General features: G+C 64.8%; 210 protein-coding genes and 3 tRNA genes (2 of these 213 running past the window's edge). 111 read left to right on the top strand and 102 right to left on the bottom strand.

The window, feature by feature from the left end:
* The 6 genes from ACE103_RS01360 to ACE103_RS01335 form a co-directional block, all read right to left on the bottom strand.
* On the bottom strand, positions 1-13 hold the 5' end (the start) of the coding sequence (locus ACE103_RS01360) for a serine protease (protein ID WP_375778036.1). The gene continues 878 nt to the left of window position 1, outside the view; only the first 13 of its 891 coding nucleotides appear in the window; it begins with the start codon at positions 11-13; its stop codon lies off the left edge, out of view.
* Between the two features lie 203 nt (positions 14-216).
* Positions 217-1230 carry a GH25 family lysozyme gene (locus ACE103_RS01355; RefSeq protein WP_375778035.1) on the bottom strand — a complete coding sequence of 338 codons (1014 nt, stop codon included), beginning with the start codon at positions 1228-1230 and terminating at the stop codon, positions 217-219.
* Between the two features lie 120 nt (positions 1231-1350).
* Positions 1351-2349 carry a DUF4238 domain-containing protein gene (locus ACE103_RS01350; protein ID WP_375778034.1) on the bottom strand — a complete coding sequence of 333 codons (999 nt, stop codon included), beginning with the start codon at positions 2347-2349 and terminating at the stop codon, positions 1351-1353.
* 85 nt (positions 2350-2434) lie between these two features.
* Entirely contained in the window at positions 2435-3199 is a 765-nt protein-coding gene (locus ACE103_RS01345; RefSeq protein ID WP_375778033.1) for an ImmA/IrrE family metallo-endopeptidase, read from the bottom strand.
* Entirely contained in the window at positions 3196-3627 is a 432-nt protein-coding gene (locus tag ACE103_RS01340; protein ID WP_375778032.1) for a hypothetical protein, read from the bottom strand. The genes ACE103_RS01345 and ACE103_RS01340 overlap by 4 nt, the downstream gene beginning before the upstream one ends.
* Complete coding sequence (locus ACE103_RS01335; RefSeq protein WP_375778031.1) at positions 3624-4226, bottom strand: sigma-70 family RNA polymerase sigma factor; 603 nt, start codon at positions 4224-4226, stop codon at positions 3624-3626. Before ACE103_RS01335 ends, ACE103_RS01340 begins: the two co-directional genes overlap by 4 nt.
* A gap of 210 nt (positions 4227-4436) precedes the next feature.
* Here ACE103_RS01335 and ACE103_RS01330 point away from each other — a divergent pair, with 210 nt between their 5' ends.
* From ACE103_RS01330 to ACE103_RS01315, 4 genes are read left to right on the top strand one after another with little or no spacing between them, the layout of a single operon-like run.
* Positions 4437-5978: a DUF2235 domain-containing protein gene (locus tag ACE103_RS01330; protein WP_375778030.1), complete on the top strand. Its 1542-nt coding sequence runs from the start codon at positions 4437-4439 to the stop codon at positions 5976-5978.
* Positions 5975-7417, top strand: coding sequence for a cyclic GMP-AMP synthase DncV-like nucleotidyltransferase (locus tag ACE103_RS01325; protein ID WP_375778029.1), 1443 nt, complete (start codon positions 5975-5977; stop codon positions 7415-7417). Before ACE103_RS01330 ends, ACE103_RS01325 begins: the two co-directional genes overlap by 4 nt.
* 30 nt (positions 7418-7447) lie before the next feature.
* Positions 7448-8311 carry a hypothetical protein gene (locus tag ACE103_RS01320; protein WP_375778028.1) on the top strand — a complete coding sequence of 288 codons (864 nt, stop codon included), beginning with the start codon at positions 7448-7450 and terminating at the stop codon, positions 8309-8311.
* A complete protein-coding gene (locus ACE103_RS01315; RefSeq protein ID WP_375778027.1) occupies positions 8283-9071 on the top strand; it encodes a hypothetical protein in 789 nt (262 codons plus the stop codon). Before ACE103_RS01320 ends, ACE103_RS01315 begins: the two co-directional genes overlap by 29 nt.
* A 128-nt stretch (positions 9072-9199) precedes the next feature.
* On the opposite strand, the gene ACE103_RS01310 is transcribed toward ACE103_RS01315, so the two are convergent.
* A complete protein-coding gene (locus tag ACE103_RS01310) occupies positions 9200-10126 on the bottom strand; it encodes a Ku protein (protein WP_375778026.1) in 927 nt (308 codons plus the stop codon).
* Positions 10127-10314: 188 nt separating this feature from the next.
* On the opposite strand from ACE103_RS01310, the gene ACE103_RS01305 reads away from it, so the two are divergent.
* The 6 genes from ACE103_RS01305 to ACE103_RS01280 all read left to right on the top strand — a co-directional run bounded on the left by ACE103_RS01305 (position 10315) and on the right by ACE103_RS01280 (position 15041).
* On the top strand, positions 10315-10668 hold the full coding sequence (locus tag ACE103_RS01305) for a hypothetical protein (RefSeq protein ID WP_375781302.1): 354 nt from the start codon (positions 10315-10317) through the stop codon (positions 10666-10668).
* Positions 10669-10699: 31 nt separating this feature from the next.
* Positions 10700-11149 (top strand): hypothetical protein, encoded by a 450-nt coding sequence (locus ACE103_RS01300; protein ID WP_375778025.1) that lies wholly within the window; start codon positions 10700-10702, stop codon positions 11147-11149.
* A 4-nt stretch (positions 11150-11153) separates the two neighbouring features.
* Positions 11154-11876 (top strand): SOS response-associated peptidase, encoded by a 723-nt coding sequence (locus ACE103_RS01295; RefSeq protein ID WP_375778024.1) that lies wholly within the window; start codon positions 11154-11156, stop codon positions 11874-11876.
* Between the two features lie 123 nt (positions 11877-11999).
* Entirely contained in the window at positions 12000-13226 is a 1227-nt protein-coding gene (locus ACE103_RS01290; protein WP_375778023.1) for a hypothetical protein, read from the top strand.
* Between the two features lie 111 nt (positions 13227-13337).
* Positions 13338-14234, top strand: coding sequence for a 3'-5' exonuclease (locus ACE103_RS01285; RefSeq protein ID WP_375778022.1), 897 nt, complete (start codon positions 13338-13340; stop codon positions 14232-14234).
* A gap of 57 nt (positions 14235-14291) precedes the next feature.
* Positions 14292-15041 (top strand): hypothetical protein, encoded by a 750-nt coding sequence (locus tag ACE103_RS01280; RefSeq protein WP_375778021.1) that lies wholly within the window; start codon positions 14292-14294, stop codon positions 15039-15041.
* A 264-nt stretch (positions 15042-15305) separates the two neighbouring features.
* Here ACE103_RS01280 and ACE103_RS01275 read toward each other — a convergent pair whose 3' ends face one another.
* The 8 genes from ACE103_RS01275 to ACE103_RS01240 form a co-directional block, all read right to left on the bottom strand.
* Positions 15306-15782, bottom strand: a complete 477-nt coding sequence (locus ACE103_RS01275) for a hypothetical protein (RefSeq protein ID WP_375778020.1) — start codon at positions 15780-15782, stop codon at positions 15306-15308.
* Positions 15779-16963 (bottom strand): Wadjet anti-phage system protein JetD domain-containing protein, encoded by a 1185-nt coding sequence (locus ACE103_RS01270; RefSeq protein ID WP_375778019.1) that lies wholly within the window; start codon positions 16961-16963, stop codon positions 15779-15781. The genes ACE103_RS01275 and ACE103_RS01270 overlap by 4 nt, the downstream gene beginning before the upstream one ends.
* Positions 16960-20415, bottom strand: a complete 3456-nt coding sequence (locus tag ACE103_RS01265; protein WP_375778018.1) for an SbcC/MukB-like Walker B domain-containing protein — start codon at positions 20413-20415, stop codon at positions 16960-16962. The genes ACE103_RS01270 and ACE103_RS01265 overlap by 4 nt, the downstream gene beginning before the upstream one ends.
* Positions 20412-21110: a DUF4194 domain-containing protein gene (locus ACE103_RS01260; RefSeq protein ID WP_375778017.1), complete on the bottom strand. Its 699-nt coding sequence runs from the start codon at positions 21108-21110 to the stop codon at positions 20412-20414. Before ACE103_RS01260 ends, ACE103_RS01265 begins: the two co-directional genes overlap by 4 nt.
* Positions 21107-22498, bottom strand: a complete 1392-nt coding sequence (locus ACE103_RS01255) for a Wadjet anti-phage system protein JetA family protein (RefSeq protein ID WP_375778016.1) — start codon at positions 22496-22498, stop codon at positions 21107-21109. Before ACE103_RS01255 ends, ACE103_RS01260 begins: the two co-directional genes overlap by 4 nt.
* Before the next feature lie 306 nt (positions 22499-22804).
* Complete coding sequence (locus ACE103_RS01250) at positions 22805-24490, bottom strand: CHAT domain-containing protein (RefSeq protein ID WP_375778015.1); 1686 nt, start codon at positions 24488-24490, stop codon at positions 22805-22807.
* Positions 24487-26613, bottom strand: a complete 2127-nt coding sequence (locus tag ACE103_RS01245; protein ID WP_375778014.1) for a hypothetical protein — start codon at positions 26611-26613, stop codon at positions 24487-24489. The genes ACE103_RS01250 and ACE103_RS01245 overlap by 4 nt, the downstream gene beginning before the upstream one ends.
* A 340-nt stretch (positions 26614-26953) precedes the next feature.
* Positions 26954-27043 (bottom strand) — tRNA-Ser (locus tag ACE103_RS01240).
* Between the two features lie 211 nt (positions 27044-27254).
* On the opposite strand from ACE103_RS01240, the gene ACE103_RS01235 reads away from it, so the two are divergent.
* Complete coding sequence (locus ACE103_RS01235; RefSeq protein ID WP_375778013.1) at positions 27255-28118, top strand: alpha/beta fold hydrolase; 864 nt, start codon at positions 27255-27257, stop codon at positions 28116-28118.
* Positions 28119-28316: 198 nt separating this feature from the next.
* Here the strand turns inward: ACE103_RS01235 and ACE103_RS01230 are convergent, their stop codons facing one another.
* Positions 28317-29474, bottom strand: coding sequence for an ROK family protein (locus ACE103_RS01230; protein WP_375778012.1), 1158 nt, complete (start codon positions 29472-29474; stop codon positions 28317-28319).
* Between the two features lie 109 nt (positions 29475-29583).
* Positions 29584-30387, bottom strand: a complete 804-nt coding sequence (locus ACE103_RS01225; RefSeq protein ID WP_375778011.1) for an SDR family NAD(P)-dependent oxidoreductase — start codon at positions 30385-30387, stop codon at positions 29584-29586.
* Between the two features lie 124 nt (positions 30388-30511).
* Between ACE103_RS01225 and ACE103_RS01220 the strand changes: the two genes are divergently transcribed.
* The 4 genes from ACE103_RS01220 (at position 30512) to ACE103_RS01205 (ending at position 33349) form a co-directional block, all read left to right on the top strand.
* Entirely contained in the window at positions 30512-31462 is a 951-nt protein-coding gene (locus tag ACE103_RS01220; protein ID WP_375778010.1) for a GlxA family transcriptional regulator, read from the top strand.
* A gap of 255 nt (positions 31463-31717) precedes the next feature.
* Complete coding sequence (gene rplU, locus ACE103_RS01215; RefSeq protein ID WP_223977779.1) at positions 31718-32197, top strand: 50S ribosomal protein L21; 480 nt, start codon at positions 31718-31720, stop codon at positions 32195-32197.
* A gap of 92 nt (positions 32198-32289) precedes the next feature.
* Entirely contained in the window at positions 32290-32559 is a 270-nt protein-coding gene (rpmA, locus tag ACE103_RS01210; protein WP_024583287.1) for a 50S ribosomal protein L27, read from the top strand.
* Positions 32560-32728: 169 nt separating this feature from the next.
* Positions 32729-33349: a GNAT family N-acetyltransferase gene (locus tag ACE103_RS01205; RefSeq protein ID WP_375778009.1), complete on the top strand. Its 621-nt coding sequence runs from the start codon at positions 32729-32731 to the stop codon at positions 33347-33349.
* Positions 33350-33532: 183 nt separating this feature from the next.
* Here the strand turns inward: ACE103_RS01205 and ACE103_RS01200 are convergent, their stop codons facing one another.
* Positions 33533-34447, bottom strand: a complete 915-nt coding sequence (locus ACE103_RS01200) for a DMT family transporter (protein ID WP_375778008.1) — start codon at positions 34445-34447, stop codon at positions 33533-33535.
* Positions 34448-34643: 196 nt separating this feature from the next.
* Here ACE103_RS01200 and ACE103_RS01195 point away from each other — a divergent pair, with 196 nt between their 5' ends.
* The 12 genes from ACE103_RS01195 to ACE103_RS01140 all read left to right on the top strand — a co-directional run bounded on the left by ACE103_RS01195 (position 34644) and on the right by ACE103_RS01140 (position 46006).
* On the top strand, positions 34644-35123 hold the full coding sequence (locus ACE103_RS01195; RefSeq protein WP_375778007.1) for a MaoC family dehydratase: 480 nt from the start codon (positions 34644-34646) through the stop codon (positions 35121-35123).
* A 101-nt stretch (positions 35124-35224) separates the two neighbouring features.
* Positions 35225-36274, top strand: coding sequence for a GTPase ObgE (gene obgE / locus ACE103_RS01190; RefSeq protein WP_097675894.1), 1050 nt, complete (start codon positions 35225-35227; stop codon positions 36272-36274).
* Between the two features lie 91 nt (positions 36275-36365).
* Positions 36366-37508 (top strand): glutamate 5-kinase, encoded by a 1143-nt coding sequence (gene proB / locus ACE103_RS01185; RefSeq protein WP_375778006.1) that lies wholly within the window; start codon positions 36366-36368, stop codon positions 37506-37508.
* Positions 37509-37631: 123 nt separating this feature from the next.
* A complete protein-coding gene (locus ACE103_RS01180; protein WP_375778005.1) occupies positions 37632-38924 on the top strand; it encodes a glutamate-5-semialdehyde dehydrogenase in 1293 nt (430 codons plus the stop codon).
* A 90-nt stretch (positions 38925-39014) separates the two neighbouring features.
* Positions 39015-39593: a nicotinate-nucleotide adenylyltransferase gene (locus ACE103_RS01175; RefSeq protein ID WP_229165810.1), complete on the top strand. Its 579-nt coding sequence runs from the start codon at positions 39015-39017 to the stop codon at positions 39591-39593.
* 184 nt (positions 39594-39777) lie between these two features.
* Positions 39778-40146 carry a ribosome silencing factor gene (rsfS, locus tag ACE103_RS01170; protein WP_092121653.1) on the top strand — a complete coding sequence of 123 codons (369 nt, stop codon included), beginning with the start codon at positions 39778-39780 and terminating at the stop codon, positions 40144-40146.
* A 50-nt stretch (positions 40147-40196) separates the two neighbouring features.
* Positions 40197-40679, top strand: coding sequence for a 23S rRNA (pseudouridine(1915)-N(3))-methyltransferase RlmH (gene rlmH, locus ACE103_RS01165; RefSeq protein WP_375778004.1), 483 nt, complete (start codon positions 40197-40199; stop codon positions 40677-40679).
* A 40-nt stretch (positions 40680-40719) separates the two neighbouring features.
* The gene (locus tag ACE103_RS01160; RefSeq protein WP_375778003.1) at positions 40720-42120 is read left to right on the top strand and encodes a murein hydrolase activator EnvC family protein; all 1401 of its coding nucleotides are present in this window, start codon (positions 40720-40722) and stop codon (positions 42118-42120) included.
* Positions 42117-43502 carry a S41 family peptidase gene (locus tag ACE103_RS01155; protein ID WP_173639618.1) on the top strand — a complete coding sequence of 462 codons (1386 nt, stop codon included), beginning with the start codon at positions 42117-42119 and terminating at the stop codon, positions 43500-43502. The genes ACE103_RS01160 and ACE103_RS01155 overlap by 4 nt, the downstream gene beginning before the upstream one ends.
* Positions 43503-43652: 150 nt before the next feature.
* Positions 43653-44867, top strand: coding sequence for a divergent polysaccharide deacetylase family protein (locus ACE103_RS01150; protein ID WP_375778002.1), 1215 nt, complete (start codon positions 43653-43655; stop codon positions 44865-44867).
* A gap of 82 nt (positions 44868-44949) precedes the next feature.
* Entirely contained in the window at positions 44950-45453 is a 504-nt protein-coding gene (locus ACE103_RS01145) for an RNA pyrophosphohydrolase (protein WP_223977761.1), read from the top strand.
* A 46-nt stretch (positions 45454-45499) separates the two neighbouring features.
* Complete coding sequence (locus tag ACE103_RS01140; RefSeq protein WP_375778001.1) at positions 45500-46006, top strand: RNA pyrophosphohydrolase; 507 nt, start codon at positions 45500-45502, stop codon at positions 46004-46006.
* 25 nt (positions 46007-46031) lie between these two features.
* Here the strand turns inward: ACE103_RS01140 and ACE103_RS01135 are convergent, their stop codons facing one another.
* The 7 genes from ACE103_RS01135 to ACE103_RS01105 all read right to left on the bottom strand — a co-directional run bounded on the left by ACE103_RS01135 (position 46032) and on the right by ACE103_RS01105 (position 54220).
* A complete protein-coding gene (locus tag ACE103_RS01135) occupies positions 46032-47054 on the bottom strand; it encodes a helix-turn-helix transcriptional regulator (protein WP_375778000.1) in 1023 nt (340 codons plus the stop codon).
* 221 nt (positions 47055-47275) lie between these two features.
* Positions 47276-48937, bottom strand: a complete 1662-nt coding sequence (locus tag ACE103_RS01130; protein ID WP_375777999.1) for an adenylate/guanylate cyclase domain-containing protein — start codon at positions 48935-48937, stop codon at positions 47276-47278.
* A 203-nt stretch (positions 48938-49140) separates the two neighbouring features.
* On the bottom strand, positions 49141-49548 hold the full coding sequence (locus ACE103_RS01125; protein WP_375777998.1) for a F0F1 ATP synthase subunit epsilon: 408 nt from the start codon (positions 49546-49548) through the stop codon (positions 49141-49143).
* A 116-nt stretch (positions 49549-49664) separates the two neighbouring features.
* Positions 49665-51107 carry a F0F1 ATP synthase subunit beta gene (gene atpD, locus ACE103_RS01120; RefSeq protein ID WP_163150765.1) on the bottom strand — a complete coding sequence of 481 codons (1443 nt, stop codon included), beginning with the start codon at positions 51105-51107 and terminating at the stop codon, positions 49665-49667.
* A 25-nt stretch (positions 51108-51132) separates the two neighbouring features.
* Positions 51133-52011, bottom strand: a complete 879-nt coding sequence (locus ACE103_RS01115; RefSeq protein WP_375777997.1) for a F0F1 ATP synthase subunit gamma — start codon at positions 52009-52011, stop codon at positions 51133-51135.
* A gap of 119 nt (positions 52012-52130) precedes the next feature.
* On the bottom strand, positions 52131-53660 hold the full coding sequence (atpA, locus tag ACE103_RS01110; protein ID WP_223977748.1) for a F0F1 ATP synthase subunit alpha: 1530 nt from the start codon (positions 53658-53660) through the stop codon (positions 52131-52133).
* On the bottom strand, positions 53660-54220 hold the full coding sequence (locus ACE103_RS01105) for a F0F1 ATP synthase subunit delta (protein ID WP_375777996.1): 561 nt from the start codon (positions 54218-54220) through the stop codon (positions 53660-53662). The genes atpA and ACE103_RS01105 overlap by 1 nt, the downstream gene beginning before the upstream one ends.
* Positions 54221-54849: 629 nt before the next feature.
* Here ACE103_RS01105 and ACE103_RS01100 point away from each other — a divergent pair.
* Positions 54850-55341, top strand: a complete 492-nt coding sequence (locus ACE103_RS01100) for a septal ring lytic transglycosylase RlpA family protein (RefSeq protein WP_223977745.1) — start codon at positions 54850-54852, stop codon at positions 55339-55341.
* A gap of 195 nt (positions 55342-55536) precedes the next feature.
* Here the strand turns inward: ACE103_RS01100 and ACE103_RS01095 are convergent, their stop codons facing one another.
* Complete coding sequence (locus ACE103_RS01095; protein WP_375777995.1) at positions 55537-57747, bottom strand: primosomal protein N'; 2211 nt, start codon at positions 57745-57747, stop codon at positions 55537-55539.
* 151 nt (positions 57748-57898) lie between these two features.
* On the opposite strand from ACE103_RS01095, the gene ACE103_RS01090 reads away from it, so the two are divergent.
* Positions 57899-58849 (top strand): tyrosine recombinase XerC, encoded by a 951-nt coding sequence (locus tag ACE103_RS01090; RefSeq protein ID WP_375777994.1) that lies wholly within the window; start codon positions 57899-57901, stop codon positions 58847-58849.
* A gap of 159 nt (positions 58850-59008) precedes the next feature.
* Complete coding sequence (locus tag ACE103_RS01085) at positions 59009-59599, top strand: DUF4337 domain-containing protein (protein ID WP_223977739.1); 591 nt, start codon at positions 59009-59011, stop codon at positions 59597-59599.
* A gap of 172 nt (positions 59600-59771) precedes the next feature.
* On the opposite strand, the gene ACE103_RS01080 is transcribed toward ACE103_RS01085, so the two are convergent.
* The 12 genes from ACE103_RS01080 to ACE103_RS01025 all read right to left on the bottom strand — a co-directional run bounded on the left by ACE103_RS01080 (position 59772) and on the right by ACE103_RS01025 (position 73951).
* Positions 59772-60311, bottom strand: a complete 540-nt coding sequence (locus ACE103_RS01080; RefSeq protein ID WP_092121615.1) for a hypothetical protein — start codon at positions 60309-60311, stop codon at positions 59772-59774.
* A gap of 37 nt (positions 60312-60348) precedes the next feature.
* Positions 60349-61749: a dihydrolipoyl dehydrogenase gene (gene lpdA / locus ACE103_RS01075; protein WP_375777993.1), complete on the bottom strand. Its 1401-nt coding sequence runs from the start codon at positions 61747-61749 to the stop codon at positions 60349-60351.
* Between the two features lie 81 nt (positions 61750-61830).
* Positions 61831-62580: an SDR family oxidoreductase gene (locus tag ACE103_RS01070; RefSeq protein ID WP_375777992.1), complete on the bottom strand. Its 750-nt coding sequence runs from the start codon at positions 62578-62580 to the stop codon at positions 61831-61833.
* A gap of 72 nt (positions 62581-62652) precedes the next feature.
* A complete protein-coding gene (gene odhB / locus ACE103_RS01065) occupies positions 62653-63897 on the bottom strand; it encodes a 2-oxoglutarate dehydrogenase complex dihydrolipoyllysine-residue succinyltransferase (RefSeq protein WP_375777991.1) in 1245 nt (414 codons plus the stop codon).
* Between the two features lie 173 nt (positions 63898-64070).
* Positions 64071-67031, bottom strand: coding sequence for a 2-oxoglutarate dehydrogenase E1 component (locus ACE103_RS01060; protein ID WP_375777990.1), 2961 nt, complete (start codon positions 67029-67031; stop codon positions 64071-64073).
* A gap of 257 nt (positions 67032-67288) precedes the next feature.
* Positions 67289-68170, bottom strand: coding sequence for a succinate--CoA ligase subunit alpha (sucD, locus tag ACE103_RS01055; RefSeq protein WP_375777989.1), 882 nt, complete (start codon positions 68168-68170; stop codon positions 67289-67291).
* A gap of 37 nt (positions 68171-68207) precedes the next feature.
* Positions 68208-68684, bottom strand: a complete 477-nt coding sequence (locus ACE103_RS01050; protein WP_092121609.1) for a DUF1579 family protein — start codon at positions 68682-68684, stop codon at positions 68208-68210.
* A 2-nt stretch (positions 68685-68686) separates the two neighbouring features.
* Positions 68687-69883 (bottom strand): ADP-forming succinate--CoA ligase subunit beta, encoded by a 1197-nt coding sequence (sucC, locus tag ACE103_RS01045; protein ID WP_375777988.1) that lies wholly within the window; start codon positions 69881-69883, stop codon positions 68687-68689.
* 161 nt (positions 69884-70044) lie between these two features.
* Positions 70045-71013 (bottom strand): malate dehydrogenase, encoded by a 969-nt coding sequence (mdh, locus tag ACE103_RS01040; RefSeq protein ID WP_223977725.1) that lies wholly within the window; start codon positions 71011-71013, stop codon positions 70045-70047.
* 220 nt (positions 71014-71233) lie between these two features.
* Positions 71234-72421: a cell division protein ZapE gene (zapE, locus tag ACE103_RS01035; protein WP_375777987.1), complete on the bottom strand. Its 1188-nt coding sequence runs from the start codon at positions 72419-72421 to the stop codon at positions 71234-71236.
* A gap of 156 nt (positions 72422-72577) precedes the next feature.
* On the bottom strand, positions 72578-73114 hold the full coding sequence (gene thpR, locus ACE103_RS01030; protein ID WP_223977720.1) for an RNA 2',3'-cyclic phosphodiesterase: 537 nt from the start codon (positions 73112-73114) through the stop codon (positions 72578-72580).
* A 165-nt stretch (positions 73115-73279) separates the two neighbouring features.
* Positions 73280-73951, bottom strand: a complete 672-nt coding sequence (locus ACE103_RS01025) for an arylesterase (RefSeq protein ID WP_375781301.1) — start codon at positions 73949-73951, stop codon at positions 73280-73282.
* 55 nt (positions 73952-74006) lie between these two features.
* Between ACE103_RS01025 and ACE103_RS01020 the strand changes: the two genes are divergently transcribed.
* From ACE103_RS01020 to ACE103_RS01005, 4 genes are all read left to right on the top strand, one after another.
* Positions 74007-74726: an ABC transporter ATP-binding protein gene (locus ACE103_RS01020; RefSeq protein ID WP_223977718.1), complete on the top strand. Its 720-nt coding sequence runs from the start codon at positions 74007-74009 to the stop codon at positions 74724-74726.
* Between the two features lie 13 nt (positions 74727-74739).
* Positions 74740-77310 carry an ABC transporter permease gene (locus ACE103_RS01015; protein ID WP_375777986.1) on the top strand — a complete coding sequence of 857 codons (2571 nt, stop codon included), beginning with the start codon at positions 74740-74742 and terminating at the stop codon, positions 77308-77310.
* Positions 77311-77544: 234 nt separating this feature from the next.
* A complete protein-coding gene (locus tag ACE103_RS01010; RefSeq protein WP_375777985.1) occupies positions 77545-78336 on the top strand; it encodes a Bax inhibitor-1/YccA family protein in 792 nt (263 codons plus the stop codon).
* Positions 78337-78450: 114 nt separating this feature from the next.
* Entirely contained in the window at positions 78451-78981 is a 531-nt protein-coding gene (locus ACE103_RS01005; protein ID WP_375781300.1) for a GNAT family N-acetyltransferase, read from the top strand.
* Between the two features lie 58 nt (positions 78982-79039).
* On the opposite strand, the gene ACE103_RS01000 is transcribed toward ACE103_RS01005, so the two are convergent.
* From ACE103_RS01000 to acnA, 3 genes are all read right to left on the bottom strand, one after another.
* Complete coding sequence (locus ACE103_RS01000; protein WP_223977714.1) at positions 79040-79411, bottom strand: DUF2794 domain-containing protein; 372 nt, start codon at positions 79409-79411, stop codon at positions 79040-79042.
* Positions 79412-79957: 546 nt separating this feature from the next.
* Positions 79958-80719 (bottom strand): thioredoxin family protein, encoded by a 762-nt coding sequence (locus tag ACE103_RS00995; RefSeq protein WP_223977712.1) that lies wholly within the window; start codon positions 80717-80719, stop codon positions 79958-79960.
* Positions 80720-80966: 247 nt separating this feature from the next.
* On the bottom strand, positions 80967-83687 hold the full coding sequence (acnA, locus tag ACE103_RS00990) for an aconitate hydratase AcnA (protein WP_375777984.1): 2721 nt from the start codon (positions 83685-83687) through the stop codon (positions 80967-80969).
* 240 nt (positions 83688-83927) lie between these two features.
* Here acnA and ccmA point away from each other — a divergent pair, with 240 nt between their 5' ends.
* The 6 genes from ccmA to ACE103_RS00960 all read left to right on the top strand — a co-directional run bounded on the left by ccmA (position 83928) and on the right by ACE103_RS00960 (position 87651).
* Entirely contained in the window at positions 83928-84530 is a 603-nt protein-coding gene (ccmA, locus tag ACE103_RS00985) for a heme ABC exporter ATP-binding protein CcmA (protein ID WP_375781299.1), read from the top strand.
* A gap of 268 nt (positions 84531-84798) precedes the next feature.
* Positions 84799-85467 (top strand): heme exporter protein CcmB, encoded by a 669-nt coding sequence (gene ccmB, locus ACE103_RS00980; RefSeq protein WP_375777983.1) that lies wholly within the window; start codon positions 84799-84801, stop codon positions 85465-85467.
* Between the two features lie 75 nt (positions 85468-85542).
* Positions 85543-86328, top strand: coding sequence for a heme ABC transporter permease (locus tag ACE103_RS00975; protein WP_375777982.1), 786 nt, complete (start codon positions 85543-85545; stop codon positions 86326-86328).
* A 4-nt stretch (positions 86329-86332) separates the two neighbouring features.
* The gene (ccmD, locus tag ACE103_RS00970; RefSeq protein ID WP_223977703.1) at positions 86333-86512 is read left to right on the top strand and encodes a heme exporter protein CcmD; all 180 of its coding nucleotides are present in this window, start codon (positions 86333-86335) and stop codon (positions 86510-86512) included.
* Entirely contained in the window at positions 86509-87102 is a 594-nt protein-coding gene (locus ACE103_RS00965; RefSeq protein ID WP_375777981.1) for a DsbE family thiol:disulfide interchange protein, read from the top strand. Before ccmD ends, ACE103_RS00965 begins: the two co-directional genes overlap by 4 nt.
* A 174-nt stretch (positions 87103-87276) precedes the next feature.
* Positions 87277-87651 carry a ComEA family DNA-binding protein gene (locus ACE103_RS00960; protein WP_375777980.1) on the top strand — a complete coding sequence of 125 codons (375 nt, stop codon included), beginning with the start codon at positions 87277-87279 and terminating at the stop codon, positions 87649-87651.
* A gap of 67 nt (positions 87652-87718) precedes the next feature.
* On the opposite strand, the gene ACE103_RS00955 is transcribed toward ACE103_RS00960, so the two are convergent.
* Both ACE103_RS00955 and ftsY read right to left on the bottom strand, forming a co-directional pair.
* Positions 87719-88318: a septation protein A gene (locus ACE103_RS00955; protein WP_097675946.1), complete on the bottom strand. Its 600-nt coding sequence runs from the start codon at positions 88316-88318 to the stop codon at positions 87719-87721.
* 173 nt (positions 88319-88491) lie between these two features.
* Positions 88492-89430 (bottom strand): signal recognition particle-docking protein FtsY, encoded by a 939-nt coding sequence (gene ftsY / locus ACE103_RS00950; protein WP_223977696.1) that lies wholly within the window; start codon positions 89428-89430, stop codon positions 88492-88494.
* 49 nt (positions 89431-89479) lie between these two features.
* On the opposite strand from ftsY, the gene ACE103_RS00945 reads away from it, so the two are divergent.
* From ACE103_RS00945 to ACE103_RS00935, 3 genes are all read left to right on the top strand, one after another.
* Positions 89480-90181 carry an RluA family pseudouridine synthase gene (locus ACE103_RS00945; RefSeq protein ID WP_375777979.1) on the top strand — a complete coding sequence of 234 codons (702 nt, stop codon included), beginning with the start codon at positions 89480-89482 and terminating at the stop codon, positions 90179-90181.
* Positions 90182-90288: 107 nt separating this feature from the next.
* Positions 90289-91425, top strand: coding sequence for a DUF2336 domain-containing protein (locus ACE103_RS00940; protein ID WP_375777978.1), 1137 nt, complete (start codon positions 90289-90291; stop codon positions 91423-91425).
* 295 nt (positions 91426-91720) lie between these two features.
* Positions 91721-92686, top strand: coding sequence for a Bug family tripartite tricarboxylate transporter substrate binding protein (locus ACE103_RS00935; RefSeq protein ID WP_375777977.1), 966 nt, complete (start codon positions 91721-91723; stop codon positions 92684-92686).
* Positions 92687-92721: 35 nt separating this feature from the next.
* Here ACE103_RS00935 and mtaB read toward each other — a convergent pair whose 3' ends face one another.
* Positions 92722-94005 (bottom strand): tRNA (N(6)-L-threonylcarbamoyladenosine(37)-C(2))-methylthiotransferase MtaB, encoded by a 1284-nt coding sequence (mtaB, locus tag ACE103_RS00930; RefSeq protein ID WP_375777976.1) that lies wholly within the window; start codon positions 94003-94005, stop codon positions 92722-92724.
* A 5-nt stretch (positions 94006-94010) separates the two neighbouring features.
* Positions 94011-94886, bottom strand: a complete 876-nt coding sequence (dapF, locus tag ACE103_RS00925) for a diaminopimelate epimerase (RefSeq protein WP_375777975.1) — start codon at positions 94884-94886, stop codon at positions 94011-94013.
* A 184-nt stretch (positions 94887-95070) separates the two neighbouring features.
* Here dapF and ACE103_RS00920 point away from each other — a divergent pair, with 184 nt between their 5' ends.
* A complete protein-coding gene (locus tag ACE103_RS00920; protein WP_375777974.1) occupies positions 95071-95781 on the top strand; it encodes a GyrI-like domain-containing protein in 711 nt (236 codons plus the stop codon).
* 5 nt (positions 95782-95786) lie between these two features.
* Positions 95787-96515 carry an SIMPL domain-containing protein gene (locus tag ACE103_RS00915; RefSeq protein WP_375777973.1) on the top strand — a complete coding sequence of 243 codons (729 nt, stop codon included), beginning with the start codon at positions 95787-95789 and terminating at the stop codon, positions 96513-96515.
* A 47-nt stretch (positions 96516-96562) separates the two neighbouring features.
* On the opposite strand, the gene ACE103_RS00910 is transcribed toward ACE103_RS00915, so the two are convergent.
* Entirely contained in the window at positions 96563-97627 is a 1065-nt protein-coding gene (locus ACE103_RS00910; RefSeq protein WP_375777972.1) for an MBL fold metallo-hydrolase, read from the bottom strand.
* A 377-nt stretch (positions 97628-98004) separates the two neighbouring features.
* On the opposite strand from ACE103_RS00910, the gene ffh reads away from it, so the two are divergent.
* The 3 genes from ffh to rimM all read left to right on the top strand — a co-directional run bounded on the left by ffh (position 98005) and on the right by rimM (position 100509).
* Positions 98005-99552, top strand: a complete 1548-nt coding sequence (gene ffh, locus ACE103_RS00905; protein ID WP_375777971.1) for a signal recognition particle protein — start codon at positions 98005-98007, stop codon at positions 99550-99552.
* Positions 99553-99637: 85 nt separating this feature from the next.
* Positions 99638-99970 (top strand): 30S ribosomal protein S16, encoded by a 333-nt coding sequence (gene rpsP / locus ACE103_RS00900; protein ID WP_050402543.1) that lies wholly within the window; start codon positions 99638-99640, stop codon positions 99968-99970.
* Between the two features lie 17 nt (positions 99971-99987).
* Positions 99988-100509 carry a ribosome maturation factor RimM gene (gene rimM / locus ACE103_RS00895; RefSeq protein ID WP_375777970.1) on the top strand — a complete coding sequence of 174 codons (522 nt, stop codon included), beginning with the start codon at positions 99988-99990 and terminating at the stop codon, positions 100507-100509.
* A gap of 10 nt (positions 100510-100519) precedes the next feature.
* On the opposite strand, the gene gcvA is transcribed toward rimM, so the two are convergent.
* Positions 100520-101431, bottom strand: a complete 912-nt coding sequence (gcvA, locus tag ACE103_RS00890) for a transcriptional regulator GcvA (protein WP_375777969.1) — start codon at positions 101429-101431, stop codon at positions 100520-100522.
* A gap of 171 nt (positions 101432-101602) precedes the next feature.
* On the opposite strand from gcvA, the gene ACE103_RS00885 reads away from it, so the two are divergent.
* The 4 genes from ACE103_RS00885 to rplS all read left to right on the top strand — a co-directional run bounded on the left by ACE103_RS00885 (position 101603) and on the right by rplS (position 105280).
* Entirely contained in the window at positions 101603-102802 is a 1200-nt protein-coding gene (locus tag ACE103_RS00885) for an MFS transporter (protein WP_375777968.1), read from the top strand.
* Positions 102803-102937: 135 nt separating this feature from the next.
* The gene (locus ACE103_RS00880; protein WP_375777967.1) at positions 102938-104020 is read left to right on the top strand and encodes a zinc-binding dehydrogenase; all 1083 of its coding nucleotides are present in this window, start codon (positions 102938-102940) and stop codon (positions 104018-104020) included.
* Positions 104021-104029: 9 nt separating this feature from the next.
* The gene (gene trmD / locus ACE103_RS00875; protein WP_223977667.1) at positions 104030-104791 is read left to right on the top strand and encodes a tRNA (guanosine(37)-N1)-methyltransferase TrmD; all 762 of its coding nucleotides are present in this window, start codon (positions 104030-104032) and stop codon (positions 104789-104791) included.
* 108 nt (positions 104792-104899) lie between these two features.
* Positions 104900-105280 carry a 50S ribosomal protein L19 gene (gene rplS, locus ACE103_RS00870; protein ID WP_092126446.1) on the top strand — a complete coding sequence of 127 codons (381 nt, stop codon included), beginning with the start codon at positions 104900-104902 and terminating at the stop codon, positions 105278-105280.
* Between the two features lie 258 nt (positions 105281-105538).
* On the opposite strand, the gene ACE103_RS00865 is transcribed toward rplS, so the two are convergent.
* The gene (locus ACE103_RS00865) at positions 105539-105700 is read right to left on the bottom strand and encodes a hypothetical protein (protein ID WP_375777966.1); all 162 of its coding nucleotides are present in this window, start codon (positions 105698-105700) and stop codon (positions 105539-105541) included.
* Between the two features lie 28 nt (positions 105701-105728).
* Here ACE103_RS00865 and leuC point away from each other — a divergent pair, with 28 nt between their 5' ends.
* The 3 genes from leuC (at position 105729) to ACE103_RS00850 (ending at position 109460) form a co-directional block, all read left to right on the top strand.
* Entirely contained in the window at positions 105729-107135 is a 1407-nt protein-coding gene (leuC, locus tag ACE103_RS00860) for a 3-isopropylmalate dehydratase large subunit (RefSeq protein WP_223977665.1), read from the top strand.
* 107 nt (positions 107136-107242) lie between these two features.
* The gene (locus ACE103_RS00855) at positions 107243-107452 is read left to right on the top strand and encodes a hypothetical protein (protein ID WP_223977663.1); all 210 of its coding nucleotides are present in this window, start codon (positions 107243-107245) and stop codon (positions 107450-107452) included.
* Positions 107453-107762: 310 nt separating this feature from the next.
* A complete protein-coding gene (locus ACE103_RS00850; RefSeq protein ID WP_375777965.1) occupies positions 107763-109460 on the top strand; it encodes a methyl-accepting chemotaxis protein in 1698 nt (565 codons plus the stop codon).
* A 99-nt stretch (positions 109461-109559) separates the two neighbouring features.
* Here ACE103_RS00850 and ACE103_RS00845 read toward each other — a convergent pair whose 3' ends face one another.
* Positions 109560-109886: a hypothetical protein gene (locus ACE103_RS00845; RefSeq protein WP_375777964.1), complete on the bottom strand. Its 327-nt coding sequence runs from the start codon at positions 109884-109886 to the stop codon at positions 109560-109562.
* A gap of 127 nt (positions 109887-110013) precedes the next feature.
* A complete protein-coding gene (locus ACE103_RS00840) occupies positions 110014-110250 on the bottom strand; it encodes a hypothetical protein (protein ID WP_375777963.1) in 237 nt (78 codons plus the stop codon).
* 318 nt (positions 110251-110568) lie between these two features.
* Between ACE103_RS00840 and ACE103_RS00835 the strand changes: the two genes are divergently transcribed.
* On the top strand, positions 110569-110790 hold the full coding sequence (locus tag ACE103_RS00835) for a hypothetical protein (RefSeq protein ID WP_223977653.1): 222 nt from the start codon (positions 110569-110571) through the stop codon (positions 110788-110790).
* Positions 110791-110916: 126 nt separating this feature from the next.
* On the opposite strand, the gene ACE103_RS00830 is transcribed toward ACE103_RS00835, so the two are convergent.
* Entirely contained in the window at positions 110917-111243 is a 327-nt protein-coding gene (locus ACE103_RS00830; RefSeq protein ID WP_375777962.1) for a hypothetical protein, read from the bottom strand.
* 114 nt (positions 111244-111357) lie between these two features.
* On the opposite strand from ACE103_RS00830, the gene ACE103_RS00825 reads away from it, so the two are divergent.
* The 3 genes from ACE103_RS00825 to ACE103_RS00815 all read left to right on the top strand — a co-directional run bounded on the left by ACE103_RS00825 (position 111358) and on the right by ACE103_RS00815 (position 113429).
* Positions 111358-111756 (top strand): metallopeptidase family protein, encoded by a 399-nt coding sequence (locus ACE103_RS00825; RefSeq protein WP_092121477.1) that lies wholly within the window; start codon positions 111358-111360, stop codon positions 111754-111756.
* A gap of 188 nt (positions 111757-111944) precedes the next feature.
* Positions 111945-112547, top strand: coding sequence for a 3-isopropylmalate dehydratase small subunit (leuD, locus tag ACE103_RS00820; protein WP_223977644.1), 603 nt, complete (start codon positions 111945-111947; stop codon positions 112545-112547).
* A 93-nt stretch (positions 112548-112640) separates the two neighbouring features.
* The gene (locus tag ACE103_RS00815) at positions 112641-113429 is read left to right on the top strand and encodes a hypothetical protein (protein WP_375777961.1); all 789 of its coding nucleotides are present in this window, start codon (positions 112641-112643) and stop codon (positions 113427-113429) included.
* Between the two features lie 356 nt (positions 113430-113785).
* Here the strand turns inward: ACE103_RS00815 and ACE103_RS00810 are convergent, their stop codons facing one another.
* Entirely contained in the window at positions 113786-114664 is an 879-nt protein-coding gene (locus tag ACE103_RS00810) for an HpcH/HpaI aldolase/citrate lyase family protein (RefSeq protein WP_375777960.1), read from the bottom strand.
* Positions 114665-114806: 142 nt separating this feature from the next.
* On the opposite strand from ACE103_RS00810, the gene ACE103_RS00805 reads away from it, so the two are divergent.
* Positions 114807-115463, top strand: a complete 657-nt coding sequence (locus ACE103_RS00805) for a carbonic anhydrase (protein WP_223977634.1) — start codon at positions 114807-114809, stop codon at positions 115461-115463.
* A 25-nt stretch (positions 115464-115488) separates the two neighbouring features.
* Here the strand turns inward: ACE103_RS00805 and ACE103_RS00800 are convergent, their stop codons facing one another.
* Both ACE103_RS00800 and ACE103_RS00795 read right to left on the bottom strand, forming a co-directional pair.
* A complete protein-coding gene (locus ACE103_RS00800) occupies positions 115489-116040 on the bottom strand; it encodes a TIGR00645 family protein (RefSeq protein ID WP_223977632.1) in 552 nt (183 codons plus the stop codon).
* Between the two features lie 29 nt (positions 116041-116069).
* Positions 116070-117104 (bottom strand): aspartate-semialdehyde dehydrogenase, encoded by a 1035-nt coding sequence (locus tag ACE103_RS00795; protein WP_375777959.1) that lies wholly within the window; start codon positions 117102-117104, stop codon positions 116070-116072.
* Between the two features lie 116 nt (positions 117105-117220).
* Here ACE103_RS00795 and ACE103_RS00790 point away from each other — a divergent pair, with 116 nt between their 5' ends.
* Positions 117221-118015 (top strand): hypothetical protein, encoded by a 795-nt coding sequence (locus ACE103_RS00790; protein ID WP_375777958.1) that lies wholly within the window; start codon positions 117221-117223, stop codon positions 118013-118015.
* A 178-nt stretch (positions 118016-118193) separates the two neighbouring features.
* Positions 118194-118601 (top strand): hypothetical protein, encoded by a 408-nt coding sequence (locus tag ACE103_RS00785; protein WP_050402523.1) that lies wholly within the window; start codon positions 118194-118196, stop codon positions 118599-118601.
* A gap of 259 nt (positions 118602-118860) precedes the next feature.
* Here ACE103_RS00785 and leuB read toward each other — a convergent pair whose 3' ends face one another.
* Positions 118861-119973, bottom strand: coding sequence for a 3-isopropylmalate dehydrogenase (gene leuB / locus ACE103_RS00780; RefSeq protein ID WP_223977626.1), 1113 nt, complete (start codon positions 119971-119973; stop codon positions 118861-118863).
* A gap of 150 nt (positions 119974-120123) precedes the next feature.
* Here leuB and ACE103_RS00775 point away from each other — a divergent pair, with 150 nt between their 5' ends.
* Positions 120124-120987: an EamA family transporter gene (locus ACE103_RS00775; protein WP_375777957.1), complete on the top strand. Its 864-nt coding sequence runs from the start codon at positions 120124-120126 to the stop codon at positions 120985-120987.
* A gap of 89 nt (positions 120988-121076) precedes the next feature.
* A complete protein-coding gene (locus ACE103_RS00770) occupies positions 121077-122255 on the top strand; it encodes a YbfB/YjiJ family MFS transporter (protein WP_375777956.1) in 1179 nt (392 codons plus the stop codon).
* A gap of 130 nt (positions 122256-122385) precedes the next feature.
* On the opposite strand, the gene ACE103_RS00765 is transcribed toward ACE103_RS00770, so the two are convergent.
* The 3 genes from ACE103_RS00765 to ACE103_RS00755 all read right to left on the bottom strand — a co-directional run bounded on the left by ACE103_RS00765 (position 122386) and on the right by ACE103_RS00755 (position 124550).
* Positions 122386-123171, bottom strand: a complete 786-nt coding sequence (locus ACE103_RS00765; protein WP_375777955.1) for a molybdopterin-binding protein — start codon at positions 123169-123171, stop codon at positions 122386-122388.
* 11 nt (positions 123172-123182) lie between these two features.
* The gene (locus ACE103_RS00760; RefSeq protein WP_375777954.1) at positions 123183-123815 is read right to left on the bottom strand and encodes a cytochrome b/b6 domain-containing protein; all 633 of its coding nucleotides are present in this window, start codon (positions 123813-123815) and stop codon (positions 123183-123185) included.
* Positions 123816-123995: 180 nt separating this feature from the next.
* Positions 123996-124550 (bottom strand): fasciclin domain-containing protein, encoded by a 555-nt coding sequence (locus tag ACE103_RS00755; RefSeq protein ID WP_223977616.1) that lies wholly within the window; start codon positions 124548-124550, stop codon positions 123996-123998.
* Positions 124551-124862: 312 nt separating this feature from the next.
* Here ACE103_RS00755 and ACE103_RS00750 point away from each other — a divergent pair, with 312 nt between their 5' ends.
* Positions 124863-126263 carry an MFS transporter gene (locus tag ACE103_RS00750; RefSeq protein WP_375777953.1) on the top strand — a complete coding sequence of 467 codons (1401 nt, stop codon included), beginning with the start codon at positions 124863-124865 and terminating at the stop codon, positions 126261-126263.
* A 119-nt stretch (positions 126264-126382) separates the two neighbouring features.
* Here ACE103_RS00750 and ACE103_RS00745 read toward each other — a convergent pair whose 3' ends face one another.
* A complete protein-coding gene (locus tag ACE103_RS00745; RefSeq protein ID WP_223971000.1) occupies positions 126383-127144 on the bottom strand; it encodes an SDR family oxidoreductase in 762 nt (253 codons plus the stop codon).
* Between the two features lie 87 nt (positions 127145-127231).
* On the opposite strand from ACE103_RS00745, the gene ACE103_RS00740 reads away from it, so the two are divergent.
* From ACE103_RS00740 to ACE103_RS00730, 3 genes are all read left to right on the top strand, one after another.
* Positions 127232-128761, top strand: a complete 1530-nt coding sequence (locus ACE103_RS00740) for a malonyl-CoA synthase (RefSeq protein ID WP_375777952.1) — start codon at positions 127232-127234, stop codon at positions 128759-128761.
* 12 nt (positions 128762-128773) lie between these two features.
* Positions 128774-129214: a hypothetical protein gene (locus tag ACE103_RS00735; RefSeq protein WP_375777951.1), complete on the top strand. Its 441-nt coding sequence runs from the start codon at positions 128774-128776 to the stop codon at positions 129212-129214.
* A gap of 176 nt (positions 129215-129390) precedes the next feature.
* On the top strand, positions 129391-129825 hold the full coding sequence (locus ACE103_RS00730; RefSeq protein ID WP_223971009.1) for a DUF3658 domain-containing protein: 435 nt from the start codon (positions 129391-129393) through the stop codon (positions 129823-129825).
* A 9-nt stretch (positions 129826-129834) separates the two neighbouring features.
* Here the strand turns inward: ACE103_RS00730 and ACE103_RS00725 are convergent, their stop codons facing one another.
* Positions 129835-130695, bottom strand: coding sequence for a sulfite exporter TauE/SafE family protein (locus tag ACE103_RS00725; protein WP_223972487.1), 861 nt, complete (start codon positions 130693-130695; stop codon positions 129835-129837).
* Positions 130696-130836: 141 nt separating this feature from the next.
* Between ACE103_RS00725 and ACE103_RS00720 the strand changes: the two genes are divergently transcribed.
* The 5 genes from ACE103_RS00720 (at position 130837) to ACE103_RS00700 (ending at position 135422) form a co-directional block, all read left to right on the top strand.
* Positions 130837-131757, top strand: coding sequence for a LysR family transcriptional regulator (locus ACE103_RS00720; protein ID WP_375777950.1), 921 nt, complete (start codon positions 130837-130839; stop codon positions 131755-131757).
* 228 nt (positions 131758-131985) lie between these two features.
* A complete protein-coding gene (sdhC, locus tag ACE103_RS00715) occupies positions 131986-132384 on the top strand; it encodes a succinate dehydrogenase, cytochrome b556 subunit (RefSeq protein ID WP_050402512.1) in 399 nt (132 codons plus the stop codon).
* 14 nt (positions 132385-132398) lie between these two features.
* A complete protein-coding gene (gene sdhD, locus ACE103_RS00710; RefSeq protein ID WP_223972489.1) occupies positions 132399-132773 on the top strand; it encodes a succinate dehydrogenase, hydrophobic membrane anchor protein in 375 nt (124 codons plus the stop codon).
* A 3-nt stretch (positions 132774-132776) separates the two neighbouring features.
* Positions 132777-134618, top strand: coding sequence for a succinate dehydrogenase flavoprotein subunit (sdhA, locus tag ACE103_RS00705; protein WP_223971013.1), 1842 nt, complete (start codon positions 132777-132779; stop codon positions 134616-134618).
* A gap of 18 nt (positions 134619-134636) precedes the next feature.
* Positions 134637-135422, top strand: coding sequence for a succinate dehydrogenase iron-sulfur subunit (locus ACE103_RS00700; RefSeq protein WP_050402509.1), 786 nt, complete (start codon positions 134637-134639; stop codon positions 135420-135422).
* A 22-nt stretch (positions 135423-135444) separates the two neighbouring features.
* Here ACE103_RS00700 and ACE103_RS00695 read toward each other — a convergent pair whose 3' ends face one another.
* The 3 genes from ACE103_RS00695 to ACE103_RS00685 all read right to left on the bottom strand — a co-directional run bounded on the left by ACE103_RS00695 (position 135445) and on the right by ACE103_RS00685 (position 140473).
* Entirely contained in the window at positions 135445-138201 is a 2757-nt protein-coding gene (locus tag ACE103_RS00695; protein WP_375777949.1) for a bifunctional acetate--CoA ligase family protein/GNAT family N-acetyltransferase, read from the bottom strand.
* Positions 138202-138314: 113 nt separating this feature from the next.
* A complete protein-coding gene (locus ACE103_RS00690) occupies positions 138315-140189 on the bottom strand; it encodes a ferrous iron transporter B (RefSeq protein WP_223971022.1) in 1875 nt (624 codons plus the stop codon).
* Entirely contained in the window at positions 140186-140473 is a 288-nt protein-coding gene (locus tag ACE103_RS00685; RefSeq protein WP_223971025.1) for a FeoA family protein, read from the bottom strand. Before ACE103_RS00685 ends, ACE103_RS00690 begins: the two co-directional genes overlap by 4 nt.
* A 331-nt stretch (positions 140474-140804) precedes the next feature.
* Here ACE103_RS00685 and ACE103_RS00680 point away from each other — a divergent pair, with 331 nt between their 5' ends.
* From ACE103_RS00680 to ACE103_RS00655, 6 genes are all read left to right on the top strand, one after another.
* A complete protein-coding gene (locus ACE103_RS00680; protein WP_375777948.1) occupies positions 140805-142949 on the top strand; it encodes an ATP-binding protein in 2145 nt (714 codons plus the stop codon).
* A 251-nt stretch (positions 142950-143200) separates the two neighbouring features.
* Positions 143201-145264, top strand: coding sequence for an ABC transporter ATP-binding protein/permease (locus ACE103_RS00675; RefSeq protein WP_375777947.1), 2064 nt, complete (start codon positions 143201-143203; stop codon positions 145262-145264).
* 30 nt (positions 145265-145294) lie between these two features.
* Positions 145295-146152: an FkbM family methyltransferase gene (locus ACE103_RS00670; RefSeq protein ID WP_375777946.1), complete on the top strand. Its 858-nt coding sequence runs from the start codon at positions 145295-145297 to the stop codon at positions 146150-146152.
* A gap of 196 nt (positions 146153-146348) precedes the next feature.
* The gene (locus tag ACE103_RS00665) at positions 146349-146735 is read left to right on the top strand and encodes a VOC family protein (RefSeq protein ID WP_375777945.1); all 387 of its coding nucleotides are present in this window, start codon (positions 146349-146351) and stop codon (positions 146733-146735) included.
* A gap of 105 nt (positions 146736-146840) precedes the next feature.
* Positions 146841-147074 carry a hypothetical protein gene (locus ACE103_RS00660; protein WP_375777944.1) on the top strand — a complete coding sequence of 78 codons (234 nt, stop codon included), beginning with the start codon at positions 146841-146843 and terminating at the stop codon, positions 147072-147074.
* Positions 147075-148470: 1396 nt separating this feature from the next.
* Positions 148471-149616: an OmpA family protein gene (locus tag ACE103_RS00655; RefSeq protein ID WP_375777943.1), complete on the top strand. Its 1146-nt coding sequence runs from the start codon at positions 148471-148473 to the stop codon at positions 149614-149616.
* A 61-nt stretch (positions 149617-149677) separates the two neighbouring features.
* Here ACE103_RS00655 and ACE103_RS00650 read toward each other — a convergent pair whose 3' ends face one another.
* Together ACE103_RS00650 and ACE103_RS00645 are read right to left on the bottom strand one after the other, a co-directional pair.
* Complete coding sequence (locus ACE103_RS00650) at positions 149678-151432, bottom strand: alkaline phosphatase (protein ID WP_375777942.1); 1755 nt, start codon at positions 151430-151432, stop codon at positions 149678-149680.
* Between the two features lie 109 nt (positions 151433-151541).
* Entirely contained in the window at positions 151542-151907 is a 366-nt protein-coding gene (locus ACE103_RS00645) for a nuclear transport factor 2 family protein (RefSeq protein ID WP_223971048.1), read from the bottom strand.
* A gap of 97 nt (positions 151908-152004) precedes the next feature.
* Here ACE103_RS00645 and ACE103_RS00640 point away from each other — a divergent pair, with 97 nt between their 5' ends.
* Positions 152005-152592: a TetR/AcrR family transcriptional regulator gene (locus tag ACE103_RS00640; RefSeq protein ID WP_375781298.1), complete on the top strand. Its 588-nt coding sequence runs from the start codon at positions 152005-152007 to the stop codon at positions 152590-152592.
* A gap of 169 nt (positions 152593-152761) precedes the next feature.
* Here ACE103_RS00640 and argG read toward each other — a convergent pair whose 3' ends face one another.
* The 6 genes from argG to ACE103_RS00610 all read right to left on the bottom strand — a co-directional run bounded on the left by argG (position 152762) and on the right by ACE103_RS00610 (position 158697).
* Positions 152762-154099, bottom strand: a complete 1338-nt coding sequence (argG, locus tag ACE103_RS00635; RefSeq protein ID WP_375777941.1) for an argininosuccinate synthase — start codon at positions 154097-154099, stop codon at positions 152762-152764.
* 78 nt (positions 154100-154177) lie between these two features.
* Positions 154178-154960: a phosphatase PAP2 family protein gene (locus tag ACE103_RS00630; RefSeq protein ID WP_375777940.1), complete on the bottom strand. Its 783-nt coding sequence runs from the start codon at positions 154958-154960 to the stop codon at positions 154178-154180.
* A 233-nt stretch (positions 154961-155193) separates the two neighbouring features.
* The gene (locus ACE103_RS00625) at positions 155194-155676 is read right to left on the bottom strand and encodes a hypothetical protein (protein ID WP_375777939.1); all 483 of its coding nucleotides are present in this window, start codon (positions 155674-155676) and stop codon (positions 155194-155196) included.
* Positions 155677-155802: 126 nt separating this feature from the next.
* Positions 155803-157017: a 23S rRNA (adenine(2503)-C(2))-methyltransferase RlmN gene (rlmN, locus tag ACE103_RS00620; RefSeq protein WP_375777938.1), complete on the bottom strand. Its 1215-nt coding sequence runs from the start codon at positions 157015-157017 to the stop codon at positions 155803-155805.
* A 74-nt stretch (positions 157018-157091) separates the two neighbouring features.
* Entirely contained in the window at positions 157092-157691 is a 600-nt protein-coding gene (locus ACE103_RS00615; RefSeq protein WP_207834058.1) for an invasion associated locus B family protein, read from the bottom strand.
* 166 nt (positions 157692-157857) lie between these two features.
* Positions 157858-158697, bottom strand: a complete 840-nt coding sequence (locus ACE103_RS00610; RefSeq protein ID WP_375777937.1) for an SDR family oxidoreductase — start codon at positions 158695-158697, stop codon at positions 157858-157860.
* A gap of 105 nt (positions 158698-158802) precedes the next feature.
* Here ACE103_RS00610 and ACE103_RS00605 point away from each other — a divergent pair, with 105 nt between their 5' ends.
* The 3 genes from ACE103_RS00605 to ACE103_RS00595 all read left to right on the top strand — a co-directional run bounded on the left by ACE103_RS00605 (position 158803) and on the right by ACE103_RS00595 (position 162375).
* Entirely contained in the window at positions 158803-159783 is a 981-nt protein-coding gene (locus ACE103_RS00605) for an NADPH:quinone oxidoreductase family protein (protein ID WP_207834062.1), read from the top strand.
* Between the two features lie 582 nt (positions 159784-160365).
* Positions 160366-161184: a hypothetical protein gene (locus ACE103_RS00600; protein ID WP_375777936.1), complete on the top strand. Its 819-nt coding sequence runs from the start codon at positions 160366-160368 to the stop codon at positions 161182-161184.
* Positions 161185-161202: 18 nt separating this feature from the next.
* On the top strand, positions 161203-162375 hold the full coding sequence (locus ACE103_RS00595) for a TAXI family TRAP transporter solute-binding subunit (RefSeq protein WP_375777935.1): 1173 nt from the start codon (positions 161203-161205) through the stop codon (positions 162373-162375).
* Positions 162376-162469: 94 nt separating this feature from the next.
* Here the strand turns inward: ACE103_RS00595 and ACE103_RS00590 are convergent, their stop codons facing one another.
* A complete protein-coding gene (locus ACE103_RS00590; RefSeq protein WP_375777934.1) occupies positions 162470-162850 on the bottom strand; it encodes a YkvA family protein in 381 nt (126 codons plus the stop codon).
* Between the two features lie 95 nt (positions 162851-162945).
* Positions 162946-163251, bottom strand: coding sequence for a 4a-hydroxytetrahydrobiopterin dehydratase (locus ACE103_RS00585; protein WP_050404938.1), 306 nt, complete (start codon positions 163249-163251; stop codon positions 162946-162948).
* 212 nt (positions 163252-163463) lie between these two features.
* Here ACE103_RS00585 and ACE103_RS00580 point away from each other — a divergent pair, with 212 nt between their 5' ends.
* From ACE103_RS00580 to ACE103_RS00570, 3 genes are all read left to right on the top strand, one after another.
* Positions 163464-164870 (top strand): TAXI family TRAP transporter solute-binding subunit, encoded by a 1407-nt coding sequence (locus ACE103_RS00580; protein ID WP_375777933.1) that lies wholly within the window; start codon positions 163464-163466, stop codon positions 164868-164870.
* A gap of 344 nt (positions 164871-165214) precedes the next feature.
* On the top strand, positions 165215-166777 hold the full coding sequence (locus ACE103_RS00575) for an alkaline phosphatase D family protein (protein WP_375777932.1): 1563 nt from the start codon (positions 165215-165217) through the stop codon (positions 166775-166777).
* A 166-nt stretch (positions 166778-166943) separates the two neighbouring features.
* Positions 166944-167942 (top strand): N-acetylmuramoyl-L-alanine amidase, encoded by a 999-nt coding sequence (locus ACE103_RS00570; RefSeq protein ID WP_375777931.1) that lies wholly within the window; start codon positions 166944-166946, stop codon positions 167940-167942.
* Between the two features lie 26 nt (positions 167943-167968).
* On the opposite strand, the gene ACE103_RS00565 is transcribed toward ACE103_RS00570, so the two are convergent.
* A complete protein-coding gene (locus ACE103_RS00565; RefSeq protein WP_375777930.1) occupies positions 167969-169093 on the bottom strand; it encodes a hypothetical protein in 1125 nt (374 codons plus the stop codon).
* Positions 169094-169185: 92 nt separating this feature from the next.
* Positions 169186-169560: a response regulator gene (locus ACE103_RS00560; RefSeq protein ID WP_375777929.1), complete on the bottom strand. Its 375-nt coding sequence runs from the start codon at positions 169558-169560 to the stop codon at positions 169186-169188.
* 199 nt (positions 169561-169759) lie between these two features.
* On the opposite strand from ACE103_RS00560, the gene ACE103_RS00555 reads away from it, so the two are divergent.
* Entirely contained in the window at positions 169760-170524 is a 765-nt protein-coding gene (locus ACE103_RS00555) for a Crp/Fnr family transcriptional regulator (RefSeq protein ID WP_375777928.1), read from the top strand.
* A gap of 70 nt (positions 170525-170594) precedes the next feature.
* On the opposite strand, the gene ACE103_RS00550 is transcribed toward ACE103_RS00555, so the two are convergent.
* Complete coding sequence (locus tag ACE103_RS00550; RefSeq protein WP_375777927.1) at positions 170595-172415, bottom strand: adenylate/guanylate cyclase domain-containing protein; 1821 nt, start codon at positions 172413-172415, stop codon at positions 170595-170597.
* 364 nt (positions 172416-172779) lie between these two features.
* On the opposite strand from ACE103_RS00550, the gene ACE103_RS00545 reads away from it, so the two are divergent.
* The 7 genes from ACE103_RS00545 (at position 172780) to ACE103_RS00515 (ending at position 179374) form a co-directional block, all read left to right on the top strand.
* Positions 172780-173499, top strand: a complete 720-nt coding sequence (locus ACE103_RS00545) for a prolipoprotein diacylglyceryl transferase (protein WP_375777926.1) — start codon at positions 172780-172782, stop codon at positions 173497-173499.
* The gene (locus ACE103_RS00540) at positions 173480-174928 is read left to right on the top strand and encodes a radical SAM protein (protein ID WP_375777925.1); all 1449 of its coding nucleotides are present in this window, start codon (positions 173480-173482) and stop codon (positions 174926-174928) included. Before ACE103_RS00545 ends, ACE103_RS00540 begins: the two co-directional genes overlap by 20 nt.
* A complete protein-coding gene (locus ACE103_RS00535) occupies positions 174925-175173 on the top strand; it encodes a hypothetical protein (RefSeq protein ID WP_223971091.1) in 249 nt (82 codons plus the stop codon). The genes ACE103_RS00540 and ACE103_RS00535 overlap by 4 nt, the downstream gene beginning before the upstream one ends.
* Before the next feature lie 142 nt (positions 175174-175315).
* Entirely contained in the window at positions 175316-175597 is a 282-nt protein-coding gene (locus tag ACE103_RS00530; protein WP_375777924.1) for a hypothetical protein, read from the top strand.
* 102 nt (positions 175598-175699) lie between these two features.
* Entirely contained in the window at positions 175700-175846 is a 147-nt protein-coding gene (locus ACE103_RS00525) for a hypothetical protein (protein ID WP_223971095.1), read from the top strand.
* A gap of 289 nt (positions 175847-176135) precedes the next feature.
* Positions 176136-177962, top strand: a complete 1827-nt coding sequence (gene typA, locus ACE103_RS00520) for a translational GTPase TypA (RefSeq protein ID WP_166213197.1) — start codon at positions 176136-176138, stop codon at positions 177960-177962.
* A 164-nt stretch (positions 177963-178126) separates the two neighbouring features.
* On the top strand, positions 178127-179374 hold the full coding sequence (locus ACE103_RS00515; RefSeq protein ID WP_375777923.1) for a flavin monoamine oxidase family protein: 1248 nt from the start codon (positions 178127-178129) through the stop codon (positions 179372-179374).
* 91 nt (positions 179375-179465) lie between these two features.
* On the opposite strand, the gene ACE103_RS00510 is transcribed toward ACE103_RS00515, so the two are convergent.
* From ACE103_RS00510 to ACE103_RS00500, 3 genes are read right to left on the bottom strand one after another with little or no spacing between them, the layout of a single operon-like run.
* On the bottom strand, positions 179466-179873 hold the full coding sequence (locus ACE103_RS00510; RefSeq protein ID WP_375777922.1) for a thiol-disulfide oxidoreductase DCC family protein: 408 nt from the start codon (positions 179871-179873) through the stop codon (positions 179466-179468).
* Entirely contained in the window at positions 179870-181198 is a 1329-nt protein-coding gene (locus ACE103_RS00505; protein WP_375777921.1) for an SDR family oxidoreductase, read from the bottom strand. Before ACE103_RS00505 ends, ACE103_RS00510 begins: the two co-directional genes overlap by 4 nt.
* Positions 181199-181215: 17 nt before the next feature.
* Entirely contained in the window at positions 181216-181683 is a 468-nt protein-coding gene (locus ACE103_RS00500) for a DUF2269 family protein (protein WP_375777920.1), read from the bottom strand.
* A gap of 373 nt (positions 181684-182056) precedes the next feature.
* Between ACE103_RS00500 and ACE103_RS00495 the strand changes: the two genes are divergently transcribed.
* Complete coding sequence (locus tag ACE103_RS00495) at positions 182057-182566, top strand: GNAT family N-acetyltransferase (RefSeq protein ID WP_092121284.1); 510 nt, start codon at positions 182057-182059, stop codon at positions 182564-182566.
* 165 nt (positions 182567-182731) lie between these two features.
* Complete coding sequence (gene ppa, locus ACE103_RS00490; RefSeq protein WP_223971112.1) at positions 182732-183262, top strand: inorganic diphosphatase; 531 nt, start codon at positions 182732-182734, stop codon at positions 183260-183262.
* A gap of 95 nt (positions 183263-183357) precedes the next feature.
* Here the strand turns inward: ppa and folD are convergent, their stop codons facing one another.
* The 3 genes from folD to ACE103_RS00475 are packed head-to-tail and all read right to left on the bottom strand — an operon-like array spanning position 183358 to position 184886.
* Positions 183358-184242 carry a bifunctional methylenetetrahydrofolate dehydrogenase/methenyltetrahydrofolate cyclohydrolase FolD gene (folD, locus tag ACE103_RS00485; protein WP_375777919.1) on the bottom strand — a complete coding sequence of 295 codons (885 nt, stop codon included), beginning with the start codon at positions 184240-184242 and terminating at the stop codon, positions 183358-183360.
* Between the two features lies 1 nt (position 184243).
* The gene (locus ACE103_RS00480) at positions 184244-184579 is read right to left on the bottom strand and encodes a DUF167 domain-containing protein (protein WP_375777918.1); all 336 of its coding nucleotides are present in this window, start codon (positions 184577-184579) and stop codon (positions 184244-184246) included.
* Between the two features lie 16 nt (positions 184580-184595).
* Positions 184596-184886, bottom strand: coding sequence for a YggT family protein (locus ACE103_RS00475; RefSeq protein WP_097676856.1), 291 nt, complete (start codon positions 184884-184886; stop codon positions 184596-184598).
* Between the two features lie 297 nt (positions 184887-185183).
* On the opposite strand from ACE103_RS00475, the gene ACE103_RS00470 reads away from it, so the two are divergent.
* Positions 185184-185259: transfer RNA gene (locus ACE103_RS00470), tRNA-Ala, on the top strand.
* Positions 185260-185351: 92 nt separating this feature from the next.
* On the opposite strand, the gene ACE103_RS00465 is transcribed toward ACE103_RS00470, so the two are convergent.
* From ACE103_RS00465 to ACE103_RS00435, 7 genes are all read right to left on the bottom strand, one after another.
* Positions 185352-186161 carry an enoyl-CoA hydratase gene (locus ACE103_RS00465; protein WP_375777917.1) on the bottom strand — a complete coding sequence of 270 codons (810 nt, stop codon included), beginning with the start codon at positions 186159-186161 and terminating at the stop codon, positions 185352-185354.
* 122 nt (positions 186162-186283) lie between these two features.
* Entirely contained in the window at positions 186284-187099 is an 816-nt protein-coding gene (locus ACE103_RS00460) for a glutamine amidotransferase (RefSeq protein WP_223971124.1), read from the bottom strand.
* Between the two features lie 144 nt (positions 187100-187243).
* Complete coding sequence (locus ACE103_RS00455; RefSeq protein WP_223971127.1) at positions 187244-188023, bottom strand: SDR family oxidoreductase; 780 nt, start codon at positions 188021-188023, stop codon at positions 187244-187246.
* Positions 188024-188250: 227 nt separating this feature from the next.
* Positions 188251-188754, bottom strand: a complete 504-nt coding sequence (locus ACE103_RS00450) for a TerB family tellurite resistance protein (RefSeq protein WP_375777916.1) — start codon at positions 188752-188754, stop codon at positions 188251-188253.
* Positions 188755-188936: 182 nt separating this feature from the next.
* On the bottom strand, positions 188937-190346 hold the full coding sequence (locus tag ACE103_RS00445; RefSeq protein WP_223971130.1) for an adenylate/guanylate cyclase domain-containing protein: 1410 nt from the start codon (positions 190344-190346) through the stop codon (positions 188937-188939).
* Between the two features lie 144 nt (positions 190347-190490).
* Positions 190491-191876, bottom strand: a complete 1386-nt coding sequence (locus ACE103_RS00440; protein WP_375777915.1) for a cytochrome P450 — start codon at positions 191874-191876, stop codon at positions 190491-190493.
* Positions 191877-191959: 83 nt separating this feature from the next.
* On the bottom strand, positions 191960-193336 hold the full coding sequence (locus ACE103_RS00435) for a hydrolase (protein ID WP_375777914.1): 1377 nt from the start codon (positions 193334-193336) through the stop codon (positions 191960-191962).
* Between the two features lie 146 nt (positions 193337-193482).
* On the opposite strand from ACE103_RS00435, the gene ACE103_RS00430 reads away from it, so the two are divergent.
* Positions 193483-195162, top strand: a complete 1680-nt coding sequence (locus ACE103_RS00430) for an MFS transporter (RefSeq protein WP_223971136.1) — start codon at positions 193483-193485, stop codon at positions 195160-195162.
* A gap of 120 nt (positions 195163-195282) precedes the next feature.
* Here the strand turns inward: ACE103_RS00430 and ACE103_RS00425 are convergent, their stop codons facing one another.
* Together ACE103_RS00425 and ACE103_RS00420 are read right to left on the bottom strand one after the other, a co-directional pair.
* Positions 195283-195498, bottom strand: coding sequence for a cysteine rich repeat-containing protein (locus tag ACE103_RS00425; RefSeq protein WP_375777913.1), 216 nt, complete (start codon positions 195496-195498; stop codon positions 195283-195285).
* A 162-nt stretch (positions 195499-195660) separates the two neighbouring features.
* A complete protein-coding gene (locus tag ACE103_RS00420) occupies positions 195661-195951 on the bottom strand; it encodes a hypothetical protein (protein WP_375777912.1) in 291 nt (96 codons plus the stop codon).
* Positions 195952-196169: 218 nt separating this feature from the next.
* Between ACE103_RS00420 and ACE103_RS00415 the strand changes: the two genes are divergently transcribed.
* Positions 196170-197225: a polysaccharide deacetylase family protein gene (locus ACE103_RS00415; RefSeq protein WP_375777911.1), complete on the top strand. Its 1056-nt coding sequence runs from the start codon at positions 196170-196172 to the stop codon at positions 197223-197225.
* A 213-nt stretch (positions 197226-197438) separates the two neighbouring features.
* Here the strand turns inward: ACE103_RS00415 and ACE103_RS00410 are convergent, their stop codons facing one another.
* A complete protein-coding gene (locus ACE103_RS00410) occupies positions 197439-197873 on the bottom strand; it encodes a hypothetical protein (protein ID WP_375777910.1) in 435 nt (144 codons plus the stop codon).
* A gap of 290 nt (positions 197874-198163) precedes the next feature.
* Here ACE103_RS00410 and ACE103_RS00405 point away from each other — a divergent pair, with 290 nt between their 5' ends.
* A complete protein-coding gene (locus tag ACE103_RS00405; RefSeq protein WP_375777909.1) occupies positions 198164-199027 on the top strand; it encodes a carbonic anhydrase in 864 nt (287 codons plus the stop codon).
* A gap of 342 nt (positions 199028-199369) precedes the next feature.
* A complete protein-coding gene (locus ACE103_RS00400; protein ID WP_375777908.1) occupies positions 199370-200437 on the top strand; it encodes a hypothetical protein in 1068 nt (355 codons plus the stop codon).
* A gap of 100 nt (positions 200438-200537) precedes the next feature.
* Here ACE103_RS00400 and ACE103_RS00395 read toward each other — a convergent pair whose 3' ends face one another.
* From ACE103_RS00395 to ACE103_RS00375, 5 genes are all read right to left on the bottom strand, one after another.
* Entirely contained in the window at positions 200538-203165 is a 2628-nt protein-coding gene (locus tag ACE103_RS00395; RefSeq protein ID WP_375777907.1) for a glycosyltransferase family 4 protein, read from the bottom strand.
* A 453-nt stretch (positions 203166-203618) separates the two neighbouring features.
* Positions 203619-203694, bottom strand: a tRNA-Thr gene (locus ACE103_RS00390).
* Positions 203695-203801: 107 nt separating this feature from the next.
* Positions 203802-205559 (bottom strand): heme biosynthesis protein HemY, encoded by a 1758-nt coding sequence (locus ACE103_RS00385; protein WP_375777906.1) that lies wholly within the window; start codon positions 205557-205559, stop codon positions 203802-203804.
* Positions 205560-205579: 20 nt separating this feature from the next.
* On the bottom strand, positions 205580-206821 hold the full coding sequence (locus ACE103_RS00380; protein WP_375777905.1) for a hypothetical protein: 1242 nt from the start codon (positions 206819-206821) through the stop codon (positions 205580-205582).
* Between the two features lie 120 nt (positions 206822-206941).
* Positions 206942-207670, bottom strand: a complete 729-nt coding sequence (locus ACE103_RS00375) for a uroporphyrinogen-III synthase (RefSeq protein ID WP_375777904.1) — start codon at positions 207668-207670, stop codon at positions 206942-206944.
* A gap of 173 nt (positions 207671-207843) precedes the next feature.
* On the opposite strand from ACE103_RS00375, the gene tsaD reads away from it, so the two are divergent.
* Positions 207844-208917 carry a tRNA (adenosine(37)-N6)-threonylcarbamoyltransferase complex transferase subunit TsaD gene (gene tsaD, locus ACE103_RS00370; RefSeq protein WP_223972491.1) on the top strand — a complete coding sequence of 358 codons (1074 nt, stop codon included), beginning with the start codon at positions 207844-207846 and terminating at the stop codon, positions 208915-208917.
* A 13-nt stretch (positions 208918-208930) separates the two neighbouring features.
* Positions 208931-209911: an NAD(P)H-dependent glycerol-3-phosphate dehydrogenase gene (locus ACE103_RS00365; RefSeq protein ID WP_375777903.1), complete on the top strand. Its 981-nt coding sequence runs from the start codon at positions 208931-208933 to the stop codon at positions 209909-209911.
* Between the two features lie 55 nt (positions 209912-209966).
* Here ACE103_RS00365 and ACE103_RS00360 read toward each other — a convergent pair whose 3' ends face one another.
* Positions 209967-210731, bottom strand: coding sequence for a haloacid dehalogenase type II (locus tag ACE103_RS00360; protein ID WP_375777902.1), 765 nt, complete (start codon positions 210729-210731; stop codon positions 209967-209969).
* A 113-nt stretch (positions 210732-210844) separates the two neighbouring features.
* Between ACE103_RS00360 and ACE103_RS00355 the strand changes: the two genes are divergently transcribed.
* The 3 genes from ACE103_RS00355 (at position 210845) to ACE103_RS00345 (ending at position 213498) form a co-directional block, all read left to right on the top strand.
* Positions 210845-211750: a LysR substrate-binding domain-containing protein gene (locus ACE103_RS00355; protein WP_375777901.1), complete on the top strand. Its 906-nt coding sequence runs from the start codon at positions 210845-210847 to the stop codon at positions 211748-211750.
* Positions 211751-211875: 125 nt separating this feature from the next.
* Positions 211876-212988, top strand: coding sequence for an alpha/beta hydrolase (locus tag ACE103_RS00350; protein WP_375777900.1), 1113 nt, complete (start codon positions 211876-211878; stop codon positions 212986-212988).
* Between the two features lie 96 nt (positions 212989-213084).
* On the top strand, positions 213085-213498 hold the full coding sequence (locus ACE103_RS00345) for an EVE domain-containing protein (protein ID WP_223971169.1): 414 nt from the start codon (positions 213085-213087) through the stop codon (positions 213496-213498).
* Between the two features lie 151 nt (positions 213499-213649).
* Here ACE103_RS00345 and ACE103_RS00340 read toward each other — a convergent pair whose 3' ends face one another.
* A complete protein-coding gene (locus tag ACE103_RS00340) occupies positions 213650-214813 on the bottom strand; it encodes a DNA topoisomerase IB (protein ID WP_375777899.1) in 1164 nt (387 codons plus the stop codon).
* Between the two features lie 863 nt (positions 214814-215676).
* On the opposite strand from ACE103_RS00340, the gene acs reads away from it, so the two are divergent.
* Together acs and ACE103_RS00330 are read left to right on the top strand one after the other, a co-directional pair.
* A complete protein-coding gene (gene acs, locus ACE103_RS00335; protein WP_375777898.1) occupies positions 215677-217617 on the top strand; it encodes an acetate--CoA ligase in 1941 nt (646 codons plus the stop codon).
* A gap of 376 nt (positions 217618-217993) precedes the next feature.
* The gene (locus ACE103_RS00330; protein ID WP_223971174.1) at positions 217994-218509 is read left to right on the top strand and encodes a L,D-transpeptidase; all 516 of its coding nucleotides are present in this window, start codon (positions 217994-217996) and stop codon (positions 218507-218509) included.
* Positions 218510-218600: 91 nt separating this feature from the next.
* Here ACE103_RS00330 and ACE103_RS00325 read toward each other — a convergent pair whose 3' ends face one another.
* The gene (locus tag ACE103_RS00325) at positions 218601-219209 is read right to left on the bottom strand and encodes a thermonuclease family protein (RefSeq protein ID WP_375777897.1); all 609 of its coding nucleotides are present in this window, start codon (positions 219207-219209) and stop codon (positions 218601-218603) included.
* A 51-nt stretch (positions 219210-219260) separates the two neighbouring features.
* Positions 219261-219488 (bottom strand): DUF1674 domain-containing protein, encoded by a 228-nt coding sequence (locus ACE103_RS00320; protein WP_375777896.1) that lies wholly within the window; start codon positions 219486-219488, stop codon positions 219261-219263.
* A gap of 201 nt (positions 219489-219689) precedes the next feature.
* On the opposite strand from ACE103_RS00320, the gene ACE103_RS00315 reads away from it, so the two are divergent.
* The 3 genes from ACE103_RS00315 to purH all read left to right on the top strand — a co-directional run bounded on the left by ACE103_RS00315 (position 219690) and on the right by purH (position 224761).
* Positions 219690-221036: an RsmB/NOP family class I SAM-dependent RNA methyltransferase gene (locus ACE103_RS00315; protein WP_375777895.1), complete on the top strand. Its 1347-nt coding sequence runs from the start codon at positions 219690-219692 to the stop codon at positions 221034-221036.
* 137 nt (positions 221037-221173) lie between these two features.
* Positions 221174-222925 (top strand): heparinase II/III family protein, encoded by a 1752-nt coding sequence (locus tag ACE103_RS00310; RefSeq protein ID WP_375777894.1) that lies wholly within the window; start codon positions 221174-221176, stop codon positions 222923-222925.
* Between the two features lie 243 nt (positions 222926-223168).
* The gene (gene purH / locus ACE103_RS00305) at positions 223169-224761 is read left to right on the top strand and encodes a bifunctional phosphoribosylaminoimidazolecarboxamide formyltransferase/IMP cyclohydrolase (protein ID WP_375777893.1); all 1593 of its coding nucleotides are present in this window, start codon (positions 223169-223171) and stop codon (positions 224759-224761) included.
* A 137-nt stretch (positions 224762-224898) separates the two neighbouring features.
* On the opposite strand, the gene ACE103_RS00300 is transcribed toward purH, so the two are convergent.
* Positions 224899-225288 carry the end of an MFS transporter gene (locus ACE103_RS00300; protein WP_375777892.1) on the bottom strand. It continues 978 nt past the right edge of the window, so only the last 390 of its 1368 coding nucleotides appear in the window; the start codon falls outside the window, past its right edge — the gene reads right to left on this strand; the stop codon is at positions 224899-224901.

Raw genomic sequence — 225288 nt, 5'->3', positions numbered from 1 at the left:
CCTCACCGCCCATGGACCCGTCTTCGGTCTCCCCGACCGCGTGAATGCGAACGACTCCCGGAGCCTCCGTCGCATAGATCACCGGTCCCGTGTCGCCGTTCTGCTGGGCCGATGCCGCCTGGATCAGACAGAGGACGGTCGTGGCGGCAAGCCACCCGAACCGATCGCTCCGACGAGCCACATGTCCCCTACCGCCTCGCCCCGACATTAGCGTGCCTACTTGAGCAAGCTGGCGAACGACGCGGCATCACCATCGAAAACGTCGGCGTCGACCGCCTTCCCCGGTGGCAAGCCTCCCTTTTCGGCCGTCGCCGTGAAGCTGAACTGCCAGAGATGCCATTTATCTTTGTAATTGTACGGAGCCTCGACCTTCAGTCCCTTCGAGGACAAATCGCTGATCCAAACCCGATACTGAGACAGCGACTGCTCGATAGTACCCGCTTTACCGACGCGCTCCCTCCACCAGAGCGGGTTCGTGTAGACGATCGGTACTTTCTTCGTCTGCGTCTGAACCGCCTTCAGCCACGCGAGAACGCGGCCAAGGATCACGCTCCCGTCGGTACCTTCCCAAAAGTCCTTCGCTTTTCCGTCAGGTCCGAGGATGACCTTCCCCGACGCGTCGGTGCGAACGTCCCATTCCACGTCGAGCGAAGGCGTGAGATCGTCCTTGCCCAACTTCGAAGCGACGACGTCGAGGAAGTTTTTCGCCTGGTCCTCTCCGGATCCGTCGGCGGAAAGGAAGTGGAAGGCGCCCACATCGATTTTCTTCCCGGCAGGAAGCGCACGAATACCGTCGAGATTGGGCTCGAACGAGCGATCGTAGTAGCTGACGCCCTGCGTGGCCTTCAGATAGACAAACGCGACCTTTTGATCGGCGAGCAAGGCCCAATCGACCTTGCACTTACATTGGTCGGTCAGGTGATGCGAAATATCGATGCCGAAGATCTGGTTCGAGCGTGGATCCTCGTCGAGCACGGGATTCCGCCAAAGGGCGTCGTGGGCGAAGCGGAAATTGGCTCGAAACGCGAACTGGCTGAATTCTCCGGGCGGAGTCTGTCCTTCGACGATCTGTCCCATGAGTTCGAAAAGCTCGCCGCGCGACGCGTCCGTGGTCAGTGGCGTCTTCGCTTCCTGAGCCCGCGCTATCGGCGCGCAAACGCCAAAAGCGATCGAAAAAGCAGCAATGAACGCGTACGTCCGCCCCCGCGGACGGTGAACATTTTTAAACACGATCGCGCCTCTCTGAAATGAAGTTGTATCGTAATCAAAATACAACGAAGGAGCAACAAGCCGATCGGAGATTTTTTCGACGAGCCGCCGAAGTGCGCGATCGCACAGCGCGCACCTTTCCTATTCGTTTCGGAACGCTACGACTTTGCCGCTCTCGTCGTCCTTCCCACCCGCCAAGAACGTTTCGTCCTTGTCGAGATGGGCGCCGCTGCCGATCTCGCCCTTAGGGCCACGCTTGTAGCTGAACAGCGCATCCCGTCCGTAGACCTGACGGTGACAATTGCCGATGAGCAGGCTGTTGATCCGCGCGACCGTCTCCTTCTCCGCCCGGACGACGCTCTCGTTGCCGTCGAAACGACCGAGGAGCGCGAGCCTTTGAGATAGTGGAAAAATCACCTCGGTCCCCGGGACTGCGAAGCCGGGAGAGGTTTCGCCGTGATTCTGATCATCAATCCATCTCAAGCAGACCGGATGGTCGCTTGTGACGAAGCCTCCCGAGTCGTCGGAGGCGACCAGCATCTGCCACTTCCTGCCTTCGTAGAGCTTCACCAGAGGATCGTGCCACCGGAGCTCAACGAGGATGTTGAATTCCTTCGGTGGTGGTGGAGGTCTGAACAATTCGGGCTCCTTCTCGAACCACCCCTTCATTTCTTCATACGTCGGCGCAGGCTGTCCTTCCGCTTCCACCGCCGCCACGAACTCAGCGTACTTCTCTTCTGTCTCCAGACCCGCACCCGCTGCAAGCTGTCCCGCGCCGCGGTAGATCTCGCCGACCGCAGCCCGCTGCATCGGATTGCGCAACGTGACGGAAGCGATGAGATTCATGATCGCGTTGCGATCGCTCTCGTCTCCTAGAGAACGCGTCGATATGACCCTTTCGAGAACCGGCGCGATCTTACCTTCCATTTCGGAGAGAGCTTCCTCGACCGCGAACGGATTGACTCCACCAATCGTGACCAGATTGAAATAGAGTTCGCCGGCGACCTTATTGGTAGGCACGCGAAAGAACTTGGCGCGCGGCCGATCGACGACGTAGAGTTGCCTTCTCTCGTTCACGAAGCCGCGAAGATAATACTGCGGCACATAGTGCTGTATTTTTGCGTTCGCCTCCCTAGCCATGGCAAGCCTTCCATTCCAGGCGCTCGAGCTCAAGCCGGCCTTCAAAAATCCTGGCGCGGGTCTGCCGCGAGTAGCCGCGCGGCGCTCACGCCACGGCCTCATCCGGAAGCTTCAAGACAGCAAGAATTTCATCGTCCGGTAACCGAAATGACTGCTCCTCGACTTCGAAGCGATCACATCCCTTGAATCCGAACCACGCATCCGCCGGCATCTTCCTTGGAAAGTTTTCTTCGGCTGCCTCGTTGAATAGCATGTCCGCGGCGAATGTGGTGCGATCGAGCGAGTCCAAGGGAAACCACCACGGTTGAACCATCGGAGATCGCTCGAACCAGCGCCGCTTCTTCTTGTTGTAGCAGGCGATGATCATGGGAAAGCGGTTCAGCACGGTCATTTTGAAGAGCGTCGCGGTCAGGCTCGCCGAATATTCTTCGGCAATGTCTCTGGCTGCCGCGAGCGTCGGCCGCTTCACGCGGCGCAGCCTAGGGCCCAACAGGTAGTTCGGCAGAATGAGGTCCGACGCGAACGCATCCGCTTGACGCTCGGGGTCGAGCGGGCCGTTGGCGAAGTTGCAGACGTCTCGCCCGCCGCAGAAGAGCATTCTACCCTTATGATGGTGCCAGTGTCCGAGTTCATGAGCGAGCGAGAACCGGCGGCGCTCAGGAGGGCTTCGACCGTTGACGGTGATCACCGCCCTTTTCTTCGACCCGACGATAGTCGCCTCGCAGCGATCTAATGGCCGGTAGTTCACGACCGCGCCCCGCGTCCATGCGATGGCATCCAAGTCGATCTCGCCGGGAGAATCGATCCCCAGGCTTAGGAGTATGCGCTCGGCGGGACTGAGCGCGATCATCCTTCCTCCTGCGGATCCTCTGCCTCAAGCGCAGCGAGCTGGGCAAGGTCGTCCAACATGCCCTGTTCATCGGTATCCGACAGGCCTTTGCCTTTCCGCGCCGCTATCATGTCCAATGCACCGGTCGCTTCGCCGGCGCGCATCGCCTCCAACCTTCTCCGGGAAGCATCCCTATCTTCCGGTGAGGACTTGGTCGGACGGGCTTTGAAGGCGATCACCGCTTGCTTGGCCTGCTCGAAGCTCTTCTTGGCGGCCACGAGTTTGGCGTGCGCTGTGACGGCGTCCATTTCCGACACTACGGCGTCGGGGTCCATGCCCATCGCCGCGAGATCCTCGCGCAGCTCCTCCGAAGTAGCCGCCAGAATGCTCTCGTCGATCGCGTCGTCCAGCTTTCGAAGCTCGTCCTGCGAGGTGCGCTTACCGGTCATGACCGAAATCCATCCGGGAGCTTCTTGGCCAAGGTCCGCCTGATCCGCTTCATGATGTAGTCGTAGCCAGCTTGATCGACTCCGATCTCATCGCGCAATGCCTTTCCTCGATTCTGACCCGAAATGGCGATGACGGCCAATTGCGCCTCCTCATCGCCTTCGAGGGTTTCGTAGATGACCTTGATGACGTCTTCGGCCTGTTTCTCGATCAGCAGCGCCTCCGGGTCGAGCTGATCCGAGGCGACCTGCTTCTCGCCGCCGTCATGCCCGCGGCCGTCCGAGGTCAAAGACTCCGTGCGGCCGAGCGCCTTCCTGCGGTGCGATGCGATGCTCCGCATAGACTGCGCTAGGAACGCGACGAAGGATTGGTCTCTCGGGCAACGGCGTTGGCCGACGATCGCCTGCGTGACGGCCTCGGAATAGAGCTCGTTCTCCTGGAAATTGGTGCCGCCCCGCCGTCGCCGCTCGATGAGCCGGAGCTTCCGCTTGTCGTCGGCGGACATGGAATCGAGCTTCTCCAGCACCTCCTCGGGAGCAAGGTGCTTTGTCTCCGGGGCGGCGGTCACGCCGCCTTTCGGGGATTCGCTCTCGTCGTCCATGGTCTCGAAGACCCTATGCCGCGCTCAGCGAAGGATTCGGACAAAAAAATCCGTCTCTGACGAAAAATAAATGCTGTCCGAATCCGCGCCTCTAGCCGGCATACCCGGGGAGAAGCCGAAATCGAATGAAATAGACCAGCTTCGGCCTGATACAACCTGAATGCCGGCGGTGCAACCTTGAGCGGTCGCCCGAGCAGGAGGCGAACGCTTATGCCCAAGAATATCGTCGTCTTTTCGGACGGCACCGGTCAGGACGGCGGCGCCCGCCCCGAGCAGCGGATCAGCAACATCTACAAGATGTACCGGATCTCGCGCGATCATGCGGACACCGGCATCGATCCGTCCCGCCAAGTGGTGTTCTACGATGCCGGTCTCGGCACCGACATCGGCGCCACGGCCCTGACGGCTCCCGTCCGCTTTGTCCAGAAGCTGCTGGGATCCGTGACCGGCGCCGGCATCAAGCGCAACATCGCCGACTGCTACGAATTCATCGTCAACCACTACGAAGAGGGCGACAGGATCTTCCTCTTCGGCTTCAGCCGCGGCGCCTATACCGTCCGCAGCGTGGCCAACCTGCTGATGCTCTGCGGCGTGCCCACGAAGGCCCCCGACGGCCCGCTGATGCGCTATCGCAAGGCCGCGAAGGACATCGCCTGGGAAGCCGTCGACACCGTGCTCGAGCACGGCGCCGGTCACCCGAGGGCCGATTTCGAGGACGAGCGTCTCGAACTGGCCAAGCGCTTCCAGCTCAAATACGGCTCCGGCGACGGCTCCGATTCGAACGTGGCCCCATATTTCATCGGCGTGTTCGATACCGTCGCCGCCCTGGGCGCCAGCGGACTGCGCTACCTCGTCATCCAGGCCGGCCTTGCCGCCGGCGTTGCTGCCGCCGCCTTCGCGGCCGGGTTTCTTCCGTCCATACTGATCGCGCTGCTGTGGTCCTGGTGGCTCGGCGCGGGCTTCATGTTGACCGGCTTCATCGCCCAGGTCGCCATCATCGCCGTCGCGCTCTGCGCATTCTGGTACTGGCAGAACAAGTCGACGACCAAGACGATCGTCGACTACCCAAAGCCGGGAGAGTCGCGGTCGCACAAGGCCGTGTGGAAGGGCGCCAACTTCGACCGGCTGCTGAGCCGCCACGTCGCCTTCGCGCGCTCGGCCAACGCGATCGACGAGACGCGGAAGGACTTTGACCGGGTAGGCTGGGGCGGAAGCGACTCCGGCGCGCCCCACTTCGCCGGCCACGAACGCCTGCGCCAGTGGTGGTTCGCCGGCAATCACTCCGACGTCGGAGGCTCATATCCCGAGCCGGAATCGCGGTTGTCGGACATCGCGCTCGACTGGATGTGCCGCGAAGCCCTTTCCGTCCCGGACGGCCTGCTCACGGGCCCGATCTTCGTCAGCGGCGAGAAGCTGCAGGGCAGCGGCGACGTCGGCCAGGCGCTCTGCGTCTATCCGGACGCCGGCGGCACGCAGCACTGCGAGGTCGCCGGCATGCGGGACACCCTGGATGCCTTCGCCGACAGGCTGCCGAAGTGGCGTTGGCTCCGTAACCGAATCGCTGATCGGAACTGGGAGATCAAGCTCCGCGACATCGATGCCGCAGCCAAGGTTCATCCCACGGTCGCGCAGCGCTTCGAACTGCCTACCGTTGTGCATTGTGCGACCGGAGCAGCGCCCTATCGTCCCGACGCACTCGCTGGCCACAACGATTTCAAGCGGTACTACGCGAGCAAGGCTGACGGGTCATGAAACTGGTCGCGCTCTTCGATGACTTCCTGAAGGAGACGGTCAACCTCAACAAGACGAGGATCGATCTCCTCGAAGCCAGCATTCCGGCGCTCGAGTCCTTCGTCCGCGATTCCGATTGGACTCCGAGGGTCCGCTCATTCGCGGAACAGGGGTCGTGGGCCCATGAGACGATCATCCGGCCGGTCGATGGAGGAGAATTCGACGCAGATCTTCTGGTGATGGCGGACCCGGTCGAAGGCTGGACCGCCGCCGAGTACGTCGAGAGCCTCGGCCGCGTCTTCTCCGGCAGCAAGACCTACGAAGACAAGACGAAGACCTGGGACTATTGCGTCACGATCACCTACGCCGGCGATCGCAAGATCGACCTCGCCCCCTGCGTCGTCGGCCGGCGCTGGGACGGGAGCATGGAGGTGTGCAACAGCAAGGGCAGCTTCGAACTGTCGGTTCCGGTCGACTACACCGCGTGGATGAAGGAGAGGAACGCGTACTCGGGCGGCAATTCCTTCCGCAAAGTCACGCGCCTGATGAAGTATCTGCGCGACATCAAGACGACCTTCACCTGTCCGTCCGTGCTCCTGACGACCCTGCTCGGCAACCAGATCCACTGGTTCGACAAGGACACGGACGCGTTCGCCGACGTTCCCACCACGCTGCAGACCGTGGTTGGGCGTCTCGACGACTGGCTCCGGATGCACCCGATCAGGCCTTCGGTCAAAAATCCGAAGCTGTCGAGCGAGGATTTCTCGCCGCTCTTCGGCAGCGACGATCAGTATTCCAACTTCCGCACCGTGATCGCCCGCTACCGGAAATGGATCGACGAGGCCCACGCGACGGAAGGCCGGCAGGAGAGCATCGCGGCGTGGCAGAAGGTGTTCGGCGAGGAATTCGGCAAGGCCAGCATCATCAAGGTCGCGGCTGACGCCGCGGCGGACGGGCTCGCGAAGGTCCGCGGGCTGCTGTCGTCGACAGCGGCCCATCTCAACGAACTGGTGGACGTGGTGAAGAACTACGGAATTTCAGTGCTGCCACTCGACTTCTCCCGCCCGCCCCACATACGGCAGCCGACTTGGCGGCAGGCGCCGAGCCTTGCGACGGTCCCGGTCACCGCCGAATGGCGGGAGCAGCGGGCTTCCACGGGACGCGCGATCCGTGCCGGCGATGTACTCCGCCCGCACGGCGGCCTGCATTTCAAGGCCTCAGACACCGACGGCAGACCGATGCCGCCGGAGTTCGAGGTGCAATGGAGGATCACCAACACCGGCGCGGTCGCCATGGCCAAGGGCGCAGGCCGCGGCGGCTTCTACCCCGAGAACTCCTCGCACGGGCGCTGGGAGACGCTGAACTTCCGCGGGGTCCATCTGGCCGAAGCCTTCGTCGTCCGCCGCAGCGACGACGTGCTGGTCGGCGTCAGCAAACCGTTCTACGTCGTCATCGAGTGACGGCAAGAATCGAGATCACCGGTCGAACACATGGCATACACCGTCGACGCATCGTTCAACGCATTCTACGACGAAATCAACCTCGGTGGCGACCATCGCGACACCGCGAACAAGCGGCGCGACAGGATTGTCGAACTCCTGAAGAACGACTTCACCATCCTGGAGGCCTACAGCGCGGGATCGATTCCGAAATACACGGCCCTGCGCGGCCACGCGGACCTCGACGTCATCGTCGCGCTGCATTACGGCAAGCACGTGAAGGACAAGCTTCCGAGCGTCGTGCTGCAGAACGTCAGAGACGCGCTGAGCGCCTATAGGACGGGCGTGAGAAGCAACGGCCAGGCCGTCACCCTCTACTACGACACGTGGCCGAGCGTGGATATCGTTCCCGTCAGCCGCGTCACCGACAACGGCGGCACGGTGACGCACTGCGAAGTGCCGAATTCCAGGACGGAAAGCTGGATCCCGAGCAAGCCGAAGGAGCACGCCGCGCTGATCGAGACGGCGTCGACCAAATGCGGCGCGAACTTCCGACGCATCATCAAGATGGCGAAGGAATGGAATCGCGTGCACAGCGACTATCTCACTGGATATCACATCGAGGTTCTGGCGCTGAAGACGTTCGATTCCAACCTGGACGACCTACCTTGGCATCTGCACCTTTTCTTCGACAAGGCGCGCGATCTCGTCCGGCAGCGTCTTTGGCACCAGGTCTCCTACGTCGACGACTATCTCTCGGCGACGGGACGCGCCGAGGCAGTCAAACGGCTTGAGACCGCATACTCGAAGAGCTTGTCCGCCTGGTATGCGACGCACGGATCAAACAAGGACCACGCGACCGCGATCGGTTTCTGGAGACAGATTTTTGGAGATAGGTATCCCGCCCATGGCTGAACAATCCCCGCGCAGCGATCCGATAGGGGACCGCTTCTTCGAACCACTCGTCAAGGCCGACAAGGTCTCCGACATCCTCTTCTACGTCGCCGGGGTCCTGTCCCTGCTCGCGCTGGTCGTGGAGCAGGACTCCCGGCCGCAACTCTACTCGCTGGTCCAGATCGGCTTCGCCGTCGTGGTCGTCGCGCTCTTCGCGGTCACTCTCGCGGTGCGGCTCTATTTTTCTCCACGGGCTCAGCAGCGACGCTATTCGGACTTCCTATCGCACGCGTTCGACCGCCCGCTGAGCTTTCAGCAGACCACCGGCTACTACAACAATTCCGCGCAGAACGGATGGCGGCGGATCGCCGCCCAAGTGCTCGAGAACTCGTTCTACACTGGGGATACGTTGGCGCAGATGTGCACGGCCGAGAGGATCAGGGTCGCGCTCTATTTCGCCGTCTGGTTCGTCGTCGCGCTCAATCGAACCACCAATCTGGCCACGATCGGCGTGGCGGCCCAGATCCTGTTCAGCGAGCAGATCGTCTCGCGTTGGTTCCGGATAGAATGGCTCCGGAGGGAGTGCGAAACGATCTATGGCGAGCTCTTCCGTCTCATACAGAGCAAGGGCTTGACCGAGGTGCTGGCTCTCGAAGCGCTCGGCCGCTACGAAATCTCCAAGGCCACGGCGGCGCTGGTGCTGTCTTCGAAGATATTCTTACGGCGTTCGCCCGTGACCGACGCGGACTGGGCGAAGACGAGGGCGACGCTGGGTCTGTAGCCTGACGTCGGGTCAGCGTCGACCGGGCCACCAGCTTACCACGTTCGTCCTCATCGAGATCGGGCTTTGCCACCGCAAAAGACGACCAAGGACGGCGAAGTACCGTCCATCCGGAGTCACGGGGTATTTTACGCCGATTTGCGCTGGGACCTCGCCGGCGCCCTCTTTTCTGTGCTCTCTTTCGCCGGCTTTTTGCCGGCGATCGGCATCAGCATCTCTTTCTGCCCGGCTGAAGCCTTGCGCGGCTTCTTGGCGGGCTTGGCCACCTTCGCCGGCGCGACCTCTCGACCGACACTCTGCCGCAGCGCTTCCATCAGGTCGACCACGTTCTCGCCCTTCGACCGCTCCTTCGGGCGGATAGTCTTGCCCGCGCGCTTCTGGTTGATCAGGTCGACAAGCGCGGTCTCATAATGGTCCTCGAATTTCGTGGGATCGAACGTTCCGGCCTTCTGGCTCACGATGTGCCTCGCGAGGTCAAGCATGTCCTTGGTGATTTTGACGTTCTGGATCTCGTCGAAATACTCTCGCTCGCTGCGCACTTCGTAGGGGTAGCGAAGCAGCGTGCCCACCAATCCCTTGTCCATCGCTTCGAGCGCGACGATGTGCTCGCGATTGGTCAAGACCACCCGCCCGATTGCGACCTTTCCCATCTCGCGGATGGTCTCCCGGATCACCGCGTAGGCGTCGTGCCCCACCTTTCCATCCGGCGTTAGGTAGTAGGGCCTGATCAGATAGCGCGGGTCGATTTCGGACTTGTCGACGAATTCATCGATCTCGATTGTCCGCGTCGATTCCAGCGCGAGCTCCTCGAGTTCTTCCTTCGTAACCTCGATGTACTGCCCTTTATCGAACTCGAAGCCCTTCACGATGTCCTCGTTCGGCACCTCGTCACCGGTATCGGTATCGACTTTCACGTACTTGATCCGGTGACCGGTCGCCCGATTGAGTTGGTTGAAAGTGATCTTTTCGGATTCGGATGTGGCCGGGTAGAGCGCGACGGGACAAGTGACGAGGGAAAGGCGCAGGAAGCCTTTCCAGTTTGCGCGGGGGGCCATGTCGAACTCCGGATACTAAGGTCCGGATTCAAGACGAACGGAAAGCCCTGGTTCCGACATCCGGATCGGCATCGGCGATTCATTTTCGCGTTTCTAGCCCCGACGGGCTCGACTCGAATGTTCTTGTTATGTTCTAATTCGACATGAGCAATCACCAAGCCGGCTGGCGCATGCCGACCCGAACCCAAATGGACAGAATGGCCGCCGCCGTCGGCGGGAATGGCCCGCCGGCACGCGCCTTGGCTCCAGATGACGACCTGCCGGCGGAATACTGGCAGGCCATCCTGGACGACGTTTCTGCCGACCGCGCGCCGCCGGAACCCTCGCCCCGGACGCAGCGGCTGATCGACATCCCGCGGCACCTGCTGCGGGTGGCCTGCCGGCGCTGCGGCAGGACCCTGGAAATACAGAAGGTGGATGCCGTCAGGTTGTACGGTCCCGACGCGATCTGGCGGACCGTCGGCCAGCGCCTGCTGGACAACACTTGCCAAGTTAGGACCGGCCGCTACGAAGAGGACGGCTGCTGGCCTACGTTCGAGTAGTCGCCGGCGCGGCTGGATTTGGACGCATGTAATGACACCGAAGCATCACCCGACGCCGTTGAGCGGTGGCGACCGCAAGGCTCTGAGCAAGGAACTCGCCAAGGCGCGTGCCATGACGACGATTCTTGCTGGCCAGGCTGCGGAAGCCCGTGCGAAAGGCGAGGCGCTCGTCCGTCATGCCGACCAGTTGCTCTGCGAATCCTGGAACGAGCGCATGTGGGCAAACGGCGGACCTGTCGATCCCTCGCCGACCGTCGACCAAGCCATCAACGGCGGTTACGCTTGGCTCGAGATCGAGTGCGCGCGATGCAAGACCCGGCGCGACGTCGATCTAGCGGCACTGCGCCATCCGCCGACCACCTTCGTCCACGATTTGGCGAGCCGGCTTCGATGCAGCAAGTGCGCCAAGGCGAATCGGCGCCCGGCCGCCACACTGCTACAATTGGCGCAGCGCCCTCGCCAGGCCGCTGCGGAGACCTGATGAGATGTGCAATTTATACTCGATTACCACGAACCAAGCCGCCATCAGCGCGCTGTTCCGCGTCGTCAATCGGTATGTCGGCAACCTAGCGCCGTTGCCTGGCGTTTTTCCGGACTACAGGGCGCCGATCGTCCGAAACGGCGCCGACGGCCGCGAGCTTGCGACCGCGCGGTGGGGCATGCCGTCGTCGTCGAAGGCACTGATGGACGCGACGAAGAAACGCGCCGAGAAGATGCAGACGAAGGGCAAGACTGTCGACTTCAAGGAACTACTCCGGATGGAGCCCGACGGCGGCACGACCAACATCCGCAACGTGAAGAGCAAACATTGGACGCGGTGGCTCGGAGCCGAGAACCGTTGCGTAGTGCCGTTCAACAGCTTCAGCGAGTTCAACAAGGCCGAGGGCGGTGACATCTGGTTCGCGCTCGACGAATCTCGCCCGCTCGCCTGCTTCGCCGGCATCTGGACCGAGTGGACATCGGTTCGGAAGGTCAAGGAAGGCGAGACCACCAACGACCTCTACGCGTTCCTTACGACGGAGCCGAACGCCGAGGTCGGCGCCATCCACCCGAAAGCTATGCCTGTGATCCTGACGACGCCCGAAGAGGTCGAGACCTGGATGACCGCACGGGCCGACGAGGCGCTGAAGCTGCAGCGGCCGCTTCCGGACGGCGCGCTGCAGATCGTTGCTCGCGGCATGAAGGAGGATCCGGCGCCGGAAGCGTAGCTCTCGCCGGTCGACTGGATGGTTCACTTACGTTAGGAGCGCTCACTAGGACCGTTATATCTAGCTCGCCTGCCGCCACCGCGCTGTGCGGGATACGATAGGCGCCCAAAGGATCGACGGGGCATGAACGAGACGCGCGAATTTCAGGAGATCGCCCATTGCGGCGGACAGGTGATCTTCACCGTCAGCAGCGACCACGAAGGCCGGCGCAGTTACCAGGTCACGTGGCAGAGCAGCCGGCCGGTCCCGGCAGCGCTCTACGCCATCTACGCGCTGAGAGAGGGTGTCCCCGTCGCCGATCTGCCGATGGGAGGGATCGGCTCGCCGTGGCCCGAGCCACCTGTACCGGGTTGCGTACCCGTGTTCATCGCTTCCGACAGCGAAGGAAAGTTCGGCTTCCAATGCCCGAGATGCGAACAGTATTGGCGTACACGCGGCGGCATCTCGCTATGTCCCTATTGCGGCGTGCGCGCCGAGCGTCATGAGTTTCTGTCGGCAGCACAACGGGTCTATGTTCGCCTCTATTGCGAAAGACTCGACGAGGCGCTGTCGGCAGGTGAAGACGGAGCGCACGTGATCGACATGGACGCCGTGGCGGACGCCGCCGGAAAAGACGTCGAGAAGCCGCCGTTCTATTACGCCGAGCAGAGCCAACAGAAGCAGTTCGATTGCAGCGCCTGCGGCGAATTCCACGATATCCTGGGGCGGTTCGCCTATTGCTCGGTGTGCGGCACGCGAAACGATCTCAGCGAGCTTGAAGGAAGCATTATCCCGGCGATCCGCGATGATCTAAATCGAGGTGCCGTTCCTTCCGGCTGTCTAAAGGACATCGGCTCGGCGTTCGACACTTTCGTCGGGCAATATGCGGGGCAGATGATAAGGAACAGGCCCATGCGTTCCGGGCGGCGCGAGCGCATTGGGAAAATGCGCTTCCACGATCTTGCCGCTACAAGAAAGGAACTGCTCGGCGGTTTCGACATCGACATCTGCGAAGGGCTGACGGAGGCGGAGATCGCGACTGCGACGCGTTCGTTTCAGCGCCGGCATGTCTACGAACACAACGGCGGCGAGGTCGACGAAAAGTATCTGCGCGACAGCGGCGACACGTCAGTCCGACTGAAACAGAGCATCCGGGAAACGCAAGCCGGCGTCCATGAATTCGCGAATATCGTGCTGCGCATGGCTCGAAATCTCCACCGTGGCTTCCACGACATCTACGAACCCGCCAAGGGCGCCATAGACCGGTACGAAACCGAAAAGAGGCGCCAAGCTACCCTTCAGCGGCAACACGGGGGACAGTCCCGCATACCGTCGGTCAACACCGCGAATCCTCAGCTTAGAGGTAAGTAGGTCGGTGTCGCGCGTAGCACCGCAACAGAATGTGGGCTCGACAACGAGAACGGGCGAAGGCAGAATCTGCCGCGCCGGCGCACGGTTGCGACCGCGCTCCCCAAGGATACGATGTGTCACGACGATATCAGCCTGGCAGCGATGGCGGAGGCATTGGGCCGATCCACGGACTACCGGGTCCTTAGGCGTCTCGTCCCCCGGACTACGTTCGCACCTGCCATCGGTCAGGATACCAAGACCGGCGTCCTGCTCGACACCGAGACGACGGGTCTTGACGCACGGAAGGACGAGATCATCGAACTCGGAATGGTCAAATTCGAATTCCTGCCGGACGGCCGCATCGCAGGAGTGAGGGACACGTTCTCTGCTTTCAACGAGCCCTCCGTGCCGATCCCGGCGGAGGTGACCGCGCTCACAGGCATCGCCGACGAAATGGTGGCCGGTCACAAAATCGACGAAGCGGTCGTTTCCGCTTTCGTCGATGACGCTGTCATCGTCATAGCGCACAACTCTGGGTTCGACCGCAAGTTCGTTGAACGGTACTGGCCTATCTTCGAACGAAAGGCATGGGGCTGCTCTGCCACCGAGGTCGATTGGCGCAAGCATGGCTTCGAAGGATCGCGCCTCGGCTACTTGCTGAACGGCGCCGGCTTTTTCCATCAGGCCCACAGGGCAGTCGACGACTGCCACGCCCTCCTCGAAATCCTTGCGCTCGAATTGCCGACGACGCGCGCGCCGGCGCTTGCTCTCCTGTTGGAGACAGCCCGAAGGAAGACGATGCGCGTCTGGGCGGAGCAATCGCCGTTCGATCTGAAGGATGCTTTGAAACGCCGCGGCTATCGTTGGTCAGATGGCAGCGACGGCAGACCGAGATCCTGGTACGTCGATGTTGGAGAAAGCGCGCTGGAGGACGAGATCGCGTTTCTCAAAACTGAAATCTATCTGCGGGACATCGAGCCCCGACTTCAGACCTTGACGGCTTTCACCCGCTTTTCGGTTCGGGGCTGACCGACTACATCTTCAGGATAGCATCGGCAAGCAGGGGCGCACGCAACGAGGGCACGATTGAACGACGCGATGGCGAGGAAGCTCTTCGACACATTCATCCACCGAGTCACGGATTTGATGAAGCTGCACACTCGCCCCTTCGTGGCAATCATGGCGGGAGCAGAGATCGGAACCGGCACGTTCATCGAACGTGCCGGAACAAAAGCTCTGACTTGCGCGCACGTAGCCGCATTCAATCCAGATGCCCACTACGTCGATCCCACTGGCAGCACGGTGATACATCCCGGCATCTGGTGTACGGAGCTGGACCATACGGTCGATGCAGCATTTGCTCCCATTGCCGATGGTGAATGGAACAAGATCGCCGCGCGCGCCCGGCAGCTGTCTATGGCAAGGTTTGCGCAACGCCATGAGCCGGTCGCAAGCGAACTACTTTTTTTCCGCGGCATCGCAGGCGAGAACGCCCCCTACGTAGGTTCGTTCGGTGCGAGAGCTATCCTCTCGGGTTACTGCTCGCAAGAGAAACAGGGATCCGGCGACTCCAACATCTTCGAAATGCTCTGGAAGCCGGGCGGCGCTACCGTGACCGCCGGCACTTCCGAGGAAGCTCGCAATCAGGTCATGTACGACGACCCGGCGGGTTTCAGCGGGTCACTCGTCTGGAACACTCGCTTCGTCGAAAGCGGTTGCGACCTGACGAAATGGACTCCGGACGATGCCGTCGTTACGGGACTGCTACGACGGTACGACGAGGCAACCGGCACATTGCTCGCATGGCGCGTGGAACATCTCCTGGCTTGGCTTTGATCGATGATCGCCCGTCGATCGGGTCCCATCATGAACAGCAGGCTTCACGAAGCCATCATCGAGTGCAGCAGGAACTCTTTCTTCGTGAAGGGATCCGAACGCCGAATATAGCTCTGGAAAACAACGCCAAATCAAGGAATTAGCTGACCACCCACGCCGTGGTACGCGAAATGGTGTGTCTAATGGTGTGCTAAACTTCGCCGGCTCGGCGACGGCGCGCCACCGCGCCTGCCTGGCGCGGGCATTCCCCGGTGCCGCGGGCGGTCAGCCGCGGCTGGCGAGCTCGATCTCGCGCTGCAGGGCCTCGATGGTCCGGGCGTGCCGAGCCTCCTCCTCGCGGCGGGCGGCGCGTTCCGACTCGAGCAGGATTTTCAGCACCCGGATCTCGCTCTGGAGCTGGGCGACGCCGCCCTCCGGATCGCGATCTCCACCCGCGATCTGGGCCGCGGTGGGCGCCGCGGCCCCGGCGGCGGCGGTCCCGGCCGCTGCGGCCCGGCCGGCGGCGCCCTCCGCCGGCCCGACCAACGGCGCCTGCGGACCGGTCCGGACCGGTCCATTCGGTCCGGTCCGGTTCGAGGCGCCGCGAGCCCCTTCGGCGTATTCCTTCAGGATCGCGGAAATGCGGGTCGAGCCCCCGCCGCCGAGACGCTTGCGCACGCTCGCCCGGGACAGCGGCGCCCCCTCGGCCGCGATCGCCCTGATGGCCGCGACGATCTCCCCGTCGGTAAACTGTCTGCTCACTGCGCCGTCTCCAATGGGTCCGCGGCCCGCAACGCCTCCTGCTCGAAGGTGCGGCAGGAATCGCTCGCAAGATAGCGGGCAAGCTCGCCGAAGTCGTCGTCCCTCGCGGCCATCGGCGTCAATCGCGCGAGCGGTTTCCGCGGCGCGCCGTGCCGCTCCGCCAGCTCCACTGTCATGAGGTGCAGTTTGACGGTACGGCCCGCCGCCTCGCGGATCGAGTCGGCGATCAGGAGCCCCCCCGCGTCGACGTCGCCCCAATGGTACAACGGGGTGCGCGGCCACACCTCCGCCATCCGGCCGACCAGCATTCGCACCGGCGGCGGCGGGAAGCCGTGGGTGTAGACCACCGCGCCCCGCCCGATCTCGCGGCACTGGGCGTTGAAGCTCGTCCAGTTCTCCACCGTCACGATGAATTCGGGTGCGTCCCCGCTCGGCTCACAGCTCGCCACTAGGTCGGGATTGACCGCGCTCCACGGCGCGGCGAGACCGCTTACCGCGGTCCCCGCGGCATCGACGAAACGCACAGGCGCACGCAGGCAGACCGGATGGCCGAATCTGACGAGGCCCAGCGTCTCCCAGATCTCGTCCTGTCGGGCATCGTCGGGCAGCGCCAGCGCCCGGCGGAGAATGGCGCAAACCGCCGCGCCGTGCCGCTGGAGAAACTTCGATGATCCGGCCGTCTGCACCGAGGCGGAACGAAAATGGGTCCCGAAGGCGATGTCGAGCAGGCCGGCGGCGGCGGCGAACACCCCGCGCGCGAGCTCCGGCTCGGCCGGCAGGCGATACCATTCGGCCCCCTTCGCCCATTTGTCCGCGGCATCGTCGATCGCCGCTTCGAATCCCTCGCGGCCCGCGACGGCATCCCGGGCCGCCGCCACCGAATCCGCGGCGCGTGTCCCGGCCCGGATTGACCCGAGGTCGCGCGCCAGCAGGTCGGCATCGATCAGGCGCACCCGCTCGATTACCTCGCGCCGGTTGCCGTTTCCACGGACGAGCGCGACCGCGCCGGCGCGCTCGGCTCCCTCGAGCCGCTCCCGCCAGGTCCGCTGTCCGACGGGGGAGGGATCCTTCGGTGCGCCGGCTCGGACCGTGAGGGCGCGCGTCGCGGTCGGATTCCTCTCGGCCGCTTCGAGGAGCTTGAGGAGCGCCCTGCGCGCCGCCTCCGCGCCGGAAGCCGTCACTGCGCCGCCTCCAGAACGTCGGCCGCGTCGGCGGATACTGCGCGCTCGCGGTAGGATTCGTATCCCTTGACCCGCGGGTCTTCCTCCGCGAGGTCGTCCCTGAGCGCGTCGGACACCTTCTCCGGCACGATGTGAATGTCGGCCCCGTCGCGGGCGACGTTGACGAACGTCTCCATGGCGTGCGCCAGCACGCGCGACTTCGTGTCGGGGGCCGCGGCGACGATCTGGAGATTGGTACCGCTCATGAACTTCAGCATCTTCACGGTATGCTCGGTGTCCAGTCCGTCGAGCGCGTCGTCGAGCAGGATGACGCCCAACGATCCGTTCCTGCGGTCGGGAGAGGAGGATTTCGACGACACGGCGGCGGCCATCGCGATGTACTGCGGAACGACGCCCTCGCCGATGGAGCCCTTCTTCATGCGTTGCCGCAGCGTCGAGACGGTCTCGCCGGTCGCGGCATCCTTCACCAGCACGTCGAAGGTCCAGTAGGCCTTCGGATCGCTCAGATCGTTGAGCGAGCTCTGGTCGTCCTTCTCGATCATGTCGGCGATGGCGCGTATCGCGCGCGACTGCTCGGTATCGTCGTCGAGCGCGTGAAGAGGCGGCATCACCCAGTTGGGATCCTCCGTCGCGCGCTCGACCAGGTCGATGATCGTCGCGAACCTGTCGACCTTGCTCATCCGAAACAGGTACTTCTCCCCGTAGAATTCGTGGCGTTCCATCTCCTGGTTGAGGTCGTCGCGGGTGTCCCGGATCTTGGAGAAGGCATGGACCAGCAGGCTAACGAACTCGTTGCGGAACGCGTCCGAGAGCTGGCGGCTCGCCTCCTCGGCTTCCGCCGTCTTGTGCAGTAAGGTCGAGTTTTGCAGCAGATCGCGCATCGCGCGCGCTTCGCCGAGCCGTTCGCGCCATGCCTCAACGCTCAACACCGGCATCGGCACTTCGGGAAAGTCGGCGGCGTGCTTCCCCCACGATTCGTGCCCATGCGCGATCTCCGCGCGGCTCTCCTCCGCGCGGGTGCCCGCAGTCTCGAGCGTCTGCCTGTGCTCGCGCCAGAAGTCCTTGGCTTCGCCCAGAATACCGAGAACGCGCCGTCGCACCTCCTGCGCAGCGTCGTGCTCGCCCAACGCCTTCGCGTCTCGTTCGAGCATGGCGGCGCCGAGCTGCTGATTGGCGGTCTTGAGCTCCTCCTCCACTCGCGTCACCGCGATGCGCGCGTCGTTCGCGGCTTGCAGGGCGGACGACCATTCCTTGTCGATCTTCGTCTGCTCCGCTTCGAGCTCGCGAATTTGTTGTTCCTTTTCCGGATCGCGCTGACCGCGCAGGTCCTGGAGCCTCTCGCGGCTGCCGTCGACGGCCGTCTTGGTCCTCCGCAGGCTGTCGACGACCGATCCCAGCGTCGTCTGCGAGCTTCCCGACTGTCCGGTCAATATCCGATAGGCGTCCTTGGCGGAATCGAAGACCTTTCGTTCGGTCTCGGCTTCCTTTTGCTCGCCGTGCAGACGCTGAAGCTCGGCCACGGCGTTCTGGGCGGCTTGCGCGCGGCCACGCCGTCCCACCAGCAGATAGTAGGGCGGCCTCATTTTGTAGGACGAAAAACGGGTCGCGCGCATGAGATCTACCGTCACGGCGCTCGACTCGCGCTCGATCTCGGCCTCGGTGCGCACGCGCTTGATGCGTCCCAGCAGGGCGTTGACGTAGGCACCGGCGGTCGCGTTCTCAGCTTCGACGACAGCTGCGAGCGAATCCGCAGCCGGCGGCTGCGCGCCCGCGGTCAGCACCGAAGGCTTCACGATCTCGACTCCGTCGCTGCGGGTCGAACGCCGCTGCACTCGGACCGCATCGATGTACTGGTCGGGGTTCTGCAGGATCATGGCTTCGCGCGCGTTGCCGAGAACGGATTCGACGGCCTTCCGCCAGTCCTCCTTGTCTTCCCTGATGTCGATCAGATCGCACAGCGGCGTCGCGACGATCTTGGCTTCGGCGAGATCGTCGCGGAGGTTTCTCGCTTCCGGTCGCAGCACGGCCTTGTCGATGGCTTCCGAGCGCGCTCTCCGCGCGAGATCCTCGCGAGTCCGGGTGATACGCTCCTCGCGGGCCGCGGCGGCGGCGTGGGCGCGGATGAGCTCGCGCTCCGCGTTCGCTCCCACCTCGTCGACGATGCGCTGGAGCAGTTCGGCGTCAGACGCCATCGATTCGATCTCGACGTCGTCCTGTGCCCTGCGGAAGTCGGCGCCGGCGTCCGCGATGCGTCTGACGTTGCGGCTTTCGGCGTCCTTCATGTAGCCCACCGCATTGCGGATCACGTCGATGGCTTCCGCGCGCCGCCTGAGCTCCTTGCGAATCCCCCGCAGTTGCGTCTCGTCGGTGCCGAGGTCGCGCTCGGCGTTTCGAATTCGGGTCTCGAGAGCCTGGGTGCCGGGAGAATTTCGCGCCTCCTCGACGCGTCGGGCAGCCTCCTTCTTTCGCTCGTCGGCCTTCTTCTCGTCGTCCTCGGCGGTCTCGACCTTTGCCCTCAGGCCGGCAAGCCTTTCGTCGATCGCTTCGATCTCGGACTGACGCCGACCGACGGCCGCCTCGGTCGCCGCCGCCACGCGGCCTCGCGCCTCGCGGTCGTCCTCGGCGGCCTTCGAATAGTGACCGACGACGACGCCAAGCGACGTGATCTGACGGTTGATACTGCCGATGGTGCGCACGATCTCGCGATAGAAGGCCAGGCGCTCGCGCATTCGTCCGATGTCGATGATTTCGGTCTCGAGCACGTGGGCGCGCATGAACGCCGTAATATCGCCGACAGGCTGAAAGACCAGCGCCCGCTTCACTGCCTTGTAGTAGGAATGCGCGTCCGCGTGCCACGAACCGTAAGTAAGCAGATTGAGCAGGTAGGTGGAATAGTCCGACGCGCTGTCGCACTCCTCGACCTTCCGGCCGCTGGCGCGCAGACCATCGACGGCCTGGTCGAAACCCTTCGCCATCTCGCCTTCCTCGGTCGGAAAGACGAGGTCCGCCGTCGTCACGCCTCCGCCAGTCACGACCATGAAGCGGGCGTTGGGCCGCTCGCGATGCTCATGCGCAACGACATGAACGATACCGGCAACCTCCGCGCCGTCGCGGGTGCGGAACGACAGGCCGATCCACGTCTGCGAGCTCTTGCGAACGACCTTGGCCTTCTCGTTCTCGTCGTGCCGGACCACGCCGAGACAGTATTCTTGAAGCGACCTGTGCGCGTCCGGCCGGTTGCTGCGCACGGCAGCAGCGTTGTAGACGACCAGATCGCCTGCGCCCCCGGTCAGACCGGTCTGGATCGCATCGACGCAGGAACTCTTGCCGCTGCGGTTCGGGCCGAGGAAGACGGTGTTGCCCGAGAGCTCGATGTCCTCTCGCTCAATCAGATAGAAATCGATGAGGGAAAGACGGACGATCTGCGGCGTCTGGAGATGCGGCTCATTCATGCGTCGACCTTCTCCAGACCGGGCTCTTCATCTCGAGCGGCGTCAACATCTGGCCGCGCTTCGCGCGCGTAACGTTTCAACGCGCCGAGCGGCTCGGAGATGGCCACTAGGCTGATCGACGGTCTGACGGTGAAGGGCAATCCTTCATGGAACGTGGGGGGCAGCGAGGCCTGAATGAGTCCGTGATTCTTCAGAAAGCGGAGGATGTCGAGCATTCTAACCTTGCCGGGCGGCTCCTTCCTGGTCTTCTCCTTCCACAGGTCGTACAGACCGTCGGTATGCCACTCGGCATGGCCGTTCACCAGTCCGGTGCTTTGGATCGCCTTGTCGTAATACGCACGCAGCAGCAAGATGGCGATGGCCTCGTCAACGCGCAGCGCCGGTGCCTGGTGGGCCTCCCGCTTGTCACGCGGCGTGTCCGGTGCCTCCGCGATCGGCGGCATCAGACAGACCATCTTGATGTTGCCGGACGTGTTAAACTGCAGCCGCCAACCGAAGACGTCGAACAAGCGCTCCGCGAACGGTCGCACGTGATCGTCGTTCAACAGTTCGTAGATGTCCTTGGAACCATAGTCGTTGCCGAAGACGAACTGCCGCTGCATCAGCGTGCGGAATGCGCGCTGGACGGCGACCTTCGGATAGCGCGTCCTGGCCAAGACCTCTTCGTATTCCTGCAATCCGGACAGCGCGTTCATTGCGAGGTCTCCGTGATCCTGGTGGCCGTGAAGTTCGGAAGTTCGCCGTATCGGCACGCTGCGACGCCCTCCGCGGGCGCGAGGAGCCAACCCTTGATGCGGCGGCCGCGGCCCGTCAGCGCGAGAAGGGCGATGTATCGCCAAGTGAACCAGTCCTTGGCGCTCGTCGGCGCGAGAGCCACAGCGTCGCCGCCGCCTGCCGAGTTCAGATAGGCGAATGCATGTCCGGCGGTCGGTTCGGAGGCAAGATCGAACGCGCGGCAATCCTGGATGAAGCGCTTGCGGTAGGGATCTTCAGGCGGCCGGCGGAGAACGCGCGGCTCCGGAGGCGGCAGAGGCTCCCTAGCCTCGGGAAACCGGGACTCGCCGACCGGCTCAAGACAGTTGAGAAGCGGCAGCGCGCAGGGAAGCTCAACGTGGTCTTCGAGAAAGGCCAGTTCCTCGAGGCAGGATTCTACCCGCTCGCGGATCGTCGCTGGATTGCGGCCGATGAACCTGAGGATGTCGCGAATTCGGCCTTCGATGCCGACCTGCCCTTGGTCGATGCGAACCCGCAGGCGCTCGATGTCGTCGAACGACGTCGATATCTCCGCGAGACGTCGACGGATCAGCGCTTCGGCTTCGCCCACCGTCGCGGCGTGACCGGCTTCGACGTAGGCGCCCATAGCCTTCTCCATCGCCGTCGCCGAAGCAAGAATTTCACGTACGGCTCGCGTCACGTGGTGCCGCGACCGCCACGGGTTGTTTTGGGACAGGATCTTGGTCCAATCCCGGATCAGAATGTTGCCGACGAACTCGGCGAAGAACACATCGACAGAATCGTCCATCCCGTCGGCGGAGTTGAGCCGCCGCGTCACTGACAACAGCGCGGCATCGATGCCGACCATGTGACGCCGGAATCCGACGGCGGTCTGCCACGCCGCGTCGATGTTGGTCGCGTGCATCGTCGGATCATCGGCGGCCGCGCCGATGAGGGACGAGACCTGCGACACCAGTCCCGTGAAGCTCTTGGCGACGTTCTCCTTCAAGTCGCGCAGCACCGTCATCAGACGGCGGTAACCTTCGGGCATCGTTACCCGGATCTGCCAACGGTCGGACTCCTCGGCCAACCAGCCGCCTTCGCGCATCTTCAGATACAGGTAGTCGGCCGATGCCGCTTCCGGCTCCTCTTCGTCTTCGTCGTTCCGTCCGGAGCTCGGCGGCGGCGGCATTCCCTCGATCGCGGCGGCGATCGAATTCTTGACCTGATCGCGCTCGGGATTTTCGAGGGCCATTTCGCCGAAATGCGTGACGGATAAACGTAGGAGCGCGGCTTCCGCGGCCAAGGCGTGGCGGCCCGTGAAGATCCTGAACGCTTCAGGAGGAACGCAACCGAACAGGTCGCTCATGCCGTCCCCCTGTCTCGGGGAGAGAGAGCATCCGCCGCCGTCGATGCAGCAGTCGCGCATCCGAGGTCAAGGGCACTCGCCTGCTCGACGTGCTCCGTGAGACAGGCGGACAATGGGCGACGCGGACTCATCCCACGACGAAACTGTTTCGCGCGTGCGAGAAAAGACGCCGTTTCAAACTGCGAAAGCGACTGCCCCATGCTTGACCAATGGTGGCATTTTTGGGGGCAGTCAACCACTCAGATAGACGCATTCCAGGTCGCCGACCTAACCCGCGGGCCATGGCGCCTCCGCACCGGTCGCGCGTCAGGGTTTCTTCGAGGTCCGGACGAGGGGATCCCCGTAGACTGCCATCGCCAAATCGGTCGCGGGATCGTCCCCGAGCTCGGCGCGTACGGCGACGTTCGCCTCGAAGCACGCGTCGATGACGGGAGCACCCGAGCTCCATGACTGGAGAAAGGCCGGAAGCCACCGCGGCGGAACGCTCGTTTGAAGCGGCCAAGGAGGCGCAACGACCGCACGGCACCCGTTGTCCAACAGACGTTTGGCCAAACCCACCGTTGTGCTGGCGCCCGGATGTTGATCCAACCTGCCGCCCGAACAGACGAATAGGACGACGACACCGACACCCGCAAGCGCGCCAGAGACGGTAGACGAAGCGAGCGCGAGATCGACGTCGTCCGTGACGACGCGGAAGTAGCGCTTGTCCTCCGCGACGCCGCCGTGCGCGGCGACGATGACTAGGTCGGCTCCCTCTAAACCCGATGGCGGTTCGGTGCCATTCGAGAGCGCAACTTCGTGACGTTCAAACGTCTCGCGGAGCCGATCGGAAAGTATTGCGAGGGTTGGAAGTCCCTCTTCCGGTTCCGCATCCGGAATCCATGCGGCGATGCGCCCGTCGCCCCGGAACGGCTGGCGCCGCGACGCAAGCAGCCACGAAAGAGAAGGCGCGGCGGCGAGACGCCGATCGCGCCCCGCAAGGTGCTGGCCGACCCGCAGAAGATCTAGAGGAAATCCCTGCAGATCAACACTCGCGACGACGACGGCGCGATCGGGCATATCTGACACGCCGATGGCATCCGTACTGCTGAAGAATTCGTTGTCGACGGCCTTCGCGTCCTTGTAAGCGTAAGGATAGGTCTTTCTCCAGTCGCCGAGGCGGGCCGAAGAAAACACGTCGCTGGATTCCAGGGTCGCGGGCCCGAGGTGACCGCCCGCCGCGATGATCCGAAACAGCCCGCGTTCGGCGAGACCGAGGCCGACGACCGAAAGCCCTTCTTTCGAAATCTCCATCGCGGCCTTCGCGGGCGCATCGGCGTCGTCAAGCAATCGATCGGGCTTCGAGCCGCGCGGCAGCTTGGCCGCTTGGTCGGACATCGCTTCGATCGCATAGATCGCCGTCGCGGGCTCGACGTCGCCGTCCGCCGCGAGCAGGCGCCGTGCGGCCACGACTAGCGTCCGTACGTCGTATCCCGCGTCCTCCGCGAATCTGGGCGCCTGAAGACGCGCCGCCAACGCAGCGACGCGGCCGACCGTCGGATCGTCGGATCCGACCACCTCGAGGAGCGCGCGAACGCCGCCTGCCGCCTGCGACAGCGCCCGCGTCAGCGTATCCTTCACGGTCATCGGCAATCCGACGTTCAGATCATCGGCGGTCCGCTGAATGTTCGCCAACAATATGATCGCCGGAGCCGGTTCGTCGCCGCTTTCCAACACGCGGGCGAGATTCGCAGCAGCGCGCTCCGCAATCCCGATCAGAGCCGCCGGCGCCGGCTGCGGCGTGCCGCTAAGTTCGAGATGATCAAGCTGCAGTTCGACCGTTTCAAGGCGGTCGGCGTAGCGGTCGGAAGCCCCCATCTCCTTCAGCGCCCGATTCGCGGGCTGTAGTAGCGGTCGCGCCAACGGCAACAGACCGAGGTCACGGAAGAGCCGTAGAAGCAACAGGCTTTCGTACCAGATCTGATCCCATGTGGCCTCCGCGTCGGCCGTCATAGTGCAGGCCACCGCGACGAGGCTTCAGTAAGATTGCCGGCCCTCGCGTAAACGTCCGCGAACGCAAACCATGCAAGACGACGGCGGTGCGACGAGTCACCCGCCATTCTCAAAGCCTGTTCGGCGAGGTCGCGAGCGTACTGAACCCGTCCGCCGAAGGCGAGACGGCCGGCCGCCAGGCGCATGACGACGAGATCTTCGTCGGGCTCGTCCCCCAGAGGCGCTATTGCGGTGGCCATGAGAAGGCAGGCTTCTATCGCGCGGACGTCGCCGTCGTCCATCGCGCGTTCACCCATGTGCTCGATCATCTCGGCGAAGCCTCGAACTACAGCCGCAGGCGAGTCGCTCAGTGCATCGGGAGGAAATGCAAAATGTCCCATCACGGCGCCGCCTTGGGCCATCGCATCGAAACCACGCCTCATGATCTCGGTCAGGCGTTCCGGTGGACAGGCCTTCGCGCGATCTTCGACGCGCCGATTCGCCCGGATGCTGTCGCCGGCTGCGGCGACGTCGAGGACGAGCTTCGCCATCGTCGGCAGGCCTATGCTTCCCAGCACTTCAGGCGACACGATCCGGACCACGTTGACCCGCATGTCCGCATCGGCGGGATGAAATGCCAGATATCGGATCGCGATGGACAGAGCATCCTGCACTATCTCGTCGTCGATCGTTTGATCGAGCATCAGCCTGCCTCGCTCGACCATCGATAGCGCGGTCCGCACCAATAGCCGTTCCGGAGGCGATCCAGGCGCTCCGGCATACGCGACCAACAGCGCGATGCCGACGGCCCGATGGCCCCGCACTTCAAGATCCTGCGCAAAGAAGCGAAGCGCGCTCGCCTTTCTGGATGGAAAACGTTTTGCCACTGGCTCTAGTGCGGCTGTCGCGTCGTCGGGCGTGGCATAGGAGAGCGCCCCGGCGAGCATTTCGTAGAACGCCGCCGACTCGCTCTCTTCGGCCCCGACCTGTCGGAAGATTTCGGCGGCTTCAAAGAAGCGTCTTTCCCGCACCAAAATCTTGGCGCGATGAACGAGAAGCGCATCGGATGCAGGAAAGGAAGCGGACAGTGCAGCTTCGGCGGCCGCCACGGCCATACGGTCTCCGAGACTATCCGCGAGTTCGAGGCCTGCCCCGAGAAATTCGCGGCTGCGCAGCCCCGGGATCGCCTCGTTGAGCAAGATCGAGGCTACTTCGTCGGCATCGACGCTGTCCGCGAGCACGGCGACCTGCAGTGCGACTTCCGGCTCCAATCCATGCAACTGCTCTAACCCGGCTTCCAGGACAGTCCGTGCCGCTTCGAACGCACCGGCGAACTTGAACATCTGTGCCTTCAAGATCGTCTTGCGTCGATCCTCGACATCCAGACCGTCGATCTCGCGGAGCACAGGATCCAGCCTCCCCTGTTCGGCCGAACGCTGCCAACCTTCGTACCGCTGGGTGAATTCGGACCTTGACGGGCCATCCCTCTGCACGTCGGTGACCGCGCCATCGATCGAGAGGAGGAGATTGCGGTTCTCGGGCCGTTCCGGCATTTCCTCTCCCGCGTCGAGCACCACGTACGAATTCGACGCACCGCTCGCTTCATGCAGCAGACCGGCAACGGCATGCAGGTGCGGCGACCAGAAGTCCTCTTGGAGCGACGGCCTATAGGCCGGCACCTCGACTCCTTCGACACGGTACAGCGCGGCGTTGGCGACCACGAAGGCGGCCCCTGCTCGGGCGGCCCGGATGAGATTTCCAAGGTCCCCGCCCTGCAACGTGGCTGCGGACACGATACTCACGTTGCGGAACGCTTTGTCGACCTCGTTCGCCTCGATCCGTCTCTTCAGCAGGCCCGAGAGCGACGTGGCGAACGCCGCACGTATCGCGACCCGCTCGGACTCGATATCGGAGCCGGGAGGAAGGACCAAGACGATGTGCGCGAAGGCCGGTCCGTCGGCCCTGGAAAAGACGCGCAGGATCGCGGCGAAGTCCGCCATTCGTTCAGCCCGACCTGATCGGCCCATGAGAAACAAGTCGGCGGCCCCGAGACAGGCTCCGTTCCGCTCGAAGAAGTCGAGCAGGCGGAATTCGTCGGCGCCGGTCCCATTCGCGGCCTCGGTCGGTTTCGCAGCTTCGGTCAATGCAAATCTCCACCGCCGACCCATCGCGGTCCGCAACGATTTCAAGGCTATGAGAGATAGTCGCCGCGAGGCCGCGCGCCAGTGTCTGTCGCCGTCCGAATTGGCGAACCGCCGTCGCGGCGCGTAGGCGGCTCTGAGGCGGAGCAGGCGGCTTCGGGGCGGGCGGCCGCGAGCCCTCGCGTTCTCCGGAACATAGATTCGGCTTCCGCCGGCGAGCGAATGGTGGCAGTTTGGGCCGAATTTGATCGAGCCGCGGTTCCACACCGTGGTTCTCCACCGAAAAAACCGGTGGCTCTCGGGACCCCTTGTTTTATAGGGTTTTTCGCACGTCGCGTTTAGATGGCGGAGAGGGAGGGATTCGAACCCCCGATAGGCTTGCACCTATGCCGCATTTCGAGTGCGGTACAATCAACCACTCTGCCACCTCTCCAGCGGCCCAGGTGATTTGCACCACCCGCGGTCGGGCGTGTTCTAGGCGAGGATGGCGGGACAGACAAGGCGCTGCAATAATATTTCCGCCACCGGCGCCTCGCGCCAACGAAGCGCCGGGTGGCGCAAGAAAGCGCGCGGAAACAATGCGCTAGCGGGACGGTTCGGGTCCGGTCGGCGCACGGGCGAAGCAAAAGCAGCAGGAGCGGCCCATGGAGCATGTGACGATTCGAGCCAACGGGGCGGCGTTCCACGTCGCGCGGACCGGCAACGGGCCGCCGCTGCTGCTGTTGCACGGCTGGCCGGAATTCTGGCTGACCTGGAAGCCGGTCATGGCGCGGCTCGCCGACCGTTACACCCTGATCGCGCCCGACCTGCGCGGCTTCGGCGACAGCGACAAGCCGCAAGGCTCGTTTGGCCCCGATCAACATACCGACGACATGCTGGCGCTGCTGGACGCACTTGGTATCGACAAGGCCGGCGTGGTCGGCCACGACGTCGGCGGCGCGGTGATGCAGCCGCTCGCCCGGAAGGCGCCCGGGCGCATCGCCGGGCTGTTCTTCTTCGATTTCGTCCATCCCGGCATCGGGCCGCGGATGGCCGCGCCCGACCGGCTGAACCACATCTGGTACCAGTCGTTCCATCAGATGGAGATGGCGCCCGCGCTGGTCGGGGCGAACAGAGAGACCTGCCGCACCTATATCGGCCATTTCCTGCACAACTGGACGCATCGCAAGGCCGCGTTCGACGACGTGATCGAGGATTTCGCCGACAACTTCTTCAAACCCGGCAACCTCGCCGGCGGCTTTGCGCATTATCGCGCGTCGCATGCGGGCCGCGTGAAGATGATGCAGGGCGAAGCGCCCGTGCTGCCGCCGATCGCGGTGCCGACCTGCATCCGCTGGGCCGAGCACGACCCGCTGTTTCCCTATGCCTGGACCGACCGGCTGGGCGAGACCTTCTCGAATCTAGACCTGAAGATGTTTCCCGATGTCGGGCACTTCCCGCATCGCGAGGACCCCGACCGCGCCGCCGCCGAGATCGCCGGCTTCTTCGGGCGGATCAATTGGAAGTAGAAATTGGTGGGACCGCCAGGACGCGACAAAAACTGGCGGTCCCGTGCCGCTTCTCAATATTGCCGGCCGGGAAGTGCGGCTTCGCCGGTCGGCGGGAGCGACGCCTTCACGGTAGCGGCCGGGGCCCAAACGGCAACGCGAACCCGATCTTAACCTAACCGATCAACCTTACCGGGCGATCGGCTGCGCCCAAGCGTCTCAGGCGTCAGCCTTCTTGGCTTTCTTGGCCTTTTTCTCGCTCTTTTCGCCCTCGTCGTCCTTGGCCTTTTTCTCGGCCTTCTTGTCGTCCTTGCCGTTGTCTTTCTTGCGATTGGTGTAGCGGGCATTGCCGAGCCCGGTTCCGATCGTCAGCACGCCCCAACGCGTGACATCCTGCATGAACGGGACTTCGGCCAGTCCCTGCGCCACGCCGTCATTGTGCATCACGATCGCGGTGTCATGATCGCCGATCTGCGGGATCGCCTCGACCAGGCTCGCCGGCAGGTTGAATTTGCTGCTCTCCCAATTACCCGGCAGATTCTGTGCGCCCTTCTCGATCGAACCGTCCTCGTTGATGACGCCGGGACAGGAGATGCCGATGAACGGCGCGAGCTTGAGGTTCTCCTTCTCGGCGGCGGTGATCAGATCCTTCAGCATCTTCACCAGCCGTTTCACCGCGCCTTCGCGCGTCGGCTCGTCGTCGGCATGGCGCCACAGCTCCGATTTCCAGACCGTGGCCTTGGAGAGATCGGACGCCTTCTTCCAGCGCGTCTCGACGACGCCGCAGCGGATATTGGTGCCGCCGATATCGACGGCGAGCATGCCGTCATGGGCCTCGAAAATCCACGACGGCGCCAGATGCAGCGTGCCGATCAGCCCGGCATCATCGGGATGAAAGCGGATCGGCACCATGTCGACCTTGAAATCCTCCGACTTCAGGATGATGTCGGTGCGCGCGATGGCGAGTTCGCCGAGCCTGGAGTCGCGAAAGCCGCCGCCGACCACGATGCGCTCGGTCTTGGCCCAGGCCTTGGTGCCGAGGAAGCGCCGCGTCACATAGGCGAGCTCCTGGGCAAATTCCTCGATCGCGCTGTGCACGACTGCGGAGGCCTCGGTGTCGTCGCCGACCAGCAATTCGTCGAGCTTCTTCTTGCTGATCTGGTCCGACGGCTCGTCGCCGAACGGATCCTCGTCCGACTTGCGCAGCGGCTTGCGCCAGCGGTCGAGGATCTTGCGGAAAGCGCCCTTGGAGGCGCGATCGCCGAGAAAACCCTCGTCGTCCTTCAGCTCGATGTTGAAGCTGTCGATGTCGACGGATGGCAGCCGCGCGGCACCGTGGTGCGCGATTCCCGTGGTCAGTCCGGTGTCTTCAGCCATTCGCCCTGCCCGCTTGAGATTCCCAGCACTAACGACGGGGAACTCAAATGGTTGCGTCCCGCACTGCGGCGCTCGGCCGGCGCGCGGGACGCAATGATCGCAGGGGGCGTCAGGCGGCCTTCACCCCGTAGCGGGCCGCGGGCGTGCTGCGCGACAGGTTCGGCATCAGCTTCTGGCGGGCCGCCTCATAGGCCTGCCAATCCGCAGCCTCCGGCAGCGACGGCACGGTGAAGACCTCGCCCTGGTCGAGGCCGGCCAGCGCAGCGTTCACCATGTCCTCGGCCTTCATCACGATCTCGCCGGGCAGATGCGCGACCGGCGTGCCGGCGATGTCCCAGAACTCGGTGGCGGTGGCACCCGGCAGCACGGCCTGGACGCGAATGTTCTTGTCCTTCAGCTCGTGCTGCAGCGAGTGGGTCAGCGCCAACACGAAGGCCTTGCTGCCGCCGTAGACGCCGTTGAGCAGTTCCGGCTGAACGCCGACGACCGAGGCGATGTTGATGATGGTGCCGCCGCCGCGTGCGACGAATCCCGGCACCGCCGCATAGGTGAGGCGCATCAACGCGTCGACATTGAGCGCGATCATGTCGCTCATCTTGTCGACATCGGATGCGAGCAGCGGCGCGGTGGCGCCGACGCCGGCGTTGTTCACCAGCACGCTGATGCCTTCGTTGCTGCGGAGAATGGATTCGATCCGCGACACATCGGCACGCTTGCTGAGGTCGGCGGCGACGATCTCGATCGATCGGCCCGTCTCCGTCGCGAGACGCTTGGCGAGCCCATCGAGGCGCTCACGGTTACGTGCAACGAGGATCAGATCGTAGCCACGCCGTGCGAGCCGGTCCGCGTAGATGGCACCGATTCCGGACGACGCACCGGTAACGAGCGCCGTGCCCTTGGCTGACTTGGTCATGTTGGTCTCCTGTTTGACCTGAACGGCCGGACTTGGCCGTTGCTCATGTTCTACAGGCCCCCTTGCATGTCTCAAATGTCATATATACACCTTTTTAGGACACAGATTGCCGCCGGAGAGTTCCATGCAGGAGATCGGCTTCGTCGTCTTCCCGGAGTTCCAGGTGATGGGCTTTACCGCCATCACCGCCTTCGAGGTCGCCAATTTGATCGCAGGCGCGCCGTTCTATGAGGTCACGCTGCTGTCGGAGAATGGCGGCCCGGTGCGGTCATCCGCCGGCTTCAATGTCGAAACCGAAGCCTTCGGCGATCGCAGCTTCGACACGGTCTTCATCGGCGCCGGCCACGAGCTTCATCCGGCATCTCCGAAGCTGATCGACTACATGCGGCGCGCCATGACGACATCGCAGCGCATCGCCGCGCCCTGCATCGGCGCCTTCTCACTGGCTGAAGCCGGCCTGCTCGACGGGCGGCGCGTTTCCACGCACTGGCAATTCGCCCCGGAATTGCAGGCACGATTTCCCGGGCTCAAGGTCGAGCAGGACCGCATCTACATCGTCGACGGGCCGATCTGGACCTCGGCCGGCATGACCGCGACGATCGATCTGGCGCTGGCGATGATCGAGCATGATTTGGGCGTCGAGGTCGCCCGTTCGGTGGCCCGCAAACTCGTCGTCTATCACCGCCGCACCGGCGGACAGTCGCAGTTTTCGGCGCTGCTCGAGCTCGATCCGAAATCCGACCGGATCCAGAACGCCCTCCACTACGCCAAGGCGCATCTGCGCAACGAGCTCTCGGTCGAGGAATTGGCCGAGGTGGCACGGCTCAGCCCGCGCCAGTTCAGCCGCGCCTTCCGCGCCGAGACCGGCCAGTCGCCGGCCAAGGCGATCGAGCAGCTCCGGGTCGAGGCGGCGCGCGAACTGATCGGCGATGGCCGCCATTCGATGGACGAAATTGCCGTCGAGACCGGCTTTGCCGATCGGGAACGGATGCGGCGGGCGTTCCTGCGGGTACTGGGCCAGCCGCCCCAGACCATCCGCCGCCACGCGCGGGCCGCGGCCATGACCGCGGCCTGAGGGTCAATCCGGGCCAAAATCGCGCCAAACCCTTCATTTTTGGCCGGTTTTTGCCCTGCTTTACCTTGACTCCGCGTCGTCAGCAGCTATAAGTCCGCCCATCCGGCGCGGAGTTTTCTCGCGCCGATTGTTTTTGTGCGATCCAGTTTGGGAATTCATTCCCTTCGCGCGAAACACATAACCCATAGCGACTGAACAAAAAGCCGACCCGGGCTAACCGTCCGAGGCCGGAACCGAACACGAAGGAATCAAACGATGTTCGCAGTCATCAAAACCGGCGGCCGGCAGTACCGTGTCGTTCCGAATGATGTACTCGAGATTGGCAAGATCGCCGGCGATGTCGGCACGATCGTGCAGCTAGGCGAAGTTCTGGTGCTCGGCGGTGACACGCCGGTGCTGGGGACGCCCACCGTGGCAGGCGCCACCGTTGCGGCCGAAGTGCTGCAGCACAAGCGCGGCGCCAAGGTGATCGCGTTCAAGAAGCGTCGCCGCAAGAATTCACGCCGCAAGCGCGGCTATCGCGACGAGCTCACGGTGCTTCGCATCACCGAGATCCTCGCCGATAACGCCAAACCGACCGTCGGCCCGCGGCCGAAGAAGGAAAAGGTCGCAGCGCCCGCCGATGATGGCGAGGACGCAGCACCGAAGGCGGCAAAGAAGAAGGCGCCCGCAAAGGCGCCGGCCGCGAAAAAGGCTCCGGCCAAGAAGGCCGCGGCCAAGAGCGAGAAGAAGTGATCGTCGCGCTTTCAGATTTGAAGCGTGACAAAACGTGAAATGATTCCGTCAAGGAATTGATCTAGAGATCAAAGCGAAGTCGGAGACGAGCTATGGCTCATAAAAAAGCAGGCGGTTCATCGCGCAACGGACGTGATTCCAAGGGCAAGCGCCTTGGCATCAAGGCGTTCGGTGGCGAGCGCGTGATCCCCGGAAACATCATCGCGCGTCAGCGCGGCACCACCTGGCATCCTGGCCTTAATGTCGGCATGGGCACCGATCATACTCTCTTCGCCAAGGTCGAGGGTCATGTCGAGTTCCGTGCCAAAGCCAATGGCCGCACATTCATCTCGGTTATTCCGATGGCAGAGGCGGCCGAGTAGACGGTGGACACACATGAGTCCGCCGGGTCCTGTTGAACCGGCGGAGTCGTAAAGGGCTCTAAGGGGAGGCGGGATGACCGGCCTCCCCTTTTCGTTGCGCGCGATCCGGTTCGACCGCGCGTGACGTTCCAAGCGTTGCGTACCGATTGTCGCATCACAGGAGCTCGACATGTTGCAGGACATCCCGACGCCGACCTTGCGCGAGGCAAGAGCTTGCGTCCTCGAGACCGAACGGCTGACCTTGCGCAAGCCGACGCTCGCGGACGTAAAAGCGATCGCACGCCTCGCCAATGACCGCCGCATCGCGGAGAACACCCGCCGCCTGCCGCATCCCTATACCCAGGACGACGCCATCGACTTCGTGCGCGCGCTCGGCGCCGGCGGACGCGAAACCGTCTTCCTGATCGAGAACAATCACACGCCGATCGGCATGGTGGGCATTGACTGGCGCAAGCCTGACGGCATCGACTGGCGCGAGGAGACCGCGGCCGAACTCGGCTACTGGCTCGGCGTCGACCATTGGGGCCAGGGTTTTGGCACCGAGGCCGCGCGCGCGGTGATCGATTATTTCTTCGAGGAATTCGATCTCGACCAACTGATCGCGGGCGCCCGCGTCGTCAACCCGTCGTCGCGCAATATCCTCGAGAAGTGCGGCTTCCAGTGGAGCGGCGTCGAGCTGCACCGCTTCGAGGCGCTGGGCTCATCGAGCCCGGTCGATGCCTTCCGGCTGTCGCGCGGCGTCTGGGCTTCGCTGAAGAGCTGGAACACTTCGAAGCGGCGGGAGAGCTGAGGCTTCTGGTCTTCACCCTCCCCTGGAGGGGGAGGGTCGGATCACATTGAGCGCAGCGAAATGGGGTGGGGTGATCTCTCAACTCGGGCGCTGCTGGATGAGGAAAGACCTTCACCCCACCCCGCTGCGCATTCCGCTCCGCTGCATGCCCAGCGACCCTCCCCCTCCAGGGGAGGGTAAGAATTAGGCCGGCGGATTGATCGCGGAGTCGGTGCGCCCGAGCTGCTGCTCGCGCACGAAGATGTAGAGGCCGGCTGCGATGATGATCGCGGCGCCGAATATCGTGGCCCAGGACGGCACGTCGCCGAACACCACGAAGCCGAAGATCACTGCCCAGACGATCATCGAATACTGGTACGGCACCACCACACTTGCCGGCGCGAGCTTCAGCGAGCGGTTCACGCACAGCAGCGCCGCGACCGAGATGATGCCGGCGGCGAAGAACAGCACGAGGCTGCCGGCCGATGGCGTCACCCAGCCGATCGGCGAGAGCACGAGGCCGAGGATGAAGGTGCCGCCGAATTGCGTGGTCGCGAGCACGATGTCGGGCGTTGCGCGCAGCGAGCGCGTGATCAGCATCAGCACCGCAAACGACAGGCTGCCGCCGAGCGCGATCATCGCCGGCCAGCTGATGGTCTGCGCCGACGGCCGCAGCGCGATCAGCACCCCGCAAAAGCCGACCAGGATCGCGGTCCAGCGCCGCCAGCCGATATGCTCGCCGAGCACAAGGCCCGACATCGCGGTGACGAAGATCGGTCCGGCCAAATAGTAGGTGATGACGTCGGCGAGCGGCAGATAGACGGTCGCCAGGAAGAACGCCGCGACCTCCAGCGTCGACAGCGTGACGCGCAGCAATTGCAGCCACGGCCGCTCCAGATGCAGGAAATCCGCGCGCCGCTTCCACACGATCGGCAGCAGCACGAGCAGTGCCGCGCAGGCGCGCAGCCACAGCAATTGCCCGACCGAATAGGTGGCGACGAGGAATTTGCCCATCGCGTCGCCGAACGAGAACATGAAGATCGACAGCAGCATCAGGCCGATGCCGGCAAGCCGCGCCGATCGATCGTCGTAGGAGGACAGTTTTGCGAACAGGCTCATGACTTGCGTTTCTTCGTTATTGCCGGGCACAGCCGGAACGACTGCGTTGCCTCCGCTCGCCCATGCCCGGTCGTCCGGTTTTAAAGACGTGGATGCCCGGGACAAGCCCGGGCATGACGAATTGAACGGATTGCCGCACCTGCATCGCTGCGATACCGGTAGCCTGCCCCCGGCACAAAAGAGCAGGAAGCGCCGCATGAGCGAATTCGACCCCACCCAGCACCGCATGGTCCCCGCGCAGCGGTGGTTCGAGGATTTCGTGCTCGGCGAGCGCTTCGTGATTCCGAGCCGGACCCAGACCTCGGCCGTGTTCGCGGCGTTCCAGACCGCCAGCGGCGACACCCATCCGATCCACTACGACGTCGAATATTGCCGCACGCGCGGCATGCCGGACCTGCTCGCGCACGGCTTCCAGACCCTGGTGCACACCGCGCCCGGCGCAGGTCTGTTTCCCTACTTCGTGGAGGAGTCGCTGATCGGCTTCCTGGAACAGTCGAGCAAGTTCCTGAAGCCGGTCTATGCCGGCGATACCATCTACCCGGCGCTGGAGGTGATCGAGCTCGTCCCGGGTAAGACCACCGGCGTCGTAACGCTGCGCTCGACCGTGCACAACCAGCGCCGCGAGCTGGTGCTGGAGGGGATGCAGAAATTCCTGGTGCGGCGGCGGCCCGCTTAACCGCTCGGGCCGTAAAAAGGCCCGAAAATTAAGGCTTTTCGCCGAAGTCAGGGCCTTTCCGGGTTGCCGCCGCGGCCCCCCTGCCCTAACTAGTACGGATCATGAAATTCCTCGATGAAGCCAAGGTCTATATTCGCTCCGGCGACGGCGGCAACGGCTGCGTCGCGTTCCGGCGCGAGAAGTTCATCGAGTTCGGCGGCCCTTCCGGCGGCAATGGCGGCCGCGGCGGTGACGTCATCATCGAGGCCGTCGACGGGCTGAACACGCTGATCGACTACCGCTACCAGCAGCACTTCAAGGCGCCAAAAGGCACCAACGGCATGGGCAAGGACCGCCATGGCGCCAACGGCAAGTCGATCGTGCTGAAAGTGCCTGTCGGCACCCAGGTGTTCGACGAGGACCGCGAGACGCTGCTACACGATTTCACCGAGCTCGGCGAGAAATTCGTGCTGGCTGAAGGCGGCAATGGCGGCTTCGGCAATGCGCATTTCAAGTCCTCCACCAACCGCACGCCGCGCAACGCCAATCCCGGCGCGCCGGGTGAGGAGCGCTGGATCTGGCTGCGGCTGAAGCTGATCGCCGATGCCGGCCTGGTCGGCCTGCCCAACGCCGGCAAATCGACCTTCCTCTCGGTGGTCAGCGCGGCGCGACCGAAGATCGCCGACTATCCCTTCACCACGCTGCATCCGCAGCTCGGCGTCGTGAACTACGGCGGCCGCGAATTCGTGCTCGCCGATATCCCCGGCCTGATCGAAGGCGCGCATGAGGGCGCGGGACTCGGCGACCGCTTCCTCGGTCATGTCGAGCGCTGCCGCGTGCTGCTGCATCTGGTCGATGCGACCTGCGAGCATGCCGGCAAGGCCTACAAGACGGTGCGCACCGAGCTTGAAGCCTACGAAGGCCATCTCGCCGACAAGATCGAGATCGTCGCGCTCAACAAGATCGACGCGGTCGAGCCGGACGAGTTGAAGAAGCAGAAGGACCGCCTCAAGCGGGCAGCGAAGAAGACGCCGCTGCTGATCTCGGGCGTGACCGGCGCAGGCGTGCAGGACGCGCTGCGCGCGCTGGTCGAGGTGATCGGCGAGGCGCCGGTGTCGAACAAGGCCAAGGCTCAGTCGGAACCGTGGGCGACGCCGCTGCCGCAGGGTTGAACGGCAAGTCCGAACAACGCCTGCGCCTCACAAGCACTTCCAAGCCACCTCGTGGCGCATACTGCCTCCATCTTCCTGCCAGACCGAACCCATGAAACGCCCCGCGCTCAAGAACTTTCGCCGCATCGTCGTCAAGGTCGGCTCGTCGCTATTGGTCGACTCGCAGGCCGGCGAGGTCCGCGCATCCTGGCTTGCCGCGCTGGTCGACGACATCGCAAAGCTCCACAAGCGCGGCTGCGAGGTCATGGTGGTGTCGTCGGGCTCGATCGCGCTCGGCCGCAGCCGCCTGAAGCTGCCGCGCGGCCCGCTGAAGCTCGAGGAAAGCCAGGCTGCGGCCGCGGTCGGCCAGATCGCGCTGGCGCGGACCTGGTCGGAGGTGCTCGGCCATCACGGCATCGGCGCCGGGCAGATCCTCGTGACCTTGCAGGACACTGAAGAGCGCCGCCGCTATCTCAATGCGCGCTCGACCATCGCCAAACTGCTGGAATGGGGCGCGGTGCCCGTGATCAACGAGAACGACACGGTCGCGACCACCGAGATCCGCTACGGCGACAATGATCGCCTCGCCGCCCGCGTCGCCACCATGGCGAGCGCGGATCTGTTGATCCTGCTCTCCGATATCGACGGCCTCTACACCGCGCCGCCCGCGGTCGATCCCGATGCGAAACTGATCCCGGTGGTCGAAAGCATCACCTCGGAGATCGAGGGGATGGCCGGCTCAGCCGGCTCCGAACTGTCGCGCGGCGGCATGACCACCAAGATCGAGGCCGCGAAGATCGCGACCACCGCCGGCACCCACATGCTGATCGCCTCCGGCAAGATCGAGTATCCCTTGCAGGCGATCGCCGACGGCGGCCGCTGCACCTGGTTCCTGACCCCGGCCAATCCCGTCACGGCGCGCAAGCGCTGGATCGCGGGCTCGCTCGAGCCGAAGGGCACGCTGACCATCGATGCCGGCGCGGTGGCGGCGCTGCGCGCCGGCAAGAGCCTGCTGCCGGCCGGCGTGATCCGGGTCGACGGCCAGTTCGCCCGCGGCGACGCCGTGGTGGTGCGCGGCCCCGACACCCATGAGATCGGCCGCGGCCTGGTCGCCTACGACGCCGAGAACGCCGAGAAGATCAAGGGCCGCTCCTCGCCGGACGTGATGGCCATTCTGGGCATCAGCGGCCGCTCGGAGATGATCCACCGCGACGACCTCGTGATCGGCCCGGCCGGGGCGATCCCGGCCAAGTAGGCCATTGGGTAAGCCATTGGCCGAGCGGGCCGGCCTGCCGCCCACCTGCCATGCCGGTTCCGCGCCTCGCCACCCCTCAATTGCCATGCTAGAACATGGCCTTAATCGAAAGCCGGGACTTCCATGAGCGCCCCCCTGAAGGCGATCGACGGCAACGCCGATCTCGCCGCCCTGATGACCGACCTTGCCGCCAAGGCGCGCGCTGCCGCGCGCGTGCTGGCGCTGGCGTCGCCGGAGCAGAAGAACCGGGCGCTCGCCGCAATAGAACGCGCGATCCGCGCCAACGCACCGGCCATTCTCGCCGCCAATGCCGAGGACGTCGCCGAGGCGCGCGCGGGTGGCATGACCACAGCCTTTGTCGACCGCCTGACACTGACGCAGGCGCGCGTCGCCGGCATGGCCGATGGCGTGGCGACCGTGCGCGAGATTGTTGATCCGGTCGGCGCCGTCACCGAAAGCTGGCAGCGGCCGAACGGCATGACCATCGAGCGCGTCCGCGTGCCGCTCGGCGTGATCGGCGTGATCTTCGAAAGTCGCCCCAACGTCGCCGCCGACGCCGGCGTGCTGTGCCTGAAATCCGGCAACGCGGTGATCCTGCGCGGTGGCTCCGACAGCTTCCGCTCCTGCCGCGCGATCCATGATTGCCTGGTGCAGGGCCTGCGTGAAGCCGGTCTGCCCGAGGCCGCGATCACCCTGGTGCCGACCCGTGACCGCACGGCCGTCGGCCTGATGCTGACGGGATTGAACGGCGGCATCGACGTGATCGTGCCGCGCGGCGGCAAGAGCCTGGTCGCACGCGTCGAGGCGGAGGCACGCGTTCCGGTATTCGCGCATCTGGAGGGTGTCAACCACATCTATGTCGATGCCAGCGCCAGGCTTGATATGGCCAAGTCGTTGGTGCTGAACGCCAAGATGCGCCGTCCCGGCGTCTGCGGCGCCGTCGAGACCCTGCTGATCGATCGCAACGCTGCTGCGACGAAGCTGAAACCGCTGGTCGAGTTGCTGATCGACGCCGGCTGCGAGGTGCGCGGCGACGACATCGTGCAAGGTGCCGATGCCAGGGTGAAGCCCGCGTCCGACGAGGACTGGAACACCGAATATGAGGACGCGATCATCTCGGCGAAGATCGTCGGCAGTCTCGATGAAGCGATCGCGCATATTCAAAATCACGGCTCGCATCACACCGATGCGATCGTGACGGAGGATGCCGCCGCCGCGCAGAGATTCCTCAACGAAGTCGACTCCGCGATCGTGCTGCACAACGCCTCGACCCAGTTCGCCGACGGCGGCGAGTTCGGCTTCGGCGCCGAGATCGGAATTGCCACCGGCAAATTCCACGCCCGCGGGCCGGTCGGCGCCGAGCAACTGACGAGCTTCAAGTACCGCGTCCACGGCACCGGGCAGACACGGCCGTGATCATTGTCGCACGCGCACGGTAAACCATTGCAACAAGCTTCCACCGTGCCGTCATCCCCAGCCCAGGCGCTTCCGTTCTATACCAACGGCATGCGCATCGGGCTGCTCGGCGGCTCGTTCAATCCGCCGCACGCCGCGCATCGCGCCATCAGCCAGTTCGCGCTCAAGCGTTTGCAACTCGACCGCGTGTGGTGGTTGCTGACGCCGGGCAATCCGCTGAAGAACCATGACGGCCTGCATGCGCTCAACGAGCGCGCCGCGGCCGCGCGCCGCGTTGCCGACGATCCGCGCATCGACATCAGCTGTCTCGAAGCTGTCATCGGTGTTCGCTACACTGTCGACACGATCATCCACTTGCGCCGCCGTGTCTCCGGCGTGCACTTCGTCTGGATCATGGGCGCTGACAATCTCGCGCAATTTCATCGCTGGAAAGATTGGCGGCGCATCGCGTCCGATGTGCCGATTGCCGTGATCGACCGTCCGCCCCAGAGTTTCCGCGCCCTTGCCGCACCGGCGGCGCAGGCGCTGATGCGCTATCGCTTGCCCGAAAATCAGGCGACACGGCTGGCCGATCAGCAGGCGCCGGCCTGGGTGTTCCTGACAGGAATGAAATCCAATCTGTCTTCGACCGGACTGCGGAACCCGGACGGGAGCTGGAGAACGGCGTGAGGCGTAAAAGGGTTACTGGAATATTGAAACCATTAACCCCACATGCGTAGAATGGTGCGTGGGGCCGGATTCGGCACCCGCGATACAGTGAAAGGAATGGTCCCTGGCCACATCTGTATTGTCAAAGTCTGTTTTACCCAAGGTTCCAAAGACTGCGCGTAAAACATCGACGAAAACCGCGGCCTTGCAGGCGCAACCGGACGCCGACAAACCGGATGCCAACAAGACGCTGAGCCTGATCCTCTCCCGCCTCGACGACATGAAAGCGGAAGAGACGGTCACCATCGACCTTCGCGGCAAATCCGCATATTCCGACTACATGATCGTCACCACCGGCCGGGTTAACCGGCACGTTGGCGCGATCGCGGAAAATGTGACGAAGAGCCTCAAGGAAAACGGGGTCAAGAACATCCACGTCGAGGGCATGCCCAATTGCGACTGGGTGCTGATCGATTCCGGCGAGGTGATCGTGCACGTGTTCAGGCCTGAGGTGCGCGAGTTCTACAACCTCGAGCGGTTGTGGACTCAGAACCCGGCGGTCGCGGCGGTCTAAGGCGTATCGAAGCCGATGCGAATCGGCTGCAGCGCAGCTAGTCTGCGTTGATGCGTCTTGTCGTGATCTGCATCGGCCGCCTGAAACAGGGCCCTGAACGGGAGCTCGCCGAGCGCTACCGCGAGCGCTTCGAAGATATCGGCCGCAAGCTCGGCTTTCGCGGCCTTGAGATCCATGAGATTGCGGAGAGCCGCGCGCGCGACACGGGAGCGCGCATCACCGAGGAGGCCGCGGCGATCGCGGCGCTGCTGCCGGAAAAGCACATGCTGGTCGCGCTCGACGAACGCGGCAAGAGCATCGACAGCGCGAGCTTTGCGCAGCAGCTCGGCCGCTGGCGCGACGAGGGGACAGCGCATACTGTCTTCGTGATCGGCGGCGCGGACGGACTTTCGCCTGAATTGCAGCGCAAGGCTTCGTTGCGTATTGCATTCGGCTCCGCGACCTGGCCGCACCAAATGGTCCGCGTCATGCTTCTGGAACAGATTTATCGGGCCGCGACCATTTTGGCCGGCCATCCCTATCATCGCGCCTGAGGCGCGGTGACGGACAGTCGAAAGCGCTGAACGCACGCGAATGCAGCACAAGCGGGACACAGCTTCGGATTCGCATCTCGCCACCGCGCGCCGCCGCTGGCTGCCGGCATCTCTGCCCTTGTCGATCGCTATGCTCGCCGCGTATCCGCTGACCGCAGCGCATGCGCAGGCAGCACCACCCACACAACAGTCCGCACAGCCGGCACCGCAAGCCGCGACGGCGGAGACATCGCCCGACGCCATCAAGCAGCGCGAGCAGGAGCTCGAGGCCGCGCGCGAACAGCAGCGCAAGGCCACCGAGCTGCAGGAGAAGCTGAAGGCCGACATCGCCACGATCGGCCAGGACCGCAGCAAGCTCAATCAGCAGCTGATCGACATTGCCGGCCAGGTGCGCAGCGTCGAGACGCGGATCGCCGACGCCGAGGCACGGTTGCAACCGCTCGACGGCCGCGAGCGCGACATCCGCGGCTCGCTCGATTCACGCCGCTCCGAGGTGATCGAGGTGCTGGCCGCGTTGCAGCGCGCCGGACGACGCACGCCGCCGGCGCTGCTGGTGCGGCCCGAGGATGCGCTGCAATCGCTGCGCACCGCGATGCTGCTCGGCGCGGTGGTGCCGGAGCTGCGCGTCCGCGCCGAGAAGCTCGCGGCCGATCTCGGCGAACTGGTGGCATTGCGCAAGACCATCTCGACCGAGCGCGATGCACTGGCGGCCGACCGCGACAAGCTGAAGGAAGACCAGACCCGCCTGGCGGCGCTGGTCGACGAACGGCAGCGGCAGCAGAGCACGGCCGAAAAGGACATGGAGGCCGAAGGCGCCCGCGCCATCGCGCTGTCGAAGCAGGCCGCCGATCTGCAGGGCCTGATCGCCAAGATGGAGCAGGACCTCAAGAGCGCGGCCAAGGCGGCCGCCACGGCCAGCCTCCAGGGGGCGCCGGCGACCGTGAACGGCAAGCCGAATCTGGGGGCCTTGAAGGACCCTGCCCGGATGAGCCCGGCGGTCGCCTTCGCCTCGGCCAAAGGCCTGTTCTCCTATCCCGTGAACGGCACCAAGATTCGCGATTTTGGCGGTTCCGACGGCGCGGGGGGCGTACAAAAGGGCATTTCTTTGGCCGCCAAACCGGGCGCGCAGGTCACAACCCCGTGTGACGGCTGGGTTGTTTACGCTGGTCCTTTCCGCAGCTATGGACAACTCTTGATCCTCAATGCCGGGGGCGGGTATCATGTCCTGATCGCCGGGATGGAGCGTATTTCGGTAAACATCGGCCAGTTTGTGCTAACGGGGGAGCCGGTTGCGACCATGGGGTCGACGTCCCAGGTTGCATCGATTCTCGCGACCAATGCGAGCCAGCCAGTGCTCTATGTCGAGTTCCGGAAAGACGGCACTCCAATCGATCCAGGTCCATGGTGGGCCGCAAATGAAGGCGAAAAGGTTCGCGGATGATGCGCAAGACTTCGGTAATTCTCCTTAGCGCCGCCACCGGCGCGGCCCTGACGCTTTTCGTCACGCAGCCCCGCGCTGTGCTGATGGGATCGAGCGCGCGCGCCGCGACGTCGGACACCTACCGCCAGCTCAATCTGTTCGGCGACGTGTTCGAACGGGTGCGCAGCGACTATGTCGAGAAGCCGGATGACAGCAAGCTCGTCGAGTCCGCGATCTCGGGCATGCTGTCCGGCCTCGATCCGCACTCGAGCTACATGGATGCCAAGAGCTTCCGCGACATGCAGGTGCAGACCCGCGGCGAGTTCGGCGGCCTCGGCATCGAGGTCACGATGGAAGACGGCTTGATCAAGGTGGTTTCGCCGATCGACGACACTCCGGCCTCGAAGGCCGGCATCATGGCCAACGACATCATCACCAACCTCGACGATGAAGCCGTGCAGGGCCTGACCTTGAACCAGGCCGTCGAGAAGATGCGCGGTCCGGTCAACACCAAGATCAAGCTCAAGATCATCCGCAAGGGCCAGGACAATCCGATCGACGTCACGCTGGTGCGCGACAACATCCGCGTCCGCTCGGTACGCGCACGCGTCGAGGCCGACGACATCGCCTATATCCGGATCACCACCTTCAACGAGCAGACCACCGAAGGCTTGAAGAAGGAGGTCGCCAACCTGCAGAGCCAGATCGGCGACAAGCTGAAGGGCTACGTCATCGACCTCAGAAACAATCCCGGCGGCCTGCTCGAAGAGGCCGTCACCGTATCCGACTCCTTCCTGGAGCGCGGCGAGATCGTCTCGACCCGCGGACGCAATGCCGAGGAAACCCAGCGCCGCGCCGCTCATCCGGGCGACCTGACCAAGGGCAAGCCGGTCATCGTGCTGATCAACGGCGGCTCGGCCTCGGCCTCCGAAATCGTCGCCGGCGCGCTGCAGGACCACAAGCGCGCGACGCTGGTCGGCACTCGCTCGTTCGGCAAGGGTTCGGTGCAGACCATCATCCCGCTCGGCTCGGGCAACGGCGCGCTGCGCCTGACCACCGCGCGCTACTACACGCCGTCGGGCAAGTCGATCCAGGCCAAGGGCATCGTGCCCGACATCGAGGTGCTGCAGGACGTGCCGGAAGAGCTGAAGGCGCGCACCGACACCAAGGGCGAGGCCTCGCTGCGCGGCCATCTGAAGAACGATGGCGACGAGAAGACCGGCTCGCAGTCCTACGTCCCGCCGGACGCCAAGGACGACAAGGCGCTGAAGATGGCCGACGACCTGCTGCACGGCATCAAGTCGACCTCGAACGCCACGCCGGCACCGGCCGCCCCGTCCGGTGACAAGGCGACCGGCGACAAGGCCGCCGCCGACAAGCCGGCCAACAAGTCCGCGAACTGATCCCATCCAATTGATTCGACGAACAGGGCGGCCCTCGGGCCGCCCTTTCTGTTTTCGCCGTCCACCGCCGGCCGTGCTTTGACGGGGAGGCCGGCGCGCGGGAATGCACCGCATCGTGCTATCGTTCGCGCTGTTGATTCGGGGAGGGTCATGGTAGAAGCGGCCGACGAACTGAGCACGCCGCTTGGGCAGCAGACCGTGAGCAGGACGCGCCGTGTCCGCCTGCCGTTCACGGCGATGCAGGCGCTCGCCGTCCTGCTGGGCCTCGTGCTGGTCGGTTTCGCCGGCGTCGCCCTGTTCAACGACAATCCGCTCGGCGGCGAACCGATTGCCCGCATCGCACTCCGTAATCCCTCGCCCGCAGCGGCCGACGACAAACACGCCCCGGCCGAGCCGGCGGTCAAATCCGCCGCCAAGGCGCCAGCCGCAGCCGGCGATGCCAAGAACGACGCCAAGACCGTCACCATCATCGACGGCTCCAGCGGCAAGCGCCAGGACGTCATGATCGGCGCCGGCGATCCAGCCGAAAAGACGACGGATGGCGATGCGCCGCCGCTCGCGATGACCGGGATCGACCCGCGCCTGCTGGAAAAATCGCGCTACGGCATGATCCCTGTTGTCGCCGACGGCCTGAAGCCGTTCACGGTCTATGCGGGCGAAGCCGACCGCGCCAAGGCGGCCCGGATGCCCGTGGTCGCCATCGTCGTCGCCGGCCTCGGGGTCGGCGCCGCCAAGACCACTGACGCCATCATGAAGCTGCCGCCGGCCGTGACGCTGGCCTTCACACCCTACGGCGCCGACCCCGGCAAGCTCGCGGAACGCGCCCGGACCCAGCGCCACGAGATCCTGCTGCAGATCCCGATGGAGCCGTTCGACTATCCCGACAACGATCCGGGCCCGCAGACCCTGCTGACCACGTTGAGCAGCGAGCAGAACCTCGACCGTCTTTATTGGCACCTGAGCCGCCTGCAGGGCTATGCCGGGATAGCCAATTTCATGGGAGCCCGGTTCGTCGCGACCGATCCGGTGATGCAGCCCATCGTGCGCGAAGCGGCCAAGCGCGGTTTGAGCTTCTTCGACGACGGTTCCACCCCGCGCAGCCTCGCGCAGAGCCTCTCGGCCGGCCAATCGTTGCCGTTCGCCAAGGCCGATTTCGCCATCGACGTGGTGCCGACATCGGCGGAAATCGACCGCGCGCTGGTCAAGCTGGAAACAATCGCCAAGGAACGCGGCACGGCCGTGGGCGTCGCATCGGCGCTGCCGGTCTCGATCGAGCGGCTCGGCGCCTGGCTCAAGACACTGGACTCCAAGGGCATCATGCTTGTGCCATTGACAACGGCGATGCTGAAATCAAAATCGGGCTAGAGATCAATCTGTTGGTGCAACCTAAGACCTTGCCGGGGGGCCGGGTCGGGCGACACCAGGAACTGTGCGAGGTAGCGGCAGCATGGCACGTTATGAGGACCTGCCCTATCGAACCTGCGTCGGCATCATGCTGCTCAATACGGCCGGGCTGGTCTTCATCGGACGCCGCGCCGGCGGCATCGAGCATGTCGACGACGCCCATGTCTGGCAGATGCCGCAAGGCGGCGTCGATCCCGGTGAGGATACGTTCCAGGCCGCGCGGCGCGAGCTCTATGAAGAGACCAGCGTCAAGTCGGTGGAGAAGCTCGGCGAGGTCTCCGACTGGCTGATCTACGATATCCCGCGCACCGTCGCCGGCCGCGCCTGGAAGGGCCGCTATCGCGGCCAGCGGCAGAAGTGGTTCGCATTGCGCTTCACCGGCAACGAGAACGAGATCAACGTCGCCCACCCCGGCGGCGGCCACAAGGCCGAGTTCGTCACCTGGCGCTGGGAGCCGATGAAGAATCTGCCGGAGCTGATTGTGCCGTTCAAGCGTCCGGTCTATGAGCGCGTCGTGAAGGAATTCGCCGGTCTGGCGGCCAAGTAATTGGCCTGGTGATCGGCCAGATCAACGCGCGACGCACCGGTCGAGAATGTCATCAGATAAACCCTATCGCCCCAATGTGGGCATCGCGCTGTTCAACGGCGACGGACGCGTGCTGATGGGCCACCGGATCAAGGACGACGGTCCGGAGATCGTGCTGCCCGGCCTCGAATGGCAGATGCCGCAAGGCGGCATCGACGCCGGCGAGGATCCGCGCCAGGCGGTGATGCGCGAATTGTGGGAAGAAACCGGAGCGGTTAACGCCGACTATCTCGGCGAGACCGACTGGATGACCTACGAATTCCCGGCCTATGACGGACCGGCATCGCATCGGCTGGCCAAATTCCGCGGCCAGCGGCAGAAATGGTTCGCGCTGCGCTTCACCGGACGCGACGACGAGATCGATCCGTTGACGCCGCGCAACGGCCAGCCTGCGGAGTTCGATCAATGGCGCTGGGAGCGTCTCGATCGCGTCGCCGATCTCGTGGTGCCGTTCCGCCGCGAGGTCTATCGCGCGGTCGCGATCCGGTTCGCGGAATTCGCTAAAGCGCGATGAGATTAGGTTGAATCGTCATCGCGCTTTAGATTCTTGTTCGAGCATGATCTTTTCGGAAAACCGCTTCACACTTTTCCGGATCATGCTCTAGCTGATCCTGCGGCGGAAGACGCCGCGCATCGCCCGGCGTCATGCCGTAGGTCGCGCGGAACACGCGATAGAAGGTCGCGATGCTGTCGAAGCCGCATGAGAACGCGATCTCGTCGATGCCGCGTTCCTGCATCGATGAGAGAAGCCGCATCGCCTCCTTCAACCTCGTCGCCGTCAGCGTTCGCGCGAACGAGAGACCGGTCGGCTCGAACAGTGCATGCAATTGCCGCAGTGAAATGCCGAGCTCGGAGGCCACCGCGGCCGGCGTGAGCGCGGCGCGATGCAGATCGCGCAGCAGGATTTCGCGCGCGGCATGGAGGTAGCCGGCATGCAGCGCGGCACGGATCTCATCCTGGCGTGGCCGCACGCGTCCGCGCGCCAGCAGCGCCAGCCGCACCATATGCGTGACCTCGCCGGCGAACCGCCCGACCTGCGCCGGATCGCGCGTCATGGAACGGAACATGGCGCCGACCAGCCGGGTCAGTCTCGCATCACGCGCCAGCGCGACCAGCGGCACGTCCTCGATTCGCGCACCGAGCACGAGTTCGTCCGTGACGGGAATCTTGAGGCTGAAGAAGCGAAAGCCGTCGGTCCGATCTGGCGTCGAGGCAAACGGAAGATTGGAATGGCCAAACACCATATCTCCGTTGCCGACCCATTGGATGCGATCGCGGCCGATATTCATGTGGCCGGGGCCCCGCACCTGCCAGCCGAGATGCAGGCTGTTGCTCGGTATGCGTCCGATGTCGGATGAGGTTCGGCTGACGCGGTAAGATGACGCCGACATTTCCGCCAGCACGGCATCGCCGACCTGCGTCGCGGAAAAGCGACCGCGGAAATCGGGCCGTTTCTCACGCTCGAGCTCGATGGTGACCCCGAACAGGTTTTTGCCGCGCACGTCGCACCAGTGCTCGAAGCGGTCCTGCGGGCGGAGAGCATCGGTGGAAAAAGTCAGCACAGCATCTTGTCCGTTACGTCAGAAGTAGCATCACGATGCGATCGGGCCAATTCGTCATCCCGCCGCAGCTTGTCATCGGTGGCCAATGCCTGCTGTTAGCTGGTTCACATTTCTCGGATCGCGCTCTACGACGAGGTGAAGTTAACTCCTCATCGCGCATTAGCTCCTTGTTTGAGCATGATCTTTTCGGAAAACCGCTTTGCACTTTTCCGGATCATGCCTTAGTTCGGGCCAACCGTGAACGGACCGATCGCGATGACATGGCAGTCGCTGTCGCGCTTGGCGCAGTCGCCGAGCGCGGCGCTGACCGCGCCCTGCTCGTTCTCCGCCTTCAACCCCAGTCCCGGCCGTCCCTGCGTCCCGACCGCAACCGCATTCCAGCCTGCCGTCGCTTCGGCAAGCTTCCGCGCGACGTCGCTCCGCTCGCCCGGCACGATGACCGAGCTGTCCGCGGCCTTGAGGAAGCCGGTCACGCGCAATGTGGACGGAACCGGAACCACGAAGACATCGTCGACCACGACGATCGTGCAGGGCACGCCCGCGACCGCGCCGCAGCCCTGCAAATTGCGCCGCGCCGATTCCTCGAGCGAATCGATGCCCGAATTGAAAAAGAAATGACCACCCGGACCGAGCGCGATGGTTCGCGTCTTGCGCGCCGGCACAAACAGACTGTCGAGCCTAGCCTTGGCCGCCTCGCGCAGCAGCGGAACATCCTTGGTGGCGTACGGCTTCTCGACCAGCGCATCACGCTTGACCCACGGCAACGGCGGGACCGGCGGTAGGCCATGGGCATACACGATCGTATTGCCGACCGCATACAGCTCGCACTTGCGCGGCGAGCCCACATTGTCGGCGCGCTTCTGGCATTGCTCCAGCGCCGAGGTCTTCGCCGCGTCCGCGTTCGGCTGCGCCACGCTCCAACCGGAGAAACCGTTGATGTTGATGGCAAGCGCCTTGGAATCGCCCGCGGGCACATATTCGGTCGCGAGCGCAACGCGGGTGCGGTCGCTGACGAACGGAATGATGTCGGTGGCGAGCTTGTCGCCTGATGTGATCGATGGCGGCACCGGTGCGGCCAACTGCTGCGGCGGCGCAGGCTTGGCAGTCGGCGCGGTCGACGCTGATGGCGACGTTGCTACCAACGGTGCCGGTGAAGCCGATACCAGCGGCGCGGGTGCCGGCGTGGAGCTTGCCACGACGGTAGGCTTCGTCGCCGATGTCTCGAGCTTGGTGTAATAGAGGAAACCGCCGACACCGATCGCGGCCAACAGCACCACGGTGATGGCAGCGGGCCACATCCAGGCCGGTGCGCCCGCAGCAGCGGCCTTGATCGGCTTCTTGACCTGCGGCATCGCGTAGGTGCCGTCCTCACGCCGCATCGCCACCATGTAGGCGTGCACGGGGGTCGGGATGTTCTTCACTTCCTGCGCGCCGATGTCGGCGAATTGCACCGACAGCTTGTTGGCGACCTGCTCGTGCACGGCGCGCGACACGCAGATGCCGCCGACCTCGGCGAGGCCCTCGAGCCGCGCGGCGATGTTGACGCCATCACCCAGCAGATCGCCGTCGCGCTCGACCACGTCGCCGATGGTGATGCCGATCCGGAACGACATCTGCCGGCTCGGCGGATAGGCCATGTTGCGCGTGCGCAGGCTTTCCTGGATGTCGATCGCGCAACGCACGGCTTCGACGGCGCTGGGAAATTCCGCGAGTACCGCATCGCCTGCGGTGTTGAAGATGCGGCCACCGCACTTTGCAATGAAATCGTCGGTGACCTGACGATAGGAAGCGAGCCGCCGCAGCGTCTCTTCCTCATCCTCGGCAACCAATCGACTATAGCCTGCAATATCGGCCGCGAAGATCGCTGCGATCTTGCGCTTCATGAGGACCAGCCCCGCAACCCAAATATGCCGGGCAGAATGCCGCCAGACGCTTCCGGGCGCAACAAGCATTCAACGCCCGCCGGGGTACGGCGAGCGTTGAATGCTTCAAGTCTTCGTAGACGATGACTGGAAAGATGCGAGCGATTTCACAAAGAGCCGGCTCACTCGACGCTACGGCGCGATCGCTGGTCGGCAATCGCGCCTTAATGCATAGCCGTGGTGTTGAGCTCGTGCTGGATGCTCTTGAAGTGGTCGAGCCGCTCGATCGCATGATCGAGCTCGGAGCCTTCCTGCTCGGCGAGCTTCTCTTCCATCTCCTTGATGGTCTCCGCGAACTTCGCACGATCAAGTTCGGCAATCGTGGTCGCGACGTCGGCGAGCACGGTGAGGCCCTTGTCCGACACTTCAGCGAGGCCGCCGAGCACGATCACCTTCTCGCGCTTGCCGGCGGTCGTGATAGTCAGGATACCCGGTCGAATCGTGGCGATGACGGGAGCATGACCGGCGAGCACACCGAAATCACCCTCCACGCCGGGGACGTCAACCTGATCGACCTCGCCGGAGAAGGCGAGCTTTTCGGGAGAGACGAGATCGAAGTGGAAGGTGGCCATGGTCTTTCCGTTCTTTGCGCTGTCACCCGCGGGCTTGACCCGCGGGTCCATCAGTCAAAACAGTTCTCGTTCGATGGATCGCCGGATCAAGTCCGGCGATGACGACATCATGAAGCTTAGGCCGCTTCGGCGGCGAGCTTCTTGCCCTTCTCGACGGCTTCTTCGATGGTGCCGACCATGTAGAACGCCGCTTCCGGCAGATGGTCGTACTTGCCCTGGCAGAGATCGCGGAAGCCCTTGATGGTGTCGGCGAGATCGACGAACTTGCCCGGCGAACCGGTGAAGATTTCGGCGACGTGGAACGGCTGCGACAGGAAGCGCTCGACCTTGCGGGCGCGGGCAACCGTCAGCTTGTCCTCTTCCGACAGTTCGTCCATGCCGAGAATGGCGATGATGTCCTGCAGCGACTTGTAGCGCTGGAGGATCTGCTGGACGAGACGCGCGGTGTTGTAGTGCTCTTCACCGACGACCAGCGCCGACAGCATGCGCGAGGTCGAGTCGAGCGGGTCCACCGCCGGATAGATGCCCTTTTCCGAGATCGCGCGCGACAGCACCGTGGTGGCGTCCAAGTGCGCGAACGAGGTGGCGGGCGCCGGGTCGGTCAAGTCGTCGGCCGGCACGTAGATCGCCTGCACCGAGGTGATCGAACCCTTCTGGGTGGTGGTGATGCGCTCCTGCAGCGCGCCCATGTCGGTCGCGAGCGTCGGCTGATAACCCACGGCGCTCGGAATACGGCCGAGCAGCGCCGACACTTCCGAACCCGCCTGGGTGAAGCGGAAGATGTTGTCGACGAAGAACAGCACGTCCTGGCCCTGGTCGCGGAAGTGCTCGGCGACCGTCAGACCGGTCAGACCGACGCGGGCGCGGGCGCCCGGCGGTTCGTTCATCTGGCCGAACACCAGCGCGCACTTCGACTTCACGCTCGGATCCGGATTGTGCGGATCGGCGTTGACCTTCGATTCGATGAACTCGTGATAGAGGTCGTTACCTTCGCGGGTCCGCTCGCCGACGCCGGCGAACACCGAGTAACCGCCGTGCGCCTTCGCGACGTTGTTGATCAGTTCCTGAATCAGCACGGTCTTGCCGACGCCGGCGCCGCCGAACAGGCCGATCTTGCCGCCCTTCGCGTACGGAGCGAGAAGGTCGACGACCTTGATGCCGGTGACGAGGATTTCCGCTTCGGTCGACTGGTCGGTGTAGGACGGCGCTTCCTGGTGGATGGCGCGCAGGCCTTCGGACTTGATCGGACCGGCTTCGTCGATCGGCTCGCCGATGACGTTGATGATGCGGCCGAGCGTGCCTTCGCCGACCGGCACCCGGATCGGCTCGCCGGTGTCGGTCACTTCCTGACCGCGCACCAGACCTTCGGTGATGTCCATCGCGATGGTGCGGACGGTCGATTCACCGAGATGCTGTGCGACTTCGAGCACCAGGCGGTTGCCGCCGTTCTTGGTCTCGAGCGCATTCAGAATCGCCGGAAGGTGGCCTTCGAACTGCACGTCGACCACGGCGCCCGTGACCTGGGTAACGCGACCGATCTGATTGGCTGCTGTAGCCATGGACTGTTCTCCTTCGAAATCTGCCTTAGACCGCCTCAGCGCCGGAGATGATTTCAATCAGCTCCTTCGTGATCTGGGCCTGACGGGTCCGGTTGTAAATCAGGGTTTGCTTGCGGATCATTTCGCCTGCGTTGCGCGTCGCGCTGTCCATCGCGCTCATCTGTGCGCCGTAGAACGAGGCGTTGTTCTCCAGCAGCGCACGGAAGACCTGCACCGCGAGGTTGCGCGGCAGCAGGCTGCCGAGAATCTGGTCCTCTTCCGGCTCGTATTCGTACGAGGTCGCGGGAGCCGCGCTGGCCGCGGGCGCAGCCACCTCGAGCGGGATGATCTGCTGCGCGGTCGGAACCTGCGCGATCACCGACTGGAAGCGCGAATAGAACAGCGTGCAGACATCGAACTCGCCGGCCTCGAACCGCGCCAGCACCTTGTTGGCGATATCCTCGGCGTTGACGAAGCCGATCTGCCGCACGGCACGCAGGTCGAGGTGCTCGACGATCCGCTTCTCGAACGTCCGGCGCAGCTGCTCGTAGCCCTTGCGGCCGACGCAGAAGAATTTGACTTCCTTGCCCTGCGCGAGCAGCGCGTTCGCCCGCTCGCGCGCCAGGCGCACGATCGCGGAGTTGAAAGCGCCGGACAGGCCCCGCTCGCCGGTGCAGACCAGAAGCAGGTGCACCTGGTCGTTGCCGGTACCCGCGAGCAGCGCCGGCGCGCCGGGCGTGCCGTTGGCCGCGGCAGCGATGTTGGAAATCACCGCGTCCATCTTGGTGGCATAGGGCCGCGCCGCCTCGGCGGCGTTCTGCGCGCGGCGCAGCTTCGAGGCTGCGACCATCTGCATGGCCTTGGTGATCTTCTGCGTCGCCTTGGTCGAGGCGATGCGGACCCGCATGTCTTTCAGTGACGCCATTCTTCGTCCACCCCGGCAATCCGACCACCAGGGTCAGATCGCAAGCCTCTCTGTTCCTATCGCCCGGCCAGCGGCCAGGCGATGCCCTTATGCAAAGGTCTTCTTACGCAAACGTCTCGTTACGCAAACGTCTTGGCGAAGCCCTCGACCACCGTCTTGAGCTTGGCGGCGACGTCGTCGGACAGATCGCGGCTGGTGCGGATCGCGTCGAGGATCTCGACGTTCTTGCCGCGCAGCAGCGAGAGCAGGCCGTCCTCGAACGCCTTCACCTTGTTGAGCGGCAGCGGATCGAGGTAGCCGTTGGTGCCGGCCCAGATCACGCAGACCTGTTCTTCCATCTTCAGCGGCGAGAACTGCGGCTGCTTCAGGAGCTCGGTCAGGCGCGAGCCGCGGTTGAGCAGGCGCTGGGTCGAAGCGTCGAGGTCCGAGCCGAACTGCGCGAACGCCGCCATTTCGCGGTACTGCGCGAGCTCGCCCTTGATCTTGCCGGCGACCTTCTTGGTTGCCTTGGTCTGCGCCGACGAACCGACGCGCGACACCGACAGACCGACGTTCACGGCAGGGCGGATGCCCTGGAAGAACAGGTCGGTTTCCAGGAAGATCTGGCCGTCGGTGATCGAAATCACGTTGGTCGGAATGTAGGCCGACACGTCGTTGGCCTGGGTTTCGATGACCGGCAGCGCCGTCAGCGAGCCCAAACCATGCTCCTTGTTGAGCTTGGCGGCGCGCTCGAGCAGGCGGGAATGCAGGTAGAACACGTCGCCCGGATAGGCTTCGCGGCCCGGCGGGCGGCGCAGCAGCAGCGACATCTGGCGATAGGCGACGGCCTGCTTGGACAGATCGTCATAGATGATCACGGCGTGCATGCCGTTGTCGCGGAAGTATTCGCCCATGGTGCAGGCGGTGAACGGTGCGATGTACTGCATCGGCGCCGGATCGGAGGCGGTGGCCGCGACGATGATCGAGTATTCCAGTGCGCCCTGCTCTTCGAGCACCTTGACGAACTGCGCGACGGTGGAGCGCTTCTGGCCGATCGCGACGTAGACGCAATACAGCTTGAGGTTCTCGTCCGGCTGGGCGTTCAGCGGCTTCTGATTCAGGATGGTGTCGAGCGCGATCGCGGTCTTGCCGGTCTGACGGTCGCCGATGATCAGCTCGCGCTGGCCGCGGCCGATCGGAATCAGCGCATCGATCGCCTTCAGGCCGGTCGCCATCGGCTCGTTCACCGACTTGCGCGGAATGATGCCGGGCGCTTTGACGTCGACGCGCTTGCGTTCGGTGGCCTGGATCGGGCCCTTGCCGTCGATCGGATTGCCGAGCGCGTCGACGACGCGGCCGAGCAGACCCTTGCCGACGGGCGCGTCCACGATCGCGCGGGTGCGCTTGACGGTCTGGCCTTCCTTGATCTCACGGTCAGCGCCGAAAATCACGATACCGACGTTGTCGGTTTCGAGGTTGAGCGCCATGCCGCGCGTGCCGTTCTCGAACTCGACCATTTCACCGGCCTGAACGTTGTCGAGACCGTAGACGCGGGCAATACCGTCACCGACCGACAGCACCTGGCCGACTTCGGTGACTTCGGCTTCCTGGCCGAAATTCTTGATCTGGTCCTTGAGGATCGCAGAAATTTCTGCGGCGCGGATGTCCATCAGCCTGCCTCTTTCATCGCGTTCTTGATCGAATTGAGTTTGGTGCGAAGCGAACTATCCACCATGCGGCTGCCGAGCTTGACCACCAGGCCACCAATAATGGAGGGATCGACCTTCACGTTGAGCGCGACGTCCTTGCCCGTCACTGATTTCAGTGCGGCCTTCAGCCCGTCGAGATTCTTGTCACTGAGCTGCTCGGCGACGGTGACTTCCGCAGTCGCCTCGCCCTTGAACTTCGCCACCAGCGCGCGGTAGGCGCGGATCACATCGGCCACGGCAAACAGCCGGCGATTGGCGGTGAGCACCTTGAGGAATTTTGCCGACGTCCCGGAGATGCCGGCCTTGTCGAGCACCGCGGTCAGCGCCTTGAGCTGGGCGTCCGCGGAAAACACCGGGCTGCGGACGAGGCGCTTGAGATCGGCGCTCTCGTTGAGCATGGCCTCGAATTTGTCGAGGTCGGCCCGGACCTGATCGACGGATTGCTCGTCGCGCGCCAACTCGAACAGGGCCGTTGCGTAACGACCGGACACTCCCGAAACGGACGGATCTTCAGCAGCCACGAGCTCGCTCTTTTTTGCTGTCAAATTCGCAAGGGAAAAACCGTCGCCACCAAAGCAGCGCCTAGCGATCCAAGCCCTTGGAATTCAAGCGGGACTTCGATTTTCGACCGGCACAGGACGTGCCGGGATCGTTAAAATCGCGGCTTTGCTAACATAGCAATCGCGCAGGTGCAACATGACGGCATCGTGCGAGCCGCCTTGTCGCATGCGGTTTTTCGCGACCGCAGCCGGCGCTCGAATCGGAAAAATTCGGCGCGTGGAAATTGAGCACGTGGCCCCCGATTTGCGCCACCGCGGTTTTGTTCCATCGAAATTTGCATGGGCCTATGGCCGAGCGCGCAAGGAACCCGAAACGGGCCGCCGCTTCATTTGGCGATTACTTACTGAAAACTTACTTCTGGCCTACTAATCAGTATTCGTATGTATATTGTTGATTAAAAATTAGTTAAAGGCCAAGATTACGGAACCTCGATTGAATACCCCAAAGCGGTAACAAGATATTTCAACCCGAGACAATTGGGATTTACTGCCCAATTCGTGCCTCATTGCGAAACCAAACGGCTTTGGTCAACGAAGGGACGGGGGTCCACTTGCCGCGTTTGTGGCAATACTGTCTGAGGGTCTTATCAATGCTGAATATCAAGAAGGCGGCGGGCAATGTAACCCGCTCGCGTACGGCGCTTGCATTTGTAGCCGCAACTATCCTGGTCGGGGGCAGCGTGACGGAGGCGTCCGCGAAGTCCAGGCACCATCATCAGCGCCACCACCATCATCACCACGCCCGCGCCGAAGGCTCGTCCTGGCGCGACGCCAATGCATCGATCCAGCCGTCCGGCGGGCACACTTTCTCGGGGATGGCCTCGTTCTACGGCAATGAGTCGGGCAGCCGCACCGCTTCCGGCCAGCGCTTCAACCAGAACGCCATGACCGCGGCCCACCGCTCGCTGCCGTTCGGCACCAAGCTCCGCGTCACCCATGGCGGCCGCAGCGTCGTCGTCACCATCAATGATCGTGGCCCGTTCATCCGCGGCCGCGTGCTCGACCTCTCGACCGGCGCAGCCCGCGCCATCGGCCTGACCGGTGCCGGCGTCGGCCGCGTCACCGCCGAGGTCGTCTCGTAAGGCGTTCAGTACGCGTTGCGTTGTGTAGCGGCCGCGAGGCCTGCTTCGTACCAAAAGGCCTGCCGTCGCAAATGACGGCAGGCTTTTTCTTTTGCGAGCCGTCGTCATTCCGGGGCGATGCACCAGCATCGAACCCCGAATGACGAGATTCCGGGTCTGGTCCTGCGGACCATCCCGGAATGACGGCCGAGCTCCTTACAAAAAGCTCTGCGGATCGACATCGACCTCGAGCTTCAGATTGCCCTTGGTCTTCGGACCGACCTCAAGCCATTCGCGCAGATATTGCGACAGGTCGACATTGCGCAGCGACTTCACCAGCAGGCGGAAGCGGTAGCGGCCCTTGATGACGGCAAGCGGCGCCTCGGCGGGGCCGAGCACCTGGATCCGCTCGTCGAGCGGCGCGACCGCAGCGAGCTTGCGGGCAAACCCCTCCGCTGTCGGCCGGTCGCCGGCGGAAATGATCAGGCTCGCCAGCCGGCCGAACGGCGGATAGCCGGTGCGCTCGCGGATATCGATCTCGCTGGCGTAGAACGCCTCGCGGTCACTCGCGATCAAGGCCTTGATGACCGGATGTTCCGGCTGATGGGTCTGCAGATAGCCGACGCCACGGCCCTGCTCGCGGCCGGCCCGGCCGACCACCTGGTTCAGCAGCTGGAACGTCCGCTCGGCGGCGCGCGGATCGCCGTTGCTCAGGCCGAGATCGGCATCGATGACGCCGACCAGATTAAGCCGCGGAAAGTTATGGCCCTTGGCCACGAGCTGGGTGCCGATGATGATGTCGACGCGGCCCTCGGCGATCTCGTTCAGTTCGCTGCGCATGGTCTCGATCGAGGTGATGAGATCGCTCGACAACACCATGGTGCGAGCCTCGGGAAAAATGCTCGCAGCCTCCTCCTGCAGGCGCTCGACGCCCGGACCGACCGCAACCAGCGATTCCTCGGCCGCGCAATGCGGGCAGATGTTCGGGCGCGGCATCGAGAAGCCGCAGTGATGGCAGACCAGCCGCTGCCGGAACCGATGATCGACCAGCCATGCGTCGCAGATCGTGCAGGCAAAGCGATGGCCACAGGCGCGGCAGAGCGTCAGCGGCGCATAGCCGCGGCGATTGAGGAACAGCAGCGCCTGCTCGCGGCGCTCGATCGCATGGCGAATCTGCTCGGCCAGAACCGGGGAAATGAAGCGCCCGCGCGGCGGCGGTGCGCGGCGCATGTCGATCGCCTCGATATGCGGCATGTGCTGGCCGCCGAACCGCGACGGCAGCGCCACGCGCTGGTAGCGCCCCTTGCGCGCATTGACCTCGCTCTCGACCGAGGGCGTCGCCGACGCCAGCACGATCGGGATTTTTGCGATATGGGCGCGGACCACCGCCATGTCGCGCGCGTGATAATGCGCGCCCTCGTCCTGCTTGTAGGCCTGGTCGTGCTCCTCATCGACGATGATGAGGCCAAGATCGGCATAGGGCAGGAACAGCGCCGAGCGGGCGCCGACCACGACCGGCGCCTTGCCCTCGGAGATCGCGGCCCAGTTTCGCGCCCGCGTGCGCGGCGTGAGCTCCGAATGCCACTCCAGCGGCCGCACGCCGAAGCGCTGCGCGAAACGGTCGAGGAACTGGCCGGTCAGCGCGATTTCTGGCATCAGGATCAATGTCTGCTTGCCGCGGCGGATATTCTCGGCGATCGCCTCGAAATAGACCTCGGTCTTGCCGGACCCGGTGACACCATCGAGCAGTGCGACGTGAAAGCTGCCGCTCGCCGCCAGCGTCCGCATCATATCGACCGCACTGCGCTGCTCGCGCGAAAAATCCGGCTGCGCAAAGGCGGGATCAGGAATCGGAGGCGGTGCGGGCGGCGGCATCGCCTCGACCGTCAGCGTACCCTCGTCGACCAGACCGTCGACCACGCCCGAGCTGACGCCGGCCTCCCGCGCCGCCTCGGACTTGCCATGCAGCAAGCCATCCGACAGCACCTCGATCAGCCGCCGGCGCGCCGGTGTCAGGCGCCGCGGCGGCTCGCCAACCAGGCGGACCCCGAGCCGCGTCCGCTCCGGCCCGAGGTTCTCGCCCATCCGCAGCGTCATCCGCAGCACCATGCCGCGCGCCGACAGAGTGTAGGTGGAAACCCAGTCGACGAGCTGGCGCAGCTCCGCCCTGAGCGGCGGAACATCGAGCTTCTCGCTGACGTCCTTGAGCCGGTTGTGCAGCCGCGGATCCGGCCTGGCATTCTCGGCCCACACCACCGCTACGACCTCGCGCGGCCCGAGCGGAACACAGATCACGTCGCCGGGCGCAAGCTCCATGCCGCGCGGCACGCGGTAGGAATAGGTCTGGTTCAGCGCGACAGGCACCAGCACGTCGACGACGCGTATCGTCGATGCGGGAGCTGGGCTGGGGCGGGTGCTATGGTCCATTGAATCAGAAACCTTGAACCCGGTCGGGCTAGCACCGCTTCGCTCTCTTAGCGAACGGTAAACGAAGGCAGTGCGATATAATCAGGAGAATCGCAGCGCCAATAGCCCTCAAGACATGGCCGCTCAAGACATGGCCCGGACCGATCAGCCCATGCAACCGCTCGAGCTCGACTGCGCCGACGTCTCGGTCACGCAGGAGATGACGCGCTGGCTGTCGCATCTGCGCGCGGAGCGGCGGCTGTCGCCGAAGACGCTCGAGGCTTACACCCGCGATGTGCGGCAATGCCTGGCCTTCCTTGCCGGGCACTGGGGCGCGCGCGTGACGCTTGCGGCATTTTCCGCGCTCGAAGCCAGCGATGTCCGCGCCTTCATGGCGATGCGCCGCGCCGACGAGATCGGCGGGCGATCGCTGATGCGGGCGCTGGCCGGCCTGCGCTCGTTCGGACGTTTCCTGGAGCGCGAAGGCAAGGGCAAGGTCGGTGCGCTGTCGGCGATCCGCGCCCCCAAGGTGGCGAAGAGCCTGCCGAAGCCGATCCATATGGAAGCGGCGAAACGCTTTGCCGATGCCGACGAGCGCGCCGGCGAAAGCCGCGAGACCTGGATCCTGATGCGTGACGCCGCCGTGATGGCGCTGCTCTATGGCTCGGGTCTGCGCATCTCCGAGGCGCTGGGGCTGAAGCGCCGCGACGTGCCGAAGCCGGGCGAAGGCGACGTGCTGGTTGTCATCGGCAAGGGCAACAAGACCCGCATGGTGCCGGTGCTGCAGAACGTGCTGCAGTTGATCGCGGATTATGCGGCGATCTGTCCGCATCAGCTCGGCCCGACCGGACCAATGTTCGTCGGTGCGCGCGGTGGCCCCTTAAGCCCGCGCATCATCCAGCTCACCATGGAGCGGCTGCGCAGCGCGCTCGGCCTGCCCGACAGCGCAACGCCGCATGCGTTGCGGCACTCCTTCGCCACGCATCTGCTCAGCCGCGGCGGCGATTTGCGCGCGATCCAGGAATTGCTCGGCCACGCATCGCTGTCGACCACGCAGATCTACACCGGCATCGACAGCGAGCGCCTGCTCGAAGTCTATCGCTCCGCGCATCCGCGCGGCTGAACGCGCGCGGACCTGGGTTCAAAATATGGTGCGGGGCCGGCACCGACGCGCCGTTCATCTCGCGCCGTTCATATTCATACGGCCGCCACAAATCGCTCGGCACTTGCCTTGTGCGCCGCATTCAGCAATCGTGGCGCGGTCTCATCCGGAGGGGGAATCATGAGCGCACAGGAAAGTATGGAGCACGCGGAGCATGCCGAGCATGCGTCGGGCGAGAACAAGAAGATCGCCCTCCTAATCGCGGTGATCGCGCTCTGCCTGGCGCTGTCGGAAACGCTCGGCAAGGGCGCCCAGACCGAATCGATCAGTAAGAACGTCGAAGCCTCCAACCTCTGGGCCTTTTTCCAGGCCAAGAGCATCCGCCGCACCTCGGTGCAGACCGCGGCCGAACAGGGCAAGCTCAACCTCGCGACCACCACCGATGAGGCGGCCAAGGCCGCGCTTCAGAAGCAGATCGACGACTGGCAGAAGACCGCGGCGCGCTACCGCTCGGAGCCGGAGACCGGCGAGGGTTCAGAGCAGCTCGCCGAACGCGCCAAGCACGCCGAGCATGAGCGCGACGAGGCCACCGCGAAATATCATCACTTCGAGCTTGCCTCCGCCGCCTTCCAGATCGCCATCGTGCTGGCGTCCGCGACCATCATCACCGGCATCGCCGCGCTGGCCTGGATATCCGGCCTGGTGACGCTCGCCGGCGTCGTGATGACCTTGCTCGGCCTGTTGCAGCCGCATCTGCTACATCTGCATTGAGGTCGCGGAGCGGCTTCGCTCTCTGACCGTCATCCTGAGGTGCGAGCGAAGCGAGCCTCGAAGGGTGCACGGCCACCAGCCGGGCTGCTCATCCTTCGAGACGCACGTTCCGCGCTCCTCCAGCGACAAAGGCGAGGCCTTTGCGCGGGGATGACGGACGAATAAGCCTTGCTTAGAGAACCTTGCTGGTCTGGTGCACGCTTTTGCGGAAGCGCGCGATCAGGCGCAGCGTACGCGCGGTCCAGCCGTCGCCGTCGCCACTGATCATCTCGAGGATACGCCGCTTGACCGGCTCGACCAGCGCGGTGGCCTTGGCCCGCAACCCCATCACGAAATTATAGAGCGCCTCGAACCAGGGCATCTCCAGCAGTTTCGAGCGCGTCACGTCGAACAGGAAAGCCGTGACGCCGACGCCGACGATCTTGGCGAACAGGATCAGCGAGACTGCGCTGAACCAGTATTGGTTCGCCAGCAGCCAGAGTCCGACCAGCTTGAGCGGAAACAACGGGATCAGCGGCACGACGAAAACGATCAGCGTCATCGCCGGCGACAGCGAATCGACCCGCTCGGCAAGCCATTGCTTGAGCGCGCGCAGCGGGATCCACGCCACCACCCGGGCCACGATCGGCTCGACGTGATCCCATAGCCAAGCCTCGATCAGGAAAATGATCGCAAGCAGGACCCAGAACGGCTGAAGCAGACGGCGCAACATCACTATGATCTCTACCCCGCTCGCGCGGGACGTTCGATCACATATGGATGGCGCGCTTGCCCACCGCAAGCGCGGCTTCCTTGATCGCCTCGGAGCGGGTCGGATGGGCGTGGCAGGTGCGCGCCAGATCCTCGGCCGAACCGCCGAATTCCATCAGGACGCAGGCTTCGTGGATCATTTCGCCGGCTTCCCGGCCGACAATGTGCACGCCGAGCACCCGATCGGTCTTCGCATCTGCGAGAACCTTCACGAATCCGTCGGTGGTCTGATTGACCTTGGAGCGGCCGTTGGCGGTGAACGGGAATTTGCCGACGGTATAAGCGATGCCGGCCTGCTTGAGATCTTCCTCGGTCTTGCCGACCGACGACACTTCCGGCGTGGTATACACAACACCTGGAATGACGTCGTAGTTCACATGGCCGGCCTGGCCCGCGATGATCTCCGCGCAGGCAACGCCCTCGTCTTCCGCCTTGTGCGCGAGCATCGGCCCGGCCACGACATCGCCGATCGCGTAGATGCCCTTCACATTGGTCGAGAAGTGCGCGTCGATCTCGACGCGGCCGCGATTGTCGAGCGCAACGCCCGCTTCCTTCAGCCCGAGGCCCTCGGTGTAGGGCACGCGGCCGATGCACACCAGCACGACGTCGGCCTCGATGGTCTCCGCAGCGCCGCCCGCGGCCGGCTCGATCTTGGCCTGAAGCGTCTTGCCCGAGGTGTCGACCGCGGTGACCTTGGCGCCGAGCTTGAAGGTGAAGCCTTGCTTTTCCAGGATGCGCTGGAATTGCTTCGCCACCTCACCGTCCATGCCGGGCAGGATGCGGTCGAGGAATTCCACCACGGTGACCTTGGCGCCGAGACGATGCCAGACCGAACCGAGCTCGAGCCCGATCACGCCGGCGCCGACGATCAAGAGGCTCGACGGCACCTTCTCCAGCGACAGCGCGCCGGTCGACGACACGATGCGCTTCTCGTCGATGTCGATGCCCTTCAGCCGCGCGATGTCGGAGCCGGTCGCGATCACGATGTTCTTGGTCTCGACGGTCTCGGACTTGCCGTCGCCGGAGACCTCGACCTTGCCGGCACCGATGATCTTGCCGGTGCCCTTGAGGACGTCGATCTTGTTCTTCTTCATCAGGAACTCGACGCCCTTGACGTTGCCGTCGATGCCCTGCTGCTTGAAGTCCATCATCGCGGGCAGATCGAGCTTCGGCGCGGAGACGCTGACGCCCATCTTGGCGAAGGAGTGCGCGGCTTCCTCGAACATCTCGGAGGCGTGCAGCAGCGCCTTCGACGGCATGCAGCCGACATTGAGACAGGTGCCGCCCAGCGTCGCGTTCTTCTCGACGACGGCAACCTTCATGCCGAGCTGCGCCGCGCGGATCGCGCAGACGTAACCGCCGGGGCCAGTGCCAATGACGACGAGATCGTAAGAAGCCATGATTGAGGTCCTGTAGCTAAACTCGGTGACAGTTGAGCGGGCGCGATCCGATCGGAAGGCCGCTTCCCGCTTGATCGTGTTCTAGCGACCGCCCGACACGTCGAGGATCGCGCTGGTGACGTAGGAGGCTTCGTCCGAGATCAGCCAGACGATGGCGTTGGCGATCTCGTCCGCGGTGCCGACGCGCTTCATCGGCACCATGTGAGCGAGCCGATGGGCGCGATCGGGCTCGCCGCCCGCGGCGTGGATGTCGGTGTCGATCAGTCCGGGCCGAATGCCGACGACCCGGATGCCTTCAGCCGCGACTTCGTAGCCGAGGCCGATCGTGAAGGAATCGATCGCCCCCTTGGAGGCGGCATAGTCGACATAGGTGTTGGGCGCGCCGAGCTTCGCCGCGACCGAGGAGAGGTTGACGATGACGCCGCCCTGGCCGCCGTGCTTGGTCGACATGCGCTTCACCGCCTCGCGTGCGCACAGGACGCTGCCGGTGACGTTGACCGCCATCATCTGCTGGATGCGCTCGGCCGACATCTCGTCGACACGCACGCCACTCTTGCCGACGATGCCGGCATTGTTGACGAGCGCGCCGAGCGTGCCGAAGCTATCTGCCGCCTTGAACAGCGCCAGGATGTCCTGCTCGCTGCCGACGTCGCACTTCACCGCGATCGCCTTGCCGTTGCTGGCCTCGATCGCGGCGACGACCTCGTTGGCCGCAGCCTGGTTTGTGGCGTAGCCGACCACGACGCGATAGCCGCGCGCAGCAGACGCAAGCGCGGTAGCGCGGCCGATCCCGCGGCTGCCGCCGGTGATGACAACGACCTTGTCCGTCACATTGATCCCCAAACGTGAGCACCCAACCAATCGCGACGCCCGAACCGATCGGACGCCGCGCGCGACATGACCTTAGAGATCCAGCACCAGGCGGGCCGGATCTTCCAGGCTCTCCTTGACCCGCACCAGGAAGGTGACCGCTTCCTTGCCGTCGATGACGCGGTGATCGTAGGACAGCGCCAGATACATCATCGGCCGCACCTCGATCTTGCCGCCGACCACCATCGGCCGCTCCTGGATCTTGTGCATGCCGAGGATGCCGGACTGCGGCGCGTTGAGGATCGGCGTCGACATCAGCGAGCCGTAGATGCCGCCATTGGTGATGGTGAAGGTGCCGCCCTGCATCTCGTCGATCTTGAGTTGACCGTCGCGGGCGCGGCGGCCGTAGTCGGCGATCGACTTCTCGATCTCGGCGATCGACTTGTGGTCACAGTCGCGCACCACCGGCACCACCAGGCCGCGGTCGGTGCCGACCGCAACGCCGATATGATAGTAGTTCTTGTAGATCAGGTCGGAGCCGTCGATCTCGGCGTTGACGGCCGGAATGTCCTTCAGCCCCTGCACCACCGCCTTGGTGAAGAAGCCCATGAAGCCGAGCTTCGATCCGTGCTTCTTCTCGAACGTATCCTTGTAGAGGGCGCGCAGCTTCATCACCTCGGTCATGTCGACCTCGTTGAAGGTCGTCAGCATCGCGGCGGTGTTCTGCACGTCCTTGAGGCGGCGCGCGATGGTCTGGCGCAGCCGGGTCATCTTCACGCGCTCCTCGCGCGCGGCATCGTCCGCCGGCGACGGCGCGCGAACCTGCACGGCGGCGGCGGGCTGGTTGACCGGGGTCGGCGCCGAGGCGGCCTTCTCGATCGCGGCCAGCATGTCGCCCTTGGTGACGCGGCCATCCTTGCCCGAGCCCGGAACGGTGGAGGCGTCGACGCCGCTTTCGGCGGACAGCTTGCGCACCGAAGGCGCGAGCGGCGCATCGGTCGGCGGCACCTTGGGCGCGGCAGGGGCCGGCGCGGGAGCGGCGGCAGGGGCCGCAGCGGCAGCCTTGGCCGGAGCGGCGGCAGCAGCCGACTTGGCCGGCGCCGCGCCGTCATTGATCTGGCCGAGCAGCGCGCCGACGGCGACGGTCTCGCCATCCTTGGCGATGATCTCGCCGAGCGTGCCGGCGACCGGCGCGGGCACCTCGATGGTGACCTTGTCGGTCTCCAGCTCCACCAACGGCTCGTCCACCGCGACGGCCTCACCGGCCTTCTTGAACCAGCGGCCGATCGTGGCCTCAGTCACGGATTCACCGAGCGTTGGAACGCGAATTTCAGTCATGATCTTTTCCTCGATAACCTTGCGGTCGAAAATTTGGTCCAGCCACCCTTCGCCAAAGCGAACGATCCGGTACTCCGTGACGACAGCGGTGAGGCTGGATGACGCGGGATACCGGATGCCCCGCTCCAGTGCGCAATTGCGCACAGAGCGGGGCATGGCTTCAGTGAAGGCCGTTAGTTCAGTGCGTCGTCGAGCAGCGCCTTGAGCTGCGCCAGATGTTTCGACATCAAACCGGTGGCGGTCGCCGCCGATGCCGGACGGCCGGCATAGCGCGGACGCTTGTTGGCGGCGTTGGTCTGGTTCAGCACCCATTCCAGATAGGGCTCGATGAAGTGCCAGGAGCCCATGTTGCGGGGCTCTTCCTGGCACCAGACCACCTCGGCCGCCTTGAAGCGGCCGAGCTCCTGCACCAGCGCCTTCAGCGGCACCGGATACAGCTGCTCGATGCGCATCAGATAGATGTCGTCGACGCCGCGCTTCTCGCGCTCCTCGTACAGGTCGTAATAGACCTTGCCGGAGCAGAGCACGACGCGACGGATCTTGTCGTCCGGCACCAGCTTGATCTTCTCGTCCGGCAGCATCTGCGCGTCATCGTACAGGATGCGGTGGAAGGTGGCGTTCTTGCCGAGCTCGTCGAGCCGCGACACGGCGCGCTTGTGGCGCAGCAGCGACTTCGGCGTCATCAGGATCAGCGGCTTGCGGATTTCGCGATGCAGCTGGCGCCGCAGCACGTGGAAGTAGTTTGCCGGCGTGGTCGGATTGACCACCTGCATGTTGTCCTCGGCGCACATCTGCAAATAACGCTCGAGGCGCGCGGAGGAGTGCTCCGGTCCCTGCCCCTCGTAGCCATGCGGCAGCAGGCAGACGAGGCCCGACATGCGCAGCCATTTGCGTTCGCCCGAGGAGATGAACTGGTCGAACACCACCTGCGCACCATTAGCGAAGTCGCCGAACTGGGCTTCCCAGAGCGTCAGCGCATTCGGCTCGGCCAGCGAGTAGCCATACTCGAAGCCGAGTACCGCCTCTTCCGACAGCAGCGAGTTGATGACCTCGTAGTGGCCGGTGTCCTCGCCGCCGAGATGGTTGAACGGCGTGTAGCGGCTCTCGTCCTCCTGGTCGATCAGGACCGAATGGCGCTGCGAGAAGGTGCCGCGCTCGGAATCCTGGCCGGACAGGCGCACATGATGGCCCTCCTGCAGCAGCGTGCAGAACGCCAGCGCCTCGCCGGTCGCCCAGTCGATGCCGACGCCGGTGTCGATCGCCTTGGCGCGATTGTCGAGGAAGCGCTGAATGGTGCGGTGGGCGCGGAAGCCGTCCGGCACCTTGGTGATCTTGCGGCCGATCTCCTTGAGCACGGCGACATCGACACCGGTGACGCCGCGGCGGGCGTCTTCTTCCTGATCGGCCGACTTGAAGCCGGCCCATTTGCCGTCGAGCCAGTCGGCCTTGTTCGGCTTGTAGCCTGAGCCGGCTTCGAGCTCGGCATCGAGCCGTGCGCGCCAATCGGCCTTGGCCTTCTCGACCTCGCCCTCGGTCAATACGCCGTCGGCGACCAGCCGCTTGGCGTAGATCTCCAGCGTCGACGGATGCGAGGCGATCTTCTTGTACATCACCGGCTGGGTGAACGCCGGCTCATCGCCCTCGTTGTGACCGTGACGCCGGTAGCAGAACATGTCGATGACGACCGGCTTGTGGAATTTCTGCCGGAACTCGATCGCGACCTTGGCCGCGAACACGACGGCCTCCGGATCGTCGCCATTCACGTGGAAGATCGGCGCGTCGATCATCTTCGCGACGTCGGACGGATAGGGCGACGAGCGCGAGTAGCGCGGATAGGTGGTGAAGCCGATCTGGTTGTTGACGATGAAGTGCAGCGAACCGCCGGTGCGGTAGCCCTTCAGGTCGGACAGGCTGAAGCATTCCGCCACCACGCCCTGGCCCGCGAACGCCGCGTCGCCGTGCATCAGGAGCGGCAGCACCGAGATGCGCATATCCGGCGGATCGCCGTGCTGATCCTGCTTGGCGCGCACCTTGCCCATCACAACCGGATCGACGATCTCGAGATGCGACGGATTTGCGGTCAGCGACAGATGGATGTTGTTGCCGTCGAACTCGCGGTCCGATGACGCGCCGAGGTGATACTTGACGTCGCCGGAGCCTTCGACCGAGTCCGGATTGGCCGAACCACCCTTGAATTCATGGAACAGCGCGCGGTGCGGCTTGCCCATCACCTGGGTCAGCACGTTGAGGCGGCCGCGATGCGGCATGCCGACGACGATCTCCTTCACGCCGAGATTGCCGCCGCGCTTGATGATCTGCTCGAGCGCCGGGATCAGCGATTCGCCGCCGTCGAGACCGAAGCGCTTGGTGCCGGTGAACTTGGTGTCGCAGAACTTCTCGAAGCCGTCGGCCTCGATCAGCTTGTTGAGGATCGCACGGCGTCCCTCGGGCGTGAAGCTGATCTCCTTGTCCGGACCTTCGATGCGCTCCTGGATCCACGCCTTCTGCGCGGCGTTGGAGATGTGCATGAACTCGACGCCGAGCGTCTGGCAGTAGGTGCGCTCACAGATCTGGACGATCTCGCGCAGCGTGCCGTATTCGAGGCCGAGCACGTGGTCGAGGAAGATCTTGCGATCGAAGTCGGCCTCGCTGAAGCCGTAGGAGCGCGGATCGAGCTCCTCGCGGTCGCGCGGCGCCTCGATGCCGAGCGGATCGAGCTTGGCGTGGAAATGGCCGCGCATGCGGTAGGCGCGGATCAGCATCAGCGCGCGAACCGAATCGCGGGTCGCCTGATGCACGTCGGCGTCGGACAGTTCGGCGCCCTTGACCTGCGCCTTGGCGGCGAGCTTGGTGCCGACCGCCTTCTCGACCTGGGCCCAATTGCCGTCGAGCGCCGAGGTCAGCTCGTCACGCGGCGTCACCGGCCAGTTGGCACGGCCCCACGAGGCACCCTCGGCGTTCTTCTGGACGTCGGCCGGGGCGTCCTTCAGGCTTTTGAAGAAATCCTGCCATTCGCCGTCGACCGACGACGGGTCCTGCTCGTAGCGGGCATAGAGATCGTCGATGTAGGCGGCGTTGGTGCCCTGCAGGAATGATGAGAGAGCAAAAGCAGCATTCGCGTCTTGGCGAGACATGGGGCAGTCCTGGTGATTTTTTTCGGTTCGCGCGTAGGAGACGGCGCTGATGCCGGTCTGGAAGTGCGCCGGCTGGATAGATACCCTTTACCCTATCTAGGCGCGATATTCCTGCCTAAAAGAACCAAGAAATGAACTTATTTTCATATTTTATTGATCAGCGTTCTGGCGACAGAACGCAATAAAAAGGCGGGTTCCCCGAGGAGAACCCGCCCAAAATCACGCCAAAGCGCGAAGGGAACTTCGCCTGACGGAGGTTACTTCAGCATCTCGGCGAGGGTGTGCCCGAGCCGCGCCGGCGACGGCGACACCTTGATACCGGCGGCTTCCATCGCCGCGGTCTTGGAACCGGCATCGCCCTTGCCACCGGAGATAATCGCGCCGGCATGACCCATGCGGCGGCCGGGAGGTGCGGTAACACCGGCGATGAATCCGACCATCGGCTTCTTGCGGCCGCGCTTGGCCTCGTCCTTGAGGAACTGGGCGGCATCCTCTTCGGCGGAACCGCCGATCTCGCCGATCATGACGATCGACTTGGTCTTCTCGTCGGCCAGGAACATCTCCAGCACGTCGATGAACTCGGTGCCCTTGACCGGATCGCCGCCGATGCCGACCGCGGTGGTCTGGCCGAGGCCCTCCTGGGTGGTCTGGAACACCGCTTCATAGGTCAGGGTGCCGGAGCGGGAGACGATGCCGACCGAGCCGGGCTTGAAGATGTTGGCCGGCATGATGCCGATCTTGCACTCGCCGGCGGTCATCACGCCCGGGCAATTTGGCCCGATCAGCCGCGACTTCGAGCCCGACAGCGAGCGCTTGACGCGCACCATGTCAAGCACCGGAATGCCCTCGGTGATGCAGACGATCAGCGGGATCTCGGCGTCGATCGCCTCGCAGATCGCGTCGGCGGCGCCCGGCGGCGGGACATAGACCACGCTGGCGTCGGCGCCGGTCTTCGCACGCGCGTCCGCGACGGTGTCGAACACCGGCAGATTGAGATGCGTCTGACCGCCTTTGCCCGGCGCCACGCCACCGACCATCTTGGTGCCGTAAGCGATCGCCGCTTCCGAATGGAACGTGCCGTTCTTGCCGGTGAAGCCCTGGCAGATGACCTTGGTGTTCTTGTCGATCAGAATGGACATGGTTCGAGATGCTTTCGCGAGACGATCGGTGAAGGGTTCAGTGGATACGCCGGTACACGCCAGTGAGCACGTCGGCCCACCCTTCCGCGTCAGGCGAGAATTGGATCTTCATGTTGTAGGTGTTGTCGTCGACGACCTCGTAGACGTGACGGGCATTGCCGCGCAGCGAGCCGCGCACCAGGATCAGCGACTTGCCCGCCCAGCCGCCGGACGCCGGCGACGGCGGGTAGTAGCCGAGTGAATCGTGCCAGAACAATCGGTAGGCGCGATCCTCGCGGTCGTAGGTGAAGACGCCGTGGGTGGCGAAGCTCTCCTTGCCATCACGGGTCTGCACGCAGTCCTGGATCAGGTAGAAACCGTTGAGCGCGATGCGCGCAACGACATGGGAAGTGGCCGGACCGCCTGCGGTCCAGCGCGACGGATAGACCATCTCGTCGCCGTTCCACTCGCCCGCGAAAACCGCGAGCTTGCGGTGTTCGTCCAGCGGGGTCGGAGCGTCGAGATGATCGGCCATCGTTAGCCTCCCTTGACGGCTTTCACGATCTTCTGTGCGGCGTCATCGAGATTGTCGGCGGGCACCACGTTGAGACCGCTGTCGCGGATGATCTTCTTGCCCTGCTCGACATTGGTGCCTTCGAGGCGCACCACGAGCGGCACCTTGAGGCCGACCTGCTTCACCGCGGCGACCACGCCCTCGGCGATCACGTCGCACTTCATGATGCCGCCGAAGATGTTGACCAGGATGCCCCTCACATTCGGATCGGCGGTGATGATCTTGAACGCAGCCGCAACCTTCTCCGCGCTGGCGCCGCCGCCGACGTCGAGGAAGTTCGCCGGCTCCATGCCGTAGAGCTTGATGATGTCCATCGTCGCCATGGCGAGGCCGGCGCCGTTGACCATGCAGCCGATCGTGCCGTCGAGCGCGACATAGTTGAGGTCGTATTTCGACGCCTCGATCTCCTTGGCGTCCTCCTCGGACTCGTCGCGCAGCGCGACCACGTCCGGGTGCCGGTAGAGCGCGTTGCTGTCGAACGACACCTTGGCGTCGAGCACGCGGAGCTGGCCCTGCTTGGTGACGACCAGCGGATTAATCTCGAGCATCGCCATGTCCTTGGCGGCGAACGCGGCATAGAGCTGACCGGTCAGCTTCTCGGCCTGCTTGGCGAGATCGCCCTTCAGCTTCAGCGCCTCGGCGACCGTGCGGCCGTGGTGAGCCATGATGCCGGTGGCGGGATCGACCGAGAACGAGACGATCTTTTCCGGGGTCGAGTGCGCGACGTCCTCGATGTTGACGCCGCCTTCGGTCGACACCACGAAGGAGATCTCGGAGGTCTCGCGATTGACCAGGATCGAGAGATAGAACTCCTTGTCGATGTCGGAGCCTTCCTCGATGTAGAGGCGATTGACCTGCTTGCCGTGCGGGCCGGTCTGCACCGTGACCAGCGTCGCGCCGAGCATCTGCTTGGCGAATTCGTCGACCTCGGCAACCGACTTGGCGATGCGGACACCGCCCTTGTCGCCGGCCGATGCCTCCTTGAACTTGCCCTTGCCGCGACCGCCGGCATGGATCTGGCTCTTCACCACCCAGATCGGGCCGGGGAGCTGCTTGGCCGCCGCGTCGGCATCTTCGGGCTTCAGCACCGGAACGCCGCGCGAGATCGGCACGCCGAATTCGTGCAGCAGAGCCTTGGCCTGGTATTCGTGGATATTCATGGAAAGACGCTCCCAAACCCTCGTGCGGCGACCCTTTAGGTCAGCCTTGAGACTGGCATACCATATACCAAGACTCGCGCAACTACAAAATTCGCCGGAATTTCATCATCTTGCGCCCGACAGGCGATAGAAGTCGCCTATCGGGCCATTGCCGATTGAGATTACTTGCCGAGCAGATCGGGGGCGATCTTCTTGCAGGCGTCGACCAGGCCCTGCACCGAGGCAACCGACTTGTCGAAGGCTTCACGGTCCTTGCCGGCGAGCTCGATCTCGACGATGCGCTCGATACCCTTGGAGCCGATCACGGTGGGCACGCCGACATACATGTCCTTCACGCCGTACTCGCCGTTGAGATAGGCGGCGCAGGGCAGCACGCGCTTCTTGTCCTTCAGATAGCTCTCGGCCATCTGGATCGCGGATGCCGCCGGCGCGTAAAAGGCCGAGCCGGTCTTGAGCAGGTTGACGATCTCGGCGCCGCCGTTGCGAGTACGGTCGACGATCTCGTCGATGCGGGCCTGCGAGGTCCAGCCCATCTTGACGAGGTCGGGCAGCGGAATGCCGGCGACGGTCGAGTAGCGGGTCAGCGGCACCATGGTGTCGCCGTGGCCGCCGAGCACGAAGGCGGTGACGTCCTCGACCGAGACGTTGAATTCGTCAGCCAGGAAATAGCGGAAGCGCGCGGAGTCGAGCACGCCGGCCATGCCGACCACCTTCTTGTGCGGCAGGCCGGAAGCCTTCTGCAGCGCCCAGACCATCGCGTCCAGCGGATTGGTGATGCAGATGACGAAGGCGTCGGGCGCGTACTTCTTGATGCCGGCGCCGACCTGCTCCATGACCTTGAGGTTGATCGACAGCAGATCGTCGCGGCTCATGCCAGGCTTGCGCGGCACGCCCGCGGTGACGATGCAGACCTTGGCGCCGTCGAGCGCTTCATAGGAGTTGGCGCCGACCAGATTGGAGTCGAAGCCGTCGACCGGCGACGACTGCGCGATGTCGAGCGCTTTGCCCTGCGGCACGCCCTCGGCGATATCGAACAGCACGACGTCTCCGAGTTCCTTGAGGCCAACCAGGTGCGCCAGCGTTCCGCCGATCTGTCCGGAGCCAATCAGAGCAATCTTGTCGCGTGCCATGGGAAATCAGTCCTTTGAACTGGTGCAGGAGGGAGGGAAGTCGGTTGCAAGGGTGGTTATCCCTTTCGAATGATCCATTCAAGTCGCGGCCTGCCCGATTGCGGGCCGTGCCTGCAATTCGGTCAGGCATGCCAGCAACATCCGCCCGGAGACACGAAAAGTTGCTCCGATCCGGACCGCGCGCAAGACCAATTTCAAGACCGAATTTCGAGACTGGATTTCAGGTTTCGACCAGGCCGGTCGAGGAGCCGCTGGCCGAGGAGTCCTTGCGGCCGTGCGGCAGCGCCAGATAGGATTCCGAGCTCATCTCAATCAAGCGCGAGGACGTGCGCTTGAACTCCATCGCCTCGATGCCGTCTTCCGCAAGGTACAACGACACCGGATCGGCCTCGGCCGAGGCCATCAGCTTCACGGCATTGTCATAGAGCGTGTCGATCAGCGAGATGAAGCGCTTGGCAGCGTTGCGCTCGGCGTAGTCCATCACGGGAATATGGTCGATCAGGATCGTGTGGTAGTCGTGCGCGAGCCTGAGGTAATCGGACGCGGCAAGCGGCTTCTCGCAAAGATCGGCGAAGCTGAAGCGCGCGACGCCATGCGACGAGCACGGCACAGTCAGCAAACGCTTTTTGATCTCGATAAGGCGCGCCTTGCACGGCGCGTTGCCGGTCATCTTGCGCCACGCCGCATTGAGCACATCGCGAGCCGCGTCATCGGCGGGCACCAGCCACATCTTCACGCCGACGAGCTTCTCGAGCCGGAAGTCGGTGCGCGCATCGAGCCGCAGCACATCCATGTGGTCGGTGATCTGTGCGATGAACGGCAGGAACAGCGCGCGATTGAGGCCACCCTTGTAGAGATCGTCAGGCGCGACGTTCGAGGTCGCGACCACGACGGTGCCGAGATCGAACAGCTTTGCGAACAGCCGTCCGAGGATCATCGCATCCGCGATGTCGGTGACGTGGAATTCGTCGAAGCAGAGCAGCCAGGCTTCGTCGAAGATCGCCTGCGCGGTGAGCGCGATCACGTCACCGTCTGCGATCTCGCCGCGCGCGATCTGCTGGCGGTAGCCATAGATGCGCTCATGCGCCTCGGCCATGAATTCGTGGAAGTGCGCGCGGCGCTTGTGCTCGACCGGGCTCTGCTGGAAGAACAGGTCCATCAGCATGGTCTTGCCGCGGCCGACCTCGCCATGGACGTAGAGGCCGCGCGGCGGCTTGTCGTCCTTGTCGCCGCCGAACAGCCGTCCGAGCAGGCTCTGCTTGCGTTGCGGCTTGTAGCTCGCGAGCCGCTCGTCCAGCGCGCCGAACGCTTCGGCGGCGCGGGCCTGCGCGGGATCGGCCTCGATCGCGCCGGAGGCGACCAGGGCGTTGTAGTGTTCGAGAAAGGAACTCGGCGAGGTGGACAGCATGGGCCCACCTTACGGCCCTAGTGCGCGGAAAATTGCAAGCCGTGAATTGGGCCAGTGGGTATGCAAGGCAGGTGGGTATGCAAGCGCAAGCCCTTGCATACCACGGCCGACCGCACCAGCCGCTGCCCGACACCTCAAGCCGTGATCCGCGATGCCTTACGCGCAGAGCGCGTAGGCATCCTCGACCACGTAGGGGCCGCCGCCCGTCGACGCGCGCGACGAGAACAGCACGAAGCGGTCTGCCATGAAGCTGCGGCTCGGGAAGTAGCCGCGCACCGACAGATAATCCGCAACGTCCTGGCTCGACGCGTCATGCAGACGCGCCAGCGTGACATGGGGCGTGAATTTCCTGCCCTCGGGATTGAGCCCCATCCGCTGCATCATCCGCTCGAGTTCGGCCTGCAGTTCGATCAGCGGCCGACTGGGCTCGACGGCGGCAACCACCGCACGCGGCTTGCGTCCACCGAAGCTCGACAGGCCCTGCAATTTGACCTCGAACGGTTTTCGGTTCACCCGAAACAGCATCGTCGCGATCTCGTTGGCCCAGAGGCCATCGATATCGCCGATGAAGCGCAGAGTGACGTGATAATTTTCGGGATCGATCCAGCGTGCGCCGGGAAGGCCGCCACGCAAATTGGAAAGTGTCTGGCCGATCTCGGCCGGAATTTCCAGTCCAGTGAACAGACGCGGCATCGCATTAATCCTCGATGCTTGGCGCGGGTTTTGGGAGCCCGGCCCTGTAACAGCCCGGTGACGAATCACCGATGCCTATTTGTACCCGAGATATGTGACTCTGCGAAGCATGACCCGTTAACAGCTCGTAAACCTACGGGCACAACACGGCCCGCTGCCTGCGTTTCAACTGCGCTGCCCTGATATTGCGCCGAGAAATGCCTCCACCGTGGGCAGGATATTCTTCACGACGATGTCCACACCTTCCGCCGTCGGATGCATGCCGTCGGCCTGATTGAGCTTGGCATCGGCAGCCACGCCATCGAGGAAGAACGGATAGAGCGGCACGCCAAGCGATTTCGACAGATCCGGATAGATCGCGTTGAACTTCGCTGCATACTCGCTGCCATAGTTCGGCGGCGCGAGCATGCCGCACAAGAGCACGGCGATCTTGCGCGCCTGCAACTTTGTGATGATGTCGGTGAGCGCGGCACGCGTCACCGCGGGATCGATGCCGCGCAGCGCATCGTTGGCGCCGAGCTCGACGATCACGGCGGCAGTTCCATCGGCCACCGACCAGTCGAGCCGCTCGCGGCCCCCTGAGGCGGTGTCGCCGGACACCCCGGCATTGGTCATCTCGACCTTTATCCCCTTGGCTTCCAAGGCTTTTTGCAGCCGGACCGGAAATGCCGCCGCGGCCGGAAGGCCGTAACCGGCGCTCAGGGAATCGCCCAGAACCACCATTTTGATCGGTTTCGCCGAACCTTGCGCCGGGGCATTCTCCGGAGCTTTCTCCAGACTTGGCGTCTGCGCACTTGCCGCCGTCATCAAGCCCATAAGCAACACGAGTATGTGCACGAAGATTCTCAAACGGCCCTCGACCGCAGCAGCTGAAGTGCCATATGACCGAACCATGGACAGTCTCATCGAATCCTCTTCACTGACCGACGTCGAGCCGGACACCATTGCCGTCAGGAACGTCAATCTCTCGCTCGGCACCGGTGCGGCACGGGTCCATATCCTCAAAGATATCAGCCTTCGTGTGGCAGCGGGTGAGGCCATCGGCCTGATCGGCCCGTCGGGTTCGGGCAAGTCGACCTTGCTGATGGTGATGGCGGGGCTTGAACGTCCTGACAGCGGAGAAGTGGTCGTCGACGGCACGTCGTTCAATGCCCTCGACGAAGATGCGCTGGCGCGCTTCCGCGGCCGCCAGGTCGGCATCGTGTTCCAGTCGTTCCATCTGATCCCGACCATGACGGCACTGGAGAACGTCGCCGTGCCGCTCGAGCTCGCCGGCAATCCCGATGCCGCCGCGCGCGCCGCGCAGGAGCTGCAATCGGTCGGGCTCGGCGAACGGCTGCATCACTATCCGACGCAGCTTTCCGGCGGCGAGCAGCAGCGCGTCGCGATCGCGCGTGCGCTCGCACCCGATCCGACCATCCTGGTTGCCGACGAGCCGACCGGAAATCTCGACGAGACGACCGGAAAGCAGATCATCGATCTGCTCTTCACCAAGCACGCCGAGCGCGGCATGACGCTGGTGCTGGTGACGCACGACCTCTCGCTGGCGCAGCGCTGCGATCGTGTGGTGCGGCTGCGCTCCGGCCGCATCGACGGACAATCAACCACATGAGCTTTGCCACGACATGAGCATTGCGTCCGAAGTCGCGGTGCAAGGGCGCGCATCGTCGCTTGCCTTCCGTTACGCGCTGCGAGAACTGCGCGGCGGCCTGCGCGGGTTCTATGTGTTCATCGCCTGCATCGCGCTCGGCGTGATGGCGATTGCCGGCGTCGGCTCGGTCGCCGCGAGCCTCGGCGACGGCCTGTCGCGCGAGGGCCGCACGCTGCTCGGCGGCGACGTCGCATTCTCGCTGATCTCGCGCGAGGCCAAGCCCGAGGAGGTCGCGTATCTGCGCACCCGCGGCGAGGTTTCGGTGGCGGCCACGCTGCGCGCGATGGCCCGCAGCGGTGACGGCAAGCTGGCGCTGGTCGAGCTCAAGGCGGTCGACGGCAGATATCCGATGCTCGGCGAGCTGACGCTCGAGCCGAACATGCCGGTCGCCGATCTGCTGGCCGAACGCGACGGCGTCTATGGCGCGGCCGCCGATTCAACGCTGCTCGCGCGGCTCGACCTGAAGCTCGGCGACCGCGTCAGCATCGGCAGCGCGACCTACCAGATCCGCAGCGTGGTGGCGGCCGAGCCCGACAAGCTCGCCGGCGGCGTCGGCCTCGGCCCGCGCTTCCTGATCAGCGAAGCGAGCTTGCGCGCCACCGACCTGTTGCAGCCGGGCAGCCTGGTACGCTGGATCTACCGGGTGAAGCTGCCCGACGGCGCCAACGACGATCGCGCCACCACCGCGCTGATCGACGGCGCGCGGGCTGCCGCGCCGGAGGCCGGCTGGGAGGTCCGCAGCCGCAACAACGCCTCGCCGCAGCTTGAGCGCACCATCAACCGCTTCACCCAGTTCCTGACCCTGGTCGGCCTCGCCGCACTCTTGGTCGGCGGCGTCGGCGTCGCCAACGCGGTGAAGAGCCATATCGACCGGCGCCGCGACGTCATCGCCTCGTTCAAGGCACTCGGCGCCACCGGCCGCGACGTCTTCACGATCTACTGCACGCAGGTGGTGGTGCTGGCCGGGATCGGTTCGGTGATCGGGCTGGTGCTCGGCGCCGCGCTGCCTTTCGTCATCGTCGGCCTGTTCGGCAAGGTGCTGCCGCTGCCGGTGGTGCCGGCGCTGCATCCCGACGAGCTCGCGCTCTCCTTCCTCTACGGCCAGCTCACCGCGCTGGCGTTCGGGCTGTGGCCGCTCGGCCGGGTCCACGACGTGCCGGTCGCCGCGCTGTTCCGCGAGACCGTCGCCAGCGAGTGGCATCGCCCGCGCTGGAGCTATCTGGCGCTGATGGCCGTGGTGGTCGCGCTCCTGATCGGGGTTGCGATCGGGCTCGCCTATGACAAGCGGGTCGCCACCGTGTTCGTTGCCTCGTCGATCGCGGTGTTCCTGCTGCTGCGCGGAATCGCCGAAATCCTGATGGCGGTGGCGCGGCGGCTGCCCCGCAGCCGCATCACCATGCTGCGGCTCGCAATTGCCAACATCCACCGGCCGGGCGCGCTGACGCCGTCGGTGGTGCTGTCGCTGGGCCTCGGACTCGCGGTGCTCGTCACCATCACCCAGATCGACGGCAATCTGCGCCGGCAATTCCTGGCCGCATTGCCGGAACGGGCGCCGTCGTTCTTCTTCATCGACATCCCCTCCACCGAAGCCGACCGCTTTGGTGCTTTCCTCAAGCAGATCGCTCCGGACTCGACCATCGAGGACGTGGCGATGCTGCGCGGGCGCATCGTCGCGGCGCGCGGCGTCAAGGCCGACCAGCTCAAGCCGTCGGTCGATTCGGAATGGGTGCTGCAAAGCGACCGCGGCCTGACCTACACGGGCGAAGTTCCCAAGGGCTCGAAGATCGTCGAGGGCGAATGGTGGGGACCGGACTACAGCGGACCTCCGCTGGTCTCGATGGAGAAGAAGATCGCCGACGGCCTGTCCTTGAAGATCGGCGACGAGATCGTGGTCAATGTGCTCGGCCGCGATGTTCCGGCCAAGATCGCCAATCTGCGCAACATCGACTGGCAGGGCCTCGGCATCAACTTCGTGCTGGTGTTCTCGCCGAATGCCTTCAAGGGCGCCCCGCATAGCCACGTCGCGACCCTGACGGAACCCCATGCCGGCGCCACCGATGATGCGCGTATCATCAAGCAGGTCGCCGACGCGTTCCCGATGGTGACCAGCGTCCGGGTCCGCGAGGCGCTGGAAACGGTCGGCGCCGTGGTCAGCAATCTGGTGCTGGCGATCCGCGGCGCCAGCGCCGTGACGCTGATCTCGGCGATCCTGGTGCTGGGCGGCGCGCTCGCCGCCGGCCACCGCCACCGCGTCTATGACGCCGTGATCCTCAAGACGCTCGGCGCCACCCGGGTGCGATTGCTCGGCGCCTACGCGCTGGAGTATCTGATGATCGGCTTTGCAACCGCAATCTTCGGGGTGATCGCCGGTTCGGTCGCGGCCTGGCTGATCGTGACGCGGCTGATGACGCTGAGTTTCATCTGGCAGGCCGGCAGCGCAGCGCTGGTCGTGGTCGCCGCGCTGGTCGTCACCGTCGGATTGGGGCTGGCGGGAACGCTGCTCGCGCTGAACCAGAAGCCGGCCTCGGTGCTGCGGAATTTGTGACAATTTGTAGCGGCGGCAGCGCCGTTTTGCCTACAAATGCTAGGCTAGAGCGACATTCGGCCGCGCGTGGAAGCTTGCGTCGGATGTGTTAATTTCCCACATACCACTCGGGTCGGATAGTCGGTTTGAATGACACGCAATTAATGTTCCGCAAACCGAGCCATCTGAGATAGATTTAGAACCGGCGCCGCAAATCCCTTGCGCTCCACCGGGACCAACCACGGGAATTCGACCATGTCGGACCTAGACCGTAACTACGCTTCTCCTTTCGGCCGGGCCGCCGGGCGCATTGACGCTGCGGCCGTCGACGCCGGTCTGCGCGCCTACATGCTGCGCATCTACAACTACATGAGCATCGGCCTCGCCATCACCGGCTTGGCCGCGCTCGGTGTCTACATGGGTGCGGTGACCAGCGATCAGTCCGCCGCCGTCGCCAAGTTCGGCAACGCCTATCTGACGCAGTTCGGCTATGCGATGTTCGTGAGCCCGCTGAAGTGGCTGTTCATCCTCGCCCCTCTGGCGATGGTGTTCGTCATCTCGGCCGGCATCAACCGCCTGCAGCCTGCGACCGCCCAGCTGCTGTTCTGGGTGTTCTCGGCGCTGATGGGCCTGTCGCTGTCGTCGATCTTCCTGGTGTACACGCACACCTCGATCGTGCGCGTGTTCTTCATCACCGCGGCGACGTTCGGTGCGCTGAGCCTCTACGGCTACACCACCAAGCGTGACATGAGCGGCATGGGCTCGTTCCTGTTCATGGGTCTGATCGGCATCATCATCGCGAGCCTGGTCAACCTGTTCCTGGCGAGCTCGGCGCTGCAGTTCATCGTCTCGGTGGTCGGCGTGCTGGTGTTCGCGGGCCTCACCGCCTGGGACACCCAGCGGCTGAAGAACGACTACATCTACGGCTACGCCTCGCAGGGTGGCGTGGCGGCAGAGCGTGCGGCAATCACTGGTGCGCTGTCGCTCTACCTGAACTTCATCAACCTGTTCACGCTGCTGCTGCAGCTGCTCGGCCAGCGCGACTAAGCGCCTCGAGCGAACCGATCGATCCAAGCCTTGTAATTCAAGCCCCCGGCCGCAAGGCCGGGGCTTTTCTTTTGCGCAGGGCAAAAATACGCTTGCGGCATGTCCACACCAGCTCTGCCCGATCCGGAAATCAGGCCGACCGCCGAGGCGGACCTGCCCTCCATCACCGCGATCTATGAGCATGCGGTGCGCTTCGGCACCGCGACCTTCGAGCTGATCCCGCCCGACCTTGCCGAGATGACCCGCCGCTACCGGGTGCTGATCGATGGCGACTTCCCCTATTTCGTCGCCGTGCTCGACGGCCGCGTCGCCGGCTACGCCTATGCCGGCCCCTACCGGCCGCGGCCGGCCTATCGCTTCACGGTCGAGAACTCGGTCTATCTGGATCCCACGGTCCATCGCCGCGGCATCGGCCTCAGGCTGATGGAGCGTCTGATCGCCGAATGCGACGGACGCGGCTTCCGCCAGATGATCGCGGTGATCGGGGACCAGGCCAATGCCGGCTCAATCGGCCTGCACCGCCGCTGCGGCTTTCAGATGATCGGGACGCTCCCGAATGTCGGCCTGAAATTCGGCCGCTGGCTCGACACCGTGCTGATGCAGCGCGCGCTCGGCGAAGGCGCGGCGACGGTGCCGGCGGATTAGACGGGTTGGATATACCCCGATCTGTAGCCCGGATGAGCGAAGCGCCGAGTTGCCGCGCCTACACCAGCGACAGCTTGCGATCGATCACGAACAGCACCCGTTCGAGTTCGTGGCCGCGACGCAGGATCAGGCCGGTCGCCGAAATCACGCTGTACATGCCCTGCTTGCGCGCCAGCCGGGGATCCTTCTCGATCCGGTAGATCGGCACTTCGGATGCGCGCCGGAACACTGAGAACACGGCGCGGTCCTTGAGGAAGTCGATCGCATAATCGCGCCACTCGCCATCGGCAACCATGCGGCCGTAGAGATTGAGAATGCGGTTGAGCTCAAGTCGATTGAATGTCACGCGGTTGGGCTGAGGGGTCGCGGCGGCGGGACGCGCCGCGGCACGATTCCCACTCGGATCAGTGTCCTCCGAGTTCAGACTCATCGAGCGCCTCCTGTTATCCCGGTGACGATCGGGTTCCGAAGGCCGGTGCCCCCACTTCGGGATCGTCACGTGAGTGACATGATTGCGCTAAGCGCAGAACGCCGCAAGGGGCCATTCGCAACGCAACCAGCCCTTAACCACGGTCAGGCGTGACGGATTGTCCGGAAAACCGAAGAGTCACGGGAACGTTAGAGGAATCATATTGCTGCCCCACTTCCGCCCATCGCCCGCCCCGCTGCCCTGCGAAAAGAAAATCCTGCGTTGGCCCGGTCCTTTCGGTTCCGGATTCCTCAGCCCCCAGCCCCCCGGGGCCGTCGGGATCGGGCCTGTTCGCAGGGGAATCAAATCCCAACACTGGGCCAACGAAAGTTGGTCCTTTTTGTTTTTGGAGCCCTGCTCGATCACGCGCGATCGAGACGCGCGCGTGAAGCCTCGGCGCTTTGCTTTCAGCAAATCAGTGGATGCACGCTTGCCGACGCGCGGAGCTGCACGACTACATGCGTGCGGCCCAACGACGCGACTGACGCCCGCGCGCGCCGCGGAGTGCTAGTGAAGCGAGGTGAATGCGGCGCCCAGCATCGGGCCCGGCTTGTCGCGGTTGCCGTCCTGGACGTAGACGGCCGCGGCATCGACGCCATCGCGCGTGATGTTCTCCAGCGGCACGGTCCAGCTCCCGGACGAGCCGTTCCAGTCACCGACCTTCAGGAGATTGCGCACCACGTTGTGGTACGTGATCTCGTGGCCGCGATTCTCGCCGCGCGAGATCGAGATCGGCACCGACTTCGAGATCGAGCAGATCCAGACTTCACCGCGCGACACTGCGGGCGATTTCGACGCGGCGACCGACACGTTGATCTGCTTGCCGCTCAGCGTCATCGTCACCGGCACCGACATCACGTTGCCGCTCTTCTCGGTGTCCTTGATGGCGCTCTCGATGCTGGCACGGTCGCTGCCGATCACATGCATGGAGCCGTTGATCACGGCCTGCGGCGTGTAGACGTCGCGATCGCCGCGCATGTGCGAATAAGCCTTCTGGCGCGCGCTGAAACGGGAATCGGCCAGCGTGTCCTTCCAGCCGAGATAGTCCCAATAGTCGATCGGCATGCTTAGCGCGATGACGTTGGGGTCCTTCGCGAGCTCCCCGATGATCTTGTCCGCGGGCGGACAGGAGGAGCATCCCTGCGAGGTGAAGAGCTCGACGACAGCACGCGGGTCGGCGTGAGCGGGGCGGATGATAGCGACGATCGCGCAGAAACCGAGGGCGCTGGACCATCGCGAGATAGAATTATAGGCCATCATCGCTGTCATACTGCGAACCAGTCGTGATGATTTCTATCCGTAATTGTACGGAGCATGAAGTCTGTCCCTGAACTTGCGTGCCCCAAAACGCGAGAAAGCGGCCCTGTCATAGGCCGCCTTCTTTTTAGCCGCTACTCACTAAGCAGTGAGGCACCGATCACAAATCCGCGCAAGAGCATGGTCCGGAAAAGTGTGAAGCGGTTTTCCCCGCGACAAACGCAAGGCGTTTGCGCGGAGACCATGCTCAAACAAAGGCCTAGGCCGCGAGTTTGCGCAGCACGTAATGCAGGATGCCGCCGTTGCGATAGTAATCGAGCTCGTCCAGCGTATCGATGCGGCAGAGCAGCGGGACATCCCGCTTGCCGCCGTCGGCGGAGACGATCTCGGCCGTCAGCGTCTGCCGCGGCTTCAAATCGCCCTGCAGCCCGCGGATCGTGACCTTCTCGTCGCCCTTGAGGCCGAGCGAGGACCACGAGGTGCCGTCCTGGAAGGTGAGCGGAAGCACGCCCATGCCGACCAGGTTGGAGCGGTGGATGCGCTCGAAGCTCTGGCAGATCACCGCGCGCACGCCGAGCAGGCGAGTGCCCTTCGCAGCCCAGTCGCGCGACGAGCCGTTGCCGTATTCGGCACCGGCGAACACCACCAGCGGCACGTTCTCCTGCTGGTACTTCATCGCCGCGTCGTAGATCGACATCTGCGCGCCGTCGGGCCAGTGCTTGGTGAGACCGCCTTCCGGAATATTGCCGTCGGCGCCCTTCAGCATGAAGTTCTTGATGCGGATGTTGGCGAAGGTGCCGCGCATCATCACTTCATGGTTGCCGCGCCGCGTGCCGTACTGGTTGAAGTCGGCGGGGCGCACCTGGTGCTCGCTGAGGAACCTGCCGGCGGGCGAGGTCAGCTTGATCGAACCGGCCGGCGAGATGTGGTCGGTGGTGATCTTGTCGCCGAACATCGCGAGGATCCGCGCGTCGACCACGTCGACGACCGGGTCCGGCTGCTTCTTCATGCCTTCGAAGTAAGGCGGGTTCTGCACATAGGTCGAGCTCATGTTCCAGCGATAGGTCTCGCTTTCCGTGGTCTTGATCTTGCGCCAGTTGGTGTCGCCCTTGAACACGTCGGCATACTTCTTCTTGAAGATCGTCGCGGTGACGTACTTCTTCATGAAGGCGTTGATCTCCTTGGTGGTCGGCCAGATGTCCTTCAGGAACACCGGCTTGCCGTCCTTGCCGATGCCGATCGGCTCGACTGCGAGATCCTTGGTCACGGTGCCGGCAAGCGCATGCGCAACCACCAGCGGCGGCGAGGCGAGGTAGTTCGCCTGCACGTCCGGCGAGACGCGGCCTTCGAAGTTGCGGTTGCCCGACAGCACGGCGGCGGCGACGATGCCGTTGTCGTTGATCGACTTCGAGATGTCTTCCGGCAGCGGGCCGGAATTGCCGATGCAGGTGGTGCAGCCGAAGCCGACCAGGTTGAAGCCGACCTTGTCGAGATCGGCCTGCAGGCCGGAATTGGCGAGATATTCCGCCACCACTTGGCTGCCCGGCGCGAGCGAGGTCTTCACCCACGGCTTTGCCTTCAGACCCTTGGCGGCCGCCTTGCGCGCCAGCAGCCCGGCGCCGATCAGCACGCTCGGGTTCGAGGTGTTGGTGCAGGAGGTGATCGCGGCGATCACGACGTCGCCATGGCCGAGATCGAAATTGCGGCCCTCTACCGCGAAGCGCTTCGTCTCACCCTCGGGCTTCTTGTATTCGCCGACCAGCGCGGTCGCGAAACCGGTCGACACGGCCGGCAGCGCGATGCGGCCCTCGGGGCGCTTCGGTCCGGCCATCGACGGCACGACGTCGGCGAGATCGAGCGTCAGCGTGGTGGTGAACACCGGATCGGCCGACTTGGCGGTACGGAACAGGCCCTGCGCCTTGGCATAGGCCTGCACCAGCTTGACGCGATCGGCCTTGCGGCCCGAGGTCTTCAGGTAATCGATGGTCGCGGCATCGACCGGGAAGAAGCCGCAGGTCGCGCCGTATTCGGGCGCCATGTTGCCGATCGTCGCCTTGTCCGCGACCGACAGGAAATCGAGGCCCGGGCCGAAGAACTCGACGAACTTGCCGACCACGCCGAGCTTGCGCAGCATCTGGGTGACTGTCAGCACGAGGTCGGTCGCGGTGACGCCTTCCTTGAGCTGGCCCTTGAGCTTGAAGCCGACCACTTCCGGCAGCAGCATCGACAGCGGCTGGCCGAGCATGCAGGCTTCCGCCTCGATGCCGCCGACGCCCCAGCCGAGCACGGCGAGGCCGTTGACCATCGTGGTGTGCGAGTCGGTGCCGACCAGCGAGTCCGGATAAGCGACCTCGAAGGTGCCGGTCTTCTTGCCGACCGTCATCTTCTCCTTCTTGGTCCACACCGTCTGGGCGAGATATTCGAGATTGACCTGGTGGCAGATGCCGGTGCCGGGCGGCACCACCGAGAAGTTCGAGAACGCCTTCTGGCCCCACTTCAGGAACTCGTAGCGCTCCTGGTTCTGCTTGTATTCCTCGGTGACGTTCTTCGCGAACGCCTTGTTGTCACCGAAGAAGTTGACGATCACCGAATGGTCGATGACGAGATCGACCGGCACCAGCGGGTTGATCTTCTCGGCGTCGCCGCCGAGATTCTGCATCGCGTTGCGCATCGCCGCGAGATCGACCACGGCCGGAACGCCGGTGAAATCCTGCATCAGGACGCGCGCCGGGCGGAACGCGATTTCGTGCTCGAGCTGGCGCTTCTTCAGCCACTTCGACACCGCAACGATGTCTTCCTTCTTGACAGTGCGGCCGTCCTCGTTGCGGAGCAGGTTCTCGAGCAGAACCTTCATCGAATACGGCAGCTTCGAAATACCCTTCAGTCCGTTCTTCTCTGCCTGGGGCAGGCTGTAATAGACGTAGGACTTGCCGCCGACCTTCATGGTCTTGCGGCATTTGAAGCTGTCGAGTGAGGTCATGCGGAGGATCCCAATTCTCAGTTATACCCGGCAAGGGTAACTAAACACCGGCGACCGACATGGGCCGAGGGGATGGCCTGGATGGCTTGCGGCCGCCGATTGTGTGTGCTGCATCAAGTTCCGGGCTTATAGAACCTTTCTAGAAGCACCGCCACACCGACAAGCGTGCGACAGCGTTGCGCGACCCAAAAATTCTCACGCGGTAGCGAAAGATTTCAGAGGGCTGTGACACAACGAACCATGCGGCTCTCGGGACGAAATCTGAAATGCGTGCGCGGCGGACGCGAGGTGTTTGCTGGCCTCGATCTGTCGGCCACGGCCGGCGAGGCGCTTGCCGTCACCGGGCCCAACGGCGCGGGCAAGACCTCGCTGCTGCGTGTCCTCGCCGGGCTCCTGGTTCCCGCCGAGGGGTCGATCGCGCTTGACGGCGGCGACGCCGAACTCAGCCTGCCCGAACAGGCCCACTATCTCGGCCACCGCGACGCGCTGAAGCCGGCGCTGAGCGTCGCGGAAAATCTTTCCTTCTGGCGGGAATTCCTCGGCGGCGAGACGGAGGATGCCGGCCGCTGCCTTGCTGCCGTGGCGCTCGACCATGCCGCGCACCTGCCGGCGGCCTACCTCTCGGCCGGCCAGCGCCGCCGCCTGTCGATCGCCCGCCTGCTCTCGGTGCGGCGGCCGGTCTGGCTGCTGGACGAGCCGACATCGGCGCTCGATGCGCCCGGACAGGCACTGTTCGTGGGGCTGATGCGCGACCATCTCGCAAGCGGCGGCCTGATCGTCGCGGCGACGCATCTGCCGCTCGGCATCGATGCGCGCGATTTGCGGATGGGAGGCGCGGCATGAGCGCGCTGTTCTATCACTCGCCGCCGTGCGCAGCTCTCTCCGTTCCCTCCCCCCTTGTGGGGGATGGTCAGGGAGGGGGGTGCCACACGGCGTGCGCTCTCCAACAATCTCTCCACGACATAAGACCTAGATTGCGAAAGCGACATCCCCTTCGAACGTCTCGCCCTGGGCCACCCCCCTCCCCAACCCTCCCCCACAAGGGGGGAGGGAGCGCACCGTTTGCGCAGCAAGACAGCGACTCACACGGCAACTACAGCAGAGGCGCGGCATGAGCGCGCTGGCTGCATTGATCCGCCGCGACATCCGCATCGCGCTGCGCGTCGGCGGCGGGGCGCTGATCGGGGTGCTGTTCTTCCTCACCGTCACCGTGCTGATGCCGTTCGCGGTCGGGCCCGATCTGGCGCTGCTGTCGCGGCTCGGCCCCGCCATCCTGTGGCTCGGCGCGCTGCTGGCGAGTCTGCTCACCCTCGACCGGCTGTTCACGGCCGATCACGAGGACGGCTCGCTCGATCTGATCGTGATGAGCCGGACGCCGCTGGAACTCGCCTGCGCGGCCAAGGCGCTGGCGCATTGGATCGCCGCGGGGCTGCCGCTGATCATCGCAACCCCGGTGCTCGGCCTGCTGCTCAATCTCGACGGCACGGCAACCCTTGCGGTCGCGGCGACCCTGCTGGCGGGAACACCGGCGCTGACCTTCACCGGCATGATCGGCGCGGCCCTGGCGGTGACGCTGCATCGCGGCGGGCTGCTGCTCGCGGTGCTGGTGCTGCCGCTGTCGATCCCGGTGCTGATCTTCGGCGTCGCAGCCTCCCAAGCGGCGATCTCGGGTCCCCTGTCCTTTGGAACACCGTTCTCGATCCTCTGCGCGCTGTCGCTTGCCAGCCTCGTGATCGGCCCGTTTGCCGCCGCCGCGAGCCTGCGGCACGGGCTGGACTGAAATGGCCTCGATCAAATCTCGCCGAGAGCGGTTCGGCCAATTGCTTGCGACACATTGGGCGACTATCAGGGTGCCATGAAGCTGACTGAGACGCTGAACGACCTCGCCAATCCGACCAGGTTTCTGGCGCTGACCGCGCGGATCCTGCCGTGGCTCGCTGGCGTGACCGCGATCCTGCTCGCGATCGGGCTCTACCAGTCGGCGATGGCGCCCGACGACTACCAGCAGGGCGCCACGGTCAAGATCATGTTCATCCACGTGCCGAATGCGTGGCTGTCGATGTTCGTCTGGGGCGTCATGAGCGTGGCCGCGCTCGGCACGCTGGTGTGGCGGCATCCGCTCGCCGACGTCGCCGCGAAGGCCGCAGCTCCGATCGGTGCCGCCTTCACCTTCCTTGCGCTCGTCACCGGCTCGCTGTGGGGCCGGCCGATGTGGGGCACCTATTGGGAGTGGGACGCGCGGCTGACCTCGGTGCTGATCCTGTTCCTGATGTATCTCGGCCTGATGGCGCTGTGGCGCGCGGTGGAGGACCCTTCGCGCGCGGCGCGGGCGGCGGCGGTCCTGACCCTGGTCGGCGCGATCAACATCCCGATCATCAAGTTCTCGGTCGACTGGTGGAACACGCTGCATCAGCCGTCCTCGGTGCTTCGGATGGGCGGATCGACGCTCGACAAGGCGTTCCTGTGGCCGCTGCTGGTGATGGCGATCGCGTTTTCGCTGCTCTTCATCACCTTGCATCTGGCGGCGATGCGCAACGAGATCCTGCGCCGGCGCGTGCGCAGCCTGCAGATGATGCAGGCCAGCCGCGTCGCGTTCACTAGCGAAGCGGCCGCCGGTCCAAAAGAAATTGGAGCGGCGTGACGCGATGTCGCTTGGTCCCTACGCCTCTTTCATCGTGACGTCCTATGCGCTGGTCGCCGCGGTCGTGCTGCTCCTGATCGTCTGGATCACCGCCGACTATCGCCGCCAACAGGCGCGCCTGAAGGAGATCGAGGCCAGCGGCATCACGCGCCGCTCCGGCCGCAGCGCGGCGGATATTCGATGAGCGATCAGGCGACCAACAGTCCGCCGCAAGCCCGCCGCCTGCTGGTGGTGCTGCCGCTGGTGGTTTTCCTCGGGCTCGCCGGACTTTTCCTGCTGCGGCTCTATGGCGGCGATCCCTCCAAAATTCCGTCGGCGCTGATCGGTCGGCCGGCGCCGCAGACCGCGCTGCCCGCGCTCGACGGCCTCGTGAAGGACGGCGCGCCCGTCCCCGGCCTCGATCCCGCGGCCTTCAAGGGCAAGGTCTCAATCGTCAACGTCTGGGCGTCCTGGTGTGTGCCCTGCCATGACGAAGCGCCGCTGCTGACCGAGCTCGGCCGCGACAAGCGCTTCCAGATCATCGGCATCAACTACAAGGACTCGCCCGAGAACGCGCGCCGCTTCCTCGGCCGCTACGGCAATCCGTTCGGCATCGTCGGCGTCGACGGCAACGGCCGCGCCTCCATCGAGTGGGGCGTCTACGGCGTGCCCGAGACCTTCCTGGTGGGACGCGAAGGCACGATCGTCTACAAGCTGGTCGGACCGGTGACGCCTGATAACGTCAACACCGTGCTCAAGGCCGAGATCGAGAAAGTGCTGCGCGCGGACAAGTAATCGCATCGGCACGCCGCGACTCGCGAACATGAATCGAGCATGAACGACGCGAGAAAACACCTGCGGCATAATACTTCGACGGGTTTATCTGCGGTTCATTTCACGGCCACGGCGACGCCACGAACGCAACCCTAACTCCATGGCGTGACTTCACTCATTCCTCGGAGAGGACATATGCGCAAGACCACGCTCGCTTCACTTCTTGCTACCGCACTCGCGCTCGGCCTGATGACGGCCACGCCGTCGATGGCCCAGTCGCCGCAGCCGGCCGCGCCCACCGCCAAATCCGAGAGCCACATGGCGCCAGCGCCGAAAGCGGCGGCCCCTGATCCGAAGACGACGGGAATGGCGAAGGACGACCTGCTCGACATCAACAGCGCCGGCGTGGACCAGCTCGACGCGCTGCCTGGTGTCGGCAAGGCCTATTCGGCCGCGATCATCAAGGGCCGCCCCTACAAGGGCAAGGATGAACTGGTGCAGAAGAACATCCTGCCGCAGGCGACCTACGACAAGATCAAGGACAAGATCGTCGCCAAGCAGAAGAGCTGAGCTCTGAAGAGTTGATCTCTGAAGCGTCGGACGCAGCGCGGCGCAATCGCCCGCGCTGCGTCCGGATTTACTTTCTGAGGTCGCCGGCTTCCGCCTCGCTGGTCTCCAGCGAGACCGGCTCCAGATGATAGCGCTTGGTCAGCGGCATCTGCGCGATGGCGAAGATCATGGTCAGCGGCGTCACGCCGAACACCTTGAAGTTCACCCAGAAATCCGTGGTCTGCGTCCGCCAGACGATCTCGTTGAGGATCGCCATACCGGCGAAGAACAGCGCCCAGCGCATGGTGAGGATGCGCCAGCCCTGCGGCGTCAGATTGAACATCTGGTCGAACATCACGGCGATGAAGGAACGGCCGAACAGTAGCCCGCCGCCGAGCACGGCCGCGAACAGGCCGTAGATGATGGTCGGCTTGACCTTGATGAAGGTCTCGTCGTGCAGCACCAAGGTCAGGGTGCCGAACACCAGCACGATCGCGCCGGTCACCAGCGCCATGATCGGCACGTGTTTGGTCACGACATAGGACGCAATCATTGCCGCCACGATCGCCACCATGAACGCAGCCGTAGCGACGAACAGATGGTACTTGGCGTTCGCGATGAAAAACACGAGCAGCGGCCCGAGTTCGGTCGCGAGCTTGAACAGCGGATGTGGCTGGGTCTTGTCCATCAATTCAGTCCATTGAACTCGTGTCTTGTGAACTCGTGTCTTGGCCATCCTTCGAGACGGCGCTCCGCGCCTCCTCTGGATGACGACCTTTCGTATCCCACCGTCATCCCTGCACAACGGCTTTGCCGTTGTTGCTGGAGGAGCGCGCACCAGCGCGCGTCCCGAAGGATGAATTATTCGATCCCGGCAATTGCCTTGGCAAAATCCTTCGCCGTGAAGGGCGCGAGGTCCTCGACGCCTTCGCCGACGCCGATGAAATGTACCGGCAGCTTGTGCTTCTCCGACAGCGCAACAAGGATGCCGCCGCGCGCCGTGCCGTCAAGCTTGGTCATCACGAGGCCGGTGACGCCTGCCGTACGATGAAACGCCTCGACCTGCGACAGCGCATTTTGTCCCACCGTGGCGTCGAGCACGAGCAGCACCGCATGCGGCGCCGACGCATCGACCTTCTTGATGACGCGAACGACCTTTTCGAGCTCGTTCATCAGCTCGGACTTGTTCTGAAGGCGGCCGGCGGTGTCGATCAGCAGCACGTCGCGCGCCTGCTCCTTGGCCGCGGTCAGCGCGCTGAAGGCGAGGCTTGCCGAATCCGACCCTTGCGCGCCCGCAATGACCGGCGACTTGGTGCGCTCGCCCCAGACCTTGAGCTGCTCGATCGCCGCGGCGCGGAAGGTATCGCCGGCGGCCAGCATGACCTTGTGGCCCTCGGCGGAGAATTTCGCCGCAAGCTTGCCGATCGTCGTGGTCTTGCCGGAGCCGTTGACGCCGACGACCAGGATCACGAACGGCTTCAGCGTCGCATCGATCTCGAGCGGCTTCGCCACCGGCGCCAGCACCTTCTCGACCTCGGTCGCAACGACGTCCTTGACCTCATCGGCCGAGATCGCCTTGTCGTAGCGGCCCTTGCCGACCGCCTGCGCAATGCGGACCGCGACATCGGTACCAAGGTCGGCGCGCAGCAGCACATCCTCGATGTCATCGAGCATGGCAGAATCGAGCTTACGCTTGGTGACGAGGTCGGCGACCGCGGTCCCGATCGAACTCGAGGTTCGCTTCAGGCCGCCTTTCAGCCGCTGCCACCAGCTCTGTTTTGTTCCCGTGGTATCGTTCATGGCGGGGGTGTGTTAGCCGTTTCGCCTCACAAACGAAAGTCTCGACGAATTGATCGATGTTCCCCAATTGACCGCGGAAGAGATCCTGGCGCGGGTGCTCCACCGCGATGGATTGATGCTGGTTATCGACAAACCGGCCGGCCTGCCGGTGCACCGCGGTCCCAAGGGCGGCCCGAATCTGGAAGCCTCGTTCGACGCGTTGCGGTTCGGCCTGCCCCGGCCGCCGGTGCTGGCGCATCGGCTGGACAAGGACACCTCCGGCTGCCTCGTCCTGGGACGCCACCGCAAGGCGACCGCCTCGCTCGGGCTGCTGTTCAAGCACAGCAAGATTGCGAAGACCTATTGGACCGTGGTCGAGGGTGGCCCCACCGAGGACCAAGGCACCATCGACATGCCGCTCGGCCGGCTCAACGCCGAGCGCGGCTGGTGGCAGAAGCCGGACCCGGATGGCCAGAAGGCCATCACCAACTGGAAGGTGCTGGGACGCTGCGACGGCCTTGCCTGGATTGCGATGGAGCCGGTCACCGGCCGCACCCACCAGCTACGGGTGCATTCATCGGCGATGGGCTGGCCGATCGTCGGCGACAATATCTATGGCAACGGTCCGCGCTTCGGCGAGCCGACCCTGCATCTGCATTCCCGCGAAATCGGCATCCCGATCTCCCGCAACAAGGACCCCGTGCATGTCGTAGCACCTGCGCCGGCGCACATGCAGGAGCGGCTCAAGGCCTGCGGCTGGAACGGCGAGTAATCCTCCGGGATTCTACTGACCATTATCCTTACGAAACGTTCAGGTCCGCCCGATAGAGCTGCAAGCTGGCTTAGAACAAGCGCATCGGGACGGGCTCAGGACGAGCAATGCTGACTGCCGGGCAGGCAATTATCGACGAGGTCGAGGCTGCGATCCGCGCCGGCTCCGCCGAAAAATGCATCGCCACGGCGAAGCGCGTCACTGATCTGTTCCTCCTCTCCGCCGGCAGCTTCAACAGCGAGCAGGTCGAACTGTTCGACAATGTGCTCGAACGGCTGGTCAAGACCATCGAGCTGCGCGCGCTCGCCGAGATCAGCGCCCGGATGGCGCTTGCCGAGATCAGCGAGCAACTCGCCCCGGTCGCGCAGGCACCGCCCGCGATCGTTCGCCGCCTCGCCAGCAACGACGAGATCCGGGTCGCGCGGCCGATGCTGCAGGAATCCTCACGCCTCAGTGCCGAGGACCTAGTCGAGATCGCGCAGACCAAGAGCGAACAGCACCTGCTCGCCGTCGCCGGCCGCTGGTGGCTGAAGGAAGTCGTCACCGATGCACTGCTGGCCCGTCGCTTTGCGAGCGTGAGCCACCGCCTGGTCACCAATCCCGGCGCCAAAGTATCGCCGGACGGATTTGCCGTCGTCCTCGCGCAAGCCGAGCACGATCCGACCCTCGCCGTCGAGACCGGCATCCGCGCAGACCTGCCGGCGGAGCTCCGTCTTCAGCTCCTGCGCCGGGCAACGGAAGAGGTGCGCGGCCGTTTGCTGGAGCGCGCCCCGCCGTATCTCTACGAGGAAATCCGGCACGCGATCGCCGCGGTCGCCGCCGGCGTCGAGCGCGACATGTCGCAGGTCCGCGATTTCACCGCAGCCAAGCGCCACGTCGCGAAGCTGAAGGACAGCGGCGAGCTCAACGAGGCCGCCCTGCTCGGCTTCGCCAGGCAGCGGAAATATGAAGAGACCGTTGTCGCGCTCGCGGATCTTGCGCAGTCGAACGTCGAGGTGATCCGCTCCCTGATGCAAAGCCTGCGCAGTGAAGGGCTGCTGGTGCCGTGCCGGGCGGCAGGCCTGAGCTGGGAGACCACCGCCGCGGTGATGGAATGCCGCTATACGACCGGCTCCATGGGCTCCGTTGAGCTCACCCATGCGAAGAGCCAGTTCACCAAGATGACACGCGGAGACGCCGATCGCCTGCTGCGGTTCTGGCAGGTTCGCGCGTCGCAGCCGCCAAAGCCCGGCCGCGCGCACTGACAACGTCGCGCGCGATGCGCGGCTGATTCCGATTTCAACCTGTCAAACAGCCATCACGACCGACAACAACCATTTCGTAGTTGTGGGTCCCTGCTCCCGTGCGCAATTGCGCACTAGGCAGGGACGACGTCGAGATTGTTGGCGCACCGGGGAATGACGCGGGAGAAAAATGCGTACCCCGAAAGGATGCGCACGGCTTTCGACCCAGACAAGACCTGCGATTTGTTGACGTTGGCTGGGGCACCCACACTGTGGTTGGATGACGCTGCGACGGATGATCGGGCAGCGTGTTCGAATGAAGCGACGGACCTTCATCGCAAGTTCAGTCGCACTGCTGGCCGCACCGGGCATCGTGCGGGCGCAGGCCTATCCAGCACGACCGGTGCGCATGATCGTTCCGTTCGGGCCAGGCGGGAACGCCGATGTTTTCGGCCGGATCATCGCGCAGAAATTATCCGAGCGGCTTGGAGAGCAGTTCTACGTCGAGAATGTGAGCGGCGCCGGCGGCAACATTGGCGTTGGCCGCGCGGCCATGGCGGCGCCCGACGGATACACCGTTCTCGTCACGCCGCCCAGCTTCACGATCAATCCCGCGTTGCATGACAAAGTCCCCTATGATGCCCGCACGTCGTTCGATGCGGTCACGCTCGCCGTCAGCACAAGTGTCGTGCTCGCGGCAAATCCCTCTGTGCCGGCGCAGACGCTCAAGGAGCTGGCTGCCCTGATCAAAAGCAATCCCGGCAAATTCAACTACGCGACCGCCGGGGTGGGGTCGCCCGGACATATCGTCGGCGAGATGCTGCGCCAGTCGCTCGGCGTCGACCTTGTGCACATCCCTTACAACAGCGCGGCTTTGGCAATCGGCTCGACGGTGGCGGGCCATACGACGATGTGCCTTGCCGCACCGGCACCAATTGTGCCGCAGGTCGGGGACGGCCAGCTGCGCGCGCTGGCGATGGCATACCGGAAACGGTTGCAGGCGCTCGCCGACGTACCAACGACGGCAGAAGCAGGCTATCCGGACATCGAGTTCGACAATTGGTTCGGTGTCTTTGTTCCAGCCGTCACCCATCCGGATATCATTGCGCTCCTCAACCGCGAGATCGTCAGGAGCATGTCAGATCCGGGCATGAGGGCACACCTGCTGACACTTGGTCTCGAGCCAATCGGGAGAACGCCGGCAGAGTTCAGCAGACAAGTCGCAATCGAACTCGAAAAATGGGCCAAGGTCGTCCGGGCCGCGAACATCAGGACTGAGTGAGGGCGCAGTCCGCGTCGATCGCATCTCGACCCGTCTCAACGAACGTCGCCGGCCGATGCAGTGAGACGCACCCCGTCGTGGCCGGTCACGACGAGCGCCCGCACCATGCCCGGCGCGTCACCACCGATCGCAACCGGCAGGAAATGCTGGGTGCGGCCCTGCCTATTGCTCTCGATCAGCACCTCGCGCGTCGCACCGACTTCCGCAGCAAGCCGCCGCACCAGCGCGGCTTCGCCGGTCGCGCGCAGCTGCCTGGCGCGCTCCCTGATCGTTCCGCCCTCGACCTGCGGCATCCGCGCCGCCGGCGTGCCCGGACGTCGCGAATAAGGAAACACATGCAGGAAGGTGAGATCGCATTCCGCGATCAGATCGAGCGAGCGCGCAAACATCTCCTCGGTTTCGGTCGGGAAGCCCGCGATGATGTCGGCGCCGAGCGCGATGTCCGGCCGCAGCCGGCGCACCTGTGCGCAGAAATCGATCGCGTCCCGGCGTGAATGCCGGCGCTTCATCCGCTTCAGGATCATGTCGTCGCCGGATTGCAGCGACAGATGCAGATGCGGCATCAGTCGCGCGTCGTCGGCAATCACATCGAGCAGGTCGCGATCGGCCTCGATCGAATCGATCGAGGAGATGCGCAGCCGCTTCAGCTCGGGCACATGGCGCAGGATCTGCCGGGTCAACTGGCCGAGCTTCGGCGCGCCCGGCAAATCGGCGCCATAGCTCGTGAGATCGACGCCGGTCAGCACGATCTCGGCATGACCGCGCTCAACCAATGTGCGGACCTGATCGACCACTGCCCCCATCGGCACCGAGCGCGAATTGCCGCGGCCGTAAGGGATGATGCAGAAGGTGCAGCGATGATCGCAGCCGTTCTGCACCTGCACGAACACCCGCGGCAGGCCGCGCTCGAAGCCGTCGAGCAGATGCGGCGCCATCTCCGTCACCGCCATGATGTCGGCAACCGCGACCTTCTCGCTCGCATCGATACCAAACGGCGCATCGAAAGCCGCGCGCGTCGCCCGCCAGGCGCCGCCGCGCATCTTCTCGTCATTGCCTACGACGCGATCGACCTCGGCCATGTCGGCAAACATGTCGGCTTGCGTCTGCGCCGCACAGCCGGTGACGACGATGCGCGCCGCCGGGCGTTCGCGTTTCAGTTTGCGGATCGACTGCCGGGCCTGCGCCACCGCCTCATTGGTGACGGCGCAGCTGTTGATGACGATGGTGTCGGTGAGCCCGGCCTGCTCCGCCTCGCGCCTGATCACCTCGGATTCGAATGCATTGAGGCGGCAGCCAAAGGTGACGACGTCGACGCTCATGATGGTCAGGCGACGCTGGCGAACAGCGCCGGATCGAAGCGGCCCTCATATTCGAAATCGGCGGTGCCGGTCATCAGCACGTGGTCGTCGCGCTCGCGCCACTCGATGCCGAGCCTGCCGCCGGGCAGCGTGATCTCGACAGTCCGGTTGGCACGCTTCAGCCGCGCCGCCGCGACCGCGGTCGCGCAGGCTGCCGAGCCGCAGGCCCTGGTGAGGCCGGCGCCGCGCTCCCAGGTGCGGATCGTGATGTGGTCGCGATCGACGATATGGGCGAGCGTGATGTTGGCACGCTCCGGGAAGATCGGATGGTTTTCCAGCAGCGGCCCGAAACGTTCGAGGTCGTAGGCATTGACGTCGTCGACCCAGAAGACCGCGTGCGGATTGCCCATCGAGACCACCGAGGGCGAATGCAGCACCGGTTTGTCGATCGGCCCGACTTGCAGCTCGATGTAGCGGGTGTCGCGAAATTCCTCAGCCAGCGGAATGTCCTGCCAGCCGAACTTCGGCGCGCCCATGTCGACGGTGTAGAGATCGGGCGCCGGCCCCTGCCAGCAATTGAGCAGGCCGGCGCGGGTCTGGAACGTCGCCGTGGTCTGGCCGGTCTTCTCGAAGATCCGCCGCACCACACAGCGCATGCCGTTGCCGCAGGCCCCGGCCTCCGAGCCGTCATTGTTGTAGATCGAGATGAACGCTTCGGTGCCGTCGAGCCGCGGCGGCTGCAGCACCATCAGCTGGTCATAGGGCACGCCGCCGGCCGGCGACGCCACCGCGCGCGCCTCATCAGCCGAAACCTGCGCCTTGGAATCGCGCAGGTCGACGACGACGATCTCGTTGCCGATGCCGTTCATTTTGGCGAATGCGTGATTGGCGAGCGCGCTCATCGATTTTCCTAAATTCTGCCCGGTTATATGGCGAGTGGTGGCCCATTGGCCAGTCAGAATGGCCCCATGACACATCTGTCATGGGACGAATGCAGAACTCGCGTGTTAGGAATATCGCACCTCAGGGACCGCGCGCGCCGGGACAGATCGAGCGGCCGTTTGAGGAGGGGATGGAGAATACCGAATGAACCGTATCAACACGCTCCGCGCGGCCCTGGTCGCGCTGCTCCCTTTGGCCGCGATCGCCCTGGCAAGCCCGGCTCCTGCCCAGTCGCCGTCAGCCTCGCCCGCTCCCGCGGCAAGCCCGAGCCAAACGCCCGCGCCTGTGCCATCGGCAACGCCGGTGCCGCCGCCGGCCGAGACCAAGTCGCCGGCTGACAGCCCGGCCGCATCGCAGTCCCCGGCGCCGCCGCCGGCCGCCCCGGTGCAGACCGCCGACCCGTTCGGCGAGCCGTTCACGCTGGAACCGAAGAAGGTCGTGATGCTGAAGGGCACGGCCAACTGGGATTCGGCCTTCGACGCGCTGATCGAGGCGTTCAAGCAGCTCACCGCGCTGCTCGACAAGGACGGCGTCAAGGCATCGGGCAATCCGATGATCGTCTACACCTCGACCGACGACACCGGCTTCACCTTCATCGCCGAAATTCCGGTCGACCAGGACGTCAAGAACCTCGGCAAGAACATGAGCATGGGCAATTCGCCGGACGGCAAGGCCCTGAAGTTCGTCCACCGCGGGTCCTACGACAACATGGACAACACCTATGAGGCCATCACCAATCACCTCGACGACAAGAAGCTCGAAGCCAAGGACACCTTTATCGAGGAATACATCACCGATCCGCTGAAGACCGCCGAAGACAAGCTTGTGATCAACGTCTACGTACCCCTGAAGTGAGCCAGATGACCTATCGCCTTCCCCTCGGCCTCCCCATCGCTGCCACCCTGATCGCGACCACGCTGCTGGCTGCACCCGCACTTGCCGACAGCGACTTTCCACCGGCGATCTCGGTCACCGGCGAGGCGACCGTATCGGCGGCGCCCGACGAGGCGCAGCTCGATGCCGGCGTCACGACCGACGGCAAGACCGCGCGCGAGGCCACCGACGCCAACAATGTGACGATGGGCAAAGTGCTGGCCGCGCTGAAGGGCGCCGGCATCGCGGAGAAGGACTATCAGACCTCGCGGCTGTCGCTGCAGCCACAATTCGCCAACCGCCCGCCGTCGTCGCCGAACGCGCCGCCCAGCATCGTGGGTTACCACGCGAGCAATCGCGTCACGATCAAGCTGCACGATGTGAGCAAGGTCGCGGGTGTCATCGACGTGCTGGTGGGTGCCGGCGCCAATGATATCGGCGGGCTCAATTTCTCGGTGTCGCAGGCCTCGAAGCTGCTCGACGAGGCACGCGAGCGGGCGATCGCCGACGCCCGGCGCAAGGCGGAGATCTACGCCAAGGCCGCCGGCGTCACGCTCGGCGCGCCCTTGAACATCTCGGAAGTCGGCTCGGCGCCGGTGCCGATGTTCCGCGCCAAGATGGCCACGGCAGGCTTCGCCGCACCGACGCCGGTCGCGCAAGGCGAGGAAACGCTGACGGTGAATGTCAGCGTCTCCTGGGCGATCAAGGAGAAGTAATTCAAGCCGGCCAATTAACGTCGTCCCGGCGAAGGCCGGGGCGACGGTCAAACGTCGAACACCTGTCCCGGCTTCAGCGTCAGAAACCTCTCGCGCGACACCTTGGCCGCGTCGAGCGCTTCACCGAGTGCGATCGCCGGCGCGTCGATTGCCTCGTCGGTCAATTGGAACGTGCCGTGGTGATGCGCCAGCGCTTGCGTCGCCCCGCAATCGGCCAGCGCCTTCACGGCGTCCTCGGGGTTCATGTGCTGGTCTTGCATGAACCAGCGCGGCTCATAGGCGCCGATCGGCAGGATCGCGAGCCGCAGCGGGCCATGCGCCTCGGCAACCCGGCGAAAATGCCGGCCGTCGCCATAGCCGGAATCGCAGACGATGTAGAGCTTGCCGGCCGGCGTCTCCAGCACGAAGCTCGCCCACAGCGCCTTGTTGCGATCGAACAGGCCGCGCGCCGACCAGTGCCGCGTCGGCACCAGCGTCACGGCAACGCCGCCGCCGAGTTCGACGCGCTGATGCCAGTCGAACGCCTCGGCTTTGATCGCGGCATCGGAGGCGCGCATCGTGACGTCGTTGCCGAGCGGCGTGATCACGCGCGGCGTAAACGCTGTCGTCAGCTTCGACAGCGTCGCGACATCGAGATGATCGTAATGGCCGTGCGACACCAGCACGACGTCGATCCTGGGCAACTTCTCGAAGGCCACGCCCGGATCATTGTGCCGCTTCGGACCTGCGAAGCTGAACGGCGAGGCCCGCATCGACCAGACCGGATCGACCAGAATGTTGAGGCCGCCGGTCTGGATCAGCCAGCTGGCGTGACCGATAAAGCAGAACCGCACCTTGTCGCCATCGACGCGCGGCGGCGTATCGGCATAAGGGCTCGGCGCCCATTCCGGCCAGACCGCGCGCTGCCGCCTGCCCCCGAACTGCCAGCGCAGCACCTCGCCGAGCGATTTCGGCGGCGCGCCATCCGGATCGAAGAAGTGCAGGCCGTCGAAGTGATCGGAGACGGGGCCGTCATAGGTTTTCATCAGGGACATCCAGATCGAGGGCACGCCGATCGCGGCAGCGGCTCCGGTCAAGGTTGCAAGAAGGCGGCGGCGGGTGACGATGGGCACGCGGGTTCCCAACAGGAGGCAGGCTCCGTTTATATGGGTGACGATGCCGAATTCGGAACCAGCGTGGCAAATTGATGCGATTTCAATGCCTTATGGCTCAGGCTAGGCCAATTGCGGCGAAACTTTCCTTGACTTTGCCGCCCCGGCAGCGTTTAACGCCGCGACTTTCTCGGAAAGATCCGTCTTTTCGACCCGCCGACTGGCCCTGGAGGCCAGAGGCCAACGCCCGACAGCGCGATGCGCCCTCGGGCGCAAAAGTGTTTGGACCATCGTCTTGGCACGGTGCCGAGGCGGACTATGTGGTCATCACCCGCGAGAGCGGGTCATGACCAGAAGCGAGTGAAGCGCGCTCACGGGCGCAACGAAGGACAACGGCATTGTTCGACAATCTGTCGGAACGGCTTGGTGGCATTCTCGATCGTCTGACGGGGCGCGGCGCGCTGACCGAAAAGGACGTCGATGCCGCGATGCGCGAGGTGCGCCGCGCACTGCTCGAGGCCGACGTCGCGCTCGAGGTGGTCCGCAGCTTCATCGACCGGGTCCGCGAGCAGGCGATCGGCGCCACCGTCGTCAAGTCGGTGACGCCGGGCCAGATGGTGGTGAAGATCGTCCATGACGAGCTGGTCGCCACACTCGGCTCCGACGGCCAGACCATCGACATCAATTCCGTGCCGCCGGTGCCGATCATGATGGTCGGTCTGCAAGGCTCCGGTAAGACCACCACCACCGCAAAGCTCGCGCGCCGCATGGTCCAGCGCGACAAGCGCAAGGTGCTGATGGCCTCGCTCGACGTCTACCGCCCGGCGGCGATGGAGCAGCTCGCGGTGCTCGGCCGCGACCTCGACATTCCGACCTTGCCGATCGTCGCCGGCCAGATGCCGCCGCAGATCGCACGGCGCGCGTTAGAGGCCGGCAAGCTCGGCGGTTACGACGTGGTGCTGCTCGACACCGCCGGCCGCACCACGCTCGACGAAGACATGATGAAGGAGGCGGCCGAGATCAAAGCCGCCGCCAGCCCGCATGAAGTGCTGCTGGTCGCGGACTCCCTCACCGGCCAGGACGCGGTCAACCTCGCACGCGCGTTCGACGAGCGCGTCGGCCTCACCGGCATCGTGCTGACACGCGTCGACGGCGACGGCCGCGGCGGCGCCGCGCTGTCGATGCGCGCGGTCACCGGCAAGCCGATCAAGCTGCTCGGCACCGGCGAGAAGACCGACGCGCTGGAAGACTTCCATCCGAACCGCATCGCCGGCCGCATCCTCGGCATGGGCGACGTCGTCTCGCTGGTCGAGAAGGCCGCTGCGAACATCGACGCCGAGAAGGCCGCGCGCACTGCCGAGCGCATGCGCAAGGGTCAGTTCGACCTCAACGACATGCGCGAACAGCTGCAGCAGATGGCGAATATGGGCGGCATCGGCGGCCTGATGGGCATGATGCCCGGCATCGCCAAGATGAAGAACCAGATCGCGGCGGCCGGCATCGACGACAAGATCATCAAGCGCCAGGTCGCGGTGATCGATTCGATGACGCGGCAGGAGCGCAAGAATCCGGACATCCTGAAGGCGAGCCGCAAGAAGCGCATCGCGGCCGGCGCCGGCCAGAGCGTCGAGCAGGTCAACAAGCTGCTGAAGATGCACCGGAACATGGCCGACATGATGAAGGCCATGGGAAGCGGCAAGCGCGGCCCGCTCGCCGGCATCGCGCAGGCGATGGGTTTCGGCGGCGGCATGAAGCCGCCCTCGGCCGACGAGATGAAGGCGCTCGCCGAGAAGATGCAGGGCGGCGCCGGCGGCGGTCTGCCCAGCCTGCCGAAGGATTTGCCGGCCGGGCTGCGCGGCGGCCTGCCGAATGTGCCGGGCCTGACCGGCCTTTCCGGCAAGCCGATGCTGCCGGGCCTCGGCGGTTTCCCGGGCAAGAAGAAATGAGGAATTCGTCGTGATGGCTCACATGCAGCCGGCGCGACGCGGAATGCCAATCAATCGAACACATCGACCTTTGAAGGAGAACTAAATGTCCGTTGTTATCCGCCTCGCTCGCGCAGGCACCAAGAAGCGTCCGGTCTATCACGTCGTCGTCGCCGACTCGCGCTTCCCGCGCGATGGCCGCTTCATCGAGCGTCTCGGCCACTTCAACCCGCTGCTGCCGAAGGACAACGAGGCCCGCCTGAAGCTCGACATGGACAAGGTGAAGGCCTGGCTCGCCAAGGGTGCGCAGCCGTCGGATCGCGTGACCCGCTTCCTCGACGCCGCCGGCGTCGTCAAGCGCGCCGCGCGCAACAATCCGGAAAAGGCCGTGCCGCGCAAGGAGCGCAAGGCGCAGGCCGAAGCCGCCGCCAAGGCATAGACTGAACGGCGACCACGGTGACTGCACCGGTCTGTGTCGCCCGTATCGGCGCTGCGCATGGCGTGCGCGGCGCCGTTCGGCTGTGGACCTTCACCGAAGATCCGCTGGCCGTGAAGGACTACGGCCCGCTGATGACCAAGGACGGCACGCGCCAGTTCGAGGTCACGCATGCGCGTGAGGCCAAGGACCATCTCGTGGTGACGCTGAAGGGTGTCGCCAGCCGCGATGACGCCGAACGGCTCAACGGGCTCGAGCTCTACGTTCCGCGCGACCGGCTGCCGGAAACCGACGACGGCGAATATTACCACACCGACCTGATCGGCCTCGCCGCCGTGACAACATCAGAGCAGACGCTCGGCAAGGTGATCGCGATCCATAATTTCGGCGCCGGCGACATCATCGAGATCGCCCCGCCGCAGGGCGCGACGATGCTGCTGCCCTTCACCAATGCCGTGGTGCCGACAGTCGATCTTGCCGGTGGCCGCGTCGTGATCGACCTGCCGCAGGAAGTCGACGGCGACGATCCGTCGGCAGCCTGAACCGAAAATATCAGCCTGTCATCCGGCCCTGCTGCTCGAGCCAGTCGCAGAACACCGCGCTGTGCGGATCGTTGCTGCGGCCTGCAGGGAAATAAGCGAAGTAGCTCCGCGCCGGCAGGCTGATCGCGGGGAACGGCGTCACCAGACGCCCGACCGCGAGATCGTCCGAAATCAGCGCGGTCGGACCCATCGCAACGCCGAGGCCATCGAGCGCAGCCTGGATGGTCAGATAGAAATGATCGAAGGTAAGCGAACCCGCCGGCTCCAGCGCGGAGTGCCCGGCCTCGGTCAGCCAGTCGCGCCACAGCCGCGGCATCGACGTGACATGCAGCAGCGTATGCCTGGAGAGATCCGCGATTTCGTGCAGCGGTAATCGTTCGAGCAGCGATGGGCTGCACACCGGCAATCGCCGCTCCGACACCAGGAAGCGCGACGAGAAGCCATGAAACGTATCCGGACCACCACGGATCACGACGTCGAATGATTCCGGCAGCGCATCGACCGGCTCGTTCGATGTGCTCAGGCGCACCTCGATATCCGGATGCTCGGCGCGAAACCGGCTCATCCGTGGCAGCAGCCAGCGCAGGCTGAAGGTCGCGAGCGCATTGACGCGCAACACCGCCACCGCGGCATCGCCGCGCCGCGCGCGATGCTGCTGCACGGCGGCCGAGATCCGGTCGAGCGCCGGCGCGAACTCCGCCAACAGCGCCGCGCCCGCTGGGGTCAGCACCACGCGCCGCACCGATCGCCGGAACAGCGCCGGCGCGCCCAGCCACTCCTCGAGCAGCCGGATCTGCTGGCTGACCGCGCCATGGGTCACGCTGAGCTCGGCGGCGGCCTCCTTGAAGCTGCCGAGCCGCGCGGCGGCCTCGAAGGCGCGGACCGCATTGAGCGGCGGCAGGCTGCGGCGTGGGACGAACATGATGCCTCAATACCAGATTTTCTAACGCATGATCCGATTATTACTGATTTGTGACAGTGACGGTTCGGGCGCATATTGCGCAGCAAGCTACTCACATATCTTTTCTTTTCGAAGGCTTCCTCCGATGCGCAGCCGCTCTATCTTTAGTTTTTCTTGCTTTGGATGGCAGCGATGAGCGTGTCCATGGAAGTCGGCACATCCCGTCCTGGCCAGACCCAGGCGACACGCACACTGGCGGTGACCGGGCTCAACCACGCCCTCCATGACGGCTACACCGACCTGATCTACGTGCTGCTGCCGGTCTGGCAGGCGGAGTTCGCGCTGAGCTATGGGCTGCTGGCGCTGCTGCGCGGGCTCTACGCCGGCGCCATGGCCGGCTTACAGATTCCGGTCGGACGCCTCGCGGAGCGGATCGACGGCAAGATCATCCTGATCGCCGGCACGGCGCTGTCGGCGCTCGGCTATGTGTTCGCCGGATTCTCCGGCGGCGTCATCGGGCTTGGCCTGGCGCTCGCACTCTCCGGCGCGGGCTCGAGCACGCAGCATCCGATCTCATCATCAGCGGTGTCGCGCGCTTATGGCGCGGCTGCGCGCGGTCCGCTCGGCATCTACAATTTCTCCGGCGATCTCGGCAAGGCGGCGATCCCGGCCCTGACCTCGATCCTGCTCGTGATCATGTCGTGGCGGCACACGCTGCTGGTGCTCGCGTTTGCAGGCCTGCTTGTCGCGATCTGCATCGCGCTCTGGATGCCGTCGGTCGGCAAGGGTGCCGAGCACAAGATGGCCGCCGCGTCGCGCCGCGAAAGCTCAGGCGGCGGCTTTCACTGGCTGCTTGCGATCGGAATTCTCGACACCGCGGTCAGGATGGGTTTTCTCACCTTCCTGCCGTTCCTGCTGCGCGACAAGGGCGCCTCGCTGCCGACCAACGGCCTCGCGCTGGCGCTGGTCTTCATCGGCGGGGCTGCGGGGAAATTCACCTGCGGCTGGCTCGGCGCGCGCGTCGGCACGTTGCGCACCGTGCTGATCACCGAAGGCGGCACGGCGGCGCTGATCCTTGCGGTGCTGGTATTGCCGCTGGCGCCGGCCATCGTGCTGCTGCCGCTGCTCGGCGTGATGCTCAACGGCACCTCCTCGGTGCTCTATGGCACGGTGCCCGAGCTGACGCCGGCGCATCAGACCGAGCGTGCTTTCGCGCTGTTCTATACGGGGACGATCGGATCGGGCGCGATCGCACCCGTGCTCTACGGCCTGCTTGGCGACGCGCTCGGCCCGACGCTTGCGACGGTAGCGACCGCGATCACAGCGCTGGCAATCTGTCCGCTTGCCATGGCGCTCGCGCGGCATCTTGCCGACGATCCAACGGCCGCGTGACACTTGATCAGCCTGGGTCTGTAGCCCGGATGACGCGCAGCGAAATCTGGGATCGCTCCTCATTGCCGGCGCGATTCCCGGATTGCGCTTCGCTCCATCCGGGCTACTTAAGCAATGGTCTCACGGAGCATCGCAATGACAAGCACGCACAAGGCCTGGCGACTGCACGCCCACAATGATCTTCGCTTCGAGGATGTCGCAACGCCGAAGCCTGCGCCCGATGGCGTCGTGGTCCGGATCGAGGCCGGCATGGTGCTGTCGTACACCAACAAGCTCTTGTCGGGCGCGCTGCCTTACAGCCTGCCGCCGATGCCGTTCGTGCCGGGCACCAATGCGATCGCGCGCGTCGTCGCCACCGGCGAGAACGTCACGCATGTGCGGAGCGGCGACCGCGTTTTCCTCAGCCCGCATCTGCGCGGCGACGTGCCGGATCGCGATCCGCCGCAAATCCTGATCGGCCTCACCGCCACGGTGACAACGCCTGAGGCGCTCGCATTGCAGGCGCGCTGGCGCGACGGCGTGTTTGCCGAGATCGCGCACTGGCCTGCCGCCTGCGTCACGCCGCTTGCCAATCTCGACGACAAGCCGGCGACCGAGCTGATCGGGCTCGCCAAACTGATCGTGCCGTTCGGCGGATTGCAGCGCACCGGCCTGCGCGGCGGACAGACCATTATCGTCAACGGCGCGACCGGATATTTCGGCTCGGGCGGCGTGATGCTCGCGGTCGCGATGGGCGCGGGCCGCGTCGTCGCCGTCGGACGCAAGCAGGCCGCGCTCGAGCAATTGCGCGATGCATTCGGCCCGCGCGTCATTCCCGCCGTCGTCACCGGCGATGCCGCCGCCGACCTTTCGATCATCCGCCGCGCCGCCGGCGGCAGCGCCGATGTCGCGCTCGACCTGCTCGGCGCCGCCAAGAGCACCTCGACCACACTGTCCGCCCTGCGCGCGCTCAAGCGTGGCGGCCGGATGGTGCTGATGGGCAGCGCCGAGGCGCCGCTCGAACTCTCGTTCCGCGAGATGCTGGCCAACGACTGGGAAGTGGTCGGGCAGTTCATGTACGACCGCACGGCACCGGGCCAGCTGGCCGGCCTCGCCGCCGAAGGCCTGCTCGATTTGCGCAAGATCAACATCGCGACCTTCAAGCTCGCCGACTTCCGCCGCGCGGTGGACGCGGCCGCCATGATGCAGAGCCTCGACCTCACGGCCGTGGTGCCGTAACCAGAGGCCATGACATCGCAAGCGCCCCCATCCCAAGCGACGCCATGGCGCGCCACCGTGCTGACCCTGTTCCCGGACATGTTTCCGGGACCGCTCGGCGTGAGCCTGGCCGGCAAGGCGCTGGCCACGGGTCTCTGGGCGCTGGAGGCGCGCGACATCAGGGCATCGGCGACCGACAAGCACCGCAGCGTCGACGACACGCCGGCCGGCGGCGGCCCGGGCATGGTGCTGCGGGCCGACGTGCTGGCGGCAGCGATCGACGCCGCTGATATTGCGCCGGACCGCCCGCGCCTCCTGATGAGCCCGCGGGGTCGGCCGTTGACCCAGACCCACGTCGCCGAGCTGGCGGCCGGACCTGGCCCCCTGATCGTCTGCGGCCGCTTCGAGGGCATCGACCAGCGGGTGATCGAGGCTAGGAACCTCGAGGAGGTTTCGATCGGCGATTACGTGCTGTCCGGCGGCGAAATCGCGGCGATGGCGCTGATCGACGCCTGCGTCCGCCTGCTGCCGGGGGTGATGGGGAAGCTGGCCTCGGGAACCGAGGAGAGCTTTTCTGAAGGACTACTGGAATACCCCCAATACACCCGTCCGCAGGAGTTCGAGGGCCGCCAAATCCCGGAAATCCTCATTTCCGGCGATCACGCCAAGGTCGCGGCCTGGCGGCTGGCCCAGTCCGAGGCCCTGACGGCGGCCCGGCGGCCCGATCTCTGGGCCCGGAAGGCCAGCCAAAAAGCGGCCCGGCGAGGGACAAAAAACACGACAGACGGGTGACAAACCCTGCGCTTTGCCTTATAGGCACGGCCTAATCCGCACACGCGCAGGATAGATGGACGTTTGCGCAGCCCGCACAGGCTGGGCGCGCCGCCGATGGAGATTTCGATGAACCTGATTCAGCAGCTCGAAAAAGAGCAGTTCGACAAGCTCGCCGCCACCAAGACCATTCCGGAATTCGGACCCGGCGATACCGTCATCGTCAACGTGAAGGTGGTCGAAGGCGAACGCACCCGCGTGCAGGCCTATGAAGGCGTCTGCATCGGCCGTTCCGGCCATGGCCTCAACGAGAGCTTCACCGTGCGCAAGATTTCGTACGGCGAGGGCGTCGAGCGCGTTTTCCCGGTGATGTCGCCGATGATCGACTCGATCAAGGTCGTGCGTCGCGGCAAGGTGCGTCGCGCCAAGCTCTATTACCTGCGCAGCCTGCGCGGCAAGTCGGCCCGCATCGTCGAGAAGCAGGACCGCCAGACCGCCGTCGGCGAGTAATTCACCCCGAAAGGGATGTGACCAAAAGCGCGGGGCCTGCCCCGCGCTTTTTTGTTGCGGCATACCTATGTGGAAGGCCAGCCTCGACTGTCATGCGCGGGCCTGACCCGCGCATCCATCGAAATGAGCACTCTCGTTCAAGAGGATGGATTGCCGGGTCGAGCCCGGCAATGACTACAGGGGCACCCGCGCAATCGATCGATTGTCCCGGCCACGAGCCCTGTGTTAGAAATTTAGAATGGTTCCGGATCAAGCAAGTCAGACCTGCCAGCGCATCGTGATCGACGATCGCTCGCGGCTGCCCGGCCGCTTCTTCGGACGCTTTGCGACGTCGGCAACGTCAGAGCTTACGCGCGCAGCGTAACGCTGCCTGGACGCTGCCGCCTGCTCGCGCGCCGAGACGCGCTTGACGCCATTCACCACTGAATTTCTTCTGGAGCTGAAGCTCATGTCCAAACCGACCACGCTGTACGACAAGATCTGGAACGACCATCTGGTCCACGAGGCCGAGGACGGCACCTGCCTGCTCTATATCGACCGCCATCTGGTGCACGAGGTGACCTCGCCGCAGGCGTTCGAAGGCCTGCGCGCTTCGGGTCGCAAGGTGCACGCGCCCGAGAAGACGCTCGCCGTCGTCGACCACAACATCCCGACCACCGACCGCTCGAAGCCGAACCCCGACCCGGAAAGCATCGAGCAGATGCGGGTGATGGCGGAGAACGCCAAGGAATTCGGCATCGAATATTACAACGAGTTCGACAAGCGTCAGGGCATCGTCCACGTCATCGGCCCGGAGCAGGGCTTTACGCTGCCCGGCACCACCATCGTCTGCGGTGACAGCCACACCTCGACGCATGGCGCGTTCGGCGCGCTCGCGCACGGCATCGGCACCTCCGAGGTCGAGCACGTGCTGGCGACGCAGACGCTGATCCAGAAGAAGGCCAAGAACATGCGCGCGATCGTCGACGGCAAATTGCCCGACGGCGTGACCGGCAAGGACATCATCCTCGCGATCATCGGCGAGATCGGCACCGCCGGCGGCACCGGCTATGTGCTGGAATACGCCGGCGAGGCGATCCGTGCGCTTTCGATGGAAGGCCGCATGACGGTCTGCAACATGTCGATCGAAGGCGGCGCGCGCGCCGGCCTGGTCGCGCCCGACCAGAAGGCGTTCGACTTCCTGCGCGACCGCCCGAAGGCGCCGAAGGGCGCGGCCTGGGATGCAGCGATGCGCTACTGGGAGACGCTGCGCTCCGACGAAGGCGCGCATTTCGACCACGAGCTGCGGCTGGACGCTGCAAAACTGCCGCCGATCGTCACCTGGGGCACGAGCCCTGAGGACGTCATCTCGGTGACCGGCTTCGTGCCCGATCCCGACAAGATCGCGGACGAAGCGAAGCGGCTCTCCAAGCACCGCGCGCTGAAATATATGGGCCTGACCGCCGGCACCAAGATCACCGACATCAAGCTCGACCGCGTCTTCATCGGCTCCTGCACCAACGGCCGCATCGAGGACCTGCGCGCCGCCGCCAAGGTCGCCGAGGGCAAGACCGTCAACGCCAACGTCAACGCGATGATCGTGCCGGGCTCGGGCATCGTGAAGGAGCAGGCGGAAGCCGAAGGGCTCGACAAGATCTTCCTTGCGGCCGGCTTCGAATGGCGTGAGCCGGGTTGCTCGATGTGCCTCGCCATGAACCCGGACAAGCTGAAGCCGGAAGAGCGATGCGCCTCGACCTCGAACCGCAACTTCGAGGGCCGCCAGGGCTTCAAGGGCCGCACCCATCTGGTGTCGCCTGCGATGGCTGCGGCCGCCGCGATCGCCGGCCACTTCGTCGATATCCGCGACTGGCGGTAAGGTAAGCGCGGTTTTCGTCTCAAGCTCGAGCCGTTGTGGAAACGGCTCGTTAACGTGACGTACGCACACTGGGTCCTCGCGAACACAAGTTTCGTGGGGAGCCGGACGTGGCCGACAAGAATGAATTCGTCGACATGATCAGTGAGGCGACGCGGCAGAAGCGCCGTCGCGCCGCACCACGCATCATCGATCCGCTTCCCGAGGTGAAGGAAACCTCGCGCCTCAGCCACTGGCCGCCGGAGCGCTGGACGCAATGGCGGATGGAAAACCTGACGCCGTGGAAGATAAAGCCCTGGAAGCTGAAGAACTGGGATTAGCCTGACAAAACGGGCGCCGTGAGGCGCCCGCTGTCATTTCAGGCCTTACCACGCTGCACAACAACAGCCGGTATCACTGCGTCAGCCGGTGCTGATGGCGAAGCACTTTGCGATGTCGTCAGCCGGTTACCGCGTGAACCCTTTGCTAAGGGTTGGCATCTAGGGTTAACCGACAATCAATCAGAAAATTCAGGACTTCTTCCGTTTCCATGGCGCGGCCAGCAGGCCAAGCCGTGGCATCGCGTCCTCACGCATGGCTCGTCGGCCGGGTGGGCCGATGGATCTCAGCGCCATTTTCGTGGGACCAGAAATGACCCTCAAGTTTCAGAATTTGCCCATCATTGCCAAGATCGCGGTACCCGCGGCCATCGTCGCCCTGGTCGCGATCGGCATCGTCGTGGAGGCCTCGCTGGCTCTCAGCCAGTTGGCGGTGACCGCCTCCGGCCTCGTGGATGGCAATGCCCGCCGCGTGCAGTACAGCCTCGAAGCGGAGAGCAATTTCAACAGCGCAGCGGTCAGCGAGAAGAATGTCATCCTCTCGGCCTCGGACACCAAGGCGATCGCCGCCAACATCGAAGCCTACAACAAGGCAACGGATGCGACGCTTGCCGCCGTCGATCGTTTGGCGTCCGTCACATCGGACGCCGGACAACACCAGCTGATCGACACGCTGCGCGGCGCCGTCAAGGACCGCCGCGAGGCAAGCGCCAGGGTGTTCGAGCTGGTGACCGCGGGCAAGCTCGAGGACGCCTTCGCCTACTCGCGCAATGTCGCGGCCAAGCATCGCCAGACCGCGATGGAGGCCGTCGCCAGCCTGATCGCCGCCAATGTGAAGGACATGCAGGCCTCGCGTGACCGGGGCATCGCCACGGCCGACCAGACCCGCCTCCTGCTGCTGTTCGGCGCCGCAGCCGGGCTGCTCTGTACTTTCGCACTCCTGGCCTGGATCGCGTTCAGCCAGATCGCTCAGCCGCTGTCGCGCATGACGGAGAAGATGACGAAGCTCGCCGAGGGTGATCTCGACATCGCGATCGTCGGCGATAACAGGAGCGACGAGGTCGGCGGCCTCGCCAAATCGCTGCGCGTGTTCAAGGACAACGCGACCACGGCGCGCCGCCTCGAAGCCGAGCAGCGTGAAGAGCAGTTGCGCAAGGAGACCCGGCAGCGCGCGGTCGAAGGCCACATCGCGACCTTCGACAATCAGATCTCGGAGGCGCTGAACGCCCTGACCGCAGCCTCGACCGAGATGCACGCGACTGCCGGCAGCATGTCGGCGACCGCGGAGGAAACCAGCCGGCAGGCGACCTTCGTCGCGACCGCTTCCAACGAGGCATCGGCGAATGTCCAGACCGTCGCGGTCGCGACCGAGGAACTGCACGCCTCGATCAGCGAGATCACGCGCCAGGTGACGCAGGCGGCGCAGACGGCAAGAGCCGCGGTCGACGAGACCGATCGCACCAACGCAACCATCGAGAGCCTTGCCGCAGCTGCGCAGCGGATCGGCGAAGTGGTGTCACTGATCCAGAACATCGCGTCGCAGACCAATCTGCTGGCCCTGAACGCAACGATCGAAGCTGCCCGCGCCGGCGAATCCGGCAAGGGCTTCGCGGTCGTCGCCAATGAAGTGAAGGCGCTTGCCACCCAGACCGCCAAGGCTACGGAAGACATCTCCTCTCAGATCGCGGCGATCCAGCAGGAGACCGGTCAGGCCGTCGATGCGATCAGGACGATCGGCGGCACGATCGCGCGCATGAGCGAGATTGCGGCGGCAATCTCCGCCGCTGTCGAGCAGCAGAGCGCGGCAACCCGCGACATCGCGAAGAATATCCAGGAGGTTTCGCGCGGCACCAGCGAGGTGTCGGCGAATGTCGGCAGCGTCAACGAGGCCGCCACTGAAACCGGATCAGCCGCCACGCAGGTGCTGACGGCCGCCGACGATCTCAGCCATCAGTCGGCCACGCTGCGCAGCAACGTCACCACATTCCTGGACAAGATCCGCGCAGCTTGACCGAACAGGCAGCATCTCTCCGCAAAGGGCGTCGCGCCGGCGACCGGCGCTGCTCTTCCTCGTTGCCTGGCAGAGCCGCGCACAGCGCGGCTGCGTAGCTCACCAGAACGGGCCGAACCCGAAGCCAAAGGTGAACGGCGCCGGTACGGCATATGGATAGGGCCGATAGTAATAGGGCCGCCCATAATAATAGGAGCCGTACGGCCGGTAATAGGAATAGGGCTGGTAGTACGGCCGGTAGCCGCGGTGATAATGGTGACGATAGTAATGGCGATGATGGCGCTGCGCGCTGAAGTCGGTCGCCTTGCCTGCCTGCCGCTGTTGTGCCGTGGCCTGCGGCGTGGCTGATGCCGCGGCGGTTGCCGATGCCGGCGCCGTCAATGCGAATGCACAAGCGACCGCGGCAACTCCGATCCATCTCATCATGATCAACTCCTGCAGATTGCGATTGATGTCATCTCGCGCGCGCGAATCTGCCGGTTTGATGGCTGAGAACAACAACAGGCCCGCTGCTCACGGGCCTGTGTCTCAACTGCGCTGATACGCCGCGCGATCAGTGGCGCCAGTGGCGACGATGGCCCCAGCCCCAGCCACGGTGATGTCCGCGACCCCAACCACGGTGATGTCCATGGCCCCAACGTATCTGGGTGGTCGTCTGGTTCGCGTTGTCCTGAACCGTTGCGGCAGTGCCCGGCGTAGCGAGCGACATCGCGCTCGCGCGCTCGGCCGGCGCCGCCAAAACCAGCACGGCACCGACGGCCGCAAGTCCCAGAACCTTCGTCACCTTCATGAGTCTTCTCCTTGATCCCTTGATGTCACGCCTAGCAACGACGACTCGAGCTTCTTGCCTTGACGCATTTTCTTCATGCGAACCGGTATCCGCTTCGCTCGAAAACGCGCCGGCATTCGAATCGACCCCCGTTGCCGCGACGCAGATCGCAAGCAGAATGCGGACGACGTGAATGGGATGTGAATGACTGCGCCACGATGGTGAATGCCGCTGGCGCGCGCAGGTTCCGGCACAGCCGCTGGAATTTTCATGTCTGTGCGTAAAACCGGCGTAGACGATGGTCGTATGTTGTGAGGAGCCTCGCGCAGGAGATCGCCGATGACACAACATGGTTCGCGCAAATGGTTCACGCTCGGCGCGGCAACGCTGGCTGGTTCCATGATTTCAGTTGATGTCGCGCTCGCCTCGCAAGGACCGGGCGGCGGCATGGGAACGGCAAGCCATCTCACGCAAATGCTGATGGCGATCGCGGTCTATGGAACGGTGGGAGTGATCGTCGCCGCCGGACTGATCGGCGCAGTGCGCCGACGTTTGCTCTAGAGCATTTTCGGTTCTGATTGAATCAGAACCGAAGTTCTGGATTCTTGTCTTGACGCGTTTTCTTCACGCGAACCGGTGTCCACTTCGCTCGAAAACGCTCTAGCTTCCGCTTCGCGCGAAGACGCTCTAGCCCGGGCGCCAGAAGCAGTTCATGCGCGGCGTGATCACGGTGCCGCTCGGCCGGTGCTCCTGCACATAGGTCGCGGTGCAATCGCGCACGGCGTTCGGACCGGGATTGTAGCGCGGGATCACATCCGGTTCCCAATGATCGGGCCGCGACCGGTAGATCGGCACCCGCCTGAGCCGGCGGTGCTCGACAACCCGCTCGCGCACGACCGGTGCCATCTCACCGATGCGCGCTTCTGCCGCCGCGCTCTGTGCCCGCGCCTCTCCCACTGGGAGCGAGAGCCCGGTTGCTACCGCCAACAGCGTTGCCGCCACGATCCGTTTCATCACGCCACCCAAGCCCCATTCTTGAGCCTCAATCTTGGGCCGCACGGTCTCCCATTGCACCGCCAAGGTCAACTGCGCTGGCGCCGCCTGAGGCACTCGCGCTAAAGGAGTGTCATGTGGACCACAGAAAAAGCCCCCTCGCTCGCCGAGATGGAGGCCGTCGCGCACGAGATCTTCGAGCGCCTGCCGCCGACGTTCCGGGCCCTCTGCGAGGGCCTGATCATCCGTGTCGACGACTTCCCGACCGACGAGGTGCTCGACGAGATGCAGGCCGAGAGCGAGTTCGACCTGCTCGGCCTGTTTCACGGCATCGGCCTGCCGCAGCAGAGCCACGGCGACGTGGCCCGGCTGCCCAACCTGGTCTGGCTCTATCGGCGGCCGATCCTGGATTACTGGGCGGAGCACGACGAAACCCTCGGCCACATCGTTCGCCACGTCCTGATCCATGAGATTGGGCACCATTTCGGCCTCTCCGACGCCGATATGGAGGCAATTGAGGCCGATGCGGGATAAAGCGTTTTCGAGCGAAGTGGACCCCGGTTCGCGTCAAGAAAACGCGTCAAAACAAGGAAGCTGGAGCCCCCGTTGCCGATCCAATCGGAACGGGGGCTCCAGCTTTGCAGAAATGGCCCTTTTACCGTGGTCGCATCCGCGATAAACATCCGGCCGTATCCCCCATTTTTCGACCGGGAAGAGCAACGATGGACAAGTTCACCACGCTGGAAGGCGTCGCGGCGCCGCTGAAGATCATCAATGTCGACACCGACATGATCATTCCGAAGCAGTACCTCAAGACCATCAAGCGCACCGGCCTTGGCAAGGGGCTCTTCTCCGAGCAGCGCTACAAGGATGACGGCAGCGAGAACCCCGATTTCGTCCTCAACCAGTCCGCCTATCGCAATGCGAAGGTGCTGGTCGCCGGCGACAATTTCGGCTGCGGCTCGAGCCGCGAGCACGCGCCCTGGGCGCTGCTCGACTTCGGCATCCGCTGCGTGATCTCGACCTCGTTCGGCGACATCTTCTACAACAACTGCTTCAAGAACGGCATTCTGCCGATCCGCGTGTCGCAGGAGGACCTCGACAAGCTGTTCGACGATGCCGAGCGCGGCGCCAATGCGACGCTGACCATCGATCTCCCCAACCAGGAGATCCGCGGTCCCGACGGCGGCACGGTGAAGTTCGAGATCGATCCGTTCCGCAAGCACTGCCTGATCAACGGCCTCGACGACATCGGCCTGACGATGGAGAAGAAGTCGTCGATCGACACCTACGAGGCCAAGCTCAAGGAGCGCGCCTGGGCTTGAGGCGCAGCCTGTCATCGCGCCCCGGTGCCTTCAGGCGCCGGGGCTTTTCTTTGCAAAGTTGTCTTCTCGCGAACCTGCTGACGGCTGACGCGCATGCTGCCTGACATCGTCACCTTCTGGCACGGCTCGATGGACGCGCTGCGCCGCACCTGTCTGCGTTCGCAGCTGGCGGCCGGGCACAAGGTCACCGTCTACAGCTTCGATCCGATTCCCGGCCTGCCCGACGGCATCGGCAATGCCGAGGCCGAGGCGGTGCTGCCGCATTCGTTCTCCGAGAAGCTGCGTCCGGCCGAACGCGACGGGTCGTGGCGCGACTGGACCATCCTGCAGTTCAGCGACTTCTTCCGCATGCGGCTGATGACACAGCGCGCCGGGCTCTGGCTCGACGCCGATGTGCTGCTCTTGAAGCCGGTCGAGATCGATCCGGCAAAGCCCTATTTTGCCTGGGAGCGGCCGCGTCAGCTCGGCAACTCCGTGCTGTATCTGCCGCACAATGATCCGATCGTGCGCGCATTCGAAGCGCTGATGCAGCAGGACGAGCTGACGCCGGACTGGCTGGCGCTGCGCCACCGCCTGACCTTTGCGATGCGCAAGCTGCGCGGCAAATCCAATCGCCTGTCCGACATCCGCATCGCGATCTACGGTCCCGCCGCGCTGACCGCGCTCGCGCGCCGCGAGGGCGAGTTGCAGCACGCGCTGCCGAAGCGCTCGTTCTACGCGGTGCACGCCGAGCCACGACTGTTCTTCGAGCCGTCGGACTTTTCGCGCTATCTGAACGATCCCGAAATCATCGGCCTGCACATCTCGCCGAAGGGACGCGGCAAGGCGGCGCCGATCCCGGGCAGCCTCTACGCCTGGGCTTCGGAGAAGTTTGGGAGTTAGTCACCCTCCCCTGGAGGGGCGTACCACCAAAATATCGAAAACAACCCCATGCAAAGTAGCCGGCGGCTGCCGGCGCTCGGCATGGCAGCTTGACTCGTCGGGCAAATCAGCGGCATTCTTCTATTATTCCGAAATCATGCGGACGCCCCGCGGCCATGGCATATCATGGGCGTCGCTTGGGGCGCGTAGTCACCCTCCCCTGGAGGGCGAGGGTCGGATCGCGTTGAGCGCAGCGAAATGCGAGCCGGGGTGGGGTGATCTCTGAACACGGGCAGAGTATCCGTGGAGAGACCGTCACCCCACCCCGCCGCTCATTTCATTCTCGTCGACCCTCCCCCTCAAGGGGGAGGGTAAGATCAATGCCCCATCGCAGCGATCGCGTCGGCGATCGCGATCGTGCGCTTCGCCATCTCGGCGTGCAGGCGCTCGACCATGCGGCCGTCGAGCTGAATCGCACCGCGCGCAGCGTTCTCCGGCTGTTCGAAGGCGGCGATGATCTTGCGCGCTTCAGCGACCTCGGCCTCCGGCGGCGTGAAGATTGCGTTGCAGGCATCGATGTGGCTCGGATGGATCAGCGTCTTGCCATCGAAGCCGAGATCGCGGCCCTGCGCGCATTCCTCCGCGAAGCCGTCGATATTGCTGATGTCGCCATAGGGGCCGTCGAGGATCTCGAGCCCGTGCGCGCGGGTCGCCAGGATGCAATGCGTGATCATCGGGATCATCGCCGCGCGGCCCGGCTTCATCCGGATCCGGGTTTCGCGCGCAATGTCGTTCGGCCCGAACACGAAGCCGGCGAGCCGAACCTCGGAGTCCTGCGATGCCGCGGCAAGCTCGTCGGCGTCGAGCACGGCGCGTGCGGTCTCGATCATCGCCCAGACCCGGATCGAGGCCGGAGCATTGATGTCGCTGAGCCGATCGGCGACGGCGTTGAGATCGTCGACGGTGGAAATCTTGGGAACCAGGATCCCGTCCGGCTGCGCCTTGCCGGCCATGCCGATGTCGTCGACCCACCACGGGCTGTCGAGCGCGTTGATGCGGATCAGGACCTCGCGCTTGCCAAAGCCCTTTGCGGCGACCGCCTTGGCGATCTGCTCGCGGGCCACGGCCTTGGCGTCGGGGGCAACGGAATCCTCGAGATCGAGGATGATACCGTCCGCCGCCAGCGTGCGGGCCTTCTCCAGCGCCCGTGCATTCGATCCCGGCATGAACAACAGGCTGCGGCGCGGACGGGTCATCGGTATTCTCCTGGGGGCTCGGGCTCCGCCACTGTCCATTGTTTGGGCATTGGACGGCACCATCCTTCAACGCTGCCGTATCATCTCAGGCTGCACGCCGAAAGTCTTGTTCCCGTCACCAGCATGTGGTTAGGCAGAGGCCATGAAATTCTTTCCGAAGCAGTTGATCGACGGCTACCGGACTTTCGCGACCCAGCGGTTGCCGACTGAACAGTCGCGATACCGGGACCTGTCCGAACGCGGCCAGTTCCCCGAGACCATGGTGATCGGCTGTTGCGATTCCCGCGTCTCGCCGGAGGTGATCTTCGATGCCGGCCCCGGCGAATTGTTCGTGGTCCGCAACATCGCCAATTTGGTTCCGGTCTATCAGCCCGACAGCAACGCCCATGGCGTCTCGGCCGCGCTGGAATATGCCGTGACCGTGCTGAAGGTGAAGAACATCGTGGTGCTGGGCCATGCCCAGTGCGGCGGCATCCGCGCCTTCGTCGACAAGATCAAGCCGCTCACGCCCGGCGACTTCATCGGCAAATGGATGCAGATGTTCATCAAGCCCGGCGAGATCGTCGAGCAGCGCGACCATGAGAGCATGCAGGACTTCGTCACCCGCATCGAGAAGGCCGCGGTGTTCCGCTCGCTGGAGAATTTGATGACCTTCCCGTTTGTGCGCGAGCGGGTCGAGAGCGGCGAGATGCAGCTGCACGGCGCCTATTTCGGCGTCGCCGAGGGCTCGCTGTTCGTGCTCGACCGGGTCGCGAAGGAATTCATCAGCGTCGCCGATGCCGTCAAGGCCGGCGAGTAGCCGCGCGCTATCGCGCCAGCATCAGCTACTCATCACCGTGATAGCCGCCCCAGCGATCCGAGAGCGCGAGCAACAGCGCTGAGATCACGAACACCAGGTGCACGGCGACGAGCCAGGTCATCCGCGTCGCGTCGAACGCGGCATCGATGTTCAGGAACGCTTCCAGCACGTGGATCGCGGAGATCGCGACGATCGACGCCAGCAGCTTCTGCTTCAGCCCAGCAAAATCGATCTTGGTGATCCAGATCGGCCAGTTCGGATTGCCCGACGTGTCGATGCGGGAAACGAAGTTCTCGTAGCCCGAAAAGACCACGATCAGAATGAGATTGGCGACCAGCGTGACGTCGATCAGCGCCAGCGCATCGAGGATGACTTCCGTCGATTTGTAGCCGGCCGCATGCAGGACGAACTCCCAGAGCATGCGCACGAATTTCAGCAGCAGCACGGCAAGCGCCACCACCAGGCCGACATAGAACGGCGCCATCAGCCAGCGGCTGTTGAACAGCACATATTCGAAGCCGCGCATGATGCGCGGCGTCGGGGGACTCGACGGGACGGGAGCTGACTGTTCCGACATGGTTGCGCGCCCCCCGTTGGTCCCCGCCTTTAGGCCGCTTTCTTCTTCGCGGTGATCAGCTTGCGGTTGATCAGGACTTCCGCGATCTGGATCGCGTTCAGCGCGGCACCCTTGCGCAGATTGTCCGACACGCACCAGAACGAAAGGCCGTTCTCCACGGTCGCATCCTCGCGGATGCGGCTGATATAGGTCGCGTCCTCGCCAGCCGCCTCATACGGCGTGACGTAGCCGCCGGGCTCGTGCTTGTCGATCACGAGGCAGCCCGGCGCATTGCGCAGGATGTTGCGGGCCTCGTCCGCCGTGATCGGGTCGGCGAACTCGACGTTCACGGCCTCGGAGTGACTGACGAAGACCGGCACGCGCACGCAGGTCGCGGTCAGCTTTATCTTGGGATCAAGGATCTTCTTGGTCTCCGCCATCATCTTCCACTCTTCCTTGGTGTAGCCGTCTTCCATGAAGACGTCGATCTGCGGAATGATGTTGAAGGCGATGCGCTTCGGAAACTTCTTATTGATCAGCTCGTCATTGGTGTAGACGGCCTTGGTCTGCGAGAACAGCTCGTCCATCGCATCCTTGCCGGCGCCCGACACTGATTGATAGGTCGCGACCACGACGCGCGTGATCGTCGCCTTGTCGTGCAGCGGCTTGAGCGCCACGACGAGCTGCGCGGTCGAGCAGTTCGGGTTGGCTATGATGTTCTTCTTGGTGAAGCCGGCGGCCGCATCCGCATTCACCTCCGGCACGATCAGCGGCACGTCGGGGTCCATGCGCCAGGCCGAGGAATTGTCGATCACGACCGCGCCGGCGGCGCCGATCCTGGGCGACCATTCCTTGGAAACCGAACCGCCGGCCGACATCAGGCAGATGTCGACGTCCGAGAAGTCATAGTGCTCGAGCGCCTTCACCTTCAGGGTGCGGTCGCCATAGGAGACCTCGACGCCGACGCTGCGGCGCGAGGCCAGCACGACGACCTCGTCGGCGGGGAATTTGCGCTCGTCGAGAATGTTGAGCATTTCGCGCCCGACATTGCCGGTCGCTCCGACCACCGCGACTTTGTAACCCATCGTTCACTCTCCGACGAAAAATGCCCGTTCCCCCGTAACTCAAGGAAAGGGAAGAGGCAGCGCTTCTATGCGAGAAACCCCGTCAAGACAACGTTGCGTAGCTTTTGAGCGTTTTGATGCGTTTATTTCGGGCCGATCCGGCCGCTCCCCATCATACGAGGAATCCGTCAGCGCTGACGAGCTTCGTCGACGAGGTCTACGCCACGCTCTCCCGGCTGTTCGCCTATGTCGCCGTGCTCGCGCTGTTCGCCGCCCTCGGCACCTATCTATGGAAGCAACTGCCCGACGCAACGGCGATGGCGGCACCCACTGCCGCAGGCTGGAGCGTCGGTAGCCGCTTAGGACCAGCCTTCGCCGTCAGCAAGCTCGATCCGCGAGATAAAACAGAGACTTATGAAATCCTTCGGCATCCCGAGGGCGGTCGCAAGGACGTCTTCCATTGGACCGATGCCAATGGCGCGCCGGCCACCGAGCTGGAAATCTACCGCCCCGGCGGCGAGGTCATGGGGCCCGCGGTCACCGAGATTGCCGGGCGGCTCGACCCGGGGGGTGTCCGCGAGCTCGAGGCCGCCGGCATCGTCGACAGCAAGTTCGGCAGCGTCACCCTGCTGCGCCCCGCACGTCAGGACGGCAGCCGCACCTGCCTCGGCTTCGTCAAGCAGGCCGACGCGCCCGATCTGCGCATCTCCGGCTGGACCTGCCAGGGCGCCAGCCTGCCGGCCCAGCGGGCCGCGATCATCTGCATGCTGAACCGGCTGACCCTGCTGGCCGCGGGCAACGACCTGCGGCTCGCCGCGCTATTCGCGCATGCCGAGCTGCGGCGCACCGACTGCGTTACCTCCGGCCCGCCCGCTCTGTCGGCCGACTGGGTGATGGGCAGCGAGAACCCGCTTCTGCGCGGCGCGCTTTAGTGGCGAGACCGTGGCAAGGCACTGGTTTTCATGAAACTTTTGCGCTTGGACACGCATTATCTCTGATGGTGTGGCGCAATTGACCTAGTGACGCCCCACCCTCCATGGCTACAATGTGTTCCGAGTGATTTTGGCTGATGCGCCAGCCCCCGATGGGGGCCGTAATGACGAGGATGCGATGACCTTGAAATTCCCTGCCGCGAACAAGCTCGTGGTGTTGCTTGCCGCGGCTGCCGTCACCGCAACCGCGTTTGGCATGACCGCGGCCAGCGCGCAGCAGACCCCGAGCAAGCGCAAGCAGCAAGAGCAGTATGACCGTGACGGCCGCCGCTACTACGGCGCGCAGGGTCCGAACCGGGTCTATCAGCAGGGTCCGCGCACCCGCGTTTACGTCACCACGCGCTCGTGGCTCGACGCCGGCACCGAAGTGCTGCCGGGCGACCGCAAGTTCAACGACTACGCATACCCGCCGGACGTCGGCTATCCGTCGTTCGCACGCGAGAACAACAACCGTCCGATCGACCGCCAGCCGCTCAGCCCGCCGGCCGACCTCGGCGGCTATCCGCGGAATTTCCCGCTGTACTGAGAATTTCGGCTGATAGCCGACATGAATATGCCCGGCTTCGGCCGGGCATTTTTGTTTTGGCTCAGAGCGTAAGGCGAGCACGCATTCGCTTTGCCCATCCTAATGACATCCAACATCCTGTGTCGTCCCGGCGAAGGCCGGGACCCATAACCACCGCCGTTGGTTATGACGCTCGTCCGCCAGTCGCTTCAGATTGAGAAGCCGCGGCGTATGGGTCCCGGCCTTCGCCGGGACGACGTCGTTGTTGTTGTCGCGACTTTTACGCGTGCAGCTTCTGCAATTCGCTCAAGATCGCCTCGCCCATCTGCGCCGTGCTGACGGACGTGGTGCCTGCCGACTTGATGTCGGCGGTGCGCAATCCGCTGGCGAGCACCGCCGCGATCGCGGCATCGACCTTGTCGGCGAGATCGCCCATGCCGAAGGAATAGCGCAGCGCCATGCCGAACGAGGCGATCATCGCGATCGGATTGGCGAGGCCCCGGCCGGCGATATCCGGCGCCGAGCCGTGCACCGGCTCATACAATGCCTTGCGCTCCTTGGTCTTGGCGTCCTCCTTGCCGAGCGACGCCGACGGCAGCAGGCCGAGCGACCCGGTGAGCATCGCCGCGATGTCGGACAGCATGTCGCCGAACAGATTGTCGGTCACGATGACGTCGAACTGCTTCGGTGTCTTGACGAGGTTCATGCCGCCGGAATCGGCGAGCTGATGCTCGAGCGTGACGTCCTTGTATTCGCGCGCATGGACCTGGGTCATGACCTCGTTCCAGAGCACGCCCGACTTCATGACGTTGCGCTTTTCCATCGACGTCACCTTGTTCTTGCGCTTGCGCGCCAGCTCGAAGGCGACGCGGCCGATTCGCTCGATCTCGAAGGTGTCGTAGACCTGGGTGTCGACAGCGCGCTTCTGGCCGTTGCCGATATCGGTGATGGTCTTCGGCTCGCCGAAATAGACGCCGCCGGTGAGCTCGCGCACGATCATGATGTCGAGGCCCTCGACCACCTCGCGCTTGAGGCTCGAGGCATCGGCCAGCGCCGGATAGCACACCGCCGGACGCAGGTTGGCGAACAGCTCGAGATCCTTGCGCAGCCGCAGCAGGCCGGCCTCGGGACGCACCTCGTAGGGAACCGAGTCCCACTTGGGACCGCCGACCGCACCGAAGATGACGGCGTCGGCCGCGGTGGCCTTGGCCATGTCGCCTTCGGAGATCGACACCTTGTGTGCGTCATAGGCCGAGCCGCCGACCAGGCCCTGCTCGGTCTCGAATTTCGCGATGCCCTGCGCATTCAGCCAGTCGATCAGGCGCTGTACCTCGGCCATCACTTCGGGGCCGATGCCGTCGCCGGGGAGAAGCAGCAGTTTATGGGTCGCCATGGTCGTTACCTCGCTCAATCGGGCATGCCCGCCATCATTCCGCGCGAGTGCTAAAACGCCCCGCACCGATTGGCAAGGCACCCCGGACAGGGCCAAAATGACCCGCAAAGAGCCAACCGCGCCCCAAAAGAAGCCAACAAGACGGACCTCATGACCGCAGCCATTATCTACGCCTTCGCCTCGGCCATTTTCCTCGGCGCCGGCGTCGTGCTGGCGCAGCTTGGCCTGCGCACCGTCGAGCCGCTGTCGGGCGCCGCGATCAGCGTGCCGTCCTTTACCCTGCTGTTCCTGGTGCTGTCGCCGCTGATCCTGCATGGCGAGCCGGTGGTCTGGCGCGGCCTGCCGATCTTCATGGCGATCGGCCTGTTCTTCCCGGCCTCGCTGACGCTCCTGACCTTCGCCTCGAACCGGGCGCTAGGACCTGTGATCACCTCGACATTGGGCAATCTGGCGCCGCTGCTTGCGGTCGCCGCCGCCGTGGTGCTGCTGCACGAGCCGCTCGCGCCGCAACAGCTGATCGGCCTCGTCGTCGCGGTGGCCGGTGCCGCGATCATTACCGTGACCCGGCCCCGCGACCTCGGTCATTGGCGAAGCTGGGCCCTGCTGCTGCCGCTTGCCAGCGCGCTGGTGCGCGGCATCGTGCCGCCGATTGCCAAGCTCGGGCTGGCGATCTGGCCGAGCCCGCTGTGGGCCTGCCTGGTTGGCTACATCATGTCCTCGCTGGTGGTGCTGACGGTGCAACGCGTCCGCAAGGGCAGCTTCATGGTGCACGCGCCGCGTGACGGCCGGTTCTGGTTTTCATTGACCGGGATCAGCAACGGGCTCAGCGCGCTCAGCCTGTTCGCCGCGGTCCGCAACGGCCCGATCACGCTGGTGGCGCCGCTCGCAGCGATCTACCCGCTGGTGACCGTGACGATGAGCGCTGTCATGCTCAAGCATGTCGAGATCACCGCGCGGATCGTCGCCGGAACCCTGCTGACCGTGATCGGCGTTGCGCTGGTCCTGATCGCCTGATTGCCCGATACGCAAGACAGTGTTGCTGCCCGTGGCGCTGGGCAGGACCGGCGCGGCCTGCCACAATGGCCGTGTTGCCGGAGTGAATTGTGAGAGCCCCCTCCCCATCCTACCCGCATCCCGCGCGGCTGATCCTTATTTTGTCGCTCGCACCGACGGTCGGTCTCGGCATCGGCCGTTTCGCCTATTCGCTGGTGCTGCCCGACATGCGCGACTCGCTGGCCTGGTCCTATTCGGCCGCTGGCTTCATGAACACGATCAATGCTGCCGGCTACCTGGTCGGGGCGCTGTTCGCCTCGCGCCTGATCCAGCGCTTCGGGCTCGCCGCATCGGTGCGCTGGTCGACGGTGGCTTGCGCGCTGTCGCTGGCGCTGTGCGCCCTCTCCGGCAATTTCGCCGTGCTGAGCTTTGCCCGCCTGCTGGTCGGATTCGCCGCCGCGATCGGCTTCGTCGGCGGCGGCGCGCTCGCAGCAACGATCGCGCAATCACGGCCGGAGCGCGCCAACTTCCTGCTCAGCCTGTTCTATGCCGGACCGGGTGTCGGCATCCTGGCATCCGGCCTGATCGCGCCGTTCGTGCTCCAGGGTTTCGGCGCCGGCTCATGGTGGATCGTGTGGTGGGCGATGACCCTGCTCTCCGCGATCATGACGGTGCCGTTGCTGCTGGCGCCCTTGCACGCCAATACTGCCGCCGGCGGCATCGTGCGGACCAAATTCGCTGTGATGCCGGTCCTGATCTACCTCGCCGCCTATTTCCTGTTCGGCGCCGGCTACATCGCCTACATGACCTTCATGATCGCCTATGTCCGCGACGGCGGCGGCGGCGCGGGTGCACAGAGCGCGTTCTGGAGCCTGATCGGCGTCAGTGCATTCGTGACGCCATGGGTCTGGCGACGGGTTTTGGCGCTCGACCGCGGCGGGCTCGCCACCACCATCATCCTCGGCGTCAATGCACTTGGCGCGGCTCTCCCGATCTTCGGGCATTCGCCGCTGCTGCTCGCGATCTCGGCGCTGGTGTTCGGCGTCGCGTTCTTCGCCGTGGTCGGCTCGACCACCGCCTTCGTGCGTCTCAACTACCCGCCGGAAGCCTGGCCGACCGCGATTGCAGCGATGACCATCGCCTTCGGCATCGGCCAGACGCTCGGGCCGATCGTCGTCGGCGCGATCACCGACGCGGTCGGCAGCCTGTCATTTGCGCTGAATGTCTCGGCCGCGATGCTGGCGTTGGGGGCCGTGCTGTCGGCGTTTCAGAGGAAGGTCGGGCCGTAATCCTCCGTCGTCCCGGCGAAGGCCGGGACCCATAACCATCAATGATCGTTATGGAGGGAAGCCTCTCCCCGCTTGCCCATTACTTCGGCCGCGGAGTATGGGTCCCGGCCTTCGCCGGGACGACAATGAGTCAACTTCCGCTGAACGAGTTGTAGCCCTGGTCTTCCCAATAGCCGCCCTTGTAGTCGTTGGTGACTTCCATCGAGAGCACGTATTTCGGGTTCTTGAAGCCGAGCTTGGTCGGCACCCTTATCTTCATCGGGAAGCCGTAGGCGCGCGGCAGGATCGCGTCGCCGAATTTGAAGGTCATCTGGGTCTGCGGATGCAGCGCGGTGCGCATGTCCAAGGGTGAATTGTACCCGTCCTTGTCGGCGCACTGGAACCAGACATATTTGGCACGCGTGTCGGCGCCGACGAGCTTGAGGAAATCGCGCAAGGGCGTGCCGGTCCAGCTGCCGATCGCGCTCCAGCCTTCGACGCAGATGTGGCGCGTCACCTGCTTGACCTGCGGCAGCTTGTACAATTCGTCGAGCGTCCACGACTTCTTGTTCTCGACCAGCCCGCGTACCTCGAGCTTCCAGTCCGCGCCTGCGATGTCAGGCGCATCGTCGAGATCGTAATAGGCATTGAACGGAAACGGCTTGGTGATCATGCTCTCCGGGAAGGTCGGCGCCAGCGCATCCGGATTGAACATCCAGGCCTGCACCGCGTCGTTGAACTTCGAGACCTTCTTCAGCAATTCCTCCGCCGACGACGAATCGACCACGTCGCAGCCCGTCAGCAGCGTCAGCGCCCCGAGGCTGGTGCCGGCGGTGATGAAACGGCGGCGCGTCAGTTCTGGCATCGTCTTCACTGCATCGCGGACGAGCAGCTTCTTGTCGACACCGGGGATCAGGAGTTTTCTGAGACGACCCATCACACCCTCCCTCAGCGCCCGATGATCATGGCGCGCAGGCTCTTTGGCACCAACAGCGCGAGCGCGACATGGATCACCAGGAAGGCGACGATCAGCGCCATGCAGGTGAAGTGGACATAACGGGCGATGTCGTAGCCGCCGAACAGCGAGACCAGCCAATGCAACTGCACCGGCTTCCACATCGACAGGCCGGACAGCACGATGACGACGCCGACGGTGATGATGCCGGTGTAGAGCAGCTTCTGCACCGAATTGTACTTGCTGAGATCGTCGTGCGAGAGCTTGAAGGTCAGCGCCGCCTTGGTATCGGCAATCACGCCGCCAGGGGTGATCGGCAGCAGCTTCTTGCGGAAGCGGCCGGTGGCGAAGCCGAGCGCCAGATAGATCAGGCCGTTGACCATCAACAGCCACATCGCGGCGAAGTGCCAGAGCAGCGCCCCGCCGAGCCAGCCACCGAGCGTGATGTTCCGCGAGAAGGTGAAGCCAAACAGCGGCGAGGCGTTGTAGATCTGCCAGCCGGACATGATCATCAGGAGCATCGCGAACGCGTTGATCCAGTGCACCATCCGCACCCAGACCGGCTGGATCACCTTCGCGGGCGCCGCGGTCTCTGCCTGGTGGTCGCTGACGGCAAGGCTCGTCATGGAATGTCTCTGCTTGTGGTCGTTACCGGCTTATACGCCGGGAACCGGCGTTCCGTTACGGGGTCGCGCATCATCAGTTCGACATACGCCACTTCATCTGGTCACAAAAATGCGAGCCGGGGCGAGGCTCCGGCTCGCTATTTCGTAAGGCGTTCAGGGACTAAATCGGGCCGCCGGGCGTTAGGTCGCCGGCATCAGCACGGTGTCGACCACATGGATGACGCCGTTCGACTGGTTGACGTTGGAGATCGTCACCATCGAGGTGCCGCCCTTGGCATCGACGATCCAGACCTTGCCGTCCTGCTTCTTGACGGTCAGTTCCTCGCCCTCGGCGGTCTTCAGCTTCTTGCCGTCGGTGAGATCGGAGGCTTCGAGCTTGCCGGGCACCACATGGTAGGTGAGGATCTTGGTCAGCGTCGCCTTGTTCTCGGGCTTGACCAGATTGTCGACGGTTCCGGCCGGCAGCTTGCCGAACGCGGCGTTGGTCGGCGCGAACACCGTGAACGGGCCCTTGCCTTCCAGCGTGTCGACCAGGCCGGCGGCCTTCACCGCGGCGACCAGGGTGGTGTGATCCTTCGAATTGACGGCATTCTGGATGATGTTCTTGGACGGGAACATCGCGGCGCCGCCGACCATCACGGTCTTTTCCTCGGCGCGGACCGGCGCCACGACGGTGGCAGTGATCGCGAGCGCGCTGAAGGCAGCGGCGGCAAGATAGGCAATACGCTTCGACATGTTTCGTCTCCCGATGGGTAATTCGGCCGGCTCGGTCTCTGCCGGCGATGAAGGGGCAACAACGGCGCGTGTTGATTGTGTGCGTCGTCGTTGGCCTGAGCTACGGGAGGTTTCCTGGCCGGTTTCCGGAAATAACTCTTTGTGATTCCTGAAACCGGTTGGTGCGCGCTCCGTACATGTCGCGCCTCGCATTCCATTCAACGGAATGGACGGGTGCGCCGCCGCGAGCAATTCGCTTGCTGCCATGGTGCGATTGGTTCAGCCTGAGATTGCGGTGCAGCTTCGCCGCGGGCAGTCGTGGGGATGCCAATCATGAGCAGCATTACGGCGGATGGGCGCGCCGCGCCTGCGGTCACCGATACCGGCAGCGATGTCGGCCCGCTCGAGCAGAAGCACCTGCAATACGCCAACTACCGCGCCGTCGCCGGCAGCACCGAGCTCACGAAAACCCATTGGCACATCGCCACCGCCAATGCGCTCGGCTGGGGCTTCGACGGCATGGACGGCGTGATCTTCGCGCTGATCTCGCCGATGGTGATCAAGGAATTCCAGCTGAGCTTGCCGGAATACCGCTCCGGCATGCAGATCGCGCTGTTCGTCGGCATCGCCGGCCTCTATTTCTGGCCGTGGCTCGCCGACCGCTACGGCCGCCGCACGCTGCTTGCGGTCAACATCGCGCTGTTCTCGCTCTTGATGCCGGTCGCGGCGCTGTCGCCGACCTTCACGGTGTTCGTGATCGCGCGCTCGCTGTTGTTCTTTGCACTGAACGGCGAATGGTCGCTCGGCTCGATGCTGGTGGCGGAGACCTGGCCGGCCCGGCTGCGCGGCCGCGTCATCAGCATCACCCGCTCGGCCTGGTGCATCGGCGCCACGCTCGCCGGCGCGATCACCGGGCTCGTGGCTGCCAATTTCGGCTGGCGCATCGCCGTCATGGTGCCCGGCGTGATCGCGCTGCTCGCGATCTATATCCGCTCCACCTGCCCGGAATCGCCCTATTGGGTGCGGTCGCAGGATCGCAAGCGGCGCATCTCCGAGACGCTGGCGCGCGGCGGCACCGTCAACAGCGAGGACAGCGCCTGGTTCGGCAAGGCCAAGTCGGTCGGCATCCGCCAGGTGTTCTTGCCCGATGTGCTGCCTTCGACATTGGTCGCGCTGTTCGTGGCCTGCGCCTCGACCTGCATCTACGGCACGGTCGGCGCCTGGATGCCGCTCTATCTCTCGACCGAAAAGCATTGGTCGACCGCCGAATACAGCCTGTTCTACGTGTTCTACGGCCTGTGCGGCTTCGTTGGCCTGTGCCTGGTCGGCTGGCTGATCGACAAGATCGGCCGCCGCCGCACCTTCATTATCACCTTGATCGAGGGCGCGATCTTCATGACGCTCTGGGTCTATTCCGAGGACCGCGCGTTGCTGTGGACCTTCGGGCTGCTCTGGTGTCTCGGCTTCCTCGGCTTCTGGGGCCCGAGCACGACGCTGACGGCGGAAATCTTCCCGACCCGGATCCGCGGCGCCGCCAACGGCGTGGTCTGGGCGATCGCCTATTTCGTCGGCTTCGTGCTGTTCCCCTTCGTCTCGATCGCGCTCCAGCAGCACACCGGCTCGTTCGCGCTGTCGTTCCTCTGCATCCCCGTGCTGATGATCGCGATGGCAATCGGCGTGTACCTGTTCGTGCCGGAGCATTCCGGCAAGGAGCTGAACGAGATCAGCGAGTGATATTCGTAGGGTGGGTTAGGCGAAGGCGTAACCCACCACTTCTCCCGTCGTTGCGCGAAGGGTGGGTTACGCTTCGCTAACCCACCCTACGTTTTTGTAAGCGCGGAAGGACCCGCGGCCTAATCCCGGTTCGCCGGGGTCTGAATAAATCCGCGATTATGCGTCGGGCTGATCAGGATCTCGTTCATGCAGACCCGCGCCGGCATGCTGGCGACGAAAGCGATGGTGCGGCCGCAATCCTCGGGCTGCAGCATTTTGGCCTGCTCGGCTTCGCTCGGCACCACCGGTCGCTGCTTCAGGATCGGGGTTGCGACCTCGCCCGGCGACAGGCAGCAGGCGCGCAGGCCGTTGACGCATTCGTCCATGTTGAAGGAATGGGTCAGCGCCAGCACCGCGTGCTTGGTCGTGGTGTAGGCCGGGCCCGGCATCTTCGAGACGTGACGGCCCGCCCAGGAGGCGACGTTGATGATGCAGCCGTCCTGCTGCTTGCGCATCGTCGGCAGTACCGCGCGCATGCAATAGAGCACGCCGTTGAGGTTGACCTCGACCAGCTTGTCCCAGCCTTCCAGTTCCATGTCGGCCCAGCTGCGCTTCGGCACATTGATGCCGGCGCTGTTGACCAGGAGGTCGATGCGGCCGTGCTTGCCGACGATCGTCTCGGCGGCCTTGTTGACGTCGGCCTTGTTGCTGACATCGAGCGGGATCGCCTCGGCCTTGCCGCCCTTCTTCGTGATATTGGCCACCACGCGGTCGAGCTCTTCCTTGCGGCGGCCGGAGATCACCACCGTCCAGCCGTCCGCAGCCAGGAATTCCGCCCCGGATTCACCGATTCCGGTGCCGCCGCCGGTGACCCAGGCCACGCGTTTCCCATTATTTGTCATGCAAACTGTCTCCGTTGCTTTCCGAAGGGCGTTTTTGCTAATCCAACCGGACTCTTACCGGCGCTTTCGCCCCTCAGGGGATGTTGCATGAACACGACCACCAACGCCAACCTGTTTTCCCGCCTGTTCGACGGCCTCGACGACCCCAATCGGCTCGCGATCGAGCAGCTCGACGGCAGCCGCATCTCCTACGGCGATTTGATCGCACGCGCGGGCCAGATGGCGAACGTGCTGGTGGAGCGCGGCGTCAAGCCGGGCGACCGCGTCGCGGCACAGACCGAGAAGTCGGTCGCGGCCCTCGTGCTCTATCTCGCCACCGTGCGCGCCGGCGGCGTCTATCTGCCGCTCAACACCGCCTATACGCTGAACGAGCTCGAATACTTCATCACGGACGCCGAGCCGTCGCTGGTGGTCTGCGATCCCTCCAAGCTGGAGGGCATCAAGCCGATCGCCGCCAAGGTGGGCGCCAAGGTCGAGACGCTTGATCCCAGTGGCAAGGGCTCGCTGACCGAGGCGGCCGACATGGCGCCGAAGGAATTTGCTACCGTGCCGCGCGGCAATGACGACCTCGCCGCGATCCTCTACACCTCGGGCACCACCGGCCGCTCCAAGGGCGCGATGCTGTCGCACGACAATCTGGCGTCGAACTCCTATTCGCTGGTCGACTACTGGCGCTTCACCGACAAGGACGTGCTGATCCACGCGCTGCCGATCTATCACACCCACGGCCTGTTCGTGGCGAGCAACGTGACGCTGTTCTCGCGCGCCTCGATGATCTTCCTGCCGAAGTTCGATCCGGACGCGATCCTGAAGCTGATGGCCCGCGCCACCGTGATGATGGGCGTGCCGACCTTCTACACCCGCCTGTTGCAGAACCCCGGCCTCAACAAGGACGCCACCAAGCACATGCGGCTGTTCATCTCGGGCTCCGCGCCGTTGCTCGCCGACACCCATCGCGAATGGTCGGCGCGGACCGGACATGCCGTGCTCGAACGCTACGGCATGACCGAAACCAACATGAACACGAGCAACCCCTATGACGGCGACCGCGTGCCCGGCGCGGTCGGCTTCGCGCTGCCCGGCGTCTCGGTGCGGGTCACCGATCCCGAGAACGGCAAGGAGCTTGCGCGCGAGACCATCGGCATGATCGAGGTCAAGGGCCCGAACGTGTTTAGGGGTTACTGGCGGATGCCGGAGAAGACCAAGGCCGAATTCCGCGACGACGGCTTCTTCATCACCGGCGATCTCGGCAAGATCGACGGCAAGGGTTATGTCCACATCCTCGGCCGCGGCAAAGATCTGGTGATCTCCGGCGGCTTCAACGTCTACCCGAAAGAGATCGAGAGCGAGATCGACGCCATGCCCGGCGTGATCGAATCCGCCGTGATCGGCGTGCCGCATGCCGATTTCGGCGAAGGTGTCACCGCCGTCCTCGTCTGCAGCAAGGGCGCCGACATCAGCGAGGCCTCGGTGCTGAAGGCACTCGACGGGCGGCTGGCCAAATTCAAGATGCCCAAGCGCGTGTTTGTCGTCGACGAACTGCCGCGCAATGCGATGGGCAAGGTGCAGAAGAATATTTTGCGCGATACGTACAAGGATATCTACGCGAAGGGTTGAGGCAAAACGACCATGAAGCGGGAGCAGGCGGACCGGATCAACGATCACTTGCTCGATGCTTGGGAAGCGATGGACAAGGCAAGATTAGCCATCGCAGGTCTAGCCAAGGTCGAGCGGCTCAAATTCGACGGCCTGCTTCGCGAAATCGTCTTCGACTTGCAGGACAAGCTGCTGTTGCAGATTTGGGAACAATATCCCGAGCTGATGCCGACGGACGTTGACCAGTTGCCGCCCGAGATCTGCAGCGAGCTTACGTGGAGCGATGTGAGCCTTCCGTCATCGGTGACCGAAGGCCAACTGGACGAAATCATCCTCTCGCTCCTGAAATCGCGATGGCAAAAGACGACGGTTCTTCTGACCAATGCCGGAAAGCGCTGCGAGGAACTCGGCTTGCCCATCAGTCACGAGGTAATCTCGCTCGACTGCGGGCACTTTCAGATTCCGATCGTATAGAAGGCGTCGGCGATCTTCGAGTATGGGGTCGCAGCGAAGTCCGATTGAAGGACTAGTTTCGTAGCCCGAAGGATATTCGCAAAGCATAGTCACGGGGCCTTTGGATGGATCGAGAGCGGGCGGTCGAACTAAAGAAGCATCTCCAGAACGTGGGCCGAGCACTCGAGCGTACGGTCATGGCCACGAAGGGAATCGACAAGACCGAGTGCGACGCCTTGCTGGGGCATCTGACCAAGGCCGTCGCAATCGTATACGGGAAACTGTACGACATTTATGCCGAGCATCCAGAGCTGGAGCCGCGCCCCAAACGCCCACGGATCAGCAGCAAGATCACTTGGGATGAAGTTTCGCCAAACCTGTCCGTATCGGTCAGCAAACTCGACCAGATCATCTTCTCTGTCATGGAGCCAAGATGGCGGAAGATGATGCTGATCGTGGGTCAGGCCTTTTTGAATTGCACGGACATCGGGCTGGTGATCAACAGCGAAACGATCGCTGCACGGATTCAGGCATTGGCAAGTGCTGGCCACTTTGAGAGCCAGGGCGACCTGCGGTACTGGGGCAATAGCATGATCCGATTGAAGGTCCCGCCTGCAGGCCAGCTGTCGTAGCCTTCCCGGCTAATGCCCGCCCAACAGACTGATCACGAACCGTCCGCCGACGATGAAGAGGTAGGCCCCGAACGCCACCTCCAGCGCGCGCTTCGACAGCGCGTGGGCGACCTTGACGCCGAGCGGCGCGGTGACCAGCGTGGTTGGCATCACCAGCAGCGCGCCGATCAGCGAGACATAGCCGAGCGCGAACGGCAGTTGCAGCGCGGCGACGTCGGGAAAGCGCGCGGCGGCGGGCCAGCCGGCATAGACATAGCCGAGCGCGCCGGGGATCGAGATCAGCACTGCGAGGGCGGACGACGTCGCGACGGCCTGATGGATCGGCCGGCCGTAGAAGGTCATCAGCAAATTGGCGAACAGGCCGCCGCCGATCCCCATCAGCGTCGACAGCAGGCCGACGAAGAAGCCATAGACGCGCATCAGAAAACCTTTCGGCACGTCGTCGCCGAACTTCCAGCTTTCGCGCGCCAACAGCAGCCGCGCCGCCGCCGACCACGCCACCACGACGAACACGATCTTGAACAGCCGCTCAGGCGCGAAGCGCGCGGTGACGCTGCCGGCGGCAACGCCGATCACGATCGGGAGCCACCAACGCTTCAGGATCTCCATGTCGACCGCGCCGCGGCGATAGTGGGCACGGAACGAGCTCAGCGAGGTCGGGATGATGATCGCGAGCGAGGTGCCGATGCACAGCGGCATCCGCACCTCGAGCGGCACGCCGGCGAGACGAAAGCATTCGTAGAATACCGGCACCAGGATCGCGCCGCCGCCGATGCCGAACAGGCCGGCGAGAAAGCCGGACAGCGCGCCGACAGCGATCAGCAGCAGCGCAAGCTCGAGCAATTCCTTGGGATCGAGGCCGGCCATCATGTCCTTCGCACGGTGGTTGGCGCCGCACGCAGGCATTGGCGCCGTCTTGAGACTATTCGCGGAGAGCAATAGCCCCTTTTGGGATTCGGGAGTATCCATGCAGTTGAGCGGGCTCTCTTGCAAAATGCGGAAGGATCGGGCTTGGACCAGCTTGCGGCGATGGCGGCCTTTGTCCGCGCGGTCGAGACCGGCAGCCTCTCGGCGGCGGCGCGGTCGCTGCCGAGCTCGCTGACCTCGGTCAGCCGCCAGATCAGCGCGCTTGAGGAGCGTTTCGGCACCCGCCTGCTGCTGCGCACCACCCGTCAGCTCGCGCTAACCGATGACGGCCGCATCTTCTACGAGCGTGCGAAATCCGTTCTTGGCGAGGTCAGGGAAATCGAGGCGGCGCTGGCACGCGATCCGCATCAACCATCGGGCCGGATCCGCGTCAGCTCGCCGAGCCTGATCGGGCGGCTCGTCATCGCGCCGTTGCTGGTGGAATTTCTGCGCCGCTATCCGGCACTCTCCGTCGACTTGCTGTTGATCGACCGCGCCGTCGATATGGTTGAGGAGGATATCCATCTGGCTATTCGCATCGGGCGCCTGCGGGATTCGCAGCTCATCGCGCGCAAGCTCACCGATCTGCAGATGATCGTGTGCGCTTCACCGGACTATTTGGCCAAGCGCGGTGAGCCGCGGACGCCGGGCGAACTTTCGGCGCATGACTGCCTGGTGTTTTCTGATTCGCCTGGGAGCGCGGAGTGGCGCTTCGCCGACGGCACCAAGACGGGTCGCAAATTCCGCATATCCGGTCGGCTCTGGATGAATAGCCTCGAGGCGCTGGTCGCTGCAGCGCGGGAAGGCGCGGGCATCGTCCGCGTGCCGTCGTGGCAGGTGCAGACCGATCTTGCGGACGGTCGCCTGCAGCGGCTGCTGATCGATCATGAGCCGGCTCCGACGCCGCTGCATCTGATGCTTCAGCCGTCACGCCTCGCATCGCCTAAGATCAGGGCATTCGTCGATTTTCTGGTGGAACAATGGGGCAAAATCGACGCCTTCCGGATCCCGTCCGTGGGCTGCTAAACGCGCCGGCCGATCCTACGGATTTAGATTCAGTTCTTGGTTCACTCGACCTTGCATCTGGTATACCACACTGCGGATCAACCAGAATTCGGCAACTCTAACAATGAACTTCGGTTCGACCGAAGGCTATTTGGCCGTTGCGCGGGCTGATCCGACTCCGTAAATAGAACTCCTCTACCGCGTTCCCCGATGGGCCGGCCGCGGTCCCTCACACCATAAAGCCCGCCGATGACCGCCAGGATCGAACGACCGCTTTCACCCCATTTGCAGACCTACCGGTGGACGCTGACGATGGCGCTGTCCATCGTCCACCGCGCCACAGGTGTGGCACTCTATTTCGGCACCCTGCTGCTCGCCTGGTGGCTGATCGCCGCCGCCTCCGGCCCGACCGCCTATGCCAATGTCCAGGCCTTCACAGGCAGTGCGATCGGCAAGCTGATCGTGTTCGGCTACACATGGGCGCTGATGCACCATCTGTGCAGCGGCATCCGGCATTTCGTCTGGGACCTCGGCTACGGCTTCAAGGCCAATGAGCGCGAAGCGCTGACCTGGGGCGCATTGGTCGCCGGCATCGCGCTGACCGTGCTGGTCTGGATCATTGCCTATGCGGTTGGAGGTGGACGATGAGCGGCCGCTCTTCGATGCGCACGCCGCTTGAACGCGTCCGCGGCCTCGGCTCGGCACATACCGGCACGAGCGATTTCTGGCGCCAGCGCCTCACCGCGGTTGCGATGACGCTGCTGATCGTTCCCGTGATCGTCGTGGTGATCATGCTGATCGGCCGCAATCATGCCGGCGCGGCGCAGATGCTCGGCTCGATCCCGATCGCCATCATCCTGCTGCTCTTCATCGTTGCCAGCACCTGGCACATGAAGATCGGCATGCAGGTCGTGTTCGAAGACTACATCCATAACGAGAAGCTGAAGATCGCCTGCGTGATGGCGAACAACTTCTTCTGCGTCGCGGTCGCATTGGCCTCGATCTACGCAATCCTCAAATTGTCGTCGGGAGTATAACCCATGGCCGGTGAAGGAAACGGCAAGGCCACCAACGGCAGTGGTCCGGCCACCAATGGCAAGGCCTATCCGATCCAGGACCACACCTACGACGTCGTCGTGGTCGGCGCCGGCGGCGCGGGCCTGCGCGCCGTGGTCGGCTGCTCGGAAGCCGGCCTGCGCACCGCCTGCATCACCAAGGTGTTCCCGACCCGCTCGCACACCGTTGCGGCGCAGGGCGGCATCTCGGCCTCGCTCGGCAACATGCATCCCGACGACTGGCGCTGGCACATGTACGACACCGTGAAGGGGTCGGACTGGCTCGGCGACCAGGACGCGATCGAGTACATGGTGCGCAACGCGCCCGACGCGGTCTACGAACTCGAGCATTGGGGCGTGCCGTTCTCGCGCACCGAGGACGGCAAGATCTATCAGCGTCCGTTCGGCGGCATGACCCTGGACTACGGCAAGGGCCAGGCGCAGCGCACCTGCGCCGCCGCCGACCGCACCGGCCACGCCATGCTGCACACGATGTATGGCCAGTCGCTGCGCCACTCGGCCGAATTCTTCATCGAGTTCTTCGCCATCGACCTGATCATGGACGACCAGGGCGTCTGCCGCGGCGTGATCGCGCTCAAGCTCGACGACGGCACGCTGCATCGCTTCCGCGCCCAGACCACGATCCTGGCGACCGGCGGCTATGGCCGCGCCTATGCGTCCTGCACCTCGGCACACACCTGCACCGGCGACGGCGGCGGCATGGTGCTGCGCGCGGGCCTGCCGCTGCAGGACATGGAGTTCGTCCAGTTCCATCCGACCGGCATCTACGGCTCGGGCTGTCTCGTCACCGAAGGCGCCCGCGGCGAAGGCGGCTATCTCGTCAACTCAGAAGGCGAGCGCTTCATGGAGCGCTATGCGCCGTCGGCCAAGGATCTCGCCTCGCGCGACGTCGTCTCGCGCGCGATGACGATCGAGATCCGCGAAGGCCGCGGCGTCGGCAAGAAGAAGGATCACATCTTCCTGCACCTCGATCACCTCGATCCGAAGGTGCTGCATGAGCGGCTGCCGGGCATCTCCGAATCGGCGAAGATCTTCGCCAATGTCGACGTCACCCGCGAGCCGATCCCGATCGTGCCGACCGTGCACTACAACATGGGCGGCATCGCCACCAACTATCACGCCGAGGTGCTGACCAAGCGCAACGGCGACGACAATTCGGTGGTGCCGGGCCTGATGGCGATCGGCGAAGCCGCCTGTGTCTCGGTGCATGGCGCCAACCGCCTCGGCTCCAACTCGCTGATCGACCTCGTGGTGTTCGGCCGCGCCGCCGCGCTGCGCCTTGCCGACAAGCTGACGGCGAACGCCAAGCAGCCGGAGCTGCCGAAGGATTCGTCCGACCTCGCGCTCGGCCGGCTCGATCACTTCCGCCACGCCTCCGGCGGCACGCCGACCGCGAAGCTGCGCGACAGCATGCAGCATGTGATGCAGAACAATTGCGCGGTGTTCCGCACCGGCGACGTGCTGCATGAAGGCCAGAACCTGATCCACAAGGTCTATGGCGGCGTCGGCGACATCTCGGTGTCGGACCGCTCGCTGGTGTGGAATTCCGACCTGATCGAGACGCTGGAATTCGACAATCTGATCGTGCAGGCGATCGTGACGATGGATTCGGCGGCGAACCGCACCGAAAGCCGCGGCGCGCATGCGCGCGAAGACTTCTCGGCCCGCGACGACAAGAACTGGATGAAGCATACGCTGACCTGGATCGATCCGGCCGGCAAGACCGCGATCGATTATCGTCCCGTCCACGACTACACGATGACCAATGATGTGCAGTACATCCCGCCGAAGGCGCGGGTCTACTGAGAACGAAGGCGAGCAAGCATGGTTGAATTCGCACTTCCGAAGAATTCGAAGATTTCCGGCGGCAAGACCTGGCCGAAGCCGGCCGGCGCCACCGAAACGCGTGAATTTCGGGTCTATCGCTGGAACCCGGACGACGGCAAGAATCCGAGCGTCGACACCTATTACGTCGACACCCATGATTGCGGTCCGATGGTGCTGGACGGCCTCATCTGGATCAAGAACCACATCGATCCGACGCTGACCTTCCGCCGCTCCTGCCGCGAAGGCGTCTGCGGCTCCTGCGCGATGAACATCGACGGCCAGAACACGCTGGCCTGCACCAAGTCGATGCACGACGTCGGCGCCGGCGGCGCGGTGAAGGTCAATCCGCTGCCGCACCAGCCGGTGGTGAAGGACCTCGTGCCCGACCTCACCAACTTCTACGCCCAGTATGCCTCGATCGAGCCGTGGCTGAAGACCACCACGCCGACCCCGCAGAAGGAGTGGAGGCAGAGCCACGAGGACCGCGAGAAGCTCGACGGCCTCTACGAGTGCATCCTGTGCGCCTGCTGCTCGACCTCGTGCCCGAGCTACTGGTGGAACAGCGAGCGCTTCCTCGGCCCCGCCGCGCTGCTGCAGGCGACGCGCTGGGTCACCGATTCCCGCGATGAAGCGACCGGCGAGCGGCTCGACAATCTCGAGGATCCGTTCCGCCTCTATCGCTGCCACACCATCATGAACTGCGCCAAGGCGTGCCCGAAGGGCCTCAATCCCTCGGAGGCGATCGCCGAGCTCAAGTTCAAGATGGTCGAGCGCCAGATCTGATCCGACACAGCCGCGGCTGGCGCTATGATAGGCGGCCAGCCGCCGCGGGGCGGATCAGGATATCGGCGCCGACCGCATCGACCGCGGATCGATCGAGGTCGAGCACGACATCGACAATGCTGTGATCCTCCGGATCCATCGTGACGGTGAAGCCGAGATCGCGGCACATCCCGATCATCGTGGTGTTCTCGGTCAGCACCTGGCCGGACAACCGCTTCAATCCCTCCGACCGCGCGTAGTGGATCAGGAGCTGCATCAGCGCCCAGCCGAGCCCTTTGCCCTTGAGATCGGACTGCAGCAGGATCGCGTATTCGGCGTTCTGGTACAGCGAGTCCGAATGCAGCCGGACCGCTCCCATCATCTCGCCGGTCGCCGGATCGAGCGCCACGAACGCCATCGCGCGCGCATAGTCGAGCTGGGTCAGGCGCGCGATGAAGGCGTGCGAGAATTCCTTCATCGCGTGGAAGAAGCGCAGCCTGAGGTCTTCGGCCGTGACGCGTTTGAAGAACGCGGCGACCATCGGCTCGTCCTCCGGCCGCATCGGCCGCACCGTGACGCGCGAACCGTCGCGTAGCGCCAGCTCGCCCTCCCATTGCGACGGATAGGGCCTGACCGCCAGTCTGGTTTGACCGGCGAACAGCCGCGCCGGCTTGCGGATCGCCACCCGCGCATCGAGTGCAAGGACGCCGGCCTCGTCCGCCAACATCGGATTGATATCGAGCGCGGCGACCTCGGGAATGTCGGCGGCCATCTGCGCCAGCTTGACCAGGGTGAGCGGCACCAGTTCGGCCGAGACGGCCGGCACATCGCCATAGCCGCCGAGCAGCCGCGAGACGCGCGTCCGTCCGACCAGCTCATGGGCGAGATTCATGTCGAGCGGCGGCAGCGCCACCGCCTTGTCGTTGATCACCTCAACCGCGGGGCCGCCGCGGCCGAACACAATCACCGGACCGAAGGTCGGATCGTCGGCGATGCCGAGGATCAGCTCGCGCGCCGCGCGCCGCACGATCATCGGCTGGATCGTCACGCCCTGCAGCATCGCATCCGGCCGCGCGCTTCGGGCGCGTTCCAGCACTGTCCTTGCTGCATCGACAACGCTGTCCTTGGTGCGCAGGTCGAGGATGACGCCGCCGACATCGGAGGCGTGCCTGATGTCGCGCGAGAATACCCTGACCACGATCGCGTGCCCCTCGGCGAGGAACGGTGCCGCCTTCTCGGCGGCATCCTCGGCACTGTCGGCGACGACCGTCGTCACGATCGGAATGCGATAGGCCTCGAACAGGGCGACGATCTCGGCTGGATCGAGCCAGGCGCGCCCTTCCGCCAACGCCTTCACGACCACGTGCCGCGCCGCGGCCGTCTCCGGCGTGAACACCGATGCGACACCCGGCGGGGTCGCGGCGAGCGCCGTGGAGGCCTCGCGATAGCGCACCAGATACATGAAGGCGCGCACCGCATCGTCCTCGGTCGGGAAGTGCGGAATCCGCGCCGCCTCGAAGATCGCACCGGTGCGCTCGTCGGCGCCGACCCACGCCGCAAGCACCAATGCGGCGACCGCACTTCGTTTAGTCCTGCGGTCACGCACGCATTGCGCCACCGCCTCGGCAATGCCCTCGGCCGGCGCCACCGCGGTTTCCACATTCGCGACCAGCACCGCGTCGTTGTTGGCGTCATCGAGCAGCGCGTTGAGCGCCACCACGTAGCGGGCGGCGTCGGCATCGCCTGCGATGTCGACGGGATTGGCGAAGGACCAGCCTTGCGGCAACACCTTGTCGAGCCGTTCGATCGTCTCCCCCGCCAAGGTCGCGGGAACGCCGCCGAGCTCCGCCAGCCGATCGGTCGCGAGGATGCCGAGCCCGCCGCCATTGGTCAGGATCGCAAGCCGGTTGCCGCGCGGCACGAAACCGCGGCCGAGCAGCTCGGCGCAGTCGAACAGTTGGCGAAGGTCGTAGACTCGCAGCATGCCGGCGCGGCGGAACGCGGCGTCATAGACCGCGTCGGAGCCGGCCAGCGCACCGGTGTGGGTCGCGGCGGCCTTTGCCCCCTCGGCCATCCGCCCCGACTTGACGACGACGACCGGCTTCATGCGTGCCGCGGCCCGTGCCGCCGACATGAACTTGCGCGCATCCTTGACCGCTTCGAGGTAGATCAGGATCGCGTTGGTATGATCGTCGAGTGCGAAGTAATCCAGGAGGTCGGCGACGTCGACATCGAGCTGGTCGCCGATCGAGGCGATGCCGGAGAAGCCGAGCCGCCGCTCCGCCGCCCACTCGATCATCGCCGAGGCGACCGCGCCGGATTGCGAGATCAGCGCGACATGGCCATCCGACGGCTGATGCGAGGCGAAACTCGCATTGAGCTTCGCGCGCGGCACCATGATTCCGAGGCAATTCGGCCCAACCAGGCGCATGCCGTGCCGCCGCGCCGTCTGCTCCACGATCTCCGCGAGCGAGCCCGCGCCATGGCCAAGACCGGCCGACAGGATCGCAGCGCCGGCAACGCCGGCGAGCCCGGCCTCCGCCACGATCTCCGGGATCGCCGCCGGCGGTGCGCTGATGACGACGAGGTCCGGAACGAACGGAAGCGATTTCAGATCGGCAACGGTGGGCTCGCCGTCAACATCCGCGTAGTTGTGGTTGACGACGCCCAGCCTGCCGGCGAAGCCGCTCGCCTTGAGGTTTCGCAGCACCGCCGCACCGAGCGACGACGGCCGCGGGCTGCCGCCGACCACCGCGATGCTTCGAGGCGAAAATACCCGCTCCAGGCCGAACGTCGACATTGCGTGGTCTCGCAGGGAACCCGTGGACGCGCGAGAAGCGCCCCCGAACGAACTCTACTTCGTCGCCCGCCCCATTGCACCCATTGCCGCCGCGACAGAACGCGTCGGCCCGGCTAGTGCAGCCCCAGCGCCTGCGCCAGATTGAAGGTCAGGAAGCTCGCGGCATAGGCCAGCGCGAGCATGTAGAGGAACGTCACCACCATCCACTTCGCGCCGCCGGTCTCGCGGCGGATCACCGCGAGCGTCGAAGCGCATTGCGGGGCGAAGATGTACCAGACCAGCATCGACAGCGCGGTCGCCAGCGTCCATTTCTGCGCCAGCACCTGGCCGATCTGCTCGGCCGCCTCCTTGCCGCCCTCGATCGAATAGACGGTGCCGAGCGCCGCGACCGCGACCTCGCGGGCCGCCATGCCCGGGATCAGCGCCACCGCGATCTGCCAGTTGAAGCCGATCGGCCGCAGCAGCGGTTCGAGCGCGTGGCCGATCATCGCCGCGAAGCTGTAGTTGATCGCCGGCCCCTCGGCGCCGGCGGGCGCGGTCGGGAACGAGGCCAGGAACCAGATCAGCACCATCATCGAGAGGATCGTGGTGCCGGCGCGATACAGGAACATCTTGGCGCGATTGAGCACGCCGATCGCGATGCTGCGCAGCCGCGGCACCTTGTAGTCGGGCAACTCCAGCATGAACGGCGCCGGCGCATGGTCGCGCCACAGAAAGAACTTTGCGACCGCCGAGACCGTCAGCGCGCTGGTGATGCCGGCGGCATAGAGGCCGAACATCACGAGGCCCTGCAGATTGACGAAGCCCCACAGCGAGGTCGCCGGAACGAAGGCCGAGATGATCAGCGTATAGACCGGAATCCGCGCCGAGCAGGTCATCAGCGGCGCGATCAGGATCGTGGTCAGGCGATCACGCCGGTTATCGATCACCCGCGTCGCCATGATGCCGGGAATGGCGCAGGCAAAGCTCGACAGCAGCGGAATGAAGGCGCGGCCATGCAGCCCGGCGCCGCCCATGATGCGGTCCATCAGGAATGCGGCGCGCGCCATGTAGCCGAAATCTTCCAGCAGCAGGATGAACAGGAAGATGATGATGATCTGCGGCAGGAAGACGATGACGCTGCCGACGCCGGAGATCAGGCCGTTCTGGAGGAAGCTCTGCAACAGGCTCCAGCTTTCCGGCAGCAAATCGTGGATCAGCTGCCCGAGCGCGGAGAAGCCGTCCGACAGCAATTCCATCGCCGGCTGCGCCCAGGTGAACACGGCCTGGAACATCACGAACAGGATCACGGCCAGGATCACAAGACCCCAGACCGGATGCAGCACGACCGAATCGATCCGGTTGGTCAGCGTGTCGGGCTTGGTCGGCAGCGTCACCGCGGCGGCGATGATGCGGTCCGCCTCGCGCTGCGCCGCCTTGAGGTCGGCAATCGTCGGCGTCGCCCACGCGCTGGCCGTCGCCTCATGCGACCGTGCCAGGAATTCGTCGGTCCGCTTCAAGAGTTCGTCGACGCCGCCCTTGCGCACCGCGACCGAGGTCACGATCGGCAGGCCGAGCTCCTGCGACATGCGATCGAGATCGATCGTCACGCCGCGGCGCTTCGCGATGTCGATCATGTTGAGCACGAGCATCATCGGCCGGCCGACGCGCTTCAGCTCGAGCACCAGCCGCAAGGTCAGCCGCAGATTGGTGGCGTCCGCAACACAGAGCACGAGATCGGGCACTGCCTCGCCGTCGAAGCGGCCGAGCACGATGTCGCGAGTGATCTCCTCGTCCGGGCTGCGGCCGCGCAGCGAATAGGTGCCGGGCAGGTCGAGCACGGTCACGCTGCGGCCCTCCGGCGTGACGAAGCCGCCGGATTTGCGCTCGACCGTGACGCCGGGATAATTGGCGACCTTCTGGCTGCTGCCGGTCAACCGGTTGAACAGCGACGTCTTGCCGGTGTTCGGCGCGCCGACCAGCGCCAGGCGCAGGGATGCAGTTGTCATTCGACGATCACGGCCATGGCTTCGCTCCGGCGCAGCGCGATCGTGATGTTGTCGACGCGCACCGCGATCGGATCCCGCCGGATCGTGCCTTCATGCAGGATTTCCACGCGCGCACCCTCGACAAATCCCATCTCCACCAGGCGCTGCTCGAGCTCCTGCGGAGACAGCGATGACCCCGTCACGAGCGCATCGAGCCTGATGATTTTTCCGACAAAACCGCGATCCGCATGTCCGAGCCGGATGTCCTGTAGATTATCCTGGAAGGAGTTTGGATCGCCTGTCATGCGGCCTGTGTTTCAGCAGGTAGTCACAGGGTCAAGCATTTGCCCGTGAGAGGTTTTAGAACTCCTAAAAACAGCGCCCGCGACCGTCATCCCGGCCGATTTTCCGCTTGACTGGCGGCGCGGCGCTAACGGGGTCGTGATGACGCCCGGCAGCATCCGTCCTCCGCCGCCCCGGACGAGAGCCCTCCCCATCGATCGATCCGATTTGGCCTCCGGTAACCTTGACCGGCGGCTAGACGACGAGGCAGCCGGTGCGCCGGGCGCCCGGGCGGGGATTCGCTTTCTCCGGCGCGACGGTTTGCGTTAAGGTCCGCAAGAAGCCGGAGCACCCGTGCCGACCGCACAACGCAATTCGCTGAGACTGCTGCGATGGATGATGGCCGCCTCGCTGGCCCTTCCGCTGGCGCTGTTCCTGTTCGCGTCCGCAATGTCCCGAATTTCGACCCGCGAGGCCGCCGACCAGGAAATCCAGCGTACGCTCGACGTCACCCACGAGCACGCGCTCAAGGTGTTCGAGACAATCGACCGGAGCCTCGCCGAGATCACCGAGGTCGTCCGCGGCATGAGCGACGCCGAGATCGTCGCGCGCGAGAAGAGCCTGCACGAGCGGCTGCGCCGGGTCGCCGACACGCTCCCCCAGGTGAAATCGATCTGGGTGTTCGATGCCAACGGCCATGCCCTGGTCAACAGCCTGGTGCAACCGGCCCCCGACATCGATTTCTCGGATCGGGATTACTTCCGCATCCACGCCGAGCGCGAAATCGGCACCTATATCGGCGAGGTGCTGACGCCGCGGGCACCCTATCAGGGCGCGCGGTTCTTCAGCGTCGGCCGCCGCCGCAACAACGAGGACGGCAGCTTTGGCGGCGTGATCCAGGCCTCCGTGCTTCCGGAATATTTCGAGAATTTCTACGCCAAGATCGGCCGCGAGCCCGGCAGCTTCCTGGCGCTGATCCGGACCGATGGCTCGATACTGGCGCATTTCCCTGTCATCGACCACGACGCCAGGTTCGAGCCGAGCGGGCCGCTCGGACGGCAGATCGTCGCCAATCCCGAGACCGGCGGCATGACGATCCGTTCCCCGGCCGACGGCATCGAACGGCGCATGCGCTATCAGCGGCTGGCCGAATACCCGATCTATGTCAGCGCCGGGCTCGAGACCTCGGCGATCCACGCGCGCTGGATCGCGACCATGGCGCAGCACCTGATCTTCGGCATACCGGCGACTGCGCTGCTGTTCGGCCTGCTCGTGCTCGCCTATCAGCGAACCGAACGCCTGGAGGAGGAGGCCGACCGGCGCATCGAGGCCGAGGACGCATTGCGGCATGGCCAGCGCCTGGAGGCACTCGGGCAACTCACCGGCGGCGTCGCGCATGACTTCAACAATCTGCTCACCGTGATCCGCGCGTCGGTCGACATGTTGCGGCGGCCGGACCTGCCGGAGCCACGGCGGCAGCGCTACATCGATGCAATCTCCAACACCGTGAACCGTGCCGCCAAGCTGACCAACCAGCTGCTTGCGTTCGCGCGCCGGCAAACTCTGAAGCCCGAGGTGTTCGACGTCTGCCAGAATGTCCGCACCCTGAGCGAGATGATCACCACCCTGATCGGCTCGCGGATCGAGATCACGGCGCAGGTGCCGGACGAGACCTGCCTCGTCAACGCCGATGCCGGCCAGTTTGAGACCGCCATCATCAATATGGCGGTGAATGCGCGCGACGCGATGGACGGCGTCGGCCGGCTCACGATCGCGGTCCGCACCGTGAGCAAACTGCCGGCTGAGGCGATCACGCCGCCAAGCCCGCACGGCCATGTCGCGGTGTCGGTGACCGATACCGGCGTCGGCATTCCGCAGGAGCTGTTCGGCCGCATCTTCGAGCCGTTCTACACCACCAAGGAGGTCGGTCACGGCACCGGCCTTGGCCTGTCGCAGGTGTTCGGCTTCGCTAAGCAGTCCGGCGGCGAGGTCACCGTGGCCAGCGAGGTCGGCAAGGGCTCGACATTCACGCTATATCTCCCGCGTGTCGTCGGCAGACACAACGCGCAATCGCCGCTCACGGAGGATGCGCCTTCGGTCGATCCGACCAGCGCGTCGGTCCTGATCGTCGAGGACAATGCCGAGGTCGGAAAGTTCGCCGCCGACACGCTGACCCAGCTCGGTTGCACCTGCGTGCTGGTCGAGAACGCCACCCACGCGCTGGAGGAGCTGGCCGTCGATCCCGACAGGTTCGACCTGGTGTTCACCGATGTCGTGATGCCCGGCATGAGCGGCATCGAGCTTGCGGAGGAGATCCGCCGGCAACGGCTCGATCTACCAATCGTGCTCGCCTCCGGCTACAGCCAGGTGCTGTCGCAGCAGGGCAGTGGCGGCTTCGAGCTGCTGCAGAAGCCGTATTCGGCCGAGCAGCTGGCCCGCGTGCTGCACAAGGCCACGCGCTCGCGCCGGCTGAAGCGGGACCAAGCGCCGGCGGGGTGAGGTGATTGCGTGCGCGCATCAAACGCGATGTCGTCCCTGCGAAAGCAGGGACCCATAACCACAGGATCGGGTTGTTGAGTACGCTGTGGCTCCAGCGACGCCTGATGACGACCATTCGTGGTCATGCGTCCCGGGTCGCGCTGCGCTTGCCGGGACGACACCGAATATTTGGCTCCGTCGGTGAGTCATATTCTGTCGCGCCGCGTCGGAACAACATCGGAACCTTCTGATTTCCCTCGCGTTGTCGCGCGATGGGCAAAGCCGAGGCAAAATCCGGATCGTCGAACAGGCCCTCACCGGCGAAGGCCAACTCGCCTCGGAAAACGAGCGCGACGCGCGACGATACGGAAGACAGCGACGCCGCACCGGGCGAGGCTGACGACAAATCCGAATTCGTCGAGATCATTGCCGAAGACGGCGACCATGTCGAACCGCCGCCGCCGGAAATCCTCGAGCCCAATCCCGAGCTGTCGCCCGAGGAAGCCGAACAAGCGCGCAAGGACTATTTGCTGACGCGATTCTGGATCACCGCGCGCGGCTACTGGGGCCAGAACGGCGACCGGCTGGCGCGGCTGTTCACGATCGGCCTGCTGCTGCTGATCGTCGCCAATGTCGCCGTGCAGTACGGCATCAATGTCTGGAATCGCGCGATCTTCGATGCGATCGAAAAGCGGGATTCGGTCAGTGTCTTTCAGCTGACCGCCATCTTCTTTCCGCTCGCGATCGGCAGCGTGCTGCTGGGCGTCGCCCAAGTGTTCGGCCGCATGGGCATTCAGCGGCGCTGGCGCGCCTGGCTGACCAACGCCGTCGTCTCGCGCTGGCTGGCGAACGGCCGCTACTACCAGCTCAATCTGGTCGACGGCGATCACAAGAATCCGGAATACCGCATCGCCGAAGATCTGCGGATCGCAACCGACTCGCCGGTTGACTTCATCGCTGGCGTGACGTCGGCGCTGCTGTCCGCCGTCACGTTCATCGTCGTGCTCTGGACGATCGGCGGCGCCTTGACGCTGACGGTCGGCGGCTCCTCGGTCAGCATCCCGGGCTTCCTGGTCATCGCCGCGATCATCTATGCCGCGATCGCGTCCGGCTCGATCATGGCGATCGGGCGCCGCTTCGTGCAGATTTCCGAGGAGAAGAACCAGGCAGAGGCCGAATTCCGCTATGTGCTGACCCGCCTGCGCGAGAACGGCGAAAGCATCGCGCTGCTTGGCGGCGAGGCCGAGGAACGCGACGGCATCGACAAGACGTTCTCGAACGTGCTGCGGCAATGGGCGCGGCTCGCCAGGCAGCACATGCGCACGACGCTGGTGTCGCAGGGATCGAATCTCATTGCGCCGGTAGTGCCCTTGCTGCTGTGCGCACCAAAATTCCTCGAGGGCAGCATGACGCTCGGCCAGGTGATGCAGGCAGCCTCCGCCTTCACCATCGTGCAGACCGCGTTCGGCTGGCTGGTCGACAACTATCCGCGGCTCGCCGACTGGAATGCATGCGCGCGGCGCATCGCCTCGTTGATGATGTCGCTCGACGGGCTTGAACGCGCCGAGACCGGTGATGGCTTCGGCCGCATCAAGCGCGGCGAGACTGGCGGCGAGGCCATGCTCAGCCTCAATGACCTTTCCGTCACCCTCGACGACGGCACGGCCGTAGTCGGCGAGACCGAAGTCGCGATCGAGGCCGGAGAACGGCTGCTGGTCGCCGGCGAATCCGGGACCGGCAAGAGCACACTGGTCCGCGCCATTGCCGGCTTGTGGCCCTGGGGCGGCGGCAGCGTCAGCCTGCATGCGGACCGCCGCCTGTTCATGCTGCCGCAAAAGCCCTACGTGCCCTCGGGCACGCTGCGGCGCGCAGTGGCCTATCCTGGCGCGGCGGAGGACTGGAACGTCGATGAGATCGGCGACGCCCTGCACAAGGTCGGCCTCGACCATCTCAAGGAGAAGATCGAGGACGACGCGCCATGGGACCAGACGCTGTCCGGCGGCGAGAAGCAACGGCTCGCCTTTGCCCGCCTGCTGCTGCACAGCCCCGACATCGTCGTGCTCGACGAGGCGACCTCGGCGCTCGACGAAAAGAGCCAGGACAAGATGATGGAAATGGTGACGACGGAATTGCCGAAGGCGACCATCGTCAGCGTCGCCCATCGCGTCGAGCTCGAAGCATTCCATAGCCGCAAGATCGTGCTGGAGCGCCGCAAGGGTGGTGCGAAGCTGGTCAGCGACGTCGACCTGATTCCGCGCAAGGGCAAGCGAAGGCTACTCGGACGCTTCCTGCGGCAGCGGCGAACCTCCGCCAAGGCGTCGGACAAGGCGGCATAACGGGCGTTGGCGCTCCGATCAAAACCGGCTATGCATGCCGCGCTTTCGATGAGGCCATGCGTGATCCCGAGCAACGACATTTCGCCGCCGCCGTTCGGCGCCCTGGCGCCCAATGCGGCGCAGGCCGCCATCATCCAGCTGGCGCATGGCTCTGGATTGAAGCGCGGCGCGTTCCGGCCCTGGCTCTCGCGGCTGGTCAATCTGTTCGGTTCGGGACCGCTTGATGTGACCTATCAGGGCGCATCGTTCCGCTTCTATCATCAGGCGAGCGCAACCGAGCGCGGTGCGCTGTTCAATCCCGACTACAATCTGGAAGAGCTCACCTTCCTGCGGGCGCATGTCGGCACCGGCGGCACCTTCGTCGATCTCGGCGCCAATGTCGGCACCTATGCGCTGGCGCTGGCGCGCGATGTCGGGCCCAATGGCAAGGTGATCGCGATCGAGCCGCATCCGATGACGCATGCGCGGCTCAAATTCAACACGCAGGCTTCCGGCTATCCGCAGGTGCGCCTGGTTGCAGCCGCCGCAGGTCCGACCGACGGCGAGTTGATGATCGAGACCGACGGCGACAATCTCGGCGCCAGCCACATCGTCACCGGCACGCCCACGGGCAAGGCGTTCAAGGTGCCGTCGTTGCGGCTGCAACGCATCCTCGACGAGGCCGGCGCGACCAGTGTCGATGCGCTGAAGATCGACGTCGAGGGATTCGAGGACCGCGTGATCACCGGCTTCTTCCGTGACGCCCCGGAACGCTTGTGGCCCCGCGCGGTCGTGATCGAGCATCTGTCAAAGGACGAATGGACCGACGACTGCATTGCGGACATGCACACGCGCGGCTACGTCGATCAGGGCCGGACGCGAAGCAACACGCTGCTGGTGCGTGGTTGAGATGCAGCCGCGTCGGAGATCTGCTCCCTCTCCCGCTTGCGGGGGAGGGGCCGGGGTGGGGGTGCATCCGCGAGACATATCGTGGAAAGAGCCCCCACCCGGATTGCATCTTCGATGCAATCCGACCTCCCCCGCAAGCGGGAGAGGTGCAGCCAGACTGCGGATGCAATGTCCGCAACAACAAGGGAAGCTCGCAATGATCGACCATATCGGCTTTTCGGTCTCCGACTACGAACGCGCGAAGGCGTTCTACCAGACGGCGCTCGCGCCGCTTGGCTATGGCCTGATCATGGAAGTGCCCGCGGAAGTGACCGGGCGCGCACCTGCGGCGGGCTTCGGCGCCGACGGCAAGCCGGATTTCTGGATCGGCGGCGAAGGCGCGATGAACAAGCCGGTGCATATCGCGATCACAGCCAAGGACCGCGCCACCGTCGACGCCTTCTACAAGGCCGCGATGGCGGCCGGCGGCCGCGACAACGGCGCGCCCGGCATTCGCGCGCATTATCACCCGAACTATTACGGCGCGTTCGTGCTCGATCCCGACGGCCACAACATCGAGGCGGTCTGCCACACGCCCGGATAACGCGCACAGGAACAGCGCAGCGCGCGATTCGTTGTCGCTTCGAAATTCGATGGAGCGATCGATGCGCGCGATGCGACCTGACATCAGCAACAGGGTCTCGATCTAATGCCGATCGATCCCCCCGAGATTCCGCCGGCGACGCCGGGCACGCCGAGCGAACCGCCGCCGGGAATTCCGCCCGGCAATCCGCAGCCGGAGGTGCCACCGCCGGTGCGCGAACCCGGCGAGCCACCGCGACCGGACGAACTGCCCGGCAAGACACCCGACGAATCACCGGTGCGCGGACCGCCTGGACCGAGCGGCCCGCCACCTGCGACAGATCGACCCGCCGTCCGGTGATTCGCCGCAGCGCCACAGTTCCACATCGATTGCGAGTGTGTCCGAGCGTTTCTTCTGAACACGCGGTGAACAAGCACACATGCAACCCGTTATAATGTCGAAATAAACTTCGCCGATGATTCGGCGCTCGCCACAATCCGGCCTAACGGCTGGCAATTCATCGTCCTGCCGAATTGTTCGGTTCTGACTTCCTTTCCTTCCTGCCCAGACTTTTCCGCCCGGGGACTCCAAGACCATGACAAAGCTTCGTCTCGTGCTGCTTGCCACGACTGCGCTGACGGTGATGCAGTTCGCCACCTCAGCGTCGCATGCACAAACTTCGCCGCTGGTCGTCGCGCAGGCGCAGCCAAAGGAAGAGCTCGGACCCGACGGAAAGCCGAAGCCCCGGCCCGCGCCGGGCGCTCCCGCGCATCCGGCACCGCCCGCCGCCGCACCGCATCCGCAGGCGCCACCTCCGGCAGCCGCACCGCATCCGCAAGCGCCGCCTCCAGCAGCCGCGCCGCATCCGGCTCCGCCGCCGCCCGCAGCACCCGCGCGTCCCACCCCGCCACCTCCGCCACCGGCCGCTGCTCCGCCGCATCCGACGCCGCCGGCTCCGCCCGCGGCCGCGCCTGCACGCCCCGCTCCGCCTCCGCCGCCCGCGGCCGCCCCCGCACACCCGGCTCCGCCGGCAGCCCCCGCACGCCCCGAACCGCCTGCCGCGCGCCCGGCTCCGCCTCCGCCGGCCGCCGCGCCTGTGCGACCCGAGCCGCCTGCCGCCAAGCCGGCAACGCCGCCGCCCGCGGCTGCACCCGCACATCCGACACCGCCGCCTCCACCGCCGCCCGCCGCAGCGCCGCAACGTCCGGTTACGCCGCCGCCCGGCGCCGGACCTGCGCGCACTCCGCCGACACCGGCGCCAAGTGCCGCACCAAGCGCCGCACCGGCAGCGCCGGGTGCCGCTCCCGCGGCACGTCCCGGCACGCCGCCCGCGGCTGCAACGCCGACGCCTGCAACCCCCGGAGCTCCGACAACGGCACCGGCCGAGCGCCGGCCTGGCGATCGGCCTGGTGGCGAACGGCCGGGCGGTGAACGTCCTGGCGGCGCCAAGCAACCGCCGGGTACACCGCCCACGACTGCGCCCGGCGCGACGTCGCCGACAACGCCCGCGCCTTCGACAACAACGACGCCTCCCGCCGCTAGCGGACAGCCGCCGGCACGGCCCGGCACCCCCGGCACCCCGCCCGCCGCAACTACGCCTCCGGGCGCGACGCCGACGCCACCGGCGCCGGGTCAGCAGGGACGTCCGGCCACACCGCCCGGAACGCCTCCGGCCCCAGGTGCCGCAATGGGCGCTCCCGGCGCAGCACCGGCTCCGGCCGTTGCGCCCGGCGTATCACCAGCCCAGGGAGCCGCGATGGGCGCGCCCGCGGCACGTCCGGCCGGCCCCTCGGCGCCGGGTGTCGTCCCCGGCTCGGCGGCCGCAACGCCCCCGCCCGGCCAGGCGCAATACGCCCCGCCGACGGTCTCGTCCGCGTTCCGGGCCGCACCAACGGTCACGGCGCCGCTTCCGCCGCCTCCGCGACGTGACAACATCTCGCCACTCGCGATCGGCGCCGCTGTCGGCGTGGGCGTGGTCGCCGGTGCGATCATCGGCGGGACCATCGCCGACCTGCACAACCAGCGGCAGGAGGTCGTCGAAGGCGGCCGCACCATCTACACCGAGCCGGACCGCATCATCATCCGCGATCCGGGCGGGCAGGCCTATGTGCGTGGCGACGACGTCTATCGCTTCCGCTATGGCGCGCGTGACATCCGCACCGAGACGATCGGCGGCGAGACTCGCACCATCGTGGTTCGTCCCGACGGCAGCGAGATCATCACGGTGGTCGGTCCCGATGGCCAGATGCTGCGCCGGATCCGCAGGGACCAGGGCGGACGTGAGCTCGTCATCATCGACAACAGCTATCGCGATCCGGGCGCGGTCGGCGGCTTCTATGTCGACCTGCCTCCGCCGGTGGTCCGCATCCCCTATGATCGCTACATCGTAGAGTCCGACAGCGCGGCGCCGGACGTGATCTACGACACCATGGAGGCGCCGCCGGTGGACCGGATCGCGCGACGCTATACGCTCGACGAGATCCGCTACAGCCCGAACGTCCGCATGCTGATGCCGTCGATCGACGTCAACAGCATCAACTTCGACTCCGGCTCCTGGCAGATTCCGCCGGATCAGGCGGCGAAGCTGCAGGCGATCGCCGACGGCCTCAACCGGGCCATCCAGCGCAATCCGCGCGAGGTGTTCCTGATCGAAGGCCACACGGATGCGACCGGCAACGACACCGACAATCTGTCGCTGTCCGACCGCCGTGCGCAATCCGCTGCCGAGTTGCTGACGCAGCAGTTCGGCGTGCCGGCCGAGAACCTGACCTCGCAGGGTTACGGCTCGCAATACCTGAAGGAGCAGACCGACGGACCGAGCCGCATCAACCGGCGCGTCACCGTCCGCCGCATCACCCCGCTGCTCAACGGCGGCACCGCCTCCGCAGCGCCGCCGCGCTGAACCGGCGAGCATCGCGATACGAAATGGCCGGGAGCGATCCCGGCCATTTTTGTTTGGTGCGTTATCTCCCCGCCCCCAGCCCCAGCGCGTCGACCATCACGCGAAACACTTCGGCGTTGTCCATCGAGCCGTGGACGCGCTCGCTGCCCGGCCCGGTCGCGGTGAGGATGACATCCTCGCCGGAATGCACGCTGGCGCCGATCATCGCCGGCAGATTGCCGAAGCGCAGCGCGACGCCGGGAACGTCCTTGTATTTGTCGTTGACCTTGAAGGTGTCGGGCTGATCGCCCTTCACGGTCGGCTCGTTCGGATCGTCGAGCTTCGGGCGGAACGTCTCGTAATGGTCAGGCAGGCTTGCCGAGAAGATCGCAAGCCGCCGGCTGACATCCACGCGTGACGGATAACCCTCCGCGTCGGGCGCCGGGTAGTTCGGGAAGCCGGCCTTATCGTAGACGCCGACGCGCTCGCGCAGCGGCACGTTGGGTACAGCAGTCATGTCGTCATTGATCGTGCCGACCAGGCTGTTCGGATGGTTGTGGTCGGCGACGACCAGGATCAGCGTGTCGTCGTTGCGCACTTTGGCCCAATCCTTCGCCAGCCGCACCGCATTGTCGAGCATGATGGTGTCGTAGACCGCGCGCTCCATGTCGAGCAGATGGGCGTACTTATCGATCAGGCCGGACTCGACCATCAGGAAGAAGCCGGACTCGTGCTTCGACAGGACCGTGAGCGCCGCCTGGACCTGTTCGGTCAGATCGGGCTGCTCGGGAAATTTCTTGACGCCGCCCCCCTTGAGAAACTTGCGGTCAAGCGCGCCGTCCATGTTGCCGGTGGCGAACAGGCCGAGCAATTGCCGCGTCTCCGGCCTCGCGGCGAGCGCGTTCAACTCGCTTGCAGTGGTTGCGACCGGATAGCCGGCGTCGCGAAAACGCGCGAGATAATCGATGTCGTCCTTGCGTTTTGATCCCGCGGCGGATTGCGGCAGGAAGTTCGCGGAGCCGCCACCCATCAACACGTCCGGCTTCGCATCGAAATATTGCGCGACGATCGCATCATAGGCGGCACGGCGGCGGGTATGCGCGACCATCGCCGCCGGGGTCGCGTCCTCGATTTCGGTGTTGGTGACGATGCCGACGGCGAGCTCGGCCCGCTTGGCAAGGCTCGCGATGGTCTCGACCCTGGGGTCGTCGAGCGGATCGGGCGTGCGATCGGCATAGACGCCGAGCGCATTGACCGCGGCCTTGTGGCCGGTGGCGTAGGCGCTCGCGGCATTCGCCGAGTCGGTGATGATCGAATCCGAGCCTGCGGTCGCCACCAGCGCCATGTGCGGCATGTCGTCGATGGCGAGCTTGCCGCGGCTCTTGCCTTCCACGATTCCCTTGGAGAGGATTCGCGCGGCGACGCGATGCGCCGGCGACATCCCGTCGCCGATGAACAGGATCACGTTCTTCGCCTTGCGCGGTCCGGTGTCGTAGACGCTCCAGGTCACCGTGCGGCTCTGCGTGCCGTCACTGACTTCGACGGTCACTGGACCGGGCTTGGCGAGCGAGACATCGCGCAACAGCAGTGCCGACTGGTCCCGGCCGGCCTCGCGCGCCGTGAATGTGCCGCCCTGGCCGAACACCGCGGCATGGTCGGCGCCGTTCAGCGTCACCTTCAGCCGGGCCTGATCGACCAGGCCGGGAAATTCGATCTTGAAGTCGAATTTGGCGCCGATGAGGATCTCGGCGCGATCGATCGGATAGATGGTCTGGGCGGGCGCCGGCGCTGCCGACAACACCAGCGTAACGGCCACGCCGGCCAATGACTTGATCATGATCGATGCTCCGCCCCTTGCGCATCATGCGCGCCCGGGGCGGAGGCTAGTGGCGGCGGATGACGCCGCAATGGGGCGGCGCCGGGACGTATTGCCGCAAGGGCCGGGGTCAGCGCGCGATCTGCTGCGGATCGTAGAAGAAGCGCTCCTCGACCAGCTCCTCGCCGCGCCAGGTCTGCCAGGCGACCTCCTCCATGCTGCGGACCTTGCCGTCCTTGCCGGTGAATTCGAAGCGCCAGCAGATCGCCGAATGATCGCCGTCGAGCAACAGCGGTCCGAGCCGCGTGGTCTTCACACTGGAGACCGCGGCCAGCACCGCCGCCTCGCGTGCCGCCAGCGCCTCGCGGCCGACGCGCCATTCGCCGTCATTCTCTTGGGTGCGGGCATCGGCGGTATAGAAGTTCCTGATCGCGCCGACATGGTCGTTGGCTTCGACCGTATCAGCGAAGGCTTGCAGCGTCTTGAGCGAAGGCATCGGGCAATCTCCATTTACCGACTTATGGTCGGTATTTATCGACTGGAAGTCGGTAAGTCAACTGGCGCCAATGCGGAACCTGGGCTAGACATTCATGATGGCAACCCAGGCCGAACGGCGCGAGAAGACCAGAGCCGCGATCGTCAAGGCGGCGCGGCGCATTTTTGGCGAGCGCGGCTTTGCGGCTGCGACGATGGACGACATCGCCAGTGGCGCGCGCGTCGCCAAGGGCGCGGTCTATCATCACTTTTCGACCAAGGAGGCGGTGTTCGAGGCGGTTTTCGAGCAGGTCTCGATGGACCTCGTCGCCGATCTCGACCGCATCTCGCGCGCCGAGAACGATCCGCTCGCGGCGATGGCGGCGGGAACGCAGGGCTATTTCGCGGCGTGCTCAAAAGGCCCGACCGGCCAGATCATCCTGCGCGATGGGCCGGCCGTGCTCGGCTGGGAGCGCTGGCGCGAGATCGACGCCAAGCATTTCGGCGGCAAATTTCCGCGCGCGCTGACGGCGGCGATGGACGCCGGCGTGATCGCCAAGCAGCCGATCGAGCCCCTGGCGCGGCTGTTGCTCGGCGCGGTGACGGAGGCCGCGGTCGCGGTCTCCGCCGGGCCCGATATCGGCAGGACCGGCACCGACTACGCGCGCGCGTTCCGTTCGCTGCTGGATGCGCTCAGGGTGAAGTAGCCGAAGCCCTCTCCCCACGTCGTCCCGGCGAAGGCCGGGACCCATAACCACAGGGAGCAGTTGTTGAAGCGCGCTGTGGCCCCAGCGTTTTGCAACAATTGACGGTCGTGGTTATGGGTCCCGGGTCGCGCTTCGCTTGCCCGGGACGACGAGGTGAGAGAGCGCCGCCTCAATCCTTGTCGTTCTCGAGCCGAAAGATCTGCGAGCCTTCGCCGCTCGAGATCAAGCCGGTCTTGTTGTAGAGACCGAGCTTGGCGCGGGTATCGGCGATGTCCAAGTTGCGCATCGTCAGCTGGCCGATGCGGTCGGCCGGCGAGAAGGCGGCGTCCTCGACCTTCTCCATGCTGAGGCGCTCCGGCGCATAGGTCAGGTTCGGGCTCTCGGTGTTGAGGATGGAGTAATCGTTGCCGCGGCGCAGCTCGAGTGTCACCTCGCCGGTGACGGCGCGCGCCACCCAGCGCTGCGCGGTCTCGCGCAGCATCAGCGCCTGCGAGTCGAACCAGCGGCCCTGATACAGCAGCCGGCCGAGCCGCATGCCGCTGATGCGGTACTGCTCGATGGTATCCTCGTTGTGGATGCCGGTGACCAGCCGCTCATAGGCGATGTGCAGCAGCGCCATGCCGGGCGCCTCGTAGATGCCGCGGCTCTTGGCCTCGATGATGCGGTTCTCGATCTGGTCGCTCATGCCGAGACCGTGGCGGCCGCCGATCGCATTGGCTTCAAGGAACAGCGCGACCGGATCGGCAAACGTCTTGCCGTTCAGCGCCACCGGCTGGCCCTCCTCGAAGCGCACCACGACCTTCTCGGGCTTGACGTCGCAATCGGCGCGCCAGAACGGCACGCCCATGATCGGATTGACGATGGTGATGCCGCTCGCGAGGCTCTCGAGATCCTTGGCCTCATGAGTCGCGCCGAGCAAATTGCTGTCGGTCGAATAGGCCTTCTCCGCGCTCATCTTGTAGGCAAAACCCTGCGCGGTCATGAACGCCGACATCTCGGCGCGGCCGCCGAGCTCGTCGATGAACTGCTGGTCGAGCCAGGGCTTGTAGATGCGCAGGCTCGGATTGGTCAGCAGGCCGTAGCGATAGAAGCGCTCGATGTCGTTGCCCTTGTAAGTCGAGCCGTCGCCCCAGATGTTGACGCCGTCCTCCTGCATCGCCGCGACCAGCATCGTGCCGGTCACCGCGCGGCCGAGCGGGGTGGTGTTGAAATAGGTGATGCCGCCGGTCGAGATGTGGAACGCGCCGGACTGGATCGCGGCGATGCCCTCATGCACCAGCTGGGTGCGGCAATCGACCAGGCGGGCCTTCTCGGCGCCGAAATCCATCGCCTTGCGCGGGATCGCGTCGTAATCGGCCTCGTCGGGCTGGCCGAGATTGGCGGTGTAGGCGAAGACCTTGGCGCCCTTCAGCTTCATCCAGAGCAGCGCCGCTGACGTGTCGAGCCCGCCCGAGAACGCGATGCCGACTTTCTCGCCGGTGGGCAGGCTTTTCAGAATCGTACTCATGGGACGGTCCAATCGGTCGAAATCAGGATGATTACGCTGGGCGAATATCAAATTTCCGGTGCCTGGGCACGCCTTTAATCAGGCTTCCGGCTGGCTCGGCTTCGCTTGGCCGCCCCGGCGCCAGCGCTGCATCAGCCGGTAGCCGGGCATCGCCAGCCGCGTCAACGCCGCATCGACCTGGGCGTCGGTCAGCCGGGTCGAGGCCCAGCGGTAGATCAGCGCATAGAACAGCCAGACGGTGAAGAACGACACCAGGCCGGCGATCGCCACATCGGTGAAAAAGTGGCCGCCAAAGGCCATGCGAAGCCCGCTGGTGACGATGCCGAACACGGTCGCCCCGGCAAAGGCCAGCGGCCGCCAGGCTGGCGGCGTCAGCGCCGCCGGCGCATAGGTCCAGAACGCGGTGGCGCCCTCGCCTGAGAAGAACGAGCAGTTGCGGGGGCAGCCGCCGCGCGGGTCCCACCACGGCATGAATTGCAGATCGCCGCCGAACTGCGTCACGAACACCGGCCGCGGCCGGCCCCAATAGTTCTTGAAGGTGAGGTTGGTGAGGACGCCAGCCGAAAGCAGCATCGTGGTCAGCAGGAACACCGCGGCGCGGCCGGACATCAGCATCGGCCGATCCGGCCGGATGAATTTCCAGACGATGGTCACGATCGCCGGCAGCACCAGCGCCCAGGCGATCCACATCGCCGCATCGCGCGCGAACGACGCCACCGCGTCGAGCTTCACGGGGAAGGTGTTTTGCGCGGCATTGTAGAACAGCGCCGCGAGCTTCAGGTCGAGCTCGGGATAGACCCCGAACAGGATGCCGATGATGAGCGCGAGCGCCAGCGCGATAAAAAGTCCGGTCCGGTTCATGGCGCGCGGTTTAGCCGAGGCGGATGAGCATGAAAAGTGCGTCGGCTTGCCTTACCCTCCCCTGGAGGGGGAGGGTCGGCTCACGTTGAGCGGAGCGAAGCGTGAGCCGGGGTGGGGTGAAAGTGTCTCCGCCTCTGCACTGCCCGAGTTGAGAGATCACCCCACCCCGCTGCGCATGGCGCTCCGCTCCATGCGCAACGACCCTCCCCCTCAGGGGAGGGTGAGAGCCGTCATCACGGCCGCGGCGATTGCGACGGCAGGGGCGGCGGCGGCAATGGGCGCGGCGGCTCGCGCCAGGCGCCGGCGGTGCGGCCGGCGATCAGCCAGTAGACCAGGCCCGCAACAATGCCTGCGCCGGTCATGATCTCCATGTGCCGGCGCACGATGCCATGGAACTGCATCATGTCGGGATCGAACGGAACCAGGCCGAGATAGCAGGCCGCGCCGACGATCGCACCACCGACCGCGTAGGCCAGCACGCTCCGGATGAAGAACGCCTCGGTGATCAGCACCACGATCAGCGCGGGCAGCAGCGCAAAGCCGGAAATGAAGATGAAGCCGAAGCCGAGCACGACGTTAATCGCACTCTGATCGATCTGCCCGCCGAAATCGCTGAGCTCGGGATACAGCACCGCGACGACCACGATGACCCCGGCCACGAAGCAGGCCATCAGGAAGCCGAAGGCGACGACGAACAGGCGGCCGATCAAGGCCATGTTACGACCTCCCCGTCATTGCGAGGAGCGATAGCGACGAAGCAATCCATGGTTCAGCAGGTTCGGACATGGATTGCTTCGCTTCGCGCGCAATGACGTCGCGGAGAGCGTGGTCGCTCACAACGCTCAATCCGTCATTGCCATCGCGCGCAGCGCCTGTCGCTCGCTGGCCGAGAGCTTTTCGGTCTCCGACTTGAGCTGGCCGCAGGCGGCGAGGATGTCGCGGCCGCGCGGCGTGCGCACCGGCGAGGAATAGCCGGCGTTGAAGATGTACTCGGAGAATTTCTCGATCTGCTCCCAGTCCGAGCACTCGTAGGCGGTGCCCGGCCATGGATTGAACGGGATCAGGTTGATCTTGGCCGGAATGCCCTTGAGCAGCTTCACCAGCAGCTTGGCGTCGTCGAGCGAATCGTTGACACCCTTGAGCATCACATATTCGAAGGTGATGCGCCGCGCGTTCGAGGCGCCGGGATAATCGCGGCAGGCCTGCAGCAATTCCTTGATCGGATATTTGCGGTTCAGCGGCACTAGTTCATTGCGCAGCTCGTCGCGCACCGCATGCAGCGAGATCGCGAGCATCACGCCGATCTCCTCGCCGGTGCGCTGGATGTTCGGCACCACGCCCGAAGTCGACAGCGTGATGCGCCGGCGGGAAATGCCGATGCCTTCATTGTCGCCGACGATCAGCAGCGCATCACGCACCGCGTCGAAATTGTAGAGCGGCTCGCCCATCCCCATCATCACGATGTTGGTGACGCGCCGCGTGCCGTCCTCGCGGTCGGCCCAGTCATTCAGCCGGTCGCGCGCCACCATCACCTGGCCGACGATCTCGCCGGCGGTGAGGTTGCGCACAAGCCGTTGCGTGCCGGTGTGGCAGAACGAGCAGTTCAGCGTGCAGCCGACCTGCGAGGAAACGCACAGCGTGCCGCGATCGGTCTCGGGGATGTAGACGCACTCGACCTCGTGCGGCCGCTCGACCTTGTCGCCGCTCGGCAGCCGCAACAGCCATTTGCGCGTGCCGTCATTGGAGATCTGCTCGGCGACCACCTCGGGACGGTCGACGGTAAAATGCTTCTCGAGCTCGGCGCGCATGTCCTTCGAGACGTTGGTCATCTCGCCGAAGTTCTTGGCGCCGCGGAAATACATCCAGTTCCAGAGCTGCTGGGTGCGCATCTTGCGCTGCGCGGCCTGCACCCCGATTTCGCCGAGGCGATCGGCGATCTCGGCGCGCGACAGCCCGATCAGCGACGGCTTGGCCGGCGGCACATAAGTCTCGAGCGGAACCTTTTCGACCAGCGCGCTGGCGCCGGACACGGCATGGGTGGTCACGGGGTCGGTCATGAAACCTCAAATAGGCCTTCCAGCCGGTGCTGGAAAGCCGCCAAATACCTCAATTTCACGTCTATGAGCCGGTCTTAACGCCGGCAGTCCTGTCCGAGCCGGTCGAGCGCCTGCGCCAGGCCCTTCAGCGAGAAGCTGTCGATCGTCTCGGTGCCCTTCGCCGAGACGGCTTTTACCGTCAGATCGGCCGATTTGCGCATGGCTTCCACCATCCGCTCCTCCTCAGCCGCATTCTTGATCCAGAGGCCGTCGCCCTGGGTGTACATCGCATAGGTCCCGCCGCCGACCTGGAGCGTCGATTCCGAGCCCGGCTTCACGCTGTAGCCGATCATGATCGAGACTTCGTTGACGACCTTCTCGGCCGGTCGGGTCGAGATGAAGGCATAGGCCGGATCACGCGGCCGGTTCGGCGGGTTGGTCTTCGACGACGACGGCTTGGCGAGCGCAAAGCACACCTTCTTGCCGTTGGGCGATGCGGTATAGGCGCCCCAGGTCCCGAATTGGCCGATCAGCGTCGGTTCCGCACCGCCGGCCGCAGCCGCGGCGGCCGAAGGCGCCGGCTTGGCCGCTTCCTTCGCCGTATCCTTCTTGGGCGCAGCCTGGGCCTGCGCGAGGGAGACGATCCCGCACACGACACAAACAGCCAGTGATGTCAGAATTTGCCGCACGGCCAACTGGTTCCCCCATCATTGTGACTGGAAGATGGCTCGGCGATTCCCCTCCGCCGGCTTGGATGGATAACCGGGAAACGCTTTTTTGGGAAGGCAGTTAGGTCCGGGGCGCGCGCGCCGGCGACAGCCGTGCGCGCATCGATTGCTACTCAGTGCTTGGTATCGTTGATCACCCCTTGGCGCGCGCGGCGCGCTGGCTCTCCCATTGGGCATCGGTCCATTGCAGCAGGTCCTCGGCACCGGAACTGCGCAAATGCGCGCCGCCGTCCTGCACCACCATCTCGCCATTGATGTAGCCGCCCTGATCCGAGATCAGGAAGGTGGCGAGATTGGCAAGCTCGGAATGCTCGCCGGCGCGGCCGAGCGGATTGCGATGCGACCAGGTCTCGCCGCGCGCTTCGGGACGCAACTGTCCGGTCGCACCCGGCGTCGGGAACGCGCCGGGCGCGATCGCCACAGTGCGGATACCTTTCGGGCCCCACTCGACGGCAAGGCTCTTGGTCATCGCCAGCACCGCGGTCTTGGCCATCGACGACGGCACCGTGAAGGCGCGGCCGGTGATGGTCGAGGTCGAGAGGATCGAGAGCACCACACCCTTGTGCTTGCCTTCGATCCAGCGGCGGCCGGCCGCAAGCGTGCAGTACATCGTGCCATGCAGCGTCGGCGCGAGGATCGCGTCCGCGGCACGGAATGACAAATGTTCGCTCTGCGCAATAAAGGTTGCGGCAGCATTGTTGACGAGTACGTCGATCGGCGCGTCCTGCCAGACCTGATCCATCATCGCCTCGACCGAGGCGCCGTCGCGGATATCGCAGCGCGCGGTCGACACCTTGGCGCCGAGCTCGCTGCGGAATTTTGCTGCGGTTTCCTCGAGCAGCCCCTCGCGACGCCCGCAGATGATCAGTTCTGCACCGAGTTCGGCAAAGCGGGCGCCCATCGCCGCGCCGAGACCGGAGCCGCCGCCGGTGATCAGGATGCGCTTTTTCGCTAGCAGGCCTTTTTCAAACATAGTTTGATCCCTCCGCACTGTATTGTCGCTCCGCCGCAAATCCGGCATGAAGCTTGTAGTCCAAGATCTTGCAGCTCTTTCTGCGTCCGAAACTCAGGTGTGTCCATGAAAGCCATCCTCTGCTCGCAATACTGCCAACCCGACGATCTCGTGCTGGCTGACGTGCCCGATCCGGTGGCGGGTCCCGGCGAAGCCGTGATCGCGATCAAGGCGGCGGCGCTGAATTTCTTCGACATCCTGATGATCCAGGGCAAGTACCAGATCAAGCCGCCGTTCCCGTTCTCGCCGGCCGCCGAAGTCGCCGGCGTGATCGAGAGCGTCGGCGCCGGTGTCACCGATCTGAAGGTCGGCGACCGCGTCGTTGCGTCATGCGGTCACAACGGCGCGCGCGACAAGATCGCGCTGCCCGCGAATACGATCGTGAAGATTCCCGACAATCTCGATTACGACCGCGCCGCCGGCATCATCATCATCTACGGCACCGCGCTGCATGCGCTGGAAGATCGCGCGAGCCCGAAGCCGGGCGACACGCTCGCGGTGCTGGGCGCCGCCGGCGGCACCGGCCTTGCCGCGTGCGAACTCGGCAAGTTGATGGGCCTGAAGGTGATCGCCTGCGCATCGTCGGACGAGAAGCTCGCATTCGCCAAGCAGCACGGCGCCGAGCTGACGCTGAACTACGCCAAGGAAGATCTGAAGGAGGGCCTGCGCAAGCTGACCAACGGCAAGGGCGCCGACATCGTGTTCGATCCGGTCGGCGGCTCCTATGCCGAGGCTGCGCTGCGCTCGACCGCATGGGAAGGCCGCTTCCTGGTGATCGGCTTTGCCGCCGGCGACATCCCGAAGATCCCGCTTAACCTCGCACTGCTCAAGGGCTGCGACATCCGCGGCGTGTTCTGGGGCGCGTGGGCGCGGCTGAACCCGGAGAAGAACCGCAAGAACCTCGAGAAGCTCGTGCAGTGGACCGCGGAAGGCAAGATCTCCTCGCATGTCGACCGCACCTTCCCGCTGTCGCAGACCGCGGAAGCCCTGAAGGTGCTCGCCGGCCGCAAGGCGATGGGCAAGGTGATCCTGCATCCGGGAAGCTGAGCTGGGCGACCGCGCGCGTCTCGCTATCACCGTCACCCTGAGGAGCGCGTAGCGCGTCTCGAAGGGTCGACGGCCACCGGCGGGGCCGTGCATCCTTCGAGGCTCGCAAGAGCTCGCACCTCAGGATGACGGGTCGTGAAAGTTCGTAGCCCGGATGGAGCGCAGCGAAATCCGGGATGCATCATAACCTCCCCTTGAAAAAGGGGAGGTTGCTTTGCTCGCCAGAGCAAAGCGGGTCGGGATCTGCTCTCTCGACTTGCAGCGGAGTCCGCGGCTGACCCCCATCTCGACTTTCCCCCTTACGGGAAAAAGCAGAACGCAGACCTCACTCCTTCGTCGGCACTCCACGCTTCGGCGCTGCGCGCGCAACGCGAGCAGACCTTGTGAACTTTCTCCGAGTTGGCGCGCGCTGCCGCAATCAAACCCAAATTTCTCCCGATTCGCAGCGACCGAGGCCGCTTTTTGGGCCCAATCGCAAGGCGATTAAGAACCTGTAATGGGCGCTCAGGGACCCCAATAAGAATAACAACCAGACACCAGAGATGCCCGATTGTTGCGTCATAGTATCGGGGAAACATCATCATGGTGGGGAATCCAACACACGTTCACGGCAACGATCCGCCGCGCGGCGCGGTCAACGCGGATATCAACGATCCCGAATTTGCACCTTATCGCTACCGGCGACCACATCGGGCAGCCATCGACATCGGCGCGGACGAACCTGCCCCGCTTTTTCTTTCAAGCCAAATCGATGACGCGGATTGGCACGGGCGCACCACGATTCCACGTTCACGCCTCCGCACCGGTCTGCTGACAATTTCGGCCGGCGCTCTCGTCGCGGCTGCGGTGGTCGGGCTGTGGTCCATCGGCAGCGTGCGCGACGCGGTCCTGAGCGCCAAGGCCGCGCTGGTCGGCGTCTCGCCGATCGAGGCCCGCGCAGAAATCGCGGACGCGGTTCGCGCCGTGGCCACCGAGGTGTCGCCCACCACTACAACCCCGCCGTCACGCGCGCAGATCGCGGCCGCCTATCAGGAAGCGATCAAGAGCGAATTCGTTGCGCACGAAACGCCCGTGGCTGCGCCGATCGAGCCACCACCACCGGCGGCGCCACCGGCAAGACGCCTCGATCCGGATGACGTCGCAGGCCTCCTGAAGCGCGCCAACAGCCTGCTTGCGATCGGCGACATCGTATCGGCGCGGCTCTTGCTCGAGCGGGCCGCGGATGCGCAGGACGCGGACGCGGCGCTGTTGCTGGCTCGCACCTACGATCCCGACGTGCTGGGGACCTTGGACAAGCGGAGCATCACGCCCGATCCGGAGACCGCACGCCTCTGGTATCGCAAGGCCGCCGAACTCGGCTCGCAGCCCGCACAGCAACGCCTCGCGCAATTGCAAAACTAGGCTCATCTCGAGGGACACATGCGACGCTTGTTTGGATTGGTACTTTTCGCAGGCATGATGATTTGGGGCCCGGCGGCACGGGCTGAGCAGACCGAATTCGACCCGGCCAAGGTCAGCGACAGCCTGAAGGCGATCTTTCAGTTCGGCTCGGTAGGCACCAAGCAGAGCCTCAACGCCAACACGGTTACGCTGATCTCCGGCACGATCGGCGGCACCTATGTTCAGTTCGGCGCCGATCTCGCCTCCGTGCTCGACGATGGCAATAAGTTGCGCATTCTGCCGATCGTCGGGCGCGGCTCGGTGCAGAGCGTCGCCGACATCCTGTTTCTGCAGGGTGTCGATCTCGGCATCGTTCGATCTGACACGCTCGACTATCTCGAGCGGAAGGGCATCGCGAAAGACATCAAGAAGCAGTTCACCTACGTGACCAAGCTCTACAACGAAGAGATGCACGTGATCGCGTCGAAATCGATCCGTAATCTCAGGGAGCTTGAGGGCAAGACCGTCAGCGTCGACCTTCCCAATGGCGGCACCTTCGTCACCGCACTGACCGTGTTCGAGCGGCTCGGAATGAAGCCGAAGGTCGTCTATGTCGAGCAGCGCATCGCGCTGGAGAAATTGAAGGCCGGCGAAATCGACGCGGTAATCGTCTGTGGCGGCAAGCCTTACAAGTCCGTGAGCGGCTTCAAGGACGACCGGTTCCACCTGGTGCCGGTCAACTACGAGAAACCGTTGCAGGACGACTATCTGCCGGCGAGCCTGTCGGCCAAGGACTATCCCAACCTGATTTCGGGCGAGGAGCGCGTCGACACGATCGCCGTTCCTGCCGTGCTTGCGGCCTACAACTGGGCACCGAAGACGGAGCGCTACAACAAGCTGGCCAATTTCGTGGATGCATTCTTCACAAAATTTCCGACGTTCCAGAATCCGCCGTTCCATCCGAAGTGGCGGGAGGTCTCGCTGTCGGCGCCACTGCCGGGTTGGCAACGCCTGCCGGTAGCCCAGCAATGGCTGGACCGCCACGGCGTCGAAGCTGCAACGCGCACCCGTTTCGATGAATTTCTGAAGCAGAGCCCGGCGGCGACGCGCTTGCAGAGCGACGCCGACAAGGAGGTGCTGTTCAAGCAGTTCCGGGCGTGGGACGCGGAAAACAACTCGCGTGCCCAGCTGCGCGCCGGCGAGAAACGCTAGACTCCTCGAACCCGGATAGAGTGCAGCGAAATCCGCGACCGCTCGATCGATTGGCGAGAAAGCCCGCCGATTGCGCTACGCTTCATCCGGGCTACTATTTCGTGCTCTCCGGCACCCCGCGCTTCAGCGCGGCGCGCGCGGCTTCGCGATGCTCGGGGGTGATGTGGCTTGCCACCATGCGGATCGCGGTTGCGAGCACGGCGGCATCGTCGGTAAAGCCGAGCACCGGCAGCATGTCCGGGATGAAGTCGAACGGCAGGATGAAATAGGCGATCGCGCCGAGCAGCGCCGCCTGGACATGGCGCGGCGTCTGCCGGTCGAAGGCGCAGTAATAGGCCGCGAGCAGATCCTCGGCGAAAGGAAGCCGCGCCACCACTTTCTTGAACTTGATCCAGAAGCGGCGGCGCACGCTTTCGGGGTCCTGCGCCAGCCGGTCGGCAGGCCCAAATCCCATGCCGGTATCGGTCGATGGCATCGCAAGGTTCCCTGTGGCGCCGCACGACGGATCGGCGGCGGACGATCCGAATCTGGGGATGTCGGCCAACCGGCGCAAGGTTGCGCGCAGCCGGGTCAACTGACCCCAAGCTGCCTTGCGATCGCGTTCATCGCCTTGGCGAGGTCGATATCGCGCTTGGTCACCCCGCCGACATCATGGGTCGCCAGCACGACCTCGACCGTCTTGTAGACGTTCTTCCATTCGGGGTGATGGTCGCTCTTCTCGGCGACCAAAGCGGCGCGTGCCATGAAGCCGAAGGCCTCGTTGAAGTCCTTGAACACGAAGGTCTTTGCGATCGCCTCGCGCCCGGCCAGTTCCGACCAGCCGGCCAGTTCCCAAAGCGCGGCCTTCCTTGCTTCCGCTGACAGCCTTTCGACCATGGTAACCCTCCCGTTTGACGCCGACCTTAGCCTAACCACCGGCCTCCGGGGTGGGATCCATGCCGAAAATAAGGCCGAAATAGCGTCCTATCGCCGCTGGTAACCATGACGCAGATGTAACATCTGTAGCCCCAGGAATTTGCTACAAATGGCTTATGTGTGCGCGTTGGTAGTTTTGCGAGATTGAGCCCCGACGATTGTTTGCGAGATCGATGACAGACGACTCCGCCAGCATATCGCCCAAGCCGCTGCGCTCCGCAAAGCGACGGCTGATGTTCGTCTTGATCGCGGGCGCGCTCGCCATCGTCGGCGCGACGATCGCCGGTTACTATTTCGCGGTGCGTCCGGTGACGCTGCGGATCGCGGTCGGCCCCGCAAGCAGCGATGACCTCAGGGTCGTGCAGGCGCTGGCGCAGGCCTTCAACAACCAGCAGCACACCCAGGTCAAACTGAGACCGGTGCAGACCGACGGCGCCAGCGCCAGCGCGCAGACGCTCGCCGATGGCAAGGCCGACCTCGCCATCATCCGCGGCGACCTCGATGTGCCGAAGAATGCGCAGGCGGTCGCGGTCCTGCGCAAGAATGTCGTGGTGATGTGGGTGCCGCCCGCAGCCAAGGGCAAGGGCCGCAAGGCCGCAAAGATCACCAAGATCGCACAGCTTGCCGGCCGCAAGATCGGCGTCGTCGGCCGCACCCCGGCCAACGTCAACCTGCTGAAGCTGATCCTCACGCAATACGGCGTCGACCCGATGAAGGTCGAGATCGTGCAATTCCCGGCCAATGAAGCGGTCGAGGCCATCAAGAACCTGAAGGCCGACGCCTATCTCGCTGTCGGTCCGGCCAACAGCAAGCTCACGATCGATGCGATCACGGCGTCGACCAAGGACGGCGGCGAGCCCACCTTCCTGCCGATCGACGCGTCCGAAGCGATCGCGCAGAACCATCCGGCCTATGAGGCCGCGGAAATTCCCGCCGGCTCGCTCGGCTCGGCCGACCGGCCCGACGACGAGGTGAAGACGATCAGCTTCTCGCACCATATCGTGGCGCGAAAGGGCCTGTCGGACGCGACGGTCGCGGCCTTCACCCGGCAATTGTTCGCGATCCGGCAGTCGCTCAAGAACGATTTCCCGCTCGCCGCCAAGATCGAGACGCCCGATACCGACAAGGACGCCACCATCCCGGTGCATCCCGGCGCGGCGGCCTTCGTCGACGGCGAGGAAAAGACCTTCCTCGACCGCTACAGCGATTACATCTGGTGGAGCCTGATGGCGTTCTCGGCGATGGGCTCGGCCGGTGCATGGTTCGCCGGCTATCTCAAGCAGGACGAGCGCAACACCAACACCTCGCAGCGCGAACGCCTGCTGGAGATGCTGAAGACCGCGCGGCAGAGCGATTCGACCGACGAGCTCGACCAGTTGCAGGCGGAAGCCGACGACATCCTGCGCCACACGCTGGACTGTTTCGAGCACGGCGCCATCGAGGAAGGCACGCTCACCGCCTTCAACATCGCGCTCGAGCAGTTCCACAACGCCGTCGCCGACCGCAAGGCGCTGCTGCTCAGCATGCCGCAGAATCTGCAGCGGACTGCGAGCCAGTTCAGGGCCGCGGGCACGGCGTAGGTCTCCATACTGCACGACTACGCCATCGGCGAACGAACTCTCTCCGTTCCCTCCCCCCTTGTGGGGGAGGGTCAGGGAGGGGGGTGCCGCTTGCTCCGTTCAAGTTTGATCCCGAGAACGTCGCTGCGATTGCGCGAGTGTCATTTCGTCTCTGGCGTCACCGCCCGGGGCTTACCCCTCTCCCCAACCCTCCCCCACAAGGGGGGAGGGAGCCTGACGCATGTGCTCACCTTACGAAGGGCGCGATCCGCTCTCCATCCCCCCTGTAATCTCTCCGTCATGGAATTTTTCTAGGTCTGTGCTCGACCGCGGCGCATTGTCGCTGTGACCTGAGGAGGCTCCCCATGACGATCCGGTTCTCGCGAAATCTGACCCGCCGCCGCTTTCTCTCGACCGCTGCTGCGGCCGGCGCCGGCGTGATCGCGATGCCCTATCTATCGCGCGCGGCCGACCGCCCGGTGATCACCCATGGCGTGCAGTCCGGCGATGTCGGCGTCGACGGCGGCGTGGTATGGGCTCGTGCGGACCGTCCTTCGCAGATGATGGTCGAGGTCGCGACGACAGATTCGTTCAAGAATGCCCGCGCGCTGCCGCCGATCACGGCGCTGCCGGAGAGCGACTTCACGGCCAAGATGCTGCTGGAGAACCTGCCGTCGGGCCAGGACATCTTCTACCGCGTCCGCTTCCGCGACCTCGCCCATGTCGACGTTGTCGGCGAGCCGGTGGTCGGCCGCTTCCGCACCGCGCCGAGCGACCGCCGCGACGTCTCCTTCGTGTGGGGCGGCGACGTCGCCGGCCAGGGCTGGGGCATCAACCCCGACGACGGCGGCATGATCACCTTCGCCGCGATGAAGAAGCACGCCCCGGATTTCTTCCTGCATTCCGGCGACACCATCTATGCCGACGGCGTCATCACCGCCGAGCAGAAGCAGCCCGACGGCAAGATCTGGAAGAACATCACGATCCCGGAGAAGGCCAAGGTCGCCGAGACGCTCGACGAGTATCGCGCGGCGCATAAATACAATTTCCTCGACAGCAATCTGCGCGCCTTCAATGCCGAAGTGCCGATCTTCGTGCAGTGGGACGATCACGAGGTGACCAACAACTGGTCGCTGTCGAAGCAGCTGCCGGCGGCCTACAAGGAGCGCGACATCAACGTGCTCGCTGCGCGCGCGGCGAAAGCCTTCCACGAGATGTATCCGATGCGCGAGAGCATCGTCGAGCCGGGCCGCGTCTATCGCACGCTGAGCTACGGCCCGCATCTCGACGTGTTCATGCTCGACGAGCGCAGCTATCGCGGCCCCAACGGTCCGAACCTGCAGGAAACCTACGGCCCGGATGCCTATTTCATCGGTCCGGATCAGATGGCCTGGCTGAAGCGCGCGCTGCTCAACTCGCGCGCCACCTGGAAGGTGATCGCCTCCGATATGCCGCTGTCGCTGATCGTCTATGACGATGCCGCCAACAAGAAGGGCTCGGAAGCCTTCGCGCAGGGCGACGGACCGGCGCGCGGCCGCGAGCTCGAGATCGCCGACATCCTGCGCTTCATCAAGACCGCCGGCATTGCCAACACGGTGTGGCTGACCGCCGACGTGCACTATGCGGCTGCGCACTACTACAACCCGAACAAGGCCCAGTTCCAGGAGTTCGATCCGTTCTGGGAATTCGTCTCCGGCCCGCTGCATGCCGGCACATTCGGTCCGAACGAGCTCGACAATACGTTTGGACCCGAGGTGAAGTTCGTCAAGGCGCCGGGCGAAGCCAACCAGAACCTGCCGCCGTCGGCCGGCATGCAGTTCTTCGGTCACGTCAAGATCGACGGCAAGAGCGGGCAGATGACGGTCAGCCTGCGCGACCGCGTCGACGCCGAGCTGTGGGCGATCACGCTCGATCCGAAGCCGGTGTAATCAGGTCGCAGCCGCGACGGAACCTTTAACTCCCCGTGCTGAACGCCCTTGCCCAAGGCAAGGGTGTTCAAGGCAAGAGCGGCGCGTTTGACAGGGGATGGACGTCGCCGGCCTCTTCCGGTACCGATATCAGAGCCGTTATGCTGGGGGCCCGGAGGGGCGGAGCATGAGGCGCTGCGAACTGATTCGCGTGCTCGGTGGCATCGTCGCGGGGCTTCGGCCTCATCGCTTGCTTGTCGTCGCGATCGCGGCGTTTGCGCTGCTGCCTATCGAAGCCGGCGATGCCGGCTGGCTGCCTGATCTCTTCAAGAGCTCATCGAAGCATCCCAAAGCGCCAAAGCGTGCGAAATCGGCAAAGCCGGCCAGATTGGCGAGGCACCACGCGCCATCAAAACCACGCGCCACAAGGCTTGCCGCCCTTGGGCCGGTCGCCCTGCCGCCAACCGTCTCCAAGCCGGCCGCAACCAAATGCGATCCCGCGACATTTCGGATCGTTCTCGATGTCGGACATACCGCAGAATCGGAAGGCGCGATCAGCGCGCGCAACGTCGCCGAGTTCACCTTCAACCTGCGCCTTGCGCGGTCGATCGAGGAGAAGTTGAAGGCCGAAGGCTTTGCCGCAACCAGGCTGCTGCTGACCGAAGGCAAAGCGCGGCCCAGCCTCTTCAAGCGGGTCGCCGCCGCCAACAACCTGCACGCGGATCTGCTGCTGTCGATCCATCATGATTCCGTGCCCAACAAGATGCTCGAGGACTGGGAATTCGAGGGAAAGAAACGCCGTTTCAGTGATCGCTTCAGCGGTTACTCGGTGTTCGTCTCCCGCAACAATCCGGACTTCAAGACCAGCCTCCTGTTCGCCGAACTGGTCGCCAGGGAAATGAAGGCCGAGGGGCTGCAGTATGCCGAGCAATACAGCCTGCCCATCATGGGGCGCGAGCAGCATCCGCTGCTGAACAAGGAAACCGGCGTCTACAGCTACGATAAGCTCATCGTGCTGCGCAGGACCGCGATGCCCGCCGTCCTGCTGGAGGCGGGCTCGATCATCAACCGGGACGAAGAACTCAAGATGGACTCGCCTGAGCGCCGCAACACGATCAGCAGCGGCGTCGCTTCTGCAGTGAAGGAATTCTGCGAGCCGCGATGGGCTCTGCTCGGTCCACTCTGACGGCCGAGCGATCAGCACCTCCCGGCTCAGCCCGGTTTGCCGGCCTTGATCTCCGCGAATTTGGCCAGCGCCTGTTCGAACTTGGGGCTGAACAGCCACATCGCATCGAGGATTTCGCGGAAGCTCGCAGATGTCCTTGCCCGGTCGACCCGGCCGAAGGCGAAGACGCTGTTGTTCCGCAGATATCCCATGATCCTGGGCTCGGAAATTCTGTAATTGACGAGGTCGCCTGATTTCAGCGCTGATCTGGTCGGGCTGGGAATGATCTGGATGAGCTCAAAGAGCTTCATCTGATCGATCGGATTGGGCAGGGCCTTTGCGATCGCCGGGACCTGCGGGAAAATATCCGCGTGCGCGTTCATCAGCGCATCGCGCACCGCGGTCCAGTGATTGAACCGGTGATCGAGATTGCCGATTCGCGCTTCTTCCACATCGTCGCGACCGCTCAGCGCAGGATCGAGGGCCGCGATCGATGGCTTGATGGCGGCCCACTTCTTTCGACCGTTGCGATCTTCGGACGGACCGGTCTGCAGGCTGCCCTTGTAGGTGTTCGACCGCGCATTTCCGGCATTTTGCCTGCCGTTTGTCTCGGCAAAGAACAGGCCGAGGCTGATCCGGCCGGCGACGGCGGCGTCAGCGACATCCAGACCCCTGGCGCGCGCGATCACCGTCGCGAGGTCGACCACGTCCTTGAATGGCGTCTCGGAGCTTTGCGCGGCGGCGGGCGGCGCCTCCATCACGTCGAACAGCTTCCGGTACTCATCGAGCAGCGGCTCATTGTCGGCGTCGAAATAGGCCGGAGGGATCCCAAATCTGTTGGGTTTTCCAATCCTGGACGGAAGCGCATCGGTGAGATCCTTGTAGGCGCTCATCATCTCGACACGGGCAAGGTAGACGGCCTGGCCCGGCAGGTCCGGCAGAGGCTGATGGGAATCGATCTGCGCGCGCCGCTGGCGCAGGATCGAGACGAAGTTCTTCAAGGCAACGTCGTAGGCCTTCAGCGCGACCGATTGCTCGCTCGTGAGTGCGGCAGGCTCGGCACTGGCCTGAGACACGAAGCTACCGACGACGGTCGAGGCGAGCGGCGGCGCGAGCAGCAGCCCGAGAGATAGCGCCGCTGCGGACGCAGCGGCAGATGTCCTGATCGCCATGACGGCTTCCCAAGGCCGGTGCGTCGCCGAATCCGACAGGCGGATGGTAGACGACGAACGCGCCGACGGCGAGGCCGAAGCCTGGCGATCGGTCAGTGCCCATTTCTCAGCGCGGCTTCGAGCGCTTCGCTCGAACACGGCTTGGTCAGCCGCGGCTTGCCGACGAGCGATGCCGGCAGCCTGATATCGGCGCCATAGCCCGTGACGAACGCGAACGGCACCTTCAGCGCATCGAGCCGTTCGGCGATCGCGAAGGTCATCTCGCCCCTGACGAGGCCGACGTCGAGCAGCGCGAAATCCGGCGCGCGCTCGGCGATCAATTCGAGCGCGCGGGCAACGTTCGCCGCGGTGCGCACCGTCCGGGCGCCGAAGCCCAGGATGGTGTCCTCGAAATAGAGCGAGATGATCGGATCGTCCTCGACCACGAGAACGTCACCGGGCATGCCGGCATTGGGGGCGGATTCCATGGCTCGGTGTCCATTGCTTCGATGATGGATGAGAGACCGGATCAGTCCGGCCGGATGGCCCGCGACCGGCGCCCGAAAGCACGCCGGCTGTTCCCGGAATGAAACCCATCACATCGCAAGCTGCCGCGTCTGTTCACTAGTGCACATAAAAGTGGGAACTTTTTCAGTATGGTCGGCGTTGGGTCGTCAGGATTTTCCAATGATTGCCAAACGGACCGATCTGGCCGGGACGAACGACCGGCCATTCAACAACCTGTTGCGCCGGCTGAATGCCGCCGACTACGAGCTGATCGCGCCGCACCTTGCGGTGGTCGAGGCGGCGGCCGGCGACCTGCTCTACAATCCCGGCGACGACGTTCAGATCGTGCATTTCCCATGCGGGCCGAGCCTTGCGTCCTACATGGTGGCCAATGAGGACGGGCGCGATGTGGAGACCATCCTGGTCGGCCGCGAGGGCGCGGTCGGCGGCATCGTCAGCCAGGGATTCCTGCCGGCCTATACCCGCATCACCGTCAAGTTTGGCGGGCCGTTCGTGCGGCTGCCGATCAGCAGGCTCGATGCCGCCAAGCTGAAGTCGATCTCGGTGCGCAACATCTTCGCGCGCTATGCCGACTGCATGCTGGCGCAGATCTTCCAGTCGACCGCCTGCAATGCGATCCACTCGATCGAGCAGCGCGCCGCGAAATGGATCATCTCGGCGATCGAGCGCACCAATGGCGACGGCGTGGTGCCGCTGACGCATGAGCAGCTCTCGACCTTGCTCGGCGTCGGCCGCAGCTACACCAGCCGCGTGATCCAGAACTTCAAGGCGGAGGGCGTGCTCGACACGCGCCGCGGCGCGATCGTGATCCGCGACCCGGACAAGCTCAAGCTGCGCTCCTGCCTGTGCAACGAGGCGGTGAAGGATCATTTCGAGGAAGTGCTGCGCGGGGTGTATCCGAGCGAGGACAATCCGACGAACTAGGGCGCGTACTCATAAACGTCAGCTTCCAGTCACAAAACAGAAGTTGCCCAGTTCGGTCGTCATAGGCGGCTTATAACCCATCTCCGACATCACACCCCTCCGGCACCCCGGCTATGCGCATGCCCTCACAAAGGCGCTCTTGTCCGGCGAGATAAATAGGATTGTCGCTTATTTTGGCGACGCGCAAGCGGCGGATCGTAAAGCTTGGGTTGAGCGCAAATCCCGCTTTCGCAGCTGTTCGCGCCTCATCCAGCGCGCCGAGCAAGCCCAAGGCAGCGGCGAGCGAAAAATGGGCGGGAGCATGAGTGCGGTTAGCCTCAATGCTTCGTCGCAGCCAACTGACGGCTTCGGTATCCGCACCGATATGTAGTTTTGCCACGCCCACAAACCGCATCAACCGGTTGGCAACGAGATCGCGAGGGGACAGACGGAGAGCCTCGAATACGTGGCCTTCAGTCTCGGTAGGACAACCCATATAGAGTTTGGCTAAACCAATAGCGCCATGAGCATAAGCCAAATTGCGATTAAGCGCTAATGCCTGGTCGCATTCGGCAATCCCTTGTGCGGCGCGGTTTGTGTTAATGTACACGAGAGCCAGTATCAGGCGGGCCATTGCAGCGTTGGGGGATATTGAAAGTGCTTTGATCGCGTTCGCTTCGGCTGCCGAAAGGAGCGCGGCCCCTTCGTCCGTTAACAGGTCGGCTCCCACGGTTAGATCGACGTTTGCCATGCCGATCAACGCCCAAATCGCTCCGACCCCTCGGGGATCGATCACCAAGGCACGCTCAAAAAAGCTGCGCGCCCGGGTCGCGTGCTCAAGTGTCGGTCCCTTGTAGAAACAAGCAGTACCCTGAAAGAACAGGTCTACTGCGTCGGGATGCGGCGACCGCTCCGCTGTTCGTGCCTCGGCTACAACGAGCTGGGCACCTAACGAGTTGGCGAGCCTCGATACGATTTCGTCCTGCATGTCGAAAAGATCGGCGACAGGCTTTTCGAAGCGCTCGGCCCAAAGATGTTTGCGGCTTTCGGCATCGATGAGCTGCACGTTCACTCGAAGCCGCTTGCCGCTGAGCTGCACGGAACCTCCAAGCACGTACCGGACGTTCAGCTCGCGACCGACTTGCCGTACGTCGATTGTGTTGCCCTTGTACGAGAACGCGCTGTTCCGGGCGATTACGAACAAGCCACCGATGCGCGACAAGTCCGTTGTTAAGTTCTCGGTTACACCATCGACGAAATAGTCTTGTTCGGGATCGCCGCTGAGGTTGGCGAACGGCAGCACAACGATGGAAAGACGAGGCGGCGAAAGGGCGATCGATTCCGTGCGATTGGACCGTGTCGTTAAGCCGAGTTCATCCCAGATCACGGCATAGGTCCGGACCGGGCGGGCGATGTTTTTGAAGTTCTGGTCGCCCAAATCGGCGAACTGAACCCCCACCTTGCCCCTTACTTGATCGTAGGCAGAAGACGAGATGCAGATGCCGCCAGCCTCTGCGATGCCCTCGAGCCGCGCCGCGATGTTAACGCCGTCTCCAAATATGTCATGGGCCTCGACGATGACGTCGCCGATGTTGACGCCCACTCGGAAGGAAACGCGCCTGTCTTCCTTCTCGTGGATTGAAAGTTCCTTGATGCGGGTCTGAAACTGTACGGCGGCTCGGACTGCCTCAACTGAGCTTGTAAACTCCGCCAAGAATCCATCGCCGGTGTTCTTCACGATACGTCCACCGTGTTCAGCGATTGCTGGCACAACAGCGTCCGCCAAGAGCGCAGTCAATTTGGCGTGTGTCGGCTCTTCGTCATCGTGCATGAGCCGCGAATAGCCAGCCACATCGGCGGCCAATATCGCAGACAACCTGCGCTCGACAGGGAATGGCCGCTCCTGCACCATGGCTCTCACCCCAACCGACGAGATATTGTACGACGGATCGGGTGACCGGGCCACACTGCTAATGTCGCCTGATGGCCCTTAGCGGACGCTCACTTGGGTGTCGTTCGACGCCTGCTTTGGAGGGCCATCCGGACCTCGCGATTCCCTGCACATGCGGGGAACGGATTTATGAGTACACGCCCTAGGCTGGCACACGGCTCACCCCGCTCCGCTTGCGGGTGAGGGGGTGCGGGTCTCATCGCGGTCGCGGAGGCAGCCCCTCACCCCAACCCTCTAAGAGCGAGCTACGCTCGTCTCGACCCGTGGGAACGGGGAGAGGGAGAACCTATATCGCCCAACGCGAAATTCGCGCTACACTCGCCTCATGAGTGGGGCTGAACTTCACGCCGTTTTCGACGTCGCAGCATGGTGCGCGGCCGCCGGGGCGATGTGGTGGCTGTCCCGGGTGCGGGGGCTGCAATTCCCGCGGCAATCGTTCGAGCTGACATATATCGCCGCGCTGGTGTTCGGCGCCGGCATCGGCGCCTACATCTTCGGCACGCTGAACCTGTGGTTCTCGGGCATGTCCGGCATCGCCCGCTCGGTCGAGGGGGCGCTGGCCGGCGGCATCGTCGCGATCGAGCTCTACAAATGGCTGCACGGCATTTCACTGCGCACCGGGGCGCGCTTCGCGCTGCCGCTTGCGATCGGCGTCGCGGTCGGCCGGCTCGGCTGCTATTTCGCTGGCCTCGAGGATTTCACCTATGGCACGCCGACCACGCTGCCCTGGGGCCACGATTTCGGCGACGGCATCCTGCGCCATCCGGTGCAGCTCTATGAAAGCCTGGCGATGGCGGCGTTCGCCGCCTTCTATGTCCGGGCCGTTTTGAACCGCAACGCCGCTGTCATCACCAATGGATTCTACCTCGTGCTGTTCTACTACGGCCTGCAGCGCTTCGCATGGGAGTTCATCAAGCCCTACGGCGCGCTGATCGGCCCGTTCTCGCTGTTCCACCTGCTGTCGCTGTTTGTCATGGTTTATGCCGCCGTCATGCTGGCGACGGCCCCGAATGTGAGTGTGAAGCATGAACGCGCCGCTGCGTAAGTCCCGCCCTTACATCTTCTGGGGCCAGACCCAATCGCTTTGCGAAACCTGCCTGACCCTGGTGCCGACCAAGATCCAGATATCAGGCAACGAGGTCTGGTACGAGAAGCGCTGCAAGCAGCACGGCGTGCAGTCGACCTTGGTCTCGACCGACCAGGCCTATTGGCGGCTGTGCAAGGATTTCATCAAGCCCGGCGACCGGCCGCTCGCGTTCCAGCGCCACACCGAATTCGGCTGCCCCTATGATTGCGGGCTGTGCCCCGATCACGAGCAGCACTCCTGTCTGGCGCTGATCGAGATCACCGAGCACTGCAACCTGACTTGCCCGGTGTGCTTTGCCAATTCCTCGCCGGCGCGGACCAGCTTCACGCCGCTGGCGAAGATCGAGAAAATGCTGGACGCGCTGGTCGCAAGCGAGGGCGAGCCCGATTTGGTGCAAATCTCCGGTGGCGAGCCGACGCTGCATCCGGATTTCTTTGCCATTCTGGATGCGGTGCGCGCCCGCCCGATCCGCCACGTCATGATCAATACCAACGGCCTCAGAATCGCGCGCGAGCCGGACTTCGTGGCCAAGCTCGCCGAGAACAAGCGCGGGCTGGAGGTCTATCTGCAGTTCGATTCGCTCAAACGTGACGCGCTGGTCAACCTGCGCGGCGCGGACTTACGCAAGATCCGCCAGCAGGCGCTGGAGAATCTCGAGCGTGAGGGCGTCTCGACCACGCTGGTCGCGACCATCAAGCGCGGCGTCAACGACACCGAAATCGGCGACATCGTCCGTCACGCGCTGACCTGGACCTGCGTCCGCGGCGTCACGCTGCAGCCGGTGCAGGACGCCGGCCGCAACGAGGATTTCAACGAGGACACCGACCGCATCATGCTGTCGGAGATCCGCCAGCGCGTGATCGAGACCGGAGTATTCGGCGCTGACGACATGATCCCGCTGCCGTGCAATCCCGAGAGCATCTCGATCGGCTACGGCCTGCGCAACGGCGACAAGGTGCTGCCGCTGACCTCGCTGATCCCGCAGGAGCAGCTCATCGCCGTGATGCCCAACACGATCAGCCCGGAGAAATATCCGGTGCTGCGCGAGAAATTCGTCGACCTGTTCTCGCTCTCGTCGGGGCCGCTGAACACCAGCGAGCGGGTCTGCGAATTGCTCTGCTGCCTGCCGAGCTTCGAGGTGCCGGACGGCCTGACTTACGAGAACGTGTTCCGCGTCACCATCGTGCAGTTTCTCGATCGTTTCAATTTCTGCGTCGGCAACGTCAAGCGAAGCTGCATCCACTTCGTCACCGAAAGCGGCGCGATCATCCCGTTCGACACCTACAATCTGTTCTATCGCAATGGGCTGATCGACGGCATCCGTGCGCGCCTGGCCGGGCAGACCTACCTGGAGGCACGGCTGACGGAGGAGGAGGTGCCAAGGTGAGCGATACCGGCGCGTCCCCCTCGCCTCCGTCACGCCCTCCGGCGCAGCGCAACGGCTGCGTGACCGCGCTGATGATCGTCGCTGGCGTCATTCTGCTGCTGCCCGGCCTCTGCGCGCTGCTCTTCGTATTTGCCGGCATCGCCAAGACGGCGTCTGATGATCTTCAGTTCGTCGCCGCCTGCCTGCTTGTGGCGTGCTTCGGCGTGGCCCTGATCTGGTGGGCCATCCGCAGACCTGGCTCCTAGAGCGTTTTCGAGCGAAGTGGATACCGGTTCGCGTGAAGAAAACGCGTCAAAACAACAATCTAGAGCCCCGTTCCGATTCAATCGGAACGGGAAAGGCTCTAGGTACGGCTCGCGTCACGAACCCACTGGTGGACCAACTGCCATGAGCGAGACCAATCCCCCTCCCGTGCCGCCTGCACCAGCGCAGTCGCCAGGGACGGACCTCCCTCCGCCGCTCCCACCGCGACGTGGCGGCTGCGCCACCGCGTTCATGGCGCTGTTCGGGTTGTTCCTGTTGCTGCCCGGGCTCTGCGCCCTGCTGTTCGGGTTCGGCGGCCTGACCGAATCGAGGCCAGATCCCTCCGTCTTCTTCCTGATCCTGCTCGGGCTCGCGGTCTGCTTTGCCGGCGTGATGCTGGTCCGCGCCGCGATCAAGGGCAGCTAGAACCACCCTTGATGAACAACGTTGATTCACCACTGCCGAACAGGGCCCCTGGAACCGCATTGGCGCAACGGCTGCCTGACCGCTTTCATGCTGGTGGTAGGGGTGCTCCTGCTGATCCCCGGCGTCCTCTGCGTCGTCATCAGCGTCGCGATGGGGCCCGGAGCCAACGTCAATCCGGCTACCATCATCGTGGTCTGCCTCGCTTTTGCCGGGCTGACATTGATCCTCCAGGCGCTTTCTCGGAAATGACGCCGGATTCGACCCGCAAAAGCCCCTTAAAACCGGGTTCCGGAGCGAAAATCAGGCACTTAAACCGCCAATAAACCGTTGTTTTTTGGCGTTTTCTGACTATATTGCGCCGCAACGCGCAAGGTGCCCGGTCCTCTGACCGGGCTTCCTTTTTGGGGTGATGCGTCCCCGTCAAATTTCTTGGGTATGAGCGTGATCCGGGCCCCGATTGGGCCACGTGAGCGAGCGGCCGGCCAAACTGGTCCGGCGAGATCGCGCATCTAACCATTGCACGACCAGAAGAAGAGCCATGAACCTTCGTAACGTCGCCATCATCGCCCACGTCGACCACGGCAAGACCACGCTCGTCGACCGCCTGCTGCAACAATCCGGGACCTATCGCGAGAACCAGAAGGTCACCGAGCGCGCCATGGACTCCAACGATCTGGAGCGCGAGCGCGGCATCACCATCCTGGCCAAGGCGGCCTCGGTGCAGTGGAAAGATACCCGCATCAACATCGTCGACACCCCCGGCCACGCCGATTTCGGCGGCGAGGTCGAGCGCATCCTCAACATGGTGGACGGCGCGCTGGTGCTGGTCGATGCCGCCGAGGGCCCGCTGCCGCAGACCAAATTCGTGGTGTCGAAAGCGCTCAAGGTCGGACTGAAGCCGATCGTCGTGATCAACAAGGTCGACCGCCCCGACGCACGCCCGACCGAAGTCATCAACGAGGTGTTCGACCTGTTCGCCGCACTCGATGCCTCCGAGGAGCAGCTCGACTTCCCGATCCTGTACGGGTCGGCCAAGCAGGGCTGGATGGGCGACAGCCCGGAAGCTTCGCATGACGCCGGCATGCAGCCGCTGTTCGACCTGATCGTGCGCCACGTCGCGCCGCCGAAGGTCGAAGAGGGCCCGTTCCGCATGATCGGCACCATCCTCGAAGCCAACCCCTATCTCGGCCGCATCATCACCGGCCGCATCTCATCTGGCTCCATCAAGCCGAACCAGGCCGTGAAGGTGCTTGGCGCCGACGGCAAGACCATTGAGCAGGGCCGTATCACCAAAATCCTCGCCTTCCGCGGCATCGAGCGCACCCCGCTGGAGGAAGCCGACGCCGGCGATATCGTCGCGATCGCGGGCCTCACCAAGGGCACCGTCGCCGACACCTTCTGCGATCCCAGCGTCGAGGCGCCGCTGACCGCGCAGCCGATCGACCCGCCGACGGTGTCGATGTCGTTCATCGTCAACAACTCGCCGCTCGCCGGCACCGAAGGCGACAAGGTGACCTCGCGCATGATCCGCGACCGCCTGCTGCGCGAGGCCGAGGGCAATGTCGCGCTGCGCGTCGTCGAGGCCTCCGACAAGGACTCCATGGAAGTCTCCGGCCGCGGCGAATTGCAGCTCGCGATCCTGATCGAGACCATGCGCCGCGAGGGCTTTGAGCTCTCGGTGTCGCGCCCGCGCGTCGTGCTGCAGAAGGACGAGGCGACCGGCGCCTGGCAGGAGCCGATCGAAGAGGTCGTGATCGACGTCGACGAGGAGCATTCCGGCGTCGTCGTGCAGAAGATGAGCGAGCGCAAGGCCGAGATGATCGAGATGCGCCCGTCCGGCGGCAACCGCCTGCGGCTGGTGTTCTACGCGCCGACCCGCGGCCTGATCGGCTACCAGGGCGAACTGCTCACCGACACCCGCGGCACCGCGATCATGAACCGCATTTTCCACGGCTATGCCGCCTATAAGGGCGAGATCCAGGGCCGCCGCAACGGCGTGCTGATCTCCAACGACCAGGGCGAGGCGGTTGCCTACGCCATGTTCAAGCTGGAAGACCGCGGCCCGATGATGATCGAGCCGGGCTGGAAGGTCTACAAGGGCATGATCGTCGGCGAGCACACCCGCGACAACGACCTCGAGATCAACGTGCTGAAGGGCAAGCAGCTCACCAACATCCGCACCACCTCGAAGGACGAAGCGGTGCGCCTGACGCCGCCGATCCGCATGACCCTGGAAAAGGCGCTCGCCTATATCGAGGACGACGAGCTCGTCGAGGTGACGCCGAAGTCGATCCGGCTGCGCAAGAAGCATCTCGATCCGAACGAGCGCAAGCGCGCCGAAAAGGCCAAAGAGGCTGTAGCGTAAGCCCAATCTGTCGTGCCCCGGCTTGACCGGGGCAATCAGTACGCCGCGGCCTATCGGCTCGATCTCCCCTGTCTCTGGAATACTTGATCACCCGGTTTCGCGGGTGATGACAGTCATGCGCGTGGTGACTTCAGGCGTCTTTCCAGACGTGCTAGAGCCGGGACATGAGTTCCCTCCCTTCCACGGTCGATGTTGCCATCATCGGCGCCGGCGCCGCCGGCCTCGGCGCCGCGCATGCGCTGAAGGGCACCGGCCTTTCCACCATCGTCCTGGAAGCCCGCGACCGTCTCGGCGGCCGCGCGCATACGATCCAGGCCGCGCCCGACGTGGTGTTCGACGTCGGCTGCGGCTGGCTGCATTCGGCCGACCAGAACAGCTTTGTCGGCATCGCCGAGCAACTCGGCTTCGAGCTCAACAAGGACCTGCCGCCGTGGCGCGAGCGCGCCTACGGCAAGGCGTTCCCGCAGGCCGATCGCGACGCGTTCATGCTTGCGCTCGACCAGTTCTACGAACGCATCGAGCAGGCCGCGCGCGGCGACAAGGATGGCTCAGCCGATCGCTATCTCGAGCCCGGCAACCGCTGGAACCCGATGATCGATGCGATCTCGACCTATGTGAATGGCTGCGAGCTCGACCAGCTCTCGATCCTCGACTTCGACGCCTATGAGGACAGCAACGTCAATTGGCGCGTCAGGCGCGGCTATGGCGCGCTGGTCGCAGCCTATGGCGAGCAGGTATCGGTCGCGCGCAACTGCGAGGTCCGGCTGATCGATCACGCGGGCCCGCGCCTCCGCATCGAGACCTCGCGCGGCGCGCTTGAGGCGGACAAGGTCATCGTCACCGTGCCGACCAATCTGATCGCCATTGAGGCGATCCGCTTTTCGCCCGCGCTGCCGGACAAGCTCGATGCTGCGCGCGGCCTGCCGCTCGGCCTTGCCGATAAGGTGACGCTGGCGCTCGCCGAGCCCGAGGCGCTGCCCAAGGAAGGCAATCTGCGCGGCGCCACCATGCGCACCGAGATGGGCACCTACCACATCCGTCCGTTCGGCCAGCCCTGCATCGAGGGCTTCTTCGGCGGCCGTTTCGCGCGAGAGCTCGAAGACGCCGGCGACGGCGCCATTGCCGCGCACAGCATCGACGAGATCGTCTCCTTCCTCGGCAATGATTTCCGCCGCAAGCTGAAGCCGCTCAGCGAATCCCGCTGGGCCCACGACCCGTTCGCCCGCGGCTCCTACTCGCACGCATTGCCCGGTCACGCCGACAAGCGCGCCGTGCTGGCCGCACCGGTCGACGGCCGGCTGTTCTTCGCAGGCGAAGCCACTTCGCCGCATTTCTTCTCGACCGCGCATGGCGCGCGGGACAGCGGAGAGCGGGCGGCGAAGGAAGTGTTGGCGGCTTTGCCGCGCAAATAGCAGCATCGTCATTGCGAGCGGAGCGAAGCAATCCATCTCTCCGCTTGTGGCAGTATGGATTGCTTCGCTCCGCTCGCAATGACGGCGAAAACTACTCCAGCACCCTCGCCCGCATATCGGCATCCGGCACGAAACACGTCTCGTACTTCCCGAAGATCTTGTAGCGGTTGCGGGCGATGAGGCTGTAGACCGCGTCGCGCAGCGGCTTTGGGACTGCGAACAGCGCGCGGGTCCAGCGCCAGCCGGGGAGATGGCTCAGCACCGTCAGCGCCGCGTCCGACTTCATCCAGGCGATGCCGTCATGGACCACGGCGTTGGTGTCGGGATCCTCGGAGTCGATGCCGAAGGTCTTTGCCAGCCGCGTGCCGTAGTCGGACTGGATCGGCGTGAAGCGGAAGCGGTGCGCTGTGTCGCGAGCGACGACGAAGCGGACCCAGCGCGAGCAGAAGATGCAGACGCCGTCGTAGAGGATTACGTCGTCGTCGGGCCAGCGGCTCATCGATTATCCAATGTCAACAGCGCCACCAGCATCAGCACGATCGCGGGCCCGGTCTTCACCAGCGCGCCAAGCGGCTCGATCCAGAGATCGGGCGTCAGGATCGCAGATCCGGCCATGTAGCCGAGCGAGGCGACGATGCCTGCAACAAGACCAAACGCCGCGGTGCGGCGGACGGCGATCAGCACACCGATGCTCATGTCCATCAGGCTGGTCAGCACCGTCACCGGCCCGACCAGGGCAGGCGGGAAATGGTGCGCGCTCAGGATGCCGGTTGCGGCGTCGTAGGAGATGACCAGCGAGATGAAGCCGGACGCGACCCAGAACAGCACCAGGCTTGCGAAGATCAGCGCCTTGGTCAGGAACAGCCGCGCAAACCATTTGTCCTGAACGGTGGCGGGGCGCCCGCCAACCACCTGCGCGATGGTCTGCGGCACAATGCCGGTTGCTTCCATCCAGGCCGTGGGATCGCCGGTGACGCCGCGGCGCAGCTCGGCGATCGCATTGGAGCGCAGCGGCGGCATCCACCCGAGGCGGCTCGTGAGATCGCCGAGACGGGCGCCGAGACCGATCAGGAACGGCGGCGTCGGAAGTCGAAAATGTTTTGCCGTGCCGAACGACCAGCGGAACTGGGCGATGACGCCGCCGAGCGAGATCGGCTGCGGCTGCATCAAATCCCATGTCACCGATCGCACCGCCTCGTCGGCGACGTCGCGCGAAGCGAGCCAGGCGATGGTGGCGGCGATATCCTCGACCGCGACCGGCTGAAACGGCGTCGCCGCCTCGTCGGCCGGCAGATCGACCGGCAGCGCCGCCAGCGCGCGCAGCATGGCGCTGCCGCCATTGGCCGAAGGCGCGATGACAAAGCCCGGGCGCAGGATCGCATGCGCGATCCCGGACGCCGCGATCAGCCGTTCGGCCTCGCGCTTGGTGGTGCTGAAGGCCGTGCGATCCTCACTAGCCGCGCCCGGAATCGAAATATGCACGAGACGGATGGCGCGATGGCTGTCGCTGATCGCTTGCAGCAGCCGCGCCACGAAGTCGCGATGCACCGCGCTTGTGTCGCTGCCGGGACCATCCTGCAAAACACCGAGGCAATTGACGACGATGTCCGCCTCCTGCGTGCGAAGCAGCTGCGCCAGCGCCGCAGCATCCATCGACATCACGGGAAGCTCGAGGTCGGCCGCACTCATCTTCTGTGCTGGCGTGAAATGCCGCGCGATCCCGATCACGTGAAAGCCGCGCGCCCTCAGATCGTCGGTGACATAGCGACCGATCAGGCCCGACGCGCCGAGCACGAGGATATTGTGTGATGCATCGTCACTCATGGGAGCCGGATCATGCTCTAAAAAGGCTTCGCAATCATCAGCCACAGGATGATCATCACCGATCCGAAACCGGGAATCCCGAACAGGAACCAGCGGCGAAACAGCGCATCGTAACGCGGCGGCAGCGGAAGACCTTTTTCGGCCGCCGCCTGCGCGAGATCGCGCATCTCCCTCTGCATGAAGATGACAGGAATCCAGAACAGGCCGGCCAGCGCGTAGAGCGCCAGTGAAACCAGCAGCCAGCGCTCGGTCAGGCTCGTGGCCGACAGCATCATGAGCAGTCCGCCGCTCACCGGCTGCAGCAGCACGGTGCTCAGCGTGAAGATCATGTCTGCGACCACGACGGTTGCCGCCGTGCGCGCGATGAAGGCCGCATCGCGCGTGCGATGCGCCGCCAGCATGAAGAAGGCGATGCCGGTCCCGGTGCCGAGGATCACGATGGCGCCGAGCACATGCAGGTATTTGATCAGGAAGTAGAGCGTCATCGCGGTCCGCTCGTGATCAGGCCGGTCTCGGCGCGTACAGATACCGCCGCTGCCATAGGCCGGACGCGCGCGGAAATCCACTGCGGCGGCGCAGAAGCAGAACGCGCGATGCACCCGCGTTGCGCCTGGATTCGCTCGCAAAATTCCTGCGACGAATCAGCGCCGAACGGCCTATTTCCGAGCTGCGGCATTGTCATACAGCGCTCGCGATCCACGCTTTGCACAGGCCGGGATCGGCGATCGGTCCCGCGAACCCGGCGAGTGTCCTCTTTCGGTACAAGTTTTCATGACACTGATGCAGAAAATCCACACGTTAACCGATAATTAACGATGGACCTTGAAGGCGGCCCTCCGACTTGCTTTGATTACAAGCATGAGCACAACGCTAATCGAGGTCCGGCCGGCCAAAGCTGCAGACGCAGCCTCGGTGGCGTCTACCCATGACGAAGCCTGGCGCTCGGCGTATCAGGGAATCATCCCCGGCGCCGAACTCGAAAAGCTGATCAATCGCCGTGGCCCGCAGTGGTGGGACAGCGCCATCCGCAAGGGCAGCCGCGTCAGCGTGCTGGTGTTTGGCGACAGGATCGCGGGCTACGCCAATTACGGTCGCAACCGCGCCCGCAGCCTGCACTTCGAAGGCGAGATCTACGAGCTCTATCTGCGGCCGGAATTCCAGGGCCTCGGCTTCGGCCGGCGGCTGTTCGCCGCAGCCCGCCGCGACCTCCTCCAGAGCGGCCTGAAGACCATGGTGATCTGGGCGCTCTCCGACAACGAGCCGGCGACCGAGTTTTACCGCGCGCTGGGCGGCCGCATGGTGGCGCGCTCCTCGGAGCGGTTCGGGCCGAAGTCGCTCGACAAGGTCGCTTTCGCCTGGACCAACTGAAAATCCTGCTTCTCTCGCAGCTGCAGCAAGGCTAAACAGCCTGAGCGTTTGCGCGCGACGGCCAGCCCGGCTCCCAAGGCCGGGCTTGAAGCTGTTTTGCGGCCTGGCGGCGCCAAGCAAGAAATCCCATCGTTCTCAACTTCCAAAGGCCACGCGGAGCAATCCATGCGTATCGACGCCATATCGATCGGAAAAAACCCGCCCCACGACGTCAACGTCATCATCGAGGTTGCCGTCGGCGGCGAGCCCATCAAGTACGAGATGGACAAGGAGGCCGGCACACTGGTGGTGGACCGCTTCCTCTACACGCCGATGCGCTATCCCGGCAATTACGGCTTCATCCCGCACACGCTGTCGGGCGACGGCGATCCCTGCGACGTGCTGATCGTCAACACCCGCGCGATCGTGCCGGGCGCGGTGATGAGCGTCCGCGTGGTCGGGGTGCTGCTGATGGAAGACGAGGCCGGCGGTGACGAGAAGATCATCGCGGTGCCGTCGTCGAAGCTGACCCAACGCTACGACAAGGTGCAGAACTACGACGATCTGCCCGACATCACGCTGCAGCAGATCCAGCACTTCTTCGAGCACTACAAGGATCTCGAGAAGGGCAAGTGGGTCAAGGTGCTGCGCTGGGGCGACGCCGAGGAAGCCCGCAAGCTGATCCTCGAAGGCATCGAGCGCGCGAAGAAAAAGTGACGGCGTAGCCGTCATTCCGGGGCGATGCGTTAGCATCGAGCCCGGTATCTCGAGATTCCGGATTCGCGCTTCGCGCGCTCCGGAATGACGGCGGACTACACCGCCGGCGCCGGCAGGCCGGCAATCGCGCAGGCGGCGCGCAGCGTGTTGACCAACAGGCACGCCACCGTCATCTGCCCGACGCCGCCGGGCACCGGCGTGATCGCCCCGGCGACATCAAGCGCTTCCTGGAATGCGACGTCGCCGACCAGCTTCGGCTTGCCGCCGGGCACTGGAATGCGGTTGATGCCGACATCGATCACGGTCGCGCCGGGCTTCAGCCAGTCGCCACGCACCATCTCGGGCTTGCCGACCGCCGCATAGACCAGATCGGCCTGTGCGCAGAGTTTTGGCAAATCGCGCGAGCGCGAATGCGCGATCGTCACCGTCGCGTTCTCGTTCAGCAGCAATTGCACCAGCGGGCGGCCGACCAGATTGGAGCGGCCGATCACGATCGCGTTCATGCCCTCGAGCGAGGGGTGCACGCTCTTGGTCAGGATGATGCAGCCGAGCGGCGTGCACGGCGACAGCGCGGCGAGGCCGCCGGCGAGCCGGCCGGCATTGTTCGGATGCAGGCCATCGACGTCCTTGGCCGGGTCGATCGCATTGATGATGGTTTCGGTGTGCAGCGATTTCGGCAGCGGCAGCTGCACCAGGATGCCGTGCACCTTCGGATCGCGGTTGAGCTGTGCGATCAGCGCCAAGAGATCGGCCTGCGACACATCCTCCGGCAGCTTGTGCTCGAACGAGGCCATCCCGGCGGCCTGGGTCTGGGTGTGCTTGCTGCGGACATAGACCTCGCTCGCCGGATCATGGCCGACCAGCACGACGGCGAGCCCTGGCGTCAGCGCATGGTCGCGCTTGACGCGGGCGACCTCGTCGGCGACGCGGGCGCGAAGCTCAGCGGCGATGGCTTTTCCGTCGATGATGCGGGCAGTCATGTCAGTCCTTCGTTTCCTGATGCGGCCCGGCCGCCGTCAACTTCCGCAATGTTTCGCCAAGCCCCTTCGGGTCGCCGTCGACCGCCACCTGCTTCAGCCGCGAGGTGGCGCCGGACAGCAGCTTCACCCTCGCCTTGGGCACGCCGAGCGCCTTGGCGAGCAACTCGGTCACCGCGCGGTTGGCCTCACCGCCCTCGGCAATGGTGCGGACCCGCACCTTCACCACCGAGCGGCCATTGGCCAGCGTCTCGATCCCGTCGATGTCGTCGCGGCCGCCACGCGGCGTCACGCGCAGCGCGATGCTGATGCCCCCGGTGGAATAGCGCCAAGGATCCATCAGCCCTCGCGCAGGATCAGATCACGTTGGGATAGATGTAATAGGCGATCACCCGCTGGATGAACATGATGATCAGGATCACGATGATCGGCGAGATATCGAGCCCGCCCAGACTCGGCATCACGTTGCGAATCGGCCGCAGCACCGGCTCGGTGATCCGGTACAGGAACTCGGCCACCGCGGAGACGAACTGGTTGCGCGTGTTGACCACATTGAAAGCGACCAGCCAGGACAGGATGGCGGAGGCGATCAGGAGCCAGACATAGAGGTCGAGGACGATGATGACGATGTCGAGAACAGCGCGCATATGATGGGGGCTCGCGGGTGGGACGACCAAGTGAAGCGCAACGGGACCGGACTGGGCCGCCAGCGCGCTTCTCGTTTGAGCAGGATCTTTTCGGAAAGCCGCGACGCATTTTTTGCTGACGCGGCCCGCCGGGTCCGGATCATGCTCTAAATATCGGTTCATCCCCCCGCAAACAAGGGAAGTTCCCGGCGGGAAAGGCCGAAAACCGTTGTTTCAGCGTTCTTGACTTGGCCTTGGGCGGGACTGTAAATGGCGCCCGACTGACGGCCGGGATACTCAGCAACACCCGGCCGCAATGGGGCCATAGCTCAGCTGGGAGAGCGCGTCGTTCGCAATGACGAGGTCGGCGGTTCGATCCCGCCTGGCTCCACCACGCTTCGCCCTTCGGGCTACGCGTGGCGCAGCCGCGCAGGGCCTGAAGGGCGAAGCGTGGTGTCCGGCGACTTTAGCCCGGCGGCCTCCCCCTCACGTCCCCGTAAACCTCGGCGGCCGCTTCTCCACAAAGCTCGCCACGCCTTCCCTGAAATCATTACCCTTCAGCGCGATCTGCATCTCGCGGTTGGCGTCGATGGTGGCTTCGGCGAGCGACTGGAACGGCACGTCGTAGACCTGGCGCTTGATCACGGCAATCGCGCTCGGCGAGACGAAATCGGCGAGATCGCGGGCATAGGCATAGGTTTCCTCGCGCAGCTTCTCCGGCGAGGAGAGCCGGTTGACGAGGCCGATGCGCAGCGCCTCCGCAGCCGACACGCGCCGCGCCGACATCAACAGATCGAGCGCGTTGGCGTGACCGACGATGCGCGGCAGCATCCAGCTGATGCCGTGTTCGGCGATCAGGCCGCGCCGCGCGAAGGCGGTGGTGAACACCGCGCTGTCGGCCGCGAAACGCAGGTCGCAATACAGCGCGTGGACCAGGCCGATGCCGGCGGTGGCGCCGTTGAGCATCGCGATCACGGGCTTCTTGATCGCAGGGTAATAGGCGTAGCGCGTCTGCCAGTCGGCGCGGCGATTCATGTCGAACGGGATGCTCTCGCCGCGCCTGACCTCGTTGGGGTCGATCCCCTTCAGCGCTTCCATGTCGGCGCCGGCGCAGAAGCCGCGGCCCGCGCCGGTCAGCACGATGACGCGAACGTCGTCGTCGTTGGCCGCCGCCTCCATCGCGTGGCGCACGTCGCGCTCCATGATCGCGGTCCACGCATTCATGCGGTCGGGGCGGTTGAGCGTGATGGTCGCGATCCTGTCGCTGACCTCATAGAGGATGTGTTCGTAGCTCACGGCGATCTCCCTGTGCCTTGTTGTTATTGATACGCGCGGCGATGTGGGCCGCGCGCGAGCAGCCGCGGCAAGACTAGCACATCCCTGCAAATGAAAAGGCGACGTGAAATTCCGCGCGGCGGCTATTCCGCGGCCTGCAGCATCACCGGCCGCGGCACGCGCGCGATCCAACCATCGATGAAATGCTTCAGCCACGCGCGCTCGGCGGCATCGTGCACGGCGCGCGCGGCGAAGTGCAGATGACCCGGCTGCGCGCCCGGCGAATCCATCCGCGCGCAACCGCGCGTGGTCCAGCGATGCATCATCGCGTAGGTCACGTCGGGATGGAATTGCAGGCCGAAGGCATTGCCGAACTGGAACGCTTGCACCGGGAAATCATCGCCCGCCGCGAGCAGGTCCGCGCCGTCAGGCAATTGAAAGCCCTCGCCATGCCAGTGATAGACCCGCGCCGGCCAGTCCGGGCACAACACGCGGCCAGCCTCGGTCGGCCGGACCGGGTAATAGCCGACCTCGACGCGGCCTTGCGGATGCGGCGCGACCTCGGCGCCGAGTTGCCGCGCCAGCATCTGCGCGCCGAGGCAGATGCCCAGGAACGGGCGCTGCTCGCGCAGCGGAACCGAAATCCAGTCGATCTCGCGCCGGATATAGTCGTCGGGATCGTTGGCGCTCATCGGGCCACCGAAGATCACCGCACCGGCATGTGCCTCGAGCGTGTCGGGCAGCGCGTCGCCGAAACGCGGGCGGCGGATGTCGAGGGGGTAGCCCAGCGCGCGCAGCGCGTTGCCGATTCGGCCGGGGGTCGATGTCTCCTGATGCAGCACGACCAGCACCGGCCGCAGCGAAGCCTGGTCCGAGATCCGATCCTTGGGCGTGATCGCGGCCGGCCTTCGGCTCGCGAAGGGCACCACGACACGGCTCTGGTCAGACCGGAACAACATTGCCTCTGCTTAAAGTTTCGGCACGTAAGGCACGATCATAGCTAAGTGGTCGTTAACATCGTGTGAGTTTGCGCACACCCGTGCGAAGCAAATCGCGGGCCAGAAACAGGCTTAGCGGCGATGAATGTGCTTTTGCAGGTGAAGCTAGCGCTTGCGCAGCTGAAAGCCGCCGACCGCGGTCAGGATGAAGGAGCGCGGAAACAGCCGGAGCAGGAACGGCACCATTTTGATGAAGGCGCCCGGCAGCACGGCGCGCTTGTTGGCCATCAGGCCGCGATAGGCCTGGCGGGCGACCTCGGCCGGCGCGACGTTGAGGATGGCGGAATCGAATCCGGGGGCAAAGCCGGCGCGGTCCTGGAATTCGGACGGCACGGGGCCCGGACAAACCACGGTGACGCGCACCCCCTTCGGCGCCAGTTCACAGCGCAACGCCTCGGAAAACGACAGCACATAGGCCTTGCTGGCGTAGTACACGGCCATGCCGGGGCCCGGCAGGAATCCGGCGATCGAGCCGAGATTGAGGATGCCGCCGCGGTTGCGGATCAGCTGGTCGGCAAACCGCAGCGTCAGGTCGGTCAGCGCGCGGATATTGAGGTTGATGATGTTGAGCTGTTCGGCGCGGTCGCGCTCCACGGCAAGCCCGAACAGGCCGAACCCGGCATTATTGACGAGATATTCGACCTCGACGCCGGCCTCGGTCAGGGCCCGCGCGATCTGATCACCCGCATCGGTCTGCTGGAGATCGCAGGGAATCACGATCGGCGCCGCGCCGCCCTTGGCCCCGAGCTCGTCGGCGAGCGTCTTCAGGCGATCGGCGCGCCGTGCCACCAGCGCTACGCGGTGACCATTCGATGCAAACACGCGCGCCAGTTCGGTGCCTATGCCCGCCGATGCCCCGGTTATCAGCGTCACACGCTCAGTCACGTTTCAAACTCTTACTGCAAATTCTAGTGAGGTCCCCAACGGGGCGACGAGAGCATAGGGACGCGGTGTGACGCAAGCCGCGTATGGGCTTGTGGATAGCCGCGGGGCCGCTGGTTTCGTGACGAAATGACCGATTTTCAGTCGGATCGCCCGCAATCGCGGCGGACATTAAAATTTCGTCATCCGCCATGCAGGCAGGGGGCGTCCGCCTGCGCCAGATAGCCGTGTCAGATTGCCGCGTCGGCCGTGCCCCAGGGGCCCTTTGGCAGCTCCGCCTGCTTCTCGGCGACCCGGTGCTTGAGATCGATGCGGTCGCGTGAGGAAATGCCGAGCAGATCGGCGGCGCGCCAGACCACATTGTCCTCGAACTCGCTGACCTGGCCGTCGGCATAGACCAACTCCCACATCATCTCAACGATGCGCAGCCGCCCCTCCTCATTCACCGAGCGCATGATCACACTGGTAAAGTGATAGAGATCCACGGCCTCGCCCTCGACGCGCATCGCGGAGGCGATCAGTCGGTCGGCGGTGCCGGGATCGAGCTGGAAGCGGCTCTCGATCAGGCTGTGCAGCTTGAGCTTTTCGGCAGGCGTCGGCTCGCCGTCGAGCGAGACGACATGCACCAGGAGCGCGGTCGCCGCCAGACGATAATCGCCGTCGTCGAAGGCGCGGTCGGTCTCGGCATCGGGGGAGACGATATCGGCAATGAATTGGCGGAGTCCGTCGAGCATCGCTCTCTCTGTGGAATGAAGCCTGGAAGCTTTGATTGAGCATCTGTCCGGAAAACCGCTACGCACTTTTCCGGACCATGCGCTGTTGAAATCTATATGGCGTGGAAACAGAACCGGCGCAATCCGCGCGGGTTCCCGCTGCGGCATTACGTTTCAGCAAGCATTACGTGTCGGCAATGTGACTACGGTATCTCGTACACCACGAGCTTGTCGGCAATGCCGCGCAGCGCCGCTTCCTTCTGGATCGGCTTGATCGCCGCGCGATCGAGGATGCCCGCGACCTCCGCTGCTTCCATCACCGGCTGGGTCAAATGGATTTCCTGTGACGTCGACAGGCTCTGTACCCGTGCGGCGATATTCACGGTCTGGCCGAAATAGTCCTGCCGCTCGTTCAGCGTCACCGCAAGGCACGGCCCCTCATGGATGCCGATCTTGACGACCAGATCTTCCTTGCCGCGCTCGGTGTTGAGCTGCTTCATCGCGGCCCGCATGCGCAGGCCCGCCGACAATGCGTGCTCGGGCCGGATGAAGGTCGCCATCACCGCATCGCCGATCGTCTTCACGACGGCGCCGTGTTCGGAGGCGATGATCTCGAGCAGCGCGTGGAAATGCGCGCGCACCAGATCGAACGCGGCGAGGTCGCCGACCCGCTCATAGAGCGCGGTCGAGCCCTTCAGATCGGTGAACAGGAAGGTCAGCGCGGTGATCTTGAGCCGCTGGTCCACTGTGAGGTTGTCGGCCTTGAACACGTCGCGGAAGGTCTGGTTCGACAGCATCCGCTTCGCGGTGAGGATCGGCTTGCGCTTGCCGAGCAATTTGTGCAGCGGGTCGCCCGCGATCCACACCGAAGGCAGCACGCGAACGTCGGCGTGATTCTCCAGCGAGAGCCGCAGCGGCCCCGGCCGCATCGTCGAGGTGCCGGTCGGCGCATGCGAGTTGTTGAAGGCGATCGAGAACTGCTGACGCTCGGTGGTCGGCTCGCCCTCGACGGCCAAGAAATGCGCCGAATGCGTCACCGGCTCGAACAGGATGACGAACTGGTTGGGCAGGTTGAGCGACAGGATCGCCTTTTCGCCAGGCGGCAGCTCGAGCCCCTCCAGCGTCACCTCGTTGATCAGGGTCGACACCGAGCTCTCGTCGAACTCGATCCCCGAGCTCCAGAACATCTGCCGGAAGTATTCCCAGATCGGCAACGTGTTGGGGTCGTGCGCGGCAATGCGACGAACGCGCGGACTGACAGTGAAGGCAACCTCGACCTGCTCGTCGACCGAAGCCTCGTAGCCGGCTGCGCACAGCGCGCAATTATAGTCGTCATGGCGCAACGACTTCAGCGTGGTGTGAGCATCGAGCACGCCGCCACAGCCCGGACACAGCACGTTCCAGCTCATGTCGAACAGGCCGAGCCGGGAGGCATGCAGGAAACCGGAGATCACCTTCTCCTGATCGAGGCCGGTACGGCTGGAGAAATCCAGAGCGTTGATGCGATTGAGCTCGCGATCGTGGCCATCGGCGATCAATTGCTGCATGGCATCGACGACGGCCGGATCGGTCGTCTGCCTGAGGACTGCGAAGTGGGCTTGCGTATCGCTCATGGTGAACCCCTAGAGCATGATCCGGAAAAGTGCGTAGCGGTTTTCCGAAAGATCATGCTCAAAACAAAAAGAGATAGAGCGGGATGACAATTCGACGAAGAGTCATCCCGCTCAAGATGAGCATTTGGACACCGCCGCGCAAGATCAGCGCGGCTTGATCGTGAACACCGGGGAGCGGTTCGGCTGTGTCGTCACCACGCCGATCGGAAGCACCGGCTCCTTGTCCGCCAGCGCAACGCGGAATGCGCCGATAATCTTCGCGAGCGCGAGCGTCGCTTCGACCAGCGCGAAATGCGCGCCGATACAGACCCGCGCGCCGACCCCGAACGGCAGATAGGCGAAGCGATCGGGCGGCGTCTCCGTCATGAAGCGCTGCGGCACGAACGCGTTCGGCTCGTGCCACAGCTTTTCATGCCGGTGCAACAGCCACGGCGCGATCAGGATTACGTCATGCTTCCTGACCGGACGGCCCGCGATCGTATCGGGACCGGCAGCCGCTCGCGCGATCAGGAACGCCGGCGGATAAAGCCGCATGGTTTCGTCGACCACCGCGCGGGTGAATTTCAGCCGCTCGATGTCGAGCGCGCCCGACGTCGTCACGCTCCTGACTTCTGCTGCCAATTGTTCCTGGGTCTCGGGATCGAGCGCCAGCAGATAGAGCGCCCAGAACAGCGCGGTCGCGGTGGTCTCGTGGCCGGCCAGGATCATGGTCGCGACCTGGTCGCCGAGTTGAGCGTCGGTGAAGGCCTCGCCGGTTTCAGGATCGCGCGCGGCGCCCATCAGGTCGAACAGGTCGCGCCCCGGTGCGTTGTCATCCTTGCCTGCGGCGCGACGCTCGGCCATCAGCTGGCCGACAAACGCGGTCCAGCGCTTGCGGAAGCGGGCGCGCCGGAAATCCTGCGGGGTCGGCCAGTTCAAAGGCAGCACTAGGTCGAGCATATGCGGCCGCGCCAGCGTGTCGCCATACTCCATCACGAAGTCGCGCAGCGCGGCGCCGTGGCGATCCATGCCGAACGAGAACATGGTGCGGCCGGCGATCTCCAGCGTCATGCGCTGCATCACCTCGCGCAGATCGACCGGAGCGCCGCTCGCGACCTTCAGCTTGGCGATGGTCTCGTCGACCGCCGCGATCATGTACGGCACCAGCGTCGTCACCGCGCGCGGCGTGAACGCCGGCGCCAGCGTGCGGCGCTGATACTTCCAGGCGCGGCCCTCGGCGATCAGCAATCCCTCGCCCAGCATCGGACGCAGCACGCGAAGGCCGGCCGGCGTGCGGGTGTAGTTTTCGTAATTGTCGACCAGCACGTGGCGGATCGCATCCGGCGTATTGAGGATAAAGCTCGAGTGATTGAGGAAGCGGCCCTGGACGATGTCGTCCTCATAGGCGCGCTGGCCCCAGGTCTCGATCGGCGAGTTGCGCATCACCCGCATCCGCTGGAACGCGCCCATGCCTTCGGGCGCGCGCGGCGGCGCCGGCGGGACCAGGGGACGCCGCGTGACCGTGACGTCGTAGACTTCGGCTATGCTCATGGTCCTCGCTTCCTGCCTCACGCAATGGCCGATCCGGCCACGCGATCCCGGCGCCACAAAGGCGCGCGGACCCCGCACAAGACCTAATAAGTCAGCTCGGCGACTGCAATCCGATTCTCCGACGCCGGCCAAGCCCGTGCCACGATGCGTTCGCCGTTGAAGATCGCGGCCACCGGACGGCTGAGATCGGCCGCGGGGAGCCGCAACGTCGTCACCGCATCGGTCGGCACGCCGGATTTGACATCGGCCGGTTCCTTGCCGTCGAACAGCACGATATCGCGCGGTAGCCCGAAATAGCCGCGCGGCCGTGACATCAGCATGACGGCGCCCGCACCGGCATCGGCAGGCAGCAGCGGTCGCGCCGCGCGCAGATGCACGACCTCGGAGGAACGCGGAAACGGCGAGCGATAGACATGCGTCGTCACGGCATCGGGCGACGTCAGTACGAATTCGAGCGACCAGGATGGATCGACCTGCGCCGGCCCCCAGCGGCCGTCGGCGCCAGTTTGCGAGCTGTGCAGCGGACCGCCGATGCGCTCGCCGGTTTCCGCCGACACGCGATAGATGTCGACCGTGGCACCCGGCACCGGCCGGTTGGTCGGCACGCCGCCGGGCGTGCCCGTGACGAGGCCGCTCAACCTCACCGCCGTCTCCGGCACGATCTCGATCCGCGACGGCTCGTGCCCCGCGATGAATTTGTAGATCTCGCGAAAAGCGCGCGGATGATACGCGGTCTCGCGATGATCCACGGCGCCGAGCACCAGATTGGTCGCGCCTTTCAGCGCCGGACCTTCGGCCGTGACGTTGGTCGGTGTGCCCGGCTTGCCGATGAAGCGACCGTCGGCTTGGGCATATTTGTCGAGGCCATCGCTGCGCAAGGTCAGGAAGGCGGTGCCGACAGTCACTTCGCTGTCGCCATCGTTCAGCGCGCGCAGGAACGGACCGCGCCCGTTGAACTCGTTGCCGAGCCCATCGTCCGAGGCATACACACCATGATTGGGGGTGCCGCACAGCACCGCGTGGCTGATGTCACCGCCGCCACCATTCTTCACGTAGTTGCGGATCGCATTGCCGCCGCGGGAATTCCCGACCAGCGCGATACGCGCGGCGCCGCTCTTTTGCTTCAGCTCCCTGACCGCCTCGGCGAGCTCGCGGCGCGCATCCTCGGCCGAGGAGCGGCCCGCCTGCTCGACCTTGTCGTCGGCGCGCGCCAAGGGATCGGTGAAGTTGATCGCGGCCATGCGCTCGCGCGGCACGCCGTTGGATTCCATCCGCCAGATCGTCGTGATCCAGAGCGCTGCGTGATCGCCATTGCCGTGCACGAACAGGATCGGCGGGATGTCGCTGGCGGGCGCGGACTGGGCCAAGGCCGACTGAGACAGGGCCGATGTACCGAATTGGCCCCCCAGCAAGGACAGCGCGCCTGCCCCCTTCAAGATCGTCCGTCGCGACAGGTCCATGCGTTCCCCCCAAACTTTTCAGCACTTTAGCTGTGCCCACGGCCGCGAACAGGTCATAACTGCCCGGGCATGAGACGCTTTTCGCAGTCATTTGCGACCCTGGCTCGGATCATCAACAAGCCGGAGCAGGGCAAACGGAACCGGATATGAGCGAACCGCCAGTACGCACCGACAGTATCACAGCACCGCTACGTCACTCGATCTTCAGGCGAATCTGGCTCGCCAGCCTGCTCTCCAACCTCGGCATCCTGATCCAGGGCGTCGGCGCCGCCTGGGCGATGACCCAGATGACCGCGGAGGCCGACAAGGTCGCGCTGGTGCAGACCGCGCTGATGCTGCCGGTGATGCTGATCGCGATGCCGGCCGGCGCCATCGCCGACATGCATGACCGCCGCATCGTGGCGCTGGTGTCGCTGGCGATCGCACTCTCCGGCGCCACCACGCTGACGGTGCTGGCCTGGCTCAATCTGGTGACGCCGAACATCCTGCTCGCGCTGTGCTTCGTCGTCGGCAGCGGCATGGCGCTGTTCGGCCCGGCCTGGCAATCCTCGGTCAGCGAGCAGGTGCCGTCGGAGACGCTGCCCGCCGCGGTCGCGCTGAACGGCATCAGCTACAACATCGCGCGCAGCTTCGGTCCGGCAATCGGCGGCATCGTGGTCGCGTCCGCCGGCGCCGTGGCGGCGTTCGCCGCCAATGCCGTGCTGTATCTGCCGCTGCTCGTCGTGCTGTTCCTGTGGAATCGCGTCAGCGAGCCGTCGCGGCTGCCGCGCGAACGGCTGAACCGCGCCATCGTCTCCGGCGTGCGCTACATCACCAATTCGCCCTCGATCAGGATCGTGCTGACCCGCACCATGGTGACCGGCATCATCGGCGGCTCGGTCTCGGCGCTGATGCCGCTGGTGGCCCGCGATCTGCTGCATGGCGGCGCGCAGACCTACGGCATCATGCTCGGCGCCTTCGGCATGGGCGCGGTGATCGGCGCGCTCAACATCAGCGAGATCCGCAGCCGGCTCAGCGGCGAAGCCGCGATCCGCGTCTGCGCGTTGACGATGGGCGCTGCGATCGCCGCTGTTGCCGTGAGCAGGCAGCCGGTGATCACCGCCGCCGCGCTGGTGGTTGCCGGCGCGGTGTGGATGCTCGCGATCGCGCTGTTCAACATCGGCGTGCAGCTGTCGGCGCCGCGCTGGGTCGCAGGCCGTTCGCTGGCGGCCTTCCAGGCCTCGATCGCCGGCGGCATCGCAATCGGAAGCTGGTGCTGGGGCCGCATCACGGACCTCGGCGGCGTCGAGATGGCGCTGTTGATCTCCGCCGGGCTGATGCTGCTGTCGCCCGTACTCGGCTTCTGGCTCAGGATGCCGCCGATCGGCGCGCGCAACGAGGACGCGACCGATATGCTGGCCGATCCCGAGGTGCGGCTGCAGCTGACCGGGCGCAGCGGGCCGCTGGTGGTCGAGATCGAATACCGGGTGGCGCAGGACAATGCCCGCGCCTTCCACAATGTGATGCAGGACGTGCAGCTCAGCCGCCAGCGCAACGGCGCCTATGGCTGGTCGATCGCGCGCGACATCGCCGATCCCGAATTGTGGACCGAGCGCTATCATTGCCCGACCTGGCTCGATTTCCTGCGCCAGCGCAACCGCGCCACCCAGATCGAGCGCGCGCTGCATCAGAAGGCGGCCGACTTCCACATCGGCGCCGAGCCGATCCGCGTGCGCCGGATGCTGGAGCGTCCGTTCGGCTCGGTCCGCTGGAAGGACGAGACCCCGGACCGCGCCGCCAAGGAGGTAATCCCGGTGGTCGCGACCGCGGCGGGCAGCAGTACGTAAATCCCTCAATCGTCATTCCGGGATGGCCCGAAGGGCCAGGCCCGGAATCCATACTCACGATCGTGGTTATGGATTCCGGGCCCATCGCTTGCGCGATGTCCCGGAATGACGGTGGTTGATCTACTGCCCGTTATCGACGAGCGTCTGCTGGCAGGCCTTGCTGAGGCGGCTGCGGTGTTCCTTCAGGCAGGCCAGCACGACCTGATCGCCCTCGCTGAGATGGGCGCGGCAAAACCGCGAGGCGTCGCGTGAGCAGGCATCGCGCCCCTGCTGCTGTGCCGAGGCGGCCGACGTTAACAGAACCAGCGGAACGACGGCGAACAGAAATCGGGTCATCTTCAAAGCCTCTAAGGAATGCAACGCTGGTTCTATAGCGTTTCAGGGTCGCGAAGAAGCTCGAAACCGCCCGCGCGACCGGCCGGTTCCGGTCCGAGGTGACCGCCCGAAGACGGCTTGCGTCTCGTCGCCGCAGGTCTCCCCATCAGATGCCGTGCAAGGTCACTCGGCGGCGGCCCTGCGCTGCGCGGCGAGATCACGATCCAGCACGACGCGGCAGCCGCTGCTCAGCTGGGACCGATTCTTGACCATGCAGGCAGTGATCCTGGGGATGTTCGGGATCTCCACGCTGCACAGCCGGAAAGCATCGCCCGAGCACATCTGCTGCGCCTCGGCGCTGAACGCAAAGCTCGCGGTCGACGACAGCAGGGAAACGGCGGCCGCAAACGCCAGCGTGACGCCGGCGCTGCGAGCGGCACGTTCCAGAACCCGACTCTTCAAGATAGTGGTCATGATCGGCTCCCATCGGCGCCGCAAATGACGGGGCCCTCTGTTTGATGGGTCCGATCCTGCACGGCAGCGAGCTGACCGACTGTGATGGCCGTCACGCAGGCGTAAGCCGCACTTTTTCTTGTCCTTCCCGCGCCCTGTTGGGATCGCGTTAAGACCTTGTTGGCATTAATCGCTCGTTACGGGTGTGGCGTATCCTTGAGTTCCGAGAGAGTGTAGCGATGCGTAGTGCGTTGGGCCTGATGCTGGCCAGTGTTGTAGCGGCGATCGTGATCGCCGGCGTGTGGTTCTGGACCTCCTCGCCGCGTGCCGACGCGGCTCCTCCGCAGACAACTGCCGCAGCCAAGGCCGAGCCGCTTCCTGCGGCGGCAGCAAAGCAGGCTGCCAAAGACGATGTCGAGACGACCGCCGCGCTGTCGAAGCGCGCCGATGCCAGCCAGCCGGCAGCCCCGGCCGCTGCACCGGCACCAGCACCGGCCCCGGTCGCGGCCATGCCCAAATGTGCCAATCCCGATGCGCTCGGCATCACCCGCACCGTCGTCGTCGACACCACCGGCGGCCCGGGCTTCGGCTTCCTGCAGTACAAGCAGTATGACTTCCTGACCGACCATGAGGTCGTGCTGACCTTCGACGACGGTCCGTGGCCGACCACGCCCGCCGTGCTCAAGGCCCTGGCGGACGAGTGCACCAAGGCGGTGTTCTTCCCGATCGGCCTGCACACCACCTATCACCCGGACATCCTCCGCCAGGTCGCCGCCGCCGGTCACACCATCGGCGCCCACACCTGGTCGCACGCGCATCTGGCGGGCAAGAAGATCACCGAGCAGCAGGCCAAGGACGAGATCGAGAAGGGTTTCAGCGCGGTGAAGCTGGCGCTCGGTGCGAACCCCGCTCCGTTCTTCCGCTTCCCGGCGCTGGCGCACACCCCGGCGACGACAGCCTATCTCGGCACCCGCAACATCGCGATGTTCTCGGTCGACGTCGACTCCAACGACTTCAAGTCGAAGAGCTCCGACGAGGTCATCAACAATGTGATGACCAAGCTCGACAAGGAGCACAAGGGCATCATCCTGATGCACGATTTGCAGAAGCACACCGCGCAGGCACTGCCGACGCTGCTGCGAAAGCTGAAGGCAGGCGGCTACAAGGTGGTCTGGATGAAGGCCAAGACCCAGATCGAGACGCTGCCCGAATTCGACGCGATGATGGCGAAGACCGAGAAGCCGATCGCAACGGGCCGGCCGATAGGCAATGTCGTACAGACGGTCGCCGAGTAACGCAGCGAACACACTCAACGAAAGCGCCCCCGGATCCGATCCAGGGGCGCTTTCGCTTTCAGCCACCTTCTGCTGGTCCGATACGGCCGAACGACCTTGAGCGCCTGTGCGCCTTCGAGAGTGGCGCCATCGCGCCCGGTAGCTGGGCTCCCACCAAAATATCGAAAACAACCCCATGCAAAGTAGCCGGCGCCGGCGCTCAGCAAGGCGTGGCTACCAGTAAATCCCGTGGCGATGCAGCTCGCCGATGATCCGGCCCTCGGTCCAGCGCCGGGCGTGGCGGCGATGGCTCGACCTGTACCAAGTCATCCGCTGCTCCGGCGCCGGCTTTGCGTCTGACACCGCTGAAGGCTGGACATTCGCTTGCTGCTGTACGGGCGTCTGCTGCAAGGCCGGCTGAGCTTGCGGCTGCGGAGCGGGAGCCGCAACCGGCGCTGCCCGCTCGACATATTTGGGCGCTTCCGGCGGCATTGGCGGCGGCACGACGGCCGGCGCCGCCGGCGCATCGGCAACTTTGTCCGCCGTATTGACCGAATTCGACGCGGCGGCCGGTAGCGAGCCTGCCCCGCCCAACGACAGGCTTCGTTCGCCGGCCTGCGCGGAAGCGGAAGCCAAAACAACCGCCGTGATCAGGATGAGTTTGCGCATTGTTGTTCTCCCGTTGGTGGCGGGAGACTAGCCACGTCGTCCGAGCCACTATGTGAGCTGCTTCACGCAGCCATCGCGCGCCGCCTTCATCTCCCTGTGATCGTCAGTCCCAACAACGCCGCCACCTCGGCGGCGTCCTGGACAGGATCATCTCCGCCTTCCCCGCCTTGCAGCAGCCTTGATCTGGATCAACGGCGGCTTCTCGTTGGGTCGTTCAATGGGATTGCAGGTTCGGTTCGTTGTGTACGTCGCATTTGCTTGCCTGAATATCCCAGCGCAGCGCGGCTCTTATGAAGACCTTCGATATCACGTATCGCTATAGCAGCGACGATGTCTCGATCAGGCCAACCCCGCCGGACAGTCATGCGGCTTTGCTGCGTCTGGAGCAGGGCAACAAGAGCTTCGCCACGTTCCTTGACTGCGACGAGGGGGCGAGCGTGGTACAGCAGATCATCCCGGTCGATCTGCGTGACCTGGGCCTGCCGGCCGACAGCGCCGTACCGAAGCAAAGACCGTTTGCGGCCGTGCTCGGCTGCTCGGACGCCCGCGTACCCGTTGAACTCATTTTCAATGAAGGGCCCAATGATCTCTTCGTGGTCCGCGTCGCGGGCAACGGGCTCGGAATAGAGGTGCTTGGAAGCCTCAAATACGCCGTCGAGAATCTTGGCGGGAGCCTCAAGCTCATCGTCGTGCTCGGCCACAGCGGATGCGGCGCGCTCACGACAGCCGTCGATGTATTCCTGAATCCGCGTGAATACTTGCCGCTCGCGACCAAGCGTTCGCTCCGCAGCATTCTCGACGGCGTGCTGGTCGTGGTGCAGACTTCCGAGAGAAAGCTGGTCGCCGCGTTCGGGCCAGCGGTGGTACACGAGCCCGGATATCGAAAAGCCTTGATCGAGACGTCGATTGCCACCAACGCCGCGCTGGCGGCTTACTCAATACAAGAAGAATTGAGGAGCAACGCCTACACCGGGATCGAAGCGGTTTACGGCGTCTATCTTCTGGAGAGCCGCGCGATATGGGCTCCCCGTTCCAGTGATGCCGATGGGATTGGGCTGGCGGCGGCACCTCGAGACCTTGCAGCGTTTGTGGAACTCGGCAACGCCATCGTGCGCTCGCGGCGTATTGAATCGCTTGTGAACGCGAAAGATTGATCGGAGCCGTCTCCCCTTCCCTATCCGAACGGAGGCCATGCCCGTGCCGGGAGACCAGCCGCGTCGGGCCCAGGATCCCATGAGCTGCATCACGCCAGGAGAATGGTAGCTGCCAAAAGGCTGGCATGGTTCAGCCGGATTGTTGAAACTCGGTCCTATCGGTCGGCTCGCATCCGCGTACGGTTGTGCACCTTGAGACACGGTCTCGGCGCAACGTCGTTTGCCTGCGCACGCCAGCGCCCACAGCACTGACTTGTGTGCCGCCCCTCAGGCGGGGAGCCGGGAATAGACTCGTCGATTTGGGTTTCTCCTTCGCACAATGCCTGAACTCTGGAGACCTCAGTGAGTGCATTTGAACAAGGTCGCGTACGGCCCGGCGACGATGGCTTGGCGAATGCGGCCGCCGAAAGGCTCCGTTCGATGATCCCGGCCGCCGGCGCGATCGCCTATCCGTTCCTGCTCGATGGATTTCATCTCGCGGTCTCTCCCGCGAATGGCCACCCCTCGCCCGGCGGGGTGGTTCTGGCGGCGCTTTGCCTGCTGGCTGCGACGGCCGCGCCCTTGCTGGGTCTGGCCTGCGCCTATTGGATGACCAAGCCGGCGCCTTCGTCGTTCGAGCTGCGCGCCCGGCGGCTTGCGTATATCAGCATCGGTGCGCCGCCACTGTTCGTGTTGACCGGCGTCGGCCTTGGACTGCTGCACATCCCTGTCAGCGATGAGCTCGTCTGGGTCGCAGGTTGGCTCGCCGCGTGTCTCTACGTGCTGCTCGGCGATGAACAAGAGCGGCCGGCAACGTCAGCCGCGATGGCTCCGTCCATTGCCAGATGGCGTGTCACGCATGGCATCGCCGCGGCGGTCATCCTTCTCTATGTCGCGTTTCACCTCACCAATCACCTGCTGGGCCTGCTTGGACCGGAGGTTCATGGCGCCGTGATGAAGCTCGGCCGCACGGTCTATCGATCCTCCGTGGTCGAGCCGGTGCTTGTCGCCTTGATGCTGTTCCAGGTCGCCGTCGGGGTGCGGCTTGCCTGGCGCTGGAGCTCGCGGCCGGCGGACGGATTCCGCGTGTTTCAGATCGGCTCCGGCGTCTACCTCGCGGCGTTCATCGTCACCCATCTGAACTCCGCATTCGTCTCGGCGCGGGCCGTGCACCACATCGACACCAATTGGGACTGGGCGTCGGGCGCACCGACCGGCCTGATCCACGACGCCTGGAGCATCCGCCTGGTGCCGCACTACGCACTCGGCGTCTTCTTCGTGCTCGCCCATCTCGCTTCAGGATTGCGCGGCATCCTGATCGCGCACGGCGTGACCACCGCGGTCGCTAACCGAATCTGGGCAACCGGGCTCGCAGCAGGCGCGCTGATCGCAATCGCGATCATGAGCGGACTGTGTGGCGCGCGGATCTAGAGCGTTTTCGAGCGAAGTGGGCACCGGTTCGCGTGAAGAAAACGCGTCAAAACAAGAATCTAGAGCTTTTGGTCCTGATTCAATCAGAACCGAAAATGCTCTAGGCAGCGCAAATCGTTTGATAGGCGGCCAATTGAAGCGCGACGACCCGCCGCGCGGAATGACACTTCTCAAACCACAGACGCGCGGCATCGCCGCGGCCATTGCCGTCCAGCGGGTCAGCAAGTACTTCGAAAATCCGGGCCGCGCACGTCTCCACGCTGTCGGCGGCCAGGCAGGGCGGCGCTACTCCAAAGAACTCCGCTGATTGGGTTTCATCAAGATTGGTTATGACTCGGCGTCCGAGCGCCATTGCTTCAAAGGTAACGCCGCCGATCGCCGGTATCCTGAACTGATCGACGACGACATCGCTCGAACAGTAAAGCTGTCGAAGCTCCGCCTTGTTCAACGACGGTATCCACGAAACCATCTCTTCAATTCGAAGTTCCTGAATCAGGTCCTTGCTTCGGTGAACGTCAACACCCCACTCGACCAGGATGATACGAAAATCGCGGTCCGTTTGCGCAACCTGCGCGGCCGCCCTCAAGAAAACGTCATTGCCCTTCTGCATCGAAACAGGTGCAGCCTGCCAGTGATGGCGCGACGGACTAAAGAATGTGGTGACCTTGGGGTCCCGCTTCGGGATTTTGAGTCCCGCTCGAAAGGTTGAGATTTTTTCATCGTCGAAGGCATGCGGAAGATAAACGGTCCGCTCCCTCTTCAATTTCAGCCGCGCCACGGACGGCAGCACATCCGAATTGGTTACGAAGGAGAAAGCCGCATTCTTGTACGACGCCGAACAAAGAATGCCATTGTAGGTTTTCTCGAAAGGCAGTTCGCGCAACGTGCCGTGCTCGTAACACGTGTAATTCTTGAGCCCGTTGATGAACGGAATGAACCCGTCGATCGAATAGCCCTGAATGATGTCGTAGTGCTCCAATACGTCGGCGAATTCATTGGCAATGGTGGATGCGAAGGCTTCGACCAAGACCAGGGCTTCTGCCGGATAGTCCGTGAACTGTCGCAGCAGGTCACCAAGAAGCACCTCACGTTGCGAGGCGTTTCGATCCTCTCCCTTGCCGTAATTCTCGAAGTAGCGAAACTCCGGGCGGTCGATGATCTCCGGCTTGGTCACCACGGGAATTGCTGACGAACCGACGTCAGCGGCCGCGCTGTTGCCTGTAACCGGTGTCACAGCGTGGGGATCTGGGATCGTGAAGCCATCGCTTTCGCTTGCAACCGGCGTCGCGGCGTCAGGATCCGGCATCTCGAAGACGTCAGAAGGAAATTCGAAGCCATAGCGCGGCAAGCCGCGGCTGCGCCTCTGACTTCGCCAGATTGCGACCGCCAAACTCGGCCTGGCGGCAACGCCGCTTTCCGCCTCACGCCGCAAATGAGCAAATACATATTTCGTCAGCAGGGAACGATAGATCGATGTAAGGCGGCTTGGTCCTTTGGGATTTGGCGACCGCGAATCGCGAAACGTCGCATCTTCATTGCTTTCGCCTGTAGCCGGCGTCGCGGTGTCAGGATTCGGAGTTGTGAAGACATCGGCAGGAAACTCGAAGCCGAAACACGGCAAGCCGCGGCTGCGTCTCTGACTTCGCCAGATTGCGACCGCCAGACTCGGTCCGGCGACAACCCCGGTTTCCGCCTCACGCTGCAAATGAGCAAATACATATTTCGTCAGCAGGGAACGATAGATCGATACGAGACGGCTTGGTCCTTTGGGATTTGGTGACCGAGAATCGCCGAACGTCCGATATTTATCGCTTTCGCTTGCAGCCGGCGTCGCTGTGCCAGGACTCGGCATCGTGAAGACGTCAGCAGAAAACTCGAAGCCAAAACGCGGCAGGCCGCGGCTGTGTCTCTGACTTCGCCAGATTGCGACCGCCAAACTCGACCCGTCGACAACGCCCGTTTCCGCCTCACGCTGCAAATGAACAAAGACGTACTTCGCCAGCAAGGCGCGATAGGTTGATACGAGGCGGCCTGGTGCTTCGGGATTTGGATATTCGTTGGCGAGAGATCGGCTTTGCTCCGGCCGCGGATCTAGCGAGGCCGACTTTGATGAGGTCAGCGAAATCGGAGAGGATGCAGATTCAGGTTCTATGGTCACCCCTGGCAGGACGATGGTCGGCTGATCGGGCGGCTGCGGGATTGCCTTGCTTGCCTGGAAGTCCTGAAACTCGCGCGCAATTGAAATTGTATCTGCCAGATGCTCCGGCATCGGTGGACGGACCCGGCTCTCTGCGGCAGCGATGCCATCGAGCATCTCCCAATATCTTGCCTGCAACAGCGTCCAGAAAAATGCTGCGGCTCCGCTGTCACCGGCGTTCTTCGCACGAAGGTACGAGAGGCAATCGAGAACGGGGCCTTGCGCAAACCAATCCGGTCGACGCCAACCGCCCAACTCGGTGGCCCACCAATCCGGGAACATGTTGTCGACGTTGCCGTCGAAGCTTGCGGCCTCCCACTCCGGGCAACCCATGACGTGATAGTAGTTATAGCAAATGACGTCCGCTTCGATTCCGAAGCGCCGCTGAATCAAGGCATTGTTGTAGGCGTTGTTCGCGATATTGCCGATATGCAAGACGCGCAGCGGGCGATCGTGGGCGCGTTGGAACTCCCTCAGGAAGGCAAGCTGTAGTTGAAAGTCGCTATCACGATCCTTCGGCACGAACGTCATTCCCCAGCAATCGTAGTTCAGGTATTAGGCTTCCGCGCGAGAACACACAATCTACGAACACCGATTCCGCCGCGCTTATTCTGCTCCATGTCGCGTCTCATCTCACCAATCATTTAGTTGGCTTGCGCATCGGATGCGGTTGGTGTTGCGCTGGAGTTTGCGACCGGAGGATGTTCCGCGTGTTGCAGATCGGCTCGGGCGTTTACGTCGCCAGGTTCACGTCACCCATCTGAATACCGCGTTCGTCTCGGCGCGGGCCGGGCATTCGACGTTTTCTTCGTGTTTTCGCATCTCGCGCCGGGGTTGTGCCATGTTCTGACGCACCGCGGAGCCGCCACGGTCGCCAACCGGGCAGCCGGCGGACCGGTCGCGATCATATGCAGATTGTGCCGTGGGAGAATCCAGGCGAGTAAATCTCGCCTGCGCATCGAGACGGGGGATGTTCCTGAGGAGTGGTGCCGCAAGAGGGACTCGAACCCCCGACCCCGTCATTACGAATGACGTGCTCTACCAACTGAGCTATTGCGGCGAACCGTTCGGCAACGGCCTGACAGCGCGCCACCTGATATCGGGCATGACCCCGATTGGCAAGGAAAACGCAGCTATTGAACCGCACACCGGTTATCTAACCGCCGATTAGCTTCCCAAACGTGACAGAAATCCGCGCCAACCGCCGATCTGGGCCTTGGCCGGGCCGATTTGTTCCGCAAATTCGTCCACGGCGCCGTCCTCGTCGACCCCGGGGTCGTCGGGGGCCCGGACGATGGGGATCACGGCCGGAATGGGCGCGGGCGCCGCCTTCGGCAGGTCGGTCCGGGAACGGAACAGGGGGGCGGGGGCCGGGGGAGCCGATTCGGCGGCCGGCGGCGGCTCCGGCACCGGCTCCGGGGCGGGCGGATCGGCCTGAATTGGGGCCGGGTCGGCCTCGATCGCCGCCGGCACCGGGGTGTTGTCCTGCACAGGCAACGCGACCGGCTCGACGGGCTTGATATCGACCGGCTCAGGCGGCTTGGGCGGAGGCGGCTCGCTGGCGACTTCCTTCGGCGGCTCGACCCGGCGCGGCGCCAGCATCGCCTCCTCGAACGGCGAGGGCTCGATCGCATTGCCCTTGTCGGACGGCAGCGCCGCCACCGGCGTCTGCCACTGGAAGGCATCGAGACGGCCGGTGACCGGCGACACCGGACGCCAGCGGTCGGAGACGTAGCCGTCCGCGGTCCACACCGGATCGTGCAGCGCGCGCACCGCGCGCAAGGTCCAGGCCCGCGCCCGGCCGCCGTCGCCATGTTCGGTGCGCTCGATCTCCGCCATCAGCAGCGCGACCCGCTGCGTCGGCGCCGCTGTGAACGGCTCCAGCGCCGCACGCGCCTTGGCGAATTCGGTCGCATCGATCGCGGCGCGTGCGATCGCCAGCGCGCCCTCGATATGCCCAGGCGTTTTCGCCGCCAGCGTCTCGACCCGCACCAGGCGCTGGCGCGCGGCATCGCCGAGCCGCACATGCGAATAGGCATCGGCGAGATCGGGATGCGGCTGCGCCAGCCACGCGGTCTCGACGATACGCATCGCACGGCGCACCTGATGCGCCTCGCTCTCGAATTTGGCGGCAAGCACCGCGGCCGGGATCAGCGTCGGCGCCAGCTTGAGCGCCTCCATCACGCTCGAGCGCGACAAATCGCGATCGACGGTCTCGAACTCCAGCGCACGCGCCGTGAGCAGCACGCCGCGTTGCCGCCGATAGGTCGCCTTGTCGATCAACCCGGCGGCCTGGTTGTTGTCGATGATCGACAGCGCACCGGCCCAATCGCCCTTGGCGCAGCAGAAGCCGAGCACAGCATGCGAAGCCCAAGACGACGACGGCGACATTTTCAGCGCTTCCTCGGCAATCATCACCGCCGCCACCGGATCGTCGGCGCGCTGCGCTTCGATGAACAGGCCGCGCAAACCGAGCAGCCGCGTGTCCGCCCGCTCGGCCATGGCGCGGAAGGCGCGCTGCGCGCCGTCGCGATCACCGTCGAGCTGCGCCGATTGCGCGTGCAGCAACAGCGCCAGCGGATCGCCGCCGGCGTGGCGCCGCGCCACTTCGGCATGCGCGCGGGCACCTGCGGAATCGCCATGCCCGATCGCGAGCAGGCCTTGCGTGATGGCGTGACGGCCGCGCGCGTGACGCCGCTCGCGCCTGCCGCGGCGGACGTGACCCGGGATCTTCCACAGGCCGCGCAGGATCACGCCGGCGACCATCGCGACGACGATGACGAGGCCGAGCAGATACATCGGCTGCTTGGACGTGAAGCGCAAGCCGCCCCAGTTCAGCACGAGATCGCCGGGCTGATCGGCCAACCAGGCCGCACCCGCTGCAGCGAGCGCGATCAGCAGCAGGAACAGAATGATCCGGATCATCGAGAACCTATTGCAAGGATTTACTGGTTGACCGTGGCGAGCGCCGCCATGGCGTTGTCGGCAAATTTGCGCGACGCGTCGAGCGCGGCGCGGCGTGCGTCCACCTTGGCAAGCCAGGCTTGCGCCGCGGTGCGATCGGCCGGCGGCAACGACTTCAATTCGCGCTCAGTCAATGCGAGATCATTATGCACGGCGGCCGATGTCACGCGCGCGACGATGCTGCCGCGGTCGGTCCCGGTGCCGTCGGTCCGCTCGATCTGGATCAGGGTGGAGGCGCCGGCCTTCAAACGATCGACCAGCCCGGCGCTGGACGCCGCAGCTTCCGGCGGCGCGAGCTGCGGCACGATCTCGATCAGATCGCGGCACAGCTTGTTCGGACTAGGCACGCCTGACGCAGCGAAGACGTCGAGCGGCTTCAGCACGTCGGGATTGTCGGCGATCGCTTTCGCGGCCTCGAGCGCCGAGGCGTAGGGATCGCCGTGACGAACCGCGACGTCGAGCAGCGATGCCGCGACCACGCGGCGCAGCGGCACGTCGTCCGCCTTCGCCTCGGCCTTGGTGTCGGCGATCTTGCTGTCCTGCTTGGCGATCGCGGCACCCTGCGCCTTCACCGCACCCTCGACCTTGTCGATGCGTGCCGTGATGCCGGAGATGTCGGGCGCAGCCGCGCCATCGCGCGGCGCGGCCTTCACATCATTGACCGCTGCCGCAAGCTTGTCGGATTGCGCTCGCGCAGCAGCGAGCTCGGTGCGCAACGCGGCGATCGATTTGTCGAGCGCCTCCAGCCGCGCGGTTGCCGCGGGATCGGCGGCCGCAGCGACCGGTCTGCCGGCTTTCGATTCAAGCGCGGTCAGGCGCGTGCCGAGCTCGTCCACCGTTGCGGCGCTGGGCTGCGGCGCCGACGCCGGCGGCACCGCGGGCCAGCCGAGCAACCAGCCGACCCCGATCACCAGCGCTGCCGCGACCGCGCCCGATACCGGCGCCACCACCCAGGGAGATACCGGCCGTGACGGCTCGGCCTGGGACGCCGCGGCGGCGGGCTCGGGCTGCGGCTCGGCGTGGGGAGCAGGATCGGGATGAGGCTCCGCCTCGGGCGCGGCGGCCTCCGCTGCCTTGTCGGTATCCTTTGGGGCTTCCTCGCCGCCCTCGGCCTTTGGCGGCTCGCTGGAGATCTCGGTCGCCTGAAGATCGATGGTCGGCGGCGCGCGCTTGGGCCGGGAATCCGGCGAAGGTCCTGGGTCGTCGGGCCTTTCATCAGCCATCGCGAGGGTCCTCAAAACTACTGGCCGCACATTGTAGCAGAATCGGCCGACGTTCTTAGAGCACGATCCGAAAAACGGAGCATTGCCTAACATCATGGTCAGACGAAAGAATTATTCCGCTCACGGCCGCAGGGTGCGCACCAGCGCCTCCAGCAGGGCGTTTTCGTCCGGGCGCGCCGCCACCACCACCTTGGTCGCGCCGGCATCATGGAGCACCGCGGCGACCGCGGGCGAGATGCAGCATTGCGGCAGTGCGAGCGCCGAAATCTCGATTCCGTCGGCCCGTATGGTGTCCAGGAACGCCTGCGCGCTGCGGCGGGAATAATGCAGCACCGCGGTGATCCGGTTGCCCAGGAAGGCGTCACCGACCTCCGTCGGGAAGCCGGCCACCGGCGCCATCCGGTAGGTGGTGTGGGTGACGACGGTAAGCCCCGTTTCGCTGAGCTCGCCCGCCAGATCGCGCGACAGGTCGGCGCCGGCGAGATAAAGGAGCGTGGCTGACGCCGCGAGTTCGCCGGCCTTGACCCGCGCGAGCACGAGATCGCGCAAGCTCACCGCATCGCCCTTGGCCACCATCACCCGGTCGAAGCCCGCGGCGCGCGCGGCGTCGGCGGTGTGCGCGCCCACCGCGAACAGCGGCAGCCGCAACAGCCGGCTGCCGGCGAGATCGATGGCACGCGGCGCGTTGGCGCTGGTCAGGATAACCGCGTCATAATCCGCATCGTCGTCATGGAACGGTAACGGCTCGACGCGCAGCACCGGCGCCGCGAGGGCCTCAAAGCCGCGTTGGCGCAGCGTCGCCAGCGTCGCGTCATTGTCCGGATGCGGTCGTGTGACAAGGATGGTCACGGATCAGGCCTCCCGCGCTGCGAATTGGACCTTGCCGACCGATTGCACTTTGAGACCCCGCAATGCTACCCCGGAGGGGACAGTTTGATGAACATGATCTTGCCGGAAACCGGTTCCGGCCTGTCCGGATCATGCTCGTAGCACAAGGGCCGAAATTGGGACACGAACCGCCGATGCTGGTGCTGGGGATCGAGACCACCTGCGATGAAACCGCAGCCGCCGTGGTCGAGCGCCAGGCTGACGGGCAGGCAAGGATCCTCTCCAACGTCGTGCGTTCGCAGATCGACGAGCACGCCCGCTTCGGCGGCGTGGTGCCGGAGATCGCGGCGCGCGCCCATGTCGACCTGCTCGACGGTATCGTCGCCTCCGCCATGAAGGAGGCCGGTGTCGGCTACGGACAATTGTCGGCGGTTGCAGCCGCCGCCGGCCCCGGCCTGATCGGCGGCGTGATCGTCGGTCTGACCACCGCGAAGGCGATCGCGATGGTGCACGATACGCCGCTGATCGCGGTGAACCATCTCGAGGCGCACGCGCTGACGCCGCGGCTGACCTGCGCGCTGGCGTTTCCCTATTGCCTGTTCCTGGCCTCGGGCGGCCACACCCAGATCGTCGCCGTGGTCGGCGTCGGCGAATATGTGCGGCTCGGCACCACGGTCGACGACGCGATGGGCGAGGCGTTCGACAAGGTGGCGAAGATGCTGTCGCTGCCCTATCCCGGCGGGCCGCAAGTCGAGCGCGCAGCCGCCGGCGGCGACCCGACGCGATTTGCGCTTCCGCGCCCGATGCTCGGCCGTCCCGATGCGAATTTCTCGCTGTCGGGACTGAAGACGGCGGTGCGCAACGAGGCCAGCCGCCTTGAGCCGCTCGAGCCGCAGGACATCAGCGATCTCTGCGCGAGCTTCCAGGCCGCGGTGCTGGAATCGACCGCGGATCGGCTGACCGTCGGCCTGAGGTTGTTCGAGGAGCGGTTCGGCACGCCGCGCGCGCTGGTCGCGGCCGGCGGCGTTGCCGCCAACCATGCCATCCGCAGCGCGTTGCAGGATGTCGCGGCGAAAGCACAGACCACGCTGATCATTCCGCCGCCGGCGCTCTGCACCGACAATGGCGCGATGATCGCCTGGGCCGGCGCCGAGCGGATGGCGCTTGGGTTGACCGACACGCTGGAAGCGCCGCCGCGCGCCCGCTGGCTGCTCGATGCCAACGCCAAGGCGCCGGCCGGCCACGCCAACAGCCGCGCCGGATATTGAACTGAGGGTTCCGATGCCCGCGCATATGTCAGTCAGCGTGATCGGTGCCGGCGCCTGGGGCACGGCATTGGCCGAGGTCGCGGCCCGCGCCGGACGCACGGTGACGCTGTATGCGCGCAATGCCGAACATGCCGCGCAGATCCAGGCGACGCGGGTCAATCCGAAGCTGGCCGGTGTCCAGCTTCAGCCCGGCATCGCGGTGACATCGGATCTTGCGGCGGCCGCGCGTGCGGACATCGTCCTCGCGGTCACCCCGGCGCAGCATCTGCGCGCGGCGGTCAGTCACCTTGCGCCGTACCTCAAGCCCGATACGCCCGTCATCGCCTGCGCCAAGGGCATCGAGCACGGCACGCACAAATTCATGACCGAAGTGATCGCGGAAGCAGCACCGCGCGCCGTGCCCGCGATCCTGTCGGGACCGAGCTTTGCCGACGACGTCGCGCGCGGATTGCCGACGGCCGTGACGTTGGCAACCACGGACGAGGCGCTGGCACGCGCGCTCGTGCAAGCGCTCGGCTCGGCGACCTTCCGGCCCTACCACACCACCGACGTGCGCGGCGTCGAGATCGGCGGCGCGGCCAAGAATGTGCTGGCGATCGCCGCCGGCATCGTCGTCGGCAAAAATCTCGGCGCCTCCGCGCTCGCCGCGCTGACCACGCGCGGCTTCAGCGAGCTCGCACGATTGGGCCGCGCCTGCGGGGCGCGCACCGAAACCCTCTCCGGCCTGTCTGGATTGGGCGATCTCCTGCTCAGCTGCTCGACCGCGCAATCGCGCAATTTCGCGCTCGGCCTCGCGCTCGGCCGCGGTGAAACAGCGCCGGTCGGCAAGCTCGCCGAAGGCGCGTTCACCGCGCCGGTGCTGTGCGAGCTCGCGGCTGTGCAGAAGGTCGATATGCCGGTGTCAAACGCGGTCGCCGCGATCCTGAGCGACCGGCTGACGATCGATGACGCGATCGAAGGCCTGCTGACGCGGCCATTCAAGGCCGAAGGCTAGCGCTTGTCGTATTGACGTTTTCTCCACGCGAACCGCTTCGCGCAAAGGCGCCTGATCACCGCGCCGTCGCGAAGGCGACGAGGTCGTGCAGTCCCGCCCCCGCTCCATCGGGCGTCACGCCGAGTTCTTCGGCCGACGCATTGGTGCGGTTGACCCAAAAGGTCGGATAACCGAACCATTTTGCGCCGGCCACGTCCCATCCGGCGAATGCCGCAAAGACGATCTCCTCCTTCTTCAGTCCGAACGCATCGAGACCCATCTGATAGGCGCGCGCATCCGGCTTGAAGGCAGCGACCTTGTCGGTGCTGAGGTGTTCTTCGAACAGCCCCTCGAGCCCGGAATTCCTGATCACCGCGTCCAGCATCGGCGCGGTGAAGTTGGAGAGAAACGCCATGCGCAGGCCGGCGGCGCGAAGCTGCACCAGCACCGGCACGACGTCGGGCCACGCCTTGAGTTCCAGGTAGGTCTGCATCAGGCGATCGCGCTGCTCGGGCGAGAGCGAGATCTTCATCGTCTTCGCCGCGAACTGCAGCGCGTCCTCGGTGACGCGCCAGAAGTCGGCATATTGCCCGCCGAGCGTCCTGAGCCAGCCGTATTCGAATTGCCGGGTTCGCCACACAGCGCCCAGCTCCGCTCCCATGCCGGGGAACATCTCTTCCAGCCGGGCGGATACCGGACGGGGATCGATCACTGGGAAGCCGTCGAAGACGACCGCCCGAAAAGGCGGGCGGCCAGCCGCGCGCGACCGACCGGACAGCACTGTCGCGGCCGTGACGGAAGCCGCGGCCATGGTCGTAAACGTTCGGCGATCCAGCAGCATGTCGTCTCCCCGCATTGCGTGCCGCCAGCGTTCACACAATTGCGTGTTGGCACAATCGCCCGATTTCAGCAGAGATCATTCCGTGTTTCAGAACAATCAGGGAGGGGATGACGATGGACCGGCTCGATGAGCTCCGCCTGTTTCTCGCGATCGTCGACAGCGGACAATTTGCGGCCGCCGGGCGCAAATTCGCACGTTCACCCTCCTCGACGACGCGGATCGTCGCCGAGCTCGAGCGGCGCCTCGGCACCCGGCTGCTGCAACGGACCACGCGAAAGCTGTCGCTGACCGACTCCGGCGCGCGGCTTGCGGCGCAGGCGCGCCGCCTGCTCGCCGATTACGACGACGCGATCGATGGCGCGATCGGAGAGGCCGCGAGCCTGCGCGGCAACATCAAGCTGTCAGCGCCGACGCTGTTCGGCAGCCGTCACGTCGCGCCGCTGGTGCGCGGATTCCTTGAACGTCACCCCGACATCACGCTGCAACTGACGCTCGAGGATCGTCTGGTCGATCTGATCGACGAACGGATCGACATCGCGCTGCGAATCGGCCATCTGACGGACTCCTCGCTGAGGGCCCGGCGCGTCGGGGAAGTCCGGCGCATTGTCGTCGCCAGCCCCGATTATCTGAAGCGGCACGGCCGGCCGCGCCGGCCCGACGATCTCGTACAGCATCACGCCGTGACCTTCGTCAATCAGGCGAGCCCGGCGGCCTGGCCGTTCCAGCACAAGCAAAGCGGTCCGCAGAAGGTCAAGGTATCGAGCCGCATGGAGGTCAACCGCGCCGACACGGCGATCGGACTGACGCGTGACGGCATGGGCCTGACGCGCGTGCTGTCCTACCAGGTTGCGGGTGAACTCGCGGCGGGGTCGCTGGTCCGCGTGCTGCGGGACTACGAAGTCGCGCCGATCCCGGTGCAGCTGATCTATCCCAGCGCACGCCTGATGGCGCCGCGCATTCGGAGCTTCCTGGATTTCGCTGCGGGTGAGCTACCGCAGACGGCATTCAACCACCCATAGCGGGTCTGCGCCGGTCGCGCTTGACGGCGCAGACTTCCACGTCGAGATCATGCGTGCTGTGCTAGCGTCGCGGCAATCGCCGGATCCCGTTCCAACAACAAGAAAACCAAGCTTGGGGACAGTACATGCGTCAACCGCGTCACGTTATCGTTTCGATCAGCATTCTGCTTGCCATCGCCACCTCCAGCACCACCACACGCGCGCAAACGACAGTACCGTACGACGAACTCGCCAAGCGCGAAGCCGCGGCCAACGCCGAGGATGGCAAGCGAGTCGCCCCGCTCAAATCGATCGACAATCCCTCAAGTGACGTCTCGGCGGAGATGCTGGCGATGATCGGCGCGCCCTACCCGTCGCATTTCAACGCCGACCCGAAAACCCCTGCGGAGTGGAAGGAGCTGATCGACCGCCGCGCCAAGCTCTTGATCGCGGGTATTCCGGCCATGAAAGCGAAGCTCGGCGTCAAGGTCGAGGAAACCAGAATTGCCGGCGTGCACTGCTACGTCGTGACGCCGAACAAGATCGCGCTCGAGAACCGGCGGCGCCTGCTGATCCACGTGCATGGTGGCGGCTACGTGTTTGGGCCCGGCGAAGCCGCGTTGCCGGAAGCCATCATGATGGCCGGCTTCGGCGGCTTCAAAGTGATCTCGGTCGACTACCGGATGCCGCCGGACTTCCCCTATCCGGCCGCGATGGACGACGCGATGGCGGTCTGGAAGGAGGTTCTGAAATCGCACGAGCGCCACCGGCTGGCGATCTTCGGCACTTCGACCGGCGGCGCGATGACGCTTGCGATGGTGTTGCGGGCGAGGGACGAGAAGCTGCCGCTGCCGGCCGCCATCGCGCCGGGCACGCCGTGGTCCGACATCGACAGGATCGGCGACAGCTACGCGAGCAATGAGTGGGTCGACAACGTTCTGGTGACCTGGGACGGATGGCTCGGCCGCGCGGCCAAGCTCTATGCCAACGGGACCAGCTTGAAGAATCCCTACATTTCGCCGATCTACGGTGACTTCAAGGGCTTTCCGCCGACCATCCTGACATCGGGCACGCGCGACCTGTTCCTCAGCAACACGGTTCGCACACACCGCAAATTGCGCCGCGCCGGCGTGATCGCCGATCTCAATGTCTATGAGGGGCAATCCCACGCGCAGTACCAGATGAACATCGATGCGCCCGAGACCAAGGAAGCCTTCACCGACATCGCCAAATTCTTCGATCGATATCTGAAGCAGTGAGTGACGCCATCAAGACCGGATGCCCGCGCTTGTCGCGGGCGCCCGGGTGCCTGTAGATTGCCGCGCGATGAGCGATCGAGCACGGGGTGAGTTGCGATGAATTACTGGCTGGTGAAATCCGAGCCGTCGGTCTGGTCGTGGGACCAGCAGGTCGCCAAGGGCGCGAAGGGCGAAGCCTGGACCGGTGTGCGCAACTTCACGGCGCGGCAGAACCTCGTCAACATGAAGAAGGGCGACAAGGCGTTCTTCTATCATTCCAACGAGGGCAAGGAGATCGTCGGCATCGCCGAGATCGTCAAGGAAGCCTATCCCGATCCGACCGACAAGACCGCCAAGTTCGTCTGCGTCGACATCAAGGCCGACAAGCCGCTGAAGACGCCGGTGACGATGGCCGCGATCAAGGCCGACAAGAAGCTCGCCGACATGGCGCTGGTGAAATATTCGCGGCTCTCGGTGCAGCCGGTGACATCAGAGGAATGGAAGTACGTCTGCAAGATGGGCGGGCTGTAGCGACCGGACCAACCCTGTTGTCGTCCCGGCGAAGGCCGGGACCCATAACCACAGGCCAGCATCGTTAGAGCGCGCTGTGGCTCCAGCTCGTTTCCACAATCAACAATTGGGGTAATGGGTCCCGGCCTTCGCCGGGACGACGGAGAGGAGCTTACGCTCCGGCCGCCATTACCACCTGCGCCAGCAACTGCTCGCGCTTGGACTGGGTGCGGTAACCGCCCATCGTCGCCGCGAAACGCTCGAGGATGCCGTCTTCGAAGGCGGTGACGATGGTGTCGTGGACATAGCTCTTGCGGCAGATCGCCGGCGTGTTGGAGAGCTGGTCGGCGGCGGCGCGGATCGCATCCAGCACCTGGCGCTTGCGGCCGCGCTGGCTGGCGGCCGGCGTGATCCGCGACAGCGATTCCACGACGACGGCCGACGCCATCAGGGTGCGGAAATCCTTCAGCGAGATCTTGATGCCGGCGAGCTCGCGCAGGAACGCGTTCACCGCCGTGGTCGAGGCCGCGCGGACGACGCCGGAGCGGTCGTGATACTGGAACATGCGCTTGCCCGGGACATCGCGCAGAATGCCGATCGCGCGCACCAGCTTGGCCGCGTCGCATTCCTTGCGCACGGCCTTGCCGCCCTTGGCCTTGAAGGTCAGCACCAGCGAATCGTCTTCCAGCGTGACGTTGGACTTCAAAAGCGTGGTGGCGCCGCGGGTGCCGTTGAGGCGGGCGTAGGATTCGTTGCCGGGCCGGATCGCGGTCCGCGCGATCAGCTCGATCACCGCCGACAGCGCGAACTCGCGCGTCGGCTCGTCACCAGACAGGAACGCCGAGACCTTGCGCCGGATCTTCGGCAGCGCGGCGACGAGCTTGGCCAGGCGATGCGCCTTGCGCTGCTCGCGGACCTTCTCCCAGTCGGCGTGATAACGATACTGCAAGCGGCCCGCGGCATCGCGGCCGACCGCCTGCAGATGCGAGCTCGGATCGCTGGAATAGCGCACCTGGCGATAGGCGGGCGGAACCGCCATCGCATGCAGCCGCCGGATCGTGCGCGCATCGCGGACGCGCGAACCATTGGCACGAACGAATGAATAATTCTTGCCGCGCTTGATGCGGCGGATGGTCAGCTCGTTCTGGTCGCCGAGCCGAAGACCGAGATCGCGCGCCAGATCCTCGACGGCGGGCGCGGCGAGCTTGAGCTTTGCCGACGGCTGGAGCTTGGCTCGTGGCGACTGCTTGGGCCATTGGCCCAGCGCCTTCGCCAGGGCGACAGCGGGATCGGCGGACATGGGCCGCACAGCCGCGATGTTCTGCTGATCCATCATACTTCCAAGACGCCTTGTTCCGCTGTTCTCCCGGTAATGCCGTTGCTTCGGGCTTGGTTCCGGTTGGCCATCCGGCCTCGATTTCGCGATTTAGGGCGTCAGGGCTGACATTGCGAGTCGCGAATCGGTTATCAACGGTTCCTAAATACCTTTCAAGGGTGCCATTCGCCCACTAACCTTGATTTTGGCCCCTCCAGGATCGGTCAAAATTGCGGGAGCCCGGCTTGGGAACCGGGCTTTTGGGCGCGACCAGCACGACCTGGCTGCAGCAGGCAGGTCAGGCATCGTGCCGTTTCGTACCGGATCCCCGGACGGCGCCACCGCACCTCACGATCCACCCGGCTCTTCCGGACAGCGCCAGCCGCACAGGCGGTTCGGACGAAATCGTCGGCGCAGATCGTCGCGGCGGCCCTGCGATCATTCATCGAAATGCGCGGCAGGTGGTCCAGCAGAATTGGCGTCGAGGCGCCGTGTCGCAGTCAGCGTCACCTCGCTCCCAAACATTGCTTTGAGGCTCTCCCATATCGGCATCGGGCGGATCGCGGTCCGCGATTCTTTCGCGACAGCTAGGGACTGCGGTGACGGCGTAGGACGCCGGCGAATTGAGCAGAGAACGATACCACTACGACCAAGAGACCAGTGACCCGGAGCAGACGATGAAGCATAGGTTTCACTCGTCAACGAGGCGCGGTAAACCGCCCCATCAGATGAGGAAGCCGACGGGATGTCCGGCGGCTTCGACGCGACGAAAGTGACAGTCATTTTTCCTTGCCGGGCCGGAATGCGGCAACGCATAATCGCGGCAATGATCAAGACGGCTTGCCGTCGCGTCGTTTGCGATCGGCAATGAGTGGAGGAAAGCGATGTCCGAGAAGATCTATGACGTGTCGGCCGACTGGGCCAAGCGCGCCTATATCGATGACGCCAAATACCGCGAGATGTACGCGCACTCGGTCAAGGACCCCAACGGCTTCTGGGGCGAGCACGGCAAGCGGATCGACTGGATCAAGCCCTTCACCAAGGTCGAGAACGCCTCCTTCGCGCCCGGCAACATCTCGATCAAATGGTTCGAGGATGGCGTGCTGAACGTCGCCTGGAATTGCATCGACCGCCATCTCGAGAAACGCGGCGACCAGACCGCGATCATCTGGGAGGGCGACGATCCCTCCGAATCCAAGCACATCACCTACCGCCAGCTGCACGACGAAGTCTGCAAGATGGCCAACATCCTGCGCACGCGGAACGTCAAGAAGGGCGACCGCGTCACGATCTATCTGCCGATGATTCCGGAAGCGGCCTACGCCATGCTGGCCTGCGCGCGGATCGGCGCGATCCACTCGGTGGTGTTCGGCGGCTTCTCGCCGGACAGCCTCGCCCAGCGCATTAAGGACTGCGATTCCAAGGTGGTCATCACCGCCGACGAAGGCCTGCGCGGCGGCAAGAAGGTGCCGTTGAAGGCCAATGTCGATGCCGCGATCGCAAAAACCGGCGGCGTCGATTGGGTCGTGGTGGTGAAGCGCACCGGCGGCAAGATCGACATGAACCCGACGCGCGACCTCTGGTATCACGAGGCCGCCGCGATGGTGACGACGGAATGCCCGGCCGAGCACATGCATGCCGAGGACCCGCTGTTCATCCTCTACACCTCGGGTTCGACCGGCACGCCGAAGGGCGTGCTGCACACCTCGGGCGGCTATCTCGTGTTCGCGTCGATGACGCATCAATACGTGTTCGACTACCACGACGGCGACATCTACTGGTGCACCGCCGACGTCGGCTGGGTCACCGGCCACAGCTACATTCTCTATGGACCGCTCGCCAACGGCGCGACCACGCTGATGTTCGAGGGCGTGCCGAACTACCCGGACAATTCGCGCTTCTGGAACGTGGTGGACAAGCACAAGGTCAACATCTTCTACACCGCGCCGACCGCGATCCGCGCGCTGATGCAGGGCGGCGACGAGCCGGTGAAGAAGACCTCGCGCAAGTCGCTGCGCCTGCTGGGTTCGGTCGGCGAGCCGATCAATCCCGAAGCCTGGGAGTGGTATCACCGCGTGGTCGGCGACGATCGCTGCCCGATCGTCGACACCTGGTGGCAGACCGAGACCGGCGGCATCCTGATCACGCCGCTGCCCGGCGCGACCAAGCTGAAGCCGGGATCGGCGACGCGGCCGTTCTTCGGCGTGATGCCGGAAATCGTCGATGCCGACGGCAAGACGCTGGACGGCGAGACCTCGGGCAATCTCTGCCTGACCAAGTCATGGCCGGGCCAGATGCGCACGGTCTATGGCGACCATGCGCGGTTCGAGCAGACCTATTTCTCGACCTACAAGAACAAGTACTTCACCGGCGACGGCTGCCGGCGCGACGCCGACGGCTACTACTGGATCACCGGCCGCGTCGACGACGTCATCAACGTCTCCGGCCACCGCATGGGCACCGCCGAGGTCGAGAGCTCGCTGGTCGCGCACGAGGCGGTGTCGGAAGCCGCCGTTGTCGGCTACCCGCACGACATCAAGGGCCAGGGTATCTACGCCTATGTCACACTGATGAAGGGCACCGAGCCGACCGAGGCCTTGCGCAAGGACCTCGTCGCCTGGGTCCGCAAGGACATCGGCCCGATCGCCTCGCCGGACCTCATTCAATTCGCGCCCGGCCTGCCGAAGACACGCTCCGGCAAGATCATGCGCCGCATCCTGCGCAAGATCGCCGAGGACGAGCCGTCCAGCCTCGGCGACACCTCGACCTTGGCCGATCCGGCCGTGGTCGACGACCTCGTGCAGAACCGGCAGAACAAGAAGTAGTCCGGCAACGGCAATATCGGGACATTGAAGAAGGGCCGCGCGCGATCTCCGCCGCGGCCTTTCGCTTTCTCGTCACGCAAACCGACATCCGCTTCGCTCGAAAACGCTATGGGCGCGGCCATTTCACGGGATTGTCAGAGGCGCGGCGCCATTGCGGCGCGTTTGTGGCCAAGTGTTGTTTTCAAGTCATTTACTTTAATCCGAACTTTTCCTTTTCTGCCCGCCATCAGGACGTGTCTCGCGGCCGGTGTGAAACCACCCGGTTAAGACACGCGGTTAATATTGCGTGCGCGAGACCGGCAGGCCCGGTTTTTTCAGGGCTCTGCACCTTCGTTTTTGGCTCCTTCACCGGAGCTGTTGGGAAGTGGAGAGGTTGATGTCGATGAAGTTTGCGGTGGCGCTGGCTGCCACCCTTGGTGCTGTTGTTGTGATGTCGCAGACGGCCGAAGCGCGGCCGGAAATGGTCGGAATACACGCCGACAATTATGAGCCGGGCACCATCGTGGTGAAGACCAACGAACGGCGGCTCTATCTCATTCTCGATTCCGGTCACGCGATGCGCTACCCGGTCGGCGTCGGCAAGTCCGGCAAGCAGTGGGCCGGCACCACCCGGATCGACGGCAAGTATCGCAACCCGGCCTGGTCGCCGCCCGCCGAGGTCAAGCGCGACAAGCCGAGCATCCCGAACGTGATCGCAGGCGGTTCACCCGCGAATCCGATGGGCGTCGCCGCGATGACGCTGGCCGGCGGCGAATACGCCATCCACGGCACCAACGTGCCGGGCTCGGTCGGCGGCTTCGTCTCCTACGGCTGCATCCGCATGCTGAATCCCGACATTACTGATCTCTATCAGCGCGTCTCGGTCGGCACGACGGTCGTCGTCACCCGCTGATTGCGCACGGCTCTTCACCGAAAGAAAAGCCGCGCGGATGCGCGGCTTTTTATTTGGCCGTTCGGCATGGCCGCGGCCGCGACGCTGTTACTCAGCGCGCGAAACCTCCGCACCAGCCGAAGCGATGCCCGCCATTGTAGGCGCGCGCATGACCCGCCGCGAGCAGCGCGGCCGAAACGTTGTCGGTCTTCCTGGTCGCGACATCGGCGACGACGCGGCCCTGATACTTGTCTGGGCCGATATTGTAGATCGCGACATCGCCCTGGCCTAGCAGATCGCGCAGCGCCACCGTGGCTGCCTGCGCCATTTGCAGTTCGCGCGCGCAGGACGCCTTCAGCTCCGGCGCATCGATGCCGCGCAGCCGGACCCGCGTATACAGATCGGGCCCCGGCGTGAGATGCACGCGCGCCTCGAACGTGTCGCCGTCGATCGTCCTGATGACATCAACAGCATGGCGCGCGTCGGGCGCACCGGCCCGCTGCCGGATCAATTCGGCATCGCGCGACCGGCTCAACGACCAGTGCGACGGCACGGGGATCCATTGAGGCACATATTGGCGGATCGGCAATGTGCTGCCGACGGCAATGCCGAGCACGAACACCCACGGCAGCGCTGCCGAGACACGGCGGCCCCAAGGTGAGCGGCGGAAGGGCGGACGTCCCGTCCCACGATAAGGATTTATTCTCTCGTATGGGGACATATTCCCAGACTGGCCTGAGTCGAACGGTCAGGCAAGACACTCCAAAACCTCTCAGAAGTCCGAGGCGATGCCCTTGGTCTCCCAATCGCCGTAACGCGTCGGTTCCGGTCCCTTCGGGCCCTGGAATTCCTTCGGCCGCGCGGCCGCATCCTTTGCGGCGGCCTCCTCGGCAGCCTGGCGCCGCGCCGCGGCCTCGGCGAGCGCGCGCTGCGCGGCCGGCGTCAGCGGCTTGCGCGGCGCGGGTTCCGGCGACGATGGCGATGACGATTTCTCAGACATAGCGGGCCTTCTTGGCGAACGTTTCTCGGCAAAACTTTCTGCCTGCGAGTTTCGTATCTCTGACTTGGCTCAGTGACGGCATCACGATCGAGAAATCCTGCAAAGCGATTCTTACATTTGGCATATTCGCATGCCAGAGGTGTTTTCGAGTTGATGGCATGAGCCGAACGTAACTCAGCACCTTCGAGATATCTCCGCTCCATGCCTCCTTCAAGATTTGCAGTCCCTGCCGAAGTCCCCGGTCTCGCGGCGCGCCGTATCGCGGCCGACATCCTCGATGGCGTGCTGCACAAGCACCGCACGCTGGACGATCAACTCGACGGCGCCGGCGCGCATCCCGGGCTGAAATCGCTGGCCGATCGCGACCGCGCGCTGATGCGCCGGTTGGTGTCGACCATCCTGCGCAAGCTCGGCACACTCGGCCATTTGCTGTCGCGGCTGCTCGACCGCGGCGTCCCGACCGATGCACCGCGCGCGCAGAGCGCGCTGCTGATCGGCGCCGCCCAGATCCTCTGGATGGACGTGCCTGACCATGCCGCGGTCGATCTCTCGGTGCGGCTGGTGCAGTCGGACCGACGCGCGGCGAAATATGCCGGACTGGTCAACGCCGTGCTGCGTCGCTGCGCGCGCGAGGGCCAGGGCCTGATCGACGAGATCAGCCCGCAGACGCTGGACCTGCCGCAATGGATGCTGGCGCGCTGGAACGCGCATTACGGTGAAGCCACCGCGCGCGACATGGCGCTGGCGCTCGGTCACGAGCCGTCGCTCGATCTCACGGTGAAATCGGACGCGCCGCAATGGGCGGGCCGCCTGCATGGCGAGATCCTGCCGACGGGAACCGTGCGCACGCTGCTGCAGGGTTCCGTCACGATGCTGCCGGGCTTTGCCGAAGGCCAATGGTGGGTGCAGGACGCTGCCGCAGCCCTCCCGGTGCGCCTGTTCGGCGACATCAAGGGCAAGGCGATCGCCGATCTCTGCGCGGCGCCCGGTGGCAAGACCGCCCAGCTCGCACTGGCCGGCGCACGCGTCACCGCGGTCGACCGCTCGCCGGCGCGGGTCGCGCGGCTGCGCGACAACCTCACGCGGCTGGAGTTGCAAGCCGAGACGGTTGTCGCCGACGCCGCCGAATGGCCGGCGGAGGCCGCGAGCTTTGACGGTATTCTGGTCGATGCACCCTGCACCTCGACGGGAACCATCCGCCGCCATCCAGACGTCGCCTGGCTGCGCCAGGAAGGCGACATCGCCGCATTGACGGCGCTGCAGAAGCGGCTGCTGCATAAGGCCGCCAATCTGCTGAAGCCCGACGGTACGCTGGTCTACTGCACCTGCTCGCTGGAGCCGGAGGAAGGCGAGCACGCGATTGCCGCGCTGCTGGCGAGCGAATCAGGCCTGCGCCGTGCGCCGGTCGAGAAGGACGAGGTTGCCGGCCTCGCCGACATCATCACCGCAGACGGCGATCTGCGTACCCTGCCCAGCCATTTGCCCAACGCCGACCCGCGGCTCGGCGGGCTGGACGGTTTTTACGCCGCCCGGCTGGTCAAATCCTGATTTTAAACTTCAGTCTTCTAAGCTCGAAGTGATTCGCGCGGTATCAAGAGGGCATCTTGGATATCAAGAGGGTGTCTTGGCCGCGTTTCCGGATTAAATAAGGATTCGTTGAAAATTCCCTCCCCGCAAGGTTAGGCGTGTCGGTCGCTCAAAGCAGACGCATCTCGACGCTGATTGCTGGCCGCTTTGCCCGCAGCATAATGGCGCGCGCCAGCGGGAGCACGGTTGCGCTGTCGCGGCTCTGGCCCGGCCGCACCGACCGGCTGATCATCGCGCCGCATGACCTCCGCACCGCCGACGCCACCCGCGCGGCCGAGATATATGCCGGGCGATTCGTTTTCGCCGGCAAGATCGTCACCTGCCACGGCCGCTCGATCTTCGATCTCGAACCGCCGTCGGAGGATTGGGAAGCCGCCCTGCTCGGTTTCGGCTGGCTGCGCCATCTGCGCGCCGCCGACACCGCGCTGACCCGCGCCAATGCCCGCTCGCTGGTCGACGACTGGATCTCCAACCAGGCCCGCAAGCGGCCGCTGGAGCGGCGCGCCGACGTGCGCGCGCGGCGGGTGATCTCGCTGTTGTCGCAGGCGCCATTGGTGCTCGGCGACACCGACGGAAAATTCTACCGCAAATATCTGCGCGGGCTGGCGCGCGAGATCCGCTATCTGCGCCACGCCACGCTCGACAATGACGGCGTTCCGCGCCTGCAGGTCCTGATCGCGCTGTGCTACGCCTCGCTCTGCCTCGCCAACCAGGCGCGCAACATCAAGTCCGCCACGCGCAGGCTGTCCGACGAATTGCAGCGCCAGATCCTGCCCGACGGCGGCCACATCTCCCGCAGTCCCGGCGCGCTGGTCGAATTGCTCAGCGATCTCTTGCCGCTACGGCAGACCTTTGCTGCGCGAAATATCGCGCCGCCGCCGGCGCTGCTCAACGCCATCGACCGCATGATGCCGATGCTGCGCTTCTTCCGCCATGGCGACGGCAGCTTCGCGCTGTTCAACGGCATGAGCACCGCGCCGTCCGATCTCGTCGCGACGCTGCTCGCCTATGACGACACCCGCGGCGTGCCGATGTCGAGCATGCCGCATAGCGGCTTCCAGCGCCTCGATGCCGGCAACACCACCTTGATCATCGATACCGGTCCGCCGCCGCCGGCCAGCGTCAGCCAGGATGCACATGCGGGCTGCCTGTCGTTCGAGCTGTCCTCCGGGGTCAGCCGCATCGTCGTCAATTGCGGCATGCCGAATACCGGGCGCGACAATTGGCGGCCGTTCGCACGCTCCACCGCGGCGCATTCGACGCTGACCTATCGCGACACCTCGTCGTGCCAGTTCGTCGAGCTGTCGGCGATGAAGCGGCTGTTGCGCGGCGCGCCGGTCACCAGCGGGCCGAGCAATGTCGAGAGCTACCGCGAGGCCATCCCCGGCGGCGATGTGCTGACCGCCTCGCATGACGGCTATCTCTCACGCTTCGGCGTGATCCACCGCCGCGTGCTGATGATCGCCCAGGACGGCACCCGGATGGAGGGCGAGGACTCGCTGTCGCCGGCACCGGGCGGCCGCATCAAGGGCAGCGAGGCCGATTTCGCGTTGCGCTTCCACTTGCACCCCTCGGTGAAGGCGAGCCGGCTGTCGGACGCCCGCGGCGTGATGCTGGTGCTGCCCAACCGCGACGTCTGGACCTTCGAGGCGCTGGACGACAAGGTCGATCTCGAGGACAGCGTGTTCCTCGCCGGCAATGACGGCCCGCGCCGCACCTCCCAGATCGTGATCCGGCAGGACGCAAGGCAGGCTGCCACCATCCGCTGGAGCTTCGTGCGCTCCTCGACCTCCGCCACCGCCACCAACGCCCGCCGCAACGCCCGCCGCGAGCCGGAACTGCCGCTGTAGGACAGACCCTAGACCGTCATACTGAGGAGCCGCGAAGCGGCGTCTCGAAGGATGCACGGCCCGGCTGGTGGCCGTCGACCCTTCGAGACGCGCGGAGCCTGTCATCGGGCCGCGCTTCGCGCGGACCCGTTGGCGCTCCTCAGGGTGACGGGGATAGATTCCCGGGAATCGGCCCCGGAGACCGGTTTCGTGCCGCACAAAACCATGCTACCCGGCTGCCTTAACAGCCAGGGATTTTCCGATATGACTGAACAGCTTCGCCGCGTGACCCGCGCTCTGTTGTCCGTTTCCGACAAGACCGGACTGATCGATTTCGCCAAGGCGCTTTCCGACCATGGCGTCGAGCTGGTGTCGACCGGCGGCACCGCCAAGGCGATCGCGGCGGCCGGGCTGAAGGTCAAGGACGTCTCCGAGCTCACCGGTTTCCCTGAGATGATGGACGGCCGGGTCAAGACGCTGCATCCGAAGGTGCATGGCGGCCTGCTCGCGATCCGCGACAACAAGGAACACGCCGCGGCGATGGCCTCGCACGGCATCGCGCCGATCGACCTTCTGGTGGTCAATCTCTATCCGTTCGAGGCCACCGTCGACAAAGGCGGCGGCTTCGAGGAGTGCATCGAGAACATCGACATCGGCGGCCCCGCGATGATCCGCGCCGCGGCCAAGAACCATGACGACGTCGCCGTGGTGGTCGAGGCGAATGACTATCAGGCCGTGCTCGACGAGCTCGCCGCGCACAAGGGCGCGACCTCGCTCGGCCTGCGCCGCCGGCTCGCCGCCAAGGCCTATGCGCGCACCGCGGCCTATGACGCCGCGATCTCGAACTGGTTTGCGGTGCAGCTCGACACCAAGGCGCCGGATTTCCGCGCTTTCGGCGGCAGGCTGATCCAGTCGCTGCGTTACGGCGAGAACCCGCACCAGACCGCGGCGTTCTATGCCACGCCGGAGAAGCGGCCGGGCGTTGCGACCGCGCGGCAATTGCAGGGCAAGGAGCTGTCCTACAACAACATCAACGACACCGACGCGGCCTATGAATGCGTCGGCGAGTTCGACCCGCAACGCACCGCGGCCTGCGTGATCGTCAAGCACGCCAATCCCTGCGGCGTCGCCGAGGGTCCGGATCTCGCCACCGCCTATGCCCGCGCGCTCGCCTGCGACTCCACCTCGGCCTATGGCGGCATCATCGCGGTCAACCGCAAGCTCGATGCGGACGCCGCGCGCGCCATCATCGGCATCTTCACCGAGGTGATCATCGCGCCCGATGCGACCGAGGAGGCGATCTCGATCATCGCCGGCCGGCGCAATCTGCGCCTGCTGCTCGCGGGCGGCCTGCCGAATGCGCGCGCGCTCGGCCTCACCGCCAAGACCGTCGCCGGCGGCCTCTTGGTACAGAGCCGCGACAATGCGGTCGTAGAGGACATGAATCTGAAGGTCGCAACCAAGCGCGCGCCGACCGACGCCGAGCTGCGCGATCTCAAATTCGCCTTCCGCGTCGCCAAGCACGTCAAGTCCAACACCATCATTTATGCCAAGGATCTCGCCACCGTCGGCATCGGCGCCGGCCAGATGAGCCGCGTGGACTCCGCGCGCATCGCAGCGCGCAAGGCGCTGGATGCGGCGGCCGAGCTGAAGCTCGCGGAACCACTGACTAAGGGTTCGGTGGTCGCCTCCGACGCATTCTTCCCGTTCGCCGACGGCATGCTGGCCTGCATCGAGGCCGGCGCCACCGCAGTGATCCAGCCCGGCGGCTCGATGCGCGACGACGAGGTGATCAAGGCCGCCGACGAACACGGCATCGCCATGGTGTTCACCGGCGTGCGGCATTTCAGGCACTAAGCTCTCGGCATCGTCGTCCCGGCGAAGGCCGGGACCCATACCGCGTGATCTATCGAAGGCGCGCTGGGGTTAGTTATCCCTCACCAAGCTTGGCCGGTGGTTATGGGTCCCGGCCTTCGCCGGGACGACGGCGGTGGCTATTCCCGCACCTTCGCCAGCAACACCAGCCCGACCACGAAAAACCCGACCAGCACCGCCATGCCGTATTTCTGGCTCGCGGTTGCTGCCGTGATCGCGCCGATCAACAGCGGGCCGATGAACGACGTCACCTTTCCGGTCAGCGCGAACAGTCCAAAATACTGCGCGATGCGATCCTTCGGCGCCAGCCGGATCAGCAGCGAGCGCGAGGCTGCCTGTAGCGGCGCGCCGGTGGCGCCGATCAGGCAGCCCAGCACGACGTAGGCACGCTCGGCGGCGCCCGCGAACAGGGGGCCGCCAGGCACCGGCGGCGCGACCGGGATGAACAGGATGGAATCCTTGTTCACGGTGAGGATCACGACGATCGCAAACAGCAGGATCACAAGGCT

The organism is Bradyrhizobium sp. ma5 (assembly GCF_042258955.1).
Classification (GTDB): Bacteria; Pseudomonadota; Alphaproteobacteria; order Rhizobiales; family Xanthobacteraceae; genus Bradyrhizobium.
This window is presented reverse-complemented; position numbering and strand designations above follow the sequence as displayed.

Excerpts from the sequence above, each read along its gene's own strand:
- ACE103_RS01350 (WP_375778034.1), bottom strand. The coding sequence starts at position 2,349 with ATGGCTAGGGAGGCGAACGCAAAAATACAGCACTATGTGCCGCAGTAT.
- ACE103_RS01345 (WP_375778033.1), bottom strand. The coding sequence starts at position 3,199 with ATGATCGCGCTCAGTCCCGCCGAGCGCATACTCCTAAGCCTGGGGATC.
- ACE103_RS01340 (WP_375778032.1), bottom strand. The coding sequence starts at position 3,627 with ATGACCGGTAAGCGCACCTCGCAGGACGAGCTTCGAAAGCTGGACGAC.
- ACE103_RS01335 (WP_375778031.1), bottom strand. The coding sequence starts at position 4,226 with ATGGACGACGAGAGCGAATCCCCGAAAGGCGGCGTGACCGCCGCCCCG.
- ACE103_RS01330 (WP_375778030.1), top strand. The coding sequence starts at position 4,437 with ATGCCCAAGAATATCGTCGTCTTTTCGGACGGCACCGGTCAGGACGGC.
- ACE103_RS01325 (WP_375778029.1), top strand. The coding sequence starts at position 5,975 with ATGAAACTGGTCGCGCTCTTCGATGACTTCCTGAAGGAGACGGTCAAC.
- ACE103_RS01320 (WP_375778028.1), top strand. The coding sequence starts at position 7,448 with ATGGCATACACCGTCGACGCATCGTTCAACGCATTCTACGACGAAATC.
- ACE103_RS01310 (WP_375778026.1), bottom strand. The coding sequence starts at position 10,126 with ATGGCCCCCCGCGCAAACTGGAAAGGCTTCCTGCGCCTTTCCCTCGTC.
- ACE103_RS01305 (WP_375781302.1), top strand. The coding sequence starts at position 10,315 with ATGGACAGAATGGCCGCCGCCGTCGGCGGGAATGGCCCGCCGGCACGC.
- ACE103_RS01300 (WP_375778025.1), top strand. The coding sequence starts at position 10,700 with ATGACACCGAAGCATCACCCGACGCCGTTGAGCGGTGGCGACCGCAAG.
- ACE103_RS01295 (WP_375778024.1), top strand. The coding sequence starts at position 11,154 with ATGTGCAATTTATACTCGATTACCACGAACCAAGCCGCCATCAGCGCG.
- ACE103_RS01290 (WP_375778023.1), top strand. The coding sequence starts at position 12,000 with ATGAACGAGACGCGCGAATTTCAGGAGATCGCCCATTGCGGCGGACAG.
- ACE103_RS01285 (WP_375778022.1), top strand. The coding sequence starts at position 13,338 with ATGTGTCACGACGATATCAGCCTGGCAGCGATGGCGGAGGCATTGGGC.
- ACE103_RS01265 (WP_375778018.1), bottom strand. The coding sequence starts at position 20,415 with ATGAATGAGCCGCATCTCCAGACGCCGCAGATCGTCCGTCTTTCCCTC.
- ACE103_RS01260 (WP_375778017.1), bottom strand. The coding sequence starts at position 21,110 with ATGAACGCGCTGTCCGGATTGCAGGAATACGAAGAGGTCTTGGCCAGG.
- ACE103_RS01255 (WP_375778016.1), bottom strand. The coding sequence starts at position 22,498 with ATGAGCGACCTGTTCGGTTGCGTTCCTCCTGAAGCGTTCAGGATCTTC.
- ACE103_RS01250 (WP_375778015.1), bottom strand. The coding sequence starts at position 24,490 with ATGACGGCCGACGCGGAGGCCACATGGGATCAGATCTGGTACGAAAGC.
- ACE103_RS01235 (WP_375778013.1), top strand. The coding sequence starts at position 27,255 with ATGGAGCATGTGACGATTCGAGCCAACGGGGCGGCGTTCCACGTCGCG.
- ACE103_RS01230 (WP_375778012.1), bottom strand. The coding sequence starts at position 29,474 with ATGGCTGAAGACACCGGACTGACCACGGGAATCGCGCACCACGGTGCC.
- ACE103_RS01225 (WP_375778011.1), bottom strand. The coding sequence starts at position 30,387 with ATGACCAAGTCAGCCAAGGGCACGGCGCTCGTTACCGGTGCGTCGTCC.
- ACE103_RS01220 (WP_375778010.1), top strand. The coding sequence starts at position 30,512 with ATGCAGGAGATCGGCTTCGTCGTCTTCCCGGAGTTCCAGGTGATGGGC.
- rplU (WP_223977779.1), top strand. The coding sequence starts at position 31,718 with ATGTTCGCAGTCATCAAAACCGGCGGCCGGCAGTACCGTGTCGTTCCG.
- rpmA (WP_024583287.1), top strand. The coding sequence starts at position 32,290 with ATGGCTCATAAAAAAGCAGGCGGTTCATCGCGCAACGGACGTGATTCC.
- ACE103_RS01205 (WP_375778009.1), top strand. The coding sequence starts at position 32,729 with ATGTTGCAGGACATCCCGACGCCGACCTTGCGCGAGGCAAGAGCTTGC.
- ACE103_RS01200 (WP_375778008.1), bottom strand. The coding sequence starts at position 34,447 with ATGAGCCTGTTCGCAAAACTGTCCTCCTACGACGATCGATCGGCGCGG.
- ACE103_RS01195 (WP_375778007.1), top strand. The coding sequence starts at position 34,644 with ATGAGCGAATTCGACCCCACCCAGCACCGCATGGTCCCCGCGCAGCGG.
- obgE (WP_097675894.1), top strand. The coding sequence starts at position 35,225 with ATGAAATTCCTCGATGAAGCCAAGGTCTATATTCGCTCCGGCGACGGC.
- proB (WP_375778006.1), top strand. The coding sequence starts at position 36,366 with ATGAAACGCCCCGCGCTCAAGAACTTTCGCCGCATCGTCGTCAAGGTC.
- ACE103_RS01180 (WP_375778005.1), top strand. The coding sequence starts at position 37,632 with ATGAGCGCCCCCCTGAAGGCGATCGACGGCAACGCCGATCTCGCCGCC.
- ACE103_RS01175 (WP_229165810.1), top strand. The coding sequence starts at position 39,015 with ATGCGCATCGGGCTGCTCGGCGGCTCGTTCAATCCGCCGCACGCCGCG.
- rlmH (WP_375778004.1), top strand. The coding sequence starts at position 40,197 with ATGCGTCTTGTCGTGATCTGCATCGGCCGCCTGAAACAGGGCCCTGAA.
- ACE103_RS01160 (WP_375778003.1), top strand. The coding sequence starts at position 40,720 with ATGCAGCACAAGCGGGACACAGCTTCGGATTCGCATCTCGCCACCGCG.
- ACE103_RS01155 (WP_173639618.1), top strand. The coding sequence starts at position 42,117 with ATGATGCGCAAGACTTCGGTAATTCTCCTTAGCGCCGCCACCGGCGCG.
- ACE103_RS01150 (WP_375778002.1), top strand. The coding sequence starts at position 43,653 with ATGGTAGAAGCGGCCGACGAACTGAGCACGCCGCTTGGGCAGCAGACC.
- ACE103_RS01145 (WP_223977761.1), top strand. The coding sequence starts at position 44,950 with ATGGCACGTTATGAGGACCTGCCCTATCGAACCTGCGTCGGCATCATG.
- ACE103_RS01140 (WP_375778001.1), top strand. The coding sequence starts at position 45,500 with ATGTCATCAGATAAACCCTATCGCCCCAATGTGGGCATCGCGCTGTTC.
- ACE103_RS01130 (WP_375777999.1), bottom strand. The coding sequence starts at position 48,937 with ATGAAGCGCAAGATCGCAGCGATCTTCGCGGCCGATATTGCAGGCTAT.
- ACE103_RS01125 (WP_375777998.1), bottom strand. The coding sequence starts at position 49,548 with ATGGCCACCTTCCACTTCGATCTCGTCTCTCCCGAAAAGCTCGCCTTC.
- atpD (WP_163150765.1), bottom strand. The coding sequence starts at position 51,107 with ATGGCTACAGCAGCCAATCAGATCGGTCGCGTTACCCAGGTCACGGGC.
- ACE103_RS01115 (WP_375777997.1), bottom strand. The coding sequence starts at position 52,011 with ATGGCGTCACTGAAAGACATGCGGGTCCGCATCGCCTCGACCAAGGCG.
- atpA (WP_223977748.1), bottom strand. The coding sequence starts at position 53,660 with ATGGACATCCGCGCCGCAGAAATTTCTGCGATCCTCAAGGACCAGATC.
- ACE103_RS01100 (WP_223977745.1), top strand. The coding sequence starts at position 54,850 with ATGCTGAATATCAAGAAGGCGGCGGGCAATGTAACCCGCTCGCGTACG.
- ACE103_RS01095 (WP_375777995.1), bottom strand. The coding sequence starts at position 57,747 with ATGGACCATAGCACCCGCCCCAGCCCAGCTCCCGCATCGACGATACGC.
- ACE103_RS01090 (WP_375777994.1), top strand. The coding sequence starts at position 57,899 with ATGCAACCGCTCGAGCTCGACTGCGCCGACGTCTCGGTCACGCAGGAG.
- ACE103_RS01085 (WP_223977739.1), top strand. The coding sequence starts at position 59,009 with ATGAGCGCACAGGAAAGTATGGAGCACGCGGAGCATGCCGAGCATGCG.
- ACE103_RS01080 (WP_092121615.1), bottom strand. The coding sequence starts at position 60,311 with ATGTTGCGCCGTCTGCTTCAGCCGTTCTGGGTCCTGCTTGCGATCATT.
- lpdA (WP_375777993.1), bottom strand. The coding sequence starts at position 61,749 with ATGGCTTCTTACGATCTCGTCGTCATTGGCACTGGCCCCGGCGGTTAC.
- odhB (WP_375777991.1), bottom strand. The coding sequence starts at position 63,897 with ATGACTGAAATTCGCGTTCCAACGCTCGGTGAATCCGTGACTGAGGCC.
- ACE103_RS01060 (WP_375777990.1), bottom strand. The coding sequence starts at position 67,031 with ATGTCTCGCCAAGACGCGAATGCTGCTTTTGCTCTCTCATCATTCCTG.
- sucD (WP_375777989.1), bottom strand. The coding sequence starts at position 68,170 with ATGTCCATTCTGATCGACAAGAACACCAAGGTCATCTGCCAGGGCTTC.
- ACE103_RS01050 (WP_092121609.1), bottom strand. The coding sequence starts at position 68,684 with ATGGCCGATCATCTCGACGCTCCGACCCCGCTGGACGAACACCGCAAG.
- sucC (WP_375777988.1), bottom strand. The coding sequence starts at position 69,883 with ATGAATATCCACGAATACCAGGCCAAGGCTCTGCTGCACGAATTCGGC.
- mdh (WP_223977725.1), bottom strand. The coding sequence starts at position 71,013 with ATGGCACGCGACAAGATTGCTCTGATTGGCTCCGGACAGATCGGCGGA.
- zapE (WP_375777987.1), bottom strand. The coding sequence starts at position 72,421 with ATGCTGTCCACCTCGCCGAGTTCCTTTCTCGAACACTACAACGCCCTG.
- thpR (WP_223977720.1), bottom strand. The coding sequence starts at position 73,114 with ATGCCGCGTCTGTTCACTGGACTGGAAATTCCGGCCGAGATCGGCCAG.
- ACE103_RS01020 (WP_223977718.1), top strand. The coding sequence starts at position 74,007 with ATGGACAGTCTCATCGAATCCTCTTCACTGACCGACGTCGAGCCGGAC.
- ACE103_RS01015 (WP_375777986.1), top strand. The coding sequence starts at position 74,740 with ATGAGCATTGCGTCCGAAGTCGCGGTGCAAGGGCGCGCATCGTCGCTT.
- ACE103_RS01010 (WP_375777985.1), top strand. The coding sequence starts at position 77,545 with ATGTCGGACCTAGACCGTAACTACGCTTCTCCTTTCGGCCGGGCCGCC.
- ACE103_RS01000 (WP_223977714.1), bottom strand. The coding sequence starts at position 79,411 with ATGAGTCTGAACTCGGAGGACACTGATCCGAGTGGGAATCGTGCCGCG.
- ACE103_RS00995 (WP_223977712.1), bottom strand. The coding sequence starts at position 80,719 with ATGACAGCGATGATGGCCTATAATTCTATCTCGCGATGGTCCAGCGCC.
- acnA (WP_375777984.1), bottom strand. The coding sequence starts at position 83,687 with ATGACCTCACTCGACAGCTTCAAATGCCGCAAGACCATGAAGGTCGGC.
- ccmA (WP_375781299.1), top strand. The coding sequence starts at position 83,928 with ATGCGGCTCTCGGGACGAAATCTGAAATGCGTGCGCGGCGGACGCGAG.
- ccmB (WP_375777983.1), top strand. The coding sequence starts at position 84,799 with ATGAGCGCGCTGGCTGCATTGATCCGCCGCGACATCCGCATCGCGCTG.
- ACE103_RS00975 (WP_375777982.1), top strand. The coding sequence starts at position 85,543 with ATGAAGCTGACTGAGACGCTGAACGACCTCGCCAATCCGACCAGGTTT.
- ccmD (WP_223977703.1), top strand. The coding sequence starts at position 86,333 with ATGTCGCTTGGTCCCTACGCCTCTTTCATCGTGACGTCCTATGCGCTG.
- ACE103_RS00965 (WP_375777981.1), top strand. The coding sequence starts at position 86,509 with ATGAGCGATCAGGCGACCAACAGTCCGCCGCAAGCCCGCCGCCTGCTG.
- ACE103_RS00960 (WP_375777980.1), top strand. The coding sequence starts at position 87,277 with ATGCGCAAGACCACGCTCGCTTCACTTCTTGCTACCGCACTCGCGCTC.
- ACE103_RS00955 (WP_097675946.1), bottom strand. The coding sequence starts at position 88,318 with ATGGACAAGACCCAGCCACATCCGCTGTTCAAGCTCGCGACCGAACTC.
- ftsY (WP_223977696.1), bottom strand. The coding sequence starts at position 89,430 with ATGAACGATACCACGGGAACAAAACAGAGCTGGTGGCAGCGGCTGAAA.
- ACE103_RS00940 (WP_375777978.1), top strand. The coding sequence starts at position 90,289 with ATGCTGACTGCCGGGCAGGCAATTATCGACGAGGTCGAGGCTGCGATC.
- ACE103_RS00935 (WP_375777977.1), top strand. The coding sequence starts at position 91,721 with ATGAAGCGACGGACCTTCATCGCAAGTTCAGTCGCACTGCTGGCCGCA.
- mtaB (WP_375777976.1), bottom strand. The coding sequence starts at position 94,005 with ATGAGCGTCGACGTCGTCACCTTTGGCTGCCGCCTCAATGCATTCGAA.
- dapF (WP_375777975.1), bottom strand. The coding sequence starts at position 94,886 with ATGAGCGCGCTCGCCAATCACGCATTCGCCAAAATGAACGGCATCGGC.
- ACE103_RS00920 (WP_375777974.1), top strand. The coding sequence starts at position 95,071 with ATGAACCGTATCAACACGCTCCGCGCGGCCCTGGTCGCGCTGCTCCCT.
- ACE103_RS00915 (WP_375777973.1), top strand. The coding sequence starts at position 95,787 with ATGACCTATCGCCTTCCCCTCGGCCTCCCCATCGCTGCCACCCTGATC.
- rpsP (WP_050402543.1), top strand. The coding sequence starts at position 99,638 with ATGTCCGTTGTTATCCGCCTCGCTCGCGCAGGCACCAAGAAGCGTCCG.
- gcvA (WP_375777969.1), bottom strand. The coding sequence starts at position 101,431 with ATGTTCGTCCCACGCCGCAGCCTGCCGCCGCTCAATGCGGTCCGCGCC.
- ACE103_RS00885 (WP_375777968.1), top strand. The coding sequence starts at position 101,603 with ATGAGCGTGTCCATGGAAGTCGGCACATCCCGTCCTGGCCAGACCCAG.
- ACE103_RS00880 (WP_375777967.1), top strand. The coding sequence starts at position 102,938 with ATGACAAGCACGCACAAGGCCTGGCGACTGCACGCCCACAATGATCTT.
- trmD (WP_223977667.1), top strand. The coding sequence starts at position 104,030 with ATGACATCGCAAGCGCCCCCATCCCAAGCGACGCCATGGCGCGCCACC.
- rplS (WP_092126446.1), top strand. The coding sequence starts at position 104,900 with ATGAACCTGATTCAGCAGCTCGAAAAAGAGCAGTTCGACAAGCTCGCC.
- leuC (WP_223977665.1), top strand. The coding sequence starts at position 105,729 with ATGTCCAAACCGACCACGCTGTACGACAAGATCTGGAACGACCATCTG.
- ACE103_RS00850 (WP_375777965.1), top strand. The coding sequence starts at position 107,763 with ATGACCCTCAAGTTTCAGAATTTGCCCATCATTGCCAAGATCGCGGTA.
- ACE103_RS00845 (WP_375777964.1), bottom strand. The coding sequence starts at position 109,886 with ATGATGAGATGGATCGGAGTTGCCGCGGTCGCTTGTGCATTCGCATTG.
- ACE103_RS00840 (WP_375777963.1), bottom strand. The coding sequence starts at position 110,250 with ATGAAGGTGACGAAGGTTCTGGGACTTGCGGCCGTCGGTGCCGTGCTG.
- ACE103_RS00835 (WP_223977653.1), top strand. The coding sequence starts at position 110,569 with ATGACACAACATGGTTCGCGCAAATGGTTCACGCTCGGCGCGGCAACG.
- ACE103_RS00830 (WP_375777962.1), bottom strand. The coding sequence starts at position 111,243 with ATGAAACGGATCGTGGCGGCAACGCTGTTGGCGGTAGCAACCGGGCTC.
- ACE103_RS00825 (WP_092121477.1), top strand. The coding sequence starts at position 111,358 with ATGTGGACCACAGAAAAAGCCCCCTCGCTCGCCGAGATGGAGGCCGTC.
- leuD (WP_223977644.1), top strand. The coding sequence starts at position 111,945 with ATGGACAAGTTCACCACGCTGGAAGGCGTCGCGGCGCCGCTGAAGATC.
- ACE103_RS00815 (WP_375777961.1), top strand. The coding sequence starts at position 112,641 with ATGCTGCCTGACATCGTCACCTTCTGGCACGGCTCGATGGACGCGCTG.
- ACE103_RS00810 (WP_375777960.1), bottom strand. The coding sequence starts at position 114,664 with ATGACCCGTCCGCGCCGCAGCCTGTTGTTCATGCCGGGATCGAATGCA.
- ACE103_RS00805 (WP_223977634.1), top strand. The coding sequence starts at position 114,807 with ATGAAATTCTTTCCGAAGCAGTTGATCGACGGCTACCGGACTTTCGCG.
- ACE103_RS00800 (WP_223977632.1), bottom strand. The coding sequence starts at position 116,040 with ATGTCGGAACAGTCAGCTCCCGTCCCGTCGAGTCCCCCGACGCCGCGC.
- ACE103_RS00795 (WP_375777959.1), bottom strand. The coding sequence starts at position 117,104 with ATGGGTTACAAAGTCGCGGTGGTCGGAGCGACCGGCAATGTCGGGCGC.
- ACE103_RS00790 (WP_375777958.1), top strand. The coding sequence starts at position 117,221 with ATGCGTTTATTTCGGGCCGATCCGGCCGCTCCCCATCATACGAGGAAT.
- ACE103_RS00785 (WP_050402523.1), top strand. The coding sequence starts at position 118,194 with ATGACCTTGAAATTCCCTGCCGCGAACAAGCTCGTGGTGTTGCTTGCC.
- leuB (WP_223977626.1), bottom strand. The coding sequence starts at position 119,973 with ATGGCGACCCATAAACTGCTGCTTCTCCCCGGCGACGGCATCGGCCCC.
- ACE103_RS00775 (WP_375777957.1), top strand. The coding sequence starts at position 120,124 with ATGACCGCAGCCATTATCTACGCCTTCGCCTCGGCCATTTTCCTCGGC.
- ACE103_RS00765 (WP_375777955.1), bottom strand. The coding sequence starts at position 123,171 with ATGGGTCGTCTCAGAAAACTCCTGATCCCCGGTGTCGACAAGAAGCTG.
- ACE103_RS00760 (WP_375777954.1), bottom strand. The coding sequence starts at position 123,815 with ATGACGAGCCTTGCCGTCAGCGACCACCAGGCAGAGACCGCGGCGCCC.
- ACE103_RS00755 (WP_223977616.1), bottom strand. The coding sequence starts at position 124,550 with ATGTCGAAGCGTATTGCCTATCTTGCCGCCGCTGCCTTCAGCGCGCTC.
- ACE103_RS00750 (WP_375777953.1), top strand. The coding sequence starts at position 124,863 with ATGAGCAGCATTACGGCGGATGGGCGCGCCGCGCCTGCGGTCACCGAT.
- ACE103_RS00745 (WP_223971000.1), bottom strand. The coding sequence starts at position 127,144 with ATGACAAATAATGGGAAACGCGTGGCCTGGGTCACCGGCGGCGGCACC.
- ACE103_RS00740 (WP_375777952.1), top strand. The coding sequence starts at position 127,232 with ATGAACACGACCACCAACGCCAACCTGTTTTCCCGCCTGTTCGACGGC.
- ACE103_RS00735 (WP_375777951.1), top strand. The coding sequence starts at position 128,774 with ATGAAGCGGGAGCAGGCGGACCGGATCAACGATCACTTGCTCGATGCT.
- ACE103_RS00730 (WP_223971009.1), top strand. The coding sequence starts at position 129,391 with ATGGCCACGAAGGGAATCGACAAGACCGAGTGCGACGCCTTGCTGGGG.
- ACE103_RS00725 (WP_223972487.1), bottom strand. The coding sequence starts at position 130,695 with ATGATGGCCGGCCTCGATCCCAAGGAATTGCTCGAGCTTGCGCTGCTG.
- sdhC (WP_050402512.1), top strand. The coding sequence starts at position 131,986 with ATGACCGCCAGGATCGAACGACCGCTTTCACCCCATTTGCAGACCTAC.
- sdhD (WP_223972489.1), top strand. The coding sequence starts at position 132,399 with ATGCGCACGCCGCTTGAACGCGTCCGCGGCCTCGGCTCGGCACATACC.
- sdhA (WP_223971013.1), top strand. The coding sequence starts at position 132,777 with ATGGCCGGTGAAGGAAACGGCAAGGCCACCAACGGCAGTGGTCCGGCC.
- ACE103_RS00700 (WP_050402509.1), top strand. The coding sequence starts at position 134,637 with ATGGTTGAATTCGCACTTCCGAAGAATTCGAAGATTTCCGGCGGCAAG.
- ACE103_RS00695 (WP_375777949.1), bottom strand. The coding sequence starts at position 138,201 with ATGTCGACGTTCGGCCTGGAGCGGGTATTTTCGCCTCGAAGCATCGCG.
- ACE103_RS00690 (WP_223971022.1), bottom strand. The coding sequence starts at position 140,189 with ATGACAACTGCATCCCTGCGCCTGGCGCTGGTCGGCGCGCCGAACACC.
- ACE103_RS00685 (WP_223971025.1), bottom strand. The coding sequence starts at position 140,473 with ATGACAGGCGATCCAAACTCCTTCCAGGATAATCTACAGGACATCCGG.
- ACE103_RS00675 (WP_375777947.1), top strand. The coding sequence starts at position 143,201 with ATGGGCAAAGCCGAGGCAAAATCCGGATCGTCGAACAGGCCCTCACCG.
- ACE103_RS00670 (WP_375777946.1), top strand. The coding sequence starts at position 145,295 with ATGCATGCCGCGCTTTCGATGAGGCCATGCGTGATCCCGAGCAACGAC.
- ACE103_RS00665 (WP_375777945.1), top strand. The coding sequence starts at position 146,349 with ATGATCGACCATATCGGCTTTTCGGTCTCCGACTACGAACGCGCGAAG.
- ACE103_RS00660 (WP_375777944.1), top strand. The coding sequence starts at position 146,841 with ATGCCGATCGATCCCCCCGAGATTCCGCCGGCGACGCCGGGCACGCCG.
- ACE103_RS00655 (WP_375777943.1), top strand. The coding sequence starts at position 148,471 with ATGGGCGCGCCCGCGGCACGTCCGGCCGGCCCCTCGGCGCCGGGTGTC.
- ACE103_RS00650 (WP_375777942.1), bottom strand. The coding sequence starts at position 151,432 with ATGATCAAGTCATTGGCCGGCGTGGCCGTTACGCTGGTGTTGTCGGCA.
- ACE103_RS00645 (WP_223971048.1), bottom strand. The coding sequence starts at position 151,907 with ATGCCTTCGCTCAAGACGCTGCAAGCCTTCGCTGATACGGTCGAAGCC.
- ACE103_RS00640 (WP_375781298.1), top strand. The coding sequence starts at position 152,005 with ATGGCAACCCAGGCCGAACGGCGCGAGAAGACCAGAGCCGCGATCGTC.
- argG (WP_375777941.1), bottom strand. The coding sequence starts at position 154,099 with ATGAGTACGATTCTGAAAAGCCTGCCCACCGGCGAGAAAGTCGGCATC.
- ACE103_RS00630 (WP_375777940.1), bottom strand. The coding sequence starts at position 154,960 with ATGAACCGGACCGGACTTTTTATCGCGCTGGCGCTCGCGCTCATCATC.
- ACE103_RS00625 (WP_375777939.1), bottom strand. The coding sequence starts at position 155,676 with ATGGCCTTGATCGGCCGCCTGTTCGTCGTCGCCTTCGGCTTCCTGATG.
- rlmN (WP_375777938.1), bottom strand. The coding sequence starts at position 157,017 with ATGACCGACCCCGTGACCACCCATGCCGTGTCCGGCGCCAGCGCGCTG.
- ACE103_RS00610 (WP_375777937.1), bottom strand. The coding sequence starts at position 158,697 with ATGTTTGAAAAAGGCCTGCTAGCGAAAAAGCGCATCCTGATCACCGGC.
- ACE103_RS00605 (WP_207834062.1), top strand. The coding sequence starts at position 158,803 with ATGAAAGCCATCCTCTGCTCGCAATACTGCCAACCCGACGATCTCGTG.
- ACE103_RS00600 (WP_375777936.1), top strand. The coding sequence starts at position 160,366 with ATGGTGGGGAATCCAACACACGTTCACGGCAACGATCCGCCGCGCGGC.
- ACE103_RS00595 (WP_375777935.1), top strand. The coding sequence starts at position 161,203 with ATGCGACGCTTGTTTGGATTGGTACTTTTCGCAGGCATGATGATTTGG.
- ACE103_RS00590 (WP_375777934.1), bottom strand. The coding sequence starts at position 162,850 with ATGCCATCGACCGATACCGGCATGGGATTTGGGCCTGCCGACCGGCTG.
- ACE103_RS00585 (WP_050404938.1), bottom strand. The coding sequence starts at position 163,251 with ATGGTCGAAAGGCTGTCAGCGGAAGCAAGGAAGGCCGCGCTTTGGGAA.
- ACE103_RS00580 (WP_375777933.1), top strand. The coding sequence starts at position 163,464 with ATGACAGACGACTCCGCCAGCATATCGCCCAAGCCGCTGCGCTCCGCA.
- ACE103_RS00575 (WP_375777932.1), top strand. The coding sequence starts at position 165,215 with ATGACGATCCGGTTCTCGCGAAATCTGACCCGCCGCCGCTTTCTCTCG.
- ACE103_RS00570 (WP_375777931.1), top strand. The coding sequence starts at position 166,944 with ATGAGGCGCTGCGAACTGATTCGCGTGCTCGGTGGCATCGTCGCGGGG.
- ACE103_RS00565 (WP_375777930.1), bottom strand. The coding sequence starts at position 169,093 with ATGGCGATCAGGACATCTGCCGCTGCGTCCGCAGCGGCGCTATCTCTC.
- ACE103_RS00560 (WP_375777929.1), bottom strand. The coding sequence starts at position 169,560 with ATGGAATCCGCCCCCAATGCCGGCATGCCCGGTGACGTTCTCGTGGTC.
- ACE103_RS00555 (WP_375777928.1), top strand. The coding sequence starts at position 169,760 with ATGATTGCCAAACGGACCGATCTGGCCGGGACGAACGACCGGCCATTC.
- ACE103_RS00550 (WP_375777927.1), bottom strand. The coding sequence starts at position 172,415 with ATGGTGCAGGAGCGGCCATTCCCTGTCGAGCGCAGGTTGTCTGCGATA.
- ACE103_RS00545 (WP_375777926.1), top strand. The coding sequence starts at position 172,780 with ATGAGTGGGGCTGAACTTCACGCCGTTTTCGACGTCGCAGCATGGTGC.
- ACE103_RS00540 (WP_375777925.1), top strand. The coding sequence starts at position 173,480 with ATGAACGCGCCGCTGCGTAAGTCCCGCCCTTACATCTTCTGGGGCCAG.
- ACE103_RS00530 (WP_375777924.1), top strand. The coding sequence starts at position 175,316 with ATGAGCGAGACCAATCCCCCTCCCGTGCCGCCTGCACCAGCGCAGTCG.
- typA (WP_166213197.1), top strand. The coding sequence starts at position 176,136 with ATGAACCTTCGTAACGTCGCCATCATCGCCCACGTCGACCACGGCAAG.
- ACE103_RS00515 (WP_375777923.1), top strand. The coding sequence starts at position 178,127 with ATGAGTTCCCTCCCTTCCACGGTCGATGTTGCCATCATCGGCGCCGGC.
- ACE103_RS00510 (WP_375777922.1), bottom strand. The coding sequence starts at position 179,873 with ATGAGCCGCTGGCCCGACGACGACGTAATCCTCTACGACGGCGTCTGC.
- ACE103_RS00505 (WP_375777921.1), bottom strand. The coding sequence starts at position 181,198 with ATGAGTGACGATGCATCACACAATATCCTCGTGCTCGGCGCGTCGGGC.
- ACE103_RS00500 (WP_375777920.1), bottom strand. The coding sequence starts at position 181,683 with ATGACGCTCTACTTCCTGATCAAATACCTGCATGTGCTCGGCGCCATC.
- ACE103_RS00495 (WP_092121284.1), top strand. The coding sequence starts at position 182,057 with ATGAGCACAACGCTAATCGAGGTCCGGCCGGCCAAAGCTGCAGACGCA.
- ppa (WP_223971112.1), top strand. The coding sequence starts at position 182,732 with ATGCGTATCGACGCCATATCGATCGGAAAAAACCCGCCCCACGACGTC.
- folD (WP_375777919.1), bottom strand. The coding sequence starts at position 184,242 with ATGACTGCCCGCATCATCGACGGAAAAGCCATCGCCGCTGAGCTTCGC.
- ACE103_RS00480 (WP_375777918.1), bottom strand. The coding sequence starts at position 184,579 with ATGGATCCTTGGCGCTATTCCACCGGGGGCATCAGCATCGCGCTGCGC.
- ACE103_RS00475 (WP_097676856.1), bottom strand. The coding sequence starts at position 184,886 with ATGCGCGCTGTTCTCGACATCGTCATCATCGTCCTCGACCTCTATGTC.
- ACE103_RS00460 (WP_223971124.1), bottom strand. The coding sequence starts at position 187,099 with ATGTTGTTCCGGTCTGACCAGAGCCGTGTCGTGGTGCCCTTCGCGAGC.
- ACE103_RS00450 (WP_375777916.1), bottom strand. The coding sequence starts at position 188,754 with ATGCTCGACGGACTCCGCCAATTCATTGCCGATATCGTCTCCCCCGAT.
- ACE103_RS00445 (WP_223971130.1), bottom strand. The coding sequence starts at position 190,346 with ATGAGCGATACGCAAGCCCACTTCGCAGTCCTCAGGCAGACGACCGAT.
- ACE103_RS00440 (WP_375777915.1), bottom strand. The coding sequence starts at position 191,876 with ATGAGCATAGCCGAAGTCTACGACGTCACGGTCACGCGGCGTCCCCTG.
- ACE103_RS00435 (WP_375777914.1), bottom strand. The coding sequence starts at position 193,336 with ATGGACCTGTCGCGACGGACGATCTTGAAGGGGGCAGGCGCGCTGTCC.
- ACE103_RS00430 (WP_223971136.1), top strand. The coding sequence starts at position 193,483 with ATGAGCGAACCGCCAGTACGCACCGACAGTATCACAGCACCGCTACGT.
- ACE103_RS00425 (WP_375777913.1), bottom strand. The coding sequence starts at position 195,498 with ATGACCCGATTTCTGTTCGCCGTCGTTCCGCTGGTTCTGTTAACGTCG.
- ACE103_RS00420 (WP_375777912.1), bottom strand. The coding sequence starts at position 195,951 with ATGACCACTATCTTGAAGAGTCGGGTTCTGGAACGTGCCGCTCGCAGC.
- ACE103_RS00415 (WP_375777911.1), top strand. The coding sequence starts at position 196,170 with ATGCGTAGTGCGTTGGGCCTGATGCTGGCCAGTGTTGTAGCGGCGATC.
- ACE103_RS00410 (WP_375777910.1), bottom strand. The coding sequence starts at position 197,873 with ATGCGCAAACTCATCCTGATCACGGCGGTTGTTTTGGCTTCCGCTTCC.
- ACE103_RS00405 (WP_375777909.1), top strand. The coding sequence starts at position 198,164 with ATGAAGACCTTCGATATCACGTATCGCTATAGCAGCGACGATGTCTCG.
- ACE103_RS00395 (WP_375777907.1), bottom strand. The coding sequence starts at position 203,165 with ATGACGTTCGTGCCGAAGGATCGTGATAGCGACTTTCAACTACAGCTT.
- ACE103_RS00385 (WP_375777906.1), bottom strand. The coding sequence starts at position 205,559 with ATGATCCGGATCATTCTGTTCCTGCTGCTGATCGCGCTCGCTGCAGCG.
- ACE103_RS00380 (WP_375777905.1), bottom strand. The coding sequence starts at position 206,821 with ATGGCTGATGAAAGGCCCGACGACCCAGGACCTTCGCCGGATTCCCGG.
- tsaD (WP_223972491.1), top strand. The coding sequence starts at position 207,844 with ATGCTGGTGCTGGGGATCGAGACCACCTGCGATGAAACCGCAGCCGCC.
- ACE103_RS00365 (WP_375777903.1), top strand. The coding sequence starts at position 208,931 with ATGCCCGCGCATATGTCAGTCAGCGTGATCGGTGCCGGCGCCTGGGGC.
- ACE103_RS00360 (WP_375777902.1), bottom strand. The coding sequence starts at position 210,731 with ATGCTGCTGGATCGCCGAACGTTTACGACCATGGCCGCGGCTTCCGTC.
- ACE103_RS00355 (WP_375777901.1), top strand. The coding sequence starts at position 210,845 with ATGGACCGGCTCGATGAGCTCCGCCTGTTTCTCGCGATCGTCGACAGC.
- ACE103_RS00350 (WP_375777900.1), top strand. The coding sequence starts at position 211,876 with ATGCGTCAACCGCGTCACGTTATCGTTTCGATCAGCATTCTGCTTGCC.
- ACE103_RS00345 (WP_223971169.1), top strand. The coding sequence starts at position 213,085 with ATGAATTACTGGCTGGTGAAATCCGAGCCGTCGGTCTGGTCGTGGGAC.
- ACE103_RS00340 (WP_375777899.1), bottom strand. The coding sequence starts at position 214,813 with ATGATGGATCAGCAGAACATCGCGGCTGTGCGGCCCATGTCCGCCGAT.
- acs (WP_375777898.1), top strand. The coding sequence starts at position 215,677 with ATGTCCGAGAAGATCTATGACGTGTCGGCCGACTGGGCCAAGCGCGCC.
- ACE103_RS00330 (WP_223971174.1), top strand. The coding sequence starts at position 217,994 with ATGTCGATGAAGTTTGCGGTGGCGCTGGCTGCCACCCTTGGTGCTGTT.
- ACE103_RS00325 (WP_375777897.1), bottom strand. The coding sequence starts at position 219,209 with ATGTCCCCATACGAGAGAATAAATCCTTATCGTGGGACGGGACGTCCG.
- ACE103_RS00320 (WP_375777896.1), bottom strand. The coding sequence starts at position 219,488 with ATGTCTGAGAAATCGTCATCGCCATCGTCGCCGGAACCCGCGCCGCGC.
- ACE103_RS00315 (WP_375777895.1), top strand. The coding sequence starts at position 219,690 with ATGCCTCCTTCAAGATTTGCAGTCCCTGCCGAAGTCCCCGGTCTCGCG.
- purH (WP_375777893.1), top strand. The coding sequence starts at position 223,169 with ATGACTGAACAGCTTCGCCGCGTGACCCGCGCTCTGTTGTCCGTTTCC.